Raw genomic sequence first — 230686 nt, 5'->3', positions numbered from 1 at the left:
CTTATCTGATCCCTTATGGTTCACGTATCAAGATCGTAGACGGACAGGAACTGGAAGCCGGTGACGAACTGACAGAAGGTTCTATCAACCCACATGATCTCTTAAAGATCAAGGGCGTGCGTGCCGTTCAGGATTACATGCTTCAGGAAGTACAGCGTGTATATCGCTTACAGGGTGTTGAAATCAGTGATAAGCATATCGAAGTTATCGTGCGTCAGATGTTAAAGAAGGTACGCATCGAGAACAACGGTGATTCTGAGTTCTTACCGGGAACACTTGTTGATGTTCTTGACTTTGAAGAAATGAATGAGAAACTTGCAGAAGAAGGCAAGGAAGTGGCAGAAGGAAAGCAGGTACTGCTCGGTATCACAAAGGCTTCCCTTGCAACCAACTCCTTCTTGTCAGCAGCATCCTTCCAGGAGACAACAAAGGTTCTGACAGAAGCAGCCATCAAGGGCAAGATCGACCCATTGATCGGTCTGAAGGAAAATGTCATCCTTGGTAAGTTGATCCCAGCCGGAACAGGTATGAAACGTTATGGCAACATCAAGTTGAATACCGATTACAATCAGGAGATCGAAGAACAGACAGAAGACTTCGGAGATCTTTATGATGATACGCCGGTCGAAGAAGCCGAGGCAGAAACAGAAGCAGAAGCAGAAGATACTGTTTCTATCGACTAAGGATAATAAATCATAATACAAGGCACCACGGAAAACAGAGCATGCTTTCCGTGGTGCTTTTTGCTTGAAAAATCTCTTGACAGATGACGAGAATGTTTATATAATATTTTAGCGTGCATAAAACTGTGCACACTTATAAACTATACTACAGGAGGTGAAAATAATGCCAACATTTAACCAGTTAGTAAGAAAGGGACGTCAGACATCTGTAAAGAAGTCTACAGCACCAGCTCTTCAGAGAGGTTACAATTCTCTTAAGAAGAAGCCTACTGAGACATCTTCTCCACAGAAGCGTGGTGTATGTACAGCTGTTAAGACAGCTACCCCTAAGAAGCCTAACTCAGCGCTGAGAAAGATCGCCAGAGTTCGTCTTTCAAACGGAATCGAAGTAACATCTTACATTCCGGGTGAAGGTCACAACTTGCAGGAGCATAGCGTTGTATTGATTCGTGGTGGTAGAGTAAAGGATTTACCTGGTACTCGTTATCACGTAATCAGAGGTACACTTGATACAGCAGGTGTAGCTAACAGAAAGCAGGGTCGTTCTAAGTATGGTGCTAAGAGACCAAAGGACGCTAAATAAGACCTAGCAGACAATTGTATTTTCACAAAGAAATATGGTTAGTGTTGAAATTTATTTTCATTTGTCAGAATAAATTTAGCACGAACACATAACATGTGAGTACCGTTGAATTAATCGAAAAAATAATATGATTAAGGAGGGAAGTAACGTGCCACGTAAAGGACATACTCAAAAAAGAGACGTTTTGGCGGATCCAATTTACAATAGCAAGGTAGTAACCAAGCTTGTCAATAACGTCATGTTAGATGGTAAGAAAGGTGTTGCCCAGAAGATTGTATACGGCGCATTTGCCAGAGTAGAAGAAAAAGCAGGAAAGCCTGCTCTTGAGGTATTCGAAGAAGCCATGAATAACGTTATGCCTGTACTTGAGGTAAAGGCTAGACGTATTGGTGGTGCAACATACCAGGTACCGATCGAAGTAAGACCAGACCGTCGTCAGGCGCTCGGACTTCGTTGGTTGACTATGTTCTCTCGTAAGAGAAGCGAGAAGACTATGGAAGAAAGACTCGCAAACGAGATCTTAGATGCAGCAAACAATACTGGTGCATCTGTTAAGAGAAAAGAAGATATGCACAAGATGGCAGAAGCAAACAAGGCTTTCGCACACTACAGATTCTAGTAGTTACTTATTACTTGTGTACAATAATATTAGGAGGAAAAAATCTTGGCTGGAAGACAATATCCACTGGATAGAACCAGAAATATTGGTATCATGGCTCATATCGATGCTGGTAAGACCACATTGACAGAGCGTATCCTTTATTATACTGGTGTAAACTACAAGATTGGTGAGACTCATGACGGTGCATCTACGATGGACTGGATGGAGCAGGAAAAAGAGCGTGGTATCACAATCACATCTGCTGCAACCACATGTCACTGGACACTTGAGGATCATCATAAGCCAAAGGCTGGTGCATTGGAGCATCGTATCAATATCATCGATACCCCGGGACACGTTGACTTTACTGTAGAAGTAGAGCGTTCACTTCGTGTACTGGACGGTGCCGTAGGTGTATTTGATGCTAAGGCCGGTGTTGAGCCACAGTCAGAAAACGTATGGCGTCAGGCTGACACTTACAACGTACCTCGTATGGCATTTATCAACAAGATGGATAAGATGGGTGCAGACTTCTTCATGTCAGTACAGACTATCATTGATCGTCTTGGCAAGAATGCGATCCCGGTACAGATTCCAATCGGAGCAGAGGATGACTTCAAGGGTCTGATCGATCTGTTCGAGATGGATGCTTACTATTACAATGACGACAAGGGTGAAGACATTGAAATCAAAGAGATCCCGGATGATTTGAAGGATCTTGCTGATGAATGGCACACCAACCTTGTTGAAAAGATCTGTGACCTTGATGATGATCTGATGATGATCTACTTAGAGGGTGAAGAACCATCTGTAGAAGATATGAAGAAGGCACTTCGTAAGGCTACGATCGCATGTGAAGCAGTACCTGTTTACTGTGGATCAGCATACAAGAACAAGGGTGTTCAGAAGTTATTGGACGGCGTTATTGAGTACATGCCGGCTCCAACAGACATTCCTGACATCAAGGGTACTGACTTAGAAGGCAACGAGATCACAAAGCCATCATCTGATGATGAGCCATTTGCTGCTCTTGCATTCAAGATCATGACAGACCCATTCGTAGGAAAACTTGCATTCTTCCGTGTTTACTCAGGAACATTGAACTCAGGTTCTTATATCCTGAATGCAACAAAGGATAAGAAGGAACGTGTTGGACGTATCCTTCAGATGCACGCTAACAGCAGAACTGAGATTGACAAGGTTTACTCCGGAGATATCGCAGCAGCTGTTGGTCTTAAGATCACAACAACAGGTGATACAATCTGTGATGAACAGCATCCGGTTATTCTGGAGTCCATGGAATTCCCAGAACCTGTTATTGAGTTGGCTATTGAGCCTAAGACAAAGAATGATCAGGGTAAGATGGGCGAAGCTCTTGCAAAACTTGCAGAAGAAGATCCTACTTTCCGTGCTCATACAAACCAGGAAACAGGACAGACAATCATCGCCGGAATGGGCGAACTTCACTTGGAAGTTATCGTAGATCGTCTGCTTCGTGAATTCAAGGTAGAAGCAAATGTTGGTGCACCTCAGGTAGCATACAAGGAAACAATCACCAAGCCTGTTGATATCGACAGCAAGTACGCTAAGCAGTCCGGTGGTCGTGGACAGTATGGTCACTGTAAGGTTAAGTTCGAGCCAATGGATCCAAACGGAGAAGAGACATTCAAGTTCGAATCTACCGTTGTTGGTGGTGCTATTCCTAAGGAATACATCCCGGCAGTTGGAGAAGGTATTGAAGAAGCAGCACAGGCTGGTATCTTAGCAGGATTCCCTGTAATCGGTATTTCTGCTAACGTATACGATGGTTCTTACCATGAAGTCGATTCTTCCGAAATGGCATTCCACATCGCTGGTTCTATGGCATTCAAGGATGCTATGAAGCAGGGCGGCGCAGTTCTTCTTGAGCCGATTATGAAGGTTGAAGTTACTATGCCGGAAGAATACATGGGTGATGTTATCGGAAGTCTGAACGCTAAGCGTGGTCAGATCGAAGGTATGGATGACCTCGGCGGCGGTAAGATCGTACGTGCATTTGTTCCGCTTTCAGAGATGTTCGGTTACTCTACAGAACTTCGTTCTTCTACTCAGGGACGTGGAAATTACTCTATGTTCTTTGATAGATATGAGCCGGCTCCAAAGAGCGTTATGGACAAGGTAATGAGCGAGCACGCAAACTAATATTATTTCTTCGGAAATGGTTGAAAAAACGAACATTTCCATATATAATTGGAAATAGTTGAATTAAGAAATGACATCCGCTTGGGATGTAAATTTAAGGAGGAAATTAAAATGGCAAAGGCTAAATTTGACAGAACCAAACCACATTGTAACATCGGTACAATCGGTCACGTTGACCACGGTAAAACAACTCTTACAGCAGCAATCACAAAGGTTCTTTCTGAAAGAGTAGAAGGAAACGCAAAGGTTGACTTCGAGAACATCGATAAGGCTCCAGAAGAGAGAGAAAGAGGTATCACTATCTCTACTGCTCACGTTGAGTATCAGACAGAGAAGAGACATTATGCACACGTTGACTGCCCAGGACATGCTGACTACGTTAAGAACATGATCACTGGTGCTGCTCAGATGGACGGCGCTATCCTTGTAGTAGCTGCTACTGATGGTGTTATGGCTCAGACAAAGGAGCATATCCTTCTTTCTCGTCAGGTAGGTGTACCTTACATCGTAGTATTCATGAACAAGTGCGATATGGTAGACGATGAAGAATTATTAGAGTTAGTTGAGATGGAAATCACAGAGCAGTTAGAGGAATATGACTTCACAGACTGCCCAATCGTTAAGGGTTCTGCTCTTAAGGCTCTTGAAGATCCAATGGGACCTTGGGGCGACAAGATCATGGAACTTATGGATACTGTTGATTCTTATATCCCAGATCCACAGCGTGATACAGACAAGCCATTCCTTATGCCAGTAGAGGACGTATTCACAATCACAGGTCGTGGTACTGTTGCAACTGGTAGAGTAGAGCGTGGTACACTTCATCTTAACGACGAAGTTGAAATCATCGGTATCAAGGAAGACGTTCAGAAGACTGTTATTACTGGTATCGAAATGTTCCGTAAGCTTCTTGATGAGGCTCAGGCTGGTGATAACATCGGTGCCCTCCTTCGTGGTATTAACCGTGACCAGATCCAGAGAGGACAGGTTCTTGCTAAGCCAGGTTCTGTAACTTGCCATACAAAGTTCACAGCACAGGTTTACGTTTTGACAAAGGATGAAGGTGGTCGTCATACACCTTTCTTCAACAACTATCGCCCACAGTTCTACTTCAGAACAACTGACGTAACTGGTGTATGTAACCTTCCAGAAGGAACAGAAATGTGTATGCCTGGAGATAACGTAGAGATGACAATCGAATTGATTCATCCAATCGCTATGGAGCAGGGTCTTACATTCGCTATCCGTGAAGGTGGACGTACTGTTGGATCAGGACGTGTTGCTACAATCATCGAGTAATCAAATACTTTAAGAGTATCAATTGACTTGATTGGCTCAACCCTTTGTTGACAAGGGGTTGAGCCTTTTTATGTGCGTTCGGCGAAGCCGACGCATGGGCTTAAGTCATTCTTGTGGACTTGCTGTGGGCTTATTTTATCCTTTGGACTTACGACTTTGAACCTTGTGTTCTGTGGTTGTGGGTCCTTTTCTGGCTTATCTGAGGTTTCAGATGCACCGGCAGTTACTGTTTCCAACTTGTGCTGGCTCTGCATCATATCCACCACTTCCTGATGCTTGTTTGGATACAGGTGGGAGTAGGTGCTTAAAGTAGTTTGTACCTTTTCGTGTCCTAACCGTTCCGATATGAGCAGTGGTGCGCATCCCAAGTTGATAAGATAGTTGGCGTGAGTTTCACGTTCTAAAGGATACTTCTAGAACACACAACAGTTTATCAATACAACCGGCTTATCTGTAAAAACGATGAAAGGACAAAAATGCTATGAAACTTATATATGCTACATATAATCAATACTGCAATAGTATTGATATAACCACCTTTGATAATATGATTTTACGCATTGACTGTAATAAGGCAGAGGATGGTTTAAAGACCACACCAAATTCACAATGTGCATTGAATGCACTTGCTATTGACAATCCTGTGGAATATGCTCGATTGGCTTTAGCGGGTGAGTTGCAGGCATGGGTGGATGCTGAGGATTGTTTAGATGTGTGGTAAATTAACAGTGAAAATTTCAGATGAATTAAGAATGAATATGTGGTAGAATAACGCATATGGTAGCCTTGTTCAAAAGACCATGTGGAGTGTATTTCTGTGGAGAAAACGATTGAACGGATGAAGGAGTAAGTACAGAATGGAAGAGGTTATTAGAAAATATTTTCAGTGCTGGCTGGATAAAGATATTGATGCTGTAAAGGGGATTTTTAGCGACGATATTATTTACAGCGAGTGTTATGGTCCGGTGTATAAAGGAATTGGACAGATAATCAGATGGTTTGAGGATTGGAACCGGAAAGGTACTGTTTTGCAGTGGGATATAAAACGTGTGGTTGTTTCTGGGAATACGGCTGTTGTGGAATGGTTTTTCCAGTGTGACTACGAGGGCAATGTGGATGGCTTTGATGGAGTGACCGTTGCTGAGTTTGATGCGGATATGAAGATTTGTGATTTGAAGGAGTTTCAGTCGAAGACAGAGCATTATTATCCGTATGAGAATGAGTAAATTCCTATGTAAAAGGGAGCGAGAATGTGAAAGAATTTGAGAATTTAGTTAGTATTAAGGAATTACAGCAACAGATTAATGCATCTAAGTTTTTTAGCATGTTTTTAAGCAAAGAGCAGCGAAAACAAAAGATATTGAAGAGCAATTGAACAGTTTGCTTAACCAAATGAAGTTGTTTTCTGAAAGATTTTCGCCATTGGGATGGTGTATGTATGATAGTATGAGTATGCCTCTGATTGAAAAAACTAATCAGGTTTATGAGACAGAGGGAGCAGAAGCTGCTGAGTGTGTTTTAATAGACTATTACAAAGGGGAAGCAAAAGATAGGATACACCAAATACACCATAAGTCAAAAGAGTTGCTGTTACGTTACGAACAGATTAAAAATGCATTACTACTGTATATTTTCATTCAAATGATGCGAAGAATGAGCAAATTGCAAAGTTGAGATTGTTTGGGTTATGATAAAATTTATAGTATGCAGTTGACACAGCCAGTTAATTGTCATATTATGATGATAGAGAGGTCTCCATTAACCTTATGGTCTTGAACCATAGAAGAGATGAACATTAAAGAAGGTCTCCATTAACCTTCGGTAATCAATCCGTAAAGAGATGAACATTAACGAGTGGGAAGTTTAGTCTTCCCACATTTTTTAACTCAAAATACAAAGGATTAGTATTATGTTTACACTAGAGGGAAAGTTGACATTTATCAACATTGACCCGAGTTACCTCAAAAAGCTGCATGATGCATGCTCAGAGGTGTATTACAAGCCAAACGGATACGAGAATAAGCCATCCGCTTACAACTATATGGAGTACTGAATTTAGAAAGGTTCCAAACTATCCGCCGCATCCACCCATGCCTGCATCTCTCCATCCAGTGTAAGCCGGGCATATGCCAGTGGATTGTCAATCGCAAGAGCATTCAGGCACCGCTGTGAATTAGGAGTGGTCCGTATCCCGGATTCTGCCAGGTTGCAGTCAATCCGGAGGATGTAGCCGTCATAGTGGTTAATGGCGATACTGTTGTGCATCGGGTTATATTCCGCGTGTATCAATTTCATTGTTATCAGTCCTTTCATTTGAATTGGAGGTAAAAAGCCCATGGGCTTATTTGGGACTTGAAAAACTTTCGAAATAGATATAATAATCACAAAATGTACCATTATATAAAACAAAATATCATTAAAAATATTTAGAACAATACAAGTTGTGATATTAACAGTCGTGTTGCTACAATCATCGAGTAATCATAACTGATTATTTAAAAATGCAATAAAATCAAGGCTCTCGAGATTTTTTCTCGGGAGCCTTTTTGCATGCGTGAATAGAAAGAATATCGAACAAAAATCTAATGCCATTAATATGCCCTTAAAATAGGAATTATTTTTCTACCAGAATAAAGCGATGTATTCGACATTTCATAAAAGCCCTCCCAATACACATTTTTATGTCATGGCGGGAATATTGATGCTCGGAAGAAATGAATCCACCCGATCGTTTTAAAGGTCAATAATATATGAGAGACCATTGTGACATTGATCTGGGCGAATGAAAAATTCTATATATTTCCCTTATTGCAGAGACAGTTCTATTCTAGTACCATATAGAAAAACTGTTTTATATGAAAAAACAGTAGATATGCCGTAAAAATGAAAAAAATATAGAAAAAGACTTGACCTTCCACCAGGTGGAAGTTGTATAAAGAGGTCACCAGACAGGAAGGGCGGAAACATGAAGATTAAACAAGTGGAAGAGTTGGTTGGAATTACCAGCAAAAATATCCGGTTTTATGAGGAACAGGGCTTGTTGCAACCGAGAAGAACAGAAAATGGATATCGCGATTACCGAACAGAGGATGTGGAACTGTTGAAAAAGATAAAATTGTTCCGCAAACTGGGCGTTCCGGTGGAACAAATTCATAGACTCTTTCAGGGACAGATCTCGGTGGACGAATGCCTTGAAAATCAGAAAGCAGTATTGCAAAAAGAGCAGGACAACATCGAAAAGATGTGTACGCTGTCGCAGGCCATGCTTGCCGGATCTCTTTCCATTGAAAAACTTGATTCTGATTACTGGCTGGACGAAGTAGAAAAAATGGAGAAGGAGGGAATAGATTTTGTGAATGTAAGCAAAGTCGATATTCATATGAAGAAGAAACTGGGTGTATTTGGTGGCGCAGGCATTATGCTCGTCCTTATGTTACTTGTGATTGGGGTGTTGATTTATGGATATGTGGTAGATGCTGATATGCCATTATGGGCATTGACACTCGTCATAGTGCCGATCGTGGCCGTCATAGTAGGAACGATTGTCGCGATGGTAAGCAGAATAAAAGAAATTGACAAAGGAGAAGAAGATGAAGCTGCTAAGTATTAACTATATTCCTGGCTGTGAAATAGAAGCCTTGGGGATGGTAAAAGGAACGATTGTACAAACGAAGAATATTGGACGTGATTTTATGGCAGGCATGAAAACTCTTGTGGGTGGTGAGATTGTCGGCTATACGGAAATGTTAAATGAAGCAAGACAGATCGCAGTTAAGCGCATGGTGGATGAAGCTAAGGGACTGGGCGCCGATGCAGTGATCGATGTAAAATATGGTTCGTCTCAGGTTATGCAGGGAGCAGCCGAGGTGATCGCCTATGGCACTGCAGTAAAAATCATTGAAAAATGATGCGGGAAATATGGGGAGTAATTATGTGTAAATGTCCTGCTATTGACAAACTTTTATCTCCATATTAAACTATATGTATATAGTTAGTAACAACTAACCACGCGAGAAAATGTAATTTACAAGTTTTACAAAACACTAAGTATCAGCCTACATATAGAAAGCGCAAACATATGAACACAAATCTTATCACAGGTATACTAATACCATTTGCAGGCACATCGCTTGGTGCAGCATGTGTTCTGTTCATGAAAAAAGGTCTGAATGAACGAATTCAGCGTGTGTTGACGGGATTTGCCGCAGGTGTCATGGTTGCAGCCTCAATCTGGAGTCTGCTGCTTCCAGCAATCGAGCAATCAGAAAGCATGGGAAAATTGTCCTTTTTTCCGGCGGTAGTCGGTTTCTGGATCGGTATTCTGTTTCTATTGCTTTTAGATCACATCATCCCACATCTGCACATGAATAGCACAAGTGCAGAAGGTCCACAAACAAACCTTGGGAAAAGTGCCATGATGGTTCTGGCAGTCGTATTACATAACATTCCGGAAGGCATGGCAGTAGGCGTCGTTTATGCCGGTTGGAATGCAGGAAACAGCGGCATCACATTGACTGGCGCACTGGCATTGTCTATCGGCATTGCGATACAAAATTTACCGGAAGGAGCAATCATTTCCATGCCCCTTCATGCAGAGGGAATGAGTAAAAGAAAAGCTTTTATCTACGGTGTTTTGTCTGGCCTTGTGGAACCGATCGGCGCGATCATAACGATTTTAGCCGCAGGTGTTATTATACCGGTACTACCATATTTATTGAGTTTCGCGGCAGGAGCCATGATATATGTTGTCGTGGAAGAACTGATTCCGGAAATGTCTGCTGGCGAACATTCCAACATAGGAACGATTATGTTTGCGGTCGGTTTTACGGTGATGATGATGCTTGACGTTGCGCTGGGGTAGAAAAATCGTTGATGAGTGCAACAAATATGAAGTGAGAAAAGAACCATAAAAGATGAAGTACAGGGCAAGGAATTTGCCCCTTTTTTCGTTGACATAAAGTGTATTTGAGCGTATCATTATATACAAGATCTAGTATGATTATTTGTGCAGTCATATATAATATTTCATTCACGACAAGGGGAAAAGTATGTTAGAGAAACTAGAGAAAATGAGGATTCAAAGAAGGTTGACAGTGAGTTCGCTGATCACTGTTTTGATTGCCAGTGTGGCAGCGATCATCGCAGCAATTCTTTTATTTGTGGTTGCATCGCAGTACAATAAAGTATTGACGAATTATGCATTCCCCCAGGGAGATATCGGACAGGCGATGGCAGATCTGGCAGATGTTCGAAGTGCAACACGAGGCGCGATCGGTTACAGCGACCAGAGTCAGATTGATCAGATGGTAGAGATTCATGATCAGGCAGTGGAGGACTTACAGGCCGCATTGCCGGAAATCAAGAAATCAATTGTTGCCAAGGCTGGCGAGAAAGATTACAATAATATTGTCGCAACATTGGATAATTACTTAGAAGTGGATGCCAAGATTCTGAAAATGGGTGCAACAACTGACGCAGAACAGTCAAAGAAGGCCCAGGATGCTGCTTTTGATGAACTGGCACCTGCATATGCAACAGCCTCAGAGGCATTTCAGGGTTTGATGGATGATAACATCAGTTTAGGTGATAAGACACATTCATCTTTGCAAAAGATGGAACTTATCATGTTGTTGCTGATCATTGTGATCATTGTTGCAGCATGTATCCTTGCAACCAAGATCGGCGGCAAGATTGCCAAGGATATCGCACAGCCGATGGATGATCTGGCAAGGAGATTAGAGACATTCGCACAGGGTGATCTAACATCCCCATTCCCAGAGTATCACAACGATGATGAACTGGGCGAAATGGTACAGTCTGTTACAGATACAACGACTAAGTTGTCTGTTATCTTCGCAGATATGGAGAACTTGCTGGGACAAATGAGCAATGGTAACTTCAATATCCAAACTTCCTGCGAAGAAGAATATACCGGAGACTTCCGTCCACTTCTGGATTCTATCCGTGAGATGAAGATCCAGATCGATGGAACTTTGAAGGAAGTCCGTGAGGCTTCTGAAATGGTATCTGCCGGAGCATTGAACCTGGCAGAGGCATCACAGGCTTTGGCTGAAGGTGCTACAGATCAGGCTGCTTCTGCACAGCAGATGCAGGCTACCATTGATGAGATTACCAATGGATTGAACAATACAGTAGATCAGACCAATGACGCATATGCAGAAGCAGAGCGTGTTGCCGGTGAGGCAGAGAGCAGCCGCAACGAAATGAGCGTCATGGTAGAGGCTATGAACCGCATCAGTGAGACATCTGAGAAGATCGGTTCTGTCATTACAGAAATCGAAGATATAGCAAGCCAGACAAACCTTCTGTCTTTGAATGCTTCTATTGAGGCTGCAAGAGCAGGTGAAGCAGGTAAAGGATTTGCAGTCGTTGCAGATCAGATCCGTACCTTGGCTGAGCAGAGTGCTAAGTCCGCTGTCAATACCAGAGAACTGATCGAGGAATCTATCCGTGAGATCGAAGTTGGTAACAAGGCAGCAGAGAGAACAGAAAAAGTCTTGGTTGAAGTAGTAGAGGCTATTCATCAATTGGCAGATAACTCTAAGGGCATCAGTGAGACATCCGTACAGCAGGCTGAGTCAATGGGACAGGCAGATGCAGGTGTTACACGTATTGCAGATATTATCCAGTCCAACTCAGCAACCGCAGAAGAGACTTCTGCAACCAGTGAGGAGTTGTCAGCACAGGCAACCAGCATGGATGAGATTGTTGCAAGATTTAGTTTGACAGAAGAATAAAAGAGTTACTATAATAACTGTTGGTGTACAAGCGCCAGCAGTTATTTTTTTGTGCGCAAAACTGCACATACTATATCTATGAAGTATAAGGAAGAAGAAATGAAGTTTTTAAAACAATTTTTGATCATCTTGGTGATCACTTTTATGGGGGAAGGTCTCAAGTATCTCTTGCCCCTGCCAATCCCGGCAAGTATCTATGGCATGGTTCTCCTGTTTCTGGCATTGATGACTGGGATCGTCAAATTGGAATCGGTGCGTGACGCGGGCAAGTTTTTGATCGAGATCATGCCGGTCATGTTTATCCCGGCGGGGGTCGGATTGATGGTGTCCTGGGGTGTGCTCAAGCCTATGTTGCTCCCGGTCAGCCTGATCACAGTCGTCAGTCTGATCACTGCTGCTGCGGCGACAGGATTGGTATCACAAACTGTGATCCGAAAAGAGCAGAAAAAGACCGAAAAAGCAGAAGGAAAGGAGCAGGCAGATGAATAGTTTTTTTCAGGAATCTTTATTTGCGGGCGTGACTATCAGCCTGCTTGCTTATCTGGCAGGATCCTTTTTAAAGAAAAAGTTTAAACTCGGCATTCTAAATCCACTCTTGATCTCCATTGTGATCACGATCTTGGTCTTGGTGGTCGCGGATGTAGACTATGACACTTATGATGCAGGTGCCAAATATCTGAGTTGGTTTTTGACCCCGGCAACAGTCTGTCTTGCTATTCCTTTATATGAGCAGTGGCAGCTTTTAAAAAGGCATTGGCGGGCAGTACTTCTGGGTATCCTGGCAGGTGTTTTTACCAGCATGGGAACCGTGTTTGTCCTGTCTCTTTTGCTGGGATTGTCCCACCAGGAATATGTTACACTCTTGCCAAAGTCGATCACGACAGCGATCGGTATGGGGCTATCGGAGGAATTAGGCGGCTATGTGACGATCACGGTTGCTGTTATCGTGGTGACCGGAGTCCTGGGAAATATCATGGGCGAAGCCATTTGCAAGATCTTTCGCATTACAGATCCTATCGCAAAGGGATTGGCCTTTGGAGCATCTTCGCATGCCATTGGTACAGCCAAGGCAATGGAACTCGGAGAGGTCGAAGGCGCCATGAGCAGTCTTGCCATTGCAGTCACAGGTCTGCTTACCGTGGTATTTTCATCGGTATTTGCCGGATTATTATAGGAGGGAAAACGTATGATTATAACATTAGCGCGCGAGTGCGGCTGTCAGGGAGATTTGATCGGACTGGAACTTGCAAAAATGTATCAACTCCCGTTTTACGATCGGAAAAAAGTGAGCGATTTGATCCGTAGCAAGGGTACACTTGATCGTTTCCCGGATTTCTATGGTGAAAATCCGGTGGATACCTTGTCGTATAGTATTTTGTTGGCTGAGGATGATCAGGCACTTTACAAACGACCAAAGCAGGCGCTGGGTGAGATTATGCCTGAGGACGACTTTATTTTGTTGGGGAGATGTGGCAACTATGCCTATTGTGATAGAGAGGATGCGCTTCGCATTTTTCTGATGGGGCAAGTCGAGCAACGTGTAGAAACCATTGCAAAAAAACACGGTGTTTCTGTGCGCAAGGCAAAAGAAACGGTCAAAGAAACGGATGAGAGAAGACGTGCATATCATTTGCGCTATACCGGACAAGATTGGGGATACGCCGGTAACTACGACCTGTGCTTAAATGTTAGTCGCCTTGGCACCCAGGGGGTAATGGAAGCCATCCAGACGGCAGTTAGGACGATCACAGATCATTAGGATAGAGGCGCACTTGTGCGATTATGAAGTCTGTCACAAACGATCGCATCTGACATAAGCATGTGTCTGGGGTCATTCTTTATTTTTGTGCTTGCTGACAAAGTAGGCGCCAAGCCCTGCGGCGATCACAATGATGGCAAAACTAATAACCGCGATATGGTACTGGGCATTGCTCAGAGCATGTCCGCTGAGGACGGACAGGATAATGGCGGGCAGTCTGCCGACAAAACAAATAAAGAGCCAGTGGGAAACGGAGATATCCGTAAGCCCTACAAAGTAGGAGAGCAGATCTTTGGGCGTTCCTGGAATGAGGAACAAGAGAAAGAGGATGCTCTCCATTTTTTTGTGATCTTTTAAGAAAGTCAATTTTTCCAATTCTGTATCTTCAACGAACAGATGCAGGAATTTGTGTCCGAAACGGCGGACGAGGAAAAAGACAACCATACTGCCAAGGGTGGTACCGATGGCGCAGATCAGACTTCCTTTTACAATGCCGAAAGCATAGCCTGCTGCGATCTCAAAAGGACCACCCGGAATGATGGCGGCAAAGACCTGCAAGACCAGCATACCAAGAAAGAGGAGAACGCCGACAAAACCCTGTGCATCTACCCATGCCTGAAAGGCTCCCGGCTCGGATACAAAGGCAACCAGCGGTCGTCCCATGTAGTATGTGATAACGAAGAATAATATAATAGCCAGTATGGAAAAAAATCTTTGTACGTGTTTTTTCATGATGCCTCCCATATAAACGTCTTATTATGGTATATTTTAGCACAGATTATGGGAAGTGTATGGCGAAATGAAATTCTTAATAAAGATTTTAGAAACACAAAACCCAAAGGCAATTGATGACAATATAAAGGTGTAAGGGAATCTTACATCGATGTGAGAAATAGACAAAAAGGATAATCAATATGAAGCAAGCAGAATTTGAGCAGTTTGTCGAGGCAGAGGGAAAAGATATCCTCCGCTTCTGCCGGATCTTGACAGCAAGCCAAAGACAGGCTTTGGAGGAGATCCTGAGTCAGGTTGTGATCGATTGCAGCGTAGAATACACGGATGGCTCCAGCGCATCCATGAGTGTATCACCTTCTGTAAGAATCGCGTTGAATACGCAGACAGCAGAAGATAGCGGAAGCGATTTCGAGAATGAATATCTGGAGGTAACCATACAAAAGCAGTAAAATAGTTCATAAAAATGCAGGGGAAAACCCGGAAAAACTTTAAATTATTCACAAAATTGCAGATATCGTGGAATAATTATAAGAAAATTTGTTGACATTGAAAAAAACCGGTGGTAATTTAAGAACAAACAAAGAGTAAATGCAAGGAACAGAACAAGATCATGAGGACATCTCATACAGTGCAGAGACTTGTCGGTTGGTGCGAGACAAGGTATGGTTCTTTTGATTATCCTCTGCGAGCAGTGCGCTGAATACCTTCCTGGTCAGTAGGTGCCACCGGTTTCCACCGTTATATGGAGACTTATTTCTGCAAGATAGATTGCGGTGATGAGGTTGAGAGGTCACATTTTGTGGCAATTAAAGTGGTAACGCGGAAGCATAGAGCCTTCGTCTTTAGTGAGTGCTAAAGACGGAGGCTTTTTTAGTACATAGACTCTTTGCTAGAAATTTTTAGAAGGGAGCCGCGTGAGCGCGGAAAAAGACATGAATGGATTAGTTATTGTTTTAATCGGAATTGTAGCACTTGGCGCCGGCTATCTGTTTTATGGAAGATGGCTGGCAAACAAATGGGGGATCGATCCAAAGGCAAAGACCCCGGCGTACACACATGAGGATGGAGAGGACTATGTACCGTCATCTAAGTTTACGGTATTTTCCCATCAATTTTCATCCATTGCAGGTGCAGGTCCTGTCACCGGACCGATCTTAGCATCTGTATTCGGCTGGGTGCCGGTACTCCTTTGGTTGATTATCGGAGGACTCTTTTTCGGAGCAGTACAGGACTTTGGAGCCTTATATGCCTCTGTTAAAAATGAAGGAAAGTCCATGGGAATGATCATTGAAAAGTATATCGGCAAGACAGGAAGAAAGTTGTTTATGCTTTTCTGCTGGCTCTTTACCCTCCTCGTTATCGCAGCCTTTACCGATATGGTTGCCGGTACCTTTGTAGGCAAGGGTGTGGCTGACATGAGCGAAACGACAGCATATGCAGATTCTGCTGCCGCTTCTATTTCTATGTTGTTTATCGTAGTTGCCATCATTTTTGGCGTTATTCAAAAATGCGTCGGACAGATGAAAGAGTGGGTCAGAGCCGTTCTTGCTATCGCACTTTTGGTCGGCATGTTTGCACTGGGTATGCATTTCCCGATCTATGCAACCAAGACAGCATGGATCTACATCATCATGGCTTACCTCTTTTTAGCATCGGTTATGCCAATGTGGCTTTTGATGCAGCCGAGAGATTATATGACAACCTTTATGCTATTGGGCATGATCATCGGTGCGGTTGTTGGTGTCCTCGTCGCACATCCGACTATGCAGCTCAATGCTTTTAATGGCTTTAATGTAGACGGAAGTTATCTCTTCCCGACCTTGTTTGTAACGATCGCCTGTGGTGCTGTTTCCGGATTCCACAGCCTGGTATCTTCCGGTACATCTTCTAAGACGATCAGCAATGAAAAAGATATGCCGATGGTTGGCTATGGCGCCATGGTCGTAGAGTCACTGCTTGGTATTGTTGCGCTGGTTGTTGTAGGTGCCGTTGCCGTCAATGGTACAAAGCCGGAGGGAACACCATTTTCCATCTTTTCTACCGGCGTTGCAGGTTTCTTGGAAAAATTGGGATTGCCGGTACAGGTGGCAACCGTATTTATGACCATGTGCGTATCTGCACTGGCTTTGACATCTCTGGATTCAGTCGCAAGAATCGGTCGTATGTCCTTCCAGGAACTTTTCCTTGGAGATACCACAGATACGTCTAAGATGCCGGGATGGCAGAAAGTGCTCACCAATAAATATTTTGCAACCGTCATCACCTTATTCTTTGGTTATCTTTTGACACTGGGCGGATACAACAATGTATGGCCACTCTTTGGTTCTGCCAACCAGTTGTTAGCAGCCTTGGTTTTGATCGCGCTTTCTGTATTCTTAAAGACAACAGGAAGAACAGGCTGGACATTATACGCACCAATGTTTATTATGTTAGCAGTTACATTTACAGCACTGATCCAGAAGACCATTGCTCTGGTTCGCAATATCGCAAGTGGTCAGGCAACCTTCTTAGTAGATGGTCTGCAATTTATCGTTGCCCTCCTTTTGATGGTCTTAGGTGTCTGTGTTGCATTTTCTTGTTTGAAAAAATTATTTGGCGCAAAGGAAGAAGCGCAGGCATAATCCTTTGCAAAAGGAGACTGGTAATGGAAAAAAAGTGGTATCAGGCAGATTCTTCGGTTATGACAGGCGATGTATCGGTGGCAGAGGGTGTCAGCATATGGCATAATGCGACGCTTCGGGCGGATACGGCACCGATCAGGATCGGGCGGAACAGCAATGTGCAGGATAATGTCTGCATACATGCAGGAGACGGGTACCCGGTAGAAATCGGAGAAAATGTTTCCATTGGACACGGTGCCATTCTGCATGGTTGCACGATCGCGGATAATACGATTATTGGTATGGGTGCAATTGTTCTGAATGGAGCACACATTGGTATGGATTGTATGGTGGGAGCCGGCGCATTGGTTACCCAGGGAATGCAGGTGGCGGATGGGAGTCTTGTGTTGGGAAGTCCTGCAAAACGACACCGGATGTTGACAGCAGAAGAAATAGAACACCAGCATGAAAATGCCTTGCATTACGTAAAGGCAGGTGAAGAACAATTGAGAGAAAAAGATGTGAAGCAAAGCAATACCGGAAAAATGCAAGCAGGCTATGAACGCCTTGCAAAAAATCTCATGGACTTTATCTGGGAAGAACAGATCAAACTGGGCTATCGGCGGGAGGTCATCCGCCTCTATTTCCCCCTGACATCCCTTTGCCATTTCTTTGGCAGGCAGATGAGCGAGGAAGAAATGCTGGATGTCCTGCATGCCTTGCCGGAAACGGTGACCCGGACACTGGGAAATGTCCGTTGCAGCAGCAAACAGGGACGCTTTTGTATCGAGATCCCGGAAGAAGGTGTGGCATATGTGCATGCGAATATGCACGATGACGGATTTTTAGAGGAACTGGTCGCTTTGGTGCAGACGCATGATTGCAGTAGGGAGAAACTCTTGACTTTGTTTAGCAAATATAGTCAGGCGGTTGAGATCCAGGATATGCAGGATGCAGACTTTGATTATGCCATCCATTGCAAAGACCGCGAGAACGATCCTTATTATTATTGTTTTCATGAGGAAGGTTGTCATATCATTTATCATCGTTTTACACCAGAAGACTATGCAGATCTGATTTCGTAAATGATCAATTGAGATTTGATGATCTGAATTCTATACAACACAACGCAATTCTTATAACTGCTCTTGTATCTTCACAAATACAAGGGCAGTTAAATTTTCTCCCACTATTCCTATTGACACGATAGGAATAGTGGGATATAATCGGAAACATCGAAAAGAAAAGGAGGCAAAAACATGAAAGTGTTACATGAAAAAACAACGCGATGTATGTGCTACGCACGAATGCAGAACTCTCAAGCAGAATCAGAAATGGAGAGATGCGACTGTTGTTGTTGCTCTATTTTGATGTAAGACTTTTGCGGTTTTGCAAATTCGGTTTGAGAGGAAATACGCCGGCGCTTGAGACAGTCTGATAAGTTACAAGTCACAAGGCCAAAAATCGTGCGTAGTATAAGATATAGGAAGATAAAAGAGAAATTTACTAATTACAAAAAGGAGAACTTAAAATGAAGAATTTGAAAATAAAGAAATTATTAGCAGTGGCAGTAGCCGGTATCCTGACCGTAGGATTGGTAGCATGCGGAAGTTCCAATTCCGACAGTGCAAAATCAGATACAGCAAGCGGATCTGATGCAGCATCAGGAAGTTATCGTACCTTAGACGAGATCAAGGAAGATGGAACTATCAACATCGGTGTATTTTCCGACAAAAACCCATTTGGTTATGTGGATGAGAACGGCGAGTATCAGGGATATGATGTTTACTTTGCAAACCGTCTGGCAAAGGATCTTGGCGTAAAAGTCAATTTCGTATCTACAGAGGCTGCAAACCGTATCGAATATTTGCAGACAGGCAAGGTTGACGTTATCTTAGCCAACTTTACCGTTACCGAAGAAAGAGCACAGGAAGTTGATTTTGCACTTCCATACATGAATGTAGCACTTGGTGTTGTTTCCAGAGAAGACAATGTGATTAAGAGTCTGGATAACTGGAACAAAGATGATTCCATCATTGTTATTTCAGGAACAACCGCTGAGACATATCTGACAGAGAATTATCCGGATATCCCATTACAGAAATTTGATTCCTATGCAACTGCAAAAGAAGCCTTCCAGAACGGAACATCTGTTGCATGGGCAAATGACAACACAGAAGTTATCGCATTTGCACTTCAGAACAAGGGTTATACCGTAGGTATTTCTGAACTTGGCAACAAGGATACGATCGCTCCTGCAGTGACAAAGGGAAATGACAGCCTTCGTGAGTGGATCAACAGCGAGATCGAGACATTGGGACAGGAAAACTTCTTCCACAAAGATTACGAAGAGACATTAGTAGATACTTACGGAACAGATTATGAAGACAGCCTTGTAGTAGAAGGTGGCAAAACAGAGTAAGTAAGAATTTGAAAAATACAGGAAAGGAGAACGCGATACCATGGATATAGCATTTATGACAAAGTATTTACCAATGTATGAAAGAGCGGCAGTGCTGACAGTCAAGATCGGTCTGATCGGTATCGCATTCGCTATCCTGCTAGGTCTGATCTGTGCCATGATTCAGTATCATAAGGTGCCGGTCGCAAGACAGATCGTAGCCGTTTATATTGAGATCAGCCGAAATACACCGCTTTTGGTGCAGTTATTCTTTATTTATTATGGCTTTCCAAAGATCGGCATCATGATGCAGCCGGAGACTTGCGGTGTCGTTGGTCTGGCATTCCTTGGTGGATCTTATATGGCAGAGGCTTTCCGCAGTGGTCTGGAATCTGTAGCAAAGATCCAGAGCGAAAGCGCCCTCAGTCTTGGCATGAACCGTGCGCAGGTTATGCGTTATATCGTTCTGCCACAGGCAGTTTCCGTCAGTATTCCGGCATTTGTGGCAAATGTTATCTTCTTATTAAAGGAGACAAGTGTATTCAGTGCCATCAGTTTGATGGATCTCATGTTTACGGCAAAGGATCTGATCGGACTTTACTATAAGACGACAGAGAGCCTTTTCCTCTTGGTAGTATTCTACCTGATCATCTTATTGCCGGTTTCTTTGCTTGGAACCTGGCTGGAAAGGAGAGTGCGCTATGCTGGATTTGGGGATTGATGTCCTTTTTAAGGGAAGCAATATGTTGCGCCTCCTGTCCGGTCTTTGGGTGGCAATGAAGATCAGTCTGGTTTCCATTTTGATCAGCCTGCCTCTGGGCGTCTTGGTTGGTGCGCTGATGACAGTAAAAAACCGTGTGGTAAAAGTAATTTTCCGTGTCTATCTGGAGATCATCCGTATCATGCCACAGTTGGTCTTGTTATTTATTGTATATTTCGGTACGACACGAGCCTTGGGCTGGAATTTATCCGGCGAGGTTGCATCCGTGATCGTATTTGTTCTGTGGGGAACGGCGGAGATGGGAGACCTCGTGCGTGGGGCGCTCATCAGTATTCCAAAGCATCAGTTTGAAAGCAGTGAAGCCTTGGGACTTACCAAACGTCAGACCTATATTTACATTATCATTCCGCAGACGATCCAGCGTTTGATCCCCTTGTCGATTAACCTGATCACACGTATGATAAAGACGACCAGTCTGGTGCTGATGATCGGTGTTGTGGAAATGTTAAAAGTGGCACAGCAGATCATCGAAGCAAATCGTATGACCAGCCCGAATGCGGCATTTGGTGTCTTTTTGATCGTTTTCATTTTGTACTTTTTGGTGTGCTGGCCGATCAGTATGCTGGCGAGATACCTTGAGAAAAAATGGAACATAGCCTAGGCGTAAAGGAGGAAGTAAAGTGGCAGAAACATTACTTCAGGTAAAAGATCTGATAAAAGAATATGAGGGCAACCGCATTTTGGACGGTGTGAATTTAGAGATCGAACAGGGGCAGGTTGTCGTTGTGGTCGGACCGAGTGGTTGTGGAAAAAGTACCCTGCTGCGCTGCATCAATGCATTGGAACCGATCCAGGGAGGTCAGGTCATCTTAGAGGGCAAGACCGTAGGAAAAGACAATCTGGAAGAGTTGCGTCAAAAGATCGGCATGGTGTTCCAGAGTTACGATCTCTTTCCACATTTGAGTGTTTTAGACAATATCACGATCGCACCGATCAAGGTGCAGAAAAGAAAGAAAGAAGAAGTACAGGCGGAAGCAAGAGAATTGCTCAAGCGTGTCGGTTTGGAAGATAAGGCAAACAGTTACCCAAGACAGTTGTCCGGTGGACAAAAGCAGAGAGTTGCCATTGTGCGTGCGCTCTGTATGCACCCGGAAATCCTGCTTTTTGACGAGGTGACAGCGGCTCTGGATCCGGAAATGGTACGCGAGGTCTTGGATGTTATGCTGGATCTGGCAAAGCAGGGCAGGACGATGATCATCGTGACACACGAGATGCAGTTTGCCAAGGCAGTTGCGGATAAAGTTGTATTTATCGACCAGGGAAAGATCTTGGAAGAAGCAGCGCCGGAAGAATTTTTCATCAATCCAAAGACGGAACGTGCAAAGCAGTTTTTGAATGTCTTCCAGTTTGATTAAAAAGAAAATAAAATATTATGTATGCCAATAAAAAAGAGTTACAGGTTGGCAGATATCTTGTGAAAGAATCTGACTAGAACCGGTAACTCTTTTTGCATATGAAGATTTTATTTCAGGACGTTAATTCCGACTGCGGAGAGCGCTCCGATGATGATACCGGCAAGAAGAACGCCGCCCATAACGGAGATCGTGCTTTTCTTGAAATCCATATCAAGGAAAGAGGCTGCCAGTGTACCTGTCCATGCGCCTGTGCCCGGAAGTGGGATACCTACGAACAAAAGCAGGGCAACATAGAGTCCGCGTCCGGCTTTTGCCTGTAACTTTGCACCACCCTTGTGGCCTTTTTTCAGACACCAGGTAAAGAAGCCGCCGATGATCGGCTTATCTGCGCCCCACTCCAGCACCTTTCTTGCAAAGAAGAAAATGATCGGAACCGGGAGCATATTACCGATGATCGAGATAATGTATGCCTGAAGAAGCGGAACCGGTGGGTTACATAACAGTGTACCATAGGGAATCGCGCCTCTGAGTTCTACGATCGGAACCATGGAAATAAAAAATGTGATCAGATAACTTTTTAACATTGTATCCTCCTAAAAATGCTTAACTATGTAAATGATATATGATAAGAGGAAAGTTTGCAATGGTTTTTATCTTGGATTTGAAGCATAGATCTATCTATAATTACGCCCGATCGTGCTTCCACCATCCACTAATACATCGACACCGGCAAGATAGCCGTTACGTTCATCAGCAACAGAAGCGATCGCAAAGCCGAGTTCTTCCGGCGTACCCATGCGTTTTTCTGCAGCCGTTTCTAGGAGTGAGCCGCCTTCTTTGGCTTCCAGATTTCCCATATCCGTAGCAATTAGTCCCGGACTCAAAGAGCAGACACGGATGCCTTTTGATCCGTAATCAAAAGCGCATTTGGCAGCATACCAGATGACGAATTTCTTGGACAGACCGTAAGCCAGACCGGAAGACTTGTAATCATCTTTTAGCATCTTAGGTAGTTTCAGACATTTTTTTAAGAAGAGATCTTCGTCGGTATCAGCCAGAGTGAAAGTCTTTTTATTTGCCAGAAATCCCGGGATCATATAGGCGGAATTGGAGGAAATGTCAACGATCACGCTACCTGCTTTCATATATTTTGAAAACTCCTGATTGATATAGACGGTGCCCAGTGCATTGACGCGGAGCAGTTTCTCAGGAACTGCCATGGCAGGGGAAAGCCCGGCGGCATGGATCACATTTTTGATTTCGCCCAGTTCGGCGGCATATGCTGCTAACTCCTGCACCTGAGAACGAACTGAGGTGTCGCAGGTCTTGGCATAGGCTTCGTATCCGGCTTCCTGTAATTCTGTTACGGCACGTTCCAATTTTGCCAGTGTTCGCCCTGTTACAAGGATGATCTTTTCCTTAGGCATATATTTTGCAGCAGCCAGTCCCATGCCACTGCCCCCACCGGTGATCACACATACTTCTTTTTTCATGATAAATTCTCCTTATAATACGGCATGCGGTATGCCGTTTGTTATCTTTCTATGCCCTAGCATAGAACTTTTATGTTTAAAAAATGTTAAACAGATTTTTTATATTATGAGATTTTTTCCGCAATCTGCTGTCTAATATATGTAAGGCGAAAACGAAGGACGCTTCGCACACGCTTTATAGAAGCGCGCGAAAGGACTATGAAATGTCAAAGATAGAAAATGGATATTTAATTGACCAGGCAAAGGGACGAGACCCGGATGCATTCGCGGAATTGATGCAATTATACATGCAGGATATGTACCGCGTCGCACTTGCGATCCTGATGAATGATGAGGATGCGGCAGATGCCATACAAGATACGATCCTTGCCTGCTGGGAGAAGATACATACCTTGCGAAAACGGGAATTTTTTAAAACATGGCTGACGCGGATCTTGATCAACAAATGTTATGACATCCGAAAGAAAAGGCGAAATTGCGTGGAACTGGAAGAATACGCAGAGCCCATCACAGAAGATAAAAGTGATTGGGAATTTCGGGAGGCACTGGAATCTTTGGATGAAAAATACCGCATCATCATGACCCTGTTTTACAGTCAGGGCTATCGGATCGATGAGATCGCGGATATGTTAAAACTCCCAAAGAGTACCGTACAGACAAGGCTGCAAAGAGGCAGAGAGCGACTGGCGGTCTACTATCGCAAATATGGATAAGGGCAGCAATGGAGTGAAAAGAAAGGAGTCCGGAATGGAGAGAAAGATAGAAGAAATCTTTACGGCAGAAGTGGAAATGCCGGAGGTGGTACAGAAAAAAGCCGAGGAAGCCTTTTGCAGGATCAGAGCGAAAGGAGAAAGGAAAATGCCAAAGAATCATAAAGTTGTACCATTTCAAAAGAAGAAAAAAATGCATAAAAAGGCAGCTGCTGTGGCATGCATCTGTCTGCTGGCAGTAGGAGGCACCACTGTGGCGGCAGCAGCACATCATTATTGGAGCCGTGGCATGGAAGGACTCTTGCAGGCGACGGATGAGCAGCAGGCGAAACTGACCGATCAGGGCTTGGCAACCAGTGTGGAGGAGGAGCCAAACCTTAAGGCTATGGCGGTGACAAATAATGGCGTGACGGTGACACCGACGCAGATGATTGTAGATAAGTATGTTGCCTTTATCACGTTTTCCGTGACAGGTTATGATCTGGAGGACGGAAAAGAGCCGTGTTTTGATGACGTCATGATAGACAACAAAGAATTCAATGCCAGCAGTAGTTTTTATGATGGACTGATTGCAGGGGAAGACGGATTTGTAGTGAATGCAGACGGTTCTCCTGTGGAAGAAGATGCAGATGGCAGTATCATAAGCCATTATAAGGCAGAGGATGGATCTCTTACGTATCAGATGCTCTTGCAGTTGAATGATCCGGAAGATACGATCAAGGGAAAGGAATTGAAAGTTTCCTTTAAAAATCTGGGAACCGTTGAAAAGACAGAGTATAGCAATGTGATGGATGGAGAATGGGATTTCACCATTCCGCTGACTGGTAAGGATGTGGCAAAGACCTATCAGACCGCCCAGAAGATCGGCGATACCGGTATTGTGGTAGACTCAGTTGAAATTTCCCCGATCTCTATTCATCTGACCTATGATCTGAGCAAGAAGGATAGCAAGGCGGATCTGGGAGAGGCAAATGAAGACAATGCGGTACCGACCTTCTTTGGGGTAAAATTAAAAGATGGCAGTCTCTTATACCCATTGGCAAATGGCGGAAATTACGGCTATACGGATGACAGTCAGACTGCCTATGAAAGCCTGTTTGCTTTGGATCGGGTGATCGAAGCAGATCAGGTGGAGGCAATCCTTTTACAAAAGAATTATCCGAAGACAGATGCCGATGGCGGGGCGCATTATGAAGAAAGTGATTTCTTCGTGATTCCGCTACAATAACAGAAAAAAGGAAGTCTTTACAAACATTGCAATTTCAGGCGCTTTCGTATATCATAAAACTAGATTTTTATGGTATGCGGAGGCGTTCTTTTTATGGCAGATAATAATTGGGATGATTTGGGCGAAGAATTAAAAGATGCGGTCAATGATGCGATCAACAGTGGAGACTTTGGAGATTTGGCGGGTTCCATCGGAGATATGGTCAATGGCGCACTCTACTCATTTAGCAAAGGGGTATCTTCCTCTATGCGCGATGTCTCCCAAAGAGCAAATGACAGAAATCGTATGGCGGGTGATATGGGACGCATGGCTGGAGATATGGGACGTATGGCAGGCAATATGGGGCGCATGGCTGGTGGCATGGGCAGAGCCTTTGGGCAAGCCGCAGCCCAGATGGCAGGCGGTGTGGCGCAGATGGCAAATGACATGAGCGCACGTCAGCGCGCGGATATGGCAGCAAGTCAGGGACTTCCTCTTTATGACAAGAGCCCGGCAAAGGCATCCTGTGTCCTGATGATGGCGATCGGTTATCCCCTCATGGGTCTTGGTATTTTCTTTTCAGCCGTGATGGCATTCGCATTTGGCGTTGCCGGATCCTATTTCCTGGCACCGCTGATCTTATTCCTTGCCATGGCAGTCGGCGGTACGGCATTGGGGATCGGTGGCACCAACAGGTTTAAAATGCTCAGCCGTTTTTCAAAATATACCTATCGTTTGGAGGAACATGCTTACATATCCGTGGAGGAACTGGCAAAAAAGGTTGGCAAATCCGTAGACTATACCATGAAGGATCTGGAGAAGATGATCGGACAGCATCTTTTCTATCAGGCACATCTGGACTATGATAATAAATATCTGATCTTATCAGACCGTACTTATGAGCAGTACCAGATGGCGCGTGAGGACTTCAAAAAAGAGCAGGCAGAGAAGAAAGCAAAAGAGGCAGAAGAAGACAAGTTGCCGGAAGAATGTCGCAAACTCATTGCGGAGGGACAGCGTTATGTTGCCCATATCAGAGAGTGCAACGATGCCATTCCGGGTGAGGAGATCTCCCGCAAACTGGATAAGATGGAACAACTGGTACAGCGTATTTTTGAAGAAGTCAAGATCCATCCGGAGGTGGCAGGAGATCTGCACAAGATGATGGAATACTATCTGCCGATGACGGAGAAGTTATTAGACTCTTACCGCGAACTGGATGCACAGCCGGTAGCCGGTGAGAATGTGACCAAGACCAAGCATGAGATTGAAGATGCCGTAGATTCATTGAACGTGGCATTTGAAAAATTGCTGGACTCTTTATTTGCAGACCGTGCATGGGATATTTCTTCCGATATCTCGGTGCTCAACACTATGTTGGCGCAGGAAGGTCTGAAAGAAGACGATTTTTCAGCAAAGAAATAGATCATAAATAAAAAGGACAAGGAGAAGAGACATGGGAGAAGAATTTAAGGATTTTACGACAACGCCTACACTGACATTTGGAGAGACACCGGACACGCAGGAATTGCCGAGCACAGTCGCAGAGGAGACAGAGCTTGTGGCAGATTCTGCATTTAACGAGAACAATCTGACAGCAGAAGAAAAGAAGATGGTCGAGGACTTTTCACAGAAGATCGATCTGCACAACTCACAGGCTATCTTACAGTATGGCGCAGGAACCCAGAAGAAGATGGCTGATTTTTCCGAAAATGCACTGAAAAATGTACGCACCAAGGACATGGGCGAAGTCGGAGATATGTTATCCGGTCTGGTCGTGGAACTCAAGAGTTTTGAGATCACAGAGGAGGACAAGGGAATTTTAGGACTCTTTAAAAAGTCTGCCAACAAAGTGACCGGACTTAAGGCAAAGTATGACAAGACAGAGACCAATGTCAACAATGTATGTCAGGCATTGGAGAAGCATCAGGTAACACTGATGAAGGATATTGCACTTTTGGATAAGATGTATGATGCCAACCTTTCCTATTTCAAGGAATTATCCATGTATATCATTGCCGGCAAGCAGAAACTGGAAGAAGTCAGAAATGGGGAACTTGCAGAAGCCAAGGCAAAGGCACAGGCAAGCAATCTGCCGGAGGATGCACAAGCAGCCAAGGATATCGAGGCTATGTGCGATCGTTTCGAGAAGAAACTGCATGATCTGGAACTGACTCGTATGATCTCGATCCAGACAGCACCGCAGATCCGCTTGGTACAGAACAATGACACCATGATGGCAGAAAAGATCCAGTCAACATTGGTCAACACGATTCCTCTTTGGAAGAGCCAGATGGTACTTGCCCTTGGTATCGAACATTCCAATCAGGCAGCCAAGGCACAACGCGAAGTAACCGATGTTACCAACGAACTGCTCAAGAAGAATGCAGACCTCTTAAAGACTGCATCTGTTGAGACAGCCAAGGAGTCCGAACGTGGTATCGTGGATATGGAGACTTTACAGCATACCAATGAGACCCTGATCTCAACCTTTGATGAAGTCATGAAGATTCAGGAGGATGGACGTGCAAAGAGACAGGCGGCTGAGCAGGAAATGCAGCGTCTGGAGACCGAACTCAAGAACAAGATGTTGGAAGTTCGCGGATAATATAGTATAGGATGTAAATGCCATGCGCAAGACTTTTTGCGCGTGGCATTCTTGTTTGTCTAAAACGAAAAAACAGGCATAGTTTTTACAAATGACAAGAAAGAAGGGACACAAGATGCTTACTGTTTTAAAAGTGATAGGAATTATCATCTTAGTTATTGTTGTACTTTATTTACTCATGATCATGCCGCGCATGATAAACCGTCCGGATTTTACACCTTTTCAAGGGCGCTTGTATGCCCACCGTGGTTTACATGACAATGAGACCAACGCACCGGAAAATTCCCTGAATGCTTTTCAAAAAGCAGTGGATGCCGGATACGGGATCGAACTGGATGTGCAGTTGACCAAGGATGAGATCATGGTCGTATGCCATGATTTTGACTTGAAGCGTATCTGTGGGGCAGATGTCAAGGTGCGCGACCTGACTTTTGAGGAGTTGCAGGGCTATCATATCTGCAAGTCTGATCAGACCATTCCGACCTTTGAGGAAGTTCTGCGCCTGATTGACGGCAAGGTGCCGCTCATTATTGAATACAAGGTGCCTGGCATGAGCGCCAAGGTATGCGAGATGGCAGATGCTCTGTTACAGGACTATAAGGGGCTTTACTGCGTCGAGTCTTTTCACCCTTTAGCCGTGCTCTGGTATCGCCGCAATCGCAAGGAGATCGTGCGTGGTATCTTATCCGACTCCTACATAAAGGAGGGCATGACTGACATGCCAAAGGTTGTTTATGGCATTACCCATCATATGCTGGTCAATTTCCTGATCAGCCCGGATTTTATTGCCTACCATCATAAGTATTATAAGGATCTGTCGCGTACTTTATGTCGCAAACTCTATCACGCACCGGCAGTGGCATGGACGATCAAGAGCCAGCAGCAGTTGGAAGATCGTAAGGATGATTTCGACATCTTTATTTTCGACTCTTTCCTGCCAAAAGACGGACCGGTCTTTAAAAATTAGGCAAAGATAAGCAATATTCCGACAGAAAAACAAAATATCTAAAAGCACAGGACTTGTGGACTCCTATAATAAACTTATCGTATCAGAAAAATGACGAGTTTCGTTAGAGATAAGCAAAAAAGGAGACAAGTATGAAAGCAATCAGATTACGTTGTGAACAAATGGAAAATCCATTGGGGATTGATGTGCAAAAGCCATGTCTTTCCTGGATCTGTCAGGATGGTATTCATCAGACTGCCTATGAGATCGAGGCAAAGACCGGTGAAGATGTCATATACAACAGCGGCAAGGTAGCAAGTGACAGCATGAATGTCATGCTGGATGCAGATCTTGCAAGCAAGCAGCAGGTTGTCTGGCATGTGCGCCTGTGGGACGAAAAGGATGTCTGCGGCGAGTGGAGTCAGGATGCTCATTTTGAGATGGGGATTATCAAGGCAGATCAGTTTGTGGCAAAATGGATCAACCCGGAGGGACAGATCAATACGGACGAGATGCAGCCGGTATCTTATCTGCGCAAGACCTTTACTTTTGACGGAAATGCCAAAGATGCAAGAGCCTATGTCAGCGCACATGGTATTTATGAGGTCAGGATTAACGGCAAGCGAGTGGGCGATTTTGTCCTTGCTCCGGGAACATCTTCTTATGACAAGCAGATGCCATATCAGACCTATGATGTGACAGAACTTTTGGAAAACGGAGAAAATACCATTACAGCAGAAGTGGCAGATGGCTGGTATCGCAGTTATTCCGGCGTTGATGGAGACAGAAATCTTTTCGGTACCGAACTTGCCTTTTTCTTCCAGTTGGAAAATGCCGGACAGGTCATCTGTATTTCGGATGAGACATGGGAGGTTTCCCAGGCAGGACCGCTTCGTCAGGCAGATATGCAGATGGGCGAGGTCTATGATGCAAATAAGGAAGACATTACGGATTGGCATGGCGTAAGTGTAGTGGATGCAGACAATAGTCTATTTAAGGCGACAAACAGTGTCCCGGTGCAGGAACATGAGCATTTTGAAGGAAAGATCATGACAACTCCAAATGGCGAGACCGTGATCGATTACGGACAGAATTTGGCAGGTTATATCTGCTTTACCTTAGAGGCGCATGAAGGCGATCGTCTTGTCCTGACACACGGCGAGGCACTGGATGAGAACGGCAACTTTACGGCAGAGAATTTTCAGGATCGCAAGCGTCATAAGGGCGGCGGAACCGAACAGAAGGTTACCTTCATTTGTAAAGAGGGAACGAATACCTATCATACCAAGTTTTCTATCTGGGGATTCCAGTATGCTAAGGTGGAGACTGATATCGACCTGAGTACCGCGCATTTTGAATCCATTGCCGTGTATTCCGCTATGGAGCAGATCGGACATTTCTCCTGTGGCAATGCAGATGTCAACCAGTTGGTGCACAACAGTATCTGGAGCCAGAAGTCCAACTTCTGTGATGTGCCGACGGATTGTCCGACCAGAGAGCGTGCCGCATGGACGGGGGATGCCGGCGTATTCGTAGATACCGGTATTTTCCTTGAGGACTGTTACAGTATCTTCCGCAAGTGGCTGGGCGAGTGCCGCCTTATGCAGTACGATGACGGAAAGATTGCAAACATTGCACCGCTGAACAGTAAGCCAAGTTTCTTCTCAGGACTTTTGTCAGGTTCGACAGGCTGGGGCGATGCTTGTATCATCGTGCCATATGCTCTTTACAAGCGTTATGATGATGTGCGTATTTTGGAAGAAAATTACGATATGATGAAAAAGTGGTACGCTTTCCTTGAAGATCGTGCCAAGAAAAAGGACATCAAGAAGATCTTTAAGAAAAAGAGCCCATATCGCGATTATACGATCGAGACAGGTATCGACTATGGCGAGTGGTGTGAGCCGGGCGTAGACTCTGCTTCCTTGATGGGAAAGACACCGGTTGACTCTGCTACTGCATATTTTGCACATTCCGGTAAAATGTTATCCGAGATCGCACAGATCTTAGGGCATGAGGACGAGGCAAAGCATTACGCAGAAGTTTCCGAGAAAGCGACCCTTGCTTTTCGTGATGCGGCAACAGAGAATGGTAAGATCATAGGTGAGCGTCAGGCACCATATGTCAGAGCCATTGCCTTTGATCTTTTGACGGAGGAAGACAAGAAGCAGGCAGTCGAAGACCTGAATGCTCTTGTAGTAAAGAATGATTATCATTTGAACACCGGCTTCCTTAGTACGCCATTCCTTTGTCAGGTCTTGGCGGAAAACGGACATACCGACACGGCTTATCGTCTGCTCTTGCAGGATACGGCACCAAGTTGGCTTTATGAGGTGAAAAAGGGTGCCAATACCGTCTGGGAGACATGGGATGGTATCAACGAAAAAGGGGAAGTGCATGCTTCTTTGAACCATTATTCCTATGGTGCGATCTGTGGCTGGCTCTTTGGTGGTGTCTGCGGTATCCACTTAGAGAATAAGCATGTTACTATCCATCCATACCCGGATGCATCCTTGGGGTATGCGCATGCGGAGTATGTCTCTCCGGTTGGAAAGATCGTCAGTGCTTGGAAGTATGAGGGAGATAACATCCATTACACCTTCGAGATCCCGGCGAACGTGACAGCGGAGGTCTACTTAGAGGACGGGCAGAAAGTGACCTTGGAAGCAGGAAAACATGAGATTGTATCAAAGTAGGATTGCTTCACAAGAGTATAGAGAAATGATAAAAAGGCTGTAGCGTTTTGCTACAGCCTTATGTTTTGTTTACGGTATTCACCCGGTGCGATTCCGGCAATCTTTTGGAAAGAGTCCGAAAAATAAGATCTGGAATTAAAGGATAATTCAATACTGATATCCAAAATGCTCATATTGGTCGTACTGAGGAGCACCTTGGCGCGTTCAATCTTTTCACGCATGATGTACTCGGTAATGGTACAGCCCATTTCCTGCTTGAACTTGCGGGAAAAATAGTATTCGGAATAACCGGCGCGCTCTGCCAGATCACCAATGGAAAGTTTCTCATTGATATGCACGCCGATATAATCACAACAGTTTTTGACGATCGGTGAGATGCCGTCGGTGTGTTTGGCTTCGCAAACTTTCTGGAAATAGACTGTTTGCATTTCTTCTATAACAGTACCGTTATCATCCAGAGAAACGGAGTCTTCAATGCGCTGCCCGTAAAAGTCACAAAGATCATAGGCTACGTTTGGAGAGACACCACCCTCAATCGCGGCGCGCGAGATCAGGGTCAAAAGCACAAAGGCATTGTTTTTGGCGGCACGTAGACTGTTTTTGGGATTGTGCTTGACCCCATTACTCAGATGAGATGAGTTCTGCAGAGCCTTGCTATAGTCCGGGTTTCCATCCTTGAAAAGACGCAAAAATTCCTGCTCGGAGGCCCAGATGCCGTGATGCTGTTGCGATGATGGAACAATGGAAGGATTTTCGTAGTTTCCTTTGTTCTGTACGCTCTCGATGGTGTTTATATCAATGGCTGTTCCGCTGATCAGATAGTGCAATTGACTAGCATAACTCATCATGACATTGCTTGCAACAATGGGAAGAGAGGTCAGCAGTTTGGAGACGTTTGCCTTTGTCTTGATGGACAGGTTGCGCTGATCCATAGCCTTTACCAGTTCGTTGTAGGAATTTTCTCCGGTAAAGGTTGGCCCTAAGACATAGAATTTTTTTAATTGGTTGTCAACAATCTCAAAGTCAATCAGCCAGGCAAGGTTGAAAAAGGAATAGATAAAGCGAGGATGGGAGGGCAATCCACCGTTTAATGCAGGGGGAACCTGCAGTTGGAACAAAGCATCAAAACCCTGATAGTCATCCCCGGGATAGGTGGTAAAAAGCATCTGCATATGCTCATCATAGATCCAGCCAAAGAGATTGTTGGTATGTAAGAGCAAATCCATATAGGACTTGATCTGTTCGTCCTTGGTCATGCTTAGTCCTCACATAAAAAATCGGCCAGAAGGCTATAATCTTCCTCATTTACACAACGGACAGAGCCGTTTTCCAATATACTTTCTTTTCCTGCAATGGAGCAGAAAACATACTGACTCAGTGTAGATGCAAGATTCAGGATATCTCCCTCATTAGAATCAAAAAACACGTCGTTTTTGCATGCTTTTACTGCGATCAGAAACTTGGCTAAATCGGTATCTTTTTTTAATTTTCTCATGATAAAATCCTCCTATCAAAAAGAATGCACATAGGTGCAACATGAAATCATTATGATTTTAACACAGATCAGAAAAAACGTGAAGAAAAGATGACGAATTTTCTGATAGGAAATACAAAATCTGGTCGAAACAATGTAAAGAGGCAGATAAAATTGTATAGGTAAAAAAAGATTTATAGATTTTTGGAGGAAAAGAATATGGCAATAAAAGCAATACAGCAGTTTCAGTTGCGCACCGTGATCGGTACAGAGGCAAAGGCGAAAGAGACTTTGCGCCTGATGGAAGAGGCAGGATACGATGGCATTGAACTCTGTAGTTATATGATAAAGCATATGTCGCTTACCATCCGCGCAATCACACGTCTTGCAGGCATGCCGATGGGAAAGAGTGGAAATCTGGACTGGCATGCGCTTCTGGCTGATACCAATTTAAAGGTGGTCAGCATCCATCAGGATCTGGGAACTTTGAAACGTGTTCCGGAGGAAGCCATCGCAGAGGCAAAATCCTATGGAACAAAATATATCGTTATCACCGGAATGCATCATTTTGATTATTCTGACAAAGAGGCTGTGGATGGACTGATCGCAGATCTGAATGCCTGCGGGAAACGTCTGAAGGCGGATGGTATCGAACTCCTTTATCACAATCACAACTGTGAGTTCCGTAAGATTGATGGTCAGACGGCTTATGATCGCATCATTGAAAACACGGATCCGGAATACGTTAATTTTGAGTTTGACTCTTACTGGCCGACAGAGGCAGGTGTTAATACCGTAGAACTCATGCGGCGTCTGGGAAGCCGTATCAAGTTGTATCACATCAACGACAGAGGCAGCCGTGTAGAGGGAAAGACTTCCTCTATTCTGACCTCAGACAGTATGGAACTGGGTTACGGCAATATGGATTTAAAGACCATGGTCGATATTGTGAAGGAAAATGGTGTGGATGCTGTTGTTCTGGAAAGTCATAAGAATTGGGTAGATAAATCTCCGATCAAGTCCTTCCAGTTGAGTGCCAAGTTCATGAATGAGAATGTCTAAACTTTAGTTGCCTATCACACGAAAAGTTGTTAAAATAAATCTATATGAGTTCGTGAGGTGGGGGATATATGAAAAAGGTTTTATTCGTTGGACATTTTAATGACCAGACAAAGCAGATACAAAAGGAACTGTCAAAGTTTGTCTCTATCCAGTTATGTTCGGACAATGTGACGATCGCTGAGAGCATGATGGGCATTTATGAGCCGGATCTGGTGTTGGTAAATGTCGAGGGATTTACGGACGGTCATCTGGAATTTTTCCAGATCTTAGCAGAAAAATATGTGATGACTCCTGTTGTTATCATTGGCAGTGAGGCGGCATATCGCCGCTATGCTCTTTATGATATGTCAGGGCAGGTATCTTACGTGGATCCGCAGGATATGGCGGAAAATGGTGTCTTGGAGGCGCTGATGGCACGCGTGGACATTGATGCGGAGGTCTTGCCGGATGGCTCGATCGTATCCAAGGATGATCGAAAGATCGTCTTGGTGGTGGACGACAGTCCGATGATGCTTCGCAGCATGAAGCAGATGTTAGAGGAACGTTATCAGGTGACACTTGCCACTTCCGGCCAGCAGGCACTGACCATGATCGATAAGCGCCAGCCGGATCTGGTTGTTTTGGATTATGAGATGCCGGATTGCGACGGTAAGGAGACCTTGGAGTTGATCCGCTCAAAGGAAGCGACCAAGGATATACCGGTTGTTTTTCTGACCGGACATGGAGATGCGGAGCATATCCGTTCTGTCTTGGATCTCAACCCAAGTGCATATTTCCTGAAACCGCCAAAGGCAGACAAGATCCTGGAGGTCTTAGGACAATTATTATAAATATGACAGGCTGTATTCCCCGAAAGGAAGTACAGCCTTTTTCTGCGTTGTAAAAAGAGGAGAGAAAGGAAATCAGTATGAAATGCTTGAGTTGCGGTAAGAATTTTGATGGCGAAAAATATTATTGCATATGTCCTAAGTGTGGAACTTACAACAAGCCGGAGGATAAGACAAGTCAAACTTCGCCAGAAGCGGATTTTATATATGAGGAGCCACAGGCAGAGGCTGATAGGGAGGATGCGGTAAAAAGCCCTGATGTTGATATCACAAAGACTGCTGCCTCTGTGCCGGACGCACAAGAAACAAGGGAAAAAAAGGCAAAGCGGAATCTTCTGATATTGATCGTGATTTTCCTTGCCTTATCCTTTTTGTTTACCATAGTAAAAAACATTGTTGTGGGATATCTGGGAACGGATAATTACAAGGCGTCTCATCGAGAGGATGTAACGGAGGTGGCTGTTTCAAAAGGCAAAGTAGGGCAGGCATACACGGTGGAAAAAGATTATGGCCGCACCTTGACCGTTGCAAGTGCCGAGGTTTTGGCTGAGGCAGATACAGTTGAAGGTCTTCCAAAGGGGCAGCGCCTGATCGCAGTGCGTCTGGAATCCAATCAAGTGGATAGCATAGACTACGACAGTTATGAAAATGCTCCGGTAGATGATTTTTATATTTCATATGATGGAAGTTTTAGGTCAGAAGTGGGGACATACCAATTTGATAAGGGTGGATATGATGATCTGATCGGCAATCGTCAGTCAATCAGTCCGTATGATTTCATGGGATCCGGTGCGCATGCAGGATATGTCTTTTTCTTTGTACCAAAGGAGGCAGAAAATATTGCATTTTTTTATAGTATTGCAGATACAGACAGCGGAGAAATTCAAAAGTATGTGAGCGTGCCGTTGCATTTGGATGTGACAGAGTAAGAGGAGGGGATGACATGGAGACAGGAAAGCAGAATAAAAAGATCATCGTCCTTCTGGTGGTGATTCTTATCATTGCAATCAGTACTTTCGGCAGCACTTTAATGGATTTTATTGATTCCGTACAATATAGTCTGAGCGGAGTCTCTACCAGCAGCCGAGCAGTTCTGGATGGGGAACCGACGATTGCCTATCTGGGCAAGACCTACAAGGACAATGCGACAAGTGGATATTCTTATTATGCGATCGATCTGCCGGTGTATAACAATGGCAGGTATGAGATGGGAACGGATTATGAGGTGCCCATGCAACTGGTAGCGGAAGACTGGGAGGATGTGGACAGTTTTTACGAAACAGATGACAGCGATTTCGCCTATTCCTATGAAGACGTGATCCCATCCGGTACGACTGGCATTGCCCGTAAGATTTATCTGATCAAGGATGGCGTAGATCAGGTAAAAGTTATCTGTTATGAGACGAGTGATGATTACTATGATGAGAAGAATGGCGTAGAATTTAATTTGAAAGTACCAACAGAAGAGATGAAAACACAGGAATAAAGACCACAGTTTTTCAAGGATGTGATCTCGGGTATTATTGTGGCGATTATCGCTCTGCCCCTGTCGATTACCTTGGCACTGGCTTCCGGTGTGACACCGGAAAAGGGAATTCGCCTGATTTTATCGCACACTAATGAACAGCCTATGCATATGATGGAAAAGGCAGGATTTGACAAGCGCATCGGCAAGGAATATTTCTGCAAGCATATTGATGATGCACTGGCTCTGGCAGAGCGGATTGCAGCCAAATAGAATAGAGATATATCATAGGACCTATGTCGTTGGAAAACGGATGACATGGGTCTTTTTTTAACACAATTTTTACAGAGACCATACCTTTCATTTTACAAAAGCACCTTATGATAGATCCTGTAAAGAAAATGAAAAGAAAAAAGTCTATCAGACGAAAAGGAGATCAAAAATGAAATTGAAGGAAATCGCCGCAACACTTCTTGTTGTAACATTAGCACTGGGTACCATGGTAGGATGCGGAAGTAAAGGAAATGACAATACAGCCGATAGCGCAGATCAGACAGGAGCATCCGGGGATATCACCATTCTTTCTCGTGAAGATGGATCCGGTACAAGAGGTGCATTCGTAGAACTCTTCGGTATCGAGGAAAAGGATGCAGACGGCAACAAGGTTGACATGACAACCGAGGATGCAAAGATCACAAACTCTACCTCTGTTATGATGACAACTGTTGCAGGAGATGTAAATTCTCTTGGATATATTTCACTGGGTTCTTTAAATGACACGGTAACAGCTGTAAAGATCGATGGCGTTGAGGCGACCGCAGACAACGTTTCCAACGGTACATACAAGATTGCCCGTCCATTCAACATTGCAACCAAGGGCGAGGACTTAAGTGATGCAGCACAGGATTTCGTAAACTATATCTTGAGCAAAGACGGACAGCAGATCATCACAGAAAATGGCTACATCAGCGTAGGCGAGGGTAAGGAATTTACATCCAACAATGCATCCGGAAAACTCGTGATCGCTGGATCATCTTCTGTAACACCGGTTATGGAAAAATTAGTAGAGGCTTATGGCAAGGTCAATGCAAACGTTGAGATCGAGGTACAGGAAAGTGATTCTTCAACCGGTATGCAGTCAACGATCGACGGCTTGTGTGACATCGGTATGGCATCCAGAGAACTAAAAGATTCTGAAACTGAGGCAGGACTTGTAGCAACAGAGATCGCAAAAGACGGAATCGCAGTTATCGTAAACAACGAAAGTGGAATCACAGATTTAACATCTGATCAGGTAAAGCAGATCTACACCGGTGAGATTCTTACATGGGATGAAGTGAAATAGAAAATCCCGATATTCAAGGAAATGAGAAAGGTCAGAACATGAAACATTTGAAAGAACAGATAATGAAGGTCATCTTTTTCATAGCGGCTTGCACTTCGGTGTTAGCCGTTGCCTTGATTTGTATCTTTTTATTCGCTAACGGACTTCCGGCGATGGGAAAGATCGGACTTGGCAAGTTCTTAACCGGCGTGATATGGAAACCTTCAAATAATATATTTGGTATATTGCCTATGATCATGGGCAGTATCTATGTGACAGCCGGAGCCATTATCATCGGTGTGCCGATCGGACTCTGTACGGCTGTTTTTATGGCGCATTATTGTCCGAAAAAGATCTACGGTATCTGTAAGGCGGCAGTCAATCTGATGGCAGGCGTGCCATCCGTAGTCTATGGCTTCTTCGGACTGGTATGTATCGTGCCACTCATGCAGGACTTGACCGGACACGATGGCTCTACCATGCTGACAGCATCCATCTTACTTGGCATCATGATCCTGCCGACCATTGTCAGCGTCTGTGAAGCCGCTATCCGCAGTGTTCCGACACCATATTATGAAGGAGCACTTGCCCTGGGTGCGACCAAGGAGAGAAGCATTTTTCTTACGGTCATCCCGGCGGCAAAGTCCGGTATCGTGGCAGGTATCGTGCTGGGCATCGGCAGGGCGATCGGAGAGACGATGGCAGTTGTCATGGTTGCGGGCAATCAGGCACGTATGCCAAAGGGCATCACACGAGGTGTGAGAACCCTGACCTCCAATATCGTATTGGAAATGGGCTATGCGGCAGATCTGCATAGGGAAGCCCTGATCGCGACCGGCGTTGTCTTATTTGTATTTATTCTTTTGATCAACTTATGCGTGGCGGCACTCAAACGTCAGGACGCAAAGTAAGGAGGCAAGGCAATGAAACAAAATTTAAAAACAGCATTAAAGCATCCCCTGTCGTTTTTGCTTCGGATCTTCATCTTATTATCCGCAGCAATTACCATGGGCGTCTTGCTCTATATCATTATTTTTATCGTGGCAAAGGGGGCTCCCCATCTGTCATTAGATCTTTTTGCATGGGAATATACTTCGGACAATGTTTCCATGATGCCGGCAATCATCAATACCCTCATTATGACAGGATTATCCCTCGTGATCGCCGTGCCGTTTGGGATTTTTGCAGCCATCTATCTGGTGGAATATGCAAAGCGCGGCAGCAAATTGGTAAAAGTCATCCGCATGACCGCGGAGACCCTATCGGGTATCCCATCCATTATTTATGGTCTGTTTGGTCTTCTTTTCTTTGCAACCTATTTGCATTGGGGATACTCTATGTGGTCCGGGGCATTGACTTTAGTTATTATGATCTTGCCACTTGTTATTCGTACGACTGAAGAAGCCCTTATTGCCGTGCCGGATATGTATCGGGAAGCCAGTTTTGGACTGGGCGCAGGAAAACTGCGAACCATCTTTCGGATCATCCTGCCGGCAGCCGTACCGGGCATTTTATCCGGTGTCATTCTTTCCATTGGGCGAATTGTCGGAGAGACAGCTGCCCTGATCTATACTTCAGGAACCGTGGCACAGACGGCGACCGATCTGACAAAGTCCGGGCGAACCCTTGCTGTGCATATGTATAGCCTTTCGCGTGAAGGTCTGCACATGGATGAGGCATATGCGACAGCGCTTGTCCTACTGATTCTTGTTGTATTGATCAATGCCATATCCGATGGCATTGCAAAAAAAGTTTCAAAAGTGTGAGAAAGATAAAAAGGAGTCAATAAAACATATGGAGAACAAAGCAAAAATTTCCATTCAGGATCTGAATTTATATTATGGCGATTTCCATGCCCTAAAAGGCATTAACATGGAATTGCCGGAAAAAGAAATCTCTGCCTTTATCGGACCAAGTGGCTGTGGTAAGTCTACTTTATTAAAATCTATCAACCGTATGAACGATCTGGTAGAGGGTTGCAAGATCACCGGGCAGTTGAGATTAGATGAAGAAAATATTTATGGTGATATGGACGTCAACCTTCTGCGCAAGCGTGTCGGCATGGTGTTCCAGAAGCCGAATCCTTTCCCGATGAGCGTCTATGACAACATTGCCTACGGACCGCGTACCCATGGAGTGCACAGCAAGGCGCAGTTGGATGAGATCGTGGAGACCTCTCTGCGCCAGGCGGCGATCTGGGATGAGGTCAAGGACCGGCTGAAAAAGAGCGCACTGGGCTTGTCCGGCGGGCAGCAGCAAAGACTCTGCATCGCAAGAGCACTTGCCGTCAAGCCGGAAGTCCTGCTTATGGATGAGCCGACTTCTGCACTGGATCCTATTTCTACGTCCAAGATTGAAGATCTGGTGATCGAACTGAAAAAAGATTTTACCATCATCATGGTAACGCACAACATGCAGCAGGCAGTGCGCGTATCGGATAAAACAGCCTTTTTCTTACTTGGAGAAGTCATTGAATACGGAGAGACGGAGCAGATCTTCTCTATGCCGAAGGAGAAAAAGACAGAGGACTATATTACAGGTAGATTTGGTTAAGGAGGAAGTATGAGAAATCGATTTGACAGACAGTTGGAAGAACTGCACGTAGAACTGATCGAAATGGGAAGTATGTGTGAGGATGTGATCCGCAAGACCTCAAAACTCTTGCAGTCCGGGGATGCAAAAGTGGCAAGGGAGATCCGCAAGGAGGACAGCAATATTGACGAACAGGAGCGTCTGGTGGAGAGCCTTTGTTTAAAACTTCTCTTGCAGCAGCAGCCGGTAGCGAAAGACCTGCGCAAGGTTTCCGCAGCCTTAAAGATGATCACGGACATGGAGCGTATCGGCGACCAGGCATCCGATATTGCGGAGATTATTGAAACGACAGACTTTAGTGTACCGACAAATGATGTAAAACTGGCAAAAATGGCAGAAACGACCATAGCCATGGTAACGGAGAGCATTGACGCCTATGTTAAGCAAGACTTGGAACTGGTGCATGAGGTCATTGCCCGAGATGATGAAGTCGACGATCTTTTCCTGGAAGTCCGTCAGGAGATCGCAGACGATATGGTAGAAGCCGGGGATCCGATGAGCAGTCTGGATCTTCTTATGATCGCAAAATACTTTGAGCGTATTGGTGACCATGCGACCAACATTGCAGAATGGGTTGAATTTTCTATCACAGGAACCCACAAGGATGCAGATATTTTATAAATTTTATTTGCAAGATCGCCCGCGGTGCAATACTATGATAGTGATATGAGACACAGGAAACGCGAGTTGGAGATCATGGAGAAGATCATATGATTTATTATGTAGAAGATGAAAAGAATATCCGGGAACTGGTTGAGTATGCACTGCTGGCAAATGGATTTGAGATCAAATGTTTTTCGGAGGGGGCGGCTCTTTGGCAGGAACTGCGAAAAGATGTCAGACCGGAGTTGATCCTTTTGGATATCATGCTGCCGGGAGAGAATGGTCTGGAAATCTTACATCGCTTAAAAACTGATGGCAAGACCAGGGATATCCCGGTTATCATGGTGACCGCAAAGGGAAGCGAATACGATAAGGTCCTGGGGCTTGACAGCGGGGCAGATGATTACATAGCAAAGCCTTTTGGCATGATGGAAATGGTATCGCGCATCAAGGCGGTCTTGCGCCGCACCAAAAAGGAAGATGCAGGGGATGATCTGGTCTATGAGGATATCCGGGTCTGCAATGCGTCCCACAAGGTCTTTGTGAAAGATCGGGAAGTGGAACTGACCAAGAAAGAATATGATCTTTTGTCCCATCTGATCCGCAATCAGGGCGTGGTACTGACCAGAGATCAGTTATTAAACAGTATCTGGGGTTATGATTTTGACGGCGAAACGCGTACTGTGGATGTCCATGTCAGATCCCTGCGGCAAAAGTTAGGATCGGCAGGAGACTATGTGACAACCGTCCGCGGGATTGGCTATCGGATAGGGGAATGATATGAGAAAACGCATTTTTAGAAGCACGGCAATTCTGGTGACATTGGCGATCCTTGTTACCTTTGTCACTGCTTTTTTCTTTATGTATAACAAATTAGAAGAAAATATGACGGAGCGCGTGGATAACGAGGTGGATTATCTGGCAAAGGCTGTGGATGAACTGGGAGGAACTTCCCTTGAAACAGGTCTGGCAGATGGTGTGACCGGGCGCATTACCTTAGTCGATGCCGTCGGCAATGTCTTGTATGACTCTTATGAGGATGCAGCAGAGATGGAAAATCACGCATCCCGACCGGAGATAGCCCAGGCGATGAAAGAGGGCAGGGGGAGTGCCAGCCGCTACTCGACGACTTATGCCAAGCGCAGTTACTATGCAGCCGTTCGTCTGGATAATGGACAGATCCTGCGCGTGGGGGATACGATCGACAGCGTCTATGGGACCCTTTTTCCGGGCGTTTTCATGTTGCTGCTGCCATTGGTCTTACTGCTGATCCTGAGTTTTTATCTGATCGACCGGACGACAAAGCGCATGATGGAGCCTTTGGAGGCAATCGACCTGGATCATCCGCTGGAAAATGTCGCCTATGATGAACTGGTGCCTTTTCTGCGTCGTATCGCAGACCAGAACGAAGCCTTGAAAGAACAGGTGCAGGAGCGCAACAAGCAGCAGCAGGAATATGTAGCCATTACGGAAAATATGAAGGATGGTCTGATCGTGACCAACCGTCACCATGTGCTTTCCATCAACCGGGCAGCCCAGCGTATTTTTGAGATCAAACCGGAAGAGTGTATGGGACAGAATATCATTGTCGTAAACCGCAACCAGAAGTTGAAGGAAGTGGTGGACGGCGCGCTTGCCGGAAAAGACATGGTCAAACATATGACCATTGATGATGTGACCTATGAACTGCATGGAAATCCGGTCATTCAGGACGGCACAAATACCGGTGTTGTCATCTTCATTATGGATGTGACCCAGAAAAAGCAGTTGGAGAATATGCGGCAGGAGTTTTCGGCAAATGTATCTCACGAATTAAAGACACCCCTTATGTCGATCTCCGGCTATGCGGAACTTTTAAAGGATGGGATCGTGCGGCCGGAAGATCAGAAGAAATTTGCCGGTAGGATCTATCAGGAGGCAGCCCGCCTGACAACACTGGTACAGGACATCATCCGCCTGTCAAAACTGGATGATGAAAATCTGGAACTGGAAAAAGAGACGATTGATCTGTTTGAGATGAGCAAGGAGATCATTGAGACTTTACAGCCTGCGGCAAAGAAACGGCATATCTCCATTTCTTATCAGGGCAAGCGTTTGTCTATCAGTGGCATGCCGCAGATCATTTATGAAATGCTTTACAATGTATGTGACAATGCCATTCATTACAATAAAGATGAGGGAACGGTGGTCATCACGACCGAAAAGACAGAAGAAGGCATCTGCTGGAGCGTGGCAGATACGGGAATCGGTATTCCACTGGCAGAGCAGGAACGTATTTTTGAAAGATTTTACCGCGTGGATAAGAGCCATTCGCGTGCGACCGGCGGCACGGGTCTTGGACTTTCCATTGTAAAGCACGGCGCAGAATTACATGGAGCGAGAGTCCGTGTGGACTCCGCCCCGGATCAGGGAACCACGATCACCATCGTATTCCCTGCCTAAATTTATTTTTGTCTGTTGTGGCGTTTCTCGTCGATCATGGTGCGCATACGCTGGCGCAATTCATTGCTATCTTTACTGCGCTTGAAGCCTTGGATACTGAGCAGGGTACTTTTCTGTGCAGCAGATGAGGACAGGAAAAGACTTTCCAGACGCTCTTTGGTCAGACGTTCGCGCAGGGCGGCAGCCTTTTCTTCTGCCAGTTCCTTGCGGACAAAAGCGCTCTCCTGGATCTGTTCGGACTTCTCGATCATGTTGCCGATGGCATCGGCTGCCTTGGTATCCAGTTTCTCGTAGGCACTTGCGATCTGCTCGTTGATCTCGCTTTCGATCCGGTTGAAGTTCTTGGCAAAATTGGTCAGGGCGGAAATCGTCAGAGCCATATCCATGCCAAATAAAAACATAAAGACCAGCGACAGGGCTTCCATCAGATAGACATTGGTATCGTGTGTCATGCCGCTGACAAAAGGATAAATGACGCGGACGACCAGAATGCCTGCCAGTCCAAAGCCGATGGATGCCGGCAGGCAGACACGACCATTGATATTGCAGATAACATTGCTGTAGTCCCACCAGTAAGCGTGGAAAAGTTTTTCCAGCGCCCAGGAAGTCGTATATTCCAAAACGATACTGCCAAAGAAGCAGATCAAAAAGATCTTTAAGTTGCTGGCTTCCTGCATACCGGAGATGGGAAACTCCGAAAAAAGGATGGAGGCAAGCAGGGCACCGACTCCGTAGATGGGAACGATGGGACCGTGCAAAAATCCGCGGTTTTCCCAGTGATGCTTGCGGATGGTACAGTAGGTGGATTCATAGATCCAACCCATGAAACTGTATATGATGAACCAGACAAAATATTTGCTTACTAACATAGAATTATCCTTTCTTTGAGCTGCTACCGGTGCTAAAGATTATACAAAAATAAGATACTATAAGAAATACTAATAGTCAAAATAGAAATATGTAATTTTAATTTGACAAAGATTAAACAATCTTTTATTCTGAGTAAGGAAAAGTTATAAATAAGACAAGTTAAAGGAGAAGTTATCATGAATGCACAGGCAAAAACAACAGCACTTCGTACCGTAGACATTGCGTATATCGGACTCTTTGTTGCAGTTATGGCAATCTGTTCTTGGATTTCCATTCCGGCAACGGTTCCATTTACCTTACAGACATTTGCAGTCTTTATGGCAGTAGGTCTTTTAGGAGGAAAAAGAGGCACGATCGCAGTTTTAACATATGTATTATTGGGAGCCATTGGCGTTCCGGTCTTTGCCGGATTTTCCGGTGGTATTGGCGCCCTGCTCGGCAATAGCGGCGGTTATATCGTTGGCTTTGTTTTCTCTGCCCTCGTTATGTGGGCTATCACAGCAAAATTTGGCGAAAAGACATGGGTATTAGGTCTTTCTATGGTATTAGGTCTGATTGTATGCTATGCTTTTGGAACCATGTGGTTCATGATCGCTTACACTGCAAATACAGGTGCTGTCGGCATCGTAGCCGTACTTGGCTGGTGTGTTATCCCGTTTATCATTCCGGATCTCTGCAAGATCGGTATTGCTTTGATCCTTACCAAGCGTCTGAAAAGACATGTAAAATTATAAGAGAAACGGTTCGCTGTCAGGAAGCACATCCTTTGGGGTGTGCTTTTTTATTTGTGTATTCTTACTGGTAAATCAGAGGAATTTGTGTAAAATAAAATGGAAAAGAGGTTATATTTATGGAAAAGGAAATCAGATCGGACAATCCTTTGGGATATGTCCCGGAAAATAAACTGCTGCGCCAGTTTGCCATACCAAGCATCATCGCCATGCTGGTATCTTCCCTTTATAATATTGTAGACCAGTTCTTTATCGGTAATGCGGTAGGGGAGTTGGGAAATGCAGCGACCAATATCGCCTTCCCCCTCAACACGTCCTGCGTGGCGATCGCGCTTTTGATGGGTATCGGCGGTGCGTCTACCTTTAATCTTTCTATGGGGCGGGGAGACTCTAAGGGCGCCGGAAAATACATTGGCAATTCGGCTACGGTCATGCTGGTATTAGGCGTTGTCTTATCCGCGGTCACACTGTTATTCTTAGCGCCGCTTTTGCGCTTTTTCGGTTCGCCGGAAGAAGTCCTGCCTTATGCTATGGAATATACGAGGATCACGGCATTGGGCTTTCCGTTTTTGATCCTGTCTACCGGAGGCGGACATCTGGTGCGTGCAGACGGCAGTCCAAAGATGACCATGGCGATCAACATTGTCGGTGCTGTGGTAAATACAGTTCTGGATGCCATCTTTGTCTTTGGTTTTGGCTGGGGTATGACAGGAGCCGCGGCTGCAACCGTGATTGGACAGGTCATTGCCAGTATCATGGTTATTGTCTATCTGTCACATTATAAGACTGTGCCATTGCATAGGGACGCTTTTTTGCCAAAGGCAGAGGTCGTCCTTTCGGTTGTATCACTTGGCGCGGCACCTTGCTTTAACCAGTTGGCAATGATGCTGGTACAGATCGTGCTCAACCGTACCCTTAAATACTACGGCGGTTTGTCCATCTACGGCGAGTCTATCCCGATCGCCTGCTCCGGTATCATCGCCAAGGTATCCATGATCGTCATGGCATTTGTCATCGGTATTTCCCAGGGCTTGCAGCCGATCGTCAGTTTCAACTATGGGGCAAAAACGTATGGCCGCGTGAAGAAATCCTACTTTATGGCGATTCGCATTTCTGCTGTCATCTGCGTGATCTCCTTTGTCCTTTTTCAGGCATTTCCGAGACAGATCATTTCCATCTTTGGTAACGGATCGGAACTTTACTTTGATTTTGGCGTGAATTTCTTCCGCAAGTACCTGTTTTTTATCTGCCTGTGCTTTATGCAGCCGATTTCAGCCAACTTTTTCACGGCGATCGGTAAACCGAAAAAGGGTATTTTTATGTCGTTGACAAGACAGATCATCTTTCTTCTGCCACTGCTTCTGATTCTGCCGCGTTTTATGGGGATCGACGGAGTCATGTATGCGGGACCGATCGCGGATCTGGTAGCGACGATCGTCTGCACAATACTGGTTGTTCTTGAGATGCGCAGACCGGAGTTTGCAAAGAATTAAATGATTTTGGGGGATTTTACATGATACGAATCGCAATCGTAGAGGATGAAAAAGAATATCAGGATACCTTGCTTTCCTATATCAAGCGGTATCGCGAGGAGCATTTTGCTGACATTGCCACAAGCGTCTTTTCGGATGGGATGGATCTGGTTGATGATTATCACGGTGGCTTTGACATCCTGCTTATGGATATCAAGATGAAGCATTTAGATGGGATGAAAGCGGCAAGAAAGATCCGCAGTATGGATCAGGCAGTCGTCATCATCTTTATCACGACTATGGCGCAGTACGCGGTAGCGGGCTATGAAGTGGATGCTCTGGATTTTATCTTAAAGCCGATCGATTACGGCAGATTTGAGCCAAAACTTACCAAGGCGATCGGCGTGGTGGAAAAGCAGGGCAAAAAGAAATATGTCATGCTACAAAAGGACGGACGCAGGGAAAAGGTGTCCTCGGATGATATTTTGTATATCGAAGTCCGCAATCACAATGTCTATTATGTGACCGCCCACGAGACCTATACCATGCGTTCTTCCATGGCAGAAGCGGAAAAGGAGTTCGCAGACTATCATTTCAGCCGTTGCAATCAGGCGTATCTGGTCAACCTAAAAAATGTGATCAGTGTAGATAAGGATGATGTGCAGGTCGGCACCTATCATCTGCCTTTTTCCAGATCCAGAAAAAAGCCTTTCTTACAGGAACTCAGTCAGTTTTTGGAAGCCGGTTATGATAGGTAAGGAGGATTCATGTTAGCATTTCTACATCAATTTATTTTTCCAATGGAATTGTTTCTGGCAATCCTGATCTATGTACTGCCGCTGCGAATCAGAAAGGGTGGAGGCTGGCGCTGTCTTTTGACCGGTCTCGTACTTTTGATCGTTGAGGCGGTCTGGATGCAGTTTTTCCCACAACTGGCTGGCCTTATTCCGATCCCGGGACACGGAGATCTGGCGGCATTGACCTCTTTGTTTGTATATGTCCTGCTCTACGCTGTCCTGCTCGTGGCAATGTTGCTGGCAATCCTTTTTTGCTATGAAGTGACGCTCAAGGAAGCGGTCTTGTGTATCATGATGGGCTATGCGACCGAGCATGTGGCATATTGCATCCGCCTTCTGGTCAACAGTGCGACCCATAGCCAGATCGCGGAAAGCCCCCACCTTTGTTATCTGCTTATTCATCTGGGAGCTTATGTCTTTTTTTACTTCTTCTTCGCCAAGAAGATGGTGCAAAATCATCACTATGAGACAGATGCCATCACTTCGCTTTGGATGACTCTGGTTACGCTCTTTATCGTGCTTCTGATGAGTCTGGCCTCCTCTTTCTGGGGATTTCGGACGTTGCACGGGATCTATGGATTGGTCTGCTGTCTCTTTGTCATGATCAACCAGCGAAACTATATGGGACAGTGGCATCTGCAAAAAGAGATGTCGGCGCAGGAACAACTCTTTATGATGAATAAGGCGCAGTATGAACTCTCCAAGGAGAACATCGAACTGATCAACCGTAAGTGCCATGACCTGAAACACCAGATCGCAGGACTCCGCAACATCACGGATTCCGAGGAGCGTAGGCAGGTCGTAGACTCCATCGAGAAATCTGTCATGATCTATGACTCCATCCTACATACCGGCAATCCTATCCTCGATACCGTCCTGACGGAAAAGAGTCTGGTCTGTCAGGAAAACGGCATCCGCATGCATGGGATCATCGATGGCAAACTCCTCTTTTTTATGGATGCCATAGACATATACACCCTCTTTGGCAATGCTCTGGACAATGCTATTGAGGCGAACCGCAAGGTGGAGGAAGAAAAGCGCTGTATCAGTATTCTGATCCATGAAAAGGTCAATCTGATCTTTATCCAGATCGAAAACCCATATAGCGAGGCACTGCACTTTAAGCATGGTCTGCCCCAGACCTGCAAGGAAGATAAGGATTATCACGGCTTTGGCATGGAGAGTATCCGCACCATGGCGGAAAAGTATGGAGGCTTTCTAACCTTAGAGACCGGGCAGGATATCTTTGTCCTGCGTATTACCATTCCACGGAGCCGATAGACCGATTACGACACAAAAATGACAGAACAGGACACACATTGTTCACAAAAAGAAAAAGTATGCTAACCTCTCTTTTACAAAGATGGGGTAGCGCTTTGTGCGTTACCGCAAAATGTAAGAAGGAGGTTTTTCGTTATGAGGAAAAAGGAAAAAAAGCAGCCGACCAGACGAAGCAAGATCATCAAGACCGTCATATCATTGATCCTGATTGCGGTCATGGTCGCAGCGATCGTGGCTGCTAACACACTTTTGACGGATAACAATCGTATGGTAAATGCCATGATGGGAGCCAATGACTCTGTGATCGACAACTCCGGCGTGGATACTAAGGGATTGGATCTGGATTATAACAAGAGTGATTATTCGGAGGATGAGATCGGAGCGGCAGAAGATGCTCTGGCAGACCAGATCGCGGATGAGGGTATTGTGCTTTTGAAAAATGAGGACAATGCACTTCCACTTTCCAAGGATACGCCGATCAGTTTCTTTAGCAGAAACTCCGTTACCGTTACAACACATGCCGGTATCATGGGACATGGCAGCGGCAGTCTGAAAGAGGATTTTGAAGCAGACGGCTATACCGTCAATAAGACTCTTTGGAAGTTCTATGACAAGGGCGACGGATCATCTTATGGACTTGGCACAGGCTCTATCAGTTTTGGTGATGAAGAAGACTTTGCCATCAATGAGTGCCCGTTGGAAAAGATCACGGCAGACGACAAGGTGGTAGACAGTCTTTCCGGTACGACCGCAGTCTATGTCTTAAAGAGAGTGGCTGGCGAAGGTCGTGATATGCCGCGTTCTATGTATAATCACACAGACAAGGCAGAAGACCAGACCAAGTCTTATCTGGAGCCGGATTCCGTAGAGTTGGAAATCTTATCTTATTTAAATGATAACTTTGACAATGTGGTACTGGTGGTCAATTCCAATGCAGCCTTAGAACTGGACTGGGTTAATGACTATGCTAATATCAAGTCGATCGTTTTAGCACCGAGTGGTCTTTCTTCTTTGCCAGAGATCTTGAGCGGAGAGGTCAATCCATCCGGCAGAACCGTAGATACCTTTGCAGCAGATGCCCTTGCATCACCGGCTGCACAGAACTTTGGTGATTACCAGTATTATGATGAAAATGGCGATGCAACCAAATATAACTATGTTAGTTATGAAGAAGGTGTCTATGTCGGTTACCGTTACTATGAGACACGCTATGAGGATGTTGTATTAGGACAGGGCAATGCAGGAGATTATGACTATGCTTCTGAGGTATGCTATCCGTTTGGTTATGGACTTTCCTACACGACTTTCTCTTGGAACGCACCACAGATCACCTGGAAAGATGGAAGCGCAACCGCTACGGTTGAAGTGACCAATACAGGATCTGTCGCAGGAAAAGATGTCGTAGAACTTTACGCACAAAGTCCATATACCGATTATGACAAGAAAAACGGAGTAGAGAAGCCGTCCGTAGAACTGTTGGCATATGGAAAGACATCTGTCTTGGAGCCGGGCGCATCTGAGACTGTCACCATGACCTTTGATGAAGAACAGTTTAAGGCATATGATGCCAATGGCGCAAAGACCTATATCCTGGATGCCGGCACATATTACATCACAGCAGCAAAAGATGCACATGAAGCCATCAACAATATTTTGACCGCAAAGGGCAAGACGACCGCAGATGGCATGACAGAGGCAGGGGATGCATCCATGGTAACCACGTACGAGCCGGAGAATGCAGACACTGATCTGACAACTTATGCCAAGGATACCTATAGTGGTGCAGAGATCACCAACCAGTTTGATGATGCCAAGGGTGATGTGAACTATCTGGCCAGAAATGACTGGACCGGAACTTTCCCGACACATGATGGGGAGCCGACAGATGAGATCAGTACCTGGGGCAATGAGATCAACGGTAGTGACAAAGATGGCAATCCTGCATCTTATGTTTACAGCAAGACCATTGATGCAGGTGGCTTAAAGGCATTAGATTCCTTTGATTCCGGATCACCGGTCGATGCATCCGAGTTTGATGACAAGATCGTTTACGGAAAGAAAAACGGTTTGACCCTGATCCAGATGCGTGGACTTGATTTTGATGATCCACAGTGGGATGACCTTCTGGACGAATTGACTTATGAAGATTACTACAACACGATCGGACTTTCCGGTTATGGTATTGAGTATATTGATTCCATTGATATGCCATTCTGTACCGATGCGGATTCTGCAAACGGACTGATCTATGGCGGAACCGGGAAATATTATCCGAACTCTATGACACTGGCACAGACCTGGAATCAGGAACTGGCAAGAGAAATGGGAACCATGATCGGTAATGAGGCGATCATCGGTGGCATGGACGGCTGGTATGCACCATCTATGAATATCCATCGTACACCGTTCTCAGGACGTAACGGTGAGTATTATTCCGAGGATCCTTACCTCTCTGGTGCTGTTGCATCCAACCAGGTTTACGGTGCAGCAACCAAGGGTGTATATGCTTACATCAAGCACTTTGCCTTTAACGATCAGGAAGATCACCGAGGCGACCGTGACGGACAGTACGGACTTGCAACATGGCTCAATGAGCAGTCTGCAAGAGAGATCTACTTAAAGCCATTTGAAATGTGCATGAAACTGGGCGATGTGGAACTCAACTATTTGGAGCAAAAGAGCGATGGCACTTATGAGAACGCGACCAGACAGATCCGTGCATGTCAGGCAGTCATGACCGCATTTAACCGTATCGGTTATACCTGGACCGGCGGAAGTTACAATCTTTTGACCGGCATTGCCAGAAATGAATGGGCATTCAACGGCATGATGATCACAGATAATGCCAATACCGGTGTATTCATGGATGGCTACCAGATGATCGAGGCAGGCGGAGACATCAAGTTGACCTACTTAGCAGATTCTGCACGATTTGATTTTGATAAAAATGATACAGCAACCTATCACTACGCGAGAGAGGCTATGCACCGTGTCCTTTATACGGTAGCAAATTCCAAGGCAATGCTTGGTGCAATGCCGGGAACCGATTTCGTGGATGAACCGTCTGATACAGAGAAGATCACAATGGCAGTGGATATCGTATGCGGTATTCTGATCGCACTCCTGGCAGTGACGACCGTGCTTCGCTTTGTACCGAGAAAGAAAAAGCAAAAGTAACAGCATATGAAAGAATAGAGAAGGCAGGGACGATCTGTGGATCGCCCTTGTCTTTTTTTGTCGGAAACTATATAATAAAACATCATAGATAATACATAGTGAGAAGGGGCTGTATTATGGAAAAAGAACGTGTAGAAAAGACAAAAACGAAAGAGGAAAAGAAACTAACAGAGGAGAAGGCTGCCAAGGTTCGCGGCAAGAAGGCTGAGAAAGCAAAGAAAAAGCCGGGCAAGTTACACAAGACCAGTATCGGTATGAAGATCTATTCTTGTATGGCGGTCATGGGGATCTCCTTTTTGATCGTTGTTTTTGCTAATATCTCCATCCTTGGCACAGTTGAGAAGAATAACGACAAACTGGTCAACGTCTATATGGAGTTGGAGCAGGCAAAGAGCGTGACTGCAGAGTCATATCAGCAGACGGCAAAGTACGCAGAGTCCTGTGTCAACCGTCCAAAGGATGTCAACTTCTCCGGACTGGAATCAGCGATCCAGACCGTGCGTGACAATATGGATACGACCAAGAAATGTGTCAAGAAGACAGGAGACAAGAACTTGATCTCCCGCGTGGATGCATGGGAAGTCAAGATGGAAGATTTCCTGGATTCCGCAGAGTTGATCCTGACCAAGTGTCAGCAGGGGGATATCGAGGCGGCTTCCAATACTTTGTCTGCCCTGGGTGGACCATATACTTATGTGCAGATCGCACAGGGTGACTTCGAGGAATTATTTAACAGTGAATTAGCCAATATCGAAAGGACCAATACACAGGCGATCAGCCGTATCCGTCAGATCAACTATATCTGCTCCGGTGTGGTTGTATTTATCATCCTCGTTATGGTTCTGATCGTTTATAAGACCATCGTTCGTCCGACCAAGAAGTCCGGTGAGCAGATCCGTCAGATCTCTGATAAGATCTCCAAGAACGAGGGTGATCTGACCGAGCGTATCATGGTGCGTTACGGTGATGAAGTCGGTCAGATGGCAATGGGCATGAACGGATTTTTGGATCAGTTGCAGAATGTTATGCAAAACCTCAAGTCTGAGGCAGACAATATGACATCTTCTGCACAGGCTGTTCTGGATTCTGTAGATTCTTCCACAGCCAATGCAGACAATGTATCTGCCGCTATGCAGCAGATGGCAGCCAGCATGGAGGAGATCGCAGCAACACTTAGTACCATCACTTCCGGTAGTGATGCTATCCTTGCAGAAGTACAGAACATGGTAGACAGTGCCAGCGGCGGTGTCGATCTGGTACATGAGATCAAAGACAGAGCACAGAATCTGCATGCAGAGACGATTTCAGGCAAGAACGAGACCAGCGGACGTATCGTAGAGATCCGTGGCATGGTAGAAGATGCCGTGGAGGAGAGCCGCAGTGCAGAAAAGATCACAGAATTGACCGGCGAGATCTTGGATATTGCCAGCCAGACCAACTTACTCGCTTTGAATGCATCCATTGAGGCTGCAAGAGCAGGCGAGGCAGGCAAGGGATTTGCCGTTGTTGCGGATGAGATCCGTCAACTTGCAGACAGCAGCCGTGAGACTGCCAACAACATTCAGGAGATTTCCAAACTGGTTATCGGTTCCGTTGAGAAACTGGCATCCAATTCACAGAATATGCTTGCCTTTATCGACGAAAAAGTTATGCAGGACTACGATGGATTTGTTAAGGTTGTGGAGCAGTACGAGGCAGATGCAGACAGCATCAATGAAGTATTGGGACAGTTCGCAGCCAAGACAGACGAGATCCGCAATACCGTTGAGGATATGAACAATGGTATCAACGATATCTCTACTGCTATTGATGAGAACGCACAGGATGTGACAGGTGTTGCACAGAATGCCGTATCTTTGGTAGAGGCTATGAACAAGATCCAGGCAGAAACAGAAAACAATCAGGCGATTTCCCAGCAGTTGAATGAGCAGGTAAACCGCTTCAAGAGAGTATAATGGAAAAGAATTACAAATTAAAGATCAGTTATGACGGTTCGCGTTATTTCGGCTGGGAACACCAGCCGGATCGCGAAACCATCCAAGGAAAAATAGAGACAGTCCTTGCCCGTATGGTGGATAAGGACATGGTAGACGTGATTGGCGCGGGGCGTACAGATGCAGGTGTACATGCCCGCGCCATGATTGCTAATGTGCAGCTGGATACGCAGATGTCACCGGAAGAGATCCGTGATTATGCCAACCGTTATCTGCCGGACGATATTGCCATATTGGAAGTGCGGGAGGCGGCTGACCGCTTCCATGCCAGGTATAAGGCAGTGGGAAAGACTTACCAGTACACCTGTTTTGACGGTCCGGTCAAACCGGTCTTTGACCGCAAGTATTATACGCCAATGGATCAGGAACTGGATGTGGAAGCCATGCAGGAAGCGGCGCATTTTCTGGAAGGCAAACACGATTACAAGAGTTTTTGTGGTAACAGCCGTATGAAAAAGTCGACCGTCCGTATCGTAGACACGATCACCGTGCGCCGGCGTAAGGGATATGTTTATCTGACCTTCCATGGCACCGGCTTTTTACAGAATATGGTGCGTATCATGTCAGGAACGTTGATCGAAGTCGGTCTGGGGCGAAAGAGGCCGGAAGAGGTCGGGGAGATTTTGGAGGCATGCGACCGTAAGGTGGCAGGTCCGACTGCACCGGCAAAGGGGCTTTGCCTCTTGAAGGTGGACTATTAAAGGAGAGCAGAATGAAGGATGAGTGAAGGTTTTTTAGACCTTCGCTCTTTTTTTGCCCTGTTTTTTGTATAGAATGTCGGAAATTATGGATAATATACAAAAACGATATGGAAAATTTGTTGAAGTTTATGACTGAAAATGATTGAAAATGACGGAATGTGATTGTATAATACGAACATCAAATGAATGATTTTGAATGAAGTTGAACGGAAGTGAATTTATGTTAGCAGAAGAAAGATTTGCAAGAATATTGTCCATACTAGAAGAAAGCGGTTCTGTGACGGTCGCAGAATTGATGGAACGTCTGGATGCGTCAGAGTCGACCATCCGCCGTGACCTCAACAGTCTGGATGCCAGAGGACAACTCATCAAGGTGCATGGCGGTGCCATGATGAAGGACGCTGCTTCTTACCGGACGCAGGATGATGACGTCCAGTTACGCAAGGAGCGCAACGTAGAGCAGAAAGTAGTGATCGCCCGCTATGCGGCGCATTTGATCTCTGATTATGATGTGGTCTATCTGGATGCAGGCACGACGACAGAGTTGATGATCGATCCCATGCTCAACCGCAATGCCATGTATGTGACCAATGCCATCGGTCATGCGAGAAAACTGGCAGCCTTAGGCTGTACCGTCTATCTTCTGGGCGGTGAGTTCAAGGGAACGACGGATGCCATCGTCGGTGAGGAGGCAGTGCTTTCCATCGCTAAATACAATTTTACCAAGGGCTTTTTCGGAACCAATGGCGTGACGGTAGAACAGGGATTTACCACACCGGAGGTCAAAGAGGCTTTGATCAAGCGCAGAGCACTGGCACAGACCAAGGATGCCTACATCTTAGCAGATGCCAGCAAGTTCGGAGAGATATCCACCGTGACTTTTGGGGACTTTGCGGATGCAACCGTTTTAACGGATCAGATAAACAAAAAGTATAGAGATTTTTCAAATATTAAGGAGGTGGGAGAATGATCTATACAGTGACCTTTAATCCTTCTTTGGATTATATCGTGTCAGTGGATGATTTTATGCTGGGGCGTGTCAATCGTACCAGGACGGAGATCATTTATCCGGGAGGCAAGGGGATCAATGTTTCCATGGTGCTGAAAAATCTGGGGCATGATAGTCACGCACTTGGCTTCATGGCAGGATTTACCGGACAGGAGATCGTAAGACTCTTGGATGAATGGGGCGTACGGTCAGATTTCATCCGGGTAGAGCAAGGGATTTCCCGTATCAACGTCAAACTCCGTTCCAATGAGGAATCCGAGATCAACGGACAGGGACCTGCGATCGCCGAGGAACATATCAGACAGTTGTATCAACAGTTGGATCGTTTGGAGGACGGCGATGTCTTAGTGCTCGCCGGAAGCATACCGGATGTCATGCCGGATGACATCTATATGGATATCATGAAGCACTTATCTTCCAAGAAGTTGCATATCATTGTGGATGCGACCAGAGATCTGCTGGTAAATGTATTGCCTTATCACCCATTTTTGATCAAGCCAAATAACCACGAACTTGGTGAGGTCTTTGGCGTGGAATTGGAGGATAAGGAAGAAGTCTTTACCTATGCCGCAAAGTTACAGGAGCGTGGGGCACGCAATGTCCTGGTTTCTATGGCAGGGGACGGAGCAGTCCTTTTGACAGAGGATGGACAGAGATTTGAAAGTATGCCGCCGAAGGGCAAGGTCGTCAATTCGGTTGGTGCCGGGGATTCCATGGTAGCAGGATTCCTCGCAGGATATATGGAAGAACATGATTATGCCAAAGCATTTTATATGGGACTGTGTGCGGGAAGCGCATCCGCATTCTCAGAGGAACTGGCAACCAGGGACGAAGTCCTCGCTTTGATGCATAGTATCGGGAAGTAATGTGTCAAACATTATTTTATAGGAAAGGTAAAAGGAGGAATCACACATGAAAGTGAGAGATTTGCTTGGTGTAGAAAGCATTCAGTTGCAGGGGACACCAACAGGCAAGGAAGATGCCATCAGACAGATGGTAGACTTGATGTGCAAACGCGGCAACATCGCGGATCCGGACGCTTATCTGCAGGGGGTTTTTGCAAGAGAAGAAGAAGGAACGATAGGTATCGGAGAGGGGATTGCAATCCCACATTGTAAGTCGGATGCAGTATCGGCACCGGGGCTGGCAGCCATGGTCGTGCCACAGGGCGTAGAATACGATGCACTTGACGGAGAACCGGTGCATATCATCTTTTTGATCGCAGCACCAAATACAGAAGACAATGTGCATTTGGAGGTACTTAGTCGCTTGTCCGTCCTTTTGATGGATGAGCAGTTTACAAAGGATCTGATGCAGGCAAAGAGCCCGGAGGACTTTTTGCATGTGATCGATCTGGCAGAGGCGGACAAGGAAGAAAAAGAGGAAGCCAAGGCAGAGGCAGAAAAAGCAGAGGTCGGAGAGGAGACTTTTGTGGTTGCGGTTACCGGATGTCCTACCGGAATCGCACATACTTATATGGCAGCAGAAGCCTTAGAAAAGGCAGCAGCCGCAGCAGGATGCCGGATCAAGGTAGAGACCAGAGGATCCGGAGGAGCCAAGAATGTACTTACGGATGCAGAGATCGCTTCTGCAAAGGCAGTTATCGTTGCCGCAGATACCAAGGTGCCAATGGATCGTTTTGACGGCAAAGCACTGATCGAGTGTAAGGTGGCAGATGGCATTAGCAAGGCAGCAGAACTGGTTGATCGTGCTATGAGAGGGGATGCTAAGGCATACCATGCAAGGACCGCTAAGAAAGAGAGCAAGGTCGAGACAGGAAAGACAGACAGCGTAGGACATCAGATCTATACACATCTGATGAATGGTGTATCGCACATGCTTCCGTTCGTTATCGGTGGCGGTATCTTAACAGCGATCGCTTTTTTGATCGATACTTTGATGGGCTATGGTGCGATCGGTGGCGGAAGTTTCGGTTCCTGCACACCGGTATCCGCATTCTTTAAATATGTAGGTGGTCTTGCTATGGGACTTATGGTTCCGGTACTTGCGGGCTACATTGCTTATTCCATCGCAGACCGTCCGGGTCTTGCGGTTGGTTTTACCGGAGGCCTTCTGGCATCCAATGGTAATGCTCTCTTTACCGATTATGATTGGGGCAATCTGTCCGGCTTTAGCGATTTTGTTGGACGTTTTGCTTTCCAGGGAGAGCATGGCGGTACGACCGTTTCCGGTTTCTTAGGCGGTATTCTGGTAGGTTTCCTTGCAGGATACATTATCTTGGGACTCAAGAAACTGTGCGAGAAACTGCCGGATTCTTTGGAAGGCATCAAGCCGACCCTGATCTATCCGGTCGTAGGTATGTTTATCGTGAGTGTCCTCATGTGCTTTATCTTTAACCCGATCATCGGATTGATCAACACCGGACTCTCTACCATGCTGACAGCCCTGGCAAAGGCAGGACTGATCACCTTACTGGGATGTCTCTTGGGAGCCATGATGGCGATCGATATGGGAGGCCCGATCAACAAGGCAGCCTATGTCTTTGGTACAGGAATGCTTGCAACAGCATCTGATCTGATGGCAAGCGGCGTACAGTCAACAGACCCGGCAGTCCAGGCATGCTACATTGCAATGGCATCCATCATGGTCGGTGGTATGGTTCCACCAATCGGTATTGCCCTTGCCTGTCATTTCTTCCCGAAGAAGTTTACCGAGGCAGAGCGTGCGTCTAAGGTTTCCAACCTTGTTATGGGATGTTCTTTCATCACAGAAGGTGCCATTCCATTTGCAGCAAGTGACCCGGCACATGTGATCCCATGTACTCTGGTTGGTGCAGGTGTCGCAGGCGGACTCAGTGCATTCTTTGGATGTACCCTGATGGCTCCTCACGGCGGTATCTTCGTATTTGCAACCGTTGGCAAGCCTTTGCTTTACATCCTTTCATGGATCATCGGTTCCATTGTTACGACCGTCATGCTTGGTTTTATCAAGAAGGACGCACAGGAAGTTTAAAAAGGAATATAGATGGGCGGAAGCAGAAAAGCCGTATGCTTCCGCTGCATCTAAAATATAAAAAGAAAGATCATAAGGAGGAAAATATCATGAAAGAAATCACATACACGATCACAGATCCGGAAGGAATCCATGCAAGACCGGCAGGTGTCTTAGTGAAAGAGGCAGCAAAGTTTACAAGCAAGGTTATCATCGCAAAGGATGGAAAAGAAGTGGATGCCAAGAGAATCTTAGGTCTTATGGGACTTGGTGTAAAATGTGGACAGGAAATCGTTTTAAAGACCGAGGGCGAGGATGAGGACGCAGCCATCGAAGCACTTGGCAAATTTTTGGAAGAAAATCTGTAAGACAGGATAGCGGGTAAGCGCTCGTAGTAGTTTAGCGCAGTAACGAAGAGAGGGCGATGAATATGAAATTAGAAGGTAAAAGCGTTTTTAGCGGAATAGCAATCGGAAAGTGCAAGATCTTTGGAAAGAAGGATCAGGTCGTAAAACGTAGCAAGGTCACAGATACGGATCTGGAGATCAAGCGTTTTACCCAGGCAAAGGAGCAGGCAAAGAGCCAGTTGGCAGCCCTTTACAAAAAGGCATTAAAAGAAGTGGGCGAGGCAAATGCCGCCATTTTTGAAGTGCATCAGATGATGCTGGATGATCTGGATTATGTGGAGTCTATCACCAATATGATCTCATCCCAGGGCATCAATGCAGAGTATGCCGTGGCAACGACAGGCGATAATTTTGCCGAAATGTTTGCAGCCATGGATGATGATTATATGAGAGAGCGTGCAGCAGATGTCAAAGATATTTCCAATCGCGTCATCCATATCTTGCAGGGCGGCAGTGAGCAGGCAGGACTGGGAGACCAGCCGGTCATCATTTTGGCAGATGATCTGGCACCAAGTGAGACCGTGCAACTGGACAAGTCCAAGGTGCTTTCCTTTGTGACTTGTCATGGATCCACCAATTCGCATACAGCGATCCTGGCGAGAACCATGAATATTCCGGCGCTTATTGGAGTAGATTATCCCGAGGATGCAGAAGGTCATATGGCTGTCGTGGATGGCAGAAACGGTGTCTTTTTATTGGATCCGACGGAGGAAGAATTGACAAAGTATGAGGCACTTCGCCAGGAAGAAGTAGAAAAAGCAAGACTTTTACAGGAATTAAAGGGCAAAGAGAATGTCACGAAAGCCGGCAGGAAGATCGCCCTTTATGCAAATATCGGTGGTGTTGGCGATGTGGCAAGTGTACTTGCTAATGATGCCGGCGGTATCGGACTTTTCCGCAGTGAGTTTTTGTATCTGGAAACAGAGGATTATCCGAGCGAGGAACAGCAGTTTAAGGCGTACCGGACAGTCGCAGAGAACATGGCTGGCAAAAAGGTCATTATCCGAACCCTTGACATCGGTGCGGATAAGCAGGTAGATTATTTTGGACTGGAACATGAGGAAAATCCGGCGATGGGATATCGTGCCATCCGTATCTGTCTGGATCGCAAGGAGATCTTTAAGACGCAGTTGCGCGCGATTTACCGTGCATCTTATTATGGCAATATTTCCATCATGTTTCCTATGATCATCTCTGTGGATGAAGTCAAGGCTGCCAAAGAGATGTGTGCGACCGTGCAGGAGGAGTTAAAGAGTGAGGGCATTCCGTATGGAAAGGTGGAACTCGGTATTATGATCGAGACACCTGCGGCGGTCATGATCTCGGATCTTCTGGCAAAGGAAGTTGACTTCTTTTCGGTTGGAACCAATGACTTGACCCAGTACACACTGGCGATCGACCGTCAGAACCCGAAACTGGATAATATCTATGATGCACATCATCTGGCAATCCTTCGGATGTTGCAGATGATTATTGATAATGGACATAAGGAAGGCTGCTGGGTCGGCATCTGCGGTGAACTTGGTGCAGATGTGACTCTCACAGACACATTCATTAAAATGGGCATTGATGAACTTTCGGTCAGCCCGTCTATGATCTTAAAGGTCAGAGAACAGATCCGAAATAGCGATGCCAAATAATTTGATAAGCAGATGGCGGATGTTTGTTATGCTATCCGGACATTCGTCTGACTTTTGCCCCGTCGTCCCTGACTGCGCTGTGGGATGACGGTATATAGAAACCACCTTTGTAAGACAGAGGTGGTTTTTTTTCTTGCCTGCCTGTGGTAAGATAGGAACGTGAAGAAAGAAGGTAAACAAAAGATGAAATACGATATTGTTTTATTTGATTTGGATGGAACGCTTTTGAATACATTGGAAGACTTGGCGGACAGCGTGAATTACGTGATGATGCAGATGGGATATCCGGTGCATCCGTTGGAGAGTATTCGGCAGTTTGTTGGAAATGGTATCCGCATCCTCATGGTCAAGGCAACCCCACAGGGAGAGGAAAATCCACGTTTTGAAGAAGCCTTTGCCATGTTTAAGGCTTATTATCTGACCCATAATCAGATCAAGACCAGACCTTATGATGGTGTGATGGAACTTTTGCACGATTATGAGGAGCAGGATATGCCTATGGCGATCGTGACCAACAAAAATCAGGAGTCTGTAGATGTGCTGGTGCGTGATGTTTTCAAGAACCATGTGCGTGTTGCGGTGGGCGATGACGGTATCCGTCCAAGAAAACCGGCAGCAGCCCCGGTGGAAGAAGCACTGCGCAGACTGCGTCAGGTCTACGCCGACCGGTCATGGGCGCGCATGGGCGTAGAGGATGCCTTATCCGAGGAAGACTGGCTGGAATGGATCAAGCCGCACGTCCTGTATGTAGGTGATTCGGATGTGGATGCAGCGACAGCAGAAAACTCCGGTGTGGATTGTGCCCTGTGTGCATGGGGATTTCGCGAGGAATCTCTGCTTGAGACCCTGCCACATGTGGTCTTGTTACATAAACCATTAGAATTAGAAGCATTTGTGAGAGGTTAAATATGGGTTTAAAAAAGGCATATTGCCGTGTATATCAATGGATTTATAATATTGGAATGAAAGTGGTCAAATGGAAGGAGCCAGAGCGCTTGGAGGGCGTGGATAGTTTTCACAGTATCCCGGAGATCTTGGAGCAAGCAGGTGTCTGGGCGCCTATGATCGTCACCGGACCCCGCATTGGCAAGACCGGATTTTTGAAAGATCTCTACAATGATCTCTCCGAGCGATCGGTCATCTATGATCAGGTGCATCCTGATCCGACGATCTCACAGATCGAGGAAATGTACCAGATCTATCAAGACCATGACTGTGACAGCATCATTGCGATTGGCGGTGGTTCCAACATGGATGCGGCAAAGGCACTGGCGGCGCGTGTTGCCCGCCCGGATAAGTCTTTGCAGGACATGAAGGGACAATTAAAGGTCGGCCGGCAGGTTCCTTTTTTTGTCGCTGTTCCAACCACAGCCGGAACTGGTTCGGAGACGACCATTGCAGCAGTTGTGACGGATGATGCCGAGAACCACAAGTATGCCATCAATGATCCGGTATTGGTGCCGGATTATGCCGTGATGGATCCAAGTCTTACCGTATCCCTGCCTGCAGATATTACGGCAGCGACCGGTATGGACGCGCTGACGCATGCGGTGGAAGCCTATCTGAGTTGGACTTACCGCACGGAAGAGACTATCGAATATTGCGAAGAGGCGGTCACGGCGATCATGGGATTTTTGCCGGAAGCCTACGAACAGGGAGATTCTCTGGAAGCCAGGGAAGAAATGCTGATCGCATCCTTTAAGGCGGGGGCAGCCTTTACACGAGCCTGCGTCGGAAATGTGCATGCCATTGCGCATACGATCGGAGGGCTTTATCATGTGCCGCATGGTCTGGCGAACGCGGTGGTCCTGCCGATTGTCTTAGAAGACTACGGATCGGCGGTCTATGGAAAATTAGCGCGCCTTGCAACCCTTTCACAGGTGGCTTGCGAAGGAAGCGAGGCAGAACGTGCCAAAGAATTTATCAGACATATTAGACAAATGAATGAACACATGGGTATCCCGGAGCATCTGCCGCAGATCCGCGAGGAAGATATTGCACAGATGGCAGAGTGGGCAGATCAGGAAGCCAATCCCCTCTATCCGGTGCCTGTGATTTACGATAAAAAGCATTTTGAGGAAGTGATCCGAAAAGTTGCTGGAAAGTAGGAGGTAGACAGAATTGATAAACATTTACAGAACGGACAACCGTATCATCTCCGAAATAGATCAGTTCGATACCGGTGCATGGGTAAAACTTACCGCACCGTCACTGGAAGAATGTGCAGAGATCAGTGATCGTTTTCATATGGATATCGCAGATGTGCGGGCGGCCCTCGATGATGAGGAGAGTTCCCGTATCAATCTGGAAGATGAATATACACTTATTCTGGTGGATATCCCATCAGCAGAAATGCGTAACAACCGCCATTCCTATACCACAATCCCGCTGGGGATCTTGATTGCAGAAGATGTGGTGATCACGGTATGTGCGGAGGAGACTGCCGTACTGCGTTCCTTTGTGGAACAACGTGTGCGCGATTTCTCCACCAAAAAACAGATGCGTTTTACCTATCAGATCTTATACAATGCCTGCATGGTCTATCAGAGCCTGTTGCGCAGTATTGACAGAAAGCGTACTGAGATCGAGGAAAGAATCGATCAGAATACCGAGGATGTTGACTTGATCGACCTGCACGAATTGGAATCCAATCTGGTCTACTTTGCTACGTCACTGCGTGCAAATGGTGTGGTGTTGGATCGTTTGACACGTTATGGGAGGCTCCGTCAGTATTCGGAGGATCAGGAACTATTAGAGGATGTGATCATTGAGAACAGACAGGCGATCGAGATGACACAGATCTATCGTGACATCATCAATGGTACCAGAGAACTGATGTCGACGGTCATCAACAATCGCCTGAATAATGTAATGAAATATCTGGCAGCGATCACGATCGTTATGTCCATCCCGACGATCATATCGGGACTCTGGGGCATGAACGTCGGTGGCAAATGGATGCCGTTTTCGTCCACACCGCATGGTTTCGCGATCATCTGCGTGATAACGCTGCTGCTTTGCATCGTGGTTATGCTTTGGCTTCGGAAGAAAAAGATGCTTTAGCCTGAGCAAACTCGTCTGTGATCTGACGAAAGACCTGCATGATACGAGGATCAAAAGAGGTGCCGTCTTCATCTAAGAGAATGGAGACGGCTTTTTCATGCGAAAAAGCGTCTTTGTAACTGCGCTGGCTGGTCAGAGCATCGTAGACATCCGCGACAGCCAGAATACGTGCGCTGAGGGGTATATCTTCGCCGGCAAGTCCTTTTGGATAGCCGGATCCGTCCCATTTCTCGTGATGGTAATATGCCATGTCTCTGGCATCGCTTAAGAAACTGTCCTCGCCAACGATCTCAACCGCATGGGTAAGCGCCTGACCGCCAAAGGTGGAGTGTTGGCGCATAAATTCCATTTCCTCCGGGCTGAGACGTGAAGGCTTTAAAAGGGTGTTGTCGGAAATACCGACCTTGCCCAGGTCATGCAGTGGAGCACCGCGAAGCAATCTTGCCTTGTAGTCCGGTGTGATTGCATCCGGGAAGGTATGTGCCTTGTCTAAGGCATTCAAGAGTATCTCGAAATATTTTGCCGTGCGCCTGACGTGGGAGCCGGTCATACCGTCACGGATTTCCAACAGGTCATTTAAACTGGCGACCAGTGCCGTCTCTACGCGTGCGACCTGCTCTGTCTTTTGCATGATGATCTCTTCCAGGTGATCCTGATAATGTGCCAGATCCAACTGGGTGCGGATACGCATGCGCATGATCTGGGGCTGCAAGGGCTTATGGATGTAATCGACTGCGCCCAGTTCCAGTCCGTGGATCTCATCGGCAACATTGTCCTGTGCTGTCAAGAAAATGATAGGTGTGTCCTCGGTCTGTGGCAGGGAACGGATGGCTTTCAATGTCTCGAAACCGTCCACTTCCGGCATTTGGATATCGAGCAGGATGATGTCTGGTGTATGTTTTTCTAAATAACGAAGAGCCATTTTGCAGGAATTGGCTGTGACGACATTGTAGTAGTCATCCAGTGCTTCCTTGGCGGTGCGCAGGTTGATGCCGCTATCATCTATGATTAAAACTGTTTCCATACTGTCAAACTCCTTGTGGTGTTTATAATGAGGTCGGAAGATCCTGACCGGCAAATCTGCCGCTGGCTCCGCAAGGGAGGGTAAGTCCGTTGCAGGAAACAGGAAGACCGATCTCTTCTGCGGCTACACTTCCCGGATAGCCTTTTAAGGCGGTTGAAATCATATAGTGCAGTACAGCAGGCTGCAAGCCTGTGGTATATGAGTTTACAAGGAAGAAGAGTGGCTGGTCGGTCAGCAGTTGCGCACACAATTCTATGAGCGGATAGATGGCATCCTCGATCTTCCAGATCTCACCCTTAGGACCACGTCCGTAAGATGGCGGATCCATAATGATGGCATCGTAGTGATTGCCGCGTCGGATCTCGCGCTCTACGAACTTTTTGCAGTCATCCACGATCCAGCGGATCGGGGCATCGGCAAGACCGGAGGATACGGCATTTTCCTTTGCCCAGGTGACCATGCCTTTGGACGCATCTACATGTGTGACTGCGGCACCGGCTGCTGCCGCGGCGATCGTTGCACCGCCGGTATAGGCAAAGAGATTTAATACCTTGATCGGGCGATCCGGGTGCTCTTTCTTCCTATTATATATAAGTGTGGAAAACCAATCCCAGTTGACTGCCTGTTCCGGAAAAAGACCGGTGTGTTTAAAACTGAAAGGTTTCAGATGAAAAGTCAGGCTGCCGTTATGGTTGACATAGAGATTGTCGTTATCGGTGTGGGGCAGTTGATAAGTGATGCTCCACTGCTGTGGCAGATCAAAGAACTCCCACTCGCCACCACCTTTTTTGCTGCGGTGATAGTGCCCGTTTAGTTTCTTCCATTCGCTGACCTTCTTTGGGGTGTTCCAGATGACCTGTGGGTCCGGGCGGAGCAGGGTGTATTTTCCCCAGTGCTCCAGTTTCTCACCGCCGGAGCAGTCGATGACTTCGTATTCTTTCCAATGGTCTGCTATCCACATAATGATTCCTCACATTCTATCTATCGTATCGTTCGATTTGTATTCTTCTTATTGCTTCTATATTATATATGAAGAAAGACTAAGATGCCACTGAAAATATTGTATGCGAAAAAATACAATATTTATTCAAAAAACCTTGCAAGTATTGATTTTATCATGTATATTAGATGTTGCTGTGACATTGATAGCGTTGAAGCGTGAGGTTGCTGCCGATTATCACCATAGTAATCTGGCAGGTTTTCCGTGGAGCGAATGTCAAGTTAGGAAACTGGCGACAAGTCACTGTACAAAATATAGTCTACCATTGTGTAGAGACACGTGTGTTAATCTTTAGGACACACACGGAGAAGTGTACAGTCACCGCTTGTCGTACTATTGAAATAAGTGCGAAGGAGGCGACTTTTTTTATGGCAACTCAGGTTATGAGAATCACACTCAAGGCATATGATCACGAATTAGTTGATGCATCTGCTAAGAAAATCATCGAGACTGTTAAGAAAAACGGATCACAGGTGAGTGGACCGGTACCACTTCCGACAAAGAAGGAAGTTGTTACTATCTTAAGAGCGGTACACAAGTACAAAGATTCCAGAGAACAGTTCGAGCAGAGAACTCATAAGAGACTCATCGATATCATGACACCTACCCAGAAGACAGTTGATGCATTGCAGAGACTCGAAATGCCAGCTGGTGTTTACATCGATATCAAGATGAAGTAAGAAGTTAACAAGGTTAACGATCCGGTATAGGTTTATATAGAAGCAACATTTATGTTCCACTTATATTGCCTGTTCTAGGATGATCGCTACGGCGATCCGCTGTAGAAAAACAGGAGGAAAGAAAATGAAGAAAGCTATTTTAGCAACAAAAGTCGGAATGACTCAAATCTTCAATGCTGATGGAGTTTTAACTCCTGTAACTGTTTTACAGGCTGGTCCTTGTGTAGTAACACAGATCAAGACTGTTGAGAACGACGGTTACGAAGCAGTTCAGGTTGGTTTCGTTGACAAGAAAGAAAAGGTAGTCAACAAGGATGCCAACGGCAAGAAAGAAATCAGAAACAGACATGGCGTCAACAAGGCTGAGAAGGGACACTTCGATAAGGCTGGTGTTTCTGGAAAGAGATTCGTAAGAGAATTTAAGTTTGAAAATTGCGCAGATTACAATCTTGCAGATGAGATCAAGGCTGACATCTTTGAAGAAGGTGACAAGATCGATGCTACAGCAATTTCAAAGGGAAAAGGATTCCAGGGTGCTATCAAGAGACTTGGTCAGCACAGAGGACCTATGGCTCATGGTTCTAAGTTCCATCGTCATCAGGGTTCCAACGGTGCTTGTTCTTCACCAAGTAAGGTATTCAAAGGAAAAGGAATGCCTGGACACATGGGAAGCGTTAAGGTTACAATCCAGAACCTTGAAGTTGTACGCGTAGATGCAGAGAATAACCTGCTTTTGGTAAAGGGTGCTGTTCCAGGACCTAAGAAGTCTTTAGTTACAATTAAAGAGTCTGTAAAGTCAGGTAAGTAATCGATAGTAGGAAAGGAGGAACTTTACGATGGCTAAAGTATCCGTATACAATATGGAAGGCAAAGAAGTTGAGACAATGGAACTTGACGATGCTGTTTTCGGTGTTGAAGTAAACGAGCATTTAGTTCACATGGCAGTTGTCCAGCAGCTTGCAAATAACCGTCAGGGAACTCAGAAGGCAAAGACACGTTCTGAAGTTCGTGGTGGTGGTAGAAAACCATGGAGACAGAAGGGAACAGGTCATGCAAGACAGGGTTCTACAAGAGCTCCACAGTGGACAGGTGGTGGTGTTGTATTTGCACCAACTCCAAGAGATTATTCATTCAAGTTGAATAAGAAAGAGAAGAGAGCAGCACTTAAGTCTGCATTATCTTCCAGAGTAGCAGAGAATAAGTTTGTTGTAGTTGACGAGTTGAAGTTCGATGCGATCAAGACAAAGGATTTTGCAAAGGTAATGAGCAACCTTGGTGTTGAAAAGGCGCTTGTTGTTATCAATGACAACGACACAAATGTTGTTATGTCAGCAAAGAACATTCCTACTGTTAAGACTGCTTCAACAAGCACGATCAACGTATATGACATCTTGAAGTACAACACAGTTGTTGTAACAAAGGATGCTGTTAATACAATTCAGGAGGTGTATGCATAATGGCTAACGTACAATATTATGATGTAATCCTCAAACCTGTAATCACAGAGAAGAGCATGAATGCAATGGCTGAAAAGAAGTACACATTTCTTGTTCATCCAGAAGCAAACAAGACAATGATCAAGGAAGCAGTTGAAAAGATGTTCGAAGGAACAAAGGTTGCTTCCGTTAATACAATGAACAACGATGGCAAGGAAAAGAGACGTGGCAGAAGCGTAGGCAAGACTGCTAAGACTAAGAAGGCTATCGTTCAGCTTACAGCAGATAGCAAGGACATCGAGATCTTCGCAGGGCTGTAAGTCGAAAGCAAGATTATGCGTCATGTTTAGACGCGATAAGTAAAACGTAAAAGTAGCGAAAGGAGAATTACAATGGGAATTAAAACTTATAACCCATATACACCTTCCAGAAGAAATATGACTGGCTCTGATTTCTCCGAGATCACAAAGAAGACTCCTGAGAAGTCTCTTACAACTTCTTTAAAGAAGAACGCTGGTCGTAACAATCAGGGTAAGATTACAGTTAGACACCAGGGTGGTGGAAACAGAAGAAAATATAGAATTATCGATTTCAAGAGAAAGAAAGATGGAGTTCCTGCAACTGTTATCGGTATCGAGTACGATCCAAACAGAACAGCAAACATCGCATTGATCTGCTACGCAGACGGCGAGAAGGCTTACATCCTTGCTCCTGAAGGACTTGCTGATGGCATGAAGGTCATGAACGGACCGGAAGCAGAAGTACGTGTTGGTAACTGCCTTCCGCTGGCAAACATCCCGGTTGGTACTTTAGTACACAACATCGAGATGTATCCGGGCAAGGGTGGACAGTTAGTTCGTTCCGCTGGTAACAGCGCTCAGTTGATGGCTAAAGAAGGCAAGTATGCAACTCTTAGACTTCCATCAGGCGAAATGAGAATGATTCCTTTGAACTGTAGAGCATCTATCGGTGTTATCGGCAATGGTGATCACAACCTTGTTAAGATTGGTAAAGCTGGTCGTAAGCGTCACATGGGTATCCGCCCAACTGTTCGTGGTTCTGTTATGAACCCTAATGACCATCCACATGGTGGTGGTGAAGGTAAGGCACCAATCGGACGTCCGGGTCCATGTACACCTTGGGGCAAGCCTGCACTTGGTTTGAAGACCAGAAAGAAGAACAAACAGTCTAACAAGCTTATCGTAAGAAGAAGAGACGGTAAGGCTATCAAATAAGGAGGATCATTATGGCTCGTTCATTAAAAAAAGGACCATTTGCTGATGAAAGTTTATTGAAGAAGATCGATGCAATGAACGCATCAGGCGACAAGAGTGTCATTAAGACATGGTCTCGCCGTTCAACAATCTTTCCACAGATGGTAGGACATACAATCGCTGTTCATGACGGAAGAAAGCATGTGCCTGTATATGTTACAGAAGACATGGTAGGACACAAACTTGGTGAGTTCGTTTCTACAAGAACTTACAGAGGTCATGACAAGAACGAAAAGAAATCAAGAGTACGCTAATTAATTTTTGAAAGGAGGTTTCACATCATGGCAAAAGGACATAGATCCCAGATTAAACGTGAGAGAAACAGTCAAAAAGATACTAGACCTTCAGCAAAGTTATCTTATGCTAGAATGTCAGTTCAGAAAGCTTGCTTCGTATTAGACGCTATTCGCGGTAAGGATGTTCAGACAGCTCTTGCTATCGTAACTTATAATCCAAGATACGCTTCAAGCATTATAGAGAAGTTATTAAAGTCAGCAATCGCAAATGCTGAGAACAATTACCCAGACAAGAACTACAGCCTGGAAAACCTTTATGTTGCAGAGTGCTATGCAAATAAGGGCCCAACAATGAAGAGAATTAGACCAAGAGCACAGGGTAGAGCTTACAGAATCGAAAAGAGAATGAGCCACATTACTGTTGTGCTTGATGAAAGATAGGAGGCAATCATGGGACAGAAAGTTAATCCTCACGGCTTAAGAGTCGGTGTGATCAAGGATTGGGATTCTAAGTGGTATGCTGAAGGTGAATTCGCTGACTACTTGGTTGAAGATTACAATATCAGAACATTTCTTAAGAAAAAGTTATATGCAGCTGGCGTATCTAAGATCGAGATCGAAAGAGCAGCCGGAAGAGTTAAGGTTATCGTTTACACAGCAAAGCCTGGTGTTGTAATCGGTAAGGGCGGCGCTGAGATCGAGAAGGTTAAGGCTGAACTTCAGAAGTTGACAGACAAGAAGCTTGTTGTTGACATTAAGGAAGTTAAGAGACCTGACAAGGACGCTCAGTTAGTTGCAGAGAATATCGCAGCACAGTTGGAGAACCGTGTTTCTTTCCGTCGTGCTATGAAGTCTTGCATGTCAAGATCTATGAAGACCGGTATCAAGGGTATCAAGACAAGCGTTTCCGGACGTCTTGGTGGTGCTGATATGGCTCGTACAGAGTTCTATTCAGAAGGTACTATTCCGCTTCAGACACTTCGTGCAGATATTGATTATGGATTCGCTGAGGCTGACACTACTTATGGCAAGGTCGGCGTAAAGGTTTGGATCTACAAAGGAGAAGTACTTCCTACAAAGGGAAATAAGGAAGGAGGAGCCAAATAATGTTAATGCCTAAGAGAGTAAAACATCGTAAGCAGTTCCGTGGATCTATGACAGGAAAGGCTTTACGAGGCAACAAGATCGTAAACGGTGATTTCGGTATTGTTGCTATGGAACCATGTTGGATTCGTTCTAATCAGATTGAAGCAGCCCGTATCGCTATGACACGTTATATCAAGCGTGGTGGTAAGGTCTGGATCAAGATTTTCCCTGATAAGCCTGTTACAGCAAAGCCTGCTGAAACTCGTATGGGTTCCGGTAAGGGAGCTTTGGAGTACTGGGTAGCTGTTGTTAAGCCAGGTCGTGTATTATTTGAAATCTCCGGGGTACAGGAAGATGTCGCTAGAGAGGCTCTTCGTCTTGCTACACACAAATTGCCTTGCAAGTGCAAGATCGTTTCTCGTGCGGATTTGGAAAGCGAGGTTGCAGCAAATGAAAACTAAGGAATATGTTAACGAATTAAAGAATGCATCTGTTGCAGATTTGAATGCACAGTTGGTGGAAGCAAAGAAGGAACTTTTCAATTTAAGATTCCAGAACGCAACCAATCAGTTAGAGAATACAGCAAGAATCAAAGAAGTTAGAAGAAACATTGCACGTATTCAGACAATGATTACTGCAGCTGATAACAAGTAAGCAGTTCGGAATTTTAAAGGTAGAAAGGAGACAATATCGTGGAAGAAAGAAATCTTAGAAAAACACGTGTAGGTATTGTTGTAAGCGATAAGATGGATAAGACAATCGTTGTTGCTGTTAAGGATAACGTAAAGCATCCACTTTACAACAAGATCGTTAAGAGAACTTATAAATTAAAGGCTCATGACGAGAACAACGATGCACACATCGGTGATACCGTCAGAGTTATGGAAACAAGACCATTATCTAAGGATAAGAGATGGAGACTTGTTGAAATCATGGAAAGAGCAAAGTAATTAGAAGGAGGCTACAAACATGGTACAGCAGGAAAGTAGATTAAAAGTAGCTGATAATACAGGTGCTAAAGAAATCCTTTGCATTCGTGTTATGGGCGGTTCTACAAGAAGATATGCAAATATCGGTGACGTGATCACCGCTACTGTTAAAGATGCAACACCAGGTGGTGTTGTTAAAAAGGGCGATGTCGTTAAGGCAGTAGTTGTACGCTCCAAGAAGGGTGCCCGTCGTAAAGATGGTTCTTATATTAAGTTTGACGAGAATGCTGCAGTTATCATCAAAGATGACAAGACCCCAAGAGGAACTCGTATTTTTGGACCTGTAGCTAGAGAGCTTCGTGAGAAACAGTTTATGAAGATTGTTTCCCTTGCTCCGGAAGTATTATAGGAGGTAGTACGATGGCAACAATGAAGATCAAAAAGGGCGATACCGTTAGAGTAATCGCTGGTGCAGATAAGGATAACGAAGGAAAAGTTATCGCTGTAAATCAGAAAAATCATACAGTTTTGGTTGAAGGTGTGAACATGATCAAGAAGCACACAAAGCCTAGCATGGCAAACCAGAACGGTGGAATCATCGAGCAGGAAGGACCAATCGACATTTCAAATGTTATGCTTCTTGTTGATGGTAAGACAACCAGAGTTGGTTTTCAGATGGACGGAGACAAGAAAGTCCGCGTAGCAAAAGCAACTGGTAAAGTGATCGATTAATATAACGAGAGGAGGCAAATCAGTTGAGTAGACTTAAAGAGCAGTACCAGAATGAGATCGTAAAGGCTATGATCGAAAAGTTTGGTTATAAGAATATTATGGAAGTTCCAAAGCTTGACAAGATCGTAGTCAATATGGGTGTTGGCGAAGCTAAGGAAAACGCAAAGCTTTTAGAGGCAGCAGTTAAGGACATGGAGACAATCACAGGTCAGAAGGCTGTTACAACAAAGGCAAAGAACTCTGTTGCTAACTTCAAGATCAGAGAAGGTATGGCAATCGGATGTAAGACAACACTTAGAGGCGAAAAGATGTATGATTTCGCTGATCGTCTTATCAATCTTGCACTTCCACGTGTACGTGACTTTAGAGGTGTTAGTGCTGATTCTTTCGACGGAAGAGGTAACTACGCACTTGGTATCAAGGAACAGATCATCTTCCCTGAAATCGAGTATGATAAGGTTGACAAAGTAAGAGGTATGGACATTATTTTTGTTACTACTGCTAAGACAGACGAAGAGGCTCGTGAATTACTGAGATTATTCGGTATGCCTTTCGTAAAGTAATTTAGGAGGGAATTTTAAGATGGCAAAGAAATCTATGAAAGTTAAGCAGCAGCGCAAGCAGAAATTCTCTACTAGAGAATATAGCCGTTGTAAAATCTGTGGTCGTCCACATGCTTATTTAAGAAAGTATGGCATCTGTAGAGTATGTTTCCGTGAGTTAGCATACAAGGGACAGATCCCTGGCGTAAAGAAGGCTAGTTGGTAAGCCGGAAGGAGGAAATTTAATCATGACAATGAGTGATCCAATCGCAGATATGCTTACAAGAATCCGTAATGCAAATACTGCAAAACATGATACAGTTGATATCCCAGCATCTAAGATGAAGATCGCAATCGCTGATATCCTTGTAGATGAGGGATATATCACAAAATATGACATCGTAGAAGATGGTAACTTTAAGAGCATCCGCGTTACATTAAAGTATGGCGCAGACAAGAACGAGAAGGTCATCACAGGCATCAAGAGAATTTCTAAGCCTGGTCTTCGCGTTTATGCTGGTAAGGATGAGATCCCAACCGTTCTTGGCGGACTTGGTATTGCAATCCTTTCTACAAACAAGGGAATCGTTACTGACAAAGAGGCTAGAAAGCTTCAGGTTGGTGGAGAAGTGCTTGCTTTCGTTTGGTAATTATCCGAAAGCAAGGACATTGGAACATTTCACGTAATGTATAAACCGTCCCCGAGGCGGACATACAATATAGCACCCCGCGCATAGCGGAGAAATTATAGGAGGTACGGGCATGTCACGTATAGGAAGAATGCCAATCGCAATCCCAGCAGGAGTTACTGTTGAAATTGCAGAAAATAATCATGTGACTGTAAAAGGTCCAAAGGGAACTCTTGAGAGAACACTTCCATCAGAGATGGATATCAAGTTAGAGGGTTCTGAAGTAATCGTTACAAGACCAAACGACTTAAAGAAGATGAAGTCTTTACATGGTCTTACAAGAACACTGATCCACAACATGGTAGTTGGTGTTACTGATGGTTACGAAAAAGTCTTGGAAGTAAACGGTGTTGGATATAGAGTCCAGAAGTCAGGAAAGAACCTGACCTTACACTTAGGCTATTCTCATCCGGTTGAGATGGTTGATCCAGAAGGACTTGAGTCCACAGTTGATGGTAACAAGATTATCATCAAGGGTATCGATAAAGAAAAAGTTGGCCAGTACGCAGCAGAAATCAGAGACAAGAGAAGACCTGAACCATACAAGGGCAAGGGTATCAAGTATGCTGATGAAGTTATCAGACGTAAAGTTGGTAAAACTGGTAAGAAATAATTAAAGGAGTGACGAGAAATGGTTAGTAAGAAATCAAGAGAAGTAGTTCGCCAGACAAAGCATAGAAGACTTCGTAATACTCTTTCTGGAACAGCAGACAGACCACGTCTTGCAGTATTCAGAAGTAACAATCATATGTATGCTCAGATTATTGATGATACAGTTGGTAATACACTCGTTTCCGCTTCTACGCTTGATAAAGAGGTAAAGGCTGATTTAGAGAAGACAAATAATGTTGAAGCAGCAGCCAAGTTAGGTACTGTCATTGCTAAGAAGGCATTAGATAAAGGTATTTCCACAGTTGTATTTGACAGAGGTGGATTCATTTATCAGGGCAAGATTGCAGCATTAGCTGACGCAGCTAGAGAAGCTGGATTAGAATTTTAGGAGGAAATAACACATGAGACATGAAATTATTGATGCTAGTCAATTAGAGTTAAATGAAACAGTGGTATCAATTAAACGTGTAACAAAGGTTGTTAAGGGTGGACGTAACATGCGTTTCACAGCCTTAGTTGTTGTCGGTGATGGCAATGGTCATGTTGGTGCAGGACTTGGCAAAGCAGCTGAAATCCCAGAAGCGATCCGCAAGGGAAAAGAAGATGCAATGAAGAAGTTGATTACTGTAAAACTTGATGAGAACAACAGTATTACACATGATATTTCTGGTAAGCATACTGGTGCTTCTGTATTACTGAAGAAGGCTCCGGAAGGTACAGGTATCATCGCTGGTGGTCCAGCCCGTGCCGTTTGTGAGTTAGCAGGTATCCAGAACATCCGTACAAAGTCATTAGGTTCTTCTAACAAGCAGAACGTAGTACTTGCTACAATCGACGGACTCCGTCAGTTGAAATCCCCAGAAGAAGTTGCAAGACTTCGTGGTAAGACTGTAGAAGAGATTCTCGGTTAAGGAGGAAATAGATCATGGCAGAAAAGAAGTTAAAGATTACACTTGTTAAGTCTCCTATCGGAGCAGTTCCAAAGAACAAGAAGACTGTTGAAGCATTAGGCCTCAGAAAACTCAACAAGACTGTTGAGATGCCTGATAACGAAGCAGTTCGTGGAATGATCAGACAGGTAAGACATTTAGTTAAGGTAGAAGAGATTTAATCAAATAATTAAGGAGGTGTCACAATGGATTTATCAAACTTACAGCCGGCAGAAGGCTCAAAGCACAGTGATAATTTCAGAAGAGGACGTGGACACGGTTCAGGCAATGGCAAGACCGCTGGTAAGGGTCATAAGGGACAGAAGGCTCGTTCAGGAGCTCCAAGACCTGGTTTTGAAGGTGGTCAGATGCCTTTATACAGACGTATTCCTAAGAGAGGTTTCACATGCAGAAACTCTAAGGAAATCGTTGGTATCAACTTATCTTATCTTGAGAGATTTGAAGATGGTGCAACTGTAACAGTTGAATCATTGGTTGAGGCTGGTATCGTAAAGAACACCAGAGACGGTGTTAAGATTCTTGGTAACGGTGAACTTACTAAGAAGTTGACAGTCCAGGCTAATGCTTTTAGTGCAAGCGCTAAGGAAAAAATCGAAGCCCTTGGTGGTAAAGCAGAGGTGATCTAATGCTAGAAACACTCCGCAATGCATTTAAAATTAAAGATTTACGAAAAAGAATCGGATTTACATTTTTAATGCTCATTGTAGTGCGAATTGGAAGTCAGCTTCCAATTCCCGGAGTGGATCCGGATGTATTTTCACAGTTATTTGCAAACAATGGCGATGCGCTGAATTTCTTTGATGCGATTACTGGTGGATCTTTTGAAAATATGTCTATTTTCGCTCTGAACATTACACCATACATTACATCTTCTATTATCATCCAGTTGCTGACCATTGCATTCCCAAAGTTAGAGGAAATGCAGCGTGATGGGGAGCAGGGAAGAAAGAAGATTACACAGATTACCCGTTATGTTACGGTTGGATTGGCGATCATCCAGTCTGTTGCTATGGCAATCGGATTTGGACGTTCCGGTTATCTGACTGAGTTCAACGCCCTGTATGTTATTATGACAGTCGCTGCTCTTACAGCGGGTTCATCTGTACTTATGTGGATCGGTGAAAGAATTACCGAAAAGGGTATCGGTAACGGTATCTCTATCGTACTTGTAATCAATATTCTTTCACGTATTCCGAGTGATCTGACTTCATTATTTGAGCAGTTCATCTCAGGAAAGACCATTGCAAAGGGTACACTTGCAGGTGTGATCATTGCAGCAATCATTGTTGCTATGGTTGTTCTGGTTGTATTCTTGCAGGGGGCTGAGCGTAGAATCCCGGTTCAGTATTCAAAGAAAATTCAGGGAAAGAGACAGGTTGGTGGTGCCAACTCCGTGATTCCAATGAAGGTCAATACGGCCGGTGTTATTCCGGTCATCTTTGCACAGTCATTGTTACAGACACCGGTTATCATTTGCACCTTGCTTGGTAAGACAGGCGGTACAAGTTTCTGGTACAAGATTCTTCGCGGTATGTCACAGTCAAACTGGTTCGATCCGAATAATTGGATTTATACCATTGGTGCTGTAGTGTATGTGCTGCTGATCATCGGCTTTGCATATTTCTATACGTCAATTACCTTTAATCCGCTTGAGATCGCTGACAACTTAAAGAAGCAGGGCGGTTCCATTCCGGGTATCCGATCAGGCAAGCCTACGAGTGATTACCTACAGGCAGTCCTGAACAACATTATTTTTATCGGTGCTATCGGACTTTCCATCGTGGCGATCATCCCGATCGTATTTAATGGATTATTTGGTGCAAATGTGTCCTTTGGTGGAACATCCATCATCATTATTGTTGGTGTTGTCATCGAGACACTGAAGCAGGTGGAATCCCAGATGCTCGTCAGAAATTACAAGGGATTTTTAAATGATTAATGAATAGACATCCATATGGAGATACTGGCCTAGCCGTATCTCCTAAGGTGTTATAAGGAGGTTTTTTATCGTGAAGATTATTATGTTAGGTGCTCCCGGTGCCGGCAAAGGCACACAGGCAAAGCAGATCGCAGCAAAATATCAGATCCCTCATATCTCAACAGGAGATATTTTCCGTGCGAACATTAAAAATGGCACAGAACTTGGAAAAAAGGCAAAGGAATATATGGATCAGGGACTTTTGGTGCCGGATGAACTGACCTGTGATCTGGTTATGGATCGTATCGGTCAGGAGGATTGTGCAAATGGATTTGTACTGGATGGATTTCCACGTACCATTCCACAGGCAGAGAGTCTGGATGCAGCACTTTCTAAGATCGGACAGAAGATGGATTTTGCCATTGATGTCGATGTACCGGATTCCCATATCGTAAAGAGAATGTCAGGTCGTCGTGCCTGCCTTTCCTGTGGAGCAACATATCATATCGTTGCTATTCCGCCAAAGAAAGAAGGTATCTGTGATGCCTGCGGTAAGGAATTAGTCTTAAGAGACGATGATAAGCCTGAAACAGTACAGAAGAGACTGGATGTTTATCATGAGCAGACCCAGCCTCTGATCGATTATTATAAGAAGCAGGGTATCCTGCATTCTGTAGATGGAACGCAGCCGATGGAGGATGTATTCGCCAATATCGACGCGATCATAGGAGTCTAGCCCATGTCAGCAGTTACCATTAAATCTGCCCAAGAATTAGAGTATATGCGGGAGGCAGGCAGGATCCTTGCAAGTGTGCATCAGACCTTAGGGGATGCCCTTTGTGAGGGAATGTCAACGCTGGAGATCGATACTTTGGGAGAAGAGATCATCCGTAGTTTCGGATGCGAGCCTTCCTTTTTGAACTATATGGGATATCCGGCATCTGTGTGTGTTTCCGTCAATGATGAAGTCGTACATGGGATCCCGAGAGAAGATCATATCATTACAAATGGCGATATCGTCAGTCTGGATATTGGCGTGATCTATAAAGGCTATCATTCCGATGCGGCGAGGACTCATGGCGTGGGAGAGATCTCACCGGAGGCACAGGCGCTCATTGATGTGACGCGCGAGAGTTTCTTTGCCGGGATAGAGCAGGCGACAGCCGGACGGCATTTGAATGATATTTCAAGTGCGATCGGTGATTACGCGACCAAGCGCGGTTATGGCGTGGTCCGGGATCTGGTAGGTCATGGCATTGGCACACACCTGCACGAAGAACCGGAAATACCAAATTACCATAAATGGCGGCGCGGCATCAAGTTGCAGCCGGGTATGACCTTCGCGATCGAGCCTATGATCAATATCGGTAGTCCAAATGTCGTATGGATGGATGATGAGTGGACGGTTGTGACGGAGGATGAATCCTTATCTGCACATTATGAAAACACCATTATCATTACAGACGGTCGACCGGAGATACTGACACTGACAGAAAGTGAGAAGCATCTATGGACGAATTGATCTTAGCAAAATCCAAGGCAGGACATGATAAGAATCATATCTATCTTGTACTGAAACGGCAGGATGACATCGTCTATCTGGTCAATGGAAAGACCAGAACTTGCGATAATCCCAAAAAGAAAAAAGAAAAACATATACAGCCGATCAAGCATTTGCCACAAGAGATCTTAGATCTGGCAAAGGGCAAGACGATGAATGATGAGTTGGTCGGTCAGATTTTAGATCTTTATGTAGGAGGAATAAAATAAATGTCTAAGGCAGATGTAATCGAAGTAGAAGGTGTTGTAGTAGAAAAATTACCAAATGCTTTCTTTAAAGTGGAACTGGAAAATGGTCACCAGATCTTAGCAACGATCAGCGGAAAACTTCGTATGAATTATATCCGCATTTTACCGGGTGACAAGGTTACGATCGAGATGTCACCATATGATCTGACAAAGGGCAGAATCATTTGGAGAGATAAGTAAAAAGTTGTTGACAAGAGTTTGATACTTTTGCTATACTATCAAGTGCGTTTATGGGCATTTCTTTTCGCGCGCCTATAAATGCAGTAGATAAAAGACTTGTACATGCGTACAAGGAACACGAAAATGATGAGAAGGGAGGCATTTCCTACAATGAAGGTAAGATCATCAGTAAAACCTATTTGCGAAAAGTGCAAAGTAATCAAGAGAAAAGGTAGTGTTCGTATTATTTGCGAGAACCCGAAACACAAACAGAGACAGGGCTAATTCATAAGGATTAGTGTTATTTGTATATGTTATGTGCGGCTGATGTTCCCGATGATTAGTAAATAATTAGGCAACATTTTCATAATATATGCGGATCACCCTACATACCGAGGGTGGTTAGTTTCGTGGATTCGGAACTCTTCCTTACTATATGTTTAGGAAGAAAAGAACCAAATAAGGCATATACACACATTTCAGGCCGGCAACGGAGCTGTATAGGGTCTATTTGGGGATGGTAGTAGTTAATCAGAAAATTTTATGGAGGTGTAAACACACATGGCTCGTATCGCAGGTGTAGATTTACCAAGAGAAAAACGCGTAGAAATTGGTTTAACTTACATTTACGGAATTGGTAGAGTAAGTTCTAACAAGATTCTTGAAGCAGCAAATGTTGATCCTAGCACTCGTGTTAAGGACTTGACAGACGACGAAGTTAAGAGAATCAGTGCTGTCATTGACGAAACAATGATGGTAGAAGGTGATTTGAGAAGAGACGTAGCTCTTAATATCAAGAGACTGCAGGAGATTGGATGCTATCGTGGTATCCGTCACAGAAAGGGACTTCCGGTTCGTGGTCAGAAGACAAAGACCAACGCTAGAACAAGAAAGGGTCCTAAGAGAACTGTAGCAAACAAGAAGAAATAATTTCAGAAAGTAGGTTAGTTTAGATATGGCTAAAGTTGCAAAGAAAGTAACAAAAAAGCGTGTAAAGAAAAACGTTGAACACGGACAGGCACATATTCAGGCATCTTTCAACAATACAATTGTAACAATTACAGATGCACAGGGAAATGCTTTATCATGGGCAAGTGCCGGTGGTCTTGGATTTAGAGGTTCAAGAAAATCTACTCCATATGCTGCACAGATGGCAGCTGAAACAGCAGCAAAGGCTGCTCTCGTTCATGGATTAAAGACAGTAGATGTTATGGTTAAGGGACCAGGATCAGGTAGAGAAGCAGCAATTCGTGCACTTTCTGCATGCGGAATCGATGTAACCAGCATCACAGACGTAACTCCAGTACCACATAATGGATGTCGTCCACCAAAGCGTAGAAGAGTTTAATAGGAGGGATAATCTAAGATGGCAGTAAATAGAACCCCAGTTCTTAAAAGATGCAGATCACTTGGTTTGGATCCTGTATATTTAGGAGTGGATAAAAAATCAAATAGACAGTTAAAGAGATCAGGAAGAAAGATTTCCGAGTATGGTCTCCAGTTGAGAGAGAAGCAGAAGGCTAAGTTTATCTATGGCGTATTAGAGAAGCCTTTCCATAAGTATTTCGACATTGCAGACAGAAAGAAGGGTATGACTGGTGAAAACCTTATGACTATCCTTGAGAGCCGTCTGGACAATGTTGTATTCCGTATGGGATTTGCCAGAACACGTAGAGAAGCTAGACAGGTTGTAGACCACAAGATGTTCTTGGTTAATGGCAAGCCTGTAAACGTACCATCATACTTGGTAAAGGCTGGCGATGTTATCGAAGTTCGCGAAGCAAAGAAGAGCCTTCAGAGATTTAAGGATATCGTTGAGGTAACAAACGGCAGACTCGTTCCGGATTGGATCGATGTTGACCTTGAGAAGTTACAGGGAACTGTAAAAGAGTTACCTACAAGAGAGCAGATCGACGTACCAGTCGATGAAATGCTTATCGTCGAGTTGTACTCTAAGTAATTAGACACAATTTAGCAAGGTAAACCAGTATAAGGAGGGCCACCTAGTGTTCGATTTCGAAAAACCAAACATTGAGATTGCTGAAATCTCAGAAGACAAAAAGTATGGAAGATTTGTTGTAGAACCTTTAGAGAGAGGCTACGGAACTACACTTGGTAATTCACTTAGAAGAATCATGCTTTCTTCATTGCCAGGTGCGGCAGTAAGTCAGGTGAAAATCGAAGGCGTATTACATGAGTTCTCATCTATTCCTGGTGTTAAGGAAGATGTAACAGAGATCATCATGAACATCAAGAATCTTGCAATCCGCAACAACAGCGCAAGCAACGACCCGAAGATCGCATACATTGAGTTCGAGGGCGAAGGTGTTGTAAGAGCAAGTGATATTCAGGTGGATTCTGACATTGAGATTATGAATCCGGATCTTGTGATCGCTAATTTAAATGGTGGTGCTGACAGCAAACTCTACATGGAGTTGACCATTACGAAGGGTAGAGGATATATCAGCGCAGATAAGAATAAGTCAGAGGACACACCAATCGGTGTTATCGCTGTTGATTCTATCTACACACCAATCGAAAGAGTAAATCTGAAGGTTGAGAATACTCGTGTAGGTCAGATTACTGACTATGACAAACTTACCTTGGACGTATATACAAATGGTACAATTCAGCCAGACGAGGCAGTAAGTTTAGCCGCTAAGGTATTAAATGAGCATTTAAGCCTCTTCATCGATCTTTCTGATCGTGGAATCGAGGCTCAGGTTATGGCTGACAAGCCAATGGATCCAAAGGGCAAAGTCATGGATATGAACATCGATGAATTAGAGTTATCTGTTCGTTCTTACAACTGCTTGAAGAGAGCAGGCATCAACACTGTTGAGGAGTTATGCAACAAGACAGCAGATGATATGATGAAGGTTCGCAACCTTGGACGCAAGTCTTTGGAAGAAGTATTAGGTAAGTTAAGCGAGTTAGGACTCCAGCTTAGAACTGGAGACGAATAAAAGTCACATAGGGAGAACCGGTAAGACCAAAAGGCACGGAACTCTCATAATATCATGGATGGCATACCATGCACCTCGCGAATAAGACCAAAAGGCATCGCGAAGTGAGCCATCACATAAGGAGGAAAATGAAATGGCAAAGTATAGAAAGTTAAGCAGAACATCTTCACAGAGAAAGGCATTACTGAGAAATCAGGTAACAAACCTTTTATATCATGGAAGAATCGTTACAACAGAGGCTAAGGCAAAGGAAGTTCAGAAGATCGCTGAAGGAATCATTGCTATGGCTGTTAGAGAAAAGGACAACTTCGATGAAGTTACCGTACAGGCTAAGGTTGCCCGCAAGGACAAAGACGGCAAGCGTGTAAAGGAAGTTGTTGATGGCAAGAAGGTTACTGTATATGATACAGTAGAAAAGAAGATCAAGAAGGATCAGCCATCCCGTCTTCATGCAAGAAGAGAAATGCTTAAGGTATTATATCCTGTAAAGTCTGCTGGTAAGACTAAGAAGGAGATCAAGGAAGTTGATATGCCTAAGATGTTATTCGAGGAAATCGCTCCTAAGTATGCTGACCGTAACGGTGGTTACACAAGAATCGTAAAGATCGGAACTCGTAAGGGTGACGGTGCTTTGGAAGTAGTTCTTGAGTTAGTATAATCCATTTATGAACGTAGAAAACCTCCCGTAGTTTGAAATGCTGCGGGAGGTTTTTTGTCGTTAAACCAAGTTATTTGAAAGTAACGATGGTGACACCGGCATCGCCCTCACCAAATTCGGCGAGATGGAATTCGTCGACGATCTTTTGTTTTCTTAAATATTGATGTACTGCCTTACGCAGAGCACCGGTTCCCTTGCCGTGGACGACACGGACCGATTTTAAATGCGATACATAGGCATCATCCAGATACTTATCCAGTTTGGCTACGGCTTCGTCGCCGTTGAGTCCTAGGAGGTTGATCTCCGGGGAGATGGTAGCAGCCTTGCTAAAGCCACCATTGCCTGTGTAACGGCTCTTTTTGCCGGTTGTCTTAGCGGCTGTATCGTTGTCCTCCAAAAGGATTAGATCATTGATATTGACCTTGGATCGCATAATGCCCATCTGTACCTGCAGATCGCCTCTGGCGTTTGGCAGGGAGTAGACGGTTCCGTTGATATTCATGGAGAGCACCTTGACTGGATCCCCTACGCGCAGATTCTTTGGTACTTTGTGGTTCTTTGGCTTGTTGTTATCCTTGGCAGCAACAGAGGCCTTCTTTCGGCTGGCTGCCAATTTCTTACCGACAGCAGCACGCTTGGCTTCCATCTTGGCAATGTCCGGGTTGGAATGACTGTATTTGTTGAAGTCGCGGATGGTTTCGTCTGCGATCTGCTTGGCTTCCTGTAAGATGTGGGAAGCGTCCTCATTTGCCTGACGCAGGATCTTATCCTTGGAGGCATTCAGACGATCTTCGCGCTCTTTTAGTTTCTTTTGCAGGTCTTCCATTTCTCTTTTCTGCCGGGCAATTTCCTCACTGTCACGCATCATAGAGACCCGTCTTTGTTCCAGATCGACCATGAGGTCTTCAAAGTTCTGATCATCTTCCGTGACGTGAGTCTTAGCGTCTGCGATCAAGTCGTCGGACAGACCGAGTTTTTTGGAAATGGCGAAAGCATTACTTTTTCCCGGAATACCGATGAGCAGATGGTAGGTCGGGCTCAGGGTCTCTACGGAAAACTCACAACAGGCGTTTTCTACGCCCGGTGTGGATAAAGCATACATTTTCAGTTCACTGTAGTGGGTAGTTGCCATGGTGAGGACACCGCGCTCATGTAAACTGGATAAGATGGCAGTCGCAAGGGCTGCGCCTTCTTTTGGATCCGTACCGGCACACAATTCATCGAAAAGACAGAGATAATGTCCACTGGATCTTTCCACTTCCCGCAAGATATGCACAATGTTGGTCATATGTGAGGAGAAAGTCGAGAGGGACTGTTCAATACTCTGTTCATCTCCAATGTCAGCAAAGACATCATCAAATATAGATAACTGGCTTCGATCCTTGGTCGGGATATGCAGTCCTGCCTGCCCCATCAGGCTGAGAAGTCCGCAGGTCTTGAGGGAGACCGTCTTACCACCGGTGTTTGGACCGGTCACGATGAGAAGATTGTAATCCTTGCCCAGTGTCAGATCGATCGGTACGACATGTTTGGGATCCAAAAGCGGATGTCTTGCTGCGCGCAGATGGATGATGCCATCGGTATGAAACTCCGGCTCAACGGCGTTCATCTTGCGGGCGAGTTCTCCCTTGGCAAAGATGAAATCCAGTTCTGCCAAGATCATAAAGTCCTGTGAGATCTCCTCTGTATGTTCTGCGACAAGATTGGACAAGTCGGCTAAGATCTTTTCAATCTCCTCTGCCTCCTGCAATTCCAGTTCACGCAGGGAGTTGTTGAGATTGACGACGGACATAGGCTCGATAAATAGGGTAGAGCCACTGGAGGACTGGTCATGTACCATGCCGGGAACGTAGTTCTTGTACTCTGCCTTGACCGGCAGACAATAGCGCCCGCCACGGACTGTGATCACGCCATCCTGTAAGTAAGAACGTGTCGTATTGTTGTTTAACATGGTATTCATCTGGGTGCGGATACGCTCGCCGATGACATTCTTTTGCCTGCGGATATTTTTCAGCCCAGGACTGGCATCGTCCGCGATGCTATCTTCCGATAAAATACAGTGGCGGATCTCCTGACAGACCGGTGTGAGTGGTTCCAGATTGTTAAAGAAATGAGCCAGATGATCGCTCTCGATCGACAGATCATTTTCACTGCGTCCATAGGTCTTGACCCGCTTGGCAACCTCTAAAAGAGAGGTAATCGCCAATAGTTCCGAAATCGTCAAAGAAGACCCGATCTCCAGATGTTTTAGGAAAGGACGTACATCCGTAATGCCGGAGAAAGAGACACTTCCCCGTTTAAAGATACGGCTGAGAGCATCCTTGGTCTCTGCCTGCATGCGTTTGATCTGTGAAAGATTGGAAACGGGCAGAAGTTCACGGCAATAAGCCTTTCCCTGTGTACTGCCAGCACATTGCTCCAACAGAGCGATTATTTTGTTGTATTCGAGTGTTTTTAATGCTTTCTTATTCATAAAATGTATTATACACAAAAATATATTGAAAGACCAGTCATTCAACCGTATAATAAAAACTGCATGAATGTAGTAAAGATAGGGCGTAAGGGCATATAGAGGTATGGCGCAAGAAGACGCTCTGCATAGAAGAGGAGAATGTAATGAGATTTATCAAAGACCTCACAGAGGGAGAAAGAATCAATGAAATATATTTGTGCCGCAAAAAGCAATCGGCACTGACCAAGGCAGGAAAGCCATACGAAAGCCTGATGCTGCAAGATAAGACCGGGACACTGGATGCCAAGATCTGGGAACCGAGTTCCATGGGAATTGATGACTATGACGAATTGGATTATATCTGGGTGCAGGGAGATATCACATCTTTCCAGGGCGCATACCAGTTAAATATCAAGAGACTGCGCGTTGCGCAGGAGGGCGAATACATACCGGCGGATTATCTTCCGTGTTCTGATAAGGACGTGGATCTCATGTATGAGGAATTGCTGGGATTTATCGGGACGATCAAGGCACCATATATGAAGCAGTTGCTTTTGAGTTTCTTTGCAGACGAGGAGTTTGCCAATCGTTTTAAATTCCATTCCGCTGCCAAGAGCGTGCATCATGGCTATGTTGGGGGACTTTTGGAACATACACTGGGTGTGACAAAGAATTGTGATTTTTACGCACAGACTTATCCGATTTTAAATCGCGATTTACTTTTAACTGCGGCTATTTTCCATGATATCGGAAAACTGGATGAACTTTCCCCGTTTCCACAGAATGACTATACCGATGAGGGACAGTTGTTGGGACACATTATGATCGGGGCTGCCAAGGTGCAGGAGCGCATCAATACGATCGAGGGATTTCCGGAGGTCAAGGCGAGAGAACTGATCCACTGTATTTTGGCACATCACGGCGAGTTGGAATTTGGTTCGCCAAAGAAGCCTGCGATCGCAGAGGCAGTGGCACTTAGTTTTGCGGATAATATCGATGCCAAGATGGAGACCATGAAAGAGGCTTTGGGCAATGTGGCAGAGGGCGATCTCAAGTGGCAGGGATTCAACCGTTTGTTTGATTCCAATATCAGAAAAACAAGTACAGAGGAATAATATGAAAAAGAATGATACCTTTATCCTGAAAATCGAAGATATGGGCATCGGCGGTGAAGGCATTGGCAAATATGAGGGGATGACCTTTTTTGTCAAAGATGCCGTCATTGGAGACGAGATTCTTGCGGGCGTGACTAAGCTGAAAAAAGGCTATGGCTACGCCCGCCTTGTTGAAATTGTGAAACCATCGCCGAAGCGTGTGGAGGCTCCCTGCAAGATAGCAAGACAGTGCGGGGGATGTCAGATCCAAAATCTCTGTTATGAGGAGCAACTGGTTCTCAAACAGAAAAAAGTCGAAAATAACTTAAGGCGGATCGGCAGTTTTTCACAGGAACAAGTGGAAAAGGTCATGGAGCCAGTGGTCGGGATGGAGGATCCGTTCCGCTATCGCAATAAGGCGCAGTTTCCTTGTGGATATGATAAGGACGGCAATATCGTCTTTGGATTTTATGCGGCAAGGAGCCATCAGGTCATCCCGATCGATGACTGCCTGCTGGGGGTCAGTGAGAATGCAAAGATCCTAGCTGTCATCAAAGAGTACATGGAAGCCTGCCATATCAAGCCTTATGATGAGACGACAGGGCAAGGTCTGCTGCGTCATGTCTTGATACGCAAAGGTTTTCATAGTGGACAAGTCATGGTCTGCCTGATCATCAATGGGGATAAATTGCCGCAGGCAGATCGATTGGTGGAGAGTTTGTCGGAAGTCCCGGGCATGCACAGCATTTCTTATAATGTAAATAAGGAAAAGACCAACCGTATCCTTGGTGATAAGGTGCAGCTTTTGTGGGGAGATCTGTGTATCCGTGATACCATTCATCGGGTCAGAGAAGAAGAGTCTGGGGGATTTACCAGGACAGATGAGAGCGTGACTTTTGCTATCTCGCCAAAATCTTTTTATCAGGTGAACCCGGTGCAGACGGAGAAATTGTACAGTCTTGCTTTGGAGTATGCGGGACTGACAGGCAAGGAGATCGTCTGGGATCTTTACTGCGGTATCGGAACCATTTCTTTATTTTTGGCACAGGCGGCAAAGCATGTGTATGGTGTGGAAATTGTGCCGGAAGCCGTTGCGGATGCCAGAGAAAATGCCAAGAATAATCAGATCGAAAATGCAACTTTTTATGTGGGCAAGGCAGAGGAAGTGCTGCCGGCATGGGTAGAAGAACATGCAGATGATGGTGATGCAGGTCTGCACCCGGATGTGATCGTTGTGGATCCGCCGCGCAAGGGTTGTGATGAGAAGTGCTTGGAAACCATGGTTGCCATGGCACCGGAGCGGATCGTTTATGTCAGTTGCGATTCCGCTACTTTGGCAAGAGACTTGAAGTACTTACAGGAAAAGGGGTATGAGGTGCTGCGCGTGCGACCGGTCGACCAATTTTGCCACTCCATGCATGTGGAGACGGTTGTCTTACTTTCCAAGGGAATGGTCGACAGCAGGAAAGTTAAGGTGGACTCCTCTTTAGAGGATATGGATTTATCAGAGCTCAAAGGAAAGGCAACTTATGAGCAGATAAAAGCTTATGTGCTGGAACAGACTGGACTTAAGGTTTCTTCATTGTATATTGCACAGATTAAGAAGAAATGTGGACTGGATGTGGGAGAGAATTTTAATTTACCTAAATCTGAGAATGCGAAACAGCTACAATGCACACCGGAGAAGGAAGAAGCAATCATGCAGGCGTTTAGGCATTTTGGAATCATATAGATTGTGGATAAGTAGCATCGTGAGTCTATCTTACTGCTAAGTAGCGGACAAAGGACATTTCTGAACCGTAGTTATTACGGGGCAAGGGATGTCTTTTTTGGTTGCTTTGGAGTGTCCAAAGGACAAGGTAATGATACTGAGATTATTAAGACTGATATGAATAATATCTATCTTATCTAATCTAGAGATAAGGATGGATGGGATGATTACTAAGATTGAAGAATTTGCTTTTTCAAGATATACTTTTTGTAACAGCTAGCGATAAATTATTCAATTTACTGATAGAAAAGATTGATAAATACTCAATTGCAATGGGAGAGTGACTGGTGGCTTCTCTGCAACAGTTTTCACAAGGAGAATAAGCATTTTTATAATGGGCAGAGGTAGTTATCACCTTTTATGAAAAATGCGGTATAAGCTACAATATAAAAGCAAAAACATAAACGAAAGAACGAGGTAAATAACTGTGGCATTACTACAAGATTTAATAAAATAAATTGATGATGAGACGTTTAGACAGAGAATTATGATGGAGATGGGAAAGTTTACCGAGCAGAAAAAGTTCGGTCTGGTCTTTGAGGAGCATCTGTTGGAATTCCTTTTTTGAAGTCTGTGAAAGTGACTCTAACTACTGGAAAATCAAGGTATGAAACAAGAAAACTGTGCTTTGAAATGCAACCACGCAAACAGATACAAAATATTATAAACCATTGAAAAACTACACAAACTATGGTACCATTAAATATGGACAATTGTGCCTTATAGGAGCGAGGAGACTATGACTGTGAGTGTAAAAGAAGAAAACTGGGTAGGTACAAAAGAAGCAGCAGAATTCTTGGGTGTTAAGCCAGCCACAATTCGCGACTGGATTCGTAAGGGCAAAGATATTCCAAGAATGAAGATCGGCAAGGCGTGGAAATTTAAGTATTCAGAACTTGAGGAATGGGCACGTAGTGGTAGAGCTGCCGATAAATAATGCTTATAAAATATAGGCACTGCAGGAGGAAAACATAATGAATAAACATCAACTTGCATCAACGATTTGGGAATCAGCTAATCAGATGCGGTCAAAGATAGAGGCTAATGAGTATAAGGATTTCATCCTTGGATTCATCTTCTACAAATATTTGTCGGAACGTGAACTGGATTTGTTCTACAAGGAAAAACTCAGTGAAGATGAGATCAAGAAGGTTGACGAAAAGGACGTCAAGTATGCGAAGCACGTGCGGGAAACACTTGGGTATTTCATTGCCTATGACAATCTGTTCTCAACATGGTTGGCAAAGGGAAATGATTTTGATGTGAAGGATGTTAGGGATGCACTGTCCGACTTTGACCAAAATATCGATGAGGTTTACAAGAAGGTATTTGAGAAAATCTTCAATACTCTGCAGACTGGGTTGTCAAAGCTGGGAGAGACTTCCGGCTCGCAGACAAAGGCGGTGAAGAAACTCCTGAAGCTGATCAAGAAGATTCCGATGGACGGCAAGCAGGATTACGATGTTCTTGGCTTCATCTATGAGTATCTAATTAGCAATTTTGCAGCAAATGCTGGAAAGAAAGCGGGAGAGTTTTATACACCGCATGAGGTATCTGTGCTGATGTCCGAGATCGTGTCAGAGCACCTTAAAGACAGGAAGCAGATCAAAATATATGATCCTACATCTGGTTCTGGGTCGCTATTAATAAACATCGGCAGATCGGCTGCAAAATATATTAGCGGTGATGGAAAGATTGATTATTACGCGCAGGAACTGAAAGAGAATACATTCAACTTGACCAGGATGAATTTGGTCATGAGAGGAATCAAGCCTGCCAATATCAATGTGAGAAACGGAGATACGCTGGAGGACGACTGGCCTTTCTTTGAAGAAAACAAGAAAGAGACTACTTATGAGCTTGTGAGGGTGGATGCCGTGGTCAGCAATCCGCCTTATTCCCAGAAGTGGGATCCGAAGGACAAAGAGTTCGATCCAAGGTATAAGGATTTCGGCGTTGCGCCAAAGGCCAAGGCGGATTTTGCATTCTTGCTCCATGATCTCTATCATCTTGAAGATGACGGTATCATGACCATCGTCCTTCCTCATGGTGTGCTTTTCCGTGGCGGTGAAGAGGCAAAAATCCGTGAGAACCTGATCGAGAAAAACCGTATTGATGCAATTATTGGCTTACCGGAGAATATCTTTTTCGGAACCAATATTGCGACAATCATTATGGTCTTGAAGAAAAATAGACCGAGTTCGGACGTTCTTATCATTGATGCATCCAAGGGATTTGAAAAATCTGGGAAGAATAACAAGCTTAGGGCTTCTGATATTAAGAAGATAGTAGATACCGTAAAATACAGAACGGAGATTGATAAATATTCCGTATTGGTTTCAAAAGAAACTGTACAGGAAAATGAGTATAACCTAAATATCACCAGGTATGTTGATTCTACGGATGAGCCGGAGAAATGGGATATCCGCGCAACGATGTTTGGCGGTATTCCGGTAAGTGAGGCCGATGTTTTTGAGAAATTCTGGGAGGCGTTTCCAGGACTTAGAGATGCATTGTTTAAAGAAGTGTCAGCGGGATATCTTCAGCCGAGGACAAAGGATATCAAGGGTACAATAGATTCTTTTGAGTCAGTTGAAGCATACAGGGTTACATTTACAAAAGCATTTGCCGGTTTTTATGAGACGCTTAAGGAAGACTTGATCGATGGCATACTGGATGTTGCAGCTGAACAGGAGAAAGAAAAGATTACTGAGGATATTTTTGGCAGGATTGATCGGGTTAAGTTGGCGGATCGATATGTTGCCTATCAGGTGTTTGCAAAATACTGGGATATTATCTCTGCGGATATAGAGATGCTCCAGACAGAAGGGTTCCAGGTCATTACGCAGGTGGATCCGAATATGGTCATCAAGAAAAAAAACAACAAGAATGATGATGACGAAGTGACGGAAGTACAGGATGGATGGAAGGGGCATATCTTACCCTTTGAACTTGTACAAGAAATGCTCATGCCAGATGAGGTTGAAGAAATACGGGTTCTGGAAGAACGCTTGTCAGAGATTGCTGGAGAGTATACTGAGATTATTGATTCCCTCGATGAGGATGAAAAACAGGGCAGCTTCTTAAATGACAGTAATAATGCGTTTGTTTCCAAGGAATTGAAAGCGGCCTGCGATGAAATATTGCAGGATGTGGAGAACGAGGAGATTGATGCTTTGAACAAGTATATGACCATGCCTAAAAAAGAACAACTGGCATTTATCGAGACCTGCACGGATGTGGACTGGGATGTAATCGAAAAGAATAAGGACGGATCCTGCAAGAAGCCGTCGTTAACAAGCCGAATACAGCAGCTAAAGATGGAGTACGAGTTCTCAGAGGATTCGTATGAAGGAAAGCTGTTATCTGCTTTGCGGTTAGTAGATGAGGAAAGTACGGTCAAGAGGAGTGTGAAGCAGAAGAAGGAAGCGCTTCATATCAAAACCAAAAAGGTTATCGAAAATCTTTCCGAAGATGCGGCTCTGCAAATTGTAGAACAGAAATGGATTGCACCACTTGTTAGTGATTTGGATAATATTTCTTCCGCAATTATTACTGATGTGATAAATAAAATGGATTATCTTGCACTAAAGTATTCTACAACCATGCATGATATTCAAAGTGAAAAAACGGATGTTAAATCAAGTTTATCTGAGATGATTGGAATGTTAAGTGCAGATGGTTCGGATTCCGAAGGTCTAATGGAATTTCAAAAAATATTGGGAGGATATGTCCGATGAAAAAAAATATGCTCCTGAGATTAGAATGAACGGTTTTGATGTGGACTGGGAGAAGAAAAAACTATCCGCTGTGGTTGATGTTTATGATGGTGTACATCAAACACCAAAATATACCAATAAAGGAATTATGTTTTTGTCTGTGGAGAATATAGCAACCCTGACATCGCAAAAGTATATTTCGGAAGATGCATTCGCAAGGGATTACAAAATATACCCGGAACGCGGGGATGTTCTTATGACAAGAATCGGAGATGTAGGAACTACAAATGTTGTAGAGACATCAGAGAAAATGGCTTTCTATGTGAGTTTGGCATTGCTAAAACCAAGAAATGTCGATTCTTACTTTTTAAGCAATGTTATTCAATCACCTTTATTCAAAAGGGAATTAAGAGAAAGAACATTAGTAACGGCTGTTCCGCAAAAAATCAACAAGGATGAAATAGGAAAAGTCGATATAGTGATGCCGGATTCTATAGATGAACAGGTGCAAATTGGATTATATTTTAAGAAAATCAATAATCTTATATTGATACATCAGCGAGAACTTCAAAGACTGGTTTGCCTTAGGAAAGCTATGATAGAGAAAATGTTTCCACATGATGGAGCAGATGTTCCTGCCGTCAGATTTGGCCAGTATAAAGAACCGTGGAGACTCTGTCAGTTTTCTGAAATCTTTACGGAGCGGCATATCATTGATACGATATCCGATGAGTATCCGCAACTGGCGTTTACTATCGAAGAAGGCGTAATCAGGCCGGAGGATAAGAAGACTAACAAGCGAGATTTCCTAATTATCGACAAGGCAAATAAAAAGTACCTACAGACGGAATATAATGACATCATCTATAACCCGGCAAATGTGATTTATGGAGCCATTCATCGGAACGCTCTGGGCAAGGGCTGTGTATCTCCGATATACAAGATCTTTTACACAGAGCAGGATTCGACCTTTATGGAGTGCATCGTAAGGCATCCGCGCTTCATTAAAGAAATTTCCCGGAGTATGGAGGGCACAGTAAAGAAGCTTAGGACATTGAAGCCGAAGGCATTCCTGGAAATGAGTGCTTATATTGCACCGACAATAGAGGAACAGCAGCAAATCGGTGAATACTTCCGTCAGATGGATCGACTTATTGAAATTGAGAAGGAAGAACTGGAGAAGATAAAGCATATAAAGAGTGCGTGTATGGAGAAAATGTTTGTGTAGAAGGAGGTGCCGGACGTGATCTTTGATAAAGAGAGCGATTTTGAAGAAGCCGTCATAGGCGTCTTAGTAGAGCGTGGATGGGAGCCAGAGGTGATCCGTCATCCATCGGAAGCAGATCTACTTAAAAACTGGGCGGATATTCTGTTCAATAACAACAGACAGAGAAACTGTCTGAATGAGTGTCCGCTGACGGATGGCGAGATGCAGCAGATCATGGAACAGATCATCAATCTGCGGACACCGCTGAAGCTGAACAGCTTTATTAACGGTCGGAGTGTATCTATTATTAGAGACAATCTGGATGATGAACTGCACTTTGGAAAAGAAGTCAGCCTGAAGATTTATGACCGTCAGGAAATCGCTTATGGTGAGAGCAGATACCAGATTGTTCAGCAACCGCATTTCAATACGAAATCGCCTATTCTGAATGACAGAAGAGGGGATCTGATGCTCCTGATCAATGGTATGCCTGTCATCCATATCGAGCTTAAGAGAAGCGACATTCCGGTAAGCGATGCATATAACCAAATCATAAAGTATTCGCATGAGGGTGCGTTCCGGGGGATCTTTTCTCTGATACAGGTATTCGTTGCAATGGAGCCTGAGGAAGCGGTCTATTTTGCAAATCCTGGAGAGGATGGTGTTTTCAATCCAGCGTTCTTTTTCCATTGGGCGAACTTTGACAATGTGCTTATTAATGAATGGGATAAGGTTACGGCAGGGCTTCTGAATATTCCTATGGCTCATATGCTGATCGGATTCTATACGATTGCTGATACAGATGACAACCAGCTTAAGGTAATGAGAAGTTATCAGTATTACGCTGCAATCGGCATTGCCGATCGGGTAACAAAGAGGAATTGGAAAGAAGATACGCCCGAGACTCAAAGGGGCGGACATGTCTGGCATACAACGGGCAGCGGCAAAACGATGACGAGTTTCAAGTCCGCTCAGCTGATTGCAAGTTCGCATGATGCGGATAAGGTTATATTTCTTGTGGACAGAAAAGAACTGGGTATCCAGTCGCTCAAAGAGTACAGGTCATTTGCTACAGAAACGGAGAGCGTACAAGCTACGGAGAATACAGACATTCTGATATCAAAGCTGAAAAGTGATGATCAGGATAATACGCTCATCGTTACATCCATCCAGAAGCTCAGCAATATTTCAGAGGATATGGCAGGGTTGAAGGATGCTGACCTTAAAAAGATCAGGTCTAAGAGGCTGGTCATAATAATCGACGAATGCCACCGATCTACTTTCGGTGATATGTTAACGACAATAAAAGATACCTTCAAGCATGCTATTATTTTCGGATTTACCGGTACGCCGATCCAGGACGTTAATATTAAAAAGGACAGCACGACCACAACTATTTTCGGTAGTGAAATCCATAGATATACACTTGCGGATGGCATCCGGGATAAGAATGTCCTTGGCTTTGATCCTTATATGGTCAAGATATATGACGATGATGAGCTCCGTCAGAAGGTAGCCTTGGAAAAAGCCAAGGTCGAAACGGTAGAAGATGTTATGAAGGACGAAAAGAAAAAGAAGGTCTTCTACAAATGGATGGACTCTTCCCAGGTGAAAATGTACGGGAAGAAGGTTGGCGATAAGTGGGTAAAGGGCATTGAAGATTTCATTCCGAATGAGCAGTACCAGACGGATGAGTACATAATGGGGGTTATTTCGGATATTAAGAAGAAGTGGCTTATATACAGCCGTGGTGGCAAGTTCCATGCGATATTTGCTACATCCAGTATCCCTGAAGCGGTACGGTATTGGAGGCTGATGAAAAAGGAAATGCCGGATCTGATGATAACGGCAATGTTTGATCCTACGATTGATAATGAGAGCGGCACCGGATCTCTGGATAAGGAAGACGGTATCGTGGAGATGTTGGAAGATTATCGGGATCGGCTGGGGCAGACATTTACAATACCGACGTATGACAAGTTCAGGAAAGATGTGAGCCTGCGGCTTGCGCATAAGAAGCCGTATGAAAGATTGGAACCAGATCAGCAAATAGACATTCTGATTGTTGTAAATCAGATGCTTACCGGATTTGATTCAAAATGGGTGAACACTCTTTATCTGGATAAGGTGATGGAGTATGAAAACTTAATCCAGGCATTTTCGAGAACCAATCGACTGTTCAACGAATCAGAGAAGCCTTTTGGTATCATAAAATACTATCGAAGTCCGAATACGATGGAGAAAAACATCGAAGCGGCGGTAGAGGCTTATTCCGGCAATATCCCTACGGGGCTATTCGTGGACAAGTTGCCGAGGAATCTGCGTAATCTTAATAGGACATTTGAAAAGATTAAGGAAATATTTGATGCTGGTTCCATTAACAACTTTGAGGAGCTACCAGAGGAACCGTCTGAGAAACGGAAGTTTGCCAAGACATTTAATCAATTCGACACCTATCTTCAAGCAGCTAAGATACAGGGATTCAACTGGAAACAGCGAGTGTATTCTGCTGAAGACGGAACGGATATAGAGATGCTATTCGATGAAATGACGTATCTGATCTTGTTAGCAAGATATAAGGAGATGGCAGGAGGTGGTTGCGGAGGTCACTGCGGGGATGTTCCGTATGATGTAAAAATTCATATCACAGAGTATGACACGACAAAGATTGATGCCGAGTATATGAATACTCGTTTTGAAAAGTTCCTCAAGCTGATTCAGGGTGAGTATGATCAAGAAACGCTGGACAAGACGTTGACTGATTTGCATAAGTCGTTTTCCATGTTGTCAGCAGAGGAACAAAAGTATGCAAAGGTTTTCCTTCATGATGTGCAAGCCGGTAATGCAAGAATTATTCCGGGTAAGTCTTTCCGCGAGTATATATCTGACCTGATGAAGGGGGCTGAAAACGCAAGGATCAAGCGGGTGGTTCGCAGACTGGGATGCTATGAGAGGCTTTTGCGCGAAATGCTGGCAAAGAAAGTCACGAAGGAAACCATAGAGGCACATGGTAAATTTGATGAACTGAAGGCGAGCGTGGATAATAGTAAGGCAACAGAATTTTTTACTGTTGTGGAGCATCAGAATTTCCGCCAGTCAAGGCTTGCAATGTTAGTGGATGCTTATCTGCGGTATTTTCTTCTTTCGGGCGGGCAGGATCCATATCCTGAGAATGAATTTGACAGGAAACATAAGACGAAAGTCGAAACGGTATCTATGGACACCGACAGTAATTCGAAGCCGGTGGGGGTTGTGCTGACAGATGAAGTGATGGAAGGAAAAACTATCACAACATCCGTCAAAAAAGCAAAGCTCAAAGAATGGTATTCAGAGAGCAAGGCTCTTGCCTGCATGGTGGATACCGATTGTTTCGCATATGTGGATAATAAGCTCTGTGTTTATGATAAGAAATATCTGGAACGAGATGATAAGGGAAAACTGTTTTTTACAGAATATGCCAAAGCACATGAGGAAGAATGCTTCCTGCAGTTTGTAATGGATAAAGAGACGGGTGAGCTCCACTACATTACCCTGCCGAGCTCTATGGCAAGCAAGACCTTCAATTATTATGATGAGCTTTCGGCATTATCGGATGATGAGAAATTGAGCCTTGGTCTTGTGAACGAGATTGCGCGAGAGATGCTAGCTGCGATAAATGGCATGGAATTCGGAGAAGCACTTGCGACGTTGATGGACAAGAAGATTTGTAATGTATCGTTTCGAACGCTTAAGTCGGTAACCGGACTTGATAATACGACTGTCAGCAATATGAAGAAAGGAAAGAATCTCACAAAAGAGAATGTCGTTTCCTGTTGCTTGGGAATTCATATTCCGTTCAGGTTAAGCAATAGATTGTTGCAGTTAGCGGAGAGACCATTGGACTTGACGCTTCCGGGAGCTAAGGGTGAAGAGAATACCATATATGACCAAATACTGCATCTGTATTGGGCAGAGGATTATTCTGATACTTATGCGCAATTGGTGGCGATTCATTATGAACATTTGATACATCAACCACCCATCAAATAATGATAATAAATAAGCAAAAAAGTAGACTGGAGAAATCCGGTCTATTTTTTACTTAAATTTTTTTGTAGAACTTTCTTCAACAGTCTAATGCCAATTTATAGGGCTTTGCGGAGTAATTAGATTCCGCAGAGCCTTTTTACATCATTTTTCCGTAGAACTTTCTACAACGGGCAAAAAAAGCAAATATGGTAACTTTCAAATGTAATCAATAAAACAAATCTCATTTAGTCCGAATAGCGCTATAAGGACGATGGGATGCATAAGAGTTCCAAACACAGCAATAACAGCTGTGTTTGAAGCGAAGATGCACCCACCGTTGCTTTTGTGCGCCTATTTCGGCAAATCAGAGCCTGTGGTTCATCTTCAACCACAGGCTCTTTTTGTGTCCCACCGTCCTCCATTCGGACAGAAAGGACACTGCAATGAAGAATGAAACAAAGAAGCGCAAAAGTGGATTCAATCCGAACTGGGGCTGTTATTTTACCGCGGACGGTAAATATTACTGCTATGAACGCTGGGACGATGAGAACAAGTGCATCATTACCAAGAAGTTGAAGATCGGTAAGGGCTTGTCGCTTGAACTGCCTATCATGCTTGATGAGTCTGACCACGACATGAATTTGCAGGATCGCTATGAGAGCGAACAGCACGATCTATTGTTTGATACAAAAGTAGTAAATTACAAGGCAAACAATTCTATGGGAAGAGATGACTATAGGGAAGAACGAGTGAAAAGGGCGGTAAAAAAGTATGGAAAAACACTATGGCATTATACAGATATAAATGCATTATGTGGGATTATTGGCAAGAAAGAGATTTGGTTTGGCAGTGCAGAACATATGAATGATCGAGAAGAATTAATAGGGTTTATAAACGATCTGGAAAAAGAGGTGTATGCATGCATTGATTCAGCTAATAAGGAAAAAGCCAATGATGTTTTTGGGCAAATCAAAGATAGATTGCAAAAAGAATATCCATATATATTTTGCGTATCCAAAGCACGTAATGATGCAGCACAATGGGATAGGTATGCATGTGGTGGACAAGGAGTAGCGATTGTATTTAATACAGCAATGTTATTTAAGCTTATTTTTTACAATCAGATCATTATGAATGAAGAATATTATGGTTATTGTGCCAAGCAACATAAAATGAAAGAACTGTTACGAGATTATATTCGATATGATAAGATGGACAATTTTTCAAATTTAAACGGTTTGATTGATAATTTGTTGTTATGTGCAATGCTTCATAAGCATGAAAGTTTTTCGACGGAGCAAGAAATAAGGATTTCTCCACTTTTTGTTAATGAAAATGATAAGCATCTTCAATGTAAAATACTTAATACTATTAGACAGGTCTATATTTTGAATTTAACAGAATTGTGTGAAAAAGAAGGAATAGACTTTGAAGATTTATTCGACTCTATCGTTATTGGACCTACATCAAAACAAACCGTAAGAGATTTGCAGTTTTATTGTAAAAATAACGGGTTGCTAAAACTTGCAAACAAAGTGAAGAAATCAGATTGTCCATTAAGATAAGGGCAAATAAGATGTGCATATATTTAAGAATCATAGAAAACAAGGCAGATTACCTAATTGAGGTGAAATGCCTTGTTTTTGGTAAGTAGTTTATAACTTGGGATTCCTTCGCCTCAGCTTCCGATGTTCTTTTGCAGGTTTAGACCGGGAAAATATTTCTTTTAATGTCTGCTTTTCTTCCACAGAAAGCTGAGAGACTTTCATCTCCAGATTTTTGCAGAAAAGAAGCAAAAGACCATTTATATAAGCATCATTTGATGACTCTGCATCGTCATCTGCGGTAGTAGGTATTTGAGATGTAAAGTCATCAATGATATTTTTGACCATGCTTTGATAGTCAATGTTGCTGGCAGTATTGCTATCTTTCATATGTGCATTTCTCAGGTCAGAGACAATCGGATTTAAGTCGTCTGACAGAATATTCATATAATATTGCTCTGACTCAATGTGTGAATTATCAAATACAGTTGCAAATGTATCAGTGGAATCGGCACCAAGCTCTGTTAATTTACATCTCATCACATCAAGAAAAGCATTCGCTATTTGAATTCCCTTATCGTTAAAGCCATCAATATAGATTTCCAGGTCAGTCATGAATTTTTTGAAATTTTCATGTGTGAGTAATTCAGATAATAATCGAGGGTTATATTTTTTATCAGTCAGTATTTGTATGGCATCGTCATTTAGGTGCAGATCAGATACCGACTGATTTTTATGTTTCCGCAATTCTGTCCGGCAAAGAAGGTAATCTGTGCTTACGTTGTAAAAATTTGAAAGCGTTATAAGATTGCTGAGCGACATATCTATATTTTCATCTTTTTCATAATTGCCAAGCGTGGAGCTAGGGATACCGGTAGCATCGGATAACTCCTACAACGACATTCTTTTTTCTGAGACTCTCAAATCTTTCAGTATTTCTGGTATGGTAAGTTTTGTATGCATAGTATTTTCCTCGTTTTTAAAGATACAGATAGATTACCATGATATTGCTATGAGATAAATAGCAATTCTTTACCTGTCTTGTCCATAATATTAGAAAAAATCACAAAAAGAAAAATTTTCCAGCATCTTGGATATACCGAATCGGCATAGAAAATCTGAGAAAATAATTTCATAAATCAGGAATGGAAGGAGTGAAAAATTTATGAAATGTTGGAAATATCAGTATGACAAAGCCGATAGGCGTAGCTCCGTGAAAATTTATTTTCATGGTTTTAGGGGATTGGGGCATTTCCCCAACAAGCTAAAAATGCATTTTGTGTGCACAAATGCACTGCTTGCCAAGTAGCGAAATTAGGAATGAAAGAGAGGATAAGACAATGGAAAATGTAACTTTTGATTATAAGTTTTACAGGATACCTAAGAGATTTTTTAAGGAAGACATGTTCAGAGACATGACGAATGCGACAAAAGTATTATATGGAATACTTCTGGATCGCAAGGGCCTGTCAGACTCCAATGGAGACGCATGGCGTGATGAATATGGAATTACCTATATCATTTTTACAATCAAAGAAATTATGAACCTGATGAATTTGGGAAACAAGAAGGTTAACAAAATGTTGAAGGAGCTGGAGGAGCATGGCTTGATCTACCGAAGACACCAGGGCTTGGGAAGACCGAATAAGATTTATGTTTATGATTTGCTCAAAGCAGATAATTCAAATTGGCTGCCAAAACAAATTATGTTCGGAAAGGGGAGCAGCAATGAGAAAGAAGTATTATGAAGATGCAAAAGAGAATGCAGTTTTTGAGAGATGTGCAGATGTAATAACATCCCTGATTCTAAAATATGGACCGGCTTTAAAACAAAAATGGAATCTAAACGAGTGGATTAGGAATATTCAGGCAGAGAGTATATGGAAAGACATAGCTTGCAAAAGGTATCAGCGGTATTTTATTCACATGATGAATATGAAAAGCGCTCTTGTATGACAAAATCAAATTGACTAATACTAATTAGCAATATATAATACAGACAAAACGAAAATGACATGAACGGAGGAACAATGAAGTGGAGAAGGTTATAACACTCGAGGAAGCATTAAAAAGAATTGAAGAATTAGAAAATGAAAACGCCGAGTTACGCGAAGAATTGGAATATTATAAAAATCGTAAATTAAGCGGAAGGCAGAAGCACAATGCAAAATGGATGGCTATTTACAATGATTTTGTCGCTTGCTATGAGAACGGTATGACTATGATAGAGATTGCAAAGCGTAATAATGTCAGCGAGAGAACGATTTACAGGTATAAAGCGTATTATGACAAAATCACCAAAACAGAACACTAGACCATTTTACTGGCATCAGCAAAATGGTCAGATATGATGCTTTCGGACAAAAAATGAACGGAGGAGTTTTATGGCAGAAGATAAAAAGAAGGAAATTGATGTTACAGTAATAGAAGTAACTGAAGAATACTTAAAAGAAAAACTCTATGAAATTAGAGGTAAAAGGGTATTGTTGGATGCTGATTTAGCAGAGATATATGGCTATGATACGAAGGGATTTAATAGACAGGTAAAAAATAATATTGAGAAATTTGATGAAGATTTTATGTTTGAATTGACGGATGAGGAATTAGAAGATTTGCGGTACAAAAATTGTACCGCAAATATAAGTTCAAAAAGCCGCTATAATCCTCATGTATTTACAGAGCAAGGACTATATATGCTGATGACTGTTTTAAAAGGGTCATTGGCTGTTAAACAGAGTAAGGCATTAATAAGAACCTTCAAAAGAATGAAAGATTACATATTAGAAAATCGTGATTTAATCGGACAGAGAGAATTACTTCAGTTAAGCATGGAGACTGCTAACAACAGAATTGAAATTAGTAAAATCAATTCTGATATGATATCTCTTGAAAAACAGATTTCTGATGTCGCAGAAGGCTTGAAGGATGTAGTGACGAAATCTGAACTTGCGGATATGATGAATAGTTTTATTTCAGATGATGATGAAAAGTGGCTTATGTTTAATGCAAAATTTAGTAGTGCGGATGAGGTTTACGAGTCTATTTACAGGCAGGCAAAGTCATCAATATATGTGGTTGATAATTACATTGGTTTAAGAACGCTGGTACATCTTAAGAATTCTCCGACAGGAGTAAATATTATTTTATTCAGTGACAATGTTGGAAATAATAAACTTCACAACATAGAATATACGGATTTCTGTAAGGAATATCCAACTGTAAAACTGTCAATGAAGAAGACTGGCGGCATATTTCATGATCGGTTTATCGTGTTGGATTATGGAACGGCGGATGAGAGAGTCTTTCTGTGTGGCTCTTCTTCCAAGGATGCCGGGGCTAGAATAACAAGCATCGTTGAGGATTATGGAACAGCCAAATACAACTCTGTTGTTGCAGGATTATTGAAAAATTCGCCATTAGTATTACCAAAATAGGAGTGTGAGACTATTGAAGAAGAAAACAAGATGTTACATATATACTCGTGTATCTACAGCCATTCAGGTTGATGGCTATAGTCTTGATGCACAGAAGGACAAGCTAAGAAAATATGCAGAATTTCAAGATATGGAGATTGTAGGAGAATATTCTGATGAAGGACATTCCGGTAAGAATATAAAAGGCCGCCAGGAATTTATGCGGATGCTGAATGATATTGAAGATGGCAAGGACGGAGTTGATTTCGTCCTTGTATTTAAATTATCGCGATTTGGCAGAAATGCAGCAGATGTGCTCAACTCTTTACAGCTTATGCAGGATTATGGTGTGAATCTTATCTGTGTAGAAGACGGAATTGACAGCTCAAAAGAAGCCGGTAAACTGCTTATATCTATTATTGCTGCTGTAGCAGAGATGGAACGTGAGAACATAAGAGTACAGACGATGGCTGGACGTGAGCAAAAAGCCAGAGAAGGAAAATGGAACGGTGGATTTGCACCTTATGGATATAAGCTGGGAAATGGAGAACTTGTTATTGCAGAGGATGAAGTGGAAATTATTCAAATGATTTTTGATCGGTATATTCATACCAATGATGGAATCAATGGCGTTGCCAATTATTTGAATAATCATGGTTATACAAAGAAATTACGTCAAAACGGAACAATCCCTGGTTTCTCATCAAGTTTTATCAAAAAGATTATTGATAACCCAGTGTATATGGGGAAGATAGCATACGGACGCAGGCGCACCGAAAAGAAAACAGGAACCCGTAATGAAACACATGTAGTGGAACAATCGGAGTTCCCTGTATATGAGGGAATCCATGAAGCAATTATTTCTGAGGAGGACTGGAATCTTGCACAGGAGAAACGCTCTAAAAATAATTACAGAAGAGAAAAGATTCATGATCCGGAGCATGCACATATTTTGTCAGGAATATTGAAATGTCCATGTTGTGGAAAAGGAATGTATGGCAACATTGCAAAAGCAGGGCGGAAAGATAAGAAAACCAGATATTACTACTATTGCAAGAATACAGTAAATGCCACAGGACATAAATGTACTTTTCGATGTAACATTGAACAGTCTCAAATTGATGATGTGCTTGCAAAATTGATTACGGCAATGACTAGGGAAGGAAAATTCAAGGATGCTATTCAAGACAGAATCGGGGCAACTGTTGATACTTCTGATCTGGTAAAGCAGTTATCTGTATTAAACGCAAATCTCCATCAGGCAGAGACAATTAAAACACGTCTTGAACAGCAGATGGATAATCTGGATGTTACAGATATTCATTACGATAAAAAAATTTCAGATTTACAGAGGCGATTAGATACCCAATATGATAAAATAGATGAAGTGGAAGAGGCAATCGCAGATTTGAAGTCTCAGGTATATGGACTTAAGAAAAATCAGATTGATGCTGACAGCATATACGGCTTTTTGAACGCATTTAATGAATTATATGCAGAATGTACGGATGCTGAAAAGAAACAGTTTATGCAGGCTTTTATAGAGCGTATTGATATATTTCCGGAAAGACGGGAAGATGGTAATTGGATTAGGAATATCAAATTTCAGTTTCCGGTAACAATTCTTAGAGATGGCAAGGAAGTAGTTCGAGTTGATGGTATTTCTTTGGATAAAAAGCAATCTGATGCGCAGACTTTTACCTTGAAAAAACTTCCGACACTTGAAACGGTGTGCCTGCTGGCGAGAGGATGATGAGTGGATGGTTGTGAAGAAATAACTAAATAAATTTAAAGTGAGCAGGTGGCGTATAAAGTTTTGTATGTCATCTGCTTTTTATATAGTTGGGTATAGTAACGTATGTTAATCAGAGTTATTATGATAACATGACAAAATCAGATTGACCAATTATATGTTATCATTTATAATACAGACAAAGTGATAGTGTCATAAATGGAGGGATAAGATGAAAAAGATTGTAACACTTGAAGACGCGTTAAAAAGAGTTGAGGAGTTGGAAAAAGAGAATGTAGAACTTCGAGCGGAATTGGAGTATTACAGAAATCGTAAATTGAGCGGACGGCAGAAACATAACGCCAAGTAGATGGCAATCTACAATGATTTTGTCGCTGGCTACGAGAGCGGTATGAAAATGGTGGAGATTGCGAAGCGAAACAATGTCAGTGAGAGGACAATTTACAGGTATAAGGCGTATTATGACAAGATGAAAATTGCAGACGAAATGGAAAGAAAATATTATATATAAGATTGGTAGAGGAGAAATGGTAATGACAGATACAATGATGGCGACGATTATCGGTGCAGGAGCGACTTTACTTACAGCAATGGTCACTTTGGTTGTAAACTCACTGATTGAGAAACATAAGTGGAGAATGGAAGTTAAACAGAAAAAGTATGAGGTAAAAAGGGAAAAATTAAATGACATATATATAAAGTTAGTTGATATTGTTAATCAGTACCCAAATGTATCGCCGAATGATGTTTTGCAGTGTGTTGAATATCCGCCAAATTATGAAATGGAGTGGTTTGATGGCGTTTTAATGAGTTTGGATGATCAACTAGAAGATTATCAAGTACAATTAAATGATGAAACTACTGATTATAAGAGGAAGAACGCCATCAATACGCAAATATCTAATAGACAATATGCGAAGAAAAAGATATCTGAGATACGAGATGAATATTATAAAGCAAAGGATAGATATAAAGCATTTTGTAAATGTGATAAAGCAGTATTTGATCTTTATGCAGGACAGGATGTGCGAAATTGTCTTGTAGAATTTGAGGTGATTATCCATAAGGTATTTATATCTGGTTATAGTGTGGAAAATGTTGATGATCCACGAAATAACAGAATTGATATAATTCGGAGAAAAATTATTAATAGTATAAGAAGTGACATTGGAACACAATAAGTAGAAAAATATAACAAGTTTTATGATCTTACGAAAATGATGACATGGATTTTGCGATGGAAGGAGAGAAATAACCTGCCATTCAGTTCACCTCGATAACGATGTTTCTGCTAAGCAAATATTTCCACTTGTTAGTCTAGCCTAACTGCGATATAATGGTTAGCATAAACTAACAGGAGGGTATATTTTATATGAAGAAAAATCCACTACGAATCCTATGGCTGATCCTGGGCTTTGCAGCGATCGGAATCGGTGCTGTTGGTGTGGTCTTGCCGGTACTGCCAACAACACCCTTTCTATTATTAGCATCATTTTGTCTTGCTAAGGGTTCTGAAAAGTTCCATACATGGTTTACCGGCACAAAACTATACAAAAATCACTTGGACGAGTTTGTGCAAAATCGGAGTATGACCTTAAAGACAAAGTTCAGTCTGCTTCTCCCGGCATCGGGCATGCTGCTCTTAGCCTTTGCAGCAATGCCGAATTGGTATGGGAGGGCATTTATCATATTCCTTATCATCTTTAAATATGTCTATTTTTTTACTAGGATCAAGACAATTCCGGTGGAGAAATCATAAGAGACATAACCTTTAGGTTTATACTGCCTAACAAAGAGAGACTTCTGTTTGGAGACATCTTCTAGTATAGTTATATGAGTAATAAAATATGTGTCAAAGGATGCAGATGCCGATCATTACCTCCAGATATTGGAATATGGTGCATGGCACAAATCCAAAAGAGGTGCAGCAGGATGCCGAGGGCATGCAGGTTATGCTGGTTTTAGGCAATAATATGGCATTTTGGTTGAATTGTAAGAATGTAGCGATGAAGATGGGACTTTCCATGCCGGAAGAACCGGAATTTACCTATACAAATTTTATCCACTAAGATAGATACCCCCTCAGGTTCGAGGGGGATTTGTGTTTTGTATAAAAAACCGAAATGCCGTTGCATTTGACCTTTTATTAGTTTAGAATGAGTTGCGAATAAAAGAAGAAAAGAGATGGCATTTTATGAAGATTACATTGATCCATGGACAGAGCCACAAAGGCTCGACTTATCATGTGGCAAGGATTTTAGCAGAAAAAATAGACGGAGAGATCACGGAGATCGTCTTACCGCGCGACTTTGATCAGATGTGTGTCGGTTGTGCCCAGTGCATCAAAAAGGACGAAAAATTGTGTCCGCATTATGAGAAACTGGCACCGATCACAGAGGCGATCGATGCAGCAGACCTTTTGATCTTTGAAAGTCCGGTTTATGTTTACCATGTCACTTCTGCTATGAAGGCATTGTTGGAACATTATGGATGGCGCTGGATCATGCATCGCCCGGAGGAGAGCATGTTCAAAAAGCAGATGGTCTGTATCGCGACCGCGGCAGGTGGCGGACAAAAGAACACCTGTCAGGATATGGCGGACAGTGCTGCTTATTGGGGTGTGGCTAAGACCTACAAGTATGGTATCGCTGTTCGTGCTATGAAGTGGGAAGATGTGACGGCAAAGACCAAGGACAAGATCGAGCGAGATATGGATGCGCTTGCGTCCAAGATCAAAGCCAACCAGGGCAGGGTAAAGCCACCTTTAAAGACCAGGATATTTTTCCCGGTCATGTCTATGGTCTTAAAGAAGCGTCCGGACAGTGTGGATGCAAAATACTGGAAGGAAAAAGGATGGCTGGATGGCAAGCGCCCTTGGAAATAGGGGATTGACGATACGAAAGAGGATTTTTTTGACAAATTCCATCATGGTCTTATTGTCTCTGATGCTGCCTTTACCGGGAGCACAGGGGATCACGGAACTGACCTCTTGACAGATCTTGCAGGGCGTGTGTGCAGGATATGGCATACAAAGTGGGAGCGTGCTGGAACGGCTGGTATCTTCTTACATTCCCTTATTTGTGTCCGGGAGCCTGGTATGCTATACTTATGAAAAAATGAGAATAAAGGCAGGAGAAAAAAGATGAACATAGTATGCTTGGACTTAGAAGGCGTCTTGGTACCGGAGATCTGGATCGCATTTGCTGAGGAGAGCGGTATCCCGGAATTAAAGAGAACGACCAGAGATGAGCCGGACTATGATAAGTTGATGCATTGGCGGCTTGGTATTTTAAAGGAACATGGACTTGGCTTAAAGGAGATTCAGGAGACAATCGCAAAGATCGATCCGATCCCGGGCGCAAAGGAATTCTTAGATCAGTTGCGGGAAATGACACAGGTCATCATTATCAGTGATACTTTTACCCAGTTTGCAGGACCTCTGATGAAGAAATTGGGCTATCCGACCATCTTTTGTAATTCGCTGGAAGTGGCAGAGGATGGCGAGATTACCGGTTTTAAGATGCGCATTGAAAATTCCAAGTATTCCACGGTCAAGGCATTACAGTCCATCGGTTATGATACGATCGCTTCCGGTGACAGCCACAACGATCTCGGAATGATCAAGGCGAGCAAGGCGGGATTTCTCTTTAAATCCACCGATCAGATCAAGCAGGACAACCCGGATATTCCGGCATATGAGACATATGACGAATTGCTGGCAGCCATCAAGGCAGCCTTATAAGAAGCAAGTGATAGGGCATATCTTCTACAAGAGATATGTCCTTCTTTTTTACTCTATTTCATATAATTCCTATTGCAACAGTATGAAATGTATGATACAATCCAAAACATACACTTTAGAAAAGAATAGGGGACATATACATATGGCACGAGGATTTGAGACAAAATGTTTACACTTAGAAGAGGAGGAAGGAGACTGTAGCCACTTTGGCGCTCTTTCCTATCCCATCTATCAGACGGCAACGTATGCACACCCGGGCGTGGGACAGAGTACAGGCTTTGACTATAGCCGCTTGCAGAATCCGACCAGAGAACATCTGGAAAAGATTGTAGCAAGTCTGGAAAACGGCATTGATGCATTTGCATTTACCACAGGCATGGCGGCTATTACCATGCTGATGGAGTTGTTTGCGCCGGGAGACCATCTGATCGTAGATGAAGACTTATATGGTGGAAGCATCCGTCTGTTTAGCCATGTATCTTCCAAGAATGGGCTGACCTTTTCTTCTGTGCCATGTCATGCGGTCAATGTAGAGGACTATATCCAGCCAAATACCAAGGCGATCTACATTGAGACACCGACCAATCCTATGATGAATGTGACAGATATCGCTGCTTTGGCTCAGGTGGCAAAAAAGCATGACATCCTTTTGATCGTGGATAATACCTTTTTGTCCCCATACTTCCAGAATCCGCTGGATCTGGGAGCAGACATTGTCATCCATAGCGGGACGAAATTCTTAGGCGGTCATAATGATACGCTGGCAGGCTTTCTTGTCACAAATCGGGAGGATATCAGAGAAAGATTTCGTTTCCTGATCAAGACGACCGGGGCGGGTCTGGCGCCATTTGACTGTTTCCTGATCCAGCGTGGGATCAAGACCTTAGGCATCCGCATGGAACGCGCTCAGGCAAACGCTATGGAGATCGCGCATTGGCTGCAAAAGCAGTCCTGTGTCACTGAGGTGATCTATCCGGGCCTCAAAAGCCATCCGGGACATGAGATCATGAAGAAGCAGGCGCGCGGTTTTGGTGCCATGCTTACTTTTCAGGTAAAAAATCAGGCGTATGCATATGCTATTCTTGGAAAAGTCCGCATGATCAAATATGCAGAGAGTCTGGGAGGCGTGGAAACACTTCTGACCTATCCGATGACACAGACCCATGCAGACGTACCGGACGAGATCCGCAGGAAAAACGGCATCACCGAATGTACCCTTCGTATGTCTGTAGGCATTGAGGATGTTAAAGATCTTCTGGCAGAACTTAAAAAAGTCTTTGCCGAGGCAGAGCAGAAAATAGAAGGCTAGGAAATATAGAAGATAGAGATACAAAAGGAGAAATCATGGCAGAGAGAAACTTAGATTTTGACAGACCGATCGACCGAAAAGGGACCAAGTGCTTAAAATATGACTTTGCGGTGGAGCGCGGCATGCCGGCAGATATCCTGCCGCTTTGGGTGGCAGACATGGATTTTCAGACATCTTCCTATATACAGGATGCGATCGTAGAGACCGCTTCGCATGGGATCTTTGGCTACAGTGAGTCGGATGATGCCTATTTTGAGGCACTGCAGGGATGGATGCGCAGACGCCATCAGTTTGAGATCGAAAAGAAATGGGTGGTAAAGACACCGGGCATTGTCTTAGCACTTGCCATGGCGGTCAAGGCATACACCAAATGCGGCGATGGCGTGCTCTTGCAGTCACCGGTCTACTATCCTTTTTCCGAGGTTATCCGCGATAACGGCAGACGTGTGATCAGCAACGATCTGGTTCTGGGCGAGGACAACCGCTACCATATAGACTTTGTGGATTTTGAAGACAAGATCGTGCGTGAGAATATCAAGTTATTTCTTCTCTGCAATCCCCACAATCCGGTGGGGCGCGTATGGACGGAGGAAGAACTTTTGCATATAGGACAGATTTGTCTGCGTCATGGTGTGACGGTGGTCAGTGATGAGATCCATCATGATTTTATTTTTAAGGGGCAACACCATGTTTTTGCCGGACTGAGTGATGCCTTGGCGGATATCACAGTGACCTGTACCTCTCCGAGCAAGACCTTTAATGTTGCAGGCTTGCAGGCATCCAATATCATCATTAAAAACGAAAATCTGCGCAAGGCATTTATCCATCAACTGGATGCAGCAGGTGTCAGCCAGATCGGGCTCATGGGGCTGGTTGCCTGTCAGGCTGCCTATGCACATGGGGACGAGTGGTACGAAGGTATGCTTTCTTATGTGCGGGGAAATATTGACTATGTCAGATCCTTTGTAGAAGAACGATTGCCGGATGTTCGGATGATCGACCTGGAAGGAACCTATCTGGTCTGGCTGGACTTCTGCGGCACAGGTTTGTGTCAAAAGGAACTGGAGGACAAGGTCATCTATGAGGCAGGACTCTGGCTGGACAGTGGAGCCATCTTCGGCAAGTCTGGAAAAGGCTTTGAACGTATCAATGTAGCGTGTCCGCGCAGTACCGTGCAAGAGGCAATGGAGCGGATTGAAAAAGCATTTACAAAATAAAAGGAAGTAAGGGCAAAGAGGCAGGAGAGATTTCTGTCTCTTTTTCTATGTCAAAACGCACAGCAGATGTGTTATACTGGGGCTATCAAAAACTTGGAGGACATTATGGATATCAAAGAACAGATTCATGGATTATCAGAAGAAATGATAGAAAATCTGGGCAAACTGGTTGCCATTGATTCGCAGTTGGCAGAGGCAAAGGAAGGCAAGCCATTTGGCGAAGGACCGGCAGAGGCGCTTCGTGTGGGACTTGAGATCGCAGAGGGACTGGGCTTTCGCACCGTCAATCTCGACAATTACTGTGGTTATGCAGAAATGGGCGAGGGGGATGAGATCGTTGGTATCGCAGGACATCTGGATGTGGTTCCGACCGGCGGTGACTGGACATACGATCCTTTTACCCTGACGCGTGATGGCGACTACGTCTATGGCCGCGGAACGACAGACGATAAGGGACCGGTCATCGAGGCACTTTACGCTATGAAACTTTTGCGTGATTCCGGTGTCAAGTTGAACAAGCGTGTGCGTCTTATCATGGGATGTAATGAGGAGACCGGATCGAAATGTATGGAGCATTATAATGAAGTTGAAGAAGAACTTTCCTGTGGCTTTACGCCGGATGCAAGTTATCCGTGCATCCATGGGGAAAAAGGACATATGGAGATGATGGCATATTCCAAGCATACCAAGATCCTTTCCATGAATGGTGGGTTCGTCTCAAATGCAGTATGTGATTCCTGTACGACCGTGATTCCGGCAAAGGATGGCTTGAAGGACCGTCTGGAAAAGGTTTTGGCAGAGACCGATCTGCAGGAATATAAAGTAAGCCAGGAAGGCGACAGGACCACGATCTTTGCCAAGGGTGTACCGGCGCACGCGTCTACACCGACACTTGGAGTCAATGCAGCGGCAGTTACCTGTCAGAGTCTGGCAGAAGCAGGCTTTGAGGATGACTTTGTGACCTTCTACAATAGCCATTTAGGCACAGCGTGTGACGGCGCAGGCGTTGGGCTCAAGTTTGCAGATGAGTACGGAGATCTTACCTTCTGCAACGGTATCGTTAAGACTGAGGACGGTGTCATTTCCTGCACCATCGATATCCGTGTGCCTGTGACTTTAAAGGCAGACCGGGTACGTAGTATGTGTCAGGGACATCTGGAAGATGAAAACGGACGCATTGAGATCCTTGAGATCGGGGATCCACTTTTCTTCCCGAGAGAATCTCCACTGGTCGAGGCTCTTTACAAGGCATATGTGGATGTGACTGGGGACAGCGAACACCAGCCTATGGTCATCGGCGGCGGCACTTATGCCAAGTCCTTAAAGAATATTATTGCCTTCGGACCGGAGAAATTGGGTGTGGATTATCGCATCCATGGTGCAGATGAGTATATTCTGGTATCCGGCATGGAAGAATCCGTATTGATCTACATGGAAGCGATCAAGAATCTTCTGGCAATCTAAATCATAAAATTTGTCAAAAAAATGCATTTTCTAATTGCGAAAGAGCAGACTGCCATATATAATAATATTCGGAAATAAAGTTACATACTTTTAGATAAGAATACATTTATATAGATTGAGATAGCAAATGAGAACAACATATACATACAATGAAGGAATCAACTTCCTTCGGGCAGTTTCCATCTTGGGGATCGTGCTTTATCATATCTTTCCATTCGCCATGAAGGGAGGCTTTCTTGGCGTCTGCTTTTTCTTTTTAATATCGGGGTATCTGGCGGCAAAGAAAGGTCAGATCGACTGGGATAATGAGAGTTTTCACATTCGTAAATATTATATCAAAAAAGGGCTACGCATATATCCGGCACTCTATATCATGGTCATGGCGGTCATTGCCTTTTTTACCGTCTTTCATCAGGAATTATTATTAGGGGCAAGAGAGGAAGCGGCAAGTATCTTTCTGGGTTACAACAACTGGTGGCAGATGCTGACGCAGGCATCCTACTTTATGAAGATCACGGAACACTCGCCTTTTACCCACCTGTGGTATCTGGGGGTGGAAATGGAACTCCTGGTCGTATGGCCACTTCTCTTTTTACTTTATAAAAAATGGATCGAGCCGCGTCTGGGCAAAGGGGCGATCTGGCTTTTTGTCCTACTGGCAGTTGCCTCTGTACTTGCCATGGGACTGATGTACCATGCAGACAATGTCAATCGTGTTTACTACGGCACGGATACACGTGCTTTTTCCTTCTTGATCGGCGTGGTCTTAGGCCTCAAGGAAGATGACTGGAATAAAAAAGGCAACATCCTCTTTCAGGGGGACAATGGGCGTGCTCTTTTTTTCGTATCTTTATTGGTGACGATCGCCTTGTTTGTACTTGTCGAAGGTGAGCAGGCATGGCTTTACCGTGGCGGTATGGCGCTGATCAGCCTGTTTTTTGCCTTTATGGTCTATGTGATGAACCAGTGCGATTTTACGACAACAGCACTGAACCGGAATAAGGTCCTGCAATGGATCGGCAGACATAGTTACTGGATCTATCTCTGGCATTATCCGCTTCTCTTTATTATCAACTTACAGCATATCTTTTAGAAATGGGGTGCGTAGCGATGAAAGATAAGAAGTATTACAAAAAGGTAGCCATTGGGATCGTGGTCGGTATCATTTCCGCGATCGCGATCGTGGGCTTTATCAAGGCTCCGTCCAAATCTTCCGATCGTCTGGCGGAAGATCTGCAAAAGGAGTTCAAAGCCAACCAGAAGATGTTAAAGGAGCAGGATGCAGCCAAGCAGACCAGCGCCGATCAGGATACATCCGACAGCAAGGATGCCAAGGAGGAGAGCGGATCAAAGATCACCTGTGTTGGCGATTCGGTTATGTTGGGAGCCGCACCGGAATTGATGCAGGCGATCCCGGATGGTGTGATCGACGCCAAGGAAAGCCGGCAGGCAAGGGACGGCGTGGAGATCTTAGAAGGTCTGAAAGAAGAAAATAAATTGGGCTCTACCGTAGTGATCGAACTGGGCACCAACTGTTATTTCAGTCAGGCGACCGGGCAGGAGATCATTGATTATCTGGGAAAAGATACCAAGATCTACTGGGTCACGGTCTATGGCAAGTATTTGCAGGATCAGGAGCGGACAAACGGTGTGATCCGCCAGTTGGCAAAGGACAACAAAAATGTGGAAGTCATTGCCTGGGATGCCTTAGGGGCAGAGAACCCGGACTGGTTTTATAATGACGGCATCCATTTGAATGGAGCAGGACGCAGTGCATATGCAAAGATGATCTGCAATGCGCTTGGAATCGAGACGACGGATGTCGACTTCTCACAAACGCAGACGACGGACAATGCAGGCGAGTAAAAAGCACCATAAGGAGCATGTATGAATTACGAACATGAGGTGGTCGTGCCACGAGCGGGCATGCCGTTTAAAATTGATATTTTTGAAGGGGCGGGCGGCAACTACACCAGAGAGCCGCATTGGCACAATTCGGTGGAGATCTTTGCCATTTATGAGGGCAGCCTGGTCTTTATCCTGCGCGAAAAAAAGATCCGGGTCGAGAGCGGTGAATTTATCATCATCAACACCAACGAACTCCACTCTATCCGTGCGGAGAAAGCAAATCTGGCGGTCTATGTGCAGATCCCGATCAGTGAATTCAAGAATTACTTGACTGCCGATCATTTTATCTCTTTCCACAAAAAGGGAAAGGGGGCTATGGCAGATCTGGATCCGGCGCAGATGGAGGAGAATGAGAAAAAGATGATGACCCTCATCCGCAATATCTACGATCTGACCGGTACGGATGTGCCGGGGCATGAATATGAGATGTTGCGCGATTACTATGCCATGATGCAGTTGCTGGTGACCGTCTATCGCCAGGAGGAGGCAGACGATCTTTTGTACCGGTCTTCCAAGGCTTTGCAGAGATTATCGCCGATCACGGAATATATCAAAAAGCATTATGCGGAGGATATTTCCCTACAGTCTTTGGCGGAGCAATTTGGCTATTCCATCGAACATTTATCCCGTATGTTCCAAAAATACGCCCAGATCAATTATAAGTCCTATCTGTCCGGCATCCGTTTAGAGCATGCCGTGGAGGAGATGGAGAAGGGTGATAAGACCATCAGTGAGATCGCGACCCAGGTCGGATTTTCGGACAGCCGTGCCTTGGCAAAGGCATTTCAGAAAAAGTATGGTATGCTGCCGAGCGAGTACAATCGGAAAAATCGCGGGCAAATGTCAAAAAATTGATATGTACCAATCAAGTATAAAGTCGAGGAAAATCATTTCTTTTGATACAATAAGGATGTAGTTTCAGTGCATGAAATTACATCCTTTTTTGCAAAAAACAATGGTAAAAGTATTAAGAAATATTGGAGGGTGAAACAATGACAAATATTCCAGAAGCAAAAATTGGTGTGGTAGCAGTCAGCAGAGACTGTTTCCCGGAGAGCCTGTCTGTTTCCAGACGAGAAGCTCTGATGAAGGCAGTACATAGTAAGTATCCGGATTTGGATGTTTACGAGTGCCCGATCTGTATCGTTGAGAGCGAGATCCATATGGTACAGGCGCTGGAGGACATCAAGAAGGCAGGATGCAATTCTCTGGTCGTATATCTTGGAAACTTCGGACCGGAGATTTCAGAGACCTTGTTGGCAAAGCATTTTGAAGGACCAAAGATGTTCATTGCAGCAGCAGAAGAACACGGCGATAGCCTTTTGGACGGCAGAGGCGACGCATATTGCGGTATGCTCAACGCAAGTTATAACTTACGCCTGCGCGGCATCAAGGCTTATATCCCGGAGTATCCGGTAGGCGACGCAGAGGACTGTGCAGATATGATCGCAGAATTCGCACCGATCGCAAGAGCCGTTGTAGCACTTTCTGACTTAAAGATCATCAGTTTTGGACCAAGACCACTCAACTTCTTGGCATGTAATGCACCGATCTATCAGTTGTATCAACTGGGTATCGAGATTGAGGAGAACTCAGAACTGGATCTGTTTGAAGCCTTCAATAAGCATGAAGGGGATGAAAGAATCCCTGCTGTTGTAGCAGACATGGAAGCAGAACTTGGCGCAGGCAACAAGAAGCCGGAGATCCTTGCCAAGTTGGCACAGTATGAGATCACCTTAAAAGACTGGATCGAAGAGCACAAGGGCTATCGCAAGTATGTTGCCATCGCAGGCAAGTGCTGGCCAGCATTCCAGACCCAGTTTGGATTTGTACCATGTTATGTAAATAGCCGTCTGACCAAGCAGGGTATTCCGGTTTCCTGCGAAGTAGATATCTACGGAGCACTCAGCGAGTTTATCGGTGCTGTGATCAGTCAGGATGCTGTTACCCTTTTGGATATCAACAATACCGTACCAAAGGATATGTACGAAGAAGATATCAAGGGCAAATTTGACTATACCTTACAGGATACCTTTATGGGATTCCACTGCGGCAATACCGCTTCCAACAAGTTATCCTTCTGCGAGATGAAGTACCAGAAGATCATGGCAAGAAGCCTTCCGATCGAGGTGACCAACGGTACCTTAGAGGGAGATATCGCACCGGGAGACATCACATTCTTCCGTTTGCAGTCAACTTCCGATGCCAAACTCCGTGCCTACATTGCACAGGGCGAAGTTCTTCCGGTAGCAACCAGATCTTTCGGATCCATCGGTATCTTTGCCATTCCTGAAATGGGCAGATTCTATCGTCATGTATTGATCGAGAAGAACTTCCCACATCATGGAGCCGTTGCTTTTGGTAATTACGGTAAGGTTTTATATGAAGTATTCAAATATATCGGTGTTCCGGTAGAGGAGATTGGATACAATCAGCCAGCCGGTGTACGTTATCCTACAGAGAACCCTTTTAAATAGGAGATAAAGATGTTATTTATTGGCATAGATCTCGGAACATCAGCAGTCAAGTTGCTGCTGATGGACGAGACAGGAAAGATATTAAAGATGGCATCCAAAGAATACGGACTTTCCTTTCCGCATCCGGGATGGTCAGAGCAGGATCCGCAGGACTGGTACAGCCAGTCCATCGCCGGTCTGAAAGAATTATTAGCCGGTTGTGACAAGTCACAGGTGGCAGGAATCAGTTTTGGCGGACAGATGCATGGTCTGGTGGCACTGGATGACAAGGATCAGGTGATCCGTCCGGCGATCCTTTGGAATGACGGCAGGACGACAAAGCAGGTGGCATATCTGAATGAAGTCATCGGCAAGGACAAATTATCTGCCTACACGGCAAATATTGCTTTTGCGGGATTTACGGCTCCAAAGATCCTCTGGATGAAGGAGGAGGAACCGGAGAACTTTGCTCGCATCGCCAAGATCATGCTGCCAAAAGATTACCTGGCATACCGCCTGAGCGGTAGTTTTTGTACCGATTATTCGGATGCTTCCGGTATGCTGCTTTTAGATGTCAAAAACCGCAAGTGGTCAGAGGAGATGCTTGCGATCTGCGGTATTTCTCAGGAGCAGTTGCCAAGACTTTATGAGAGTTATGAGGTCGTAGGCACCCTGTTTCCTAAGGTGGCAGAAGAACTTGGCTTATCTTCGGAGGTCAAGGTCATTGCGGGAGCAGGAGATAATGCGGCGGCGGCTGTCGGTACCGGCACGGTAGGCGATGGGGCTTGCAATATCTCACTTGGTACTTCCGGTACGATCTTTATTTCCAGCGATCAGTTTGGCGTGGATGAGAAGAATGCCCTGCATTCCTTTGCTCATGCCAATGGCAAGTATCATTTGATGGGCTGTATGCTTTCCGCTGCATCCTGCAATAAATGGTGGATGGATGAGATCTTACAGGAAAAAGATTATGTCGCAGCCCAAAAGGATATTAAGACTCTGGGACAAAATCATGTCTATTTCCTGCCATATTTGATGGGAGAGCGGTCACCGCACAATGACCCGCTTGCCAGAGCATGCTTTATGGGCATGACCATGGATACAGGTAGAGCCGATATGATCCAGGCAGTTTTTGAAGGTGTGGCATTTGCCATGCGTGATTCTTTGGAGGTGGCACGGAGTCAGGGGATTGACATCAAGCGCACCAAAATCTGTGGTGGCGGTGCCAAGAGCCCACTCTGGTGCAAGATCATGGCAAATGTTTTGAATTTACAGGTAGACCTCTTGGAGGTTGAAGAAGGTCCGGCACTGGGCGGTGCCATGCTGGCAGCCGTCGGTTGCGGTGCTTACGGATCCGTAGAAGAAGCGGCAGATGCGATCGTGCGCGTAGCAGATACGATCTCACCGGAGCCGGCATTGGTGGAGGCATACGAGAAACGTTATGCGACCTTCCGCCAGATTTACCCTGCATTAAAGGAGATTTTTCCTCAAGTCTGATTTTGTATAACAATCACTCTCCTTTAAGTTGATAATTGATAAGTAGCAGCGACAGAGCCAGAAATGGCTCTGTTGTTGCGTTTTTTGCTTTGTCTGATATAATGGGAAAATGATGAAAAAAATAGGAAAAGTGGTGGGGCTGGCTCTTGGTGTCCTTGTAGTCCTTTACGGAATGTTCCGTCTGGGCGTACACGTCGTACAATATCCACCGGCACCCCATGTAAAAGAAGGAAAAATACACATTGCCTGTGTCGGTGACAGTATCACCTATGGGGCAGGCGTTTTAGGGCATCGGCGCAGTCAGTCTTATCCGGCATATTTGCAGGAAAATTTAGGCGAAAAATATCAGGTCTTAAATTATGGACTCAGTGGACGGACCCTTATGGATGAGGGGGATGTCCCTTACCGCAGTGAGAAACTATATCAGAAAAGTCTGGATGCTAAAGCAGACATTTATCTGCTCATGCTGGGTACCAATGATGCCAAGGATTACCAGTGGGATGAGGATGCTTATGCCAAAGAGATCAAGGATTTTGTGGAGGCATATCAGACCGCGGCACCGCAGGCAAAGATCTATCTCATGCAACCACCGCAGGCATTTTCTACGCAAAAAGACGGCAGTATCAAGTATGGCATACAGGATGCGGTCATCGGTGGGCAGATGTATGAGATCATCGCGGACACGGCAGAGCAGATGGGTGTCGGCTATATTGATCTTTATCAGTTGACCAAAGACCACAGCGAATGGCTGCCGGATGGGATCCACCCCAATGCCGAGGGCAATAAAGCCATTGCAGATTATATTTATGAGTGTATAGAAAAGCAGTAAAAGAGGCAAACAAATGAAACAGGGAATTATATTTGATATGGATGGAACACTCTGGGATTCTGCCGAACAGGTGGCAGCGTCCTGGACACTGGCTTTGCACCAGTGCGGCTATGCGGATGCCGTTGTGACAAAAGAGGATATGTACCGCACCATGGGACGGACCATGGATAAGATCGCTGAGATGCTCTTTCCTTTTACCCAGGGAAAAGAGCGGGAAGACCTGCTTGCGACCTGTTGTGCCGTGGAAAATGATTATCTGCGTGAACACGGTGGAAAACTTTATCCGGGCTTGCGTCAGACTATGGAAACTTTGCAGAAAGCAGGCTATCATCTTTATATTGTAAGCAACTGTCAATCCGGTTATATCGAGGCATTTTTGGATTACTTTTCTTTTCATGACCTCTTTGAGGATATCTTGTGCTTTGGCGATAATGGCAAGCCAAAGGGAGAAAATATCCGTTTATTATATGAAAAAAATCATCTGGATACTGCGGTTTATGTGGGAGACATCCAGGGAGACTATGATGCGACCATGCAGGCGGGACTGCCTTTTATCCATGCAGCCTATGGATTTGGACAGATCGATCATCCGGTAGAAAAGATCGACGCATTGATGGATCTGCCGGAAGTTATGAAAAAGATGGGATAGGAGCCAATATGGAATTACAGGACAAATATAAAAAATTACAGGACTATCTGCGGGACTTGGGAAGCGTTGCTGTGGCATTTTCCAGCGGTGTGGATTCGACCTTTTTACTTGCCGCAGCCATCGATACTTTAGGAAAAGAAAATGTCATGGCAGTGACTACATCCTCCTGCTCTTTCCCGGAGAGAGAGTTAAAAGAAGCGCAGGCATTTTGTAAGGAGAGAGGCATTCGTCATGTGATCACAGCATCTGAGGAATTAGACATTGACGGCTTCCGCCACAACCCAAAGAACCGCTGTTATCTTTGCAAGCATGAATTGTTTGAAAAGATCCTTGCTATTGCCGGGGAAAACCATCTGGCAGCCGTTGTGGAAGGCTCCAATATGGACGATAACGGAGACTATCGTCCGGGATTGCTTGCCGTGGCAGAACTGGGGATCAAGAGCCCACTTCGGGCAGCAGAACTGGATAAAGAGGATATCCGTGCCTTATCCAAGCAGATGGGTCTGCCGACCTGGGACAAGCAGTCATTTGCCTGCTTATCTTCCCGCTTTGTCTATGGGGAGACCATTAGTGAGGAGCGTCTTGGTATGGTAGATAAGGCGGAGCAGTTACTTCTTGACATGGGCTTTCATCAGGTGCGCGTGCGTATCCACGGAGAGGGGCAGGAGACCATGGCACGTATCGAGGTTCTGCCACAGGAGATCGCACTTCTGGTAGAAGATGCCAAGCGTGAAAAAATCTATTCCTATTTCAAGGAGATCGGATTTGCCTACGTGACACTGGATCTGGGCGGCTACCATATGGGCAGCATGAATGTAGGCATTACAGAAAAAGAGAAGCAGATATAATTGTACAATATGCATAAAAATAAAAAATGTAATTTGTGATACATGTATAAAAGAGAGAAAAATATTTTGGGTATTACGAAGACAAAAAATTTATGCTACACTAAGCGCAATTAATGGTAGTTGCAGTGGGAACACGAGACGAAAGTTTCATGTTCCCATTTTTTTATGCACTATTATGCACTTATTAGAAAAGAGAAAAAGGAGAATTATTATGCCAAAGAATAAGTTTCAAGATGTAGTATTTACCGCCATTATGGCGACGATCATGGTCTACGGTATGGTTGTTTACAACGTAGCCCTCAATACCGGAGATGTCAGCGGGACAACCTTTGTTGCTGCTTTACATGAACTGCCGATCATGGTACCGATCGCTTTTATTTTAGAGTTTTTTGTTGTCGGAAAGATTGCCAGAGGTCTGGCATTTTCTGTGATGACACCACAGGATCGCCCACAGTTCATCACCTATGCGATCTCCATCTGCATCTGCTGTATCATGTGTCCGACCATGAGTCTGATCGCAACCTTCCTGTTCAAGGAGCCAAGTTTTGGTACCTGGATCAAGACATGGGCAATGAACTTCCCAATGGCGATCTGCTGGCAGATGTTCTACTGCGGACCATTGGTGCGTCTGATCTTCCGTCTGATCTTCGAGCGCAAGCAGGTTGAGGAAAAAGTAGAAGAAGTTATGGTAGAAGGGAATTAGAAAGAATTTCTAAAAAATTGATGTAAAAATAATACAAAAATCGTAGGAATTATACTTTTATCCATGAAAAAAATCGGTTATGATACAAATGGTTGTATATAGCCGATTTTTTGACTTTAAAATACATTAAGGGATAGATTATGGAAGCATTGGAAAAGACATGGCAGGAAGTCCTGTCTATGGAAAAAGATACTTATACTTTGGTTGATACCAGGGACGAACTGTCCTTTGCCTATGGCAATATACCGGGCAGTATCAATCTCTTGGAGGAAGCCCTTTTAGCAGAGGCTGATCAGTGGAAGGACAAGACGCTGGTCTTGTATTGTAAAAAGGGAGAACACAGTTTAGAGGTAGCAGGACATCTGCGCGAGGCGGGATGGCAGGAGGTCTATAGCCTAAAAGGAGGTTATCTTGGCTGGCTCATGCAGCGGATGCAGACGGAGGATGAGACAAGCCAGCCGGAGATCACGACCTTTGACATCGAGCAGAGTCTGCGTAAAAAGTTTAAAAAGACCATCTGGAGCAAGTTTACCAAGGCAGTCCGTGAGTATGAACTGGTGCAGGAGGGCGATAAGATCGCTGTCTGTATTTCCGGCGGTAAGGATTCCATGCTCATGGCAAAGTTGTTTCAGGAATTGCAGCGCCATCACAAGGTAAACTTTGATCTGGTATTTCTGGTCATGGATCCGGGATATAGCAAGGAAAACCGTGCTATTATCGAGAATAATGCCAAGAAACTGGGCATTCCGATCACGGTCTTTGAGTCAGATATTTTTGATGCGGTCTTTGAGATCGAGAAATCGCCATGTTATCTGTGCGCGCGTATGCGCAGAGGGCATCTCTACCACAAGGCACAGGAACTGGGCTGCAACAAGATCGCTCTGGGACATCATTATGATGATGTGATCGAGACTATCCTTATGGGAATGCTTTACGGGGCACAGATGCAGACCATGATGCCAAAACTGCACAGCACGAATTTTGAGGGTATGCAGTTGATACGTCCGCTTTATCTGGTGCGTGAGGATGACATCAAGAAATGGCGTGACTACAACCATCTGTATTTCCTGCAATGTGCCTGCAAATTTACAGAGACATGTTCTTCCTGTCAGGATAACGGACAGAACAATTCCAAGCGTCTGGAAGTCAAAAATCTGATCCGCGAGATGAAAAAGACCAATCCTTATGTGGAGGGTAATATCTTTAAGAGTGTGGAAAATGTAAACTTGAGCACGGTCATCGCCTACAAAAAAGACGGTGTAAAGCATCATTTTCTGGAAACTTATGATGATGCGCCAGTTGTAAAGAGGGAAGATAATGAAAGCGAATAAAAAAGAAGTTGATATGATCCATGGACCGCTTCTTGGCAAGATGATCGCCTTTACGATCCCTGTGATCTTATCGGGTGTGCTGCAGCTCCTATTTAATGCAGCGGATATTATTGTTGTCGGGCGTTTTGCTGGGAATGAGTCACTGGCAGCCGTAGGTTCGACCTCCTCTTTGATCAATCTTTTAGTCAATCTTTTTATGGGGCTGTCTGTCGGTGCCAATGTGACGGTCGCCTTTTACTTTGGCTGTGACCACAGGGAAAAGGTGCGGGATACCATTCATACGAGTATTACACTTAGTCTTGTGTGTGGCGTATTTTTAAGTATCTTTGGTATGCTGACATCCCATCAACTCCTGGTCTGGATGGGATCGCCGGATGATGTTATCGGTCTGGCAACGACCTATCTGCAGATTTATTTCTTAGGTATGCCGGCGCTGCTTACCTACAACTTTGGCGCTGCCATCCTGCGTGCGATCGGCAATACCAGGACGCCACTGTATTTTTTGATGGCATCCGGCATTGTGAATGTGGTATTAAATCTGGTGCTTGTTATTGAATTTTCCATGGACGTTGCAGGCGTTGCAATCGCGACGGTCGTTTCCGAATATATTTCTGCGGCACTGGTGCTTTACTATCTGCATAAGCAGAGCGATGTCATGCATTTTTCTTTCAAATATCTGGGGATCAAGACGGATGTTTTGGGACGAATCATCCGGATCGGACTTCCGGCGGGAATCCAGGGAACGGTATTTTCCCTTTCAAATGTTGTGATCCAGTCTGCCATCAATTCCTTTGGCAGTACGGTCATTGCGGGCAATTCCGCAGCCAGCAACATCGAGGGGTTTGTCTATATGGCAATGAATGCGGTATCGCAGACGGCAGTTACCTTTACCAGTCAGAACTTTGGCGCGGGCGACAAGGGACGTATCAAAAAGGTCATGTTCCTCTGTCTTGGTATCGTGGTTGCCGTAGGGTTTATCACTGGGGAGAGTGCTTATCTTTTCGGCAGACAACTTTTACATATTTATACCGATAGTCAGCCGGTCGTAGAGGCGGGACTGGTGCGTATGTCTTATATCTGTACCACTTATTTTTTGTGTGGTATGATGGATACCATGGTGGGATGTTTACGAGGCATCGGCAAATCCATTTTGCCTATGATCATGTCCATTGTTGGGGCTTGCGGACTGCGTCTGGTCTGGATCGCAACGATCTTTCAGATACGCCATACAGAGGGGATTTTATATATGGCGTATCCGATCACATGGGCGATCACGCTCAGCGCACATATCATTACTTATGTGATCTGTTTTAAGCGGATGCGGTATAAGAATTTCTAGGGGAAGACAGGCAGATAAGAGATAATTGGGAACGGTTTACAATGAAAAATAAAGCACAAAAGAATGGGTATAAACACACACTGCAAAAGCGGTTTCTGACACTTTTACTGGTCAGCATCATCTTGGCATCCGGCATGATCGGCGGTGCCGGGATCGCCAGTGCGCAGCGGGTCATCAATGAGGATTCTTCACAGATCATGAATCTGCTCTGCGAACAGAAGGCGAGCGAGATCAATCTGATGTTAAAAGAGATCGCCAGTTCGGTCGACATGGATTATTCTTATGTTTCCAGAAGGCTTTCACAGGATAGATCTATGTGGAACGATACGGAATACATGGAAGATTATATGCAGCATGTGCATGACGAACTGGATAATACGGCACGCAACACCTCTGCCGCAGTTTCTATTTATATGCGACTGAATCCGGATATTTTCCGGACAACGCAGGGTGTATTTCTGGTAAAGAATGCCATCGGAAAGTTTACGGAACGGGCACCGACCGATATCCAGGCATACGATCCGACCGACCGTGAGCATGTGGGCTGGTACTATGAGCCGATCGAGCAGGGACAGGCGATCTGGATGGAGCCGTACTACAACCAGAATACCCGTGTCTATATGACATCCTATGTTATCCCTATTTACCGGGATGATACGCTGATCGGTGTGATCGGTATGGATATCAGCATGGAAAAATTACAGGATTCGGTCAAAAATCTTTCGGCTTATGATACCGGGTATGCCTTTTTGGTTTCCGATGACGGAGATCTGGTCTATCACAAGGACTATGAAAACGGGATCACGGTCGATCAGTTTGACGATAATCTGACGCAGGTTCACGACATCTTAGATACAGAGCGCATAGAGGGAAAGATCTATTCCTATACCTGGAAGGGAGCATCCAAGCGCCTGGTTTACAAAAAACTGACCAATAACATGTATCTGGTCTTATGTGCACCGGCATCGGAGATTGATGTTTCGCGCAATAGCCTTGCCATGCAGTGTCTGGTGATCCTCTTTGTCGTGCTTTTGATCGCGTCGATCGCGGGCATACATATGGTGCACCGCATCACAAAGCCTTTGCGTGGTCTGACAGAGGCTGCCAAACAGGTGGCAGGCGGCGATTGGAATGCCAAGATCGAGGCGGGCGGTCAGGATGAGGTCGGCGTGCTGGCAACGACCTTGCAGAATACTCTGGAGCAGTTGCGTCACAATGTGGAGGTTGCCAATTATATGGCAGATCGTGATACTTTGACGGGACTTTATAACCGCTATTATATGACGCAGTTCTGCGGCAAACATATGATGGAAGGAGAAAAAGAGGCCGGGGTCCTCTACTGTGACCTGAATGGGCTCAAATATATGAATGACCACTACGGACATGCAAGGGGCGATCAGATGATCATGGAGGCGGCAGATCAGATCCGCCAGTGTTTCCCGATCGACATGTGCTGTCGTATGGGCGGGGATGAGTTTGTAGTCTGTGTATTCGGACGCAGTGAAAAGGATTTTCGCAAGCAGGCGGAAGAATTGCGCAGCAAGATGTGCTCGGGTCAACTGGCATCAGCATCTATCGGCTGGTGCTGGTGTGAGGAGATAGAGGATTTTGATGCCATGATGACAGAGGCTGAAAATGCCATGTATCAGGAAAAACAAAAGTTTTATGAGCAGCATCCAAAGCAGAAGCGATAGGAGGAAAAGGAAATGGAAAAATTTGATCTGTTGACATTGGGAGAGGTCTTGCTTCGCCTTTCACCAAAGGAAAATAAAAGAATCGTAAGAAGCACAGAATTTGAAAGTCACGTGGGCGGCGCGGAATTAAATGTCGCATCCGGGGTTTCCCTCTTGGGACTGCATACCGGTATTATTTCTAAACTGCCGGCAAATGCGATCGGGGAACTGGCAAGAAGTAAGGTGCGTTCCATGAATGTCAGCGATGACTATCTGGTATGGGATCACACGGAGGATGCAAGACTTGGTGCTTATTTTTATGAGAGTGCTACCTTCCCTAGAAAACCGCAGGTGGTCTATGACCGAAAGCACAGTTCCATCACCAGGATCTCGATCGACGAGTTCCCGGAGGATATGTATAAGTCTACCCGGTGTTTCCATGTATCCGGCATCACCTTAGCACTTTGTCCGGAAGCAAGGACTTGTGCCATCGAAATGATCAAGCGTTTCAAGGAGGCAGGGGCCCTGATCTCCTTTGATGTCAACTTCCGACTCAACTTATGGACAGGAGCCGAGGCAAAGGCATGTATTGAGCAGATCCTGCCATATGTGGATATCTTTTTCTGCTCTGAGGATACGGCGCGCCTGACCTTTTTAAAGGAAGGATCCCTAGAAGACATCATGCGCTCCTTTACCGCTGAGTATCCGATCCAGATCGTGGCATCCACCCAGCGTGTGGTACACAGTCCAAAGCAGCACAGTTTTGGCTCTGTGATCTACGAGGCAAAGAGTGATACCTTCTATACCGAGCAGCCTTATGAGAAGATCGATGTAGTTGACCGCATCGGCAGTGGGGATGCTTATTGTGGCGGTATGCTATATGGCCTGCTTTCTTCCGATATGGATTGCAGGAAGGCACTTGCTTTTGGTAATGCCTGCAGTGCTATCAAAAATACCATTCCGGGAGATCTGCCGTCATCTGATCTGCATGAGGTGGAATATGTCATTGCAGACCACAACGCAAAAGGTCCTGTTTCGGAAATGAACAGATAAGAATATTTGAACAGACAAGGCTTTCGTACATGGGTGCGGAAGCCTTTTTCTTTCGCAAAAAATAAATAGTGTCCTCTTGACATATACCCCATGGGGGTATATAATCCAGACCGTAGGGACGTTCCTTTTGCCACATGGAGTGTCCCTACGGTCTGCTACAATCCGAAGAAAGGAGAAAGAGATGGAAGAAAAGATGGAAAATACCTGTCCGCACTGCAGTTCTTGTAATAAAAAAGTGCGCGATGAGAAAGAATATAAAGATATGATGAACCGTTTGAGCCGTATTGAAGGTCAGGTGCGAGGGGTCAAAGGCATGGTGGAAAACGATGCCTATTGCGTGGATATTTTGACCCAGGTCAGCGCGATCACATCTGCTCTCAATAGTTTTAATAAAGTTTTGCTTGCCAACCATATCAAGACCTGTGTGGCAAATGATATCCGGGAAGGCAAGAATGAAAAGGTGGACGAACTGGTCGTTACCTTACAGAAATTGATGAAATAAGGAGGACAGACATGCAAAAATATGACGTAACGGGAATGTCCTGCGCGGCATGTTCGGCGCGCGTAGAAAAGGTCGTGCGAAATGTGGACGGCGTGACGGATGTAGCGGTCAACCTGTTGACCAATTCCATGAATGTGGAAGGACATGCGGATAGCGGAGCCATTATCGCAGCAGTCACAGAAGCCGGTTATGGTGCATCCTTAAAAGAAGATGGACAGGGAGGACAGGCCCAGGCTAAGAGTGGAGCAAGTGAAGCCGACCAGTTGGCGAGCACACAAAAGAAAGCCTTTCGTACTTTGCGCAACCGCCTGATCGCATCCCTTTGCTTTTTATTGCCGCTCATGTATGTTTCTATGGGACATATGATGTGGGGCTGGCCTTTGCCATCCTTTATGGCAGGCAATCATGTGGCAATGGGCTTGTATCAGTTGCTTTTGACGGTGGCGGTCATGGTCATCAATCAAAAGTTCTTCATCAGCGGCTTTACCAGCGCATGGCACAAGTCTCCCAATATGGATACCCTGGTAGCCATGGGAGCGGGCGCATCTTTTGGCTATAGTGTCTACGCCCTTTTCGCTATGACCGGGGCACAGATGGCAGGCGATATGGACGGCGTTATGAAGTATCTGGATTCTTTCTATTTTGAATCTGCAGCCATGATCCTGACCTTGATCACGGTCGGAAAGATGTTGGAGGCATATTCCAAGGGAAGGACGACCGATGCTCTGCGTGGGCTGATGGAACTGGCACCAAAACAGGCAACGATCCTTGTGGATGGTGCAGAGAAAAAGGTGCCGATCGATCAGGTCAAGGTGGATGATGTCTTTGTGGTACGTCCGGGCGAGAGCATTCCGGTGGATGGCGTGATCCTTTCGGGACAAAGCGCCATTGATGAATCCGCGATCTCCGGTGAGAGTATCCCGGTAGACAAAGAGGTGGGCGATGAAGTGACGGCTGCGACCATCAATGCTTCCGGTTTTATTACCGCAAAGGCTACGCGTGTCGGCTCGGATACCACACTTGCCAAGATCATTCACATGGTCAGTGATGCATCGGCAACCAAGGCACCGATCGCCAAGGTGGCAGACAAGATATCCGGTATTTTTGTCCCGGCAGTCTTAGGTATCGCTCTGGTGGCATTTTTGATCTGGCTTGCTGTCGGACAGACCTTTGGTTTTGCACTTTCCCGTGCCATTGCCGTACTGGTGATCTCCTGCCCGTGTGCGCTTGGACTGGCAACGCCGGTAGCGATCATGGTCGGCAACGGTGTCGGTGCCAAGAAGGGCATCCTCTTTAAGAATGCAACTTCTCTGGAACAGGCAGGTAAGACGACAACAGTTGTCTTAGATAAGACAGGTACGATCACTAAGGGTCAACCAAAGGTGACTGATATCGTACCGCAGGAAGGCATTTCGGCAGAGGAATTACTGGCACTGGCGGCATCCTTGGAAAGCAAGAGCGAACATCCGCTTGCCAAAGCAGTGATCGCCTACGGAGAGGCACAAAACATTGTCTCGGATCCGGTAGAGGGATTTGAGAGCATGGCAGGCAATGGTCTGTCGGGGCTGTGGCGTGGCAAACGCATTTATGGTGGCAAGGAAGAATTTATCGCACCGCTTGCCAAGGACTCTTTTTCTGCTTTTGCAAAGAGCCATGAGATCGAACTTTTGGCAAAGCAGGGAAAGACACCGCTCTTTTTCTCCAGCCAGGATCAATTTTACGGTATGATCTGTGTGGCAGATGAGATGAAAGAGGACAGTCCGCAGGCGATCGCAGAACTGAAAAATATGGGCGTGCATGTCGTCATGCTGACGGGCGACAGGGTAGAGACAGCCCAGGCGATCGGAGCGCGTGCAGGAGTAGACGAGGTCATCGCGGGGGTTCTGCCGGATGGCAAAGAAGAAGTGGTCCGCCGCTTCTCTCAAGATGGTCACGTCATGATGGTAGGCGATGGTATCAATGATGCCCCTGCTCTGACGCGAGCGGATGTTGGTGTTGCCATTGGCGCAGGTACGGATATTGCCATAGATGCCGCTGATGTGGTGCTGGTCAACAGCCGTCTTACGGATGTGGCAGCCGCCATCCGCTTGAGCCGTAGAACGCTTCGGAATATCCACGAAAACCTCTTTTGGGCATTTTTCTACAATGCCATTGGTATTCCGTTGGCAGCCGGACTCTGGTATCCGTTTACCGGATGGGAGTTAAACCCGATGTTTGGTGCGGCGGCAATGAGCCTTTCCAGTTTCTGCGTCGTGACCAACGCCCTGCGTTTGAATTTTGTCGATATTTACAGTACCAAGCGGGATAAAAAAGTCAAAGGACAAAAAGCAAAATCGCACGTTACAGAAGCGCAAGATACTGTTATAATAGAAAACAAGACAAAGGCGGATCAAAAAGAAAAGATAGATAAGGAGAATTCTGACATGGAGGAAACATTAAAAGTTAAGGGAATGATGTGTGCACATTGCGAGGCACACGTAAAGGAAGCACTGGAGAAGATCGACGGTGTGACCGAGGCAAAGGCAGATCATGAGGCATGCGAGGTCGTGGTCAAGATGAGCGCACCGGTAGCCGAGGATGTGCTTGCTGCCGCAGTAAAAGATGCCGGATATGAATTTGAAGGAATAAAATAAAAAAATGCCGCAGTCTTTGATCGGACTGCGGTTTTTTCATAAATTTTTACCGGAAAATATAGAAAGGAAAGATGTAAGAGATGATAAACGAAACTTACAAGGCGATGTTGGGCGGCAAATCCATCATCCGTGAATTGAGTGAATACGCGACAAAAAGGGGAGAGAAGATCGGGTATGACAATGTTTTTGACTACAGTCTGGGCAATCCCAGCGTGCCTTGTGCCGAGGATTATACCAAGGCGATCATTGACATGCATGAGACCATGAATCCCATGGAATTGCACGGTTACAGCCCATCTACCACCATTCCTTCGGTGCGCAAAGCGGTCGCAGAGAGCCTGAACCGGCGCTTTGGCATGCAGTACGGCATGGAACATATCTTTATGACGAGTGGTGCAGCAGGCGCATTGGCGCATGCCCTGCGTGCGGTTACCAAACCGGGCGACACGGTGCTGACCTTTGCACCATTTTTCCCGGAATATACACCTTATGTTGAAGGAACCGGGGCAAAGTTAGAGGTTGTGCCGGCACATACCAAGGATTTCCAGATCAATTTTGAGGCTTTTGAGGAAATGCTGACAGGGGACGTGATGGCGGTGCTCATCAATACACCAAACAATCCGTCCGGTATCGTCTATTCGGAGGAGACCATAGAGCATTTGGCAGATCTTTTGCGTCAAAAGGAAAAGGCATTCGGACATGAGATCTTTTTGATCAGCGATGAACCATACCGTGAGATTGCCTTTGATGGAAAAAGCGTGCCGTATCCGAGCCGCTATTATGACAACACGCTCTCCTGCTATTCTTTTTCCAAGAGTCTGAGTATTCCGGGCGAGCGTATTGGTTATGTGGCAGTCAATCCAAAGGCGGTGGATGCAGATCTTTTAGTGCCGATCATGGCGCAGATCAGCCGTGGAACCGGACACAACTGTCCGTCATCTTCGGTGCAACTGGCTGTGGCACGCGTGTTGGATGAGACAAGTGATCTTTCCGTTTATGAGACCAATATGAATCTTTTGTATGATACCTTGGTAGACCTGGGCTTTACGGTGGTGCGTCCGGGAGGTACCTTTTATATTTTCCCAAAGGCACTTGAGGAAGATGCTAATGTCTTTTGCCAGAAGGCAAAGGAATACGATCTGATCCTGGTGCCGTCTGATAATTTTGGTGTGCCGGGGTATTTCCGTATGGCTTACTGCATTGATACGGAAAAGGTCAAGAGGAGCATTCCGGTATTGCGCAGATTTGTAGAGGAGCAATATCCGGATCGTTAGAAGGAATTTTGCAATTATATGGTTTATGGTGGATAGACAAAAGATAGGAGCAGGCAGATGCAGGATACGACAATCAGTTTGTGCATGATCGTAAAAAATGAAGAAAAGGTGCTGGCAAGGTGTCTGGATTCCATCGCAGATCTTGTGGATGAGATCATTATTGTAGACACAGGATCGACGGATGCGACAAAGGAGATCGCCGCACGCTATACCGAGCAGATCTACGATTTTGTCTGGCAGGATGATTTTGCGGCAGCCCGTAATTTTTCCTTTTCTAAGGCAAGCATGGATTACATCTATGCGCCGGATGCGGACGAGGTCTTAGACGAGGAAAACCGGCAGGCTTTTCTGAAACTGAAAGCGGCACTCCTGCCGGAAGTTGAGATCGTGCAGATGAAGTATCATACGGTGACGGACTATAATACAGTCTTGAATGCCAAGATGGAATACCGTCCGAAACTCTTCAAACGCCTGCGGACATTTACATGGATCGATCCGGTGCATGAGACGGTGCGTCTGGATCCGGTCGTTTTTGACAGTGATATCGTGATCAGTCATATGCCGGAAAATCTACACAGTAAGCGGGATTTTTCTATTTTTACCAAGGCAATCGCAGGGGATGGCGGGCTGTCGGATAAGTTGCAGCGGATGTATGCCATGGAATTGTATAAGACCGGGGATATTCTTGATCTTATGGATGCATGTCCTTATTTTTTAAGGATCTATGAGACAGAGAGTCAGGCAGATAAACGCTCGCGCGCTGCTGCTATCCTGCTTCGGACATATCGCAGGCTGGGAGGGGAGCGGGACTTTTTCAAGATCGCCATCAAAGAGATGACAGATAAGCCATCCAGTGAGATCTGCGCAGAATTGGGTGATTACTATAGCGATGCCGGTGATGCGAAAGAGGCGGCTCTCTGGTACTACAATGCAGCCTATGAATCCGAGGCAATCCTGGATGTGCATGCGGGCAGTGACCGTGCACTGGAGGGACTGGTAGCGTCATACGAGGAAGTGCTTGCGCAGGAACTTTCCGAGGAGGAGCGGGACTATTTCATGGAAGCCCTCTTGCAGGCGAAGCGGGCGCTGGAAGAAATAGAGGAATAAATGGGCACCGGAGATGATCCGGTGTCTTTTCTTATACAAAAATATTGTAATTCGTGACATAAGGTGGTAGTATAAAAGTATGGTAAATTTTTAACAATCTTGTGAGGAGGTTACGGAAATGGATTTTTCGCAGGAATATCAGAGCAAACTAAAAACGGCAGATGAGGCTGTTAAAGTTGTGCAGTCGGGGGACTGGGTAGATTATGGTTGGTGTACGGGAACACCGGATGCCCTGGATCGGGCATTGGCAAGACGTACGGATGAATTGCGTGATGTCAAGGTGCGCGGTGGTATCTTATTAAAGCCACTGGCTATCTTTGAACGAGAGGATGCAGGGGAGCATTTTTGCTGGAACTCATGGCATATGGGAGGTTTGGAGAGAAAACTCATTGCCAGAGGCTGCGCATACTATAGCCCGCTTCGCTATTCTGAACTGCCACGTTATTATAGAGAGAACATTCAGCCGGATGACGTTGCTATGTTTGTTGTTGCACCAATGGATAAGCATGGTTACTTCAATTTCGGACCGAATGCATCCCATTTGATGGCGATTTGCGAAACGGCAAAACATATCATCGTTGAGGTCAATGAGAACATGCCTCGTTGTCTTGGCGGCATGGAAGAAGGCATACATATTTCCCAGGTGGATGCGATCGTGGAAGGAGAAAACCCTGCAATCGGTGAACTCGGCGGTGGTGGTCCTGCAACCGATATTGATAAGGCAGTGGCAAAATTGATCGTGGATGAGATCCCGAACGGCGCTTGTCTACAACTTGGTATCGGTGGTATGCCGAACGCGGTTGGATCCCTGATCGCCGAATCGGATCTGAAGGATCTGGGCGTGCATACAGAAATGTATGTGGATGCTTTTGTCGATATTGCGCGTGCGGGCAAGATCAATGGATCCAAGAAGAATATTGACCGCTTCCGTCAGACATACGCATTTGGTGCCGGCACGAAAAAAATGTATGATTATCTGGACGAAAATCCGGAATTGATGAGCGCACCGGTAGATTATACGAACGATGTGAGAAACATTGCTAAACTGGATAATTTTATTTCAATCAACAATGCAGTTGATTTTGATCTGTTCGGACAGATCAACGCAGAGTCTGCGGGAACCAAGCATATTAGCGGTGCAGGCGGACAACTGGATTTCGTTATGGGTGCATATATGTCACATGGCGGTAAGAGTATCGTATGCTGTTCTTCCACCTTTACCAGAAAGGACGGCACCGTGGAATCTCGTATTCAGCCGACATTGGCACCGGGATCCATCGTTACAGATACCAGAGCCAACACGCACTATCTGGTAACCGAATATGGCAAGGTCTGCCTCAAGGGATTGTCGACATGGGAACGAACGGAGAAGATCATTTCCATTGCACATCCGGATTTCAGAGATTGGTTGATCGAAGAAGCCGACAAGATGCATATCTGGAGAAGAAGTAACAAGTAGAGACAATAATGGGACACCTCTTTTGCTAAGATGGAATCACAGGAAATGGATGACATCTGGTGAAAGGGGTGTTTTTTATGCAGAAAAATTTTATGATCGGCATATCCAGCCGTGCCTTGTTCGATTTGGAAGAGGAAAATGCGATCTTTGAAAGTCAGGGGGTGGAGGCTTATGTGGATTATCAGATCGCACATGAAAAAGAAGTTTTAGCACCGGGAGCGGCGTTTTCCTTAATTCAGGCTTTTCTTGCCTTGAACCGGGAGAGGGACAGCCGGCAGATCGAAGTAGTCATTATGTCTAAAAATAGTGCGGACGCGGCACTCCGCATTTTTCACTCGATCGAATATTATGGGCTGGATATCACGCGGGCAGCCTTGACCGGTGGGGGTGCCATTGCGCCCTATCTGCGTGCCTATGGCGTGGATCTGTATTTATCCTTTAATGCAGAGGAGGTCAAGAACGCCCTGCAATCAGGGATAGCCGCCGGTGTCTTACTGCCCAGAGGAGCGATGGAAAATGGGGGGCATGCTGTTTCGACAAGGACTTTCCCGGGAACCTATCGGCAAGCCTATATGCGGGGGCAGATCAGGCAGCCCTTGGAAATCCGCATAGCCTTTGATGGGGACGCAGTCTTATTTTCCGGGGAAGCAGAGCGTACGTTTCAAGAACAGGGAGTGGAGGCTTTTTGTGCACAGGAGAGAGAACTGGCAGATGTCCCGCTGCGTCCGGGACCTTTTGCCCATGTTTTGCAGTTGATCTCAGAATTGCAGCAGAGGACAGAAGAAATGCGGGAAGGCTGGAAAGAGGATGCCGGAATACCGCGGATCTGCACAGCCCTTGTCACGGCGCGGAGTGCTCCGGCACATGAACGCGTGATCCGTACCTTACGGGCATGGGGGATTCGGATCGACCAGGCCTTTTTTCTGGGAGGGATGGATAAGAGCCGGGTCTTGGAGGCATTTGGGGCACACATCTTTTTTGATGATAATGAGGAGAATGTGGAGAATGCTTCCGCGGTCGTGCTTTCCGCCAGAGTTCCCTGGGTGGAGGAGACGATGGAGCAGCAGGTAGGATAAAAGATGTGAAAGAAAAACAGCAGATCGACCCCGGCATATGCTATACTGTTAGGGTATGAGATCTTGGAATGAGAGAAGAGGGAGAGATATGATCTGGAATTGTTTTATGGTTGGTCTTGGAGGATTTGTAGGAAGTATTTTGCGCTATCTGGTTGGTCTGCTGCCGCTGGATACAGGAAATGGCTTTCCGATAAAGACATTTTTGATCAATCTTATCGGTGCTTTTCTGCTGGGCTTTCTTTCGGTATGCTTGGGAAAGCGTGTCGATCTGCCACCCCAGGTAGCATTGTTTTTAAAGGTAGGTTTGTGTGGTGGATTTACGACGTTTTCCACCTTTGCTTATGAGTCATCCTCTTTGGTACAGGATGGGCATATGGGCGTGGCGCTTATTTATATGATAGGTAGTTTAGTATTAGGAGTTTTGGCTGCATTGCTGGGACAGTGGATCGCGGGGTAAAAAGATGACAGAGAAAAAACAGGCAGGCTACAACAAGAAAATGCAAAAGAATGATACGAGAGAGAGACAGGAGTGCCCTTATCATAAGAAATGTGGCGGTTGTGAGTATAGCGGCATACCATATGAGGAACAATTACAAAAAAAGGAAAAACGCGTAGCAAAGTTACTGCGGGAATTTGGTAAGGTCGAACCGATCGTCGGCATGTCTTATCCATATTATTATCGCAATAAAGTGCATGCGGTGTATGCGCAAAAGAAAAATGGCGAGGTTATCTGTGGTACATATGAAAAAGATAGTCATCGCGTTGTAGATATCGAATCCTGTTTGTTAGAGAATAAGGGATCAACTGCTATTATTCGTGATATTCGAGGACTTTTGCGGTCGTTTAAGATAAAGCCATATAATGAAGATACTGGTTATGGCTTATTACGTCACGTACTGGTACGTCATGCACATGCGACCGGGGAAGTGATGGTGGTTTTAGTATTGGCATCACCAGTTATGCCATCAAAGAACAACTTTGTTAAGGCTTTACGAAAAATGCATCCGGAAATTACGACGGTTGTTTTAAATATCAATGGGCGTAATACAAGTATGGTGCTTGGCGAACAGGAGAAGGTGCTTTATGGTAAGGGGTATATTGTAGATGAACTTATGGGGATGCGTTTCCGTATTTCTGCAAAGTCTTTTTATCAGGTAAATCCAATACAGACCAAACATCTGTATCAGGGAGCGATTTCTCTGGCGGACCTCAGTGGAAAAGAACGTGTGCTAGATGCCTATTGTGGAACAGGAACCATTGGAATGATTGCATCCCGTGATGCGAAAGAAGTGGTTGGTGTGGAATTGAACCGCGATGCCGTGCGTGATGCCGTTACCAATGCAAAGACCAATCAGGTAAAGAATATTTGCTTTGTCTGTCAGGATGCCACGGAATATATTTGTAAAGCAGCAGCCAATAAGGAGCATTTTGACGTGGTTCTTATGGATCCGCCGCGTGCAGGAAGTACAAAAGAATTTGTAGATGCCGTGATTTCCTTGGAACCAGATCGTGTGGTTTATGTTTCATGCAACCCAGAGACGTTGGCAAGAGATTTGAAATGGTTTTGTAGAGCATACCGTGTGGAGACGATACGCCCATATGATATGTTCCCGTTGACTGGACATGTTGAAACAGTAGTTCTTTTGTCCCACAAAAAAGCCATATGATTACAGTAATGTCACGATTGAACTTGATGATGTGGATATAACATTAGCAGAAATAAAAAGAGTTTGACAAATCATTAAGGAATAGTGGAGGTAGATAAATATGTATAGAATATATAGTGCACTTATCGAAATTGTTGCTGCTGCAGTTTTTATAATTCCTATCTGGTGTATATATAACAAATTGTATTTTCGTAGCTGGAAAATAACCATTCTTTATATGGTTTTTGGATTCTATTTAACTGCTGTTTTAGCATTGGTAGGCTTTCCGAGTATAATGTCATTAAAAGTTGAATTGATGGTAAATATAATTCCTTTTGTATATATGATAAATGATTTTAGTAATGCGTGCTTGAATGTGTTATTGTTTGTTCCCTTTGGCTTCTTTCTGCCGGTGTTATGGAAAGAATTCAGGAATATAAAAAAAGTATTTATGGCAGGATTTGCAATGACATCATTTATCGAAATAGCTCAAATTTTCACAGGACGAACGACAGATATAGATGACATTATTACAAACATTGCAGGTACTTTAGTCGGGTATCTAATTGCATATTGGTTTACAAGTATCTTTACAAGAAGAATAGTGGAAAATTCAAAAAAGAACGACTTTTACATAATATGTGCATCTGTAGCACTTATTATGTTCTTCCTTCAACCATTTATTTCATCTTTGTTATGGGAAATGGTTCTGTAACTTCAAATTTCACTCTACGTAGCGTAGAAACCACTAAATTCACCATATTCTACGCTGCGTGGGTGTGATTGGAAATCAAATCATAGGATAATCAAACCAGAGAGGAGGAAAACAGATGGATCAAATTAAAATTGGGAAATTTATTTCTGATGAGAGAAAACGAAAAGGATATACACAAAAACAGCTTTCAGAAAAATTAGAAATCAGTGATAAAACAATTTCAAAATGGGAGAGAGGAAATGGTTTTCCGGAAGTATCATTGCTGTTGCCATTATGCAATGAACTGGAGATAACAGTTAATGAACTACTGTCTGGTGAAAGAGTATCTGAAGAAGATTATCTGAAGAAAGCGGAGGAAAATATGGTGAATTTAGTTAGAGAAACTCAGGAAAGCAAAAAGAAAATTGTCCTATCAGCAATGGTGGCAGGACTTACAATTATTGCGGCAGTTCCATTATTTATATTGTCGAGAATGCTGGAGATGGAGAACTGGATGAGAGTTCTTCTTATAGGAATAGGTCTTGTTGTGATAATTGGAGGAATTGCAATTGCCTGTGTACTTGATATAGAAGCAGGAGCATTTGAGTGTCCCGAATGTAATAATAGATTTGTTCCAGATATGAAGTCATATATTATGGGACCTCATACAATTACAAAGCGAAAATTAGTATGTCCGTATTGTGGCGCACATAAATATTGTAAGAAGGTTCTTACAAAGTCCTAGATTGAAAAACTAAACCCATACTTTGACAACTAAAAATGGCTATAAAAGGTCTAGTTTACTTTTTCTACAGCCATTTCCAAGGCATGATATATTGGTTATATCGATTACTATCTGCTGGGAAAGGAGCAGATATGAATTATTACAATACTAGCGGACAAATGGACCTGTCAGATCGAATAGCAATAGAAACTGGGATATGCATCGGGGAGTCATTCAAAAATAGCAAAAAGACTTCGCAGACATCCATCTACTATTGCACATGAAGTTAAAGAAAACAGAACCTTCATTAAAGGTAATTACCCGAATGGAAAAGATTGTCGCATTTGTCATTCAGAACTGGATGCGAAACAGAAATACAGTTGAGTTTTTGGCTGTTTGGGAAGAACTTCATAATCCAGATTTTAACCGTGTGCAATACGAGGCGGTTAGAAGTGAGGCAGGATTAAACAGGTTTGTTATGACGCCAACCAAATGGATTGAAAAGACCAATGCTATTGGAATAGTGTCAAAAGCAGGCAGATATGGTGGAGGATCTTGAACAGGGCTTTATCAAAGGTGAACTACCGTATTCACACGGATGCGGTGAAGGAGAATTTGATTCCACCAGAGCTGACACCAGAACAGATTGCTTATACATATGCCAGTGAAGCAGATCTTTTAAATGTTGCTTTATTGGGTCAGACTGCAAAGCAATGGAAAAATAATAATCCGGGTAAAAAAGGGAATGTGCGTGATGATGCAAATTTAAATCAGTTATTGGTATTGGCAAATATGGAAAGTTATAATGCTATTTTAATTGAGCAAGGGAAACCTCAATCAGAAAGACTTATATTGCTTAGAAATTTGGCAATCAGGCAGATGGATACATTAGCCAGTATCAATCTGTCGGCAGTTTCGACACTTCCTGGAGGTGATATGTAAATTGAAGAAAGAGAAAATCAAAGTATATTTATACACCCGTGTCTCGACAACCATGCAGATAGATGGCTAGAGGTCATAAGTGTGATTGCAGAAAACAGCTGCATGAATAAATATGGATTTTCTTGATTATGAGGATAAGCATTACCAGCGAAGAAAAATAGATTTAGAGAACTATTTGTACAAGACTTATGATAAAGTAGATGAAGTAGAATTATTTTAGTAAATATGAAAGATGTTGTGGCTGAAGGGGCAAATAAAAATAGAAAATATCATTTGTTTGATGAAAGTGGGCTGGTGCGCAAGTGATACAAATAACCAAAGTGAGGAACTTACAGCATGAATGAAACCAGAGACATATTAACGCTGGCAGTGGAAATCGGTGATGCCATGCTTCAAAATGGTGGTGAGATCTACCGCGTAGAAGATACCGTTATGAAGATCATGGCGGCTTATCAGTTAGAGGATTATGATGTATACGTGCTATCCAATGGTATCTTTGCCAGTGCCAATGAGGGAAAGGAAGATGCCTGTAGCATGATTCGGCATGTGCCCTTAGGCAGTGTAAATCTGCTCAAGATATCAAAACTCAACCAGTTAGCCAGAGACATTTGTGATAAGAAATGTACGATATCTGAGGCTTGGGTTCGTATGGATGCCATCATACATCACAAGAAGGATCCACTCTGGATTCGTGTCCTATGTACCGGTATCGGATCCGGTGGTTTTGCCATTTTGTTCGGAGCAAATTTTTTGGATGGATCCATTGCATTTGGCATTGGTCTTTTATTACAACTTTTGATGTTATGGTTTGAAAAACACCATGTTGGTCGCTTTGCCAATCTGCTGATCTGTAGTATGTTTGTAACAGCTCTGAGCCTGTTTCCTATGTGTATGGGACTTCCGGTTTCGCAGGACAAGATAGTGATTGGCTGTATCATGCCACTGGTACCGGGCATTGCCTTTACGACCTCCATCCGTGATTTCTATAATAGTGATTATCTGTCAGGTGTGATCCATCTCTTGGACGCGCTTTTGACTGCACTCTTTATTTCGGTTGGCGTTGGCCTGACAATCTATATTTTTCAGAGTTTGGGAGGTGCTATGTCATGATTGGGACGATTTTTTTGCATTTTATCATTGCTATGATTGCGACGTTAGCCTTTGCTGTTCTGTTTCAAGCACCTAAATCAGAATGGGGTTTATGTGGGTTGACAGGTGGTGTGGGCTGGTTTGTCTATGAATATCTGCATTCACAGCAGGGCTGGCATCTGATGTTGGCAACGATTGTGGCAACACTGGCCTTGACCTTGCTTTCACGCTTTTTCGCGGTACTTCGCAAGCATCCGGCAACGGTCTATCTGTTGTCAGGGATATTCCCGCTGGTGCCGGGAGCCGGGATTTACTATGCAGCCTTTTATCTAATCAGCGGTAATATGGAAATGTTTTCGATCAAAGGAACTGAGACAGTTGAGACGGCAGGGGCGATTGTTATCGGTATCATCCTTGCGATGGGACTTCCGCAGGCATGGCTCAACCATCTGAAAAAGAAGGAAAAGAAAGCAATATAAAGCATAAGAAAAGCGCTGGAGACTAAAAGTCTCCAGCCTTGTTCCATGTTGCGCCACCATCAGTAGAAACATATTTTACCCCGGTGGTATCACCAGCTTCGGATCTTGCTAAAACGACCAACTGGTCTTTATCTTTTCTTGGCATATCAAAGTAGAATTCACCGGTTGCGGCACCTGGAAATTCTATTTTTGTAAAAGTATTCCCACCATCTGTTGTTCGATAAAGGTTGGACCAATCCTGCCCTGCACATGTCAGACCAATGATGCCATTATTCTCATCATAAAATACGAGACCTTCGCTGACACCAATATTTCCGACAAAAGGATCTTCGTTAATCATTTCCCACGTGTTACCGCCGTCTGTTGTTTTTTGTAAGCCATAAAAACGGCTTCCTGCGGCAGCATCTAAAATCTTAAATTTCCACCCAATTTGTTCTGTGAGATAAAAATATTGTATACCATCTTCGTCGGTATCACATTTGCCGATTCCTGAGGAGTTTTTAGTAGAAGCATCCGTTTGCTCCTGTTCTTTTTGTTCCTGCAAAGATGTGTATTTGGGGTTGGCGATATAACGTATTGGTGTAACCGTATCAAGCTCTGGCATGTGTAAGGATACTTCGTATCCTTTTACAGAGCCACCGGCATTTAACTTTTGGATTTCGGAGCTATCTCCGGAAACCGTAACGAGACCATCTTTTATTTCAAAAGAACGATTTCCCAAATATAGTAATTGGTAGGAGGAGACATCATAATCTTGTTCCCACTCTGCCACCTGTTCTTTCCAATTGGCTAGAGCAAGCACATCGATCATAGGAGACAGTAAGGAGTCTGTATCAAAATCTGCCGATGCATACCCATCCATATTAACATAAATTTTTTTGCTTTTTTTGGCATTGTAACTGATTAAATAGGTGCGCGTCTGATCGTTCTCATCTTTTCCATATAAGAAACCTTCGATTGCACTTATTTTTCCAGTACCGTCAAAATCTACAGTAAATTGTTCTGCAATATAGAGTTTTTCCGGAAGGTTTAATGCGGCAGTCAAATCATCCAGAATGCCTTCTATACCAGTGTCAAAAACATTATTATGTGTCAATGTAACTTCGCGTGTATGTATCAAATCCTGAATTTTCCAGGCTAATTTTCCATTATAAGGAATAGCAGAGTAGATAATGTTGGATGTAAAAAGAACGGTTGCACCGATCAGGGACATCAATTTCACGAGGAAAGCTGTTTTGTTTTTGATTTTTGGCGTATCTGTTATGAGCAGGTAGATTAAGGTAGCGCAAAATACCAGCAATCCCAGCAACATCCAGAGCAAGTGCCTTTTGACGCCACCGTAGCGGCATAGGGCACTTAGGTGATAGAGGACAAAAATATAGCAGAGAATCATCAGGCTTTCTGCGACCAGTCTTTTATTTTTCATGGAAAACTCCTTTATCTTTGCCTAGTAATACATCTTTACTACTTATAACACTAATATAAAAAGAAGTAAATTCGCTTCATGAATATTTCATAATCATTAGGAGCAAATACTATGATATTGACAAAAAATAAGAATATCAATATAATTATCAGAAGTAATTATCAAAGGTAACTACATGGAGGTGTGAAAATAAAATGGACATAAAAACAATCAAGGCAATGTTTGATGCCTGTTATCAGGCAAAGCGGGTGCGAGAACTCCTTCCACCGCTGCCGGAGGGCGTCAGTCCTTCCTATATTCATTATCTGGATACGATCACCATGCTGGAAAAAAAGGGAATCCGCGTCAAGGTTTCTGACATCAGCGAGGCTTTGTCCCTCCCCCGTCCGGGTGTGACACGTACTGTCAAGGAGATGGAAAACAGAGGCTACCTGCACAAGCAATGTTCCGAAAGCGATGGCAGGATCACCTATCTTTTGCTAACCGAAACAGGCAAGGAATTGCTGAAAAAATACGATAGGGAATATTTCAGGAAGATACAACCATTTTTTGATGTTATTTCAGATGATGAGGCAGAGGTTATGATGCAAACCATCGAGAAAATGTATCAAATTATGTCAGAGAGGAGTATTTCAATCAATGAACGATAGAGCTGATTTCACACAGGGGAGCATTTTAAAAAAGTTATTTTGGTTCATGTTGCCGGTTTTGGGAGCCTTGGTCTTACAGGCGGCTTATGGTGCAGTTGACCTGCTGGTGGTTGGTCGGTTTGGTTCGACCGAAGGACTTTCTGCGGTATCGACCGGCAGTCAGGTCTTAAATCTTGTCACCTTCGTTGTGACACAGCTTGCTATGGGTGTTACTGTCTTGATCGCAAGGTATCTGGGAGAAAAAAGAGAAGAAGTCATCGGCTCGGTAATGGGCGGTGCACTCGCAGTGTTTGCCGTGCTATCGGTGGTACTTTTTGTACTTTTGGTTGTGTTTGCAAATCCGATTTCCATCTTGATGCAGGCTCCAAAGGAGGCGCTAACACTTACGAAATCTTATGTGCGTATATGTGGCTGCGGTATCTTTTTTATTGTGGCATACAATCTTTTGGCTGCAATCTTTCGTGGACTGGGCGACAGCAAGTCGCCGCTTCTATTTGTTTTTGTCGCATGTATCGTAAACATCGTAGGAGATCTGGTTTTTGTGGCAGGCTTTCATATGGATGCAGCAGGCGCAGCACTGGCAACGGTTATGGCGCAGGCAGTCAGCGTTGTGTGCGCAATCTTGATACTTTTGAAAAAGAAACTGCCGTTTACCATAAAAAGATCCGACTTTGGTTTTAACAGCCAATGTAGAAAATTCCTTTCTATCGGACTACCACTCGCCTTACAGGAGTTTTTGACCCAACTTTCTTTTCTTGCCCTCTGTGCCTTTGTCAACAGATTAGGACTTGAGGCATCCTCAGGTTATGGCGTGGCATGCAAGATCGTCAACTTTGCTATGTTGATCCCGAGTTCTCTTATGCAGTCCATGGCATCCTTTGTCTCACAAAATGTGGGAGCCGGCAATCAGAAACGTGCCAAGAAAGCCATGTTTACGGGCATTGGTATAGGACTATCCTTTGGATGCGTGGTCTTTTTACTCGTCATGTTAAAAGGAGATCTGCTGGCAGGTATCTTTACCACAGATCCGGCAGTGATCGCCAATGGTTTTGCCTACCTCAAGGGCTTTGCACCGGAGACAATTGTAACGGCAGTGCTTTTCTCCATGATCGGCTATTTCAACGGCAATAACCAGACACTCTGGGTTATGGTACAGGGTTTGGTGCAGACACTTCTGGTTCGTTTGCCATTTGCCTATATCATGAGCATCCAGCCAAATGCCAGTTTGACGAAGATCGGACTGGCGGCACCGGTATCAACGACTGTCGGTATCATATTAAATGTGCTCTTTTATCTGCATCTGAACCGAAAAAAGAAGGACATCTTAGCAAAGTAGAGGATATCAGAAATGATTTGTGCTATAATAGCGGGCATAAATGTGGTCGCATACAGACATATAACGCAGGAGGATAGTTTATGGAAATCCGGGTACTCCGATATTTTCTTACGGTAGCAAAAGAACAGAGTTTTACCAAGGCAGCAGAAGTCCTGCACATTACACAACCGACCTTATCGCGCCAATTGGCAGGCTTGGAAAAAGAATTGGGCGTGACATTATTCGATCGTAGCGGACATCATATTACGCTGACGGACGAGGGACTCCTGTTAAAAAGGCGTGCGCTGGAAATCGTAGATATGGAAGAAAAGATCGTGGATGAACTACGCGGAAATCAGGAACCGATCGCCGGAAAGATCATGATTGGCTGTGGCGAGTTTATGGCAGTGGAAACGCTGGCAAAAATATGTCGGTCTTATTGCAAAAAGTATCCTTTGGTACAGTTTGCCATACATACGGGAACGGCAGATACAATTCTGGAAATGATGAGTAAGGGGATCGTGGACATTGGCTTGTTCTTAGAACCTGTCAGTACAGAGAATCTGGATTATATCCGCCTGCCGGGGAGCGATCATTGGGTAGTGGCAATGAAAGCAGATGATCCGCTTGCAAAAAAAGATGAGATCACAAAAGCAGATTTAAAACACCTACCCTTGATCCTGCCGGAACGAACCAATGTACAGAGTGAGTTGGCGAACTGGTTTGGCAAGGACTTTCAAAAACTGCATATCGTAGCAACCAGCAATCTGGGTACCAATGCCGGTGTGTTGGCACTGGAAGGTATTGGCTATCCCATTTCCATTGAAGGTGCGGTGCGTTATTGGCGAGAAGATCTTTTGGTGCAAAAAAGGTTATCTCCGGCCATAGAAACCAGTACAGTCATTGCATGGAGAAGAAACATTCCATGCTCTCCTGCGGTAGAATGTTTTATAAAAGAGTTGAATGCCTATAAGGCATAATGCGACATGCTATATAAGTATTAGACATAATAGAACCTGGGATTATATAATGAATGCGTAAGTTAGCGAAAGAGGCTTTTTACGCATTCATTTTATTTTTGGAGGTGTATCTTATGGCAAAAAGATTAGTGGCATATTTTAGCGCGAGCAGTACGACAAAAAAAGTGGCAGAAATGCTGGCAGAAGCAGCAAAAGCCGATCTGTATGAAATCGAACCCAAAGTTCCTTACACCCAGGCAGATCTGGACTGGATGAACAAGAAATCACGCAGCAGTGTCGAGATGAACGACAAGAAGATTCGACCGGAGATCGCAGAGGAAAATCTGGATATGTCAGCCTATGACGAGATCCTTTTGGGCTACCCGATCTGGTGGTATGTGGCACCGACGATCATCAATACATTTTTGGAAAAATATGATCTTACCGGCAAAAAGATTATTCTGTTTGCAACTTCCGGTGGCAGTGGATTTGGCAATACCGTACAGGAATTGCAGCCGTCAGCACCGGGGGCAGAGATTGTCGAGGGTAAACTCTTAAACAGAGCCGACAAACAGGAAATCGAAGACTGGGTAAAGACATTATAAAAAGGAGAGGATAAGATTATGGCAAAGATCACGCAGACAGCAGGAAGAAATGCACTCGGTGAGTTTGCACCGGAATTTGCACATTATAATGATGATGTTCTCTTTGGAGAGAATTGGAACAATGAAGATATTGATGTAAAGACTAGGAGTATCATTACCGTGGTAGCCCTTATGGCATCCGGTATCACAGATTCTTCTTTGAAGTTTCATCTGGAAAATGCCAAGGCACATGGTGTGACGCAAAAGGAGATTGCGGCTATCATCACACATGTTGCTTTTTATGCAGGCTGGCCGAAGGGCTGGGCAGTCTTTAACCTAGCAAAAGATGTATGGAGCGTAAATGAGGGCGACCTTCCATATGAGGATGAGGCAATGCGCGCGCACGCAAAAGAAATGGTTTTCCCAATCGGTGCACCAAATGACGGGTTTGCCCAGTATTTTAGCGGACGCAGTTTCTTGGCACCGGTTTCTACCAGCCAGGTTGACATTTTCAATGTGACATTTGAACCGGGCTGCCGCAACAACTGGCATATTCATCATGCAAAAAAGGGCGGTGGACAGATTCTGGTCTGCGTTGCCGGACGTGGTTACTATCAGGAAGAAGGCAAAGAAGCCATCGAGATGAAGCCGGGAGACTGTATCAATATTCCAGCAGAAGTAAAGCATTGGCATGGAGCCGCACCAGATAGCTGGTTTTCACATCTCGCTATTGAAGTGTCGGGAGAGGAAACTTCCAATGAGTGGTGCCAGCCGGTATCAGATGAAGAATACCAAAAGTTAAAATAAAAATTAGAAGTGGTAACACAAGCAGTGGATTTACATGTAGGGAATGTTAGGTAGGAGGGCGTACATGGAATATACTAAACTTGGAAAAACAGGATATGCAGATCGTAACAAGAGTTCATGAACTTGCAGAAAAATACAATTGTAAAATGTCGCAGATTGCTATTGCATGGCAGTGGGCAAAAGGAATTGCATCTCCAATTATCGGGGCAACCAAAGCATTCTATCTGGATGATGCAGTGGGAGCACTTGATGTGAAACTGACAGAGAGTGATGTCGCTTATCTTGAGGAACTGTACGTGCCACACCCGGTTGTCGGAGCAATCAATCACAATCCGGAGCAGGGAACAGTGCTATTAGATGAGAAAAAATAGTTTTGGTAAATGAATGGAGAAAAATATGTATAATGAAAAAATAACATTAAATAATGGAGTAAAAATTCCGCAGTTAGGTCTGGGAACATGGTTTATTGATGATGATAAGGCCGCAGACGCAGTAAAAGCAGCAGTGGAACTGGGATACAGACACATTGATACTGCACAGGCATATGGAAATGAGCGCGGTGTCGGGGAAGGTATCCGAACCTGTGGCGTGCCAAGGGAGGAACTTTTTGTCGTATCAAAAGTGGCTGCTGAACATAAGACTTATGAGGAAGCCAAGGCAGGTATTGATGAGACCTTAAAGAAAATGGGACTGGATTATCTTGATATGATGATTATTCACTCTCCCCAGCCATGGGTAGAGGTGAACCAGAGCGAAAACCGCTATGTGGAAGGAAACCGCGCAGCATGGAGAGCACTTGAAGAAGCATACAGTGAAGGAAAATTGAAAGCAATCGGTGTATCTAATTTCCAGATTGGCGATTTAGAAAGCTTGATGGAGACCGCAGAGATCAAACCAATGGTAAATCAGGTACTCTGTCATATCAGCAACACACCATTAGAACTGATTGATTTCTGCCAGAAAAATGATATTGCAATTGAGGCATATTCTCCGATCGCACATGGTGAGATCTTAAGCCAGCCTGAAATCAAGGCAATTGCAGACAAATATGGAGTATCTGTGCCACAGTTTTGCATCCGCTATACTTTACAGCTTGGCGCTATATCTCTTCCAAAAACAGCTAATCCAGAGCATATGGAAAGCAACGCAAAGGTTGACTTCACAATCAGTGCAGAGGATATGGAAGTGCTTAAGAACTTCAAGAAGATTGAAAACTACGGTGCAGCCAGCAGCTTCCCTGTATATGGAGGAAAGATGTAATAGGAAGAAACCATATATTATTTGCCACGTATGCAGCATGAACATATGACTTTATAGAATGGGCGTATAATCATTAAAGATAGAGTTATAATACTTGCGTATAATCAAAATCTGACATATACACTTAAAAAACCCCACAGGAATCTGTGGGGTTTTAATGATTAGTTCACATGGATGTGCTCTCTGGATTTCTCAGAGATCTCTGTCTTGATCTTTTCTACAAAGTCATCCAAAGGAAGGACTGTTGTTTCTTTTTCGCCATGCAGACGGAAGGAAACGGTACGGTCATCCTTTTCATTAAATCCGACAACCAGCAGATAAGGTACTTTCTGAACTTGTCCCTCACGCATACGGTAGCCGAGTTTTTCGGCACGGTCGTCAAGTTCTACGCGGACATTTGCATCTTCCAGGGCATCTACGATTTCCTGCGCATAAGCATTCAGACCGTCGTCATCTGTCTTGACCGGCATAACGCGAACCTGAACAGGAGCAAGCCAGGTAGGAAGATTTCCCTTGGTCTCTTCCAGGATATAAGCCATAAAGCGATCCAAAGATCCAAGGATGGCACGGTGCAATACGACCGGTGTCTGCTTTTCGCCGTTGCTGTCAATATAATAGAGGTTGAACTTGGCTGGCAGACAGAAGTCCAACTGACAGGTAGAGAGTGTGATCTCATTACCGATCGCCGGCTGTACGTTTACGTCAAGTTTCGGACCATAGAAAGCAGCCTCGCCGATCTCCTCGGTGTATTCGATGCCGATACTGTTTAATACATCACGCAGTGCATCTTCTGCTGTATTCCACATTTCATCATCATCATGATACTTTTCTTTATTCGCCGGATCACGAAGGGAAAGTACACAACGATAGTTGGTAATTCCAAAATCCTTATAGGTATCAAAGATCAGATTTACAACGCTGGTAAATTCTTCCTTGATCTGTTCCGGTGTCACGAAGAGGTGGGCATCATTCTGACAGAAATGTCTGCCACGCTCGATACCCTTTAAGGTTCCGCTGGACTCATAACGGAAGTCATGAGCGATCTCACCGATACGGATCGGCAGATCTTTGTAAGAATGTCTTCTGTTTGCGTAGATCATCATGTGATGCGGGCAGTTCATAGGGCGAAGTACAAAGGATTCGCCTTCCATTTCCATTGGTGGGAACATGTTTTCCTTGTAATGATCCCAGTGACCGGATGTCTTGTAAAGATTGACCGTGCCGACACATGGAGTCATAACATGGAGATAACCGAGTTTTCTCTCTTTATGCTTGATATAGTTTTCTAATTCCTGCCAGATGGTGTATCCCTTTGGCAGGAACATTGGAAGACCACGACCAACCAGGTCATCTACCATAAAGAGGTTCATGTCCTTGCCGATCTTTCTGTGGTCTCTTTCTTTGGCTTCCTCTAATAATTGCAAATGTGCATCCAGTTCTTCCGGTGTTGGGAAACATACGCCGTAGATACGCTGGAGCATCTTGTTCTTGCTGTCGCCCTTCCAATAAGCACCGGAGTGGCGGATCAACTTGAAGTGCTTGCAGAGTTTTACATTGTCTACGTGAGGTCCACGGCAGAGATCAGTAAAATCGCCCTGATCGTAAACCGTGATATTGCCATCCTCAAGATCCTCGATCAGGTCTAACTTGTAAGGGTCATCCTTAAACATTTCCAAGGCTTCTTCCTTGGAAACTTCACGACGCATAATCTTTTTGCCGGATTTGATGACCTTTTTCATTTCTTTGGTGATTGCTTCGATGTCTTCATCACGGATAACGTCATCGCCAAGGTCAATATCATAATAGAAACCTTCTGCGACAACTGGTCCAACCCAGAATTTAGCCTGTGGGTAAAGATGCTTGATTGCCTGTGCCATCACATGGGCACATGAGTGGTTCAGCGTATTCAGACGCTCGTCTTCTTTGAAATTTACCATTTTCATTCTCCTTTTCATTTTTAGTATGAAAAAAGCACCCATAGACTGATACATCATCTAAGGGTGCTTGCACACGGTTCCACCTTAATTTTTACTCTTGCAGCCTGTAACGGGGCTATCCGGTAACGCTTCGGAATCATCCTTCTACGTACAGCTTCGAAGTGGTCTTCATGTAATCCGTTTCTAAGGAACTTCCAGCATATGTTCCTCTCTCTGTGAGAACTTGATTGCATTACTCTCTTCATCATTGCTTTTATGGGTACTATTCATTTCTAAATCTGCTTCATTATAGTATAATAATGGCGGAAATTCAATGGATTTTGAAAAAGTGGAAAAATTTCCTAAATTTTTAAATTTTTTTGTAACAAAATAGGGAAAACATCGTCTAACCTACGAAAAAAGGAAAGGAAGGTGAGAAAGACTGGATACCGAGAAGCTATATCGAACGTATTTTATGAAGGTATATTCGTACGTGATGAATATCGTAAAAAATCCTGCTGCAGCAGAAGAAATCACACAAAATACCTTTGTGAAAGCAATGACTACAAAAAGTGAATACGAAGGGTCATCCAGCCCATACACCTGGTTGTGCGCGATTGCGAAAAATCAGTGTTATGATTACTTCCGTAAAAATGGCAGAATTGCAGAGGCTGTGGAACCAGAGCAGGAGGCAGTGTGTGCTTCGGATGTGACGGAAGATTTTGTCGTACGTGAAACTTCGTTGTCTATTCATCGGATTTTGCATGATATGGAAGAACCATATAAAGAAGTGTTTGAACTTCGTGTTTTTGGAGAATTGTCATTTGCGGAAATTGCTTCGATATTTCGAAAAACAGATAGTTGGGCGCGTGTGACGTATCACCGTGCAAGAATAAAAATAAAAGAGAGGTTAGAAGAAGATGAGTAATATAGAACAGAAATTACCGTGTGAGGTAGTGCAGGATATTTTGCCACTCTATCATGATGGTGTGTGTAGTGGTGCAAGTCGCAAAATGGTGGAAAATCATTTGCAGGAATGCCGTACGTGTAAAACACTGTTGCAGGAAATGGATGAGACGGAAATGGATATGGCACTTGCTGATGAGACAAAAGAAGTGCTGGAACACCATGCAAAAAGGGAGCGTACGTTGGCATATAAGACAGCAGTAGTTATTGCAGGACTCTTATTGTTACCAATTGTCATTGCGCTTCTCATGACACTTCCGGGCTATTCTGATTTAAAGACGGATGCGGCAATTATGGCATCTATGCTATTAGTGGCAGGTTTTACAGTAGTTCCACTGTTATCGCGAGGAAAGAAGCTGGCAAAGACCATTGTGGCATCGACAGCTGCATTGATTCTTTTGATTTTTATTGTGGAAATGTTTTTTGACCATGGCAACTGGATTACGTTTGGCGAGATTGCCTGCTCAACGATGTTTGGTCTTTCTTTGGTTTTTGCGCCATTTGTGGTAAAACAGTTAGACTTGCCGGAAACGCTGGTGAACCAGAAAGCACTTCTGACGGTGGCATGGGATACGATTTGGTTTTATCTGATGATGGTTATGTTTGCTATCGATAATCCAATTTATACGCAGGATCTTTTCCTTCCGGGTACATTTTTTGTTGCTCTTGGCTGGGCAATCTTTTGCGATTATCGTTATTTACCGGGGAATGGTTGGATGAAGACAGCAGTTTTATCATTGTTGGTTGGTATCTGGGGAACCATTGGAAATGCTCTCGGCTGGGTATCGGTTTCTGTGATGACAAAGGCGGGAGAGACACCGCTGGATCTCAGAGGCTGGATCCTTGCGATCACCCTTGGGCTGGCAATCGTCCTCTTTGTCATTGGACTGCTCCGGCAAAAGGGACAGTCTAAGAGAATCAAAGCCTAAAGTCATGCATTGCTATTTGCCCTGGGTCTGCGTATAATAAAGACAGTCACAAAGGAAAACGAGAGGAGAATCAGGACATGATAGATCAAAATTGTGCATACTGCGTAGAGGGAGAACTGGTCGATGCTTTTGGTATCAAGATCTGCGAACTGCCGACTTCCAAGGTATATTTATTTAAGGAGCAGAGCCATCCGGGCAGAGTGATCGTGGCACACAAGAAGCATGTGAGCGAGTTGATCGAACTGAGCCCGGAAGAAAGAGCGGCTTACATGGAGGATATTGCAAAGGTGGCAAATGCCATGCATGAGATCTTCCATCCGAATAAGGTCAACTATGGCGCTTACGGAGATACCGGACACCATTTACATTTTCATCTGGTTCCAAAGTATGAAAATGAATATGAGTGGGGCGGCGTTTTTGCCATGAATCCACAGGTCAAGACTTTAAGCGATGCAGAATATACCGAAATGGTAGAAAAATATCGTAAGGCACTTGCATAATTGCCTAAATATTTGATAAAAAAATCAAAAATTTAATAGTGAGGAGAGTCCTTCTGGTTTATAATGAGTATAAATTGCACAAGTCAGTATGTGCTCAGACAAACAGGGAGGACTTTTTTATGGAATTGATGGAATATGAAAAGAAACATACAGAGGCGGTCAAAGGCTCACTTGCCGAGTGTACCGTACTCTTGAAAAAAGATGGTAAATTTCCACTGGAGGCGGCAGGCAAGATCGCAGCCTTTGGTAGTGGTGTGCGCCTGACAGTTAAGGGTGGAACCGGATCCGGCGAAGTCAATTCACACTATTCTGTGAATATCGAAGAGGGCTTAGAGCAGGCAGGCTTTGAGATCACGACCAAGGCGTGGCTGGACGCATATGATGCCAAGCGCGCAGAGGCAAAGACGGATTTTATCAAGCGTATGAAGGCAGAAGCCAAGGCGAACCATCAGAATGTCATGGTCTATGCCATGGGAAAATCCATGCCGGAACCAAATTACCAGATCCCTTTGGAGGGGCAGGGCGACGTGGCAATCTATGTATTGTCCCGTATTTCCGGTGAGGGAAATGACCGTCCGGTAGAAGAGGGAGAGATCAAATTATCCGCTACGGAAAAGAGAGATATCTTAGCCCTCAATGAAAAGTATGATAAATTCATGCTGGTACTCAATGTCGGTGGCGTAGTCGATCTGTCCGATGTGACGGAGGTCAAGAATATCTTAGTCCTTTCACAACTTGGCGTAGATACCGGAACAGCCCTGGTAGACATCCTGCTTGGCAGACAGAATCCATCCGGTAAACTGGCAACGACCTGGGCGGCATGGGATCAGTATGCGCCGATGGATGACTTTGAGGACATCAATGATACCAGATATCAGGAAGGCATCTATGTCGGCTACCGCTATTTTGATTCCTTCCACAAAAAGGCACTCTTTCCATTTGGTTATGGCTTGTCCTATACAGAATTTGCACACAAACTGTCCGGTGTCAGCGCAGACGGCGAAAAGATCACGGTGCGCGCACAGGTGACCAATACAGGTCAGCGGGCAGGTAAGCAGGTGGTGCAGGTCTATGTATCGGCTCCAAGCGTAAAACTGGATAAGGCATATCAGGATCTCTGCGGATTTGCCAAGACTAAGGAACTGGCATCGGGAGAGAGCCAGGAAGTAGCCATTACCTTTGCCCTTTCTGATTTTGCTTCCTATGATGAGGCATCTGCTTCTTATATTCTGGAAGCCGGCAACTATATCGTGCGCATGGGCGTAAGCAGCCAGGATACGGCTCCGGTCGCTCTGCTTCGTCTGCAAGAAGACGTTACGACTCTGGTGGCAAAGAATGTCTTGGGAGATCCGGGATTTACAGACCTGCGTGCAGAGGCTGGCCAGACAGAAAATATTCCGGCAGATATCTGTGTCATCACTTTAAGCGCAGATGATTTTACGACAGAGCAGGTAGATTACCAGCCAAAATATGAGATCTTGCCGGAAGTGGAGGCGCTGTCTATCGATGAGGCAGCCCTGATGAACATCGGCGGACATGATCCAAACAAGGGTGGACTGGCATCCATCATCGGCAGCGCCGGATCACAGGTCTGCGGTGCAGCAGGTGAGACAACGACTCATGTCAAAGATTTCCCATCCCTTGTTATGGCAGACGGTCCTGCGGGCCTTCGTCTGGCGAGAGAATACTATCGCGATGAGAAGGGCTTGCATGCAGTAGGGCAGGCAGGTATTCCGGAAAGTTTTATGGACTACATGCCAAAGCCGATGCTCTTTTTCTCAAAACTGATCATGGGCGGAAATAAGGGACCGAAGGCTGGAACGGAAGTAAAGACCCAGTATTGCACAGCCATCCCGATCGGTACAGCCATTGCCCAGTCTTTCAATACAGATCTGGCAGAAAAATATGGCGATATCGTGGGCTATGAAATGGAAATGTTCGGCGTACATCTGTGGCTGGCTCCGGCACTCAACATCCACAGATCTATCCGCTGTGGACGAAACTTTGAGTATTATTCAGAAGATCCGCTGGTTTCCGGTTTGATGGCGGCAGGGATCACAAATGGCGTGCAGAAGCATCCGGGATGCGGAACGACCATCAAGCATTATGCTGCCAATAACAAGGAGTTGAACCGCTATGCCAACAACAGCCATGTGTCTGAGCGTGCCATGCGTGAGATCTATACCAAGGGCTTTGGTATCTGCGTAAAGAAGTCACAGCCGCATGCCGTGATGACTTCCTACAACCTCTTAAATGGCGTACATACCGCAGAAAACCGCGGCTTAATCGAGGACATCTTACGCTGTGAATATGGCTATGAAGGCATTGTTATGACAGACTGGGTTGTACCAATGACCGCAGACAAGCGTTCTGCTAACCGCAATTCTCTGGCAAGATTTGTAGCCGCTGCCGGTGGCGACCTCTTTATGCCGGGCGGAAAGAGCGATTACGAAGATCTGAAAAAGGGCATTCAGGAAGGTGACGTATCCGAGGAACAGGTACGGATCAATGCGACCAGAGTGCTTAAGATGGCAAGAAAATTAGTAGAAAAATAAGCATAAAAACAGAAGGGAGCCTGTGACTGGAGAATCAGTCACAGGCTCCCTTTTTGTATGAAATGCATTTTATTGGATCTCTCCATTTTTATGCCGTTCAAAGAATTTCTTTGTCTCGGCAACAACTACACCGTTTAAGGCAAAGAGTGCGATCATGTTTGGCAGTGCCATCAGACCGTTAAAGATATCTGCGATCGTCCAGACAGCGCTGACGGTCATGTATGGTCCGATAAAGACGGCAAAGATATAAAGCCAGCGGAATATCTTGATGGCTTTCTGATTGCCCTTTGTCAGATATTCCAGACAACGCTCACTGTAATAGTCCCAGCCAAGAATGGTCGTAAAGGCAAAGAATACCAGACAGAGCATAAGGATAAAGGAAGATACCTCTGCCGGGAAAGGCAGCCCCTGTTGGAATGCATAGGTCGTCACGGCAACACCTTCCAGACCGTCTACCTGCCAGGCACCGGTCAGTACGATGGAAAGACCGGTCAGGGTACAGATCACGATGGTATCGATAAAGGTTCCGGTCATGCTGACAAGTCCCTGACGTACCGGCTCTTTTGTCTTTGCGGCAGCAGCGGCGATCGGTGCGCTACCAAGTCCTGCTTCATTGGAAAAGATACCGCGGGCAACACCCTTTTGCATAGCGACTAACATGGAACCGACGGCACCACCTGTGATCGCTTTTGGTGTAAAGGCTGCAACCACGATCGTCTTAAAAGCAGCCGGAACGGCAGTAATATTGCAGATCACAAGGCTCAGAACAAATACGATATAAATAACTGCCATAAAAGGAACGATGATCTGGCTGACACTTGCGATTCTCTTGACACCACCGATCAGTACGGCAGCCACACAAAAGGCAAGTACCAAAGAGGCGATAACGACCGCCCAGGAATAATCGCCTAAGAAAGGTAAAAGTTTTACCGTGTGGGCATCTGCCGGATCAAAGAAATTATGTACAGCGGAGGAGATACCGTTGACCTGACTGAAGGTTCCGATACCAAAAAGTCCTACGCACACGCCAAAGAAGGCAAATAACTTGGCGAGCCAGGTCCATTTTTTTCCCATGCCCTGCTCGATATAATAAAAAGGTCCGCCAAGGCTGTGCCCGTCCGGGGCAACGACACGATATTTCACGGCAAGTAATCCCTCTGCATATTTGGTCGCCATACCAAAGAAGGCGGTAACGACCATCCAGAACAAGGCGCCGGGACCACCGGTGCCGACTGCCGTAGCAACACCGACGATATTTCCGGTACCGATCGTAGCACTTAAGGCAGTGCAAAGTGCAGAGAAACTGGAAATTTCTCCATGACCTTCGTCCTCATTTTTGACCATCCATTTGAGTGCCAGAGGAAGTTTTCGGATCTGCAAGAAGCCCAGTCTTGCGGTCAAAAGCAGACCACCGGCAAGGATCAGCACCATGAGTGGGACACCCCACACAAAGTCATCGATTGTTGTTAAAACATCATTGATAAAGTTCCACATGTTTTTCATACCTCTTTCGTTTTAGTAAGGGATGCAAAATTCTTGTGGAGAGATTGGAAAGAAAATAGAAAGATAGATATCTTCTCTGTCCATTTGCCTGAGAGATTCCTGCGTGCATGCACGCATCTTGCACCTTCGGCCCCCGGCTCGTCGTGTCCGGGTGTCTCCAGAGAGTCGATCCATTTGCAGTTGCACCGGCACGGCCGGCACCTGAGAGTGTTACTCCTTCGGTAGACAAAAACGTCGTTTTCCTGCAAACTTCATCTCGAAAATTGCTCCAATCACTACTATATAGGTTCTTCCTATGGATTTCAATAGTTTGCATACAATTTTGAGATAAAGTGAAAAAGTATGAAGTTAGCAAAGACTAACAAAAAGGCTTGACAGTAGAAAAAAGCAGGAGTATATATAAGACGTAGATACCCGATGGGGGTATATAAAAGAAAGGAGATCATAGAAATTATGATACAGACAACTTTAAAGATCGATGGGATGATGTGCGGTATGTGCGAGGCGCATATGAATGATGTCGTGCGCAAGAATTGCCAGATTAAAAAGGTCACCTCCTCTGCAAAAGATGGCGAGACCGTAGTTATCAGCGAGAATGAACTGGATATCCCATGGCTGAAAAAGGAGATCAAAGCCATTGGTTATGAACTGGTTTCTTACGAGAGCAAGCCATACGAAAAGAAGGGACTGTTTGGCTTCCTAAAGTAAAGAAAATTTAAGAAAATCTTTATAGAATTTTTATTGCGAAATCAGGTGTCATGTTTTATTCTGATGGTAAGAAATGGCAGTAAGGAGCGTGGCACTTTATGACAATATTCCCTGAGGACAAAGAGACAGAGACCGAGATCAGAGGTCTTTGTGCGGCGGAAGTAGAGGAAAGGATTCGACAGGGAAAGGACAATCGTGCGGATGTGGGTACGGGTCTGACGACCGCAGAGATCATACGCTCGAACACATTTACTTACTTTAACTTTATCTTTCTCGTTATCACGATTCTCTTATGTCTGGTGGGATCTTTCCGCAATCTGACATTTTTACCGATCATCATTGCAAATACCCTGATTGGGATCATACAGGAGATCCGCGCCAAGCGAACGCTGGAAAAGATGAGCATTTTAAATGCGCCGCATGCGATCGTGGTGCGTGATGGCAGTCAAAAGCAGGTCGCCTCGGAAGAACTGGTCGAAGATGATGTGATCCTGCTGCGGGCAGGCGACCAGATCTGCGGGGATGCCAGTGTCCTATCCGGAGAGGTCATGGTCAATGAATCGCTTTTGACAGGCGAATCCGATGAGATCAACAAGACGCAGGGTGACGAACTTTTATCCGGCAGTTTTGTGGTGTCCGGTCAGTGCTATGCCCGACTGACCCATGTGGGCATGGATTCTTATATATCCAAGTTATCGCTGGAAGCCAAGTCCATGGAACGCACAGAGCAATCCGAAATGATCCGGTCGATCAACCAACTGGTCAAGTGGGTTGGAATCGCCATCATACCGATCGGTATTGTCTTATTCTCGCAGAGTTATTTCTTCAATGGGGAAACGATCGCCCGCAGTGTGACGGCGACCGTGGCAGCCGTCATTGGCATGATACCGGAAGGACTCTACCTTCTGGCAACGATCGCACTGGCGCTGGGAACCATCCGGCTGGCAACGAAAAAGGTGCTTTTGCATGATATGAAAAGCATTGAGACCTTATCGCGGGTCGATGTTCTTTGCGTAGATAAGACAGGGACGATCACGGAGCCGGGTATGCAGGTTTCCCATATTTTATGGCGCAGACAGGTCATGGAAGAAAATGGGGCAGAAGGCGACAAAGGGCTGTGGGATCGTGAGGCTCTACAGGGGATGCTGGCGGATTATGTCTATGCCTCCACGGATAACAATGCAACGATGGATGCGCTGCGGGCAGCCTTAGATAAGATGCCGGAAGCCAAAGCGGGCAGGCGTAGACCGTCTCATATCCAAGCCTTTTCGTCTGCAAATAAATACGGCAGTATGACCTTTTCGGACGGCACCTATTTTCTTGGCGCGCCGGAATTTATTATGAAGGATTCCTATGATGCGATCGCAGAGGAAATCGCGTCTTATGTGCAAAAGGGCTACCGTCTGCTTTTATTTGCCAAGCAGGAAGCGGACGGCATTTTACCACTGGGCTATGTGACCTTATCCAATCCGATCCGTGCCAATGCAAAGGAGACTTTTTCTTATTTTAAAGAGCAGGATGTGGCGATCCGAGTGATCTCCGGAGACAATCCCCAGACGGTGTCTGAGGTTGCAAAGCGTGCCGGGATCGAGGGCGCAGAGAATTACGTCGATGCGACGACACTGGATAGTAAGGCAAAGATAAGGGATGCCGTAGAACGTTACGCCGTCTTTGGCAGGGTGACGCCAAAGCAGAAGCAGTTGATCGTCAAAGCCTTGCAGGAGGCAGGACATACCGTTGCCATGACAGGCGATGGTGTCAACGACATCCTGGCAATGAAGGATGCGGATTGCAGTGTGGCAATGGCATCCGGTAGCGAGGCGTGTGCGCAGGCGGCACAGGTCGTCCTCCTCGATTCGGATTTTGCAAAAATGCCAGAGGTTGTATATGAGGGCAGACAGGTCGTCAATAATGTAGGTCGTTCTGCCAGCCTCTTTTTGGTAAAGAATATATTCTCCCTTCTGATGTCGGTATTTTCGGCGCTTTTTATGATCACTTATCCACTGGAGCCGTCACAGATCTCCTTGATCAGTATGTTTACGATCGGTATTCCGGGATTTTTGCTGGCATTGGAGCCAAACCGCGAGCGGATCAAGGGACATTTTATGCGAGGGGTCCTAGTGCGGGCACTTCCGGCAGGGCTGACGGATGTTCTGGCAGTCGGTGCGCTGGTGATCTGCGGGCAGGTCTTTTCCCTTCCGCCGGAAGATGTTGCGACAGCGGCGACCCTGCTTTTGTGTGTGGTCGGCTTTATGATCCTGATCAAGATATCCAAACCGATGAGTGGCATCAAATATGCCATTGTGATCGGCAATATCGCAGGACTGATCTTTGCAGGGATCTTTTGCCATCAGTTGTTTGCCTTAAGCGCTATGTCAAAAGTCTGCGTCCTTCTGATGGTCGTCTTTGCCTTTGCGGCAGAGTCCCTTTTGCGTTATCTGTCACTCTTGGTTGAAAAAATTGACTGTAAATTTTAGGTGTTATATAATATATGTTCATTCAATGGAACATAATAAAATGTAAGTGCCCGTCAAGGGCAGGAAAGGCAGGAATTTATTATGGTGAAAAAGATTGCAAATAATGATATGACAGAGGTTTTAGCAGAAAAGGTCGCACTGGTCGACTTCTCGGCAACATGGTGTGGTCCGTGTCAGATGCTGGCACCGGTTGTGGATGCTTTGGCAGAGGAACTGGAAGGACAGGTGGCTGTCTATAATGTAGATGTAGATGCCAACTCGGATCTTGCTATGCAGTATAGAGTGATGAGCGTTCCGTCTTTGCTCCTTTTCAAGGATGGACAGGTGGCAGGACAGACTGTAGGCTACCAGAGTGCGGATGAGATCAAGGCATTTATTGCAAACAATTAGGAGGTATGACCCTTATGATGGATAAATTAAAAAGTATTAAGATTGATGTGACCTTAGCAGCAGTGCTGAGTGTGGTACTGGGGGTACTGCTCGTGATATGGCCGGCAACCGTGATCACGGTCTTGGCACGCGTGATCGCTATTATCCTCATGGTATCGGGGATCGTTTCTCTGATACCGCGCCTGATGGATGAGGTCAAGTCTTATACCTCAATCATTGTTTCCCTACTTATTACACTAATCGGTCTTTGGATGTTCTTAAGCCCGCAGGCAGTCGCATCCATCATCCCGATCGCGATCGGTGTCCTTTTGGTGGTACATGGTGTGCAGGATCTTTCCCTCGCCCTTGAGGGCAAAAAGACCAAGGCACACAACTGGTGGAGTATTCCTTTGATGGCGATCTTAAATATCGTCTTAGGCGTGCTTTGCATCTGTAATGCTTTTGGTCTGGTAAAATTAGGCATGATCCTGATCGGTATCATGCTGATCTACGATGGCTTATCCGATATGTTCATCGTACATAAGGTCAACAAGGCATCCAAGGAGTTTGTGGACTCTACCATCCTTCACGAAGAAAATCTGGATGACTACATGTAAGATAGGAAAGTTGGCGAAGCATTTATGAGACAGATGGAGTTTAAGATGGAGAGACAGAATCTGGTTGAAGTAGGACAGACTCTCTCGGTAACAGAAAGCAAACTCCCGAATTCCTACTACTATACGCTGGAGCATGCCTATGCCATGTCTGGCAACTATACGACCTTGGAACGTTTGAAATCGCGTCAGGGCAAGGTCGTGGATATCAAGGAAACGCCAAAAGGTTTTTTTGTAACCATGGAATTTGACGAATAAAGAGGTAAGATAATGCGATATGTTCCAGCGGGGCAGCTGCAGCCGGGTATGGTCCTGGGGCAGGGGCTTCATGATGCATCGGGGCGGATGCTTTTGGCTCCGAATACATCACTGACAAATGAAAATATTACATACATAAAGTTTTTGGGAACCGCTGGGGTCTATATCGATGATGAGATCACAAGAGATATTCAGGTAACGGACGTGGTGCGTCCGGAGGTCAAGAGCGAAGCGGTATCCATGATCCAGCAGTTTTTTTGCCGTTCGGCAGAGAATGTGGAACTGGATGCAGAGGAGCGCCTGGTACGCCTGGTGGTTGAGAATGTCGTAAATGATGTGCTTTCCAACGAAGCCGTCATGTATAATATGGTCGATATCAAGACCTATAATGATTATACCTATTTTCACTCCATGAATACCGGGGTGATGGCTGGTATTTTAGGTGTGAAGATGGAACTGCCGGAAGATGATCTAAATGACTTGGTGACGGCGGCGTTTTTGCATGATGTCGGAAAGGTCTTAGTCCTGCCGGATCTTGTCAATGCGACACGCAAACTGACACCGGCAGAGGAAGAAGAAATGAAGAAGCACGCATGGGCGGGCTACGAGTATCTGCGCAAAGAATATTCTTTTGGCGACCAGGTCAATGAGACAGTCTATCAGCACCATGAGTGGTACAATGGCGGTGGCTATCCCAACCACTTAAAAGGCAGGGAACTGTTGCGCAATGCAAGGATATTAAAGGCGGCAGATGTCTATGATACCATGACCTCACAGCGGCCGGGACGTAAGTCCTACCAGCCGGCAGAGGTGATCGAATATATCATGTCGCGCACCGGCATGGAGTTTGATCCTAAGGTCGTGGAGACTATGAACGCAGGCTTTTGTATCTATCCGGTGGGGAGTGAAGTCGTCCTGTCGGATGGCAGGCATGCGATCGTTGTGGAAAATCATCCGGGATTTGTGCAAAGACCGACCGTCCGCCTCTTGGAGGATGGCAAGGAAATCAATCTGCGCGGAGATAGGAACGCATACAACATTACCATTGTAAAACTAATGATCTAGGAGAGCATATGGCAAATCAGGGCAAGAATGGGATCGATGTGATTCTTGCGGAAAGTCTGAAAGAATTAAGTAAGACAAGACCCATCGAAAAAATTACAATCAAGGAAATAACGGATAAGGCGGGCGTGATCCGTCCGACTTTTTATAACCATTTTCAGGATAAGTATGAATTGTTGGAGTGGATCGTGCGCGAAGATCTGATGGAATCGGCAATGCCGCTTTTCGATAACGGACTTTTGCGGGAGGGGATTACCTATCTCTTTACTGCCATGGAAAAGGAGCGGGATTTCTATGAGAAGGCAGTCCGCTTAGAGGGGCAGAATTCTTTCGTGGGGATGATGGAAGATGCTGTGCAGGAGTTGATCTTACAGCGGATGAACAAGGATAAACTGCGGGAAAAGATTACCTATTCCTGGCTGAGCCCGGAGAGAGTCGCGGCTTATTACGCCCACATGGCATGCAATGTTGCCGTGCAGTGGATCGAGGGCGGCATGCAGGTGCCGATAGCAGAATTGGTCGAAGTTTATGTGATTATGGCGCAGAAATCCATGATCGAAATCATCAGTTGATATATACATATCAGTTAAAATGTATAGTGCTTTATTACAGTGGTCTGTGTTTGCATATGTAATGGAGCAAACAAGTCTCTTATACTAAAATAGCGGTTTCGGCAGAGACCATAGTTTGATTCTAAGTTATCGGTAGGAGGATTCCATGAGTTGGATTGAAAATATATTGATCATTGTAGGTATCAGTCTTGATATTTTTGCCGCAATGGAGATCGAGGGGGCTATGCTTGCAGATGTCAAGCGTAAGTCGTTGATGATCGCAAGTACGATCGTGACCGTATTACAGTTGATCTTTTTCTTTGGCGGCTATTTTGTCTGCTATGAGTTGGAAAAACATCAGATCATTCAGAATGCAGAGGAAATCGGATATATCGTGGCAACCGTTGTGTTTGCCCTTCTGGGAATCCGCCTGATCGTCAAGGCGATCAAACGTGAATTTGTCCAAGAAAAGCGCAGGGATGATATCCGTGTGCGTGACTATATCAAGATCATCGCCATTACCAGTTTTTATACCCTGTGTGCCGGTTGTGCCTGCGGCTTTGTCGGTACATCCGTTGCAATGATGGGGCTTGTTATTCTGGTATGTTCGATCTTAGTCGTTGTTTCCGGTATCTACACGGGATATCATTTCGGTTTTGAGTCCAAGACCGGTGCTTATGCTGCAGGAGCACTTTTGCTCTGGGTCGCAGGAGGCGAGATCTTACTGCGCAATGTGATGCATATGATCTAATAAAATAAGCCTGTATATATCAAATAAAACTTTGGTATATACAGGCTTTTTGTGTCTTAATTTTTGTTTATCTCAAAATTTTCCGGGGTTTTTACGGGACCGTCTGTGCTGTCTTCGGACAAAAGCCCCCGCAAATGCCGCAGGATACTTGGTGCCAGCATGAGGTTCCTGGATTTGACCTGTTCGATCAGATAAGAGATCTTGTCTGTCTTTCCGAGTGCCAGATAACAGTCGCCCAGCATGTTGTAATTCTGGCTGATGTCGGTGCCGATGGCAACGCCAAATTCTAAGACGCTGATGGCATCTGCCAAAAGACCCTGTTCGATCAGGGCAGCACCATAATCCTTGAGGGTAATGGTCAAAAGATCAAAATCCTCGCCGATGGACTGCATGGTCGTCAAGTTAGCAACGCCGTAGGCTTCCTTCAATTCGGTGTTAGTCTTACCGGTCAGATTTAAGAGGCGTTTTTTAGATAAATCTCTCAGGATATTTTCCAGAGAACAAATCGCGGGATCTTTTGAGAAACCCAGTGGAAATTTATCCAGAGGAATGGTAATATATTTAATATTGTCAAGATTGGCAGTGGGAGCCGCGTTGGCAGCCGCCTCTCTTTCCCAGAAAGATTGTGTGACTTCATCCTGCTTCTTGTTGAGGCTTTTATAACGGATGGCAAGAAAGATGCCAATGCCGAGAAATATGGCTAAAAAAGGGAACTGCATACCCTGTCCTTTCTGAAACAAAGTCGTATTTACGATATGTTTCTTAAAATAAATGAAAACTAAGCGAGGTGTTTGAAATGACATACTATAAGCAGTCAAAAAAAAGAAGGATCGCATCTGCTGTGATCATTTTGGTGATCATCGGATGTATGCTTGCTACGATGCTTCTTGCCTGTCTTCTTTAAAAATATACTAAAACTGCCAGACCACGTCAACGATATTCGTCTCTTTGAATATTGAAAAGCGGGGGCAAGGTAGTATAAAATGAATTCTGAACCGATAGAATAGAGATAATAATGATGAGAGGTTATTATGAAAAATAGAATGAGAATGTTAGTTGCGGCATTTGGGATCGTATGCGGTATAGGTCTTGCTTTCCCGGTGCAGCAGGTTGCAGCAGAAGAGAATACCGATGATACAACACAGGACAGTGCAGTTATCCCGGAGCATATTTCCATTGGCGGAACGGATGTGTCCGGTATGAGCCTGGACGAGGCAAATGCGGTTGTGCAGCAGTATGTCGACCAGTATCAGGATGTGACTTTCACACTGACCGCAGATGATAAGAGCATTGAGGCGGATGGCGATGACATCGGTCTTTGTGCCAAGAATGCAGATGTGACAGAGCGTGCCCTTAATTATGGAAAAGAAGGCAATCTGATCGAACGCTTCAAGGCAAATGCGGATATGCAGGCTGGAAAGGAAAAGGACTTTTCTATTTCCCTGACTTCCGATACGGCAACGGTCGAGGCTTTCTTAAATGAAAACAAATCAGACCTTGTTACAGAGGCAGTGGACAATACGGTAAAACGTGTGGATGGCAAGTTTGAGTACGTGGAAGGATCTGAGGGCGTGACCCTTATGACCGGAAAATCTGCGGTCAAGATCGCTGATTTCATTTCTACAGACTGGGATGGCAAAGATGCTTCCATCGAACTTTTGACAGAAAAAGATGAGCCGAGAGGCACCAAGGAAGAACTGGAAAGCATTCAGGATGTACTTGGATCTTATCATACAGACTTTGGTACGGTGGTAAACGGACGTACCAACAATATCAAGACCGGCGCAAGCAAGTTGGATGGTCTTGTGGTATATCCGGGAGAGACTATCTCCGTTTCCGAAGCCATCGGACCGACAACCGCAGAGAACGGCTATTATCCGGCTGGCTCTTATGAGAACGGAACGACGGTTGAGACCTATGGCGGTGGTATCTGCCAGGTATCGACGACGCTTTACAATGCAGTTATCCGTGCAGAACTTGAGATCGTGACCAGAGCCGCACACTCCATGATCGTTTCCTATGTAGAACCGTCCATGGATGCAGCGATCGCAGATGGCATCAAGGATCTGCAATTTAAGAACAATCAGGAAACTCCGATCTATATCGAGGGTTACACCAGTGGCGGTATCATTTACTTCAATATTTATGGTAAAGAAACCAGACCTTCCAACCGTCGTGTGGATTTTGTCAGTGAAGTGACAAGCCAGACAGAGCCGGAGAAGGAATATGTTGCCGTTGGCGATCAGCCGGTAGGCTACATCGAGACAACGACCAAGCCGCACATTGGCTATACGGCAAGACTTTGGAAGATCGTTTATGAAAATGATGTGGAAGTCAGCCGCAAGGTATTTAACAACAGCAAATATAATCCTTCCAAGGAAGTGATCTCTGTAGGCGTTGGCGGTGCTACGCCGGAAGCGGCAGCAGCCATCAATGCGGCGATCGCAACCAAGGATGATGCAACGATCCGTTCTACGATCGCAAGTTATACACCGGAAGCCCAGGCGGCAGCGGCGCAAGCGGCAGCAGACGCAGCTGCGGCACAGGCAGCAGCTGCTGCAGCAGCACAACAGCAACAGCAGCAGACACAGACGACTACAACGCCATCTGCAGCGGGAACGCCAGCAGGTACCACTACGGGGGCGACACCAGGTACGACATCTGGAACAGCACAGTAAATGATGTGCTGTGATAAATGAAACAAATAAGGATAATGCAACAAGGCTGCTTGGTTTCAAGCAGCCTTATGGTACATATATATAGGGAATAGAACAAGAGGATAGAACGAGGATGAAAATAGGCAAAGTTCCGGAAAACGTGTTAAAACGTTCTGTTATGAAACAATTGCATTACAAACGCGATGAAGTCGTTTTGGGACCGGGGATCGGTGAGGACTGCGCCGCATTGGCACTCGCGGAGGATGAGATCCTTGTCATGTCGACGGATCCGATCACTGGTACAGCCAAGGATATCGGTAAAATTGCCATCCAGATCACGGCAAATGATCTGGCAAGTGCGGGAGCTGAGCCGATCGGTGTTATGCTGACCATACTCTTGCCGGATGGGACGAGGGAGATTGCCCTCAAACGCATCATGGAGCAGATGGAATGTGCATGCAGGGAAGCCAAAATGCAGATTCTGGGCGGACATACGGAAGTCACCGCGGTGGTAAACCAACCGGTGGTCAATGTCGCGGGTGTCGCCAAGGCGAAGAAAGGAAGTCTGATCTCTACCGCAGGAGCCAGGGCGGGCATGGATATTGTCGTCAGTAAATGGGTCGGTATTGAGGGAACGATGATCTTTGCCAAGGAAAAGGAAGCCGAGTTAAAAGAACATTTCCCGGCAGACTTTGTGGATACTGCCATTGGCTTTGACCGCTACTTATCGGTTGTGCCGGAGGCTGCAGTCGCCACCCAGTCCAGCGTCGCGGCAATGCATGATGTTACGGAGGGAGGACTTTTCGGTGCTCTCTGGGAGATGGCAGAAGCATCCGGCGTTGGACTGGAAATCGATTTAAAGAAGATACCAATACGTCAGGAAACGGTTGAGATCTGCGAATACTTTGATGTCAATCCTTATGGCTTGATCTCAAGCGGCATGATGCTGATGGCATCAGCAGACGGAAATGCCCTGGTACTGGCATTACAGGAGGCGGGGATCCCGGCGACCGTGATCGGCAAGGCGACCGAGGGCAATGACCGCGTGATCATCCGGGATGAGGAACGCAGATTTTTGGAACCGCCAAAGACGGATGAATTGTATAAAGTCTTATAGGAAGATGGGAAAATGAGGAGAGATAGTATGAGAGAGAAGATTTTAAGTTATATCGAAACCAATAGCAGAATAGATATGCATGATCTGGCGATCATGATGGGAACGGACGAAGCAACGATCATGAATGAGTTGGAGGAGATGGAGCAGGCACATATCATTTGTGGCTATCATACCCTGATCAACTGGGAAAAGGCTGGGATCGAAAAGGTGACAGCCATGATCGAGGTGCGTGTTACACCACAGCGTGGCATGGGATTTGACAAGGTGGCAGAGCGTATCTACAACTATCCGGAAGTCAATTCCGTTTATCTGATCTCCGGTGGCTTTGATTTTATGGTGACACTGGAAGGAAAGACCCTGCGCGAGGTTTCCGAGTTTGTATCCGACAAGTTATCCCCACTGGATTCTGTTCTCAGTACCAAGACCAACTTTATTTTGAAAAAATATAAGGATCATGGCACGATCATGGCAGAACAGCGCAAGGATGAGAGAGAGTTGGTGAGCCTATGAGAAACCCACTGTCAAAGACCATCGTAGAAATTGAGCCATCCGGCATCCGAAAGTTTTTTGATATTGTCAGTGAAATGCAGGATGCGATCTCACTGGGTGTTGGTGAGCCGGATTTTGATACACCATGGAGAGTTCGTGACGAGGCAATCTATTCTCTGGAACGCGGACGTACGTTTTATACCTCCAATGCAGGTCTCAAGGAATTAAAGGTAGAGATCGCGAATTATCTGCATCGCAGATTTGATCTGGAATATGATTATCGGGATGAGATCCTGGTGACGGTCGGCGGTAGTGAGGCAATCGATATTGCCCTGCGTACTATGTTAGATCCCGGGGATGAGGTCCTGATCCCACAGCCGAGTTATGTCTCTTATCTGCCATGTACGGTTTTGGCAGGAGGCGTTCCGGTAGTGATCAACCTGAAAGAGGAAAATCAGTTCCGTCTGACGGCAGAGGAATTGGAAGCAGCCATCACGGATAAGACCAAGATCCTGATCATGCCGTTTCCGAACAACCCGACCGGGGCTGTCATGGAAAGAAAGGATCTGGAAGCGATCGCGGATGTGGTAAAGAAACATGATCTTTATGTCTTAAGTGATGAGATCTATGCAGAACTTACCTATTTGGAAAAGCATGTGTCCATCGCATCTTTGCCGGGCATGAAGGAGAGGACTGTCCTTATCAACGGATTTTCCAAGTCCCATGCCATGACCGGATGGCGACTGGGCTATGCCTGTGCGCCAAAGATCATTATCAAGCAGATGTTAAAGATCCATCAGTATGCGATCATGTGTGCGCCGACGACCAGCCAGTATGCGGCAGTTGAGGCATTGCGTCATTGTGACGAGGACGTGGCACACATGCGGGAAGAATACAATGGGCGCAGACGCTATCTGATCCATCGTTTTGAGGAGATGCATCTGCAATGCTTTGAGCCTTTTGGTGCTTTTTACATTTTCCCATCTATTCAGGAATTTGGCATGACATCGGAAGAATTTGCGACAGAATTTTTGAATCGAAAAAAGGTTGCTGTTGTGCCGGGTACGGCATTTGGTGCTTGCGGAGAGGGATTTTTGCGAATTTCCTATGCCTACTCTTTGGATAATCTGAAAGTGGCATTGGATCGTCTGGAAGAATTTGTGACAGAATTAAGAGAAGAAAGAAAAGGTGCGTAAATGGCAGCGCTGAATATTATTTTACATGAACCGGAAATTCCGGGAAATACAGGAAATATCGGTCGTACCTGTGTGGCTACCGGGACAAGACTGCATTTGATTGAGCCGCTGGGCTTTCAGTTGAATGACAAGACTGTCAAACGCGCGGGCATGGACTACTGGGATCAGTTGGATGTGACGCGTTATGACGATTGGAATGACTTTTTGGAACGCAACCCGGGAGCAAAGATTTATTATGCAACGACAAAGGGAAAACATGTCTATTCGGATGTGTCTTTTGAGCCGGACTGTTTTATCATGTTTGGCAAGGAGAGTGCAGGTATCCCGGAGGAGATCTTAGTCGAGCACCCGGAGGAATGCATCCGTATCCCGATGATCGGTGAGACAAGATCACTCAACCTGTCAAATTCTGTGGCGATCGTCCTCTATGAGGCATTGCGTCAGAATCATTTCGACCACATGAAACTGGAGGGCGAGTTGCATCGCCTGCACTGGTAAAAAGGAACAGATATGGGAATCATTGAAGCAAAAGATTTAGTACATGAATATATCATCCGCGATGAAGAAGGCAATGTGGAGAGCATCCGCACAGCCCTCGATCATATGGATCTTTCCGTGGAAGCGGGACAGTTTATCGCGGTATTGGGACATAATGGATCGGGCAAGTCTACCTTTGCCAAGCATCTGAATGCTCTTTTGACACCGAGCGAGGGAACTCTGATCGTAGACGGCATGGATGTATCGGACGAGAGCCTGACCTATGATATCCGACAGGAAGCCGGTATGGTCTTTCAGAATCCGGACAATCAGATCATTGCCAGTGTGGTACAGGAAGATGTCGGTTTTGGACCGGAAAATATCGGTGTGCCGACAGAGGAGATCTGGGAGCGGGTGGAAAAGAGCCTGAAGGCTGTCGGTATGTGGCAGTATCGGGAACACTCTCCCAATAAATTATCCGGTGGACAAAAGCAGCGTGTGGCGATCGCCGGAGTTATGGCGATGGAGCCAAAGTGTATCATTTTGGACGAGCCTACTGCTATGCTGGATCCGAATGGACGAAAGGAAGTTTTGGAGGCTGTGCATGCGCTCAACCGTGAGAAAGGTGTGACCATTATTTTGATTACACATTATATGGAAGAAGTTGTGGACGCAGACTATGTATATGTCATGGATCAGGGCAAAGTCGTTTTGGAGGGCAATCCGCGTGGTATCTTTTCACAGGTGGAGACACTCAAGGAACACAGGCTGGATGTGCCGCAGATCACGCTTTTGGCGCATGAACTGCAAAAAGCGGGACTTGCTATACCGGATGGTATTCTGACAAGAGAAGAATTGATCGATGCCCTGCAAAAAGTGGCAGACAAGAGAAAATAAGGTGAATTATGTCATTTATATTAGATAATGTATCTTATCGTTACAGTGAAAAAACAGCATATGAGATCACAGCACTGGATCATGTGAATTTGCAGATCGATGACGGTGAATTTATCGGCGTGATCGGGCATACCGGGTCCGGAAAGTCGACCCTGATCCAGCATCTGAACGGGCTGCTGAAGGCGACGGAAGGCACGATCTACTTTAACGGACAGGATATTTATGAGGAAGATTATGATCTTCGTGATCTGCGTATGCAGGTGGGCATGGTCTTTCAGTATCCGGAACATCAACTTTTTGAGGAGACAGTCTTTAAGGATGTCTGCTTCGGTCCTAAGAACCAGGGCTTGCCGGAAAAGGATGTTACGCTTCGTGCCTATGAAGCATTGCAAAATGTGGGCTTGCCGGAAAAATATTTTGATGTTTCTCCTTTTGAATTGTCCGGAGGACAAAAGCGTCGTGCTGCAATCGCCGGTGTGATCGCCATGAAACCGCAGGTGCTGATCTTAGATGAGCCGACGGCGGGGTTGGATCCGAAAGGACGTGACGAGATCCTGGATATGATCGCAGATATGCATGCCAGATATGGCAACACGGTTATATTGGTCTCTCATAGTATGGAAGATGTGGCAAAGTATGTAGACCGTATCATTGTCATGGATCACGGACATGTCAAGTTTGATGATGCGCCGCGTCAGGTCTTTCATCATTATAAGGAGTTGGAGGAGATCGGACTTGCGGCACCGCAGGTGACATACCTGATGCATGAGATGAAGGAAAAGGGCATGGATGTGTCAACAGAGGCGACGACCGTAGACGAAGCAAAAGAGGCGATACTACGCCTGATAGGATAGAATTATGTTAAGAGATATTACATTAGGACAATATTATCCGGCGGATTCTGTCATTCATAAACTGGATCCCCGGACAAAGTTATTTGCAACACTTCTGTTTATCATCAGTGTCTTTTCTTTTGACGGCATTGTGGGATTTATCGTCATGACCGCCTTTTTATTTGGCGTGATCGCCCTGAGCAAGGTGCCTTTGTCTTTTATGCTGCGCGGACTCAAGGCTATTATGATCCTGCTTGTTATCGCGGGTCTTTTTAACCTTTTTCTGACACCTGGACAGGTGCTCTGGAGTATCTGGAAGATCCACATCACGCGGGAAGGACTGCGCAATGCGGTGCTGATGACCATCCGCATGGTCTATCTGATCATGGGATCGTCCGTGATGACGCTGACGACAACCCCGAACCAGTTGACGGACGGCTTGGAAAAGGCATTGAAGCCTTTGCAGAAGATCAATGTACCGGTGCATGAGATCGCAATGATGATGTCAATCGCCCTTCGTTTTATCCCGATCCTGATCGAGGAGACGGATAAGATCATGAAGGCGCAGATGGCAAGAGGTGCGGATTTTGAAACGGGTGGACTTGTCAAAAAGGCAAAGAATATGGTGCCGCTCTTAGTACCGCTTTTTGTATCAGCGTTCCGCCGTGCCAACGATCTGGCACTGGCGATGGAAGCAAGATGTTATGTTGGTGGCGAGGGCAGGACCAAGATGATACCACTGGTCTATCATAAGGTCGATCGTCTGGCGTATGTGGTCGTGATCGCCTACTTTGTCCTCTTGATGGTCATAAAGGTGGTGCTTTAATGCAGGTAAAACTGGTTGTGGCATACGAGGGAACCAACTACTGCGGATGGCAGATCCAGCCAAACGGGATTACGATCGAACAGGTGCTCAATGAGACCCTGAGTTCTCTTTTAGGGGAAGAAATCACGGTGACGGGAGCCAGCCGGACGGATGCCGGTGTGCATTCTCTGGGCAATGTTGCTGTTTTTGAAACCCATACCAAAATGCCGGCGGAGAAGATCTCTTTTGCACTCAATCAGCGCCTGCCGGAAGATATCGTGGTGCAGGAGTCCTGCCAGGTGCCAGAGGATTTTCACCCACGTTTTTCCAAAAGCAGGAAGACATATGAATATCGTATTTTAAATTGTCGTTTCCGCCAGCCGCTGGAGAGAAGGACAAGTTATTTTTATCACTATCCGCTGGATGTCAGTGCCATGCAAAAGGCGGCGGCTTATCTGGTGGGGGAACATGACTTTACTTCCTTTGCGTCCGTGCATGCGCAGACCAATACTTATGTGCGCATGATCTATGCACTGGATGTGGTGCGTGAGGGAGACATGATCCGTATCCGCGTGCAGGGGAATGGATTCCTTTACAATATGGTGCGCATCATAGCCGGAACCCTGATCCAGGTGGGCGCAGGGATCAAAAAGCCGGAGGATATGGAAAGCATCCTTGCGGGAAAGGACAGAGAATTGGCAGGACCGACAGCACCGGCGCATGGACTTACCATGATCGGGCTGGAATATTTATAGAAAAGAATTGACAAAAAGCCGTGTGCGTAATATAATGTAACGGCTGATGTAGTTTAGAAGCACAGTTTCATTAGCCCCGAAACGTGTTTTGACTATAGACATGTCAGTGATCGTATTTCGGACATTGTACGAGACTGACGCTTTATGTTATTTAAGGAGGAAACCAAATGAAGACTTATATGCCAAACCCAAGTCAGGTTGAGAGAAAATGGTATGTAGTAGATGCAGAAGGACAGACATTAGGTCGTCTTGCTTCTGAAGTTGCTAAGGTATTAAGAGGAAAGAACAAAGCGATTTACACACCTCATGCTGATTGCGGAGATTATGTGATCGTTGTTAATGCAGAGAAGATCAAGGTTACTGGTAAGAAGTTAGACCAGAAGATCTATTATCATCATTCAGACTATGTTGGTGGAATGAAAGAGACAACTTTAAAGGAGATGTTAGCTAAGCATCCTGAAAGAGTTATCGAACATGCAGTTAAGGGAATGCTTCCAAAGGGACCTTTAGGAAGAGAGATGTACACAAAGTTATTTGTATACGCTGGCCCAGATCACAAGCATGCAGCTCAGAAACCAGAAGAGTTGACATTTTAATTCGGTAAGGAGGTAAATCACATTGGCTAATACAAAGTATTACGGAACAGGAAGAAGAAAATCATCTGTTGCTAGAGTATATTTAGTACCTGGAACAGGTAAGATCACAATCAATAAAAGAGATATCGATGAGTATCTTGGACTTGAGACTTTAAAGGTTGTTGTTCGTCAGCCACTCGTTGCTACAGACAATCTTGACAAGTTCGATGTTTTAGTAAACGTTAAGGGTGGCGGTTACACAGGTCAGGCTGGTGCCATCAGACACGGTATTGCTAGAGCATTACTTCAGGTAGACGCTGATTACAGACCGGTTCTGAAGTCTAACGGATATCTTACAAGAGATCCTAGAATGAAAGAACGTAAGAAGTACGGCTTGAAGGCAGCTCGTAGAGCACCGCAGTTCTCAAAGAGATAGGATTTTCACAATTCAGAACATCCTACGATGTTTCAGAAGAGTATATTACACCTCAGGACTTTTGCCCTGGGGTGTTTTTTAGTTAGAAAATGTCCACCTTTTAATCGCATCTTCTTGCGGCAATTGCGGATACAAGTACAAGCACACCGACAAACGTCATACCAACATAGGAAATCTGCATTGCCGCCATAATACCTATACTATCTTCCAGTATGGCCTCCAAAGACATAAAGATGGTGCTGCCGAGCGCACCGGAAATTGTGCGAAGGGATGTGATCAAAGACTGACCGAAAAACCGGTTGAAAGTTGAAAGATCGAACCTTTACCGAGGTTGCTGATACCATACAAAATACCGGTAAATCCAGTAACTGCGAGAATGGCAGATAAAATATCCAGTTTACTATGTTCATTTTCCAGAACATTATCCATGGCGAAAAAAGCAACCACAAGAGCAATGATACACAAAACTGCCAGACTATAAAAGATTATGCGCCAGCCCCAGTGATCGACAATGATACCGGCAGCCTGCATTATTCTGCCAAGCATCATGACAGTAAAACTTTGTGCAAATCCATTCAAGACAACCCCGATAGAAAACAGCAAGAGGGATGAAATGTAAAGGTTTTTCGTTGGAAATCGTTTGATGAGATAGGCTGTACACAGCACTAAGATGCCCATGACAAGGGAATAAATACTGGTCAGCCATTGCCCGGAAGAAGCAGCATTAAGAGAAAAATCTTCCATAATTTGGGGAAGTGCGGTGGTGAGAGCCGTTGAAAGCATGGAACAGACAACAACCGTTGTCACGATCACGATAAAGAGGGCGGTGACAAGTATTGTCAGGAAGGAAACTATATGGGATGGTCAGCACCGCTTGACCATCCTACAGAGTGGACAAGCCATGGCATCATCTATGAACCATCACAGGATTCGGAGTTTTTCGGTCATGCTTTTTACGAGGCAGCGTCTATCCGTAAGATCAATGGAAACTATTATTTTATCTATTCATCGGAAAACAGCAATGAACTTTGCTATGCAACAAGTCAGAACTACAATGAACCTTACCATTTTGGCGGAACCATTATTTCCAATGGAGATGTGGGATACCACGGAAGAAGTGGGGGAAATCGCACCAATCAGACGGCAAACGACCATGGAAGTCTGGCATGCATAAAAGGACAGTGGTATATTTTCCACCACAGACAGACGCACAGTGGTACTTTCAGCCGACAGGCATGCGCAGAACCGGTAAGGATCGCAGAGGATGGAAGTATTGCCCAGGTAGAATGTACTTCTATGGGATTCCATAGGGGAGCACTGGAAACGAAGGAATCTTATCCGGCAATTATTTCCTGTGTCTTGACCAATGGTGCTATGCCGCACATTACCAACACTTTGATACAGGAGGATATCATCTTCTCTGCCCGACCGAAGATGTGGTGGGTATTATTGTGGCTAATTTTGAGTGGCGCTTTCGTACCATACCGGCATTGAAGCCGCAAGCTGGACACAGTATGGAAAAGAGTTATGAAGAAGGTTGTAAACTCTTAAAACTCATGGATATTGACGATGTACCGCTTTACCATGGAGCCAAAGATTTTATAGAAAACAGGGCAGATCTTCCAACTTCCGAGGGATCGCGTTTCATTATTGAAGAAGCCATGCGGGAGTGTGAGGAGCCGTTGTATATTGCACTGCTTGAAAATGTCGCAGGACAAAGGCGGCATATAGAAAAAGCACCGCGGATCCTGGATGATTTTTTTGCCAGATTAAAACTTTGTTATGGCAATGAATAAATTCTTAAGCAAATCTTAAAGACTTGCCTCATTGAATCTTAATGCTATAAAAGCCACAATGGATATGTAAGAAAAACATATCTCTTGTGGCTTTTTTATATGGATCGTACATCTGTTTCCAAAGAAAAGATTTAGAAAAGTTAAGAAGTGTTTTTAGGGGATTGTTAAGAAATAAACACCATACTATAGGACGAAAAAAGATTGTAACAAATGATAGGTTTCTGCGTCTAATGGTAGAAGACAAGAGAGAAAGGACAGAAAAGATGGAAAATGTACTGGATTATTTGGAAAAAACGGCAAAGAAGTATCCGACACAGATTGCCGTGGAGGACGAAAATACATCTTTGATGTGGGCGGAACTGGTCTATCGGGCAAAGCGGATCGGCAGTGTCCTGTGCGATCAGATGAAAAGACAGGATGCCGTGGTCATCGTTGCGGAAAAGAGCACACAGACCCTGGCACATATGTTTGGCGTTTTGTATGCGGGAGGCTTTTATGTGATGGTCGATCCTATGCAGCCCCAAGACCGCATCCAGAGGATCTTTTCGGTTTTACGACCAAGCCTTGTGATCGCAGATGAAAAATACATGGAAAATGTAAAGCAGATCCTGAGTACTATGCAAAAGAAAGAGACAGAAGACAGACCAAGGCTTACGGCTATGCAAACGCTGCTGCCTTCCTATGATGTGACGGATAAGGTTACAGAAGATAGTGGCACTGCGGAAAATACAGCCGACCAGCCTTGGAATGATCTGGTCGCAGAAGTCAAATTACAGAAGATCCGAGCCAAGAGCCGGCCGACCGATATTCTATACGGTATTTTCACTTCCGGCTCCACCGGCATGCCAAAAGGAATTGCAGTCAGTCATGGTGCTGTCATTGATTTTATTTCACATTTTACACAGACCTTTTCCATCACAAAAGAGGATCGTCTGGGAAATCAGGCTCCCTTTGACTTTGATGTGTCGGTCAAGGATATCTACTCCTGTGTGATGACCGGAGCAACCTTGGTACTGATTCCGCGCACCTATTTTTCGGCACCACCACTGCTTTTGGACTATTTGTGTGACCGGCATGTGACCAGCCTGACCTGGGCGGTATCGGCACTGACCATTATTTCTTCTCTGGGAGGCTTGAAGTACCGGGTGCCGACAGAGATAAAGCGTGTCATGTTCAGTGGCGAGGTTATGCCGAACAAACAGTTAAAACTCTGGCAGGAGGCTTTGCCGGACGCTATGTTTGTCAATCTCTACGGACCATCGGAGATCACCTGTAACTGCACCTATCACATCATCGACCATGCGGTGACCGAGGGTGAAAAACTGCCGATCGGAAAGGCATTTGCCGGAAGAAGCGTCTTTCTTTTGGATGAGCATCATAGGCTCATCACAGAAGCCGGGCGACAGGGGGAGATCTGTGTAAGCGGGCAGTCCCTTGCCAACGGTTATTATAACAATGAACTGGAGACAAGAAAGCAATTCTGTTATCTGGAAAAAGAGCAGTTGCCAACCGACATGACAGGACAAGTTCTGACGGAGGGACAGCGTTTTTATCGCACGGGAGACTTGGGATATTTTGATGAGGAAGGACTGCTCTATTTCTGTGGGCGTAAGGATTTTCAGGTCAAACACATGGGGCATCGGATCGAACTTGAGGAGATCGAGCAGGCTTTGGATATGGTGCCAAATCTCAAACGTTCCTGCTGTCTGATGGATACAGCGCACAATCGGATCGTTGCCTTTTATCTGGGAAATGTGAAAAGTGCAGAGATCCGCAGGGCTCTGAAGGAACATGTGCCGGATTATATGGTGCCGCGTAAGTTTATCCAGGCAGAGACTTTTCCGCTCAATAAAAATGGAAAGACTGACCGTGCTTATTTTAAGAGCATATTGGAATCGGCATAATGAAAAAGATAGGAGACAGGAAACATGCAAGAAGAAAAATTTCCTTACATAGACCGGTTAGACGAGACCGTTTTAGATGAAGCCATCCTGCGCTTTGGTACACCGACCTATGTCTTTGATGTAGAGCAGGCAAAAAAGCGTGCCCGGGCATTCCGGGGGATCATAGGGCAGGCGGCGGATCTTTGTTATGCCATGAAAGCCAATCCCTTTTTGGTAAGAGCCATGGCAGAGGAAGTCAATCGCATTGAAGTGTGTTCCATGGGCGAATTCCGCATCTGTAAACAGAAGGAGATTCCGGCGGAGAAACTTTTGATCTCCGGCGTGATGAAAGACCGGGATGATCTGTGGGAGATCTTGGAGACTTATGGAAACCGCTGCCATTATACGATCGAGTCCTTAAATCAATATGCCATTTTAAATGAATGGGCACGAAGCAGCGGGAAAAAGGTTCCGGTATATTTGCGCCTGACTTCCGGTAACCAGTTTGGCATGGATGAGGAAACGCTGACCAATATTGTGGAACTGGAACAGGATAAAGATCTTTTGGAGATCTGTGGCATCCACTATTTTTCCGGGACACAGAAGAAGCGGAAAAAGACCTTGGAGGAATTGACATATCTGGATGAAGTCTTTGCCCGATTAAAGGAAAAAACAGGCTATCAGGTGACGGAACTTGAATACGGACCGGGGCTGGCAGTACCTTATTTTGCCAGACAGGCGGATGAGCGTTTTGAGACTTTGGAAGCCATTGCGGATGCCTTGGCAAAAATGCAGTGGCAGGGCAAGGTTACTTTAGAAATGGGACGTGCCTTTGTGGCGGATTGTGGCTATTATATTACGACGGTCAAGGATACCAAGCGAAGCGGTGACCAGAATTACTGCATTATCGATGGCGGTATGCATCAGGTCAATTATGACGGACAGATTCGGGGCATGTATCAGCCCAAACTGACCATCCGTCCGCAGGGAGCCAGAGGAATCTATCAAAACTGGACGATCTGCGGCGAACTCTGCACGGGAAATGATATCCTGGTGCAGAATATCAAGATTGATGATCTGCGGGTCGGCTCGACCATCATCTTTGAGAATACCGGAGCCTATGCAGTCACGGAAGGGATGGCACTTTTCTTAAGTCATGTGCTTCCGGCGGTCGTTCTCTACGATCCGGTCGGTGGTTTTACGCAAGTCCGGGCAAGACGCGAGACTTATGTTTGGAACTCATAAAATACAGAATAAGAGGAGAAATAAAAATGGAAGAATTACTTACTATCTTAAATGACGTGGATGACAGCATTGATTGGGAACATGAGGAGGGATTGATCGATAATCGCATCTTAGATTCCTTTGGCGTGATCTCCCTTGTGGCAGAATTGGACGAGACTTTTGATATTGAGATCGAAGCATCCGAGATCATCCCGCAGAATTTCAATTCTGTGCAAGCCATTTATGCTATGGTAAAGAGATTGCAGGAGAACTAAGATGGCTTACCATGAAGTGACCTATCTCTTTCTCTTTTTGCCACTGGTGCTGATCGCTTATCAGATCGTGCCACAAAAGAGGCGCTGGTGTGTCCTGCTTCTGGCAGGATATGCATTCTTTTGGTCTTTCAGCAAAAGTCTGGTATTGGTGTTGATGGCAACGTCCATGTTTACGCATTATATCGGACTTTGGCTGGAACGGGTCAAAGAGGACGGAGATAAGAAAAAACAAAAGTGGATTTTATTTTTCGGTGTCTTTGTCCTGCTGGCTGTCTTGGGCTATTTAAAGTATGCAAATTTCTTTGTAGAAAATGTAAATGGTCTGCTGACGGCAGTGGGTAAGTCAGGCATGGCACTGGAGACGAAAAAAATAGCCGTTCCCATCGGTATTTCTTTTTACACCTTGCAGGCGATCGGCTATATGGCGGATGTCTACTGGGGCAAGATCCCGGCAGAACGACATCTTGGGAAAGTGGCACTTTTCCTAGGCTTTTTTCCGCAGATCATGGAAGGACCCATTGCCATGTATTCCCAGACAGCGGATGCACTGTGGAGTGGAGAAAGCCTGAAATCCGAAAATCTGGCGCAGGGATCTATCCGTATCCTCTGGGGACTTTTTAAAAAGATGATCATTGCAGATCGCCTTTATTATCTGGTAACAGAGGTCTTTGACCACTATGAGAACTACAGCGGTGCCATCGTGATCGTGGCAGCCGTTTCCTATGCCGTGCAGTTGTATATGGAGTTTTCCGGCTGTATGGATATCGTGATCGGAAGCGGACAGATGTTTGGTGTGAGACTGCCGGAGAATTTCAACCAGCCCTTTGCCTCCAAGAGCGCGGCAGAGTTTTGGCGCAGGTGGCATATGACACTGGGCGTATGGTTTAAGACCTATGTCTTTTATCCGGTATCTGTTTCACCATTCATGCGAAAATGGAATAAATTTGGAAAAAAACATGTGGGAAAATATATGACAAAACTGGTGGGGTCTGCCATCGCTCTTTTCCCGGTCTGGCTTTTTAACGGACTTTGGCACGGACCGCAATGGAACTATATCTTTTATGGTATGTATTATTTTGTCATCCTCTTGCTGGAAGTGGCATGTGAACCGCTCAAGGAGAAGTTTTATGCTAAGACCGGTACAAGCGAGACAACCGGCTGGTGGAATGTCCTGCGGATTGCAAAGACCTGGATCATTATTTTTACCGGAGAACTTTTCTTCCGTGCCAATACGCTGACGGCGGGCTTTTCCATGTTTGCAAGCATTTTCCGGGGATTTGCACCGGAAAGGCTCTGGGACGGAACCCTGCTTCGCATGGGACTGGACCTGGCAGATTATAGCATTATCATTGCCGGCTGTATCGTAGTCGGTATTGTGGGACATTTGCGGGAAAAGAAAAAATTGAGTCTGGATCAGATCGCTGGCATGCGTCTGCCGGCTCGCTGGGGACTTTATTACGCGCTTATTTTTGCCGTGATCCTATTCGGCGCATATGGCGTGGGTTATCAACAGGTGGATTTGATTTATGCTGGATTTTAAAGAAAAAATGAAAATAAAAAAATATAGAAACAGCCTATTTTTTGTCATACTGGCACTGCTGATCATCGGCAGTTCTGCCGGGTTGTCCTATTTGTCCATGCAGGACGATCATCTGCTCCAGAGCCGCAATAAGAGCATGATCCGTATTCAAAAACAGAGGGAGGACTCACTGGATGCCCTCGTGGTCGGAGACAGTTTGAGTTACAGTGCTATCTCTCCTATGAAAATGTGGGAAGAGAAGGGCATTGCATCCTATGTCTGTGGACAATCCGGGCAAAAGCTACAGGAGACCTATTCCATGCTGGAGATCGCCTTTAAGACCCAGCATCCCAAGGTAGTAGTCATGGAGACAGGACCTCTCTTTCGTGTGCGCGGTAAGAGCGAGGAGATCAAGTCAACGCTTTCCGAGATGGGCAACCGCTATTTTCCGATCTTTCGCTATCATGATGTCTGGAAGACCCTGCTCTTTGGCAAAAAGTATGCAGAACAGGATTTTGAGGGCTATCTGGTGCGCGGGACAAAGATCCCTTATACCCATGGCGATACTTATATGAGCAAGGCAAAGACGCTGGAGGAGATCAAACCAAGCATTGATCTGTATATGCAAAAGATCATTGCACTGTGCAAGCAAAATGATGCCAAACTTTTGTTGGTAAGCGTGCCATCACCGCACAACTATAATACGGCACGCTGTAATGCGATCGCGGCATATGCAAGGGAAAATGGTATTGCCTATCTCAATCTCAATGATACGGCAAATCCGGTCGGGATTGACTGGTCAAAGGACTGTCTGGATAAGGGAGATCATCTGAATGCATCCGGCGCAGAGCGGGTCAGCATCTATCTGGCTGCCTATCTCAAGGAAAACTATGATCTGCCGGATCACAGAGGAGAGGAGGCTTATGCGTCCTATACACAAATGGAAAAACAGTACGATCGGATCGTGAATGAGAAAATAAAAGAGATCCGTGAGTAAGGAAGAAAAAGACAGGGAGTTCCCCCTTGTCTTTTTTTGTATTTTTGGCTAAGATACAGAGTATAGAGATATAGAAAAGAGCAGGAGGTTTTTCATATGAAAGTAACAATTTCAGATGCTATTCGATACATCGGTGTGGATGATACCACCATCGATCTGTTTGAAAGTCAGTATGTTGTGCCGGAGGGCGTTTCCTACAATTCCTATCTGATTCTGGATGAGAAGGTCGCGCTTATGGATACAGTGGATGCCAGAGGTGCCGAGGCATGGGAAAAGAATCTCATGGATACTTTGGCAGGACGCAAGGTAGATTATCTGGTGATCTCCCACTTGGAACCGGATCATGCCGGAAGCATTGGCAGACTGGTGGAATTGTTCCCGGAAGTGACGCTGGTGGGCAATGCTAAGACTTTTGCTATGCTGCCACAGTTCTTCCCGGATGGTGTGATGGAGTGCGAAAAATTAACGGTCAAAGAGGGCGATACCTTATCTTTGGGCAGCCATACACTGACCTTTGTCATGGCACCCATGGTACACTGGCCGGAAGTTATGGTTTCCTATGAGTCCAGTGAAAAAGTCTTATTCTCTGCGGATGGTTTTGGCAAGTTTGGCGCCCTGTCTTTGACAGAAGATGCGGACTGGGCTTGCGAAGCGCGCAGATATTACTTTAATATCGTAGGAAAATACGGCAATCCGGTGCAGGCACTTTTAAAGAAGGCGGCAGGACTTGATATTGCCACGATCTGTCCTTTGCATGGTCCTGTTTTAAAAGAAAATCTGGGTTATTACATCGGACTTTATGATACCTGGAGCAAGTATGAACCGGAAAGCAAGGGCGTTTTGGTGGCATATGCATCCATCCATGGAAACACGAAAAAGGTGGCAGAAGCACTGGGGCAGATGCTTCGGGAAAAAGGCGTAGAAAAGGTGGTTGTCAGTGATCTTGCCAGAGAGGATATGGCAGAAGTCATCGAGGATGCTTTCCGCTATGACCGTATGGTACTTTGCGCAGCATCTTATGATGGCGGCGTATTCCCATGCATGCAGGACTTCTTACATCATTTGCAGTCCAAGGCATATCAGAAGCGCACGATCGGCATGGTAGAAAATGGTTCCTGGGCGCCATGCGCAGCCAAGGCAATGCGTGAGATCGTGGATACTTTCAAGGATGTGACTGTGGTAGAACCGCTTGTGACGATCCGCTCTACCATGAAGGACTCTGATCGTAAGACCATGGAGGCTTTGGCGACCGCAATCGCAGAGGCATAGACTTTGGGCGAAAATGAAAGAGAGAGATTATTTATTTGATAATTACAAGGCATTTCTGATCGTACTGGTGGTTGTTGGACATTTTATTGAAGTGGCATCGGATGACAATGTGGTGATGGAAACGACAAAGTGGATCATCTTTTCCTTTCACATGCCTGCTTTTGTATTTATCTCAGGGTATTTCTCGAAAAAAACACAGGGCATCTACAAGTTGTTACAACAACTTGTGGTGCCTTATCTTGTGTTCGAGATTCTTTACTACATACTTTATACTTACATTCTGAATAGGGACACGGAACTGGCGTTTTTATATCCAAAATTTTCTCTATGGTATCTGCTTGCCATGTTTATGTGGAAGATGATTACACCGCTGTTTCGTCGACTGCCGGGTTATCTTTGGATTGCATTTGTGCTGGGACTTTTCGTAGGGGCATCATCCTTGGATGATAACTATCTGACTTTGCCGCGTATGTTTACCTTTTATCCCTTTTTCCTATTGGGGATGGACTTAGATCGGAACAGGATTGACCTACTTCGTGCGCGCATCCGTCGTATGTGGGCATTTGGTATATTTTTAGCCATCAATGCATTTTTGGCATGGGTTGCAGTAAGTGATCGTATTTCTATCAAAATTTTTTATGGCAGGTACGACTACGAATATCTGGGATTGTCTGTGCCCATGGGGATCGCACTTCGCGCAGCCTGCTATCTGATTTCCTATATTATGATCTATGTTGTTGCTATCATGATTCCGGGAGCGAAAAACAGTCTTTCTGCCCTGGGGCAAAAGACCATGGCGATCTATCTGTTTCATGGATTGATTTTTGCAGTCTTCCGGCGCGGAGAAATCTGGTATCAGAGTTTGGGGGAGATTGTGGAGGATGCTATTTTGGTGGAGGCATCCATCGGAACCATCTGGCTTCTCTGCCAACGGCCATTCGTAGCATTTACGGATTGGGTAACGCATATCCCGATGCCGCTGCTGCAAAAAATCGCTAACTTCGGGTTTATAGGTCATTTGGAAAAATTACGTGGTGTAGGGCAACAAAAATTGTAAGGAAAACAGGAGTCTTGTCTTGCTATGAACCAAATCCTAGTATAAAATAGGAAAAGATGGTAAAAACACTGTCAAACATTGCGGTGATCAAGATAGCACAGATAAGGAGGAGACTATGGAACAAAATACGATTTGTGTGCAGGGAGGTTACACACCGGGCAACGGCGAACCACGTCAGATCCCGATCATTCAGAGTACAACCTTTAAATACGATACGAGTGAGGATATGGGAAAATTATTCGACCTCGAGGCAGAAGGCTATTTTTACACGAGATTGCAGAATCCGACCAATGACTATGTGGCAGCAAAGATTGCCCAGTTGGAGGGCGGTACAGCGGCAATGCTTACCAGCAGCGGACAGGCAGCCAATTTCTTTGCCCTCTTTAATATCTGCGGAGCAGGGGATCACATTGTATCTTCGACCAGTATCTATGGCGGAACTTACAATCTGATCTCGGTGACGATGAAGCGCATGGGAATTGACGTGACCTTTGTAGACCCGGATGCATCGGAAGAAGAACTCATGGCAGCTTTTCAGCCAAACACCAAGGCAATGTTTGGTGAGACGATCGCCAACCCGGCACTGACGGTTCTGGATATTGAGAAGTTTGCGCGGGTTGCTCATGCAAATGGGGTACCGCTGATCGTGGACAATACTTTTGCAACACCGATCAACTGCCGTCCGTTTGCATGGGGTGCAGACATTGTGACCCATTCTACGACCAAGTATATGGACGGACATGGCGCCGGTGTTGGTGGCGCCATTGTTGACAGTGGCAACTTTGACTGGATGAAGTATGCGGATAAGTATCCGGGACTTTGCACGCCGGATGAGAGTTATCACGGTGTGACCTATGTGGAGCGTTTTGGTAATGGCGGTGCATTTATCACCAAGTGTACGACACAACTGATGCGTGATCTGGGATCGATCCAGAGCCCGCAGAATGCCTTTATCTTAAATCTGGGCTTGGAGAGTCTGCATGTGCGTATGGCAAAACATTGTGAAAATGGACAGGCTGTGGCAGAATTTTTGGAAAATCATCCAAAGGTTGCCTATGTCAATTACTGCGGACTTCCGGGGGATAAGTATCATGCGCTGGCAGAAAAGTACCTGCCAAACGGCTCCTGTGGCGTTGTCTCCTTTGGTCTGGTCGGCGGAAGGGATGCGGCAAGCACCTTTATGAAGCATTTAAAGATCGCAGCCATTGAGACCCATGTGGCAGATGCCAGAACCTGTTGCCTTAATCCTGCATCCAGCACACATCGTCAGATGAATGATGAGCAGTTGAAAGAGGCAGGTGTTCCTGCAGAACTGATCCGTATCAGTTGCGGTATCGAAGACAAGCGTGATCTGATCGCAGATCTGGCACAGGCACTGGAAGCCATCTGATGACAAGAATTCCTATCGGTTTATAGGAAAATGCGAGACCCCAAAAAATCAGGGCTGGGGCATTATTCCTCAAGGCGAAAAACAGTGAGGACTTGTACGCAAATAAGAACACAATCGGCGCATTTGAATGGGAGAAATTCTGTTGAAATGTGCCGATTTTTACGTTACCATAAATGTAGATATACACGTCTCTTTTGGACTTTGTTTTGTCAAAAAATTAACGAAGCAGGGGCTTTGGTGAGTGGGGTGTGTGATAAATTTATGAGGAGGAGAATAAATGCAAGATTACAAGGTCATCGAAGTAAAGCGCAGTATCTTTGAGGACAATGATGCAGATGCTGCCAGACTTCGTGATGAATTGAAAGAGCAAAAGACTTTTCTTTTGAACCTGATGTCTTCACCGGGAGCAGGCAAGACGACCACACTTCGTCAGACTATTTCCCGTTTGAAGGATGAAATGCGCATCGGTGTCATGGAAGCAGATATTGATTCTGATGTTGACGCAGCAACCATCGCAGAGACAGGTGCAAGAGCCATCCAGATCCATACCGGTGGTATGTGTCATCTGGACGCAGACATGACCAGACAGGGCATCCATGAATTTGGTACCGATGATCTGGATCTGGTCGTTCTGGAAAATGTCGGCAATCTGGTCTGCCCGGCAGAGTTTGATACCGGTAGTGTCAAGAATGCTATGATCTTATCGGTTCCTGAGGGGGACGATAAGCCTTTGAAGTACCCGCTTATGTTTTCTATCTGTGATGTGGTACTGATCAACAAGTGCGATACACTTAGCGTATTTGATGATTTTTCAAAGGAAGCAGTAGAGGAGCGTATAAAGAAATTAAATCCAAATGCTCAGGTGATCTTTGTTTCCGCAAAGACCGGAGAGGGATTTGATGCCTGGTGTGACTGGCTTCGCAAGGAAGTAGCAGACTGGCAAAATAATTAATAAGCATAAGAAGAGAAATGTGGAGGAAAGTATGGAAAGAAGTAAGGACGAAAAGTATCTGATGACACCGTATTCATTGGATGAGGATCGTAACAAAAAGGATCCGAGAGCGGGATATTGTATCGAAGAGTTAAAGAATAAGCCGTTCCGTGAGCCACTTGCAAAGTTTGCAAAGGCTGTTACCGACCGTGCAAAGGTACAACTTGGCAAGGAAGATATCACAGCAGAAAGCCCGGAGTACTGGGGACTTTACAATCTTGTTACAGATGAGCAGTGCGAGATCGGTATCAAGATGGAGAAGCGTCATCCAAGAACACTTGCTGATATGAAGGCTCTTTGCCCGGAATATTCTGAGGAAGAACTCTTGAAGCAGTTGGAAGAAATGTCTTATAACGGTGTGATCGAGTGGAATTATGAGAATCCACAGCATGAGAAGCAGTGGGTACTTCCTATGTATGTACCGGGTTCTGCTGAGTTCGGCAACATGAATGCAGACCTTTTGGAGAGACATCCGGAAGTAGGACCATTCTTCGAGCGTATGAGCCGTATCCCATTGGAGGGGCTGACCCAGATGGTACCACAAGGCGGCGCAGGCGTTGGTATGCACGTTATCCCGGTAGAGGATGCTATCAGCATGGAGAACAATTCTTCTTCATTGGAGCATATCTCCTACTGGCTGGACAAGTACGAAGGAAAATATGCAGCCAGCCCATGTTCTTGTAGAAAGTCCCGCAAGACTTTTGAAGAAGGCTGTGCGGATGATCCGGAAGGCTGGTGTATCGCAATCGGCGATATGGCTGACTACGTTGTTGAGACAAACAAGGGTGGCCGCTATATCACCAAAGAAGAAGTATTAGAGATCTTAAAGAAGGCTGAGGACAATGGTTTTGTTCATCAGATCACCAATATCGACGGCGAGGAAAAGATCTTTGCTATCTGTAACTGTAATGTCAATGTATGTTATGCACTGCGTACATCACAGTTATTTAACACACCGAATATGTCACGTTCTGCTTATGTAGCACATGTTGTAAAGGATAACTGTGTTGCCTGCGGACGTTGTGTTGAGGTTTGCCCTGCCGGTGCCGCAACCTTAGGACAGAAACTCTGCAAGAAGGACGGATCTGAGGTCGTATATCCTAAGATGCCACTCCCAACCGAGCAGAAGTGGTCTCCGGATATGTGGACAGAGGATTACCGCAATATCAACCGTATCAATACACACAAGACCGGTACTGCTCCATGTAAGACAGCATGTCCTGCACACATTCCGGTACAGGGTTATTTGAAGATGGCTGCACAGGGCAGATACGAAGAAGCCTTGGCTCTGATCAAGAAGTACAATCCACTTCCGGCAGTCTGCGGACATGTATGTAACAGACGTTGCGAGGATGCATGTACTCGTGCAACGATCGATGAGGCGATCGCTATCGATGAAGTAAAGAAATTTATCGCAATGCAGGATCTCAAGGTAGACAAGCATTATGTACCAAAGAAGGTCATTCCAAAGATCCAGGGTGGTTTCGACGAAAAGGTAGCCATCATTGGTGCAGGTCCTGCCGGTATTTCCTGTGCATATTATCTGGCAGAAAAAGGCTACAAGCCAACCTTGTTTGATAAGAACAAGAAGCCGGGTGGAATGGTTACATACGGTATTCCTTCTTTCGTTATGGAAAAAGATGTTGTTGAGGCAGAGGTTGACGTACTCCGTGAGATGGGCGTTGACATTCGCCTTGGTGTTGAAGTAGGTAAGGATATTACCTTAAAGCAGTTGCGTGAGGAAGGCTACAAGGCATTCTATATCGCTATCGGCTGCCAGGGTGGACGTGGTGTCAATGTTCCTGGTGAAGATGCAGAAGGTGTAATGAAGGGTGTTGACCTTTTACATACCGTTATTGACGATGAGTCTTACACACTTTCCGGTGACACCGTTGTTATCGGTGGTGGTAACGTAGCCATCGATGTATCCCGTACCGCAGTTCGTTGTGGATCTCCTAAGGTAACACAGGTTTCTCTGGAGACACGTGATATCATGCCGGCACTTCCGGAAGAGATCGAACTGGCTGAATCCGAAGGTATCGCATTCGCAGGCGGATGGGGACCAAAGGAGATCCTTACAGAAAACGGTAAGGTGACCGGTATCGTATTCAAGAAGTGTACACAGGTTAAGAATGCAGAAGGACGTTTTGATCCGAAGTACGATGAGAACGAGACGATGACAATCGCATGTAGCAACGTCATCCTTTCCGTAGGTCAGGCAACCATCTGGGGTGACCTCTTAGAAGGTGAAAATGTCGAGTTTAGAGGACCGGCTCCGGTTGCAGACAAGGTTACCTTCCAGACAAGTGTTCCGGATATCTTTGTCGGTGGTGATATGTTCTACGGACCAAGATTTGCTATCGACGCTATCGCATGTGGTAAGGAAGGCGCAATCTCTATCCATAGATATGTACAGCCGCATTCATCACTTACGATCGGTCGTGATCCAAACTACTTCTTAGAGTTGGATAAGGATGATATCAAGGTTGAGAACTACGACAACACAGGTCGTCAGACAGCAGTGATCAAGAAGAATGCAGATGGCAAGTTGACCTTCCGTGATATGAAGGAAACCTTTACCGAAGAACAGGTGAAGGCAGAGACAAGCCGTTGCTTAGGCTGTGGTGCGTCTATCGTTGATCCGAACAAGTGCGTAGGTTGCGGTCTTTGTACAACCAAGTGTGAATTTGATGCGATCAAACTTACAAGAGACAATCCAAAGGCTTCTACTATGCGTAAGTCAGAGGATAAGTTGAAGTATATTCTGCCAAATGGTGCTGCACAGGCAATCAAGCGTCCATTTATCAGAAAGACTTCGAAAGAGACTGCTTGGTATGTTGAAAAATAAGATATAAAAAGAATAGACACTCTCCCTGTTGGTATGTGATACTGACAGGGGGAGTGTTTTGTATTTGATGAAAGTAAACCAGAAACTAGTTTTGTAATCAACAAAAATTTTAATAGATTTTTGCTATGTCTTGTAATCGGATTGCTTGGATGTGGAAAGGCAACAGGTGTGTCAGAGGCAGACAAGACAAAAAATGCGGAGAATCTTTTAGAAACTGTGTTTTCTATGGATGAGGATATGGCAGAAGGGTTTCAAGAAATTTCTGGTCAGGAGGATCTGGATGCATGGGCAGACCAATACTTTGGAACTTATATGACAGATGATGGTTTGACAAGTGCTATGCAAGGACGCTTCTTATCAGAATGATTATGGTACTTAGGGGGGAAAAGAATTGAGAAAGAAAAAAATCATACAGTGGATGTCCATCATTTTATTGCTTATCTATGCGGTTATCTTTGTTATCATGCTGGTTAATTTGGGGATGATGCAGCAGGCGGCAGAGGACATGAGCAGCGGTGTTCTTGCAACGACAAGGGCAGCGGTTTATTATGCCCTGATTCATGGTGGATGTAATTTATGTTTCAATGCTATGGCACTCTTGTCCTTGAAATATAGAAAACTTACGATACCAACTATATTTGTGGGACTGCTAATTTCTGTCGTTATGTGCTTTGTATCAAATTATTTGTTAGGAACGTATTGGAATAGTTCACTCGCCTTTGTTCTGCGGATGGTTATGATAGTATTACTGTCCTTACTTTATCGGGATACTATCAAGGACAGGTACTAACCCATAAATAAAGCAGATCCCTGCAGGGTGCATCTTTATTTCTCTGGCAGAATATGGTACAATGCTCTGACAGAATGTGATTTTTAAGGGAGATAAGTGCTATGAGTGCTATGCCGGGCAACAACTGGGGAGAAATTTTTTACAATCTGCTTGTTATTTATTTGTTTTTGTCATTGGTGCTGACTTGTTATTCGGTCATCCGTATGTATATTGTTAAGCATTTCTGCAATGGCGTAAAATATGGCAAGGCGCGTATCAAGCAATTGACAGCCCAGGGACGTTTTCGTCAGTTGCCGGTCTATTCTCTGGACGAGATTTATGAGGATAAAGACTTGGGAACTGTTCGTTTGAGTGTATTTCCGAATGATTCCGGAGAAAAGACAAAATATGTGCTGATCTTACCGGGCGGTGGCTACGCGCATTGTGTGACACGAGAAGAAGGCTATCCGATCGCGGCAAAGTTTAACGAGATGGGATATACCGCTTTTGTATTGGAATATCGTACCGGCTTTCACTGTACCCCATATGCACCGATGGAGGATGTATCGCGTGCAATCAAGCATATTGAGGAGCATCAGGTTGAGTACAACATCGACCCGGAAGGCTATGCCCTCTGTGGTTTTTCAGCCGGAGGCAATCTTGCGGGCATCTATGCCAGCCATAATCATGGATATGAGGAGTATGGCACACGCCGTCCGGCAACTATCATGCTGGGTTATCCGTGGACCAATATGCAGCACTGGCTGGATCACCCATATTGGAATATCTGGAAAGGAATCATGGGTGTCTGGCTGTCTGAGCGTGGCTTTATCTATATGTTCGGCCGTTCCTGCAATCATGAAAAGAGAGAGTCTTTATGTGTGCAAAAGCAGGTGCGAGATGATTATCCGCCGACCTATATTTTTTCCGGTGGACGTGATGTACTCGTTCCGGCGTCCCATCATGCTGAGGTCATGGTAGATGCGCTCGAAGACCATCATATCAAGTACCGTTATCGCAGGTTTTTCGCCCTGCCACATGGCATCGGTCTGGGGCTGGGAACCAGTGCAGAAAAATGGTTGAAAGAGGCTGTGGATTTCTGGCAGGAAAATGTAGCAGAAAAAGAAAATTGAGACGAGGTAAGTGCATATATAAAAAGTGGGTACCAAGGATGGAAAATCCGAGGTACCCACTTTTAAAATGCTTATTTTTTGTTGTAGAGTTCGCAGATAATGTGAACACAGGTTTCTTCGCCGAGTTCCCCACTATCTAGGGCTACATCGTAATTGTGGTAGTTACCCCACTGCTGATCGGTGTAGTATTTGTAGTAGGTCTTACGTTGCTTATCCTTTTTGGCAAGACGTTTTTCAATGCCGACATTCTTAATCTCGCCATAGCGTTTGAGAACACGCTCTGTACGATGTTCCATGTCAGAATGGATAAAGACGTTCAGACATTTGACGTCCTCTTTGCGCAGGATATAATCCGCACAGCGTCCGACAATGACGCATGGTCCTTTGGCTGCACAGTCAAGGATGACGCGCTTTTGCGCGATGAAGATCTCGTCCTGTGGACTTTGGAAATACATGGCACTGGCTGCTGAAATGTCAAACCATTTATTCGCAGAGGTAGAGTATTCGCCCTGTTCTTCGATCAATTCTTTGGCATAGCCACTTTCTTCTGCCACGCGTGTCACAATTTCCCCGTCATAAAATGGTATACCGAGTTTGGCTGCAACCTTTTCGCCAATGCTGTGTCCGCCACTACCAAACTCTCTACTTATCGTTATTACTGGGTACATATGCATTACCTCCCTTCTTTCTTACCCTTATTATATTTAAAATTGTCAGAAAAATCAATGCGAAATCTCGAAAGATTTGTTAAATTTGTCCTGCAATTATAAACTTTATTTAATAAAAAGTTAATATCCAGTTCACCCACTTTTACCGGAAATTGGATATAATAAGAAAGTAAGTTAGGGGGATTGATAGTATGTCAAGCGCAGCGAGAGCAGTACGAAAACAGACCGTGGCATCTGTAAATATGGGGACAGATGCAAAGACCAAGAACAAGGGGAAGAAAATGAAAAAGGGGAAACAGGATATGGAAGAAAGACAAGAAGAAACAATCGAACAGGATATAGAAGTGCAGGAGACCTATGAAGAAGAACGGGGTTCAACGGCATACCAGACCGTCGATGGTAGGGCAGAGACGATCGAGGTCTATGAACTCATGACCTCACAGGCGACGACCGGGGAAGATATGCGTCATATGGCGGATATCCATGATGAATTTATGCACACCATGGATCCGATCCTTCGCATGTATAATGCGGCTATGAACGTTACGGAAACCCGTATGAACATCATCAAGGATGAGTTCAAGTATCGCGGACTCCGCTGCCCAATCCATCATATTGATACGCGATTAAAGTCTATGAAGAGCATTGTCGGTAAGTTGGAGAAAAAGGATCTGGATCTTTCTTTGAATGTTGCCTGCAACAATATCTATGATATTGCCGGAGTTCGTGTCGTATGTCCTTACATCAAGGATGTATATCTGATCCGTGACCGTTTGATGGCACAGGATGATGTACATATCATGGAGATCAAGGACTACATTGCCAATCCGAAAAAGAACGGCTACCGCAGTCTGCACATGATCATCCGTGTGCCGGTCTATTTTATGAATAAGAAGCAGTTCGTACCGGTCGAGGTGCAGATCCGTACCGAGGCCATGGATATGTGGGCAAGTCTGGAACATGATATCAAGTACAAGTCCTTGTATCAGGATATCGGTGTGGATTTTACAGGTGAGTTATTGGAGTGCAGCAAACTTATCTATCAGGCAGAAGAGAAGATGGAATACATGAATAATGTGTTGGAGGGATAGAAAGTTCTATTGACTGACAATAAGATAAAAAGTGTGAAAAATATGTGAAATTAGCACTCACCTCTTGACAGTGCTAATAAATGGTGCTATAACATAGTCAGAACAAAGGAAGAGGGAATAAAAAGAGAACCAGATGTTCCCCGAGTTTCCTTAACAACTTCGTTCCAAAGAAACAAGGTAAACAAGCATGAGGTGTTGCCAGAGGCGGCACGGTAGAAAAGGAGAGATGACTTATGTTAATGCCTAGTATTTTTGGAGAGAATTTATTTGATGAGTTTGATAACTGGATGGACGCTTCCTTCCATGATGTTGACAAGGCTTTGTATGGTAAGCATGCGAAGAACATGATGAAGACAGATGTCAAAGAGACAGAGAAAGGATACGAAGTCGATATTGACCTTCCGGGATTTAAGAAAGATGAGATCCAGTTGGAATTAAATGATGGTTACCTGACCATCAGTGCAGAAAAAGGATTGGATAAAGACGAGGAGGACGAAAAGAAACACTACCTGCGTCGTGAGCGTTATGCCGGCAGCATGAGCAGGAGTTTCTATATCGGTGAAGGTATCACCGAGGAAGATATTCATGCGAAGTATGAATATGGTATCCTGAAATTATCTATTCCGAAGGAGCAGCCAAAGGCGGTTCCTGAGAAACACTTCATTTCCATTGAAGGATAATCGGACGATCCAGAGCCGGTGCTTTCGGGCACCGGTTCTTTTTTTGTCCTTTTTTCCTGTTTGTAACCTTATTTGTCCGGGTGTGCTATAATGAAATGAAATGTTTTATGATAGGAGTTAATCACACATGAAGATCAATGAAAAATATAAGGGGATTTTCTATATTATCCTGGCGGCATTTGGTTTTGCCTTTATGAATTTATTTGTCAAACTGGCGGGAGATCTTCCGGCGATCGAAAAAAGTTTCTTTCGGAATCTGGTCGCCGTCTTTTTTGCCTTTGTTGTCATGAAAAAGGAGCATATAGCCTTTTCTATTCCCAAAGGCAGCGGCAAGTATATCTTCTTTCGTTCCCTTTTTGGAACCATCGGTATTTTTGCAAACTTTTATGCGATCGGGAAACTCTATATTGCAGATGCATCCATGCTCAATAAGTTATCCCCTTTCTTTGCCATTATCTTTTCTTATTTCCTATTAAAAGAGAAGATTCAGCCATACCAGTTGATCTGTGTGATCACGGCATTTATCGGGGCACTTTTTATCCTGCGCCCGGGCTTTGACAGCGTTGCAACTTTGCCTGCATTTATTGGTATGATCGGCGGTATGGGAGCGGGGCTTGCCTACACTAATGTGCGCATTGCGTCCAAGCATGGGGCCCCGGGACCGCTGATCGTCTTTTGCTTTTCCGTATTTTCCTGCCTGTGTGCCGTTCCTTTTATCATCGTCGATCACCAGCCTTTTGCCTGGTGGCAGTTGGCATCCCTTTTGATGGCGGGACTTTCCGCAACGCTGGGACAGTTCTCCATCACGGCGGCTTATACCTATGCGCCGGCGAGCGAATTATCCGTCTATGATTATACGCAGATCGTCTTTGCTGCCCTGCTTGGCATCATCTTCCTTGGGGAAGTGCCGGATGTTATCAGTATTCTGGGTTATCTGATCATCTGCGGCGCCGGTATTGTCATGTTTTTGATCCGCAAGAAAAAAGAAGCATAAGAGGGTAAATATGAAAAAACTCATGGTTGTTATGCATATGTCCGGGGCATATGCCGAGCAGACATTTTATAAAGAAAAGAAAGAGGGCTGGCAAATATGTCAGATCACTTGTCAGGATATCGAGGGGACAAATTGCTACTGCGATGATGCGGCAAAAGAAAGCCTGCGTGAGAGAGTAAGACCTTATTCTTATGAGGGCATACATTTTTTGGATTCCGGAAATTATCACTATCTGTCCCTGCTCTGGCTGGAAAAGATAAAAGAACCTTTTTCTTTGATCTTATTTGATCATCACCCGGACTTACAGGCTCCGTCCTGGGGCGGTATCACCTCCTGCGGCGGCTGGGTAAGGGAAGCACTGCTGACCAATGAAAAGTTGCAAAGGGTATATCTTGTGGGTGTGGATGCGCATCTGATTGAGGACGTACGCGCAGAAGATGAGGCAAGCAATAAAGCAGGCGTGCAAATGTCTGATGCGACAGGAAATACGATATCTGCAAAGAAATTGTGGGAAAAGATCCGGATCGGCATGCCGGATTTTTTACAGGAAAAGCATCCCATCTATGTCTCTTTTGACAAGGATGTTTTGCGTGAAGAAGATGCTGTCTGCGACTGGGATCAGGGAGATATGACTCTGGATGAAGCAGTGGAAAAATTGCAGGAGATCAGGGAAAGAGCAGACAAAATTCTTGGTATGGATATCTGCGGGGAGGATGCGCGCTGGAAGCAGACACAGGAGGCAGGCACCTGTCAGATCAATGACCGGTGCAACCGGAGACTTGTGGAAACGCTGGAATAAGCACTTTTATCTAGCAAGGAACACAAAGGAATGTGCCGAAATGCATGTTCATGCCTTACACAAAAAAAGAAAGTGATGCAACGCACACATCACTTTCAAGTAAGGGGGAGTTATGAAAAAGTTATGTTCTTGTCTTTCGACATTATTTATATTACAGGTCAGATGTGACGAAACTGTGTTGCCTTTATTAAAGAAATATGAAGAATTTCAGAAATAAAATTTATAGTTTTCATATGCTGATAGCAGGCATATAAAAGCGGCGCAGTTTGACATTTTTATGGAGGCAGTATATAATCTCACGGAGAACTTTGACAAGTGAATAATTGATAATATGTGACACATTGTCCTCATTTTAGCGCCAGGACCTTAGAAAAAGGTCGACGAGGAGAAGGGTTATCGATAATTCGGCGGATGCCCTTCCGTAGATCTCAATGCGACATATATTGGCAAATATGTGGGTAACTACAAAACAAATCCAATATAATGAGAGTAAGAAAAAATAATTGCAGTCCGGTGGATCATCCGGCTGCTTCGTATAGAAAGAATGAGGATTTAAAATATGTGTGGAATCATAGGATTTATTGGAAATGATGCTTTAAATGGCATTTTAAACGGGCTGGAACTGCTGGAATACAGAGGTTATGACAGTGCGGGATTTGCTATCCGAAGAGCCGGCGAGAGCCAGCCAGAGATTCACAAATGCCAGGGACGTGTCAAAGACCTGCGGGAGATTTCTCCGAAAACCGGTGACTATACCTGTGGCATCGGTCATACAAGGTGGGCGACCCATGGCGGCGTGTCTGATACAAATGCGCATCCACATCGTGTGGGAAAAGTAACTCTGGTCCACAACGGGATCGTGGAAAATTACAAGGAACTGAGTGAAGAGTATGAGGTGGAAGACCAGTTGGTATCAGAGACGGATACCGAGGTGGTAGCGGCTCTTTTGAACAAGTTTTACAAGGGAGATCCGAACGAAGCCATCCGCAGAACGGTCAAGAAATTAAAGGGTACCTATGCTTTAGTGGTCATGTTTGATGATATCCCGGATACCATTTATGCGACCAGAAACGTAAGCCCGATCGTTGTGGCAAAGAACGAGGAACTGACCATTCTGGCATCCGATCCGGCTGCCTTGTACGAGTATTCCAAGGAGTTTTTCGTCTTGGATGAAAAGTGCATCTTAAAGGCGACCAAGGCGCAGGTTTCTGTTGTTGATTTCAATGGACAGGAAGTGCAGCCGAAAATGCAGGTCGTTGACTGGGATGCAGGAAACACCGGCAAGCAGGGCTATGCTTATTATATGGAAAAAGAGATCAACGAGCAGCCGGAGGCTTTGAAGCGGATCCTGACAAACTACCTGGTGGATGGCAGTATCGATCTTGGCTATGAAGGGGCTGTGGATAAAATGCTGACCTCTTTTAACCGCGTCTGCATCGTAGCATGCGGAACCGCTTTGCATGCAGGCATGATGGGAACTCATCTGTTTCGGAAATGGCTGGGTATTCCGGTCGAGACAGAGATGGCATCGGAATTTATCTATTCGGACACCGTCTTGGATAAGGACACACTCTTTATCGCAGTATCTCAGTCCGGCGAGACCATTGATACCATGGAAGCATTAAAGAAAGCGAAAAAAGAAGGCGCTGCCTGTCTGGCAGTCTTAAATGTCAGAGGTTCATCCATTTCCCGTATCGCAGATTATACGCTTTATACCGATGCGGGACCTGAGATCGCGGTTGCCAGCACAAAGGCATATACGACCCAGTTGATGATCTTTTATCTTCTGGTATTGCGCTGTGCATCTTTGCGGGGTAGGATGACAGAGGCGGATCTGGAGCATGCACTGGAAAATCTCAGAAGAGTGCCGGATGCTATTACCCAGGTCATTGCCATCAAAGACGACATCCATCGTCAGGCTAAGGAAGTGATCATGGCAAGCGACCTCTTTATGATCGGTCGCGGCATGGATTATCTGGTTCTGCTGGAGGGAGCCTTAAAACTCAAGGAGATCTCTTACATCCATTCCGAGGCGTATGCTGCCGGAGAATTGAAGCATGGACCGATCGCCCTGATCACAGACGGGACACCGGTCATTGCAGCAGCGACCCAGACCAAACTGATCTCCAAGGAACTTTCCAATGTAAAAGAAATCAAGGCGAGAGGTGCCAATGTCGTGCTCCTGACCAAGGAAGAACTGAAAGCGGACTTCGCCCAGAGCGATGAGTATCATGTGATCGGTCTGCCAAATCTGGACGACGAATATATGTCATTCCCGGAGATCGTTGCTTTGCAACTCTACTCCTACTATGTGTCAGCAGATAAGGGGCTGGACGTAGATAAGCCAAGAAACTTGGCAAAAGTTGTAACTGTAGAATAAAATCGAAAAAAATAAGGACAATGTCATATTATCAACACAGGTCAAAGAATTGGGAAAGCAGATATATCTGCTTTCTCTTTTTTATGCAGATATCAATTATTTAATAAGTTTAAAAAATATACTTGCATTTTACTGATCTAGGCTCTATAATTAGTTAAATGAATTAAATAATTAAAGCGAGGGGGTTTTTACAATAAGAATTGAAGAGATTTTAAAAATGGAAGTAAGCATTGGTTCCGGGGAGAATCAGTTTTCCATGTCCAGAGGAAGTTTCAAGTACAAACAGAAGATTTCCGGGAAAAGAAAACTGACCTTACAGAATCAGGAGAAGACCGAGGAGGGCTATCTTTTGACCTATGTAGATCCGAAAGGAAGCGGTGCCAAAGAGCAGGTACATCAGTTTGCCGTGACCCAGCAGGGTTCACAGATCCGTCTGGCTTATGTGGGAGAGGAAAAGCCGGGGGTCAATCGTTACTGGCTGACCTTTGTGACCAATCCAAAGGAGCATATCTACGGTTGTGGGGAGACCTATTCGGAACTAGATCTGAAAGGACAAAATGTACGTATCTGGGTGGCAGAGCATCAGAACACCGGACGTATTTCCAAAAAGATCATTAAGGAAAAGTTACTGGGTAAGCACCCGGACAAGAAACTTTCCTTTGACAAATACGAATCCTACTATGCACAGCCGACCTTTGTTTCCAGTGACAAATATTATGTGCATTGCGATATCAATGCCTACAGCGAGTTTGATTTTACCGATGCCGGAAAGATCACCTTATATTTCCAAGAGCCGCCGGTCATCATCACAGACAGCGGTCAGGATTTTGCAGAGGTATCCCGCAAACTGACAGGACTCCTTGGCAGACAAAAGGCATTGCCGGATTGGTTATATGACGGCGTGATCCTGGGTATCCAGGAGGGAACAGATGTTGTAGATGCCAAGATCAAAAAGGCAAAGGAAGCAGGCGTTCCTGTGGTCGGTGTCTGGTGTCAGGACTGGTCAGGCTGCAGAAGAACCGGTTTCGGCTATCAGGTCATGTGGAACTGGGAGTGGGATCAGGAACTTTATCCGGGACTGGATAAAAAGATCGCAGAATGGAAAGAAGAAGGTGTCCGTTTCTTAGGCTACATCAATCCATTCATTGCCATTGAAAAGGACTTATATGCATATGCATCTGAGCACGGTTATTGTGTCCAGGATCGCGAGGGCAAAGATTATCTGGTGACCATTACGACTTTCCCGGCAGCTATGGTTGATTTTACCAACCCAGAGGCATACGAGTGGTACAAGGGACTGATCAAGGAAAATATGATCGGACTTGGCATGGGTGGCTGGATGGCAGATTTTGGTGAGTATCTGCCGATCGACGCTGTGCTTTACAGTGGAGAGGATCCGGCGATCATCCATAACCAGTGGCCGGCGATCTGGGCAAAGATGAATCAGGAAGCCGTTGCAGAATGCGGCAAGGAAGGTCAGGTATTCTTCTTTACCAGAGCAGGACATACCGGAACGATCGCACATTCCCATATGATGTGGACGGGCGATCAGCATGTTGATTGGTCTATTGATGACGGACTGCCGGCAGTGATCCCGGCGACCTTATCTCTTGCTATGAGCGGTTACGGTATCGCCCATTCGGATGTCGGCGGTTATACCACCATCATGCATATGCGACGCAGCAAGGAATTGCTCTTGCGTTGGGAGGAAATGAATGTATTTTCACCACTCTTCCGTACCCATGAGGGCAACCAGCCGGTCAACAACGTGCAGTTTGATGATGACGAGGAACTGTTGGCGCAACTTGCCAAGTGCGGCAGGATGCATGTCGCTTTAAAAGATTATCTCAAGGGTCTGGTGGCTGAGGAGATCAGCGATGGCACACCGGTCATGCGCCCACTCTTTTATCATTATGATGAGGCAGAAGCCTACACCGAAAAGACAGAGTATCTTTTAGGCAGGGACCTTCTGGTAGCACCGGTTTATGAAGAAGGCGCAAAGAGCCGCACGATCTATCTGCCAAGCGATGGTTGGGTCAACATTTTTGACGGCAAGGAATATGCAGGCGGACATATGATCGTGGAAGCACCGATCGGCAAACCACCGGTATTTGTTAGAAAAGACAGTAAAGACTACGAAGCACTCATGCAAGTAGCCCAAGCATAAAATTTATAAAAAGGAGATTACGAAAATGAAGTATTTTTTAGACAGTGCAAAAATTAACGAGATCCGTGAGGCATATGACACATTTGGTATTGATGGTGTTACAACAAACCCAAACCACATCATGTTGTCCGGTAAGCCATTCAAGGAAGTTTTAAAAGACATGGTAGAGTTTGTAGAGGAAAAGGACATCGTAGGTTATGAAAAGTTCCCAATCTCTGTTGAGATCAACCCACATCTGGATGATGTAGATGAAATGGTGGCTATGGGCTCTGAGATTGCTGCCATGTGCGACAACTTTGTCATCAAGATCCCTTGTACACAGTCCGGTATCACGGCCGCAAGAATTTTGGAGAAAAAGGGTGTCAGAACCAATGTGACCTTAGTTTTCTCAGCATCACAGGCTATCGTTCCTGCAAAGAATGGTTCCCTTTTCGTTTCTCCATTCATCGGATGGAAGGAAAACAGTGGTGAAGACTGCAAGGAATATATCCAGGATATCGTTGATATTTACAAGAATTATGGATTCTATGGCAAGACCCAGATCATCTGTGCAGCCGTTCGTAACGGTAAGCAGTTTGTTGACTGCGCAAGAGCAGGTGCTGATATCGTGACCGCAGGATTGCAGGTATATAAGGACAGCATGTATCATCCATTTACAGATTACGGCATGGCAAAATTCCAGGGCGCATGGGATAAGACAGTCACAGAGTAAATTTGCAGGAAAATCAGGAGGTTAGGTAATGAAGATCGGATTTATCGGACTCGGCATCATGGGCGAGTCCATGTGTGAAAATATTGTAAAGAAGCATGACGACAAGGTATATGTTTTTGACTTTGTCGAAGCAAAGGTAAAGCAGTTGGAGGCAGTGGGAGCCGTAGCATGCAGCAGTTCCAAGGAAGTAGCGGAACATGCAGATGTCATCATTTCCATGGTGCCAAAGTCAGAACATTCCAGAAGTGTCTACAATGAAGTCCTTCCGGTACTGGATGCTACAAAGACCTGTATCGATATGTCAACGATCGATCCGTCTGTTTCTGTTGAGATCTCAGAGATGGTCAAGGCAACAGGCGCACAGTTTATCGATGCCCCGGTTGTTAAGAGTAAACCTGCAGCTATTGCAGGTAAACTCGGTATCTATGTCGGTGGTGACGAGGCTACTTTTGAGGCTATGAGGCCAATCCTTTCTTATATGGGAGAAAATGTGATCCGTATGGGAGACAACGGCAAGGGGCTGGTCATGAAGATCTGTCACAACGCTTTGGTTTCACAGATCCAGAACGGTGTCAACGAGACATCTACTTTGGCAGCAGCCAACGGCATCGATATCATGACTTTTGCACAGGCAATCTCCTATGGTGGAGGTCAGAACTTCTACCTGGATTCTAAGAAGGAGCCGATCTCAAAAGAGGATTATACCACAGCATTTTCTATCGAAAATGAATACAAGGATGTCAATATCTGTATGAACCTTGCAAAAGAATGTGGCGTATCCATGCCGGGCGAGGAAAATGCACTTCGCGTTTATCAGGCGGCTATGGATGCAGGCTATGGAAAGGAAGATTTCTGCGCAACGATCAAGGTCGTAAGAGAGCAGTAAAGGGATAAAAAGATGGAGTTATTGGAAGCGTTAAACGCATGTAATGATGTGAAGATCTATTCGGTTGAGGATGAAGAGTTTTCCTCCTTCGGACGGATTATCAAGGGATATGATTTTGAAGAACTGGAAACCTATATGAATCTGACGTCACAGATCCCGGAAGATGGAAATGTCTATGTGGCATCGGTGGAAGAGATGGAGAGCGGGCCGGTAGCAGAACAGATCGCTGCAAGTTTTTACGGTGGTATGCCGATCCAGATTGGTTATTGTAATGGCAGAAATACGACATACAATGGCTTTGAATATCATAAAGGCAGTGAGATCAATATCGCGATCACGGATTTTATGCTGGTCTTAGGACATAATTATGATATCTGTCACAATACTTATGACGTATCGCAGGCGACGGTTTTCTTTGTACCGAAGGGAACGGCAATCGAGATGTACCAGACCACGCTTCACCTGTCTCCTCTGCGCGTGACGGACGAGGGATTTAAGGATATCGTTATTTTGCCGCGGGGAACCAATACCCCTTTGAGCCAGGTAGAAAAGCAGGCAAAGCAGCAAACCGGGGATGAGGAAGCCATTCTTTTGTTACAGAGGAACAAATGGGTCATTGCGCACCCGGGTCGTGAGCCTCTGATGAAGCAGGGAGCCCATGGCGGTGTGACCGGGGAGAACAAGGAATTGTTCTATCCAAAGGAGTAAGTTATGTCCGAAATACTGTTTTACATAGTGATCTTTTTGGCAAACATTATCCAGGGTATCACAGGGTTTGCGGGAACGATCCTGGCAATGCCTTTTTCTATCCATCTGGTGGGCTATTTGGTCGCAAAGCCGGTATTAAATGTGCTGGGGATCATCGCCGGCATATATGTTGTCGTGGGTGGTTATAAGAATGTAAATATCAGAGAACTAAAGCGTGTGACCTGCTATATGGGCATTGGTATCATCGTCGGTATTCTGGTAAAACATTTCTTTACCGGACACGAACGTCTGCTGTATGCGGCGCTGGGCATCTTTGTCATAGGTATCGGTGCACGAGGTCTGATCGCTTTTGGCAAGTACGCATGGGAAAACGGCTTTGGTATCATGGATAAAAGTCCAAGAAAGTCCAAAGGGTCTACCGAAGAACGAGAGCATTACATTGAAAAGGGCATGACGGCGAGTGCCAGAGCCTTGCTTCTTTTTTCCGGTGTCGTGCATGGTATCTTTGTCTCCGGCGGACCACTGATCATCACCTATTTGTCCAATCACACCAAAAGCAAGGAGGAATTCCGCAGGACGGTATCTGCGATCTGGATCATCTTAAACAGCATGATCCTTGTCAGCGACATCATGGCAGGTTACTACACTATGAACACCATACGGATTCAGGCAATCTCTGTGCCGTTTTTGTTTGGCGGCATGTTTTTGGGCGGTATTTTGTTTAAACGGATGAGTCAGACGGTTTTTACCGTGCTGACCTATATTCTGCTCTGCATTGCCGGAATCAGTCTTTTGTGTAAATGATGTTTTGAGGCTTTTGGTTGACCAGAGCAAATAATATGAAGAAAAATGTACATAGATGATGTGCAAAAAGGAGTTATAGAAAGATGAAAAAAGAATTTCAGATAGCATATGTACCGATCGGTGTACCGACCTTTCATTTGGAAAGTGCACAGAAGGAATTTGATAAATCGGTGGCTTTGATCAAGAGTCTGACGGATGCCTGCGTCTTTCCAAAGGAGATGCTCTTATCCATTGACCTTTTGGATGCATTTTTGGAAGAGTGCCAACCGGATCTCGTGATTTTACAGAACATTACCTTTGCCAATGCAGCCTATGCAAGCGAGGTATTAAAGAAACTGGATTGCCCGATCCTTCTTTGGACCCTGCGTGAGCCGGCCATTGATGGCGGCAGACTCCGCTTGAATTCGCTGACTGGTGCCTACTCTGCAGCAAATGCCATTAAGGCGTTCCGTAAGGAGCCGCTCAACTATATCTTTGGCTCACCGGAGGAGGAAGAAGTCAGGGCGAAAGTTGGCGCAACCATACGCGCTGCAAAATTAAAATACGATATGCGTCATCTGACGGTAGCAGCGGTAGGACATACACCGCAGGGCTTTGGGTTTGGACGCGCGCTGGATCTGGAAATGCTGGAAAACTTTGGAGCAAGTTTAGAATCCATTGAAGCAAGGGAATTGATCGACATCGCTAAGGGATACAGTGATGAGGATGTAAAAGACTATCTGGCAGATGCAGGAGAGCGTATGTGCGGTCTGGAAAATACACCAGAGCAAAACCGCAAGGATTTTGCCAGACTCTATCGTGCTTACAAGGAATATGTAAAAGACCATCATGTAGGGGCATTGGCATCCCGCTGCTGGCCGGACTTCTTTACCGCATTTGGGACACCGGTCTGCGCCGTGCTTGCCATGTTAAATGACCTTGGCGTGGCAGCAAGTTGTGAGGCAGATACTTATGGAGCACTTTCCATGTATCTGGGTATGCAGCTGACACAGCAGGCAACTTTCTTTGGCGATCCGGTTTCCATGGATGAAAAAGAAAATACCATCACTTTCTGGCATTGTGGAACGGCAGCCTGCTCTTTGGCAAGAGAGGATACCGGGGCAAAGGTCGATGTACACTGCAATCGAAAGATTGGTCCAACCCTTGATTTTGGATGTAAGCCATGCAAGGAAGTTACCATTTTCCGTATCGGTAAGGATAGTGACGGAGGCTTCCGATTCTTTATTGCCGGCGGGGAAGCCCTGGACAAACCAAAGCAGTTTAATGGTACATCTCTGGTGGTAAAGACGAACGCAGATGCAAAGACCATTGTCTATGAAAGTGTTGAGGCTGGATGGGAGCCGCATTTTGTGGTTGCCTATGGAAATGTAGCGGCAGAACTTGAAATTTTGGCAGGAATGCTTAATATGGAAGTACAGAGATATTAAATGCGTCACAGACGATCGTGTCTGGCGCAATCGTGTGTCAGGCTAGATTTTATTTAAGGAGAAAGGCGGGATTATGATTCGACATACCGGTGCAAATATGGAAACGGTACGCAAAAGAAACCGTGCGGCAATCTTAAAATTTATAAACGACCACGGCCCGGCATCCAGAAAGGATTTGGCAGATGCGCTTGGGCTGACTCCAGCGGCAGTAACGCAGATCTGTACCGATCTTTTTGCAGAAGGAATTCTTGTGGAGACCGGAGTCAATGTGAAAAGCAGTGGGGCAGGACGTAAGAAGGTGCTTCTGGATATTAACTATGAAGCGTCTTATATTTGTGCTATGACGATCGAACCGGAATATACGACCGTGGCGATCACGGATCTGCGCGGGCAGGTTGCTGCAAAGAAACGCTGTAAGACTAATACTTCGATCACACCGCAAGCCTATTTGGACAAGTTGAGCCAGACCGCCGAGAAACTCTTGCAGGAGTGTGGGACAGGTGACTGCAGGCTGGCTGCGATCGGCGTTGGTATCACAGGTCTTGTGGACAAGGCGACCGGAAGCAGTATTAAGGCATATGGCATCTGGGATGAGCCGGTGCCGATAGCAAAGATTTTGGGACAGCACTTTACAGTTCCTGTATATGTGGAAAATAACGTCAATGCCTTTGCAGTGGCAGAACTTTTATATGGCACAGGAAAAGAGCACGATAACCTTATGGTCATCAAATGGGGTCCCGGTGTTGGCTGTGCCATTATCATCGATCAGGAGATCTATGAGGGACGGCATGCCAAAGCCGCAGAGTTGGGACATTTTATCGTTGAAAAAAACGGGCAACTCTGTAAATGCGGCAGACGGGGATGTCTGGAAACGAAAGTTTCCTATGCGGCGCTTTGCAAGATCGCGCCTTTTTCTGAGGATGCCTTTGGCAGTCTGTATTGTGGTCATTCGGATGACGAGATAGGACGACAGTTGGCAGATGCCCTAGATCTCTTCGCCAGAAGTATTGTCAATTCAGCGACCATCATGGCTCCAAATCGTATCATTTTGACCGGAAGCCTTTTTGAAAGTCCGGAGGTGCGAAAGGCACTGATCCAGGCATGTGCATCTTATGACGCCAGTTTGGGACAGGATAGAATCATTTATTCTGAATTGGCGCAGAAGGAACACTATATCGGTGCAGCAGCTATCTGTACCAAGATGTTATTGTTTTCCTAGTTTTTAGTGCGTGCAGTGTCATTGACATTGCCGGATTTGCGATAAGCACTCGGCGTGATGCCGAAATTTTGTTTGAAACAGCGGCTGAGATGTGCCGGTGTGGAAAATCCACATAAAAAAGCAATTTCTTCAATGGAGAGCGCAGTGTCATTCAGATACTGCGCAACCATTTTTAGTCTTGTATGGAGCAAAAGGTTCTGAAATGTATTCCCTGATTTTTCTTTTATGATTTTACAGATATACTGCTTGGAAAAATGCGTTTTTTCTGCCAGTTCACTAAGAGAGAGCGTTTGGTAATTACGGCGTATCTCATCAAGGATAGTCTGATACAATGTATCGCTGCCACTGATAGGTGTTGGAGATTCAATTCTGGTGTTGGAATCCCGCAAGAGATCTATCATGAGAAGTGAAAAGAGATTTTTCATAGCAGCATTGCTAAAACTTTCCTGATTGATATATTCGGCAAAAATATCAAGTATACGGTTGCGATGCATAGATGATGCGTTCGTATGGATGGCAAGATGTGTGGAAGAACTATCCTGGTTCAGAGAATTTATAAAAAATCTTTCCAACCGGGCATCGTCCTGAAACAAGGACTTGTAGTTAGAATTGAGAAAACTTTTTCGCATATCGAGGAAAATACCGATAGACTCCGGGGCTGCCGTAGCAGCGTAAGGGGTATTGGGAGGAATCAGGTAAAAGTCCCCTGGCAAAACATGAACACTGACATCTTGAATTTGCAGATGGGCATTTCCTTCCATAAGATAGAGCATACTGTAATAATTGCACTGGTGCGTGGCAGACTTGGGAAAATTAAAAAGTTTGCTGACGGAGATATCAAATCCAGGCAAAAATGTCAAGGAATCTGAAATAACATCAAAATTAGAGATGTCATTTGGGTATTCTAAATGTTCCATATCTTTAGGAATTGGAAAGTAGAAGCGTGTTAAATTGTGATTTTGAATCACATAGTTGTTGAAATAATCAAAATATGTATGATATTCGTTGTAGTTGATTTCCTGTCGGGAGTAATCCACATAGGAAATTTCAAGATTACTTAAATTTTGCAGAATATGATAAATCTGATCTCTGTTTTTTATTTCCACTTTTATATACCTCTTAGCACAATCTGTTTATATCATAGGAAAGCCCCTATGATACAAATACTCTTTTTTATTATAACGGAATCACATGAAAAATAAAAGTGATTTGGTTTATCACAGATAAGAAAAAGAGGATTTGAAGAATATATGATAAGAAAATGGATAGTAGAGAAATTCAAATCTCCCAGTTTTCACGATAGAATAAGTTTATCAAGTTGGGATGCGAGGGAGGATATACTATGGCAGATCAAATTAAACGTCTCAATATTGCAGACGAAAAGTTTTCTAAGAAAAAGTTGCTTGGCTTTTCCATGGTAAGGATGGGAAATATTTTACAGGGACTTATGATAGGTGAGGTAACATATTTTGCTACCAATAGTCTTGGAATTGCAGCAGCCGCTATTTCCATTGGCATGGCAATCAAGACGGCAATTGATGCTGTTACCGATCTTTTGATGGGGGCTATTGTTGATAGAACACATACAAAGTGGGGCAAGGCGAGACCTTGGGTTCTTGCAGGCATTCCGATGTGGATACTGACTTTACTTGTATTTGCGGTGCCAAGAAGCCTGATGAGTGACATGGGAATTGTGGTCTATATTACAATCTTATCCACGCTGGTCAGTGCTATATTTGGAACTATGGCAAATATTGCATACGAAACACATATCAAGCGAAGCATTGTAAATAACGATAATCGCGTACGGACTTTGACGGTGATTGGTTTAATTTATGCGATAGGGTCATTGGGGCTGCAGATTGCCTTGCCGGCTGTTATCAATATTTTCCATGCTTCACAAAGAGGATTTATTATTATTGCGGCAATCACAGCAATTATTGGTATTGTTGCTTGTTTGATGGCATTTTTCCTCTGTGAGGAATATTCCGAGGAGGAATTGGCTGCATTTGAAGGATATGAACCGGAAAAACAAAAAGAAAATGTTCCGATTTCTGTATTTCTAAAGAGCGTGGCAAAGAACAAATATCTGGTTATGTTTACCCTGATCAACTTCATGTATATGATTGTTATGATGAGTTCGTTTGGTGTAGGACAGTATTATTTCCAATATGTTTACGGTAATTTGGGAACATTCTCCATTGTTATGGCTGCTTCTGTGGCATTGTTTCCAGTATTTGCTGCGATCCCAAAACTTTCCAAAAAGATGGGCTCAGCAAAATTGATTAGTGGTTCCATGATGATTTCTATTATTGGTATTATCATTCGAATGTTCTTACCACAATCAATTGCGGCACAGATGGTTGGTTATCTTGCGGTCAGCCTGCCAAACATCATCAATGCCTGTGTTTTGTCTCAGGTAAACTATGAATTGATGGAGTATGGACGTTACAAAACAGGTGTCGTTGCGGAAGGTATGTATTCTGCATTTATTAGTTTTGCGCAAAAGATGGCAACGAGTCTGAATTCCGTGATCGTCGGTCTGATTCTTTCTGGAACCGGATTTGACACCTTGACTAAGGCAGTTACAAAAAATGGTTTTGAAGATTGGGCAGCACTTGCTGCTTTAGGAACCAAAGGATTTGACACTTATGTAGAGGGCGGTGCAGCGACGGTTGATAAAGCCTTAAAAGGAATCAGTTTTGCTTATAATGGAATGCCTCTTATTTTCCTTGCAATCAGCATTGTCTTATTCGCATTTTTCCACTTGGAACGAGATTTAAAACAACTTCGAGTTGAGAACGGCTTTAATGAAGATGGAACCTTAAGAGAAAGTAAATAAGATGAGTTACGGCAGGAAGAAGTTCCTGCCGCAATTATTATAGGTAGGACAGATAGAGTATGAAAAAAATTAAATTTAACGATGGATGGACATTTCAGAACCTGTTGAAGCATAGCGAACCAGTGGAAGTAAGACTTCCTCATGATGCCATGCAGACGGAAAAAAGACTGGTAAATATGAAAAATGGCGCAGCAGCAGGCTTTTTCCCCGGGGGTAAATATCAATATACCAAGCATTTTGGGGCAGATAGCGCATGGAAAGATAAGTCTGTGTTAATCGAGTTTGAAGGGATATATCAGAATTCTACAGTGATATTAAATGGGAAAAAAATTGGCGGCTGGGTCTATGGTTATTCCGGATTTGTACTGGATATTAGCAGAAATCTGATTTTGGATGCGGAAAATGAATTGACGGTAATTGCAGATAACAGCAGGACACCAAATAGTCGATGGTATACAGGAAGCGGCATTTATCGCAATGTGAATTTATATATAGGAGCTCCTTCCCATATAAGTGTAGATGGCATCGAAGCAGTGACAAAGCGGGTTGATTATAAAAATCAGTGTGCCTATGTCTCTGTTACTACAAAAGTAAACGATGTGACTGGCTGTGAATTGCAAATAACACTTTGGGATGATAATAAAAATAAGGTGGCAGAAGCATCCGGTATCCATACAGAAATGATCGTGCCGCATGTAAAACTGTGGAGTGACGAGCATCCATATCTTTATACGTTAAAGGCGGAACTGCGGAGAAATGGGAAGGTAGTCGATCAGGAGGCCATTCTTTTTGGAATCCGAGAACTTCGCTGGTCGGCAGAACGAGGACTTCTGGTTAACAACGAAAGTGTGAAACTGCGTGGCGGATGTATTCATCACGACAATGGAATTTTGGGAAGTTGTGCTTATGATGGGATAGAAGAACGAAAAATCAAACTTTTAAAAGAGGCTGGATTTAACGCTATTCGTTCGGCACATAATCCGGCAAGTAAAGCACTCCTGACGGCCTGTGATAAATATGGAATGTATGTGATGGATGAAGCATTTGATCAGTGGAGATTCATGAAAGTAGATTATGATTATTCTATTTACTTTGAAAAGTATTATGAAGAAGATGTAAGTGCCATGATCCGCAAGGATATCAGTCATCCATCTGTGATTATGTATTCTATTGGTAACGAAATAGGGGACACAGGTAGTGACGAAGGGGCTGTGTGGAACCGTATTTTGGTTGATATCTGCCATAAACTGGATGCTTCCAGACCAGTTATCAATTGTATCAATCCAGTGGTGTCCATGATGGGAGGAAGAAAATCTAAGTGCAGTCCTCAGGACAGTGTGAATCCTTACGAGGAGACAAAGAACGCCCAGGCGACAGCAAGTCTACTGGCTAATATTATTGTCACGGTAGTACCTTTTGTCCAAAAAATGATGGGAAAACCGAAAAAGGTAGAGAAAAAACTGAAAGCCTGTTTTGATGAACTGGATATTGTAGGGCTGAATTATGCAGAAAATTGTTATGAGCCACATCATGCATATGATCCCAAACGTATCATGTTAGGTTCCGAGACTTATCCGCATTCCATGGCAGAACGATGGAAGTTGGTTGAGGCTCACCCATATGTGATTGGTGATTTTATGTGGACAGCAATGGATTATTTGGGGGAAGCCGGTGTCGGCGTTCCGATTTATGGAAAGGCAAAAGGTGGCTTTAATCGACCATATCCGTGTGTCAGTGGAGGGTGTGGAGCAATCAATCTTTTGGGACAGAAAGAAACGGAGATGTATGCTGCAGCCATTGCTTGGAAGAAGTATAAAAAACCATATATCGCTGTAAGACCGGTTAATCATTCCGGTGAAAAGTATTTCCTTGGTATGTGGCGCGATACAGATGCTGTACATAGTTGGAGTTGGCCGGGCTGTCAAGGGAAAAATGCGCAGATTGAAATCTATAGTATAGGAACCGAGGTAGAATTGTTTCAGAACGGAGAGTCTCTTGGTCGAAAAAAATTAGAATTTTGTAAGGCGTCCTATGAGACAATCTATCAAATGGGAAGACTTAAGGCGGTCAGTTATGATGAAAAAGGAAATAAAATTGATGAGGATGAACTTATTTCTGCAGGCGATGAAACAAGGCTTTGTGTGAAAGCGGAAAAAGAAGTTCTGACAGCTGATGGAGAAGATATGACGTTTGTGCTGGTCTCTCTGACTGATGCAGCTGGTATTGTAAAGATGCTTTCTGATAGGCAAATCAGGGTCAGTGTTTTGGGGAACGGAATCCTGCGCGCTATTGGCAACGGAAATCCTGTGACCGAAGAAGCGTTTGATGGCGATTCCTACCACTCCTGGATGGGGCAGATGGGATTTTATGTACAAAGCACAGAAGAAGAGGGAACAATCGTGATTGATGTGAGTGCAAAGGGAACCGAAGCAGAGCAAATTATCCTGCAGACAAAAAGAAGGTGACAGACATGAAAGAGACATTTGTTTTTTCGGTAAAAAAAAACACTAGGCGGGTGGAAGTATCCAATCACTGGAAATATTGTGTTGGCTCTGGTCAGGCAAAACTTGCTATGCGTTCAGATTATGCCAGACAATTAAAATTTATTCATGATGAACTTGGCATAGAGAGAGTCCGGTTTCATGGCATTTTTGATGATGATATGCAGGCAATTATGTCCATGGCGGATATGATGCCGATGCCGGGCGCAGAAAAGTTTCAAAATTATAATTTTTTTAATATTTTTGCGGCATATGATAATGTACTTGCAGCAGGAATGAAGCCATGGGTGGAACTATCTTTCATGCCATCAACTATTGCAAAAAGGAAGAAAAAAGTTACAGTCAACGCGGAGGGCATGAAGACCATGCCGGCGAAAGACGATGATTGGGTAAAGTTGGTACAGGCGTTCATCCGGGCTGCGATACACCGGTATGGCAGGAATGAGGTTATTACATGGAATTTTGAGGTTTGGAATGAACCTAATATGTTCACTTTTTTTGCCGGAACGATGGAGGACTATTTCCATCTCTATGAGATTACAGCCAAAGCCGTGAAGGAGGTAGAGCCGGCTCTGTTGGTGGGGGGACCTGCAAGTGCAACCGGAGATTGGATTGCTGAATTTATTGACTTTTGTGAGCAAAGGAAATTGCCACTTGATTTTATTTCAACACATAATTATCCGGGAGATGGTATAGGAGAAGCCTTTGCCATGAAAGATCTTTTCTCCAATGTTGTGGGGGGAATGAAGCAATTGAGAAGTAAGAAAGCGGGGACTGCTCTGGATGGGATTCGTCTGATCATGGAGGATAAGACGGAAACCACGGTTCTGGCAAAGGGGCAGATGTATGATAATACAAAGAAAGTCAGTCAGATTGTGGCGGGCAGATACCCCATTTATTATACTGAGTGGAATTGTAATGCCATCCTGACATCACCGAGTAATGATAGTAAAAAGGTGGCATGTTTCCAGGTAAAAAGCATAGATGAGATGGAAGGAAATGTGACAGGATCATCTATTTGGGCATTTAGTGATATTTTTGATGAATTCATGATAGTGCCGGAAGAATTTTCGGGAGGGTTTGGTTTGCTTACCATCCATGGTATCCCCAAACCGCAGTTTTATGCATTGAAATTATTAAGTGATGCGGGAAGCAGAAAAATATCGGGTACAGATAGAGGTGCCGGGATGTCAGAATGTTCGATTGTACCGGATTGATGATGAGCATTGCAATCCGTATCGTATATGGAAGGAAATGGGATCACCTGAAAATATGAATCCGCAGGAAATCCATGAAGTGATTGAAAAATCATCCCTTGTGGCAGAAAAAGTGACTTATACATATGAAAACGGAGAATTGATCGTATCCGGCAGGCTGCAGGTAAATGACACGCACTGTTACATCATCAGGAAATAGTAAAGGAGATTAGTTATGAAGACATATGATCTGAAAACAGCATATATGAGAAATCCCATGGGATTGGATGATCTGCATCCGCAATTATCATGGAAAACCAAAGATGGTAAAAAACAGACGTCGTTTAAGATAGAGGTGTCCGTAAATGATAAACCATGGAAACTTATGGAGGAAAGAAGAAGTGATTCCATGAAGACGAGTTACAGTCTTCCTTTAGAGAGTCGAGACCGGATTCTGTGGCGTGTAGCGGTGGCAGATGAGAATGGAGTATATGACAGTTGGAGCCAGCCTGCTTTCTTTGAAATGGGATTGTTGGACAAAAAGGAGTGGAAAGCATCGTTTATCATGGGAAACTATGAACATAGTAAAAGTCCCAAAGTGCGATATCCGGTGGACTGTTTTAAAAAGACTTTTCGAATAAAAAAAGAAAATCTTGTGCGTGCGAGACTCTACATTACAGCCTGTGGCCTGTATGAGACAAAAATTAATGGAACAAAAGTGAGGGATGCGGTTTTGACACCGGGATCCACTGCGTTTCAAAAAAGAGTACATTATCAGACGTATGATGTGACAGACTTGCTGAAAGATGAAAATGTGTGGACCATGGAACTGGCAGATGGTTTTTACGCCAGTGCCACAGGGGTCTTTGACAGCACGAAAGTTTATGGATATGAGCCAAAACTTATGGCGCAAATGGAAGTCTTTTATCAGAGTGGAGAACATGAGGTTTTCGTGAGTGATGCTTCTATGCAATGGTCTAATGATGGCAGTATCCGTTATGCGGATATGAAAAACGGAGAGAGGATAGATCTGGGGCGTAGTCCATCTTATAGTGGAAGGGCAAGAGTGACGTCGTATGAAGGTATGGTCTGTGCTTCCAATAATGACGCGGCAAAAGAACATGAGAAATTTTCGAATCCAACAATTGTGCATTGTCCGGACGGACATACAGTGCTGGATTTTGGACAGAATATTGCAGGCTATGTCAAACTTTCCGTAAAAGGAGAAAAAGGAGCAAAATGCCGCATGGTGTGTGGAGAAAAATTGGATACAAATGGTAATTTTACTGTAGAAAATATTGCATGGAAGGCGAATTATGATACCTGCCGTTTTCAATCCGTGGATTTTGTCTGCGATGGGGTACGTCACGACTACAAACCCAAATTTACGATTATGGGATTCCGTTATGTCCTGCTTTTGGACTGGCCGGAGGATGTGGATGCCGGCAGATTTAGTGCAATTGCAGTTTATACGGACATGGACACAACGTTTTCCTTTACTTCTTCGGATGCTATGCTCAATCGGATTGTGAAAAATACATTCTGGAGTGTAAAAGGAAATTTTATGGATGTCCCGACCGATTGTCCGACACGTGAGCGTGCCGGCTGGACTGGTGATGCACAACTCTTTTTTAATACAGGCAATTATATGATGGATCAGAGAGCATTTTTTCGTAAATGGATGAGAGATGTAGCAGATTGTCAAAAAGGAAATGGTCTTGTCTATAATGTGAATCCAACGGGGGGTAAGAAGAGTGGATTGATTGAGTGGATATCCATGGAGGGAAGTGCCGGCTGGGGAGACGCCATGGTGACTATCCCGTACTATTTCTGGAAACGGTATGGAGATGATTGCCTGATTCGGGAGAATTGGCAGGCAATGGAAAAGTGCATTGCATATTTTAGCAGCAGAATGGGTAAAAGAAACCTCTTTTCCCTTTTTTCACCAAAGCGAAGCAAATATGACAAATATCTTGTGGCCAGTGGGAGACATTTTGGTGAATGGACGGAGCCGGACGACTGTGCGCCATCACAAAAAATGTTAATGCTGCCAATGGTAGAGGAGGCGACCGCATATTTATCCTATGCTGCGAGGTTAATGGAGGAAATGGCTGACCATCTGGGAAAAGAATCCCAAGCAAAACATTATAAGCAGATCGCAGATCGGACGAAAGAGGCATACAATTATTATTTTGTACAGAATGGTGACATTACAAGCAAGAGAATGTGCAAGTATGTAAGACCTTGTGGATTGGAATTGGCTGAGGGACAGGCCCGCCAGAGACTTTTGCAAAAAATTGTGAAACTGAATCAGGAGAGAGAGTATCGTGTGGGAACCGGTTTTTTGTCTACCCCATTTGTATTTCCGCTTCTTACGGAAGCAGGTGCAAGCGATGAGGCTTTCCGCATGCTTATGAATCCGGAGATTGGCTGGATCCAGCAAATAAAACAAGGCGCAACAACAGTGTGGGAAAACTGGACAGATGATGCATCTTTAAATCATTATTCTAAAGGAGCATGTTGTCAGTGGATCTTTGATACCTTATGTGGAATCAAAATGGATGGCAGGGAGAATCATTTTGTGATTGCACCCCATCCGGTTTCACAGATAGATTCTATTTCTATGGAATATGATTCTGCATATGGCAAGGTTTCGAGTGCCTGGTTTAGAACAGATGGAAAGGTGAACTTTAGGATTTCCATACCATCGAACTGTGTGGCTGATGTCATCCTGCCAGATGGAAGCACATTTGCCTGTGAATGTGGAGAATATAACTTTTCTACTGTGACAAAATGAGTTGAATAAAGAAAAATCCCTTGCATACAATGTAAAAACAAGTGTTGCAGGGGATTTTTTTGAAACCATATATTGAAAAACGGGCAGTTGAAATTGGTACATACATTGTGGAAAAGAGTGCGACCGTAAGGCAGGCGGCAAAGAATTTTGGCGTGAGCAAATCTACGGTACATAAGGACGTTGCGGAACGTTTGCCGCAGATCGATGTCGAACTTGCAAAAGAGGCAAGAAGCGTCTTAGATGTCAATAAATCAGAACGACATATCCGTGGTGGCATGGCTACCAGAAAAAAGTATGCACATGTCCATTGACTTTCCACGCAGGATAAACTAAGATTTTTAGAAGAGTAAACGAACCGATAAACGGTATTTGAGGAGGAACAAATGGAGAACGTTACTATTATGGATCATCCACTGATCCAGCATAAAATTTCAAGACTTCGTGACAAGACAACAGGAACAAATGAGTTCCGTACCTTGGTCAGTGAGATCGCTATGTTGATGGGGTTTGAGGCACTGCGCGATCTTCCGACCGAACTGGTAGAGATCGAGACACCGATCGAGACGACCAAACAGCCAATGATTGCCGGTAAGAAGATGGCGATCGTGCCGATTCTGCGTGCTGGACTTGGGATGGTAGACGGTGTGCTGAATCTGGTTCCATCTGCAAAGATCGGACATATCGGTTTGTATCGTGACCCGGAGACTCATGAGCCACATGAGTATTACTGCAAGTTGCCGGAACCGATCGACCAGAGAACTATTTTGGTAGTAGATCCAATGCTTGCAACCGGTGGATCCGGTGCAGATGCCATCACCATGATCAAGCAGCATGGCGGCAAGAATATCAAGTTCATGTGCATCATTGCCGCACCGGAAGGTCTGGAGAGACTGCACAAGGAACATCCGGATGTGCAGATCTATGTTGGCGCCTTGGATCGTCAGTTGAATGAGAATGCTTATATCTGTCCGGGACTTGGAGATGCCGGGGATCGTATTTTTGGAACAAAGTAATCAAGGATCAGATGTCAAGGGGGATGCTCTTTTACAGGGCATCCTCTTATCTTATAGCAACGAGAAAAGGAAAGAATATGGGAAAAAATATTGTTTTGATCGGTATGCCTGGGGTGGGCAAAAGTACTTCCGGCGTTATTCTTGCAAAAGTATTAAATTATGATTTCTTGGATTCCGATCTGGTCATTCAGCATCAGACCGGAAAACTTTTAAAAGAAATCATTGCAGAAAAAGGCATTGATGGCTTCAACGCAGTAGAAAACGAGATCAACAGCCAAATTGATGTGGAAAATACCGTGATCGCGACCGGAGGAAGTGTTATCTTTGGCGCAGATGCTATGGCACACTTTAAAGAGAGCGGGATTGTCGTTTATCTGAGGATCAGTTATGATCTCTTGGACGAGCGTCTGGGGGATCTGGATGAGCGAGGTGTCGTACATAAAGAGGGACAGACCTTGCGGGATATTTATAATGAACGCACGGCACTTTATGAAAAATACGCGGATATTACCGTGGATCTGGACGGCAAGGATGTGGCTGGCACGGTGGATGCAGTAGTGGCGCAGCTAGAAGGAAAATAAACATAAGATGAGTAAACTATTGGTTTTACAGATAACCATGCTTTTGCTGATCTTAGTAGGAGCACTTATAAAAAGAATAGGAATTATAAGCAAAGAAGGGCAGAAGAATATCAACGATCTGGTCATTTATCTGGTGCTTCCCTGCAATATTGTAAAGTCCTTTATGATTGACTGCGATAGCAATACGTTTGTGCAGTTTGCAGAGGTTCTTGTGATTTCCATAGGGATACAGATCATCAGTGTGATCCTGGGAAAGATTTTATATGGTAAAAGAGAAGTGGGACATCGTATGAGCCTGCAATATGGCGTGATCTGTTCTAATGCGGGATTTCTGGGAAATCCGGTCGCAGAGGGCGTTTTTGGATCGATCGGGCTTGCTATGGCATCCATATTCCTGATTCCCATGCGCATTATGATGTGGTCGTCCGGTATTGCGATCTTTACGCAGTCAAAGGATTGGAAAGCGACTTTGAAAAAGGTTGTGACGCATCCTTGTATTATTGCCTGTTTTATCGGTTTGATCCTGATTCTGACACAATATAGACCACCAGCCGTTATCACAAATACGATCGGAACGATTGGAAATTGCAATACAGCGCTTTCCATGATGGTCATCGGTATGATCTTGGCAGAAGCGGACTGGAAATCTATTTTCGACTGGGAAGTGCTTCGGTATTCTATCCTTCGTCTGGTATTGATGCCACTGGCTTTGTATGTCGTCTGTCTGCTCATAAAACTGCCGTCTCTGGTGACAGGGGTCTGTGTACTCTTGACTGCCATGCCGGCGGGGGCAACGACCAGTATTCTGGCATCCAAGTATGGCTGTGATGAGATCTTTGCAACAAAACTGGTAGTGGCATCTACCATCCTTTCCATGATCAGTATTCCAATCTGGAGTATGGTTTTGACCATATGATTTTAAGTGTGTAAAAAAATACAAAGAATGCGAAAAAAAAGATTGTAGAGTGAAGATAATTCCGCTATACTTTCTTTAGTTAAGGATATCTGCGAGGGTGCATATGTCATCTCGCAGATTTTTTGCGGAAAGGGATCTTTTCGCAGAGGAACAACAAATCAGTACAAAGGAGTTATGTGATGAATCAAAAAGGAGCAATCAAAGATGCCCGCAGTCTTGGAACATCAAAGATGTTACTGTTGGGTTTGCAGCACATGTTCGCCATGTTTGGCGCAACGATCTTAGTTCCTATCCTCGTGAATGATTATTTCGAGGGAGAAGGACTTTCTGTTCAGGTTACATTATTTTGTGCCGGTGTCGGTACACTCTTATTTCATTTGATCACCAAGCGTAAGGTGCCTGCTTTCTTAGGATCTTCCTTCGCATTTCTGGGTGGATTTTCCATGGTAGCGCAATTGGATAGTGGTATTTACGCCAATATGACTATGGGCGAAAAGTTGCCATACGCTTGTGGCGGTATCGTGGTAGCAGGTCTTTTATATCTGGTATTTGCCCTGATCGTAAAACTGGTAGGTGTAAGAAAAGTTATGCGTTTGTTACCGCCGGTAGTAACTGGACCGATCATTATTAGTATCGGACTTTCCCTTGCATCTTCTGCTGTCAATAATGCACAGACAAACTGGATCATCGCGATCGTCGCATTTGCGGTTATTGTGATCTTCAATATCTGGGGCAAGGGCATGTTCAAGATCATTCCGATCCTCATGGGTATCGTGATCTCTTATATCTTTGCTTTGGTATTAAATGGTGTCGGTATGACAAATGCTGACGGAAGCGCGATCTTAGATTTCACTTCTGTAGCAAGCGCACACTGGGTACAGTGGCAGCCATTTGTATGGTGCAAGTTTGATATTACAGCCATCCTTGTTATGGCACCGATCGCACTTGCGACCATGATGGAGCATATCGGTGATATTACAGCAATCTCCGCAACGGTAGATGAGAATTTCGTAGAAGATCCGGGACTTCACAGAACCTTGATCGGTGACGGACTTGCAACCGCATTTGCCGGAGCCATCGGTGGCCCTGCAAATACAACATATGGCGAAAATACAGGTGTATTGGAACTGTCAAAGGTACATGATCCTAAGGTTATCCGTATCGCAGCCGTATATGCGATCATCCTTAGTTTTTCACCGAAATTTGCAGCAGTGATCGGTTCTATGCCATCTTCCATCATCGGTGGTGTAAGTTTCATCCTTTATGGTATGATCTCTGCTATCGGTGTCCGTAATGTGGTTGAGAACAAGGTAGACTTCACAAAGTCAAGAAACCTGATCATTGCAGCCGTTATCCTTGTCAGCGCACTTGGATTTACAGATGGTTTTACATTCACGATCGCAGGAACAAGCGTTACACTGACTTCTCTTGCTATCGCAGCCATTTTGGGAATTTTCCTGAATGCTATCCTGCCGGGCAAGGATTATGAATTTGAGACAAGCGCAAAAAAAGAAGAAGCGTAAAAAGACGGATTCTGTTTCGGGGGAAGCGGGATACGAAAAAGTTATGAGCAGATAGACAAAGAGCATGTGGACGATCGAAGGGATCGGACACATGCTCTTTTTGTAGTTATTATAGGAGTATTAAGCGTAATAATCGATGTTGTTTGCCATGCGCTTGGCATAGGTCGTCAACTGTTTCATGAATTTGGAATCTTTGTTTAAAAGACTCTTGAAACGGCTGCCCCTGATGTTTTCAACGGCGGAAGAACTGAGGGTCAGATAACCAGAGGAGTTTTCCTTGATGCCGATGTTTTCCAAATCCTTGGAATACTTGCTGGCAAGATTTTTCAGATTCTTGTAAGTGGAGGTCGCATAGGAATTGGTCGAGGATTTGGCGGAATCCATGGTGTAATTGTATGTATCGATAAAGGCGCGTACATGAGAAGAAATATCGTCCTTATCGGCAGTTTCAAAGTCAAAATCATCCAGTTTCTGAACCGCGCGGCGAAGCGCCTGTGCATCTGCATAATTTAACTGATTGGTCGTAGCAGAAGAACGTGTACTTTTGGTCGTAAAAGCGCGGTAGGTCGCGTAATAACTGCGCAGGGTGATGTTGTTTGCTACAGAAAATCCACTCATGACGGCTCCTTTCTTTAAAAGTTATAGTAGGGAAAGCGGTAAAATTTTGTCAATTACCGATTGTTATATATTTTATATCGGAAATTCTGTCGGAAAATTGACCTTTGAACTTGTTATTTTTTATAGGCTCTAATATAATGAAACGAGATAGATTTGTACCTGGTACAAAAAGAAACGGAGGACAAGCATGGAGCAGGAAAAGGTCATAGTCATTGACTTTGGCGGACAGTACAACCAGTTGGTTGCCCGCAGAGTCAGAGAATGCAATGTTTATTGTGAGATCTATTCTTATAAAACAGATATTGAAAAGATTAAAGAAATGAATCCGAAAGGGATCATTTTGACAGGAGGTCCAAACAGTTGTTATGAGCCGGATTCACCGACTTATACCAAGGAATTGTTTGAATTGGGAATTCCGGTATTGGGACTTTGCTATGGGGCACAGTTGATGATGCATGTATTAGGCGGTAAGGTCGAGAAGGCACCGGTCAGAGAATACGGTAAGACCGAGGTATTCGTAAAGCAGGATTCCCCATTGTTTGCAGGTGTATCTGCAACAACGATCTGCTGGATGAGCCACTTTGATTACATTTCAAAGCCGGCAGAGGGATTCCGCATTTGCGCACATACGGCGGATTGCCCGGTGGCAGCGGCAGAGAATCAGGAAAAGAATTTATACGCGATCCAGTTCCATCCGGAAGTACTGCATACGGTTGAGGGAACCAAGATGCTGCACAACTTTGTACGCGGTGTCTGTGGATGCGCCGGAACATGGCGCATGGATTCTTTTGTTGAAAATGCCATCAAGGACGTAAGAGAAAAGGTAGGAGACGGAAAGGTGCTTTTGGCACTGTCCGGTGGTGTGGATTCTTCCGTACTGGCGGCTTTGCTTGCAAAGGCAATCGGACCACAACTTACCTGTGTATTTGTAGATCATGGTCTGCTTCGTAAGAACGAGGGAGACGAAGTCGAGAGTGTATTTGGCAAGGGCGGAGCCTTTGATATCAACTTTATCCGTGTCAATGCACAGGAGCGTTATTATGCAAAACTTGCAGGAGTGACCGAGCCGGAGCAGAAGCGTAAGATCATCGGCGAAGAATTTATCCGTGTTTTTGAAGAAGAAGCAAAGAAGATCGGTGCCGTAGATTTCCTGGCACAGGGAACGATCTACCCAGATGTGGTAGAGTCAGGACTTGGCGGAGAATCTGCAGTGATCAAGTCTCATCATAATGTCGGCGGTCTGCCGGATTATGTAGATTTCAAGGATATCATCGAGCCACTGCGCAACCTGTTTAAGGATGAAGTGCGTAAGGCAGGACTGGAACTTGGTCTGCCGGATTATCTGGTATATCGTCAGCCATTCCCGGGACCGGGACTTGGCATTCGCATCATCGGCGAAGTGACCGCAGAAAAGGTGCGAATCGTGCAGGATGCTGATTATATTTATCGTGAAGAGATCGCTAAGGCGGGACTGGATCGAAGCATCGGACAGTATTTTGCAGCACTGACCAATATGCGTTCGGTTGGTGTCATGGGCGATGAGAGAACCTATGACTACGCCGTAGCACTGCGTGCAGTCAACACGGTAGACTTCATGACAGCGGAGGCGGCAGACATTCCGTTTGATGTCTTGCAGACCGTCATGAGCAGAATTATAAATGAGGTGAAGGGAGTCAATCGAGTATTTTACGATCTGACGAGTAAGCCACCAGGAACGATTGAGTTTGAATAAATCGAGTTGCTTAAAAAAGCCAGTGTTTATGCGGGTTTCAGCGATTTCGATTAGTCTTTTGATAACAAATTGATAACAGTCATAGCAAGTGCCATTATTCTTGTTATCCAGTGGTTTATGGGTAACGGAACAATTAACAGGTGGCTTGCAGACTAAAGTTCGGAGCTTGGCTCTGAACAAATTCCATATTATAAACTAAGCCCTTAGCTGTGGTTAATAACCATAGTTAAGGGCTTTTTTGTCGTTGCCAAAGCATCTGTAGGGAGCTGCCAGTGGCAGGTCCTGTAGGTGCTTATTTATCTTTCAAGTGGTCTTTGAATGCTTCCACGAGAGCGTCACTTAATTCCTGTGATGGAACTTTTGCCCAACGCTGTGTGGTGTCGAACTCTGGATAATGGTAACGCCAGTTATCGTATTCTTCTCTGTTGATTTCTTCGGAAGATAGCTTGTCTGCCTGTTCTTTCCAAGCATACAGCATTTTGAGGAGTTCATATGCTTCTCTGCCTTTGTCCTTGTTGACCTTTAAGCATACCTCTCCGTCTGCTTCACTGACAGTAAGACCGTAAATATCTTCAAGGGTAAACAGAGTGTGCATAAGACCGATATAGCTGTCTATGTCAGGAACATCAAGAGCCTGTGGAGAAACATCAAGCACCTGTGCCAATGCATTTGTAAGGTCTGCTTTCGGTTTGCGTGTACCAGTTTCGTACTGTGCCAAACGCACATCAGCACTCTTTTCTGGAAAACCGATTGCTGTACCGAGATACTTTTGTGTCATACCACGCATTAGTCTGAAAAAATGTATTCTTTCGCTGATAGCCATAATGATACGCTCCTTTTATATTTAGTGAAATAAGTATAGCAGAAATGTTTAGTGGAAGTCAAGAAAAACCGAAACAAAAATGTTTAATATTTTCTTTGCAACCACTTGACAATAGCAAATATGTTTAGTAAAATAAATTACGAATTAAACAAATATGCTTAATGCGACAACTGAATGACCGTCCGAAAAGCCAAACCGCCAAGACCTCGTCGGAGCAAGTTCCGTATCGTTCGCTTGTGTGCAAGCACAAAAGCTCATTCGCTGCACTGCTCCTCCTCTTCCCCAAAAGTCTCCGACTTTTCGGGAACCCCTATACGAGCGAGCGCCTGATGTACTGCGGTGCATTGGGACAGCACAGCGCCTGCCGACAAGCAGGAGTGCCTGTTGGAACTTTAACACGGAGAAAGCGGCAAGCAAAAAATTATTTTAAGAAAGGAAGAAAAAGGATATGGAAAACAGATTTATCCGAGCCGAAGATGTGGCTCAGGAACTAAACGTATCAAAACCTTATGCATATAAACTCATCAGACAATTAAATGAGGAATTGAAAGCAAAGGGCTTTATTACGATTGCAGGGCGTGTAAATCGCCAGTATTTTTACGAAAGGCTCTACGGAGCAGGAAAGGGGGAAATGTAAATGCCGGTATTTAAGAATGAAGATAACGGTACTTGGTATGTGATGGCAAGGTATGTGAACTGGAAAGGGGAACGCAAGCAGAAATGCAAGCGTGGCTTTGCTACCAAACGAGAAGCACAGGAATGGGAAAGAATGTTCAAATTGCAGACTTCTTCAGACCTTGATATGAGTTTTGAAGCCTTTACGGAGCTTTATATCAATGATGTGAAGAACCGTTTGAAGGAAAACACGTGGCTTACCAAAGAGCATATCATACGCACAAAGATACTTCCGTATTTCGGGAAACTGAAAATCAGCGAGATTTCCACAAAGGAGATTATTACTTGGCAGAATGAAATGCTTGCCTATCGTGATGAGAAGAAAAAGCCTTATTCACAGACGTATCTGAAAACGCTGCACAATCAGTTGTCCGCCATTTTCAATCACGCTGTCCGCTACTATGAACTGCGTTCCAATCCTGCGGCAAAGGTGGGAAATATGGGACGTGAGGAACACAAGGAAATGCTGTTCTGGACAAAGGAAGAATACAAGAAATTCTCTTTTGAGATGATGGACAAGCCTGTTTCCTTTTATGCGTTTGAAATGCTTTACTGGTGCGGTATCCGAGAGGGCGAGCTGTTAGCTTTGACTCCGGCAGATTTCAACTTTGATAAGGAAACAGTCACAATCAATAAATCCTATCAGCGTTTGAAAGGGCAGGATGTGATTACTTCTCCGAAAACGAAAAAGAGCAACCGCACGATTAAAATGCCGAAGTTTCTGTGTGAGGAAATGAAAGAATATCTCGGTATGCTTTACGGATTGAAGAAGAAAGACCGTATCTTTACGGTGACGAAAAGCTATCTTCATCACGAGATGGACAGAGGGGCAAAGGCGGCAGGCGTGAAGCGTATCCGCATTCACGATCTCCGTCACAGCCACATTTCACTCTTGATTGATATGGGCTTTTCTGCGGTGGCGATTGCTGACCGAGTTGGTCACGAAAGTATTGATATTACTTATCAGTACGCACACCTCTTTCCGTCAAAGCAGATTGAGATGGCAGAAAAATTAGATGATTTAGGGAAAGGAGATTTTGAAAATGTCAGCTAAGAACAGAGATAACAAAAATCGTTGGAGGAATATCACAGTAGGGTTTCGAGTATCGCCCGAAGAAAACGAACTCATTAACAGAGCTGTAGCTCTATCAGGATTGCCAAAACAGGAGTATTGTTACCGCCGTTGCTTAAATCAGGATGTGGTGGTACAGGGCAATCCGAGAGTGTATAAGGCGTTGAAAACGGAATTTGCCACAGTCCTTGCGGAACTGAAAAGGATTGAAGCAGGAAAAGGTGTGGATGATGAACTGCTGAGTGTAATAGAACTGATTTCCATTATTCTCGGCGGTTTGAAAGGAGAGGATGCGAATGGAGAATAAAAAAGAAATGACTATTCCAAATGTATCTGCGGCAACAGATGCGGAACAGTCACTTTCCAAATGTACTGACAATAGTATAGTCAATCAGGATACGGATTTCAAGGGGTACGAGCAATCTTTTGAAGAAATGCAAAGGGAAATACTCAGACAGTTAGACCCTTCCTATCTGAAAACAGTATCAATGACAACGCTGTATGATACGGTGTTTGAGGTTCAGACACCACTTATCGACGGTCTGCTCCAAAGGGGAACTTACCTTTTCGTAGGTTCCCCGAAAGTGGGAAAGAGCTTTATGATGGCACAGCTTGCCTATCATATCAGCACAGGCACACCGCTTTGGGAGTATAAGGTGCGTAAGGCAACGGTGCTTTATTTTGCCCTTGAAGATGATTACCCACGTTTGCAGAAGCGATTGTTTCAGATGTTCGGTGCAAAGGAGACAGGCAATCTGTATTTCGCAACGGAATGTAAAACGGTCAATGGCGGACTGGAAGAACAGATAAGAGGGTTTATGAGGGAACACCCAGACACAGGCTTGATTATCATAGACACCTTAAAGCGTGTGCGTGAAGCAGGCGGAGCAGATTACAGCTACGCAAGTGATTATGATGTTGTGGCAAGGCTGAAAGCGTTGGCAGACAGTTACAAGGTTTCAATGCTTATTGTTCATCATACACGCAAACAAAAATCGGAAGATATATTCGATATGATTTCAGGCACGAATGGTCTGATGGGTGCGGCAGACGGTGCATTTGTTCTCAGTAAGGACAAGCGTACTTCCAACAATGCCACACTTGATGTTGCTGGCAGAGACCAGCAGGATATGAAAATCCATCTTGTAAGGGACAGCGAGCGATTGGTGTGGAACTTTGCAAAATCGGAAACGGAGATGTGGAAAGAACCGCCCGAACCTCTGCTTGAGAAGATAGCGGATACGCTCTTTTCGGAAAGTGACAGATGGGAAGGAACTGCTTCGGAACTTTGCGAAAGGCTTGCGGTGGATATAAAGCCGAATGTACTTTCTTTAAGGCTCAGTATCAACGCAAGCAGGCTGTTTCGTGATTACGGTATCCGTTATCAGAACAGCCGCACACACGACGGAAGAAAGGTTTCACTTTGGAAAGAAACCGAGCAGACGGCGTGACAAACGGTGTCAAAGGTGTCAATGTTTTTGAGAGCAGCACGCTGTGAAAAACATTGTCACCATCGTCACACTTTGACACCGGATAAAGTTTAGGGGAGTGTGCAGAGAGTGCCTTTTCAAAGGCGGCTCTTTGGTCTCGCCTGCTGGCTCGGTCGGTTCGCAGGCGTGTGTGCCACCGGCACACGCTCACCCCTCGGAGAGCCTTCGGAGAACGCAAAACCTGTTTACAGGTCGCATTTTTGATGGGTGTACCCGTCAAAAGTGCTTTTGCGTTACTTTTGACAAAAGTAACAAAACCTGAGAATGTTGAAATTTACAGATGGGAGATGAAAAAATGCAGAGAACGATAAGTGCAATGGTCGGTAAAGGCTCGGTCAATCACAATAGCCGAAAGTTCCGAGCAGAAAATGTAGACGGAACTCGTACTCATCTCAATATCGACTACTGCAATGAAAATATAAAGACAGTTTATCACGAATTGTTTGATGAAGCATTGGAAAGATACAATGCCAAGCAGATAAGGTCAGACCGAAAGATAAAAGATTATTATGAAAAAATCCGAAGTTCCAAGCAGGAAAAACCGTTCCACGAAATCATTTTACAGGTGGGCGGTAAGGGAAATATGAACGCCGATACGGAAAACGGAGAACTGGCAAAGCAGATTTTAGATGAATACTATCAGGGTTTTCAGGAGCGAAATCCACAGCTTCGGGTGTTCTCGGCTCATCTGCATATGGATGAAGCTACACCACATCTGCACATAGATTTTGTACCTTTTACCACAGGCAGCAAGCGTGGACTTGATACAAGAGTGTCACTAAAGCAGGCTCTTGCAACGCAAGGTTTTAAGGGCGGCAGTCGTGGCGATACGGAGTGGTCGCAATGGATACAGTCCGAAAAAGAACAGCTTGCGGCGGTGATGGAACGTTATGGGATTGAGTGGGAACATTTAGGCACACACGAAAAACATCTTTCTGTTTTGGATTATAAAAAGCAGGAAAGAGAAAAAGAAGTGGCGGCATTAGGTGCGAAAATCGAGCAGAAACAGATTGAATTTGATGTGTTGTCGGAACGAGTATTGAACTATGATAAGGCAAAAGACGAGCTGTCAAATCTTGAAATAGAGCTTGATACTGCACCGAAATATCAGTTGCCAGAACCAGAGAAATTTATGACTGCAAAGGCATATAAAACCAAAATGGCAGAGCCGGTTGTAAGGAAATTGAAGCAACTTGTCAAAACGGTGCTTGCCCGCTGCTTTGAGGGGTGGGACAACTATCATAGGCTGAATACAGCGAATGCACAGTTATACCGCACCAATCAGCGTTTGGAGAAAGTCAATGAAAGATTGACCGAAGAAAACAAAATCCTAAAAGCAGAAAATAAAGATTACAGCCTGCTCCGTAAGGTTTTTGGTCGCAAACAGATAGATGATTTGTTGGAGCAGGCAAGAACAGTTAAAGGTCGCAAGCGTGATAATACACGATCACGATAGACAAAAATCACAGGAGGAAAAGGAAAATGACAAAGACAATTTTTGAAGAAATGGGCGGAACTTATAGACAGGTGGGTGATTATTTATTGCCGAACATCACAGTACCAGCCGAAGAAGAAATAGAGCCGATTGGTTTATGGGGGAAACGACATGCAAGGCATTTAAAGGAACACTATAAAGTGTTATATATGAACCTGCTGACAAGCGGAAAGCTGCATAGTTATCTTGCAGAAGTCGATAAGCAAGCAGAGGATATGTTTCTTCGACTGGTAAAGGAATATGCCGACAGACAAGATGTGACGGAACAATTAAAGAAAGATAATCCCTACGAATGGATTGGAAGAATGAATAATATTCAGGCTTGTGTGAGGGAAGTTGTAGGAACGGAGTTGATTTACACATAAGCGTTTTACGGTATGGTGCTCCTGCGTTTGCTGGAGTGCTGTGGTTGTGGTTGTAAAGAGGTTGTGAAAGATTGAATTTCGTAATGGTTGGATGTATAATTAGGAAGTGAAAATTTTAATTTGCACTTCCATAAGGTGAAATGTATTGACAAAAAAAATACAGTATGATAGTATTGCCATTAGAAGAAAGAAAGGCACATTTTGTGTAAGGTGAGGAAATGATTAATAGATAATTTGATTTAAGTAAGACACATATAGTTATTGAGCCTGTAGAGAATAGGTTTGTTTTGTGTACGCTTAAGTTGGATTATCGCAAGAGGCATTTCCTTTGTTTTCCTTTTGGAAAAGAAATAAGGGTCTATTTAGCGAGTCTATTTTTGCGTATGCAAAAAAGACTCGTTTTTGTGTGTTCAAAATAATAATTGGCTCAGACTTCGAAAAGGAGAAACTTTAATGTTGCAGATAAAAAAATTAAATTTAACACATAAAAAAGACCTGAGAATAATTCTTAATGATTTCAACCTTGTGCTAAATGATGGAGATAAGGCAGTTATTATTGGAGAAGAGGGAAATGGGAAATCGACATTAATGAAGTGGATATACAATCCGTCGCTTGTAGAAAACTATATAGAAGCAGATGGGGAAAGGATAATGGGACACGAACGTCTTGGTTATCTTCCGCAGGAGATGCTCGATGAAGATAAGGAAAAAACAATATACGAATATTTTTCTGAAGAGGAAATATTCTGGGAGAAAACGCCTAAAGAATTGTCTGTTATTGCGGGAAAATTTGGAATGAAAAATGATTTTTTCTACAGTAACCAGACAATGGGTAGTCTTTCAGGAGGCGAAAAAGTCAAGACACAACTTATGAGGCTTTTCATTCGCGATGTTTCTGTGCTGTTGTTGGACGAACCTTCCAATGACATCGACATTGCGACGCTTACATTACTGGAAAAAATCATAAATGACTGGAAGCACATTGTGCTTTTTATTTCACACGATGAAACGCTGATAGAGCGTACTGCCAACATGGTGATACATATCGAGCAGATTATACGAAAAACAAAGGCGAGATATACCGTGGCAAAGCTTCCCTATAGACGCTATGTGGAAGAACGGCTTCATAAATTTGAAATCCAAAAACAGCGGGCACTGAGTGACCGTAGGGAGAAAAAGATTCGCGATGAAAAATATCAAAGAGTTATGCAGAGTGTACAAGGTGCATTAAGAAGTTGTACCAGACAAGCACCGTCTGTTGCCAAAAACTTAAAGGACAAAATGCATACGGTTAAGGCAATGGAACGAAGATTTGAAAAAGAAGATGAAAATATGACTCAGATGCCGGAACAGGAAGAAGCAATCTTTGTCAAATTAGGGGATGAAAACTCACACATTCCCGCAGGAAAAACGGTCATAGAATATGAACTTTCAAAGCTTGTGACTCCGGATGGCAAAAGAATTTTAGCAGAAGGAATTCATTTAAAAATAAAAGGTTCAGAAAAAATCTGTATGATAGGAGCCAACGGGGCAGGAAAAACGACTCTTCTAAAAAAGATAGCGGAAGAACTCCTAAATCGGAATGACATTAAAGCAGAATATATGCCTCAAACTTATGAAGACCTGCTGGATTTGGATGTTACACCGGTTGATTACCTTGATAAAACAGGAGATAAAGAAGAGCGTACAAGAATTAGAACATACCTTGGTTCACTTAAATACACACCAGATGAAATGGAGCATCCGATTCGGGAGTTATCAGGCGGACAAAAGGCGAAAGTGCTTCTCTTGAGGATGAGCTTAAGTGGTGCAAATGTTCTTATTCTGGATGAACCGACAAGAAATTTTTCACCATTGTCCGGTCCGGTAATAAGAAAAATGCTCCGAGAATTTCCGGGGGCTGTCATTAGCATTTCTCACGATAGAAAGTATATTGAAGAGGTGTGCGATAAAATATATCAGCTAAATCCTAATGGATTACAGCTAATTGGTGATTGATAACAAAAAGGATGAAAGACTGACAAATTTCAGGCTTTTAGTGAGTTGGAAAGCATACAAAGATTTGAATTTGGAGGATAGATTATGGTACGTACAGAAGATGCATGTGAAATTATAAAATATGCTTTGCAAAACGAAATTAAAGTATATTTAGATGGCGGATGGGGTGTTGATGCACTTCTTAAAAGAGAATCAAGAATACACAATGATATTGATTTGTTTGTTGAACTGAAACATTATCATGATTATATTTATGTGATTAAGCAGCATGGATTTGAGGAAGTAAATACTGATTATACAACGGATGGTCATACTGTCTGGAAAGATGATAAACAAAGAATCATTGATTTACATTGTTTTGAATTTACAGATGACGGAATTGTTTATGAGGGAGATATATTTCCATCAAAAACTTTTTCCGGTATTGGAAAAGTTGGAGATATAACTGTTTCTTGTATTGAACCATTGAGTCAGGTAATGCTTCATTTGGGATATGAACACGATAAAAATGATGTGCATGATGTGATGCTGTTGTGTGAAACATTTCAAATAGCAATACCAGATGAATATAAGGAAAAGTAAAATTTCAGTTTTGTGTTGAATCTCTAAGCAAAATAGCTTATAATTTGACATGCTACATATAGTTATTATCCACAGTTATCGAGTAGGTGTTATCAATGCCGATAACAAAATGATAACATTAGCTCGTATAGGCAGGATAATATGGATATATCAAATAATCAAAAGAACGAGAAACATTACAGAGAATAATTCCTAAACAAAAAGCGTTAGTCTTTGTAGAGTTTGAATGAATTCAAAATCATTCAAGGTACGATTGACGGTATCTTGAACAGCAGAGAGAATAAGAAGCGATTTGCTTCTTGTTTTCTCTGTTTTCCTATACAGATTCTTCAACATTTATTTGTTGATCTGCTCCGCAGGCAACAAATAAGAGCCGACTATCCTTATTTCTTTATCGTAAATTTACTTGTTACACAGTAATGAAAAAAGCCAATAGTTTGTAACTGAACTTTACAAACTATTGACTTTACATTTTGATGTCCACTCTTCAATGAATTATCATACGAATATATCTTCAATACTTTATAATTCAAGAGTAATAATAAGGCTATTGGCATGTACTTTTGCAACAATATTTCCGCCAAGAATGGTAACAAGTGTTTTTACTACTGCAAGTCCCAATCCTGTACTTCCATTATGTCTTGATTTATCGCCTGTATAAAAACGGTCAAAAAGTCGATTGCAATCAATTTCTGAACTGTCACTCATTGGATTTTCAATGGTAAATATAATATTATTATTTTCATTCTCCATAAGTGTTATTTTTATCGTTCCAACAGAATACTTAATTGCATTTGTCAACAGATTTTGTAAAATTCGTTCTACCATATTTTTATCAGAATATACGTATATTGAATAATCTGGGAGATTTATTTCGGGTAAAATATTCTCCTTTTCTAATGCAACGGCATTTTCCGTAATTAAATTTATTAACATATTAGATATATTAAACTTTTCTTTTTCTGGAACTGTCTGCTGTTCCTCCAAAATAGAAAGGTCATAGAATGTTTCTACCAATTCTTTCATTTTTTCGGCTTTGCTAAAAATCACTTTTACACGCTGTGCTTGACTGGATTCCCAATTTTCTTTTTGCAATAATTGTAAATGACCAAGAATGACTGTAAGAGGTGTACGTAAATCATGTGATATATTAGCAACAGATTCTTTTAAATACTCTTCATTGCGTAATACGCCTGCGACAGCCTGTCGTTGTCTGATATTATATTGATTCAATATACCAGCCAGTCTTTCTAAATCTTTATCAATCAACGAAATGTCTAACATCTGCTGTGAATTTCCAGAATTCAATTCATTAACTTGATCCGCAAGATTACGGATTTGTTTTTTTAATTGAATATATCGAAATAGCAGTATTACTAAAAATATTGTTATGATAATTAAAATCCATTCTATGTTAGACATTTTCTCCACCTATTTAAAATCACATTTACAAAATTTTATCCACGAAAGCAATACTAATATACCAGACCATATACATCCTACTAAAATAGCTATCGGTTGAAAAAAGGGTTTCATACTGACAACGATTCTGATTTGATAAGTAGGTAAAAACCCGACTGGTAATCTCAACATCATTCCATAGCCAAGATATAAGCTAAGACCAAAAATAATAATTGCTGTAACCGAAGTTGCTTTTACAACATCCTGTAAATAGCAACAAATAAGTATTGCAATTAGAAATATCGCACTATTAAGCAGACAAGAATAAATGATTGCTTTTATAATATTGTAAAAAAACATTCCCACGTCTGCAACACCAAAGCGTCCAAATTCCCTTATGCACCCTGAAACTGGATAGACAAGAGCCATAAGATTAAAAGCAATTAAATACGATATTATTTTACTTGTAAAAATTTGTTTTCTGGAATGTCCAGCACTGACCTCTAAGTTTATTGTTCTCTTAGAAAATTCCTGTCCTAAAATCAATGCAAGTATAGCCGACATGATGATAAGAAGAAACGTAGAATCATACACCATTCCATTAAAAATATCAGCAAGAGAAGAAACAATTTCTTCTGTCGGTCCCATGACCTCTGTAACATAAGTATCTGCTGTAAAAAATCCTAAAATAAATATTCCAATCATACCACACCAGTAAATAGAATTATGTAACAACTGATATTTTTCCAGTTTTAATAATTTATCCATAAAAAACACCTCCGGTTATTTCAAGTCTGTATGTAAAAAAGCACTACCTGCAATGAAATATAAAATAAAATTCCATAAAAGATCTACAAACAAGCAAAAGTTTGTCGAATAGACCTTTTGCAATGAAATTAACCTAAGTTGTCCCATTGGTATTATTCTGCTGATTATTTGTGCAGATTCACTGTTCAGCAAAAAAATCATAACAAAAAATAAAACCATTGAAACTGTCAGTGTTTTCCCCATATCACGAAAAATAAAAGCAAAAAACATCGGTAATGCACACAGTGTTATCATGGCAAACAGAGTTAGTAAAACCATAGTATATGTGCTATCATTCCAAAAAAGTTTTTCTCCAATATAAAATTGACTAATAATTCCATGTACAAATAATGGAAATACCAGAATGATAATACAACCTATTTGAGATACAATTAACTTTACTCTAAATATAGAACTTCTTTTATGTCCGGCAGTAATATAAGTATTTAAAGTTCTTCCACTAAAATCACTTCCAATGAACAATGCTATAAACACTATACTCAAAAAATAGAGTAACGGAATATTGTATAATGATGCCATAATTAAGTTTGAAGAGCGTTCTTTACTATCTAACAGCAATATGCTACTCAAAAGGAGATTGAATATTCCAATTCCCCAAAAATACCAACTGTGAAACAACTTATATAACTCAGTTTTTAGGAGATTTGACATCTTTTGTTCCTCCTATTTTGCTCAAAAAATAGTCCTCCAAAGTATCGCTAGATACAGAAAGTCCTGTTACAAGAATGTGCGATTCTGCCAAAGCAGACGCAACTGTCTCTAAATCATTCAAATAATCATACAAACGAATTATGCCATCTGGCATTAGTTTAAAGTTATCTGTATGAAGATTCTCTTCCAAAACCAGAACCGTTTTCTGAACATCTGTTGTTTTAATTGCTATATGTCGTTTACACCGTTCATTTAATTCATAATCGGAAATCTCTTCTATAATTTTTCCATGGTCAATCAGAATAAATTCTGATGCTGTTTGATACAATTCTTCTAAGATATGGCTTGAAACCAAAATGGTCATACCATATTCTTTATTCAAAATTTTTAATAAATTTCTGATTTCTACAATTCCAGCAGGGTCAAGACCATTGATAGGCTCGTCTAAAATCAATAGTTCTGGTGTATTTAAAAGTGCAATCGCTATCCCCAATCTTTGACGCATACCTAATGAAAAATTGCGGACACTCTTTTTACCTGTATCTTGCAATCCAACCATATCTAATGTCCTTTTAATAACTGATTTATCTGGTATGCCTCGTTGAATACGCTGTACTTCCATATTTTGATAGGCAGTCATTGACGGGAATAGAGCAGGCGTTTCAATCATACTTCCAATTCGTTTACGCTGTTTCTGCAATTCTTCTGTTCCAGAATTTCCCCATAAAGAAAGTGTACCACTTGTTGGAAACGCGAGCCCTGTGACTAATCTTAAAAAAGTAGTCTTACCTGCTCCGTTTTGACCAATAAATCCATAAATTTTTCCTTTTTTTATTTGTAAATTTATGTGGTCTAATGCTAATGTTTGTTTATATTCTTTGGTTAAAGACTTTGCTTCTAAAATAATTGAACTCATATCCC

231 protein-coding genes, 6 pseudogenes, 1 riboswitch and 2 other annotated features (1 of these 240 running past the window's edge) are annotated in these 230686 nt (G+C 44.5%); of the genes and pseudogenes, 213 read left to right on the top strand and 24 right to left on the bottom strand.

The window, feature by feature from the left end:
• The 9 genes from rpoC to H8R94_RS05645 all read left to right on the top strand — a co-directional run.
• Positions 1-683: the final stretch of a DNA-directed RNA polymerase subunit beta' gene (gene rpoC / locus H8R94_RS05685; protein WP_186854121.1), read on the top strand. Its footprint begins 3151 nt before the window's first position; 683 of the gene's 3834 nt are visible here — the last part of the coding sequence; its start codon lies off the left edge, out of view; its stop codon occupies positions 681-683.
• Between the two features lie 163 nt (positions 684-846).
• Positions 847-1266 (top strand): 30S ribosomal protein S12, encoded by a 420-nt coding sequence (gene rpsL / locus H8R94_RS05680; RefSeq protein WP_118280357.1) that lies wholly within the window; start codon positions 847-849, stop codon positions 1264-1266.
• Positions 1267-1414: 148 nt separating this feature from the next.
• Positions 1415-1885, top strand: a complete 471-nt coding sequence (rpsG, locus tag H8R94_RS05675; protein ID WP_207662838.1) for a 30S ribosomal protein S7 — start codon at positions 1415-1417, stop codon at positions 1883-1885.
• Between the two features lie 45 nt (positions 1886-1930).
• Positions 1931-4048, top strand: a complete 2118-nt coding sequence (fusA, locus tag H8R94_RS05670) for an elongation factor G (protein WP_186854120.1) — start codon at positions 1931-1933, stop codon at positions 4046-4048.
• Between the two features lie 111 nt (positions 4049-4159).
• On the top strand, positions 4160-5347 hold the full coding sequence (gene tuf, locus H8R94_RS05665; RefSeq protein ID WP_186854119.1) for an elongation factor Tu: 1188 nt from the start codon (positions 4160-4162) through the stop codon (positions 5345-5347).
• 481 nt (positions 5348-5828) lie between these two features.
• On the top strand, positions 5829-6068 hold the full coding sequence (locus H8R94_RS05660) for a DUF6061 family protein (RefSeq protein ID WP_118280353.1): 240 nt from the start codon (positions 5829-5831) through the stop codon (positions 6066-6068).
• A 136-nt stretch (positions 6069-6204) separates the two neighbouring features.
• On the top strand, positions 6205-6573 hold the full coding sequence (locus tag H8R94_RS05655; protein WP_118280352.1) for a nuclear transport factor 2 family protein: 369 nt from the start codon (positions 6205-6207) through the stop codon (positions 6571-6573).
• 208 nt (positions 6574-6781) lie between these two features.
• Entirely contained in the window at positions 6782-7021 is a 240-nt protein-coding gene (locus H8R94_RS05650; protein WP_118535127.1) for a hypothetical protein, read from the top strand.
• A gap of 235 nt (positions 7022-7256) precedes the next feature.
• Positions 7257-7400, top strand: a complete 144-nt coding sequence (locus H8R94_RS05645; RefSeq protein WP_186854118.1) for a hypothetical protein — start codon at positions 7257-7259, stop codon at positions 7398-7400.
• A 2-nt stretch (positions 7401-7402) separates the two neighbouring features.
• Here H8R94_RS05645 and H8R94_RS05640 read toward each other — a convergent pair whose 3' ends face one another.
• Entirely contained in the window at positions 7403-7642 is a 240-nt protein-coding gene (locus H8R94_RS05640) for a DUF6061 family protein (RefSeq protein ID WP_118535128.1), read from the bottom strand.
• Between the two features lie 670 nt (positions 7643-8312).
• On the opposite strand from H8R94_RS05640, the gene H8R94_RS05635 reads away from it, so the two are divergent.
• From H8R94_RS05635 to H8R94_RS05605, 7 genes are all read left to right on the top strand, one after another.
• Complete coding sequence (locus tag H8R94_RS05635) at positions 8313-8957, top strand: MerR family transcriptional regulator (protein WP_186854117.1); 645 nt, start codon at positions 8313-8315, stop codon at positions 8955-8957.
• Positions 8938-9255: a YbjQ family protein gene (locus H8R94_RS05630; protein WP_186854116.1), complete on the top strand. Its 318-nt coding sequence runs from the start codon at positions 8938-8940 to the stop codon at positions 9253-9255. The genes H8R94_RS05635 and H8R94_RS05630 overlap by 20 nt, the downstream gene beginning before the upstream one ends.
• Before the next feature lie 170 nt (positions 9256-9425).
• Complete coding sequence (locus H8R94_RS05625; RefSeq protein ID WP_118280347.1) at positions 9426-10208, top strand: ZIP family metal transporter; 783 nt, start codon at positions 9426-9428, stop codon at positions 10206-10208.
• Positions 10209-10395: 187 nt separating this feature from the next.
• On the top strand, positions 10396-12105 hold the full coding sequence (locus H8R94_RS05620) for a methyl-accepting chemotaxis protein (protein ID WP_330593004.1): 1710 nt from the start codon (positions 10396-10398) through the stop codon (positions 12103-12105).
• Positions 12106-12204: 99 nt separating this feature from the next.
• The gene (locus H8R94_RS05615; RefSeq protein ID WP_186854114.1) at positions 12205-12594 is read left to right on the top strand and encodes a CidA/LrgA family protein; all 390 of its coding nucleotides are present in this window, start codon (positions 12205-12207) and stop codon (positions 12592-12594) included.
• Positions 12587-13279, top strand: a complete 693-nt coding sequence (locus H8R94_RS05610) for an LrgB family protein (protein ID WP_186854113.1) — start codon at positions 12587-12589, stop codon at positions 13277-13279. The genes H8R94_RS05615 and H8R94_RS05610 overlap by 8 nt, the downstream gene beginning before the upstream one ends.
• Positions 13280-13291: 12 nt before the next feature.
• Positions 13292-13864, top strand: coding sequence for a cytidylate kinase-like family protein (locus tag H8R94_RS05605; protein WP_178010986.1), 573 nt, complete (start codon positions 13292-13294; stop codon positions 13862-13864).
• A gap of 72 nt (positions 13865-13936) precedes the next feature.
• Here the strand turns inward: H8R94_RS05605 and H8R94_RS05600 are convergent, their stop codons facing one another.
• A complete protein-coding gene (locus H8R94_RS05600) occupies positions 13937-14596 on the bottom strand; it encodes a TVP38/TMEM64 family protein (RefSeq protein ID WP_118280342.1) in 660 nt (219 codons plus the stop codon).
• Between the two features lie 182 nt (positions 14597-14778).
• On the opposite strand from H8R94_RS05600, the gene H8R94_RS05595 reads away from it, so the two are divergent.
• The 7 genes from H8R94_RS05595 to H8R94_RS05560 all read left to right on the top strand — a co-directional run bounded on the left by H8R94_RS05595 (position 14779) and on the right by H8R94_RS05560 (position 21736).
• On the top strand, positions 14779-15048 hold the full coding sequence (locus tag H8R94_RS05595) for a hypothetical protein (protein WP_118280341.1): 270 nt from the start codon (positions 14779-14781) through the stop codon (positions 15046-15048).
• Between the two features lie 135 nt (positions 15049-15183).
• Positions 15184-15446, top strand: a binding site (T-box leader).
• An 85-nt stretch (positions 15447-15531) separates the two neighbouring features.
• Positions 15532-17220: a carbon starvation CstA family protein gene (locus H8R94_RS05590; RefSeq protein WP_118280694.1), complete on the top strand. Its 1689-nt coding sequence runs from the start codon at positions 15532-15534 to the stop codon at positions 17218-17220.
• Between the two features lie 23 nt (positions 17221-17243).
• The gene (locus H8R94_RS12145) at positions 17244-18284 is read left to right on the top strand and encodes a DUF3877 family protein (protein ID WP_243238468.1); all 1041 of its coding nucleotides are present in this window, start codon (positions 17244-17246) and stop codon (positions 18282-18284) included.
• Between the two features lie 446 nt (positions 18285-18730).
• Complete coding sequence (locus H8R94_RS05575) at positions 18731-19621, top strand: transporter substrate-binding domain-containing protein (protein ID WP_186854112.1); 891 nt, start codon at positions 18731-18733, stop codon at positions 19619-19621.
• Between the two features lie 40 nt (positions 19622-19661).
• Positions 19662-20321, top strand: coding sequence for an amino acid ABC transporter permease (locus H8R94_RS05570; protein ID WP_178010994.1), 660 nt, complete (start codon positions 19662-19664; stop codon positions 20319-20321).
• Positions 20302-20982 (top strand): amino acid ABC transporter permease, encoded by a 681-nt coding sequence (locus H8R94_RS05565; protein ID WP_118280338.1) that lies wholly within the window; start codon positions 20302-20304, stop codon positions 20980-20982. The genes H8R94_RS05570 and H8R94_RS05565 overlap by 20 nt, the downstream gene beginning before the upstream one ends.
• A gap of 19 nt (positions 20983-21001) precedes the next feature.
• Positions 21002-21736, top strand: coding sequence for an amino acid ABC transporter ATP-binding protein (locus tag H8R94_RS05560; RefSeq protein WP_186854111.1), 735 nt, complete (start codon positions 21002-21004; stop codon positions 21734-21736).
• A 107-nt stretch (positions 21737-21843) separates the two neighbouring features.
• On the opposite strand, the gene H8R94_RS05555 is transcribed toward H8R94_RS05560, so the two are convergent.
• A complete protein-coding gene (locus tag H8R94_RS05555; protein WP_186854110.1) occupies positions 21844-22320 on the bottom strand; it encodes a COG2426 family protein in 477 nt (158 codons plus the stop codon).
• Positions 22321-22410: 90 nt separating this feature from the next.
• A complete protein-coding gene (locus H8R94_RS05550; RefSeq protein WP_186854109.1) occupies positions 22411-23229 on the bottom strand; it encodes an SDR family NAD(P)-dependent oxidoreductase in 819 nt (272 codons plus the stop codon).
• Positions 23230-23432: 203 nt separating this feature from the next.
• On the opposite strand from H8R94_RS05550, the gene H8R94_RS05545 reads away from it, so the two are divergent.
• The 6 genes from H8R94_RS05545 (at position 23433) to H8R94_RS05520 (ending at position 31396) form a co-directional block, all read left to right on the top strand.
• The gene (locus H8R94_RS05545; protein WP_186854108.1) at positions 23433-23942 is read left to right on the top strand and encodes an RNA polymerase sigma factor; all 510 of its coding nucleotides are present in this window, start codon (positions 23433-23435) and stop codon (positions 23940-23942) included.
• A gap of 34 nt (positions 23943-23976) precedes the next feature.
• Positions 23977-25167, top strand: coding sequence for a DUF4179 domain-containing protein (locus H8R94_RS05540; protein WP_186854107.1), 1191 nt, complete (start codon positions 23977-23979; stop codon positions 25165-25167).
• A gap of 93 nt (positions 25168-25260) precedes the next feature.
• Positions 25261-26571 carry a 5-bromo-4-chloroindolyl phosphate hydrolysis family protein gene (locus H8R94_RS05535; RefSeq protein WP_186854106.1) on the top strand — a complete coding sequence of 437 codons (1311 nt, stop codon included), beginning with the start codon at positions 25261-25263 and terminating at the stop codon, positions 26569-26571.
• Between the two features lie 31 nt (positions 26572-26602).
• Positions 26603-27754, top strand: a complete 1152-nt coding sequence (locus tag H8R94_RS05530; RefSeq protein ID WP_118280331.1) for a toxic anion resistance protein — start codon at positions 26603-26605, stop codon at positions 27752-27754.
• 115 nt (positions 27755-27869) lie between these two features.
• Positions 27870-28721 carry a glycerophosphodiester phosphodiesterase family protein gene (locus H8R94_RS05525; protein ID WP_118535143.1) on the top strand — a complete coding sequence of 284 codons (852 nt, stop codon included), beginning with the start codon at positions 27870-27872 and terminating at the stop codon, positions 28719-28721.
• Positions 28722-28852: 131 nt separating this feature from the next.
• On the top strand, positions 28853-31396 hold the full coding sequence (locus H8R94_RS05520) for a family 78 glycoside hydrolase catalytic domain (RefSeq protein ID WP_118535144.1): 2544 nt from the start codon (positions 28853-28855) through the stop codon (positions 31394-31396).
• Positions 31397-31446: 50 nt separating this feature from the next.
• On the opposite strand, the gene H8R94_RS05515 is transcribed toward H8R94_RS05520, so the two are convergent.
• Together H8R94_RS05515 and H8R94_RS05510 are read right to left on the bottom strand one after the other, a co-directional pair.
• Entirely contained in the window at positions 31447-32652 is a 1206-nt protein-coding gene (locus H8R94_RS05515; protein WP_118280328.1) for an AraC family transcriptional regulator, read from the bottom strand.
• 2 nt (positions 32653-32654) lie between these two features.
• On the bottom strand, positions 32655-32891 hold the full coding sequence (locus H8R94_RS05510) for a hypothetical protein (protein ID WP_118280327.1): 237 nt from the start codon (positions 32889-32891) through the stop codon (positions 32655-32657).
• Positions 32892-33089: 198 nt separating this feature from the next.
• Here H8R94_RS05510 and H8R94_RS05505 point away from each other — a divergent pair, with 198 nt between their 5' ends.
• The 12 genes and pseudogenes from H8R94_RS05505 to H8R94_RS05455 all read left to right on the top strand — a co-directional run bounded on the left by H8R94_RS05505 (position 33090) and on the right by H8R94_RS05455 (position 43185).
• Positions 33090-33932, top strand: a complete 843-nt coding sequence (locus H8R94_RS05505; RefSeq protein ID WP_118280326.1) for a sugar phosphate isomerase/epimerase family protein — start codon at positions 33090-33092, stop codon at positions 33930-33932.
• A gap of 68 nt (positions 33933-34000) precedes the next feature.
• The gene (locus H8R94_RS05500; protein ID WP_118535146.1) at positions 34001-34762 is read left to right on the top strand and encodes a response regulator; all 762 of its coding nucleotides are present in this window, start codon (positions 34001-34003) and stop codon (positions 34760-34762) included.
• 77 nt (positions 34763-34839) lie between these two features.
• A complete protein-coding gene (locus H8R94_RS05495; RefSeq protein ID WP_118280324.1) occupies positions 34840-35688 on the top strand; it encodes a hypothetical protein in 849 nt (282 codons plus the stop codon).
• A gap of 14 nt (positions 35689-35702) precedes the next feature.
• On the top strand, positions 35703-36245 hold the full coding sequence (locus tag H8R94_RS12360) for a hypothetical protein (RefSeq protein ID WP_243069488.1): 543 nt from the start codon (positions 35703-35705) through the stop codon (positions 36243-36245).
• A pseudogene (locus H8R94_RS12485) lies at positions 36246-36356 on the top strand (SulP family inorganic anion transporter); the annotation flags it as partial.
• Positions 36357-36666: 310 nt separating this feature from the next.
• Positions 36667-37569 (top strand): substrate-binding domain-containing protein, encoded by a 903-nt coding sequence (locus tag H8R94_RS05485; RefSeq protein WP_186854105.1) that lies wholly within the window; start codon positions 36667-36669, stop codon positions 37567-37569.
• Between the two features lie 38 nt (positions 37570-37607).
• A complete protein-coding gene (pstC, locus tag H8R94_RS05480; RefSeq protein WP_118280322.1) occupies positions 37608-38459 on the top strand; it encodes a phosphate ABC transporter permease subunit PstC in 852 nt (283 codons plus the stop codon).
• Between the two features lie 12 nt (positions 38460-38471).
• On the top strand, positions 38472-39314 hold the full coding sequence (gene pstA / locus H8R94_RS05475) for a phosphate ABC transporter permease PstA (RefSeq protein WP_186854104.1): 843 nt from the start codon (positions 38472-38474) through the stop codon (positions 39312-39314).
• A gap of 28 nt (positions 39315-39342) precedes the next feature.
• A complete protein-coding gene (pstB, locus tag H8R94_RS05470; RefSeq protein WP_243238467.1) occupies positions 39343-40101 on the top strand; it encodes a phosphate ABC transporter ATP-binding protein PstB in 759 nt (252 codons plus the stop codon).
• A gap of 9 nt (positions 40102-40110) precedes the next feature.
• Entirely contained in the window at positions 40111-40761 is a 651-nt protein-coding gene (gene phoU, locus H8R94_RS05465) for a phosphate signaling complex protein PhoU (RefSeq protein WP_186854103.1), read from the top strand.
• Between the two features lie 89 nt (positions 40762-40850).
• Positions 40851-41522: a winged helix-turn-helix domain-containing protein gene (locus H8R94_RS05460; protein WP_186854102.1), complete on the top strand. Its 672-nt coding sequence runs from the start codon at positions 40851-40853 to the stop codon at positions 41520-41522.
• A gap of 1 nt (position 41523) precedes the next feature.
• The gene (locus H8R94_RS05455) at positions 41524-43185 is read left to right on the top strand and encodes a sensor histidine kinase (protein WP_186854101.1); all 1662 of its coding nucleotides are present in this window, start codon (positions 41524-41526) and stop codon (positions 43183-43185) included.
• Positions 43186-43187: 2 nt separating this feature from the next.
• Here the strand turns inward: H8R94_RS05455 and H8R94_RS05450 are convergent, their stop codons facing one another.
• Entirely contained in the window at positions 43188-44054 is an 867-nt protein-coding gene (locus H8R94_RS05450; RefSeq protein WP_186854100.1) for a putative ABC transporter permease, read from the bottom strand.
• A gap of 177 nt (positions 44055-44231) precedes the next feature.
• On the opposite strand from H8R94_RS05450, the gene H8R94_RS05445 reads away from it, so the two are divergent.
• From H8R94_RS05445 to H8R94_RS05375, 15 genes are all read left to right on the top strand, one after another.
• Complete coding sequence (locus H8R94_RS05445) at positions 44232-44789, top strand: biotin transporter BioY (protein ID WP_118280316.1); 558 nt, start codon at positions 44232-44234, stop codon at positions 44787-44789.
• A 116-nt stretch (positions 44790-44905) separates the two neighbouring features.
• Complete coding sequence (locus tag H8R94_RS05440; protein WP_186854099.1) at positions 44906-46279, top strand: MATE family efflux transporter; 1374 nt, start codon at positions 44906-44908, stop codon at positions 46277-46279.
• Between the two features lie 20 nt (positions 46280-46299).
• Positions 46300-47016 carry a LytR/AlgR family response regulator transcription factor gene (locus H8R94_RS05435; protein ID WP_186854098.1) on the top strand — a complete coding sequence of 239 codons (717 nt, stop codon included), beginning with the start codon at positions 46300-46302 and terminating at the stop codon, positions 47014-47016.
• Positions 47017-47025: 9 nt separating this feature from the next.
• Positions 47026-48336, top strand: coding sequence for an ATP-binding protein (locus tag H8R94_RS05430; RefSeq protein ID WP_186854097.1), 1311 nt, complete (start codon positions 47026-47028; stop codon positions 48334-48336).
• A 135-nt stretch (positions 48337-48471) separates the two neighbouring features.
• Complete coding sequence (locus H8R94_RS05425; RefSeq protein ID WP_186854096.1) at positions 48472-51513, top strand: glycoside hydrolase family 3 N-terminal domain-containing protein; 3042 nt, start codon at positions 48472-48474, stop codon at positions 51511-51513.
• 116 nt (positions 51514-51629) lie between these two features.
• Complete coding sequence (locus tag H8R94_RS05420) at positions 51630-53468, top strand: methyl-accepting chemotaxis protein (protein WP_186854095.1); 1839 nt, start codon at positions 51630-51632, stop codon at positions 53466-53468.
• Positions 53468-54208 carry a tRNA pseudouridine(38-40) synthase TruA gene (truA, locus tag H8R94_RS05415; RefSeq protein ID WP_186854094.1) on the top strand — a complete coding sequence of 247 codons (741 nt, stop codon included), beginning with the start codon at positions 53468-53470 and terminating at the stop codon, positions 54206-54208. The genes H8R94_RS05420 and truA (H8R94_RS05415) overlap by 1 nt, the downstream gene beginning before the upstream one ends.
• A 220-nt stretch (positions 54209-54428) precedes the next feature.
• The gene (locus tag H8R94_RS05410) at positions 54429-55178 is read left to right on the top strand and encodes a DeoR/GlpR family DNA-binding transcription regulator (RefSeq protein WP_178009884.1); all 750 of its coding nucleotides are present in this window, start codon (positions 54429-54431) and stop codon (positions 55176-55178) included.
• Positions 55175-56083 carry a 1-phosphofructokinase gene (pfkB, locus tag H8R94_RS05405; RefSeq protein ID WP_186854093.1) on the top strand — a complete coding sequence of 303 codons (909 nt, stop codon included), beginning with the start codon at positions 55175-55177 and terminating at the stop codon, positions 56081-56083. The genes H8R94_RS05410 and pfkB overlap by 4 nt, the downstream gene beginning before the upstream one ends.
• A gap of 46 nt (positions 56084-56129) precedes the next feature.
• A complete protein-coding gene (locus tag H8R94_RS05400; protein ID WP_186854092.1) occupies positions 56130-58190 on the top strand; it encodes a PTS fructose transporter subunit IIABC in 2061 nt (686 codons plus the stop codon).
• Positions 58191-58279: 89 nt separating this feature from the next.
• Positions 58280-58537, top strand: a complete 258-nt coding sequence (locus tag H8R94_RS05395) for an HPr family phosphocarrier protein (protein WP_118535251.1) — start codon at positions 58280-58282, stop codon at positions 58535-58537.
• 62 nt (positions 58538-58599) lie between these two features.
• Positions 58600-60216: a phosphoenolpyruvate--protein phosphotransferase gene (ptsP, locus tag H8R94_RS05390; protein WP_186854091.1), complete on the top strand. Its 1617-nt coding sequence runs from the start codon at positions 58600-58602 to the stop codon at positions 60214-60216.
• A gap of 183 nt (positions 60217-60399) precedes the next feature.
• Positions 60400-61122: an HAD family hydrolase gene (locus tag H8R94_RS05385; protein WP_118280305.1), complete on the top strand. Its 723-nt coding sequence runs from the start codon at positions 60400-60402 to the stop codon at positions 61120-61122.
• 2 nt (positions 61123-61124) lie between these two features.
• The gene (locus tag H8R94_RS05380) at positions 61125-62324 is read left to right on the top strand and encodes an iron-containing alcohol dehydrogenase (protein WP_178009888.1); all 1200 of its coding nucleotides are present in this window, start codon (positions 61125-61127) and stop codon (positions 62322-62324) included.
• A gap of 13 nt (positions 62325-62337) precedes the next feature.
• On the top strand, positions 62338-63279 hold the full coding sequence (locus tag H8R94_RS05375; RefSeq protein WP_118280303.1) for a magnesium transporter CorA family protein: 942 nt from the start codon (positions 62338-62340) through the stop codon (positions 63277-63279).
• On the opposite strand, the gene H8R94_RS05370 is transcribed toward H8R94_RS05375, so the two are convergent.
• Both H8R94_RS05370 and H8R94_RS05365 read right to left on the bottom strand, forming a co-directional pair.
• The gene (locus H8R94_RS05370) at positions 63245-64303 is read right to left on the bottom strand and encodes an HD domain-containing phosphohydrolase (RefSeq protein WP_178009890.1); all 1059 of its coding nucleotides are present in this window, start codon (positions 64301-64303) and stop codon (positions 63245-63247) included. The genes H8R94_RS05375 and H8R94_RS05370 overlap by 35 nt on opposite strands.
• A gap of 22 nt (positions 64304-64325) precedes the next feature.
• Positions 64326-65264, bottom strand: coding sequence for a class I SAM-dependent methyltransferase (locus tag H8R94_RS05365; protein ID WP_186854090.1), 939 nt, complete (start codon positions 65262-65264; stop codon positions 64326-64328).
• 407 nt (positions 65265-65671) lie between these two features.
• Here H8R94_RS05365 and rpsJ point away from each other — a divergent pair, with 407 nt between their 5' ends.
• The 32 genes from rpsJ to H8R94_RS05205 all read left to right on the top strand — a co-directional run bounded on the left by rpsJ (position 65672) and on the right by H8R94_RS05205 (position 81979).
• The gene (gene rpsJ / locus H8R94_RS05360) at positions 65672-65983 is read left to right on the top strand and encodes a 30S ribosomal protein S10 (RefSeq protein WP_118535170.1); all 312 of its coding nucleotides are present in this window, start codon (positions 65672-65674) and stop codon (positions 65981-65983) included.
• Between the two features lie 124 nt (positions 65984-66107).
• Entirely contained in the window at positions 66108-66791 is a 684-nt protein-coding gene (gene rplC / locus H8R94_RS05355) for a 50S ribosomal protein L3 (protein ID WP_118280299.1), read from the top strand.
• A 28-nt stretch (positions 66792-66819) separates the two neighbouring features.
• Positions 66820-67440, top strand: a complete 621-nt coding sequence (gene rplD, locus H8R94_RS05350) for a 50S ribosomal protein L4 (RefSeq protein ID WP_118535171.1) — start codon at positions 66820-66822, stop codon at positions 67438-67440.
• Entirely contained in the window at positions 67440-67739 is a 300-nt protein-coding gene (gene rplW, locus H8R94_RS05345) for a 50S ribosomal protein L23 (protein ID WP_118280297.1), read from the top strand. The genes rplD and rplW overlap by 1 nt, the downstream gene beginning before the upstream one ends.
• A gap of 72 nt (positions 67740-67811) precedes the next feature.
• A complete protein-coding gene (gene rplB / locus H8R94_RS05340; protein ID WP_118280296.1) occupies positions 67812-68654 on the top strand; it encodes a 50S ribosomal protein L2 in 843 nt (280 codons plus the stop codon).
• A gap of 11 nt (positions 68655-68665) precedes the next feature.
• Positions 68666-68947 carry a 30S ribosomal protein S19 gene (rpsS, locus tag H8R94_RS05335; protein WP_118280295.1) on the top strand — a complete coding sequence of 94 codons (282 nt, stop codon included), beginning with the start codon at positions 68666-68668 and terminating at the stop codon, positions 68945-68947.
• A 27-nt stretch (positions 68948-68974) separates the two neighbouring features.
• Positions 68975-69370, top strand: a complete 396-nt coding sequence (rplV, locus tag H8R94_RS05330; RefSeq protein ID WP_118280294.1) for a 50S ribosomal protein L22 — start codon at positions 68975-68977, stop codon at positions 69368-69370.
• A gap of 9 nt (positions 69371-69379) precedes the next feature.
• Positions 69380-70036, top strand: coding sequence for a 30S ribosomal protein S3 (gene rpsC, locus H8R94_RS05325; RefSeq protein ID WP_118280293.1), 657 nt, complete (start codon positions 69380-69382; stop codon positions 70034-70036).
• A complete protein-coding gene (gene rplP, locus H8R94_RS05320) occupies positions 70036-70476 on the top strand; it encodes a 50S ribosomal protein L16 (RefSeq protein ID WP_118280292.1) in 441 nt (146 codons plus the stop codon). Before rpsC ends, rplP begins: the two co-directional genes overlap by 1 nt.
• On the top strand, positions 70466-70669 hold the full coding sequence (gene rpmC, locus H8R94_RS05315; RefSeq protein WP_118280291.1) for a 50S ribosomal protein L29: 204 nt from the start codon (positions 70466-70468) through the stop codon (positions 70667-70669). Before rplP ends, rpmC begins: the two co-directional genes overlap by 11 nt.
• 38 nt (positions 70670-70707) lie before the next feature.
• Entirely contained in the window at positions 70708-70965 is a 258-nt protein-coding gene (gene rpsQ / locus H8R94_RS05310) for a 30S ribosomal protein S17 (RefSeq protein ID WP_118280290.1), read from the top strand.
• Between the two features lie 19 nt (positions 70966-70984).
• Positions 70985-71353, top strand: a complete 369-nt coding sequence (gene rplN / locus H8R94_RS05305) for a 50S ribosomal protein L14 (RefSeq protein ID WP_118280289.1) — start codon at positions 70985-70987, stop codon at positions 71351-71353.
• 11 nt (positions 71354-71364) lie between these two features.
• Entirely contained in the window at positions 71365-71676 is a 312-nt protein-coding gene (gene rplX, locus H8R94_RS05300; protein WP_118280288.1) for a 50S ribosomal protein L24, read from the top strand.
• Between the two features lie 23 nt (positions 71677-71699).
• Positions 71700-72239: a 50S ribosomal protein L5 gene (gene rplE / locus H8R94_RS05295; RefSeq protein ID WP_118280287.1), complete on the top strand. Its 540-nt coding sequence runs from the start codon at positions 71700-71702 to the stop codon at positions 72237-72239.
• Between the two features lie 19 nt (positions 72240-72258).
• Complete coding sequence (locus H8R94_RS05290) at positions 72259-72444, top strand: type Z 30S ribosomal protein S14 (RefSeq protein ID WP_118280286.1); 186 nt, start codon at positions 72259-72261, stop codon at positions 72442-72444.
• Positions 72445-72466: 22 nt separating this feature from the next.
• Positions 72467-72868, top strand: coding sequence for a 30S ribosomal protein S8 (gene rpsH / locus H8R94_RS05285; RefSeq protein WP_118280285.1), 402 nt, complete (start codon positions 72467-72469; stop codon positions 72866-72868).
• A gap of 112 nt (positions 72869-72980) precedes the next feature.
• Entirely contained in the window at positions 72981-73520 is a 540-nt protein-coding gene (gene rplF, locus H8R94_RS05280) for a 50S ribosomal protein L6 (RefSeq protein WP_118280284.1), read from the top strand.
• An 18-nt stretch (positions 73521-73538) separates the two neighbouring features.
• Positions 73539-73907: a 50S ribosomal protein L18 gene (rplR, locus tag H8R94_RS05275; RefSeq protein ID WP_118280283.1), complete on the top strand. Its 369-nt coding sequence runs from the start codon at positions 73539-73541 to the stop codon at positions 73905-73907.
• Between the two features lie 13 nt (positions 73908-73920).
• Positions 73921-74430, top strand: coding sequence for a 30S ribosomal protein S5 (gene rpsE / locus H8R94_RS05270; protein ID WP_118280282.1), 510 nt, complete (start codon positions 73921-73923; stop codon positions 74428-74430).
• Between the two features lie 14 nt (positions 74431-74444).
• Complete coding sequence (gene rpmD, locus H8R94_RS05265; protein ID WP_118280281.1) at positions 74445-74630, top strand: 50S ribosomal protein L30; 186 nt, start codon at positions 74445-74447, stop codon at positions 74628-74630.
• Between the two features lie 24 nt (positions 74631-74654).
• Positions 74655-75095: a 50S ribosomal protein L15 gene (rplO, locus tag H8R94_RS05260; RefSeq protein WP_118280280.1), complete on the top strand. Its 441-nt coding sequence runs from the start codon at positions 74655-74657 to the stop codon at positions 75093-75095.
• A complete protein-coding gene (gene secY / locus H8R94_RS05255) occupies positions 75095-76408 on the top strand; it encodes a preprotein translocase subunit SecY (RefSeq protein ID WP_118535172.1) in 1314 nt (437 codons plus the stop codon). Before rplO ends, secY begins: the two co-directional genes overlap by 1 nt.
• A gap of 70 nt (positions 76409-76478) precedes the next feature.
• A complete protein-coding gene (locus H8R94_RS05250; protein ID WP_118280278.1) occupies positions 76479-77123 on the top strand; it encodes an adenylate kinase in 645 nt (214 codons plus the stop codon).
• A gap of 3 nt (positions 77124-77126) precedes the next feature.
• A complete protein-coding gene (gene map, locus H8R94_RS05245) occupies positions 77127-77909 on the top strand; it encodes a type I methionyl aminopeptidase (protein WP_118535173.1) in 783 nt (260 codons plus the stop codon).
• The gene (locus H8R94_RS05240) at positions 77897-78157 is read left to right on the top strand and encodes a KOW domain-containing RNA-binding protein (protein WP_186854089.1); all 261 of its coding nucleotides are present in this window, start codon (positions 77897-77899) and stop codon (positions 78155-78157) included. The genes map and H8R94_RS05240 overlap by 13 nt, the downstream gene beginning before the upstream one ends.
• Positions 78158-78376, top strand: a complete 219-nt coding sequence (gene infA / locus H8R94_RS05235) for a translation initiation factor IF-1 (RefSeq protein WP_118280275.1) — start codon at positions 78158-78160, stop codon at positions 78374-78376.
• A 150-nt stretch (positions 78377-78526) separates the two neighbouring features.
• The gene (gene rpmJ, locus H8R94_RS05230; RefSeq protein WP_005339020.1) at positions 78527-78640 is read left to right on the top strand and encodes a 50S ribosomal protein L36; all 114 of its coding nucleotides are present in this window, start codon (positions 78527-78529) and stop codon (positions 78638-78640) included.
• A 276-nt stretch (positions 78641-78916) separates the two neighbouring features.
• Positions 78917-79285: a 30S ribosomal protein S13 gene (rpsM, locus tag H8R94_RS05225; protein WP_118280274.1), complete on the top strand. Its 369-nt coding sequence runs from the start codon at positions 78917-78919 to the stop codon at positions 79283-79285.
• 25 nt (positions 79286-79310) lie between these two features.
• A complete protein-coding gene (gene rpsK / locus H8R94_RS05220) occupies positions 79311-79703 on the top strand; it encodes a 30S ribosomal protein S11 (protein ID WP_118280273.1) in 393 nt (130 codons plus the stop codon).
• A gap of 18 nt (positions 79704-79721) precedes the next feature.
• Complete coding sequence (rpsD, locus tag H8R94_RS05215; RefSeq protein WP_186854088.1) at positions 79722-80315, top strand: 30S ribosomal protein S4; 594 nt, start codon at positions 79722-79724, stop codon at positions 80313-80315.
• Positions 80316-80361: 46 nt separating this feature from the next.
• Positions 80362-81321 (top strand): DNA-directed RNA polymerase subunit alpha, encoded by a 960-nt coding sequence (locus tag H8R94_RS05210; protein WP_118280271.1) that lies wholly within the window; start codon positions 80362-80364, stop codon positions 81319-81321.
• 133 nt (positions 81322-81454) lie between these two features.
• The gene (locus H8R94_RS05205; protein ID WP_118280270.1) at positions 81455-81979 is read left to right on the top strand and encodes a bL17 family ribosomal protein; all 525 of its coding nucleotides are present in this window, start codon (positions 81455-81457) and stop codon (positions 81977-81979) included.
• A 70-nt stretch (positions 81980-82049) separates the two neighbouring features.
• Here H8R94_RS05205 and H8R94_RS05200 read toward each other — a convergent pair whose 3' ends face one another.
• Positions 82050-84452 carry an endonuclease MutS2 gene (locus H8R94_RS05200; RefSeq protein WP_186854087.1) on the bottom strand — a complete coding sequence of 801 codons (2403 nt, stop codon included), beginning with the start codon at positions 84450-84452 and terminating at the stop codon, positions 82050-82052.
• A gap of 143 nt (positions 84453-84595) precedes the next feature.
• Between H8R94_RS05200 and H8R94_RS05195 the strand changes: the two genes are divergently transcribed.
• The 7 genes from H8R94_RS05195 (at position 84596) to H8R94_RS05165 (ending at position 97795) form a co-directional block, all read left to right on the top strand.
• The gene (locus H8R94_RS05195) at positions 84596-85546 is read left to right on the top strand and encodes a 3'-5' exoribonuclease YhaM family protein (protein WP_186854086.1); all 951 of its coding nucleotides are present in this window, start codon (positions 84596-84598) and stop codon (positions 85544-85546) included.
• Between the two features lies 1 nt (position 85547).
• Positions 85548-87257 carry a 23S rRNA (uracil(1939)-C(5))-methyltransferase RlmD gene (gene rlmD / locus H8R94_RS05190; RefSeq protein ID WP_186854085.1) on the top strand — a complete coding sequence of 570 codons (1710 nt, stop codon included), beginning with the start codon at positions 85548-85550 and terminating at the stop codon, positions 87255-87257.
• Positions 87258-88041: 784 nt separating this feature from the next.
• On the top strand, positions 88042-88233 hold the full coding sequence (locus tag H8R94_RS05185; protein WP_330592996.1) for a helix-turn-helix domain-containing protein: 192 nt from the start codon (positions 88042-88044) through the stop codon (positions 88231-88233).
• 37 nt (positions 88234-88270) lie between these two features.
• Entirely contained in the window at positions 88271-91036 is a 2766-nt protein-coding gene (locus H8R94_RS05180; RefSeq protein WP_186854083.1) for a type I restriction-modification system subunit M, read from the top strand.
• A complete protein-coding gene (locus H8R94_RS05175; protein WP_186854082.1) occupies positions 91026-92243 on the top strand; it encodes a restriction endonuclease subunit S in 1218 nt (405 codons plus the stop codon). The genes H8R94_RS05180 and H8R94_RS05175 overlap by 11 nt, the downstream gene beginning before the upstream one ends.
• Positions 92244-92258: 15 nt before the next feature.
• On the top strand, positions 92259-96251 hold the full coding sequence (locus H8R94_RS05170) for a type I restriction endonuclease subunit R, EcoR124 family (RefSeq protein WP_186854081.1): 3993 nt from the start codon (positions 92259-92261) through the stop codon (positions 96249-96251).
• A gap of 422 nt (positions 96252-96673) precedes the next feature.
• Complete coding sequence (locus H8R94_RS05165) at positions 96674-97795, top strand: DUF2971 domain-containing protein (RefSeq protein ID WP_186854080.1); 1122 nt, start codon at positions 96674-96676, stop codon at positions 97793-97795.
• A gap of 90 nt (positions 97796-97885) precedes the next feature.
• On the opposite strand, the gene H8R94_RS05160 is transcribed toward H8R94_RS05165, so the two are convergent.
• Positions 97886-98596, bottom strand: a complete 711-nt coding sequence (locus H8R94_RS05160; protein WP_186854079.1) for a hypothetical protein — start codon at positions 98594-98596, stop codon at positions 97886-97888.
• A 518-nt stretch (positions 98597-99114) separates the two neighbouring features.
• On the opposite strand from H8R94_RS05160, the gene H8R94_RS05155 reads away from it, so the two are divergent.
• The 43 genes and pseudogenes from H8R94_RS05155 (at position 99115) to H8R94_RS04955 (ending at position 138583) form a co-directional block, all read left to right on the top strand.
• Positions 99115-99522: a replication initiator protein A gene (locus H8R94_RS05155; protein WP_186854078.1), complete on the top strand. Its 408-nt coding sequence runs from the start codon at positions 99115-99117 to the stop codon at positions 99520-99522.
• Positions 99503-99730: a hypothetical protein gene (locus H8R94_RS05150; protein ID WP_186854077.1), complete on the top strand. Its 228-nt coding sequence runs from the start codon at positions 99503-99505 to the stop codon at positions 99728-99730. The genes H8R94_RS05155 and H8R94_RS05150 overlap by 20 nt, the downstream gene beginning before the upstream one ends.
• A 79-nt stretch (positions 99731-99809) precedes the next feature.
• The gene (locus H8R94_RS05145) at positions 99810-100088 is read left to right on the top strand and encodes a helix-turn-helix domain-containing protein (RefSeq protein WP_119298074.1); all 279 of its coding nucleotides are present in this window, start codon (positions 99810-99812) and stop codon (positions 100086-100088) included.
• Positions 100089-100158: 70 nt separating this feature from the next.
• Positions 100159-101208 carry an ORF6N domain-containing protein gene (locus H8R94_RS05140; RefSeq protein ID WP_186854076.1) on the top strand — a complete coding sequence of 350 codons (1050 nt, stop codon included), beginning with the start codon at positions 100159-100161 and terminating at the stop codon, positions 101206-101208.
• 4 nt (positions 101209-101212) lie between these two features.
• Complete coding sequence (locus H8R94_RS05135) at positions 101213-102940, top strand: recombinase family protein (RefSeq protein ID WP_186854075.1); 1728 nt, start codon at positions 101213-101215, stop codon at positions 102938-102940.
• Positions 102941-103151: 211 nt separating this feature from the next.
• Positions 103152-103289 (top strand): hypothetical protein, encoded by a 138-nt coding sequence (locus H8R94_RS12130; RefSeq protein WP_243238466.1) that lies wholly within the window; start codon positions 103152-103154, stop codon positions 103287-103289.
• Positions 103290-103451 carry a helix-turn-helix domain-containing protein gene (locus H8R94_RS12435; protein ID WP_334298645.1) on the top strand — a complete coding sequence of 54 codons (162 nt, stop codon included), beginning with the start codon at positions 103290-103292 and terminating at the stop codon, positions 103449-103451.
• Between the two features lie 22 nt (positions 103452-103473).
• Positions 103474-104121 (top strand): hypothetical protein, encoded by a 648-nt coding sequence (locus H8R94_RS05125; RefSeq protein WP_207722456.1) that lies wholly within the window; start codon positions 103474-103476, stop codon positions 104119-104121.
• A gap of 191 nt (positions 104122-104312) precedes the next feature.
• A complete protein-coding gene (locus H8R94_RS05120) occupies positions 104313-104699 on the top strand; it encodes a YbaN family protein (RefSeq protein WP_118280260.1) in 387 nt (128 codons plus the stop codon).
• An 88-nt stretch (positions 104700-104787) separates the two neighbouring features.
• The gene (locus tag H8R94_RS05115) at positions 104788-105009 is read left to right on the top strand and encodes a hypothetical protein (protein ID WP_243238465.1); all 222 of its coding nucleotides are present in this window, start codon (positions 104788-104790) and stop codon (positions 105007-105009) included.
• Positions 105010-105134: 125 nt separating this feature from the next.
• On the top strand, positions 105135-105824 hold the full coding sequence (locus H8R94_RS05110) for a flavodoxin family protein (RefSeq protein ID WP_118280259.1): 690 nt from the start codon (positions 105135-105137) through the stop codon (positions 105822-105824).
• The gene (locus H8R94_RS12270) at positions 105802-105933 is read left to right on the top strand and encodes a hypothetical protein (protein WP_279286812.1); all 132 of its coding nucleotides are present in this window, start codon (positions 105802-105804) and stop codon (positions 105931-105933) included. The genes H8R94_RS05110 and H8R94_RS12270 overlap by 23 nt, the downstream gene beginning before the upstream one ends.
• 149 nt (positions 105934-106082) lie before the next feature.
• Positions 106083-106682: a bifunctional phosphoserine phosphatase/homoserine phosphotransferase ThrH gene (thrH, locus tag H8R94_RS05105; protein WP_118280257.1), complete on the top strand. Its 600-nt coding sequence runs from the start codon at positions 106083-106085 to the stop codon at positions 106680-106682.
• A 142-nt stretch (positions 106683-106824) separates the two neighbouring features.
• Positions 106825-107991 carry a trans-sulfuration enzyme family protein gene (locus tag H8R94_RS05100; RefSeq protein WP_186854074.1) on the top strand — a complete coding sequence of 389 codons (1167 nt, stop codon included), beginning with the start codon at positions 106825-106827 and terminating at the stop codon, positions 107989-107991.
• Between the two features lie 35 nt (positions 107992-108026).
• Complete coding sequence (locus H8R94_RS05095) at positions 108027-109208, top strand: MalY/PatB family protein (RefSeq protein WP_118280255.1); 1182 nt, start codon at positions 108027-108029, stop codon at positions 109206-109208.
• A 105-nt stretch (positions 109209-109313) separates the two neighbouring features.
• The gene (locus tag H8R94_RS05090; protein WP_186854073.1) at positions 109314-110672 is read left to right on the top strand and encodes a M20 family metallopeptidase; all 1359 of its coding nucleotides are present in this window, start codon (positions 109314-109316) and stop codon (positions 110670-110672) included.
• Between the two features lie 127 nt (positions 110673-110799).
• Complete coding sequence (locus H8R94_RS05085) at positions 110800-111765, top strand: acyltransferase family protein (protein WP_118280254.1); 966 nt, start codon at positions 110800-110802, stop codon at positions 111763-111765.
• A 17-nt stretch (positions 111766-111782) separates the two neighbouring features.
• A complete protein-coding gene (locus H8R94_RS05080; RefSeq protein ID WP_186854072.1) occupies positions 111783-112538 on the top strand; it encodes an SGNH/GDSL hydrolase family protein in 756 nt (251 codons plus the stop codon).
• A 21-nt stretch (positions 112539-112559) separates the two neighbouring features.
• On the top strand, positions 112560-113435 hold the full coding sequence (locus tag H8R94_RS05075) for a helix-turn-helix domain-containing protein (RefSeq protein ID WP_118280252.1): 876 nt from the start codon (positions 112560-112562) through the stop codon (positions 113433-113435).
• A 137-nt stretch (positions 113436-113572) separates the two neighbouring features.
• Entirely contained in the window at positions 113573-115057 is a 1485-nt protein-coding gene (locus tag H8R94_RS05070; protein WP_186854071.1) for an L-fucose/L-arabinose isomerase family protein, read from the top strand.
• Between the two features lie 9 nt (positions 115058-115066).
• Entirely contained in the window at positions 115067-116533 is a 1467-nt protein-coding gene (gene xylB / locus H8R94_RS05065) for a xylulokinase (protein WP_186854070.1), read from the top strand.
• Positions 116534-116642: 109 nt separating this feature from the next.
• A pseudogene (locus H8R94_RS05060) lies at positions 116643-117290 on the top strand (GDSL-type esterase/lipase family protein); the annotation flags it as partial.
• Positions 117291-117375: 85 nt separating this feature from the next.
• Positions 117376-118011 carry an HAD family hydrolase gene (locus H8R94_RS05055; protein WP_186854069.1) on the top strand — a complete coding sequence of 212 codons (636 nt, stop codon included), beginning with the start codon at positions 117376-117378 and terminating at the stop codon, positions 118009-118011.
• A gap of 8 nt (positions 118012-118019) precedes the next feature.
• Positions 118020-118859 carry an ATP-dependent sacrificial sulfur transferase LarE gene (gene larE, locus H8R94_RS05050; protein WP_186854068.1) on the top strand — a complete coding sequence of 280 codons (840 nt, stop codon included), beginning with the start codon at positions 118020-118022 and terminating at the stop codon, positions 118857-118859.
• 211 nt (positions 118860-119070) lie between these two features.
• Complete coding sequence (locus tag H8R94_RS05045) at positions 119071-119562, top strand: DUF2798 domain-containing protein (RefSeq protein WP_118280246.1); 492 nt, start codon at positions 119071-119073, stop codon at positions 119560-119562.
• A gap of 140 nt (positions 119563-119702) precedes the next feature.
• Positions 119703-120893 (top strand): ATP-binding protein, encoded by a 1191-nt coding sequence (locus tag H8R94_RS05040; protein WP_186854067.1) that lies wholly within the window; start codon positions 119703-119705, stop codon positions 120891-120893.
• On the top strand, positions 120880-122232 hold the full coding sequence (locus H8R94_RS05035) for an MATE family efflux transporter (protein WP_186854066.1): 1353 nt from the start codon (positions 120880-120882) through the stop codon (positions 122230-122232). The genes H8R94_RS05040 and H8R94_RS05035 overlap by 14 nt, the downstream gene beginning before the upstream one ends.
• A gap of 41 nt (positions 122233-122273) precedes the next feature.
• Positions 122274-123926 (top strand): diguanylate cyclase domain-containing protein, encoded by a 1653-nt coding sequence (locus H8R94_RS05030; protein ID WP_186854065.1) that lies wholly within the window; start codon positions 122274-122276, stop codon positions 123924-123926.
• A 12-nt stretch (positions 123927-123938) separates the two neighbouring features.
• Complete coding sequence (locus H8R94_RS05025) at positions 123939-124958, top strand: sugar kinase (RefSeq protein ID WP_178009825.1); 1020 nt, start codon at positions 123939-123941, stop codon at positions 124956-124958.
• A gap of 181 nt (positions 124959-125139) precedes the next feature.
• On the top strand, positions 125140-125460 hold the full coding sequence (locus H8R94_RS05020) for a metal-sensing transcriptional repressor (RefSeq protein ID WP_118280241.1): 321 nt from the start codon (positions 125140-125142) through the stop codon (positions 125458-125460).
• 11 nt (positions 125461-125471) lie between these two features.
• On the top strand, positions 125472-128093 hold the full coding sequence (locus tag H8R94_RS05015) for a heavy metal translocating P-type ATPase (protein WP_186854064.1): 2622 nt from the start codon (positions 125472-125474) through the stop codon (positions 128091-128093).
• Between the two features lie 80 nt (positions 128094-128173).
• The gene (locus tag H8R94_RS05010) at positions 128174-129367 is read left to right on the top strand and encodes a pyridoxal phosphate-dependent aminotransferase (RefSeq protein WP_186854063.1); all 1194 of its coding nucleotides are present in this window, start codon (positions 128174-128176) and stop codon (positions 129365-129367) included.
• A gap of 57 nt (positions 129368-129424) precedes the next feature.
• On the top strand, positions 129425-130474 hold the full coding sequence (locus H8R94_RS05005) for a glycosyltransferase family 2 protein (RefSeq protein WP_243238464.1): 1050 nt from the start codon (positions 129425-129427) through the stop codon (positions 130472-130474).
• A gap of 118 nt (positions 130475-130592) precedes the next feature.
• Entirely contained in the window at positions 130593-131933 is a 1341-nt protein-coding gene (locus H8R94_RS05000; RefSeq protein ID WP_118280238.1) for a butyryl-CoA:acetate CoA-transferase, read from the top strand.
• A 77-nt stretch (positions 131934-132010) separates the two neighbouring features.
• Positions 132011-133009: a 5'-nucleotidase gene (locus tag H8R94_RS04995; protein WP_118535190.1), complete on the top strand. Its 999-nt coding sequence runs from the start codon at positions 132011-132013 to the stop codon at positions 133007-133009.
• A gap of 88 nt (positions 133010-133097) precedes the next feature.
• Positions 133098-133466, top strand: coding sequence for a fluoride efflux transporter CrcB (crcB, locus tag H8R94_RS04990; RefSeq protein ID WP_207722455.1), 369 nt, complete (start codon positions 133098-133100; stop codon positions 133464-133466).
• Between the two features lie 4 nt (positions 133467-133470).
• Entirely contained in the window at positions 133471-134676 is a 1206-nt protein-coding gene (gene rlmD, locus H8R94_RS04985; protein WP_186854062.1) for a 23S rRNA (uracil(1939)-C(5))-methyltransferase RlmD, read from the top strand.
• A 100-nt stretch (positions 134677-134776) separates the two neighbouring features.
• Positions 134777-135370: a VanZ family protein gene (locus tag H8R94_RS04980; protein WP_186854061.1), complete on the top strand. Its 594-nt coding sequence runs from the start codon at positions 134777-134779 to the stop codon at positions 135368-135370.
• 115 nt (positions 135371-135485) lie between these two features.
• Positions 135486-136094 (top strand): helix-turn-helix domain-containing protein, encoded by a 609-nt coding sequence (locus tag H8R94_RS04975; protein ID WP_186854060.1) that lies wholly within the window; start codon positions 135486-135488, stop codon positions 136092-136094.
• A 189-nt stretch (positions 136095-136283) separates the two neighbouring features.
• Positions 136284-136457 carry a helix-turn-helix domain-containing protein gene (locus H8R94_RS12430; RefSeq protein ID WP_207722463.1) on the top strand — a complete coding sequence of 58 codons (174 nt, stop codon included), beginning with the start codon at positions 136284-136286 and terminating at the stop codon, positions 136455-136457.
• Positions 136411-137015, top strand: a pseudogene (locus H8R94_RS12425) (KilA-N domain-containing protein); the annotation flags it as partial. The gene H8R94_RS12430 and the pseudogene H8R94_RS12425, both read left to right, overlap by 47 nt.
• A gap of 336 nt (positions 137016-137351) precedes the next feature.
• Positions 137352-138125 (top strand): threonine/serine exporter family protein, encoded by a 774-nt coding sequence (locus tag H8R94_RS04960; protein WP_186854059.1) that lies wholly within the window; start codon positions 137352-137354, stop codon positions 138123-138125.
• A complete protein-coding gene (locus tag H8R94_RS04955) occupies positions 138122-138583 on the top strand; it encodes a threonine/serine exporter family protein (RefSeq protein WP_178009836.1) in 462 nt (153 codons plus the stop codon). Before H8R94_RS04960 ends, H8R94_RS04955 begins: the two co-directional genes overlap by 4 nt.
• A gap of 22 nt (positions 138584-138605) precedes the next feature.
• On the opposite strand, the gene H8R94_RS04950 is transcribed toward H8R94_RS04955, so the two are convergent.
• Positions 138606-140009 (bottom strand): WD40/YVTN/BNR-like repeat-containing protein, encoded by a 1404-nt coding sequence (locus H8R94_RS04950; RefSeq protein ID WP_186854058.1) that lies wholly within the window; start codon positions 140007-140009, stop codon positions 138606-138608.
• Between the two features lie 194 nt (positions 140010-140203).
• Between H8R94_RS04950 and H8R94_RS04945 the strand changes: the two genes are divergently transcribed.
• From H8R94_RS04945 to H8R94_RS04915, 7 genes and pseudogenes are all read left to right on the top strand, one after another.
• Positions 140204-140659, top strand: coding sequence for a MarR family winged helix-turn-helix transcriptional regulator (locus tag H8R94_RS04945; protein ID WP_186854057.1), 456 nt, complete (start codon positions 140204-140206; stop codon positions 140657-140659).
• Complete coding sequence (locus H8R94_RS04940) at positions 140649-141995, top strand: MATE family efflux transporter (RefSeq protein WP_186854056.1); 1347 nt, start codon at positions 140649-140651, stop codon at positions 141993-141995. The genes H8R94_RS04945 and H8R94_RS04940 overlap by 11 nt, the downstream gene beginning before the upstream one ends.
• 80 nt (positions 141996-142075) lie before the next feature.
• Entirely contained in the window at positions 142076-142954 is an 879-nt protein-coding gene (locus H8R94_RS04935) for a LysR family transcriptional regulator (RefSeq protein ID WP_186854055.1), read from the top strand.
• 113 nt (positions 142955-143067) lie between these two features.
• Positions 143068-143538 carry a flavodoxin gene (locus H8R94_RS04930; protein WP_186854054.1) on the top strand — a complete coding sequence of 157 codons (471 nt, stop codon included), beginning with the start codon at positions 143068-143070 and terminating at the stop codon, positions 143536-143538.
• Between the two features lie 18 nt (positions 143539-143556).
• Positions 143557-144324, top strand: a complete 768-nt coding sequence (locus H8R94_RS04925; RefSeq protein WP_186854053.1) for a carboxymuconolactone decarboxylase family protein — start codon at positions 143557-143559, stop codon at positions 144322-144324.
• A gap of 83 nt (positions 144325-144407) precedes the next feature.
• A pseudogene (locus H8R94_RS04920) lies at positions 144408-144695 on the top strand (aldo/keto reductase); the annotation flags it as partial.
• 25 nt (positions 144696-144720) lie between these two features.
• Positions 144721-145584, top strand: coding sequence for an aldo/keto reductase (locus H8R94_RS04915; RefSeq protein ID WP_186854051.1), 864 nt, complete (start codon positions 144721-144723; stop codon positions 145582-145584).
• Between the two features lie 161 nt (positions 145585-145745).
• On the opposite strand, the gene thrS is transcribed toward H8R94_RS04915, so the two are convergent.
• A complete protein-coding gene (thrS, locus tag H8R94_RS04910) occupies positions 145746-147521 on the bottom strand; it encodes a threonine--tRNA ligase (protein ID WP_243238463.1) in 1776 nt (591 codons plus the stop codon).
• Between the two features lie 56 nt (positions 147522-147577).
• Positions 147578-147778 (bottom strand) — a binding site (T-box leader).
• A gap of 164 nt (positions 147779-147942) precedes the next feature.
• On the opposite strand from thrS, the gene H8R94_RS04905 reads away from it, so the two are divergent.
• The 4 genes from H8R94_RS04905 to H8R94_RS04890 all read left to right on the top strand — a co-directional run bounded on the left by H8R94_RS04905 (position 147943) and on the right by H8R94_RS04890 (position 152450).
• A complete protein-coding gene (locus H8R94_RS04905) occupies positions 147943-148428 on the top strand; it encodes an RNA polymerase sigma factor (protein WP_186854285.1) in 486 nt (161 codons plus the stop codon).
• Positions 148421-149395, top strand: coding sequence for a zf-HC2 domain-containing protein (locus H8R94_RS04900; RefSeq protein ID WP_118535203.1), 975 nt, complete (start codon positions 148421-148423; stop codon positions 149393-149395). Before H8R94_RS04905 ends, H8R94_RS04900 begins: the two co-directional genes overlap by 8 nt.
• A gap of 77 nt (positions 149396-149472) precedes the next feature.
• Positions 149473-149895, top strand: coding sequence for an HIT family protein (locus tag H8R94_RS04895; protein WP_118280224.1), 423 nt, complete (start codon positions 149473-149475; stop codon positions 149893-149895).
• 119 nt (positions 149896-150014) lie between these two features.
• Entirely contained in the window at positions 150015-152450 is a 2436-nt protein-coding gene (locus H8R94_RS04890) for a glycoside hydrolase family 3 protein (RefSeq protein ID WP_178011269.1), read from the top strand.
• 69 nt (positions 152451-152519) lie between these two features.
• Here H8R94_RS04890 and H8R94_RS04885 read toward each other — a convergent pair whose 3' ends face one another.
• Positions 152520-153944 carry an alanine/glycine:cation symporter family protein gene (locus tag H8R94_RS04885; protein ID WP_118280222.1) on the bottom strand — a complete coding sequence of 475 codons (1425 nt, stop codon included), beginning with the start codon at positions 153942-153944 and terminating at the stop codon, positions 152520-152522.
• A 75-nt stretch (positions 153945-154019) separates the two neighbouring features.
• Positions 154020-154124, bottom strand: a riboswitch (glycine riboswitch).
• Positions 154125-154406: 282 nt separating this feature from the next.
• Between H8R94_RS04885 and H8R94_RS04880 the strand changes: the two genes are divergently transcribed.
• From H8R94_RS04880 to H8R94_RS04845, 8 genes are all read left to right on the top strand, one after another.
• Positions 154407-154661 carry a heavy-metal-associated domain-containing protein gene (locus tag H8R94_RS04880; protein WP_118280684.1) on the top strand — a complete coding sequence of 85 codons (255 nt, stop codon included), beginning with the start codon at positions 154407-154409 and terminating at the stop codon, positions 154659-154661.
• A gap of 98 nt (positions 154662-154759) precedes the next feature.
• Positions 154760-157138, top strand: a complete 2379-nt coding sequence (locus H8R94_RS04875; RefSeq protein ID WP_186854050.1) for a cation-translocating P-type ATPase — start codon at positions 154760-154762, stop codon at positions 157136-157138.
• A gap of 78 nt (positions 157139-157216) precedes the next feature.
• Positions 157217-157528, top strand: coding sequence for a thioredoxin (gene trxA, locus H8R94_RS04870; protein ID WP_279220149.1), 312 nt, complete (start codon positions 157217-157219; stop codon positions 157526-157528).
• Positions 157529-157542: 14 nt separating this feature from the next.
• Entirely contained in the window at positions 157543-158124 is a 582-nt protein-coding gene (locus H8R94_RS04865) for an HdeD family acid-resistance protein (protein WP_158572988.1), read from the top strand.
• 24 nt (positions 158125-158148) lie between these two features.
• Positions 158149-158379 carry a hypothetical protein gene (locus H8R94_RS04860; protein WP_178009532.1) on the top strand — a complete coding sequence of 77 codons (231 nt, stop codon included), beginning with the start codon at positions 158149-158151 and terminating at the stop codon, positions 158377-158379.
• Between the two features lie 12 nt (positions 158380-158391).
• Positions 158392-159444, top strand: a complete 1053-nt coding sequence (locus H8R94_RS04855; RefSeq protein WP_118280218.1) for an HD-GYP domain-containing protein — start codon at positions 158392-158394, stop codon at positions 159442-159444.
• Between the two features lie 8 nt (positions 159445-159452).
• On the top strand, positions 159453-160013 hold the full coding sequence (locus tag H8R94_RS04850) for a TetR/AcrR family transcriptional regulator C-terminal domain-containing protein (protein ID WP_118280217.1): 561 nt from the start codon (positions 159453-159455) through the stop codon (positions 160011-160013).
• Positions 160014-160158: 145 nt separating this feature from the next.
• Positions 160159-160743 carry a manganese efflux pump gene (locus tag H8R94_RS04845; protein WP_186854049.1) on the top strand — a complete coding sequence of 195 codons (585 nt, stop codon included), beginning with the start codon at positions 160159-160161 and terminating at the stop codon, positions 160741-160743.
• Positions 160744-160799: 56 nt separating this feature from the next.
• On the opposite strand, the gene H8R94_RS04840 is transcribed toward H8R94_RS04845, so the two are convergent.
• Positions 160800-161462: a tetratricopeptide repeat protein gene (locus tag H8R94_RS04840; protein WP_186854048.1), complete on the bottom strand. Its 663-nt coding sequence runs from the start codon at positions 161460-161462 to the stop codon at positions 160800-160802.
• Positions 161463-161774: 312 nt separating this feature from the next.
• Here H8R94_RS04840 and H8R94_RS04835 point away from each other — a divergent pair, with 312 nt between their 5' ends.
• The 11 genes from H8R94_RS04835 to rpsI all read left to right on the top strand — a co-directional run bounded on the left by H8R94_RS04835 (position 161775) and on the right by rpsI (position 170980).
• Positions 161775-163421: a VanW family protein gene (locus H8R94_RS04835; RefSeq protein WP_186854047.1), complete on the top strand. Its 1647-nt coding sequence runs from the start codon at positions 161775-161777 to the stop codon at positions 163419-163421.
• A gap of 112 nt (positions 163422-163533) precedes the next feature.
• Entirely contained in the window at positions 163534-164517 is a 984-nt protein-coding gene (locus tag H8R94_RS04830) for an AIR synthase family protein (RefSeq protein WP_186854046.1), read from the top strand.
• A 27-nt stretch (positions 164518-164544) separates the two neighbouring features.
• A complete protein-coding gene (locus H8R94_RS04825) occupies positions 164545-165027 on the top strand; it encodes an Lrp/AsnC family transcriptional regulator (RefSeq protein ID WP_118535210.1) in 483 nt (160 codons plus the stop codon).
• Entirely contained in the window at positions 165024-166202 is a 1179-nt protein-coding gene (locus H8R94_RS04820; protein ID WP_118535211.1) for an aminotransferase class I/II-fold pyridoxal phosphate-dependent enzyme, read from the top strand. Before H8R94_RS04825 ends, H8R94_RS04820 begins: the two co-directional genes overlap by 4 nt.
• Positions 166203-166700 (top strand): tRNA (uridine(34)/cytosine(34)/5-carboxymethylaminomethyluridine(34)-2'-O)-methyltransferase TrmL, encoded by a 498-nt coding sequence (gene trmL, locus H8R94_RS04815; RefSeq protein ID WP_118280210.1) that lies wholly within the window; start codon positions 166203-166205, stop codon positions 166698-166700.
• Between the two features lie 12 nt (positions 166701-166712).
• Positions 166713-167576, top strand: coding sequence for an energy-coupling factor transporter ATPase (locus H8R94_RS04810; protein ID WP_118280209.1), 864 nt, complete (start codon positions 166713-166715; stop codon positions 167574-167576).
• 8 nt (positions 167577-167584) lie between these two features.
• Positions 167585-168430: an energy-coupling factor transporter ATPase gene (locus H8R94_RS04805; RefSeq protein ID WP_178010917.1), complete on the top strand. Its 846-nt coding sequence runs from the start codon at positions 167585-167587 to the stop codon at positions 168428-168430.
• Positions 168431-168434: 4 nt separating this feature from the next.
• Positions 168435-169235 (top strand): energy-coupling factor transporter transmembrane component T family protein, encoded by an 801-nt coding sequence (locus tag H8R94_RS04800; protein ID WP_186854045.1) that lies wholly within the window; start codon positions 168435-168437, stop codon positions 169233-169235.
• On the top strand, positions 169235-169969 hold the full coding sequence (gene truA, locus H8R94_RS04795; protein ID WP_186854044.1) for a tRNA pseudouridine(38-40) synthase TruA: 735 nt from the start codon (positions 169235-169237) through the stop codon (positions 169967-169969). The genes H8R94_RS04800 and truA (H8R94_RS04795) overlap by 1 nt, the downstream gene beginning before the upstream one ends.
• A gap of 167 nt (positions 169970-170136) precedes the next feature.
• Positions 170137-170565, top strand: a complete 429-nt coding sequence (rplM, locus tag H8R94_RS04790) for a 50S ribosomal protein L13 (protein ID WP_118535214.1) — start codon at positions 170137-170139, stop codon at positions 170563-170565.
• 22 nt (positions 170566-170587) lie between these two features.
• Positions 170588-170980: a 30S ribosomal protein S9 gene (rpsI, locus tag H8R94_RS04785; protein WP_118280204.1), complete on the top strand. Its 393-nt coding sequence runs from the start codon at positions 170588-170590 to the stop codon at positions 170978-170980.
• 276 nt (positions 170981-171256) lie between these two features.
• Here rpsI and H8R94_RS04780 read toward each other — a convergent pair whose 3' ends face one another.
• Positions 171257-171787, bottom strand: coding sequence for an MFS transporter (locus tag H8R94_RS04780; RefSeq protein WP_330593031.1), 531 nt, complete (start codon positions 171785-171787; stop codon positions 171257-171259).
• A gap of 33 nt (positions 171788-171820) precedes the next feature.
• Here H8R94_RS04780 and H8R94_RS04775 point away from each other — a divergent pair.
• The 15 genes and pseudogenes from H8R94_RS04775 to H8R94_RS04705 form a co-directional block, all read left to right on the top strand.
• A pseudogene (locus tag H8R94_RS04775) lies at positions 171821-172474 on the top strand (family 43 glycosylhydrolase); the annotation flags it as partial.
• Positions 172432-172776, top strand: a complete 345-nt coding sequence (locus H8R94_RS04770) for a hypothetical protein (protein WP_186854041.1) — start codon at positions 172432-172434, stop codon at positions 172774-172776. The pseudogene H8R94_RS04775 and the gene H8R94_RS04770, both read left to right, overlap by 43 nt.
• 263 nt (positions 172777-173039) lie before the next feature.
• Positions 173040-174680 carry an amino acid adenylation domain-containing protein gene (locus H8R94_RS04765; RefSeq protein ID WP_186854040.1) on the top strand — a complete coding sequence of 547 codons (1641 nt, stop codon included), beginning with the start codon at positions 173040-173042 and terminating at the stop codon, positions 174678-174680.
• A 24-nt stretch (positions 174681-174704) separates the two neighbouring features.
• A complete protein-coding gene (locus H8R94_RS04760) occupies positions 174705-175904 on the top strand; it encodes a diaminopimelate decarboxylase family protein (RefSeq protein WP_178011044.1) in 1200 nt (399 codons plus the stop codon).
• 26 nt (positions 175905-175930) lie between these two features.
• Positions 175931-176158 carry an acyl carrier protein gene (locus H8R94_RS04755; RefSeq protein WP_118280199.1) on the top strand — a complete coding sequence of 76 codons (228 nt, stop codon included), beginning with the start codon at positions 175931-175933 and terminating at the stop codon, positions 176156-176158.
• A gap of 1 nt (position 176159) precedes the next feature.
• Positions 176160-177698 carry an MBOAT family O-acyltransferase gene (locus H8R94_RS04750; RefSeq protein ID WP_178011046.1) on the top strand — a complete coding sequence of 513 codons (1539 nt, stop codon included), beginning with the start codon at positions 176160-176162 and terminating at the stop codon, positions 177696-177698.
• On the top strand, positions 177685-178674 hold the full coding sequence (locus tag H8R94_RS04745) for an SGNH/GDSL hydrolase family protein (RefSeq protein ID WP_186854039.1): 990 nt from the start codon (positions 177685-177687) through the stop codon (positions 178672-178674). The genes H8R94_RS04750 and H8R94_RS04745 overlap by 14 nt, the downstream gene beginning before the upstream one ends.
• 96 nt (positions 178675-178770) lie before the next feature.
• Positions 178771-179943 (top strand): FprA family A-type flavoprotein, encoded by a 1173-nt coding sequence (locus H8R94_RS04740; RefSeq protein ID WP_186854038.1) that lies wholly within the window; start codon positions 178771-178773, stop codon positions 179941-179943.
• Between the two features lie 13 nt (positions 179944-179956).
• Positions 179957-181000, top strand: a complete 1044-nt coding sequence (locus H8R94_RS04735; RefSeq protein WP_186854037.1) for an acyltransferase family protein — start codon at positions 179957-179959, stop codon at positions 180998-181000.
• Between the two features lie 115 nt (positions 181001-181115).
• Positions 181116-182390, top strand: coding sequence for an O-acetylhomoserine aminocarboxypropyltransferase/cysteine synthase family protein (locus H8R94_RS04730; RefSeq protein WP_118280194.1), 1275 nt, complete (start codon positions 181116-181118; stop codon positions 182388-182390).
• Positions 182391-182667: 277 nt separating this feature from the next.
• Positions 182668-183342, top strand: a complete 675-nt coding sequence (gene hypB / locus H8R94_RS04725; protein WP_118280193.1) for a hydrogenase nickel incorporation protein HypB — start codon at positions 182668-182670, stop codon at positions 183340-183342.
• A gap of 31 nt (positions 183343-183373) precedes the next feature.
• Positions 183374-186229, top strand: coding sequence for an FAD-dependent oxidoreductase (locus H8R94_RS04720; protein ID WP_186854036.1), 2856 nt, complete (start codon positions 183374-183376; stop codon positions 186227-186229).
• A 168-nt stretch (positions 186230-186397) separates the two neighbouring features.
• Positions 186398-186595: a hypothetical protein gene (locus H8R94_RS04715; RefSeq protein ID WP_186854035.1), complete on the top strand. Its 198-nt coding sequence runs from the start codon at positions 186398-186400 to the stop codon at positions 186593-186595.
• 25 nt (positions 186596-186620) lie between these two features.
• Positions 186621-187019, top strand: coding sequence for a hypothetical protein (locus tag H8R94_RS04710; RefSeq protein ID WP_118280187.1), 399 nt, complete (start codon positions 186621-186623; stop codon positions 187017-187019).
• A gap of 101 nt (positions 187020-187120) precedes the next feature.
• Positions 187121-188131, top strand: coding sequence for an alpha/beta hydrolase (locus H8R94_RS04705; protein WP_158572987.1), 1011 nt, complete (start codon positions 187121-187123; stop codon positions 188129-188131).
• 71 nt (positions 188132-188202) lie between these two features.
• Here H8R94_RS04705 and H8R94_RS04700 read toward each other — a convergent pair whose 3' ends face one another.
• Complete coding sequence (locus H8R94_RS04700; RefSeq protein WP_118280185.1) at positions 188203-188799, bottom strand: cytidylate kinase-like family protein; 597 nt, start codon at positions 188797-188799, stop codon at positions 188203-188205.
• Between the two features lie 191 nt (positions 188800-188990).
• Between H8R94_RS04700 and H8R94_RS04695 the strand changes: the two genes are divergently transcribed.
• The 12 genes from H8R94_RS04695 (at position 188991) to H8R94_RS04640 (ending at position 202666) form a co-directional block, all read left to right on the top strand.
• Complete coding sequence (locus tag H8R94_RS04695; RefSeq protein WP_243069482.1) at positions 188991-189890, top strand: GTP pyrophosphokinase; 900 nt, start codon at positions 188991-188993, stop codon at positions 189888-189890.
• A gap of 233 nt (positions 189891-190123) precedes the next feature.
• Positions 190124-190570: an Hsp20/alpha crystallin family protein gene (locus H8R94_RS04690; RefSeq protein ID WP_118280184.1), complete on the top strand. Its 447-nt coding sequence runs from the start codon at positions 190124-190126 to the stop codon at positions 190568-190570.
• 127 nt (positions 190571-190697) lie between these two features.
• On the top strand, positions 190698-191564 hold the full coding sequence (locus tag H8R94_RS04685; RefSeq protein ID WP_186854034.1) for a DMT family transporter: 867 nt from the start codon (positions 190698-190700) through the stop codon (positions 191562-191564).
• A 10-nt stretch (positions 191565-191574) separates the two neighbouring features.
• Positions 191575-192363 carry an arginase family protein gene (locus tag H8R94_RS04680; RefSeq protein ID WP_118280182.1) on the top strand — a complete coding sequence of 263 codons (789 nt, stop codon included), beginning with the start codon at positions 191575-191577 and terminating at the stop codon, positions 192361-192363.
• Positions 192364-192922: 559 nt separating this feature from the next.
• The gene (gene glmS, locus H8R94_RS04675; RefSeq protein ID WP_186854033.1) at positions 192923-194743 is read left to right on the top strand and encodes a glutamine--fructose-6-phosphate transaminase (isomerizing); all 1821 of its coding nucleotides are present in this window, start codon (positions 192923-192925) and stop codon (positions 194741-194743) included.
• 217 nt (positions 194744-194960) lie between these two features.
• Entirely contained in the window at positions 194961-196910 is a 1950-nt protein-coding gene (locus H8R94_RS04670) for an alpha-glucosidase (protein ID WP_186854032.1), read from the top strand.
• 25 nt (positions 196911-196935) lie between these two features.
• A complete protein-coding gene (locus H8R94_RS04665; RefSeq protein WP_118280179.1) occupies positions 196936-197622 on the top strand; it encodes a transaldolase family protein in 687 nt (228 codons plus the stop codon).
• Positions 197623-197650: 28 nt separating this feature from the next.
• Complete coding sequence (locus H8R94_RS04660; protein WP_118280178.1) at positions 197651-198508, top strand: NAD(P)-dependent oxidoreductase; 858 nt, start codon at positions 197651-197653, stop codon at positions 198506-198508.
• A gap of 12 nt (positions 198509-198520) precedes the next feature.
• Positions 198521-199216: a DUF4867 family protein gene (locus H8R94_RS04655; RefSeq protein ID WP_186854031.1), complete on the top strand. Its 696-nt coding sequence runs from the start codon at positions 198521-198523 to the stop codon at positions 199214-199216.
• 3 nt (positions 199217-199219) lie between these two features.
• Positions 199220-200020: a sulfite exporter TauE/SafE family protein gene (locus tag H8R94_RS04650; protein ID WP_118280176.1), complete on the top strand. Its 801-nt coding sequence runs from the start codon at positions 199220-199222 to the stop codon at positions 200018-200020.
• 83 nt (positions 200021-200103) lie between these two features.
• Positions 200104-201447 (top strand): fucose isomerase, encoded by a 1344-nt coding sequence (locus H8R94_RS04645; protein WP_186854030.1) that lies wholly within the window; start codon positions 200104-200106, stop codon positions 201445-201447.
• Positions 201448-201520: 73 nt separating this feature from the next.
• Positions 201521-202666: an ROK family transcriptional regulator gene (locus H8R94_RS04640; RefSeq protein ID WP_118280174.1), complete on the top strand. Its 1146-nt coding sequence runs from the start codon at positions 201521-201523 to the stop codon at positions 202664-202666.
• Here the strand turns inward: H8R94_RS04640 and H8R94_RS04635 are convergent.
• A complete protein-coding gene (locus tag H8R94_RS04635) occupies positions 202663-203772 on the bottom strand; it encodes an AraC family transcriptional regulator (protein ID WP_118280173.1) in 1110 nt (369 codons plus the stop codon). The two genes, H8R94_RS04640 and H8R94_RS04635, sit on opposite strands and share 4 nt — an antisense overlap.
• A gap of 236 nt (positions 203773-204008) precedes the next feature.
• Here H8R94_RS04635 and H8R94_RS04630 point away from each other — a divergent pair, with 236 nt between their 5' ends.
• The 9 genes and pseudogenes from H8R94_RS04630 to H8R94_RS04585 all read left to right on the top strand — a co-directional run bounded on the left by H8R94_RS04630 (position 204009) and on the right by H8R94_RS04585 (position 216035).
• Positions 204009-205508 (top strand): MFS transporter, encoded by a 1500-nt coding sequence (locus H8R94_RS04630; RefSeq protein ID WP_178009668.1) that lies wholly within the window; start codon positions 204009-204011, stop codon positions 205506-205508.
• A 59-nt stretch (positions 205509-205567) separates the two neighbouring features.
• Positions 205568-207973, top strand: a complete 2406-nt coding sequence (locus tag H8R94_RS04625) for a glycoside hydrolase family 2 TIM barrel-domain containing protein (protein WP_186854029.1) — start codon at positions 205568-205570, stop codon at positions 207971-207973.
• A gap of 5 nt (positions 207974-207978) precedes the next feature.
• Positions 207979-209425: pseudogene (locus H8R94_RS04620) on the top strand (GH39 family glycosyl hydrolase).
• A gap of 15 nt (positions 209426-209440) precedes the next feature.
• Complete coding sequence (locus H8R94_RS04610; protein WP_186854027.1) at positions 209441-212002, top strand: family 78 glycoside hydrolase catalytic domain; 2562 nt, start codon at positions 209441-209443, stop codon at positions 212000-212002.
• Positions 212003-212061: 59 nt separating this feature from the next.
• Entirely contained in the window at positions 212062-212313 is a 252-nt protein-coding gene (gene spoIIID / locus H8R94_RS04605; protein WP_243238461.1) for a sporulation transcriptional regulator SpoIIID, read from the top strand.
• A gap of 72 nt (positions 212314-212385) precedes the next feature.
• Positions 212386-213015, top strand: a complete 630-nt coding sequence (gene upp, locus H8R94_RS04600) for a uracil phosphoribosyltransferase (RefSeq protein ID WP_118280166.1) — start codon at positions 212386-212388, stop codon at positions 213013-213015.
• Between the two features lie 77 nt (positions 213016-213092).
• Positions 213093-213596, top strand: coding sequence for a shikimate kinase (locus H8R94_RS04595; RefSeq protein WP_186854026.1), 504 nt, complete (start codon positions 213093-213095; stop codon positions 213594-213596).
• A gap of 7 nt (positions 213597-213603) precedes the next feature.
• Entirely contained in the window at positions 213604-214512 is a 909-nt protein-coding gene (locus H8R94_RS04590) for an AEC family transporter (RefSeq protein WP_186854025.1), read from the top strand.
• 179 nt (positions 214513-214691) lie between these two features.
• Positions 214692-216035 (top strand): uracil-xanthine permease family protein, encoded by a 1344-nt coding sequence (locus tag H8R94_RS04585; protein ID WP_186854024.1) that lies wholly within the window; start codon positions 214692-214694, stop codon positions 216033-216035.
• A 120-nt stretch (positions 216036-216155) separates the two neighbouring features.
• Here the strand turns inward: H8R94_RS04585 and H8R94_RS04580 are convergent, their stop codons facing one another.
• Positions 216156-216653, bottom strand: a complete 498-nt coding sequence (locus tag H8R94_RS04580) for a hypothetical protein (RefSeq protein WP_186854023.1) — start codon at positions 216651-216653, stop codon at positions 216156-216158.
• Positions 216654-216840: 187 nt separating this feature from the next.
• On the opposite strand from H8R94_RS04580, the gene guaA reads away from it, so the two are divergent.
• Positions 216841-218385 carry a glutamine-hydrolyzing GMP synthase gene (gene guaA, locus H8R94_RS04575; protein WP_186854022.1) on the top strand — a complete coding sequence of 515 codons (1545 nt, stop codon included), beginning with the start codon at positions 216841-216843 and terminating at the stop codon, positions 218383-218385.
• 292 nt (positions 218386-218677) lie between these two features.
• Here the strand turns inward: guaA and H8R94_RS04570 are convergent, their stop codons facing one another.
• The gene (locus H8R94_RS04570) at positions 218678-219208 is read right to left on the bottom strand and encodes a helix-turn-helix domain-containing protein (protein ID WP_009247529.1); all 531 of its coding nucleotides are present in this window, start codon (positions 219206-219208) and stop codon (positions 218678-218680) included.
• 448 nt (positions 219209-219656) lie between these two features.
• Between H8R94_RS04570 and H8R94_RS04565 the strand changes: the two genes are divergently transcribed.
• The 8 genes from H8R94_RS04565 (at position 219657) to H8R94_RS04530 (ending at position 226885) form a co-directional block, all read left to right on the top strand.
• On the top strand, positions 219657-219845 hold the full coding sequence (locus H8R94_RS04565; protein ID WP_009247528.1) for a helix-turn-helix domain-containing protein: 189 nt from the start codon (positions 219657-219659) through the stop codon (positions 219843-219845).
• Positions 219846-220937: a site-specific integrase gene (locus tag H8R94_RS04560; protein WP_009247527.1), complete on the top strand. Its 1092-nt coding sequence runs from the start codon at positions 219846-219848 to the stop codon at positions 220935-220937.
• Positions 220927-221262 carry a plasmid mobilization protein gene (locus H8R94_RS04555; protein ID WP_009247526.1) on the top strand — a complete coding sequence of 112 codons (336 nt, stop codon included), beginning with the start codon at positions 220927-220929 and terminating at the stop codon, positions 221260-221262. The genes H8R94_RS04560 and H8R94_RS04555 overlap by 11 nt, the downstream gene beginning before the upstream one ends.
• A complete protein-coding gene (locus H8R94_RS04550; protein WP_009247525.1) occupies positions 221252-222406 on the top strand; it encodes an AAA family ATPase in 1155 nt (384 codons plus the stop codon). Before H8R94_RS04555 ends, H8R94_RS04550 begins: the two co-directional genes overlap by 11 nt.
• 355 nt (positions 222407-222761) lie before the next feature.
• On the top strand, positions 222762-223901 hold the full coding sequence (locus tag H8R94_RS04545; RefSeq protein ID WP_019190307.1) for a plasmid recombination protein: 1140 nt from the start codon (positions 222762-222764) through the stop codon (positions 223899-223901).
• A gap of 26 nt (positions 223902-223927) precedes the next feature.
• Complete coding sequence (locus H8R94_RS04540; RefSeq protein WP_009247523.1) at positions 223928-224305, top strand: TnpV protein; 378 nt, start codon at positions 223928-223930, stop codon at positions 224303-224305.
• Between the two features lie 453 nt (positions 224306-224758).
• Positions 224759-226303 (top strand): ATP-binding cassette domain-containing protein, encoded by a 1545-nt coding sequence (locus H8R94_RS04535; protein WP_009247522.1) that lies wholly within the window; start codon positions 224759-224761, stop codon positions 226301-226303.
• 84 nt (positions 226304-226387) lie between these two features.
• A complete protein-coding gene (locus tag H8R94_RS04530) occupies positions 226388-226885 on the top strand; it encodes a nucleotidyltransferase domain-containing protein (RefSeq protein ID WP_009247521.1) in 498 nt (165 codons plus the stop codon).
• Positions 226886-227407: 522 nt separating this feature from the next.
• On the opposite strand, the gene H8R94_RS04525 is transcribed toward H8R94_RS04530, so the two are convergent.
• The 4 genes from H8R94_RS04525 to H8R94_RS04510 are packed head-to-tail and all read right to left on the bottom strand — an operon-like array spanning position 227408 to position 230681.
• Positions 227408-228307: a sensor histidine kinase gene (locus H8R94_RS04525; RefSeq protein WP_186854021.1), complete on the bottom strand. Its 900-nt coding sequence runs from the start codon at positions 228305-228307 to the stop codon at positions 227408-227410.
• A 9-nt stretch (positions 228308-228316) separates the two neighbouring features.
• Entirely contained in the window at positions 228317-229054 is a 738-nt protein-coding gene (locus tag H8R94_RS04520) for an ABC transporter permease (RefSeq protein ID WP_186854020.1), read from the bottom strand.
• Between the two features lie 15 nt (positions 229055-229069).
• A complete protein-coding gene (locus H8R94_RS04515; protein WP_118280159.1) occupies positions 229070-229765 on the bottom strand; it encodes an ABC transporter permease in 696 nt (231 codons plus the stop codon).
• Positions 229743-230681: an ABC transporter ATP-binding protein gene (locus tag H8R94_RS04510; RefSeq protein WP_118199745.1), complete on the bottom strand. Its 939-nt coding sequence runs from the start codon at positions 230679-230681 to the stop codon at positions 229743-229745. Before H8R94_RS04510 ends, H8R94_RS04515 begins: the two co-directional genes overlap by 23 nt.
• Between the last annotated feature and the right edge of the window lie 5 nt (positions 230682-230686).

Origin of the sequence: Roseburia lenta (assembly GCF_014287435.1) — a bacterium.
Classification (GTDB): domain Bacteria; phylum Bacillota; class Clostridia; order Lachnospirales; family Lachnospiraceae; genus Pararoseburia; species Pararoseburia lenta.
Note: the sequence above shows the minus strand (reverse complement) of the source record. Positions and strands in the feature narration are given on the sequence as shown.

Excerpts from the sequence above, each read along its gene's own strand:
- rpsL (WP_118280357.1), top strand. The coding sequence starts at position 847 with ATGCCAACATTTAACCAGTTAGTAAGAAAGGGACGTCAGACATCTGTA.
- tuf (WP_186854119.1), top strand. The coding sequence starts at position 4,160 with ATGGCAAAGGCTAAATTTGACAGAACCAAACCACATTGTAACATCGGT.
- H8R94_RS05660 (WP_118280353.1), top strand. The coding sequence starts at position 5,829 with ATGAAACTTATATATGCTACATATAATCAATACTGCAATAGTATTGAT.
- H8R94_RS05655 (WP_118280352.1), top strand. The coding sequence starts at position 6,205 with ATGGAAGAGGTTATTAGAAAATATTTTCAGTGCTGGCTGGATAAAGAT.
- H8R94_RS05650 (WP_118535127.1), top strand. The coding sequence starts at position 6,782 with ATGTATGATAGTATGAGTATGCCTCTGATTGAAAAAACTAATCAGGTT.
- H8R94_RS05645 (WP_186854118.1), top strand. The coding sequence starts at position 7,257 with ATGTTTACACTAGAGGGAAAGTTGACATTTATCAACATTGACCCGAGT.
- H8R94_RS05640 (WP_118535128.1), bottom strand. The coding sequence starts at position 7,642 with ATGAAATTGATACACGCGGAATATAACCCGATGCACAACAGTATCGCC.
- H8R94_RS05635 (WP_186854117.1), top strand. The coding sequence starts at position 8,313 with ATGAAGATTAAACAAGTGGAAGAGTTGGTTGGAATTACCAGCAAAAAT.
- H8R94_RS05630 (WP_186854116.1), top strand. The coding sequence starts at position 8,938 with ATGAAGCTGCTAAGTATTAACTATATTCCTGGCTGTGAAATAGAAGCC.
- H8R94_RS05625 (WP_118280347.1), top strand. The coding sequence starts at position 9,426 with ATGAACACAAATCTTATCACAGGTATACTAATACCATTTGCAGGCACA.
- H8R94_RS05620 (WP_330593004.1), top strand. The coding sequence starts at position 10,396 with ATGTTAGAGAAACTAGAGAAAATGAGGATTCAAAGAAGGTTGACAGTG.
- H8R94_RS05615 (WP_186854114.1), top strand. The coding sequence starts at position 12,205 with ATGAAGTTTTTAAAACAATTTTTGATCATCTTGGTGATCACTTTTATG.
- H8R94_RS05610 (WP_186854113.1), top strand. The coding sequence starts at position 12,587 with ATGAATAGTTTTTTTCAGGAATCTTTATTTGCGGGCGTGACTATCAGC.
- H8R94_RS05605 (WP_178010986.1), top strand. The coding sequence starts at position 13,292 with ATGATTATAACATTAGCGCGCGAGTGCGGCTGTCAGGGAGATTTGATC.
- H8R94_RS05600 (WP_118280342.1), bottom strand. The coding sequence starts at position 14,596 with ATGAAAAAACACGTACAAAGATTTTTTTCCATACTGGCTATTATATTA.
- H8R94_RS05595 (WP_118280341.1), top strand. The coding sequence starts at position 14,779 with ATGAAGCAAGCAGAATTTGAGCAGTTTGTCGAGGCAGAGGGAAAAGAT.
- H8R94_RS05590 (WP_118280694.1), top strand. The coding sequence starts at position 15,532 with ATGAATGGATTAGTTATTGTTTTAATCGGAATTGTAGCACTTGGCGCC.
- H8R94_RS12145 (WP_243238468.1), top strand. The coding sequence starts at position 17,244 with ATGGAAAAAAAGTGGTATCAGGCAGATTCTTCGGTTATGACAGGCGAT.
- H8R94_RS05575 (WP_186854112.1), top strand. The coding sequence starts at position 18,731 with ATGAAGAATTTGAAAATAAAGAAATTATTAGCAGTGGCAGTAGCCGGT.
- H8R94_RS05570 (WP_178010994.1), top strand. The coding sequence starts at position 19,662 with ATGGATATAGCATTTATGACAAAGTATTTACCAATGTATGAAAGAGCG.
- H8R94_RS05565 (WP_118280338.1), top strand. The coding sequence starts at position 20,302 with ATGCTGGATTTGGGGATTGATGTCCTTTTTAAGGGAAGCAATATGTTG.
- H8R94_RS05555 (WP_186854110.1), bottom strand. The coding sequence starts at position 22,320 with ATGTTAAAAAGTTATCTGATCACATTTTTTATTTCCATGGTTCCGATC.
- H8R94_RS05550 (WP_186854109.1), bottom strand. The coding sequence starts at position 23,229 with ATGAAAAAAGAAGTATGTGTGATCACCGGTGGGGGCAGTGGCATGGGA.
- H8R94_RS05545 (WP_186854108.1), top strand. The coding sequence starts at position 23,433 with ATGTCAAAGATAGAAAATGGATATTTAATTGACCAGGCAAAGGGACGA.
- H8R94_RS05540 (WP_186854107.1), top strand. The coding sequence starts at position 23,977 with ATGGAGAGAAAGATAGAAGAAATCTTTACGGCAGAAGTGGAAATGCCG.
- H8R94_RS05535 (WP_186854106.1), top strand. The coding sequence starts at position 25,261 with ATGGCAGATAATAATTGGGATGATTTGGGCGAAGAATTAAAAGATGCG.
- H8R94_RS05530 (WP_118280331.1), top strand. The coding sequence starts at position 26,603 with ATGGGAGAAGAATTTAAGGATTTTACGACAACGCCTACACTGACATTT.
- H8R94_RS05525 (WP_118535143.1), top strand. The coding sequence starts at position 27,870 with ATGCTTACTGTTTTAAAAGTGATAGGAATTATCATCTTAGTTATTGTT.
- H8R94_RS05520 (WP_118535144.1), top strand. The coding sequence starts at position 28,853 with ATGAAAGCAATCAGATTACGTTGTGAACAAATGGAAAATCCATTGGGG.
- H8R94_RS05515 (WP_118280328.1), bottom strand. The coding sequence starts at position 32,652 with ATGACCAAGGACGAACAGATCAAGTCCTATATGGATTTGCTCTTACAT.
- H8R94_RS05510 (WP_118280327.1), bottom strand. The coding sequence starts at position 32,891 with ATGAGAAAATTAAAAAAAGATACCGATTTAGCCAAGTTTCTGATCGCA.
- H8R94_RS05505 (WP_118280326.1), top strand. The coding sequence starts at position 33,090 with ATGGCAATAAAAGCAATACAGCAGTTTCAGTTGCGCACCGTGATCGGT.
- H8R94_RS05500 (WP_118535146.1), top strand. The coding sequence starts at position 34,001 with ATGAAAAAGGTTTTATTCGTTGGACATTTTAATGACCAGACAAAGCAG.
- H8R94_RS05495 (WP_118280324.1), top strand. The coding sequence starts at position 34,840 with ATGAAATGCTTGAGTTGCGGTAAGAATTTTGATGGCGAAAAATATTAT.
- H8R94_RS12360 (WP_243069488.1), top strand. The coding sequence starts at position 35,703 with ATGGAGACAGGAAAGCAGAATAAAAAGATCATCGTCCTTCTGGTGGTG.
- H8R94_RS05485 (WP_186854105.1), top strand. The coding sequence starts at position 36,667 with ATGAAATTGAAGGAAATCGCCGCAACACTTCTTGTTGTAACATTAGCA.
- pstC (WP_118280322.1), top strand. The coding sequence starts at position 37,608 with ATGAAACATTTGAAAGAACAGATAATGAAGGTCATCTTTTTCATAGCG.
- pstA (WP_186854104.1), top strand. The coding sequence starts at position 38,472 with ATGAAACAAAATTTAAAAACAGCATTAAAGCATCCCCTGTCGTTTTTG.
- pstB (WP_243238467.1), top strand. The coding sequence starts at position 39,343 with ATGGAGAACAAAGCAAAAATTTCCATTCAGGATCTGAATTTATATTAT.
- phoU (WP_186854103.1), top strand. The coding sequence starts at position 40,111 with ATGAGAAATCGATTTGACAGACAGTTGGAAGAACTGCACGTAGAACTG.
- H8R94_RS05460 (WP_186854102.1), top strand. The coding sequence starts at position 40,851 with ATGATTTATTATGTAGAAGATGAAAAGAATATCCGGGAACTGGTTGAG.
- H8R94_RS05455 (WP_186854101.1), top strand. The coding sequence starts at position 41,524 with ATGAGAAAACGCATTTTTAGAAGCACGGCAATTCTGGTGACATTGGCG.
- H8R94_RS05450 (WP_186854100.1), bottom strand. The coding sequence starts at position 44,054 with ATGTTAGTAAGCAAATATTTTGTCTGGTTCATCATATACAGTTTCATG.
- H8R94_RS05445 (WP_118280316.1), top strand. The coding sequence starts at position 44,232 with ATGAATGCACAGGCAAAAACAACAGCACTTCGTACCGTAGACATTGCG.
- H8R94_RS05440 (WP_186854099.1), top strand. The coding sequence starts at position 44,906 with ATGGAAAAGGAAATCAGATCGGACAATCCTTTGGGATATGTCCCGGAA.
- H8R94_RS05435 (WP_186854098.1), top strand. The coding sequence starts at position 46,300 with ATGATACGAATCGCAATCGTAGAGGATGAAAAAGAATATCAGGATACC.
- H8R94_RS05430 (WP_186854097.1), top strand. The coding sequence starts at position 47,026 with ATGTTAGCATTTCTACATCAATTTATTTTTCCAATGGAATTGTTTCTG.
- H8R94_RS05425 (WP_186854096.1), top strand. The coding sequence starts at position 48,472 with ATGAGGAAAAAGGAAAAAAAGCAGCCGACCAGACGAAGCAAGATCATC.
- H8R94_RS05420 (WP_186854095.1), top strand. The coding sequence starts at position 51,630 with ATGGAAAAAGAACGTGTAGAAAAGACAAAAACGAAAGAGGAAAAGAAA.
- truA (WP_186854094.1), top strand. The coding sequence starts at position 53,468 with ATGGAAAAGAATTACAAATTAAAGATCAGTTATGACGGTTCGCGTTAT.
- H8R94_RS05410 (WP_178009884.1), top strand. The coding sequence starts at position 54,429 with ATGTTAGCAGAAGAAAGATTTGCAAGAATATTGTCCATACTAGAAGAA.
- pfkB (WP_186854093.1), top strand. The coding sequence starts at position 55,175 with ATGATCTATACAGTGACCTTTAATCCTTCTTTGGATTATATCGTGTCA.
- H8R94_RS05400 (WP_186854092.1), top strand. The coding sequence starts at position 56,130 with ATGAAAGTGAGAGATTTGCTTGGTGTAGAAAGCATTCAGTTGCAGGGG.
- H8R94_RS05395 (WP_118535251.1), top strand. The coding sequence starts at position 58,280 with ATGAAAGAAATCACATACACGATCACAGATCCGGAAGGAATCCATGCA.
- ptsP (WP_186854091.1), top strand. The coding sequence starts at position 58,600 with ATGAAATTAGAAGGTAAAAGCGTTTTTAGCGGAATAGCAATCGGAAAG.
- H8R94_RS05385 (WP_118280305.1), top strand. The coding sequence starts at position 60,400 with ATGAAATACGATATTGTTTTATTTGATTTGGATGGAACGCTTTTGAAT.
- H8R94_RS05380 (WP_178009888.1), top strand. The coding sequence starts at position 61,125 with ATGGGTTTAAAAAAGGCATATTGCCGTGTATATCAATGGATTTATAAT.
- H8R94_RS05370 (WP_178009890.1), bottom strand. The coding sequence starts at position 64,303 with ATGGAAACAGTTTTAATCATAGATGATAGCGGCATCAACCTGCGCACC.
- H8R94_RS05365 (WP_186854090.1), bottom strand. The coding sequence starts at position 65,264 with ATGTGGATAGCAGACCATTGGAAAGAATACGAAGTCATCGACTGCTCC.
- rpsJ (WP_118535170.1), top strand. The coding sequence starts at position 65,672 with ATGGCAACTCAGGTTATGAGAATCACACTCAAGGCATATGATCACGAA.
- rplC (WP_118280299.1), top strand. The coding sequence starts at position 66,108 with ATGAAGAAAGCTATTTTAGCAACAAAAGTCGGAATGACTCAAATCTTC.
- rplD (WP_118535171.1), top strand. The coding sequence starts at position 66,820 with ATGGCTAAAGTATCCGTATACAATATGGAAGGCAAAGAAGTTGAGACA.
- rplW (WP_118280297.1), top strand. The coding sequence starts at position 67,440 with ATGGCTAACGTACAATATTATGATGTAATCCTCAAACCTGTAATCACA.
- rplB (WP_118280296.1), top strand. The coding sequence starts at position 67,812 with ATGGGAATTAAAACTTATAACCCATATACACCTTCCAGAAGAAATATG.
- rpsS (WP_118280295.1), top strand. The coding sequence starts at position 68,666 with ATGGCTCGTTCATTAAAAAAAGGACCATTTGCTGATGAAAGTTTATTG.
- rplV (WP_118280294.1), top strand. The coding sequence starts at position 68,975 with ATGGCAAAAGGACATAGATCCCAGATTAAACGTGAGAGAAACAGTCAA.
- rpsC (WP_118280293.1), top strand. The coding sequence starts at position 69,380 with ATGGGACAGAAAGTTAATCCTCACGGCTTAAGAGTCGGTGTGATCAAG.
- rplP (WP_118280292.1), top strand. The coding sequence starts at position 70,036 with ATGTTAATGCCTAAGAGAGTAAAACATCGTAAGCAGTTCCGTGGATCT.
- rpmC (WP_118280291.1), top strand. The coding sequence starts at position 70,466 with ATGAAAACTAAGGAATATGTTAACGAATTAAAGAATGCATCTGTTGCA.
- rplN (WP_118280289.1), top strand. The coding sequence starts at position 70,985 with ATGGTACAGCAGGAAAGTAGATTAAAAGTAGCTGATAATACAGGTGCT.
- rplX (WP_118280288.1), top strand. The coding sequence starts at position 71,365 with ATGGCAACAATGAAGATCAAAAAGGGCGATACCGTTAGAGTAATCGCT.
- H8R94_RS05290 (WP_118280286.1), top strand. The coding sequence starts at position 72,259 with ATGGCAAAGAAATCTATGAAAGTTAAGCAGCAGCGCAAGCAGAAATTC.
- rpsH (WP_118280285.1), top strand. The coding sequence starts at position 72,467 with ATGACAATGAGTGATCCAATCGCAGATATGCTTACAAGAATCCGTAAT.
- rplF (WP_118280284.1), top strand. The coding sequence starts at position 72,981 with ATGTCACGTATAGGAAGAATGCCAATCGCAATCCCAGCAGGAGTTACT.
- rplR (WP_118280283.1), top strand. The coding sequence starts at position 73,539 with ATGGTTAGTAAGAAATCAAGAGAAGTAGTTCGCCAGACAAAGCATAGA.
- rpsE (WP_118280282.1), top strand. The coding sequence starts at position 73,921 with ATGAGACATGAAATTATTGATGCTAGTCAATTAGAGTTAAATGAAACA.
- rpmD (WP_118280281.1), top strand. The coding sequence starts at position 74,445 with ATGGCAGAAAAGAAGTTAAAGATTACACTTGTTAAGTCTCCTATCGGA.
- rplO (WP_118280280.1), top strand. The coding sequence starts at position 74,655 with ATGGATTTATCAAACTTACAGCCGGCAGAAGGCTCAAAGCACAGTGAT.
- secY (WP_118535172.1), top strand. The coding sequence starts at position 75,095 with ATGCTAGAAACACTCCGCAATGCATTTAAAATTAAAGATTTACGAAAA.
- map (WP_118535173.1), top strand. The coding sequence starts at position 77,127 with ATGTCAGCAGTTACCATTAAATCTGCCCAAGAATTAGAGTATATGCGG.
- H8R94_RS05240 (WP_186854089.1), top strand. The coding sequence starts at position 77,897 with ATGGACGAATTGATCTTAGCAAAATCCAAGGCAGGACATGATAAGAAT.
- infA (WP_118280275.1), top strand. The coding sequence starts at position 78,158 with ATGTCTAAGGCAGATGTAATCGAAGTAGAAGGTGTTGTAGTAGAAAAA.
- rpmJ (WP_005339020.1), top strand. The coding sequence starts at position 78,527 with ATGAAGGTAAGATCATCAGTAAAACCTATTTGCGAAAAGTGCAAAGTA.
- rpsM (WP_118280274.1), top strand. The coding sequence starts at position 78,917 with ATGGCTCGTATCGCAGGTGTAGATTTACCAAGAGAAAAACGCGTAGAA.
- rpsK (WP_118280273.1), top strand. The coding sequence starts at position 79,311 with ATGGCTAAAGTTGCAAAGAAAGTAACAAAAAAGCGTGTAAAGAAAAAC.
- rpsD (WP_186854088.1), top strand. The coding sequence starts at position 79,722 with ATGGCAGTAAATAGAACCCCAGTTCTTAAAAGATGCAGATCACTTGGT.
- H8R94_RS05205 (WP_118280270.1), top strand. The coding sequence starts at position 81,455 with ATGGCAAAGTATAGAAAGTTAAGCAGAACATCTTCACAGAGAAAGGCA.
- H8R94_RS05200 (WP_186854087.1), bottom strand. The coding sequence starts at position 84,452 with ATGAATAAGAAAGCATTAAAAACACTCGAATACAACAAAATAATCGCT.
- H8R94_RS05195 (WP_186854086.1), top strand. The coding sequence starts at position 84,596 with ATGAGATTTATCAAAGACCTCACAGAGGGAGAAAGAATCAATGAAATA.
- rlmD (WP_186854085.1), top strand. The coding sequence starts at position 85,548 with ATGAAAAAGAATGATACCTTTATCCTGAAAATCGAAGATATGGGCATC.
- H8R94_RS05180 (WP_186854083.1), top strand. The coding sequence starts at position 88,271 with ATGAATAAACATCAACTTGCATCAACGATTTGGGAATCAGCTAATCAG.
- H8R94_RS05175 (WP_186854082.1), top strand. The coding sequence starts at position 91,026 with ATGTCCGATGAAAAAAAATATGCTCCTGAGATTAGAATGAACGGTTTT.
- H8R94_RS05165 (WP_186854080.1), top strand. The coding sequence starts at position 96,674 with ATGAAGAATGAAACAAAGAAGCGCAAAAGTGGATTCAATCCGAACTGG.
- H8R94_RS05160 (WP_186854079.1), bottom strand. The coding sequence starts at position 98,596 with ATGTCGCTCAGCAATCTTATAACGCTTTCAAATTTTTACAACGTAAGC.
- H8R94_RS05155 (WP_186854078.1), top strand. The coding sequence starts at position 99,115 with ATGGAAAATGTAACTTTTGATTATAAGTTTTACAGGATACCTAAGAGA.
- H8R94_RS05150 (WP_186854077.1), top strand. The coding sequence starts at position 99,503 with ATGAGAAAGAAGTATTATGAAGATGCAAAAGAGAATGCAGTTTTTGAG.
- H8R94_RS05140 (WP_186854076.1), top strand. The coding sequence starts at position 100,159 with ATGGCAGAAGATAAAAAGAAGGAAATTGATGTTACAGTAATAGAAGTA.
- H8R94_RS12130 (WP_243238466.1), top strand. The coding sequence starts at position 103,152 with ATGAAAAAGATTGTAACACTTGAAGACGCGTTAAAAAGAGTTGAGGAG.
- H8R94_RS12435 (WP_334298645.1), top strand. The coding sequence starts at position 103,290 with ATGGCAATCTACAATGATTTTGTCGCTGGCTACGAGAGCGGTATGAAA.
- H8R94_RS05125 (WP_207722456.1), top strand. The coding sequence starts at position 103,474 with ATGACAGATACAATGATGGCGACGATTATCGGTGCAGGAGCGACTTTA.
- H8R94_RS05120 (WP_118280260.1), top strand. The coding sequence starts at position 104,313 with ATGAAGAAAAATCCACTACGAATCCTATGGCTGATCCTGGGCTTTGCA.
- H8R94_RS05115 (WP_243238465.1), top strand. The coding sequence starts at position 104,788 with ATGTGTCAAAGGATGCAGATGCCGATCATTACCTCCAGATATTGGAAT.
- H8R94_RS05110 (WP_118280259.1), top strand. The coding sequence starts at position 105,135 with ATGAAGATTACATTGATCCATGGACAGAGCCACAAAGGCTCGACTTAT.
- H8R94_RS12270 (WP_279286812.1), top strand. The coding sequence starts at position 105,802 with ATGGCAAGCGCCCTTGGAAATAGGGGATTGACGATACGAAAGAGGATT.
- thrH (WP_118280257.1), top strand. The coding sequence starts at position 106,083 with ATGAACATAGTATGCTTGGACTTAGAAGGCGTCTTGGTACCGGAGATC.
- H8R94_RS05100 (WP_186854074.1), top strand. The coding sequence starts at position 106,825 with ATGGCACGAGGATTTGAGACAAAATGTTTACACTTAGAAGAGGAGGAA.
- H8R94_RS05095 (WP_118280255.1), top strand. The coding sequence starts at position 108,027 with ATGGCAGAGAGAAACTTAGATTTTGACAGACCGATCGACCGAAAAGGG.
- H8R94_RS05090 (WP_186854073.1), top strand. The coding sequence starts at position 109,314 with ATGGATATCAAAGAACAGATTCATGGATTATCAGAAGAAATGATAGAA.
- H8R94_RS05085 (WP_118280254.1), top strand. The coding sequence starts at position 110,800 with ATGAGAACAACATATACATACAATGAAGGAATCAACTTCCTTCGGGCA.
- H8R94_RS05080 (WP_186854072.1), top strand. The coding sequence starts at position 111,783 with ATGAAAGATAAGAAGTATTACAAAAAGGTAGCCATTGGGATCGTGGTC.
- H8R94_RS05075 (WP_118280252.1), top strand. The coding sequence starts at position 112,560 with ATGAATTACGAACATGAGGTGGTCGTGCCACGAGCGGGCATGCCGTTT.
- H8R94_RS05070 (WP_186854071.1), top strand. The coding sequence starts at position 113,573 with ATGACAAATATTCCAGAAGCAAAAATTGGTGTGGTAGCAGTCAGCAGA.
- xylB (WP_186854070.1), top strand. The coding sequence starts at position 115,067 with ATGTTATTTATTGGCATAGATCTCGGAACATCAGCAGTCAAGTTGCTG.
- H8R94_RS05055 (WP_186854069.1), top strand. The coding sequence starts at position 117,376 with ATGAAACAGGGAATTATATTTGATATGGATGGAACACTCTGGGATTCT.
- larE (WP_186854068.1), top strand. The coding sequence starts at position 118,020 with ATGGAATTACAGGACAAATATAAAAAATTACAGGACTATCTGCGGGAC.
- H8R94_RS05045 (WP_118280246.1), top strand. The coding sequence starts at position 119,071 with ATGCCAAAGAATAAGTTTCAAGATGTAGTATTTACCGCCATTATGGCG.
- H8R94_RS05040 (WP_186854067.1), top strand. The coding sequence starts at position 119,703 with ATGGAAGCATTGGAAAAGACATGGCAGGAAGTCCTGTCTATGGAAAAA.
- H8R94_RS05035 (WP_186854066.1), top strand. The coding sequence starts at position 120,880 with ATGAAAGCGAATAAAAAAGAAGTTGATATGATCCATGGACCGCTTCTT.
- H8R94_RS05030 (WP_186854065.1), top strand. The coding sequence starts at position 122,274 with ATGAAAAATAAAGCACAAAAGAATGGGTATAAACACACACTGCAAAAG.
- H8R94_RS05025 (WP_178009825.1), top strand. The coding sequence starts at position 123,939 with ATGGAAAAATTTGATCTGTTGACATTGGGAGAGGTCTTGCTTCGCCTT.
- H8R94_RS05020 (WP_118280241.1), top strand. The coding sequence starts at position 125,140 with ATGGAAGAAAAGATGGAAAATACCTGTCCGCACTGCAGTTCTTGTAAT.
- H8R94_RS05015 (WP_186854064.1), top strand. The coding sequence starts at position 125,472 with ATGCAAAAATATGACGTAACGGGAATGTCCTGCGCGGCATGTTCGGCG.
- H8R94_RS05010 (WP_186854063.1), top strand. The coding sequence starts at position 128,174 with ATGATAAACGAAACTTACAAGGCGATGTTGGGCGGCAAATCCATCATC.
- H8R94_RS05005 (WP_243238464.1), top strand. The coding sequence starts at position 129,425 with ATGCAGGATACGACAATCAGTTTGTGCATGATCGTAAAAAATGAAGAA.
- H8R94_RS05000 (WP_118280238.1), top strand. The coding sequence starts at position 130,593 with ATGGATTTTTCGCAGGAATATCAGAGCAAACTAAAAACGGCAGATGAG.
- H8R94_RS04995 (WP_118535190.1), top strand. The coding sequence starts at position 132,011 with ATGCAGAAAAATTTTATGATCGGCATATCCAGCCGTGCCTTGTTCGAT.
- crcB (WP_207722455.1), top strand. The coding sequence starts at position 133,098 with ATGATCTGGAATTGTTTTATGGTTGGTCTTGGAGGATTTGTAGGAAGT.
- rlmD (WP_186854062.1), top strand. The coding sequence starts at position 133,471 with ATGACAGAGAAAAAACAGGCAGGCTACAACAAGAAAATGCAAAAGAAT.
- H8R94_RS04980 (WP_186854061.1), top strand. The coding sequence starts at position 134,777 with ATGTATAGAATATATAGTGCACTTATCGAAATTGTTGCTGCTGCAGTT.
- H8R94_RS04975 (WP_186854060.1), top strand. The coding sequence starts at position 135,486 with ATGGATCAAATTAAAATTGGGAAATTTATTTCTGATGAGAGAAAACGA.
- H8R94_RS04960 (WP_186854059.1), top strand. The coding sequence starts at position 137,352 with ATGAATGAAACCAGAGACATATTAACGCTGGCAGTGGAAATCGGTGAT.
- H8R94_RS04955 (WP_178009836.1), top strand. The coding sequence starts at position 138,122 with ATGATTGGGACGATTTTTTTGCATTTTATCATTGCTATGATTGCGACG.
- H8R94_RS04950 (WP_186854058.1), bottom strand. The coding sequence starts at position 140,009 with ATGAAAAATAAAAGACTGGTCGCAGAAAGCCTGATGATTCTCTGCTAT.
- H8R94_RS04945 (WP_186854057.1), top strand. The coding sequence starts at position 140,204 with ATGGACATAAAAACAATCAAGGCAATGTTTGATGCCTGTTATCAGGCA.
- H8R94_RS04940 (WP_186854056.1), top strand. The coding sequence starts at position 140,649 with ATGAACGATAGAGCTGATTTCACACAGGGGAGCATTTTAAAAAAGTTA.
- H8R94_RS04935 (WP_186854055.1), top strand. The coding sequence starts at position 142,076 with ATGGAAATCCGGGTACTCCGATATTTTCTTACGGTAGCAAAAGAACAG.
- H8R94_RS04930 (WP_186854054.1), top strand. The coding sequence starts at position 143,068 with ATGGCAAAAAGATTAGTGGCATATTTTAGCGCGAGCAGTACGACAAAA.
- H8R94_RS04925 (WP_186854053.1), top strand. The coding sequence starts at position 143,557 with ATGGCAAAGATCACGCAGACAGCAGGAAGAAATGCACTCGGTGAGTTT.
- H8R94_RS04915 (WP_186854051.1), top strand. The coding sequence starts at position 144,721 with ATGTATAATGAAAAAATAACATTAAATAATGGAGTAAAAATTCCGCAG.
- thrS (WP_243238463.1), bottom strand. The coding sequence starts at position 147,521 with ATGGTAAATTTCAAAGAAGACGAGCGTCTGAATACGCTGAACCACTCA.
- H8R94_RS04900 (WP_118535203.1), top strand. The coding sequence starts at position 148,421 with ATGAGTAATATAGAACAGAAATTACCGTGTGAGGTAGTGCAGGATATT.
- H8R94_RS04895 (WP_118280224.1), top strand. The coding sequence starts at position 149,473 with ATGATAGATCAAAATTGTGCATACTGCGTAGAGGGAGAACTGGTCGAT.
- H8R94_RS04890 (WP_178011269.1), top strand. The coding sequence starts at position 150,015 with ATGGAATTGATGGAATATGAAAAGAAACATACAGAGGCGGTCAAAGGC.
- H8R94_RS04885 (WP_118280222.1), bottom strand. The coding sequence starts at position 153,944 with ATGTGGAACTTTATCAATGATGTTTTAACAACAATCGATGACTTTGTG.
- H8R94_RS04880 (WP_118280684.1), top strand. The coding sequence starts at position 154,407 with ATGATACAGACAACTTTAAAGATCGATGGGATGATGTGCGGTATGTGC.
- H8R94_RS04875 (WP_186854050.1), top strand. The coding sequence starts at position 154,760 with ATGACAATATTCCCTGAGGACAAAGAGACAGAGACCGAGATCAGAGGT.
- H8R94_RS04865 (WP_158572988.1), top strand. The coding sequence starts at position 157,543 with ATGATGGATAAATTAAAAAGTATTAAGATTGATGTGACCTTAGCAGCA.
- H8R94_RS04860 (WP_178009532.1), top strand. The coding sequence starts at position 158,149 with ATGAGACAGATGGAGTTTAAGATGGAGAGACAGAATCTGGTTGAAGTA.
- H8R94_RS04855 (WP_118280218.1), top strand. The coding sequence starts at position 158,392 with ATGCGATATGTTCCAGCGGGGCAGCTGCAGCCGGGTATGGTCCTGGGG.
- H8R94_RS04850 (WP_118280217.1), top strand. The coding sequence starts at position 159,453 with ATGGCAAATCAGGGCAAGAATGGGATCGATGTGATTCTTGCGGAAAGT.
- H8R94_RS04845 (WP_186854049.1), top strand. The coding sequence starts at position 160,159 with ATGAGTTGGATTGAAAATATATTGATCATTGTAGGTATCAGTCTTGAT.
- H8R94_RS04840 (WP_186854048.1), bottom strand. The coding sequence starts at position 161,462 with ATGCAGTTCCCTTTTTTAGCCATATTTCTCGGCATTGGCATCTTTCTT.
- H8R94_RS04835 (WP_186854047.1), top strand. The coding sequence starts at position 161,775 with ATGAAAAATAGAATGAGAATGTTAGTTGCGGCATTTGGGATCGTATGC.
- H8R94_RS04830 (WP_186854046.1), top strand. The coding sequence starts at position 163,534 with ATGAAAATAGGCAAAGTTCCGGAAAACGTGTTAAAACGTTCTGTTATG.
- H8R94_RS04825 (WP_118535210.1), top strand. The coding sequence starts at position 164,545 with ATGAGAGAGAAGATTTTAAGTTATATCGAAACCAATAGCAGAATAGAT.
- H8R94_RS04820 (WP_118535211.1), top strand. The coding sequence starts at position 165,024 with ATGAGAAACCCACTGTCAAAGACCATCGTAGAAATTGAGCCATCCGGC.
- trmL (WP_118280210.1), top strand. The coding sequence starts at position 166,203 with ATGGCAGCGCTGAATATTATTTTACATGAACCGGAAATTCCGGGAAAT.
- H8R94_RS04810 (WP_118280209.1), top strand. The coding sequence starts at position 166,713 with ATGGGAATCATTGAAGCAAAAGATTTAGTACATGAATATATCATCCGC.
- H8R94_RS04805 (WP_178010917.1), top strand. The coding sequence starts at position 167,585 with ATGTCATTTATATTAGATAATGTATCTTATCGTTACAGTGAAAAAACA.
- H8R94_RS04800 (WP_186854045.1), top strand. The coding sequence starts at position 168,435 with ATGTTAAGAGATATTACATTAGGACAATATTATCCGGCGGATTCTGTC.
- truA (WP_186854044.1), top strand. The coding sequence starts at position 169,235 with ATGCAGGTAAAACTGGTTGTGGCATACGAGGGAACCAACTACTGCGGA.
- rplM (WP_118535214.1), top strand. The coding sequence starts at position 170,137 with ATGAAGACTTATATGCCAAACCCAAGTCAGGTTGAGAGAAAATGGTAT.
- H8R94_RS04765 (WP_186854040.1), top strand. The coding sequence starts at position 173,040 with ATGGAAAATGTACTGGATTATTTGGAAAAAACGGCAAAGAAGTATCCG.
- H8R94_RS04760 (WP_178011044.1), top strand. The coding sequence starts at position 174,705 with ATGCAAGAAGAAAAATTTCCTTACATAGACCGGTTAGACGAGACCGTT.
- H8R94_RS04755 (WP_118280199.1), top strand. The coding sequence starts at position 175,931 with ATGGAAGAATTACTTACTATCTTAAATGACGTGGATGACAGCATTGAT.
- H8R94_RS04750 (WP_178011046.1), top strand. The coding sequence starts at position 176,160 with ATGGCTTACCATGAAGTGACCTATCTCTTTCTCTTTTTGCCACTGGTG.
- H8R94_RS04745 (WP_186854039.1), top strand. The coding sequence starts at position 177,685 with ATGCTGGATTTTAAAGAAAAAATGAAAATAAAAAAATATAGAAACAGC.
- H8R94_RS04740 (WP_186854038.1), top strand. The coding sequence starts at position 178,771 with ATGAAAGTAACAATTTCAGATGCTATTCGATACATCGGTGTGGATGAT.
- H8R94_RS04735 (WP_186854037.1), top strand. The coding sequence starts at position 179,957 with ATGAAAGAGAGAGATTATTTATTTGATAATTACAAGGCATTTCTGATC.
- H8R94_RS04730 (WP_118280194.1), top strand. The coding sequence starts at position 181,116 with ATGGAACAAAATACGATTTGTGTGCAGGGAGGTTACACACCGGGCAAC.
- hypB (WP_118280193.1), top strand. The coding sequence starts at position 182,668 with ATGCAAGATTACAAGGTCATCGAAGTAAAGCGCAGTATCTTTGAGGAC.
- H8R94_RS04720 (WP_186854036.1), top strand. The coding sequence starts at position 183,374 with ATGGAAAGAAGTAAGGACGAAAAGTATCTGATGACACCGTATTCATTG.
- H8R94_RS04705 (WP_158572987.1), top strand. The coding sequence starts at position 187,121 with ATGAGTGCTATGCCGGGCAACAACTGGGGAGAAATTTTTTACAATCTG.
- H8R94_RS04700 (WP_118280185.1), bottom strand. The coding sequence starts at position 188,799 with ATGTACCCAGTAATAACGATAAGTAGAGAGTTTGGTAGTGGCGGACAC.
- H8R94_RS04695 (WP_243069482.1), top strand. The coding sequence starts at position 188,991 with ATGTCAAGCGCAGCGAGAGCAGTACGAAAACAGACCGTGGCATCTGTA.
- H8R94_RS04690 (WP_118280184.1), top strand. The coding sequence starts at position 190,124 with ATGTTAATGCCTAGTATTTTTGGAGAGAATTTATTTGATGAGTTTGAT.
- H8R94_RS04685 (WP_186854034.1), top strand. The coding sequence starts at position 190,698 with ATGAAGATCAATGAAAAATATAAGGGGATTTTCTATATTATCCTGGCG.
- H8R94_RS04680 (WP_118280182.1), top strand. The coding sequence starts at position 191,575 with ATGAAAAAACTCATGGTTGTTATGCATATGTCCGGGGCATATGCCGAG.
- glmS (WP_186854033.1), top strand. The coding sequence starts at position 192,923 with ATGTGTGGAATCATAGGATTTATTGGAAATGATGCTTTAAATGGCATT.
- H8R94_RS04670 (WP_186854032.1), top strand. The coding sequence starts at position 194,961 with ATGGAAGTAAGCATTGGTTCCGGGGAGAATCAGTTTTCCATGTCCAGA.
- H8R94_RS04665 (WP_118280179.1), top strand. The coding sequence starts at position 196,936 with ATGAAGTATTTTTTAGACAGTGCAAAAATTAACGAGATCCGTGAGGCA.
- H8R94_RS04660 (WP_118280178.1), top strand. The coding sequence starts at position 197,651 with ATGAAGATCGGATTTATCGGACTCGGCATCATGGGCGAGTCCATGTGT.
- H8R94_RS04655 (WP_186854031.1), top strand. The coding sequence starts at position 198,521 with ATGGAGTTATTGGAAGCGTTAAACGCATGTAATGATGTGAAGATCTAT.
- H8R94_RS04650 (WP_118280176.1), top strand. The coding sequence starts at position 199,220 with ATGTCCGAAATACTGTTTTACATAGTGATCTTTTTGGCAAACATTATC.
- H8R94_RS04645 (WP_186854030.1), top strand. The coding sequence starts at position 200,104 with ATGAAAAAAGAATTTCAGATAGCATATGTACCGATCGGTGTACCGACC.
- H8R94_RS04640 (WP_118280174.1), top strand. The coding sequence starts at position 201,521 with ATGATTCGACATACCGGTGCAAATATGGAAACGGTACGCAAAAGAAAC.
- H8R94_RS04630 (WP_178009668.1), top strand. The coding sequence starts at position 204,009 with ATGGCAGATCAAATTAAACGTCTCAATATTGCAGACGAAAAGTTTTCT.
- H8R94_RS04625 (WP_186854029.1), top strand. The coding sequence starts at position 205,568 with ATGAAAAAAATTAAATTTAACGATGGATGGACATTTCAGAACCTGTTG.
- H8R94_RS04610 (WP_186854027.1), top strand. The coding sequence starts at position 209,441 with ATGAAGACATATGATCTGAAAACAGCATATATGAGAAATCCCATGGGA.
- upp (WP_118280166.1), top strand. The coding sequence starts at position 212,386 with ATGGAGAACGTTACTATTATGGATCATCCACTGATCCAGCATAAAATT.
- H8R94_RS04595 (WP_186854026.1), top strand. The coding sequence starts at position 213,093 with ATGGGAAAAAATATTGTTTTGATCGGTATGCCTGGGGTGGGCAAAAGT.
- H8R94_RS04590 (WP_186854025.1), top strand. The coding sequence starts at position 213,604 with ATGAGTAAACTATTGGTTTTACAGATAACCATGCTTTTGCTGATCTTA.
- H8R94_RS04585 (WP_186854024.1), top strand. The coding sequence starts at position 214,692 with ATGAATCAAAAAGGAGCAATCAAAGATGCCCGCAGTCTTGGAACATCA.
- H8R94_RS04580 (WP_186854023.1), bottom strand. The coding sequence starts at position 216,653 with ATGAGTGGATTTTCTGTAGCAAACAACATCACCCTGCGCAGTTATTAC.
- guaA (WP_186854022.1), top strand. The coding sequence starts at position 216,841 with ATGGAGCAGGAAAAGGTCATAGTCATTGACTTTGGCGGACAGTACAAC.
- H8R94_RS04570 (WP_009247529.1), bottom strand. The coding sequence starts at position 219,208 with ATGGCTATCAGCGAAAGAATACATTTTTTCAGACTAATGCGTGGTATG.
- H8R94_RS04565 (WP_009247528.1), top strand. The coding sequence starts at position 219,657 with ATGGAAAACAGATTTATCCGAGCCGAAGATGTGGCTCAGGAACTAAAC.
- H8R94_RS04560 (WP_009247527.1), top strand. The coding sequence starts at position 219,846 with ATGCCGGTATTTAAGAATGAAGATAACGGTACTTGGTATGTGATGGCA.
- H8R94_RS04555 (WP_009247526.1), top strand. The coding sequence starts at position 220,927 with ATGTCAGCTAAGAACAGAGATAACAAAAATCGTTGGAGGAATATCACA.
- H8R94_RS04550 (WP_009247525.1), top strand. The coding sequence starts at position 221,252 with ATGGAGAATAAAAAAGAAATGACTATTCCAAATGTATCTGCGGCAACA.
- H8R94_RS04545 (WP_019190307.1), top strand. The coding sequence starts at position 222,762 with ATGGTCGGTAAAGGCTCGGTCAATCACAATAGCCGAAAGTTCCGAGCA.
- H8R94_RS04540 (WP_009247523.1), top strand. The coding sequence starts at position 223,928 with ATGACAAAGACAATTTTTGAAGAAATGGGCGGAACTTATAGACAGGTG.
- H8R94_RS04535 (WP_009247522.1), top strand. The coding sequence starts at position 224,759 with ATGTTGCAGATAAAAAAATTAAATTTAACACATAAAAAAGACCTGAGA.
- H8R94_RS04530 (WP_009247521.1), top strand. The coding sequence starts at position 226,388 with ATGGTACGTACAGAAGATGCATGTGAAATTATAAAATATGCTTTGCAA.
- H8R94_RS04525 (WP_186854021.1), bottom strand. The coding sequence starts at position 228,307 with ATGTCTAACATAGAATGGATTTTAATTATCATAACAATATTTTTAGTA.
- H8R94_RS04520 (WP_186854020.1), bottom strand. The coding sequence starts at position 229,054 with ATGGATAAATTATTAAAACTGGAAAAATATCAGTTGTTACATAATTCT.
- H8R94_RS04515 (WP_118280159.1), bottom strand. The coding sequence starts at position 229,765 with ATGTCAAATCTCCTAAAAACTGAGTTATATAAGTTGTTTCACAGTTGG.
- H8R94_RS04510 (WP_118199745.1), bottom strand. The coding sequence starts at position 230,681 with ATGAGTTCAATTATTTTAGAAGCAAAGTCTTTAACCAAAGAATATAAA.